We start from the raw sequence: 230,686 nt of genomic DNA on the forward strand, positions 1-230,686 counted from the left end.
AGTGCCTAAACTGTCTAAAGCGAAACAACAACAAATTGTCGAGCAGATTTATGCCAACCAAGAAAGTGAACAAGTGATGATTCGATTGAACGAACTTGGTTTTGGTTCAAAGCTTGCGATGGACATTTACAAGTTTTATAAAAGTGATACATTAACGGTACTCGACCAAAATCCGTATCAACTTGTTTATGACATTAAAGGGGTTGGTTTTAACAAAGCGGACCAACTGGCACAACAGCTCGGTATTCATCCAGAGCACCCCGACCGTTTAAAAGCCGGCTTACTTTATTTAGTTGAAGATACGTGTATTAAACAAGGTCATACGTACCTCCCACAAGAAGCGTTAATCAATGAAACGATTCAACTGCTGTCTCAGGGCAAAGATTCAAGTGTCGACTATGACACCATGACGCAAATTTTAGCTGAATTAGTTGAAGAAAAACGACTAGTGAATCAAGAGGAAATGGTGGCCATCCCAAGTCTTTATTATTCGGAAATTAAAAGCACACAAAATTTATATAAAATATTTGCCAATCGAGAGCATTTAACTACATTTGATGCTTCAGATATTCAATTACATATTGGGGAAATTGAAGAGGTCAATGAAGTACATTATGCCCCTTCTCAAAAAGAGGCTTTAGAATATGCGATTCAACATAAAGTCATGCTTCTCACGGGTGGACCAGGTACAGGGAAAACAACTGTCATTAAAGGAATTGTCCAGTTATATGCAGAAATTCACGGCATCTCATTAGATTACGATGACTATTCAGATGAAGATGATTATCCGGTCGTATTAGCTGCACCAACCGGAAGAGCGTCTAAACGTTTACATGAAGCGACAGGGTTAGAAGCAATGACGATTCACCGCTTAATTGGTTGGAATCAAGATACGAAGCCGCAAGACAAATTAGACAATGAAATTCATGCGAAATTGATTATTATTGATGAAATGTCTATGGTCGACACTTGGCTATTCCATCAATTTATGGATGCAGTCCCTATAGATGCCCAAGTCGTATTAGTCGGTGATGAAGACCAGCTTCCATCAGTTGGCCCTGGACAAGTTTTTAAAGATCTCATTGATGCAAATGTATTACCGCGCATCAATTTAACTGAAGTTTATCGCCAACAGGACGGCTCCAGTATTATTGATTTAGCGCATCGTATGAAACTCGGTGAAAAAGTTGATATTACCCAACGTTTTCACGATCGTTCGTTTATTCCATGTCAAACCGATCAAATTCCACAAGTCGTAGAAAAAGTCGTCAACAATGCCGTGCAAAAAGGGTATACAATGGCAGATATTCAAGTGCTCGCGCCGATGTATCGTGGTAATGCAGGGATTAAAAAGCTCAATCAAATTTTACAAGGCATTTTGAACCCTTTGTCAGACGAATCGCAACGTGAGATTGAATTTGGTGATGTTCTATTTCGTAAAGGCGACAAAGTATTGCAACTGATTAATCGTCCAAACGATAATGTGTTTAATGGTGATATTGGTGTTATTGTCGGTATTTTTTGGGCAAAGGAAAATGCTTTAAATAAAGATGTCGTGGTCGTTGATTATGATGGGAACGAAATTACTTATTTACGCTCTGATTTGACGGAATTGACACATGCATATTGTACTTCGATTCATAAAGCGCAAGGTTCAGAGTTTCCAATTGTCATCATGCCGATTGTTAAGCAGTATTTTAGAATGTTACAAAAACCGATTTTATATACTGGATTAACGCGTGCCAAACAATCGCTCGTTTTTCTTGGTGATGCAGATGCTTTTAATATCGGGTTAGCGACTGCGGGTCAAACGCGATTAACACAATTACAAACGTTCTTTATGCAATATTTTACTCCGGAAGATACTGATGATAAAACAGATACTGATACAGCTTCGGCTGAGTTTATTTTAACTGAAGCGACTATGTTTAAAATCCATCCGATGATTAATATGGGTGAAGTGACACCTTATGACTTTTTAGAAATTGACAAAGTTTAAACCTTTTTTATATAATCAAAGTTAAGTTCAAGTGCATAGCCGAGTAAATGAGTATCCACTATACAGAGACGTACAAGTTGCTGAGAATGTACGAGTGTGATTCATTGAACGCTACTATGTATGAGCACGTATATGATAATGAGTGATGGCAATATAGCCATAACTAGGGTGGTACCGCGAAACATTCGTCCCTTTTTGAGAGACGGGTGTTTTTTTGTATCTATTTGAATCAAGGAGTTGTAAAGATGAAAAAATTAAAAGCAAGTGATATTCGTCAAATGTATATTGACTTTTTTGTTGAGAAAGGCCATATGGTTGAACCTTCAGCGCCATTAGTTCCTATTGATGATGATTCATTACTATGGATTAACTCAGGGGTTGCGACATTAAAAAAATATTTTGATGGTCGTGAAATTCCGAAAAAACCACGTATCGTCAACGCACAAAAATCGATTCGTACGAACGATATTGAAAATGTAGGTTTCACTGCACGTCACCATACGTTCTTTGAAATGTTGGGTAATTTCTCGATTGGCGATTACTTTAAACGTGAAGCGATTGAATTTGCATGGGAATTTTTAACAAGTGAACGCTGGATGGCGATGGAACCTGAAAAACTGTATGTAACGATTCACCCTGAAGATACTGAGGCATACGATTTATGGACAAATGTGGTTGGTTTGACTGAAGACCGCATCATTCGTATTGAAGGGAACTTTTGGGATATTGGTGAAGGACCATCTGGACCCAATACAGAAATTTTCTATGACCGTGGTGAAGCGTATGGACAAGATGATTCCGCTGAAGAAATGTATCCAGGTGGCGAAAACGAACGTTATTTAGAAGTATGGAACCTTGTATTTAGTGAGTTTAATCATAATAAAGATCATACGTATACGCCATTACCAAGTAAAAATATTGATACGGGCATGGGATTAGAACGCATGACTTCTATTTCCCAAGACGTACGTACAAACTATGAAACAGACTTATTCATGCCGATTATCGGTCAAGTTGAAGCTATTTCAGGCAAAAAATATTTAGTCGATAAAGATAACGATGTCGCATTTAAAGTCATTGCTGATCATATTCGTACGATTGCTTTTGCTATTTCTGATGGTGCATTACCTGCGAATGAGGGCCGAGGCTATGTTTTACGTCGTTTACTACGTCGTGCGGTCAGATTTAGCCAAACGTTAGAAATCAACGAACCATTTATGTATCAATTGGTAGAAATTGTGGCAGACATAATGGAACCTTACTATCCAAACGTAAAAGAAAAAGGAGATTTTATTGCACGTGTCATTAAATCTGAAGAAGAACGCTTCCATGAAACGCTAGAGGAAGGTCTAGCGATTTTAAATGATTTAATCAAACAAGCTAAATCTTCAAACGAGACCATTGCGGGAGAAGATGCATTTAAATTATATGACACATATGGTTTCCCAATTGAGTTAACTGAAGAAATTACGCTTAATGAAGGATTAGCGATTGATATGGATTCATTTAACGATCATATGGAAGCACAACGTGATCGCGCACGTAAAGCGAGACAAAGCAGTCAATCGATGCAAGTTCAAAGCGAAGTGTTAAAAGAGATTAACACAGTGAGCAAGTTTTTAGGTTACGAAGCGTTTGAAACGCATGCTAAAATTACAGACATCGTACGTGACGGTGAACGCGTGACGATGGCTGATGCAGGTGAGACGATTCATTTTATTTTGGATCAAACACCATTCTATGCAGTAAGCGGCGGTCAAGTGGCCGACAAAGGAACAGTGAGCAATGCGCAATTTGAAATTCAAGTGACAGAAGTCATTAAAGCGCCAAATGGCCAACATTTACACACAGGTGTCGTTCAATTTGGTGAAGTCCGTGAAGCAGCCGAAGTCACAGCAACGATCGATCGTCAAGCAAGAACGGCAATTATGAAAAACCATAGTGCCACTCACTTATTACACGCGGCATTGAAAAAAGTTTTAGGTGAGCATGTCAATCAAGCTGGTTCATTAGTCGATAGTGACCGTCTCCGTTTTGACTTCTCGCATATCGCACCAATGACAGCCAAAGAAATGAAACAAGTGGAACAAATGGTCAACGAAGAAATTTGGAACAGCATTCCGGTTGAAATTCAAGAAATGAACATTGAGGATGCGAAAGCTAAAGGTGCAATGGCGTTATTTGGTGAAAAATATGGCGACATCGTACGTGTTGTAAATATGCAACCATTTTCAATCGAGCTTTGTGGTGGGACACATGTGCGCAACACATCAGAAATTGGCTTATTTAAAATCACAAGTGAATCAGGTACAGGTGCGGGTGTCCGTCGTATCGAAGCGGTGACTGGACAAAATGCATTCCTTTATTTAGAACACTACTTAGATCAATTCAATGCGCTTAAGCAACAAGTGAAAGCAAAATCGGATGCACAAGTCATTGAAAAAGTTGAACAGCTGCAATATAATGAAAAAACATTAAAGCAAACGATTGAAGACAAAAACAAAGCCTTAAATGAATTGAAAATGGGCAATATTAAAGATCAAGTCGAAACGATTAACGACATGTCTGTACTCATTACTGAAGTTGAGGTTGACAATGCAAAAGCGATGCGTACAACGATGGATGACTTTAAATCAAAATTACAAGATAGTATTATCGTTTTAGCAAGTGATGTCGGTGGTAAAGTTTCATTAATTGCAAGTGTACCAAAAGCTTTGACGGATCGTGTGAAAGCTGGAGACATTATTAAAAATATGGCACCAGTCGTTGGTGGAAAAGGTGGCGGCCGTCCTGATATGGCGCAAGGTGGCGGTACTGAACCTGGCAAGATAACAGAAGCATTACAATTTATTAAAAATTATATTAAATCGTTATAATGAGTGTTGAATTCATGTAAAATGAAAGAGCAATCTCATTATGGTTTAAGGAGTGTTAGACTATGGCTAATTTTGATAAAACAATGAAATTCAACTATGATGAACTTCCAAAAGACAATGTCGAAACAGTTTTAAACAATGTCTACAATACCCTAGAAGAGCGCGGATATAATGCTGTCAATCAGATTGTAGGTTATTTACTTTCAGGTGATCCCGCGTACATTCCTCGTCATAACGAAGCACGCAACCAAATTAGACATATCGATCGAGATGATATTATGGAAGAGTTAGTGTCATACTACTTACAAAACCATAGTAAGGACGAGCATGCTTAAACATAAAATTATCGGGTTAGATGTTGGAAGCCGTACAGTTGGTATTGCGATTAGTGATTTGATGGGTTGGACAGCACAAGGTTTAGATACACTCCAAATTAACGAAGAAGAAAATGAGCTCGGCATCGATGCCTTAATTGACATCATACAAAAGGAAAATGTGGGTACGGTTGTCATTGGATTACCGAAAAACATGAACAATTCTATTGGCTTTCGTGGTGAAGCTTCGTTAAAATATAAAGATGCACTTGCAGAGCGGATGCCAAATCTAGAAATTATTATGTGGGATGAACGTTTAAGTACAATGGCTGCAGAACGTTCATTGTTAGAAGCCGACGTATCGAGAGCAAAAAGAAAAAAAGTGATTGATAAAATGGCTGCGGTATTCATTTTACAAGGCTATTTAGATGGATTGAATTAAGGAGAGAGCGAATATGACAAACGAAAACCATAATCAAGAAATTGAAATTAAAAATGACGAAACTTTATTAACTTTGTTTGATGAAGAAGGTAATGAAGTCTTATATCGTAAAATGTTAGAGTTTTATCACCCAGGTTTTGAAAAAGAGTATGTAATCCTTGCAGAAGAAGGCGCACAAGCAGATGACGATGATTTAATTGAATTGATTCCTATGATTAACGAGCCAGACGAATCAGGAGAAGGCGGACGCTTTTTACCTGTTGAGACAGATGAAGAATGGGATATGATTGAAGAAGTTGTCAATACGAAATTGGATGATGATCATGAGCATTAATTGCTGATGCGAATTAAAGAGTAGGCATTGAAAGATGTGCCTGCTCTTTTTAGTTGTTTTAAACGATTGTTCTCTTTAGGATAAAAATCACAGTTTAATTTGTGATGCATGATAACAAATCTGTAATATAAGTTCGTTTCGTCACCTTTATTACTAAACTATTATAAATAAGGGGTATTGAATTCCATGAAATCTTTCACTAAAATGATGATTGGAGCTTATCAGTCAAGCGATTATGTGATAAAATGTATAGAAGTCATTTTAAAATGCTATGAAAGAACGGATAAACGAACATTATTTCCGTGATGCATATACAGACATCAAAGTTAAATCAGTCCAACTTGGCTGGTTTATTTTTTGATGATTTTTAGAATATAAAAAGGAAGTCAAGAATACATGGAAGATAAAAATCAATCATATCTTTTAAGCTTAAAACAATATGACAATGATATCGACCAATTGCGTAACTACGCCGAGACACATCAAGTGCCTATTGTCGATCAGCTTTCTTTAGATCTCATTCAACAAATCATTCGTCTACATCAGCCGAAAGAAATTTTAGAGGTCGGTAGTGCAATTGGTTACAGTGCGATGCAATTCGCTTCAGTGGATAAATCGATTAACGTGACGACCATTGAACGCAATGAAGAAATGATTCAACAAGCGAAAACAAATATTCGTCAATATGGTTATGCGGATCAAATTCGTTTAATTGAAGCAGATGCGACAGAAGCATTTGAACTCGTGAATGACCGTATTTATGATATGATTTTTATCGATGCTGCTAAGGCACAATCACAACGCTTTTTTGAGCTTTATTGTCCTTTGTTACGCGAAAAAGGTGTTATGATAACAGATAATATTTTATACCATGGTTTCGTTGCGGACATCGATGTAGTAAGAAGTCGCAATGTCAAACAAATGGTAAAAAAGGTACAACGATACAATCAATGGTTAAGTCAACAACAAGGTTTTACAACGAATTTTATTCATATGGATGATGGGCTAGCGATATCAATAAAGGAGAGTAAACATGACTGAGTTATTAGTGACACCGAAGTCTTTAAGTCACATCGAAACCTTAATTGAAAAGGGAGCAGATGCATTTGTTATCGGTGAAGAAAAGTTTGGCTTAAGATTAGCCGGGGAATTCAATCGAGAAGAGATGAAAAAAGCGGTTGAAATCATTCATCATGCTGGTAAAAAAGCATACGCTGCAGTAAATGGTATTTTCCATAACTATCATATTCCAGCGCTTGAAGATTATATCGCGTTTTTGCATGAAATTAGAGTAGATCGTATTATTTTTGGTGATCCTGCAGTAGTGATGATTGTAAAGCAACAAGAAAACCCTATACCTTTAAACTGGAATGCAGAAACACTCGTTACGAACCACTTCCAATGTAATTATTGGGGAAGACGTGGTGCGAAAAGAGCGGTGCTTGCGCGGGAGTTAAGTTTAGAAGAAATTTTGAACATCAAAGAAAATAGTGATGTTGAGATTGAAGTGCAGGTCCATGGTATGACGTGTATGTTCCAATCGAAACGTATGCTATTAGGAAACTACTATACATTCCAAGACCGTCAAATGAAAATTCAACGTAATGAAGCAGCAACGGACAGTCAATTATTACTTTACGATGAAGAGCGTGATAATAAATACCCTGTTTTTGAAGATTATAATGGTACGCATATTATGTCGCCGAACGATATTTGTTTAATTGAGGAGTTAGAACCACTATTTGAAGCGGGAATCGATAGCTTGAAAATTGATGGGGTACTCCAAACAGAAGAATATATCAATGTAGCGACTGAGCAATATCGTGAAGCGATAGATTTATATGAAGAAGATCCAGATACGTATGAAGATGAAAAATTTATGCTTGTAGACCCAATTGAAGCAATACAACCAGAGCATCGACCGTTTGATGAAGGATTCTATTACAAGCAAACAGTATACTAAAGATAGGAGAGAGCATGGATGAAGGTACTTGAAGAAGTTAAACCAGCAACGCAAGCGAAAATGAAAAAGCCTGAGTTACTTGCGCCTGCTGGTAATTTAGAAAAGTTAAAAATCGCCGTTCATTATGGTGCAGATGCTGTATTCATCGGCGGTCAAGAGTATGGGTTGCGTTCAAATGCGGACAACTTTACTATGGACGAAATTCGTGAAGGTGTTGAATTTGCAAATCGTTACGGTGCTAAAATTTATGTAACGACAAATATTATTGCACATGATGAAAATATGGAGGGTCTAGATGACTATTTAGAGCAATTAGAAGCAACAGGTGCAACAGGTATTATCGTAGCAGACCCATTAATTATTGAAACGTGTAAACGTGTTGCACCGAAGTTAGAAATCCATTTATCTACACAGCAATCATTAAGTAACTATAAAGCCGTAGAATATTGGAAAGAAGAAGGCTTAGACCGTGTCGTACTTGCCCGTGAAACAGGTGCGATGGAAATGCAAGAAATTAAAGATAAAGTGGATATCGAAATTGAAGCTTTCATTCACGGTGCTATGTGTATTGCGTATTCAGGCCGTTGTACATTGAGTAACCATATGACAGCACGTGATTCTAACCGTGGGGGTTGTTGCCAAAGTTGTCGTTGGGATTATGATTTATTAACAGTTGATAATGACGGCGAACTAGATGTCTATTATGAAGATGGTAATGCCGTGCCATTTGCAATGAGTCCACGTGATTTAAAATTAATTGAATCAATTCCGAACATGATGGATTTAGGAATTGACTCACTTAAAATCGAAGGCCGAATGAAATCTATTCACTATATTGCAACAGTCGTTTCAGTTTATCGTAAAGTGATTGATGCGTATGCTGCAGACCCAGAAAATTTCAAAATTAAACCGGAATGGCTCTTTGAATTAGATAAATGTGCGAACCGCGATACCGCACCCGCATTTTTCAAAGGGACACCAGGTTATGAAGAACAAATGTTTGGAAATGAATCAAGTAAAAAAGCACCATTTGACTTTATCGGCTTAGTATTAGACTATGATAAAGACAGTCAAATGGCGACAATACAACAAAGAAATCACTTTAAACCAGGTCAAGAAGTAGAGTTTTTCGGACCTGAAATTCAAACCTTTAAACAAGTCGTCGATAAGATTTATGATGAAGAAGGAAATGAACTTGATGCGGCACGACACCCATTACAAATCGTGCAAATCAAAGTTGACCAGCCTATTTATCCAAACAACATGATGAGAAAGGAAGTTTAAAGAATGGCAACAACGATCATTGGTATTGCTGGAGGCTCTGGTTCGGGTAAAACATCTGTGACAAATAAAATAATGAATAATTTAGAAGGGCATAGTGTTGCACTCATTGAACAAGACTATTATTACAAAGACCAATCACATCTGACATTTGAACAACGTCTTAAAACAAATTATGATCATCCATTTGCGTTTGATAATGATTTGTTAATCCAAAATCTTAAATCATTACAGTCAGGTCAAAGTGTAGAAGTACCGACTTATGACTATACAAATCATACACGCAGTGATAAAACGATTGCATTTCAACCTAAAGATGTTATTATCGTAGAAGGTATATTTGCGCTCGAGAATGAAGAATTGCGCAATATGATGGATGTTAAGATATACGTAGACACTGATGCAGATTTAAGAATTTTGCGCCGTCTTGTGAGAGATACTAAAGAGCGTGGTCGTACAATGGAATCTGTAATTGATCAGTATCTTACTGTTGTGAGGCCAATGCATAACCAATTTATTGAACCAACGAAAAAATTTGCGGATATTATTATTCCTGAAGGTGGTTCAAATAAAGTTGCTATTGACATCATGACAACTAAGATTCAAGCACTTGTACGTAAAAAAGATTAAATCATAGTTAAAGGAAGATGCAGACAATGGAAAACCAAAAACAATATCCAATGACGCAAGAAGGATACGAAAAACTTGAAAAAGAATTAGAAGAATTAAAAACAGTCAAACGCCCTGAAGTGGTTGAAAAAATTAAAGTTGCACGTAGTTTTGGTGACTTATCTGAGAACTCAGAGTACGATGCAGCGAAAGATGAACAAGGTTTTATCGAGCAGGATATTCAACGTATTGAAACAATGTTACGTCATGCTTTAATCATTGAAGATACTGGCGATAACCATGTTGTCCAAATTGGTAAAACGGTAACATTCGTTGAGCTTCCAGGTAACGACGAAGAGTCTTATCAAATCGTGGGCTCAGCTGAATCTGATGCATTTAATGGCAAGATTTCAAACGAATCTCCAATGGCACAAGCACTTATTGGTAAACAAGTAGATGACGAAGTACGTGTTCCTCTTCCAAATGGTGGCGAAATGAATGTTAAAATTGTAGATATTCATTAATCAATGCGCCAAATCTGTATGCGTACAAGCATCATCTCATTATATAATTAAATATTTGATGTGAGGCATCGGAAGAAAAGCGGCTGGGAAAACTTCATTGTATCCCAGCTTATTTTTATACTTATAAATTAACTGGGTTGTAAGGATTATAATTCCGAGCGCTATTCTCTTATATTCGTCAATACTTAATTGTCACTGATACTGTATAATGATAATATATATAATTGTAAGGGCTTTCCGAAAAGGGGGATGTACATGTATTTTCGACAAATTAGCGAGCAATCTTTTATAATCTACTTCAAAGCAGAAATTAGTGAATCGGTTTATGAACATGTCAATGCTGTAGTGGAACATATTCAAAAGATGAACCATCCGCACATACATGAAATTGTACCTTCTTATCGTGCAATTTTGGCATATTTCGATGGCATTCAAACAGATTTCGAAACGTTAATTCAAGCACTACAACTTGATACATTGGACATGCAACAAACGAAGGTAAATACGGTTCAAAAGAGAATCGTGAATATTCCAGTTCTCTATGGTGGGAAATGGGGACCGGATATTGAGATTGTCGCGGATCATAACCATTTAACGGTTGATGAAGTGATACAATATCATACAGAAAATCATTATCTTGTTTATATGATTGGATTTATGCCTGGATTTCCATTTTTAGGTGGTTTGAGTCCTCGTCTTCATACGCCGAGAAAAGAAGAACCAAGAATTAAAATCGATGCAGGCTCAGTTGGGATTGCGAATAATCAAACAGGTTTATATCCATCCGATTCACCAGGAGGTTGGCAAATTATAGGGCGTACACCGATAGATGTTTTTAATCCGAATCGGGAGCCTAAAATTTTATATCAACCTGGTGACAGAATTAAATTTTATTCCATTAATGAAGAACAATTTTTACATATTCAAAAGTATGTGCGTAAAAATCAATTAGACTATGATGAATGGGTGATGATAGAAGATGGCCATTAAAATAATTAAACCTGGATTGTTTACGACAGTTCAAGACAAAGGACGTTCAGGTCATCAGTTTGAAGGTTATTCTCCTGCTGGTGTAATGGATCGCCCGAGCTATGAGATTTTAAACACTTTATTAGAAACAGAGGGACAACCCGCATTAGAAATTACGATGATTGGCCCAACGATCAAATTTCTCGATCAAAACTTATTTGCGATGACTGGTGCACCATTTTCAGCCACGTTGAATGGGCAACCTGTCTCACATCAAACTGTTATCAAGGTCGAAAAAAATGATGTTTTAGAAATAGGACATGTCATTCATGGGATGCGTGGTTATATCGGATTTGCGAAACCATTAGATATTCCACTTTTTGAAGGTAGCTATGCGACACATACACGGACAGGAATTGGTGGTTTCAAAGGTCGTGCATTGAAAGTCAATGACATCATTCCTACACAACCATCATTTTTAGATTATCAGCTCATCGGTCGTTCGAGTGATTTTTCAAGTTTTACGAAAGCGCGACAATTGCCGATTGGATTAATGGATGGACCACAGCTAGAATCATTTACACGACGTACGATTAAAGAACTTGAGCAGCTCGAATTCACTATTTCAGAAAATTCAGATCGTATGGGCTACAGACTTAAAGGGCCATCGATACAACCTTTTACAGATGCTGACATCATTTCTGAGCCAGTCGCATTAGGAAGTGTCCAAGTGCCTAAAGATGGTCATCCGATTATTCTACTTAATGACCGGCAGACAGTAGGGGGCTACACTAAAATTGGCACTGTGATTGATTCTGATATTGTCGATATTGTCCAAAAACAACCTGGTGATAAGGTGAAATTCGAATGGATGACATTTAACGAAGCGAATGAAATTTTAGCACGAAAAAATAGAAAGTTAGAAGAGGCAAAAGCACAAATTCGTCAACGGCCTCAACGTTTACTGCACAACATTAGACCTACACAACAAAAAATTAAAAAGGTTCTAAAAGGAGATAGTATACCATGGATTTAAAACAAATTGAGCAAACGTTAAATTTATTAAAACAATACGGCGCGAAGCATTTTAAATATCGGGATGACGAGATGGAGCTAGAATTGGATTTATCGTCCATTCAACAAACAGAAGCGCCTGTAGACCCACCACAAAGCACGCAGCGGTCAAACCAACACGTAGAACAAACTCAGCAAACTGATGAATCTGCAGAAGATAATACTAAAGTGATTCGTTCTCAGATGATTGGGACATTTTATTTACAAGATGAAAAAGAATTAACTAAACCTGCTGTAAAAGTAGGCGATAAAGTCAATAAAGGGGATATTATCGGCTACATTGAAGCGATGAAAGTGATGAATGAAGTAACAGCAGATGAATCAGGTGAAGTTCAAGAAGTGTTGGTTGGTCATGGCGAAAATATTGAATTTAATCAAGTTATTTTAACATTGAAGTAAAGGGGGGGATTACATGTTTCGAGTATTAGTTGCAAACAGAGGTGAAATTGCGGTTCGTATTATACGTGCGTTAAGAGAGCTGAAAATGGAGTCTGTCGCTATTTATGCCGTGGGTGATGAAAATAGTCTACATGTTAAATTAGCAGATCAGGCAGTTTGTATCGGTCAAGCGAACCCTTTAGACAGTTATTTAAATATACGTAAAATATTAGCTGCTGCTGAAATTACAAAAGCAAACGCCATTCACCCCGGTTATGGCTTTTTATCTGAAAGTCCTGTGTTTGCTGAAAAGGTAGAAAATGAAGGGCTCTACTTTATCGGACCAACGAAAAAAACGATGCAACGAATGGGCGATAAGATTACTGCACGTCAAACGGTTGATAAAGCAGGTGTGCCGATTATACCTGGCTCTAAATCGTCAGTCGAATCCGTTGATGAAATTAAAGCACTTGCTGAGGAAATTGGTTATCCACTTGTCATTAAAGCAGCGAGTGGTGGCGGTGGAAAAGGGATTCGTATCGTCAAAGAAGAGTCACAACTTGAACGCGCATTTAAAGAGGCGAAAAGCGAAGGCAACAAATATTTCAATGATGACCGCGTTTATGTTGAAGCATTTATACCTGTTGCGAAACATGTTGAGGTGCAAGTTCTTGGAGATGGGCAATCACGATATATTCATTTAGGGGAACGTGACTGTTCAGTGCAGCGTAAAAACCAAAAACTGATTGAAGAGTCACCATGTAGTGCATTAACTGAAGAAAAACGTGAGAAAATTTGTAATGATGCTGTAAAAGTCGCAAAAGCAGCACAATATCGCAGTGCGGGTACGATTGAATTTCTCGTCACGGAAGATGCATATTATTTTATTGAAATGAATGCACGTATTCAAGTTGAGCATACAGTGACGGAAATGCGTACAGATATCGACTTAGTACGTGAACAACTACGCATTATGCAAGAGGGCACACTTTCACTTACACAAGACGATGTTCATTTTTATGGGCATGTCATTGAAGCGAGAATTAATGCAGAAGATCCACAAAAAGCCTTTCGTCCGACACCTGGCACAGTTCAAAGGTTGCATTTACCCCAAGGATTCAATGTACGTGTTGACTCTTTACTTTATAGTGGATATACTGTTTCTTCATATTATGATTCACTCGTCGCAAAAGTGATTGTTAAAGGTGAAAATCGTGCGCATGCGATTGAAAAATTAAAAGTCACATTGGATGAACTGGTGATTGATGGATTTACAACGACAGCAGATTTCTTATATGCAGTATTATCTTATCCACCATATTATGAAGGCGATGCACGCGATGTGGACATTAAATTCTTAGATCGTCATCGTATTTTTAAGGAGGGGAATGAAGATGAAAGTTGATTTAAACTGTGATTTAGGAGAAAGTTTTGGTAATTATCAAATCGGCAATGACCGAGAAGTTTTACCATTGATTACCTCTGCCAATGTTGCATGTGGTTTTCATGCGGGTGATGAAAATGTGATGGCTGAAACTGTACGACGTGCTAAAGAAAACGGCGTGCGTGTAGGTGCCCACCCCGGATTTCCAGATTTACAAGGATTTGGCCGACGCAATATGGATATGTCATTAACTGAGATTTATAACATGGTCGTATATCAAGTGGGCGCTTTAAAAATGTTTTGTGATATTAATGGTGTTGTGCTTAATCATGTCAAACCGCATGGCGCACTTTATCAAATGGCTGTCAGAGATGAAACCATTGCACGTACGATTGCTTCAGCAGTTTATGATATTGATCCGAATCTGTATTTAGTCGGATTATCAAAATCATTACTCATTGATGCCGGTAAAGCACAAGGTCTTAAAGTCGCGTCTGAAGTATTTGCAGATCGTCGTTACGAAAGTGATGGACAATTAGTGAGCCGTAAAAAAGAAGGCGCAACGATTGAAGAGAGTGAAGAAGCCATTGCGCAAGTGGTACAAATGGTAACGGAAGGCACAGTTAAAGCGATTTCAGGTGAAGTGATTGAAATTGAAGCGGATACAATTTGCGTTCATGGTGACGGGGCACATGCACTTGAATTCGTTAAAGAAATTCGTTCGCGTTTATCAGAGGTGAATGTCGATATTGTAACTTTAGGAGGTTAAGCGATGAAGAAACAGTCCAATCAAATTAAAAAAACAGGTGAATTTGTATTCACTAAAGCGCATCGAAGGTTGTTACTCGGCTCTGTATTTTTAATGGCCACTTCTGCAATTGGGCCTGCATTTTTAACACAAACTGCAGTGTTTACTGAACAATTTTTAGCAAGTTTTGCATTTGCAATTTTATTATCTATCATTATTGATATTGGGGCACAAATTAACATTTGGCGTGTCCTAGTTGTAACGGGTTATCGTGGCCAAGAAATTGCTAATGAAGTTGTTAAAGGTTTAGGTACTTTTATTTCTCTCCTTATCGCATTAGGGGGATTGGCTTTTAATATTGGAAATATTGCCGGAGCTGGACTAGGTTTGAACGCCATCTTTGGTTTAGATGTTCGTGTAGGTGCCGCGATTACTGCGGTTATTGCGATTCTCGTTTTTATTTCTAAAAATGGCCAGAAAATCATGGATGTCATTACGATGATTCTCGGAGTACTCATGATTTTAATTGTTGCTTACGTTATGATTCAATCCAATCCGCCATATGTAGAAGCAGCACAACGCATGGTATTGCCAGAAAATCCTTCAGCACTTGTTCTACCCATTATCACATTAGTAGGTGGAACTGTAGGTGGCTATATTACATTTGCAGGTGCGCACCGTATTCTTGATGCAGGGATTAAAGGGAAAGACTACTTACCATTTGTGAATCATTCAGCTATTTCAGCGATTCTAACAACAGGTGTGATGCGAAGTTTACTATTTTTAGCCGTACTTGGTGTTGTTGTCACAGGTGTCGCTTTAAATCCTGAAAACCCACCAGCTTCTGTCTTTGAACATGCTATTGGGCCAATCGGTAAAAATATTTTTGGTATCGTACTGTTTGCGGCGGCGATGTCATCTGTTATTGGTTCAGCGTATACGAGTACGACATTTATTAAAACAATGCACAACAAATTGAGAACGTATGATAATTATGTCGTCGTGACATTTATCGTTGTATCGACATTGATTTTCTTATTTATCGGTCGACCGGTGAAATTATTAATTGTTGCAGGCGCATTAAACGGTTTGATTCTTCCTATTATTTTAGGAACTGTATTGATTGCTTCGAAAAATAAACGTATTGTTGGAGATTATCAACACCCCACTTGGATGTTATTATTCGGTATTGTTGCAGTTATCGTTACTATCTTTACCGGCTTCTTCTCGTTACAAGGTTTAGCTGCATTGTGGAGCCAATAAAAATTCAATCCGATTAATGATTAAGGGCTAGGACATTCAGTTGTCTTGGCCCTCAATTTGTTATAAGATTGATTATTGAAATCGAGTATGAGTATGAAAGAATAGCTTTGGATATCGTTGTTTAATCATTTGCTTTCGTTAAATGACAGCAACATCTCAATGATAAAACTGAACGCTAATATATAAATATGATAAAATGACAACGGTAAACATAAAATGAAACAGCTAATGGATTGAGGAGGCATATGAATGATCGGAATCATCGGTGCAATGGAAGAAGAAGTAGCAATTTTAAAATCTCAAATGGATGCGGTAGAAGAAATTAAAATCGCACATGCCATTTTTTATAGAGGGACATTGAACGACAAAGATATTATTTTAACTCAAAGCGGTATCGGTAAGGTGAATGTAACCATTTCTACAAGTCTACTGATTGATCGTTTTCAACCCCAATGTATCATTAACACAGGATCTGCAGGAGGATTACAGCCTGGCTTAGCACTTGGCGATGTGGTCATTAGTCGACAAGTCGCATATCACGATGCTGATGCACGGGCGTTCGGCTATGATATGGGACAAATCCCAGGTATGCCAACTTATTTTGAAGCAGATACGTCATTATTTGAAAAAGTAGATAACGTCTTAAAATCTTTAAATCAAAACGGTAGAGAGGGCCTAATCGTTTCAGGTGATAGCTTTATCGGCACAAACGAACAGCGTCAAGCTATTTTGGAATATTTTCCTAATGCATTAGCTGTCGAAATGGAAGCCACTGCCATTGCGCAAACATGTTACCAGTTTAATGTGCCTTTTATCGTGACACGAGCGATTTCTGATTTAGCTGACGGTGAAGCGGGAATGACATTTGAAGCTTTCCTTAAAGTAGCAGCAAAGTCATCAAGTCAAATGGTCAACGAACTTGTGAAAGTGCTCTGACAAAACACACTATGATTGCACATAAATATGCTATAATATAACGAATGAAGTCTTTTAAAGTGGAGGATGAACATGGGTATCATCAAGCAATTATTTTTACCAAATCAATATGTGAATTCGATTTATGAAATTGATTTTGACAAACTGAAACAATTGAATATCAAAGGGATTATCACAGATTTGGATAATACATTGGTCGGCTGGGATGAAGCGCAACCGACATCTAAAGTTGAAAATTGGTTTAAAACTATAGACGAGCAAGGATTTAAAGTGACTGTTGTTTCTAATAATAATGAACAACGCGTGAAATCCTTTTGCCAAAATTTAAAAGTGGATTATATTTTTAAAGCGCAAAAACCTAGAGGGAAAGCATTGCGCCGTGCGACCGAACAAATGGGCATGCAAAAGGATGAAGTGGTAGTGATTGGAGACCAAATGTTAACAGATGTATTTGGTGGTAATCGACACGGCCTTTATACAATTATGGTCGTACCGGTGAAAAATTCAGATGGTTTTATCACAAAATTTAATCGTTTAGTTGAACGACGATTATTAAAGCATTTTAAAAGAAAAGGCTATATTAAATGGGAGGAATCGTAATTGACTGAAACTTTAAAATGTATTGGTTGTGGGGCAACACTACAATCTGACGACCCACAAAAACCGGGTTACGTTCCAAAAGCAAGTTTAGAAAAAGAAGATGTCATTTGTCGTCGTTGTTTTAGATTGAAAAATTATAATGAAGTGCAAGATGTGGGCATGGAAAGTGACGACTTTTTAAAATTATTAAACGGCTTATCAGACAAACCGGGTATTGTTGTAAATTTAGTCGACGTATTTGACTTTGAAGGTTCTTTTATTCATGCGGTCAAGCGTATTGTCGGCAATAAAAAGATTATTTTAGTTGCTAATAAAATTGACTTATTGCCGAAACAAATCAATAAGCGTCGTGTTTCTGAATGGCTAAGACGTTTAGCTAAAGAATACGGTTTATATCCTGAAGATGTATGTTTAATTTCTGCATATAAAGGCATTGGTATTGATGGTTTATTACAAACAATTGAAAAGCATCGTAATGGCCAAGATGTCTATATCGTCGGTACAACGAACGTCGGAAAGTCAACGTTGATTAACAAGTTGATTGAACAAACAGTAGGTGAAAAAAATGTCGTCACAACTTCGCGTATTCCAGGTACGACATTGGATATGATTGATATTCCGATTGATGATAATCACTATATGTATGATACGCCAGGGATTATTCAAGAACATCAAATGACCCATTATGTGTCGACAAAGGCATTAAATACGATTATGCCTAAAAAAGAAATTAAGCAACGTGTATATCAATTAAATGAAGCGCAATCGTTATTTATAGGTGGTTTAGCGCGTGTCGATTATTTAAAAGGTGGTAAACGTCCGCTCGTTTGTTATTTTTCAAATGAATTGAACATCCATCGCACAAAATTAGAAAAAGCAGATGAATTGTGGCGCAAACAAATTGGTACATTATTATCACCACCGTCCCCGAAAGATCGTTTTGACTTTGAACAGTTAAAAACAGTTCGTTTAACGACGGAAAATGAGAAAAAAGACATTATGATTTCAGGTTTAGGCTTTGTCACTGTGGACGCAGGTGCAGAATTACAAGTGATTGTACCTCAAAATGTCGAAGTGACATTGAGACCTTCAATTATGTAAGGAGTGTGAGATTCAATGAAATTTGCAGTAATTGGACATCCGATTGACCATTCATTGTCTCCACTGATGCATCATGCGAATTTTAAAAGTTTAAACTTAGATTACGACTATGAAGCACTTAATATTCCACCAACACATTTTGAGCATATTCGCGATATTATTAGTGAAAAAGAACTTGACGGTTTTAATGTGACGATTCCGCATAAAGAGCGCATTATCAACTATTTAGATGACATGTCGGATGAAGCGCGAGCCATTGGTGCAGTGAATACAGTTAAAGTTGAAAACGGGAAATGGATGGGCTATAACACGGACGGTACCGGATTTGTCAAAGGATTACAGGTGAAATATGGTGACTTAACTGGTGCGCACATTTTAATACTCGGTGCAGGGGGCGCAAGTAAAGGTATTGCTTATGCGTTATCTCAAGTGTCTGATAAAAGAATAGCCGTTGCAAATCGTACGATGTCTCGTTTCAATGATTGGCAACTTCAAATTCAACCGCACTCACTTGAAGATGTCGCATCTATTGCCCATCAATTTGATATTATTATTAACACGACATCTCTTGGGATGCATCAATCTCAAGACAGTGTCATGTCATTTGCACAGTTAAAAGCTGATGTGCTTGTATGTGATATTATTTACATTCCATTTCAGACGACATTTTTAAAAGAAGCCGCTGAAAAAGAATTTTCGACTTATAATGGATTAGATATGTTTATTTATCAAGGTGCTGAAAGTTTTAAAATATGGACAGGTTTAGAGAGTGATATTACGACGATGCGCAACGCAGTATTAAATAAATTAAATCCAACAACGACTTAAGGAGGCCATTATGGCATTAACAGGTAAACAAAAAAGATTTTTAAGAAGTAAAGCACATCATGTTGATCCTACTTTCCAAATCGGTAAGTCTGGGATTAACGAAAATATGGTAGAGCAATTAAAAGAAACACTCGAAAATCGCGAATTGATTAAAATTCATATTTTACAAAACAATATGGATGATAAAAGCGAATTGGCACAAAATATTAGTCAAGCAACGGATAGTGAATTAGTCCAACTTATCGGTTCGATGATTGTCCTCTATAAAGAATCTCGAGAAAATAAACAAATCGAGTTACCATAAATATGGAAAAAATCGTTGTTTATGGTGGACAATTCAATCCGATTCATAGTGGACATGAAATGGTTGCAAGTGAAGTGAATGCAACTATTCAACCGGATCACTTTTATTTTATGCCTAGTTTTATGTCACCACTGAAAAAGCATGATGAATTAATTGAGGTTGAACATCGTATTCAAATGGTTAAGTTGGTCATAGAAAATTTGGGGTTTGGAACGCTTCGTTTAGATGAAATTGAACGTAAAGGCCAAAGCTACACTTACGATACTTTGTTGAATATACGTCAAGAATCACCGGATGCAAAGTTATTTTTTGTCATCGGAACGGACCAATATGAGCAACTTGATCGGTGGTATGAAATTGATGCTCTGAAATCTTTTGTAACATTTGTCGTCGTGAATCGTGGTGCTGTGATTCAATCAGATGACGATGCAATCATGATGGTTAACATACCAGAGATGGCGATCAGCTCAACTGAAATTCGTCAGAGAAGGTCTCAACAACAAACAATTCATATGTGGGTGCCGCTCAATGTCGAGCACTACATATTGAAGGAGGGGTTATATGGATCGAACATTTGCGATTGAACTTGTCGAACAAAAGCTACCGAAAAAGAGATTTGAACATTCTTTACGCGTAGCTGAAACGGCAGTCAAATTGGCAGAGATTTATGAGGGAGATAAAGAAAAAGCCGAACTTGCAGGGATTTTGCATGACTTTTGTAAATATGATGATTTAAGCTTTTTATACCAGCAAGTGACACGATATGATCTCGGCCATGATTTATTAAGTTATGGCTCAGAGATTTTACATGGACCTGTATGTGCAGCAATAATGAAGCATCAATATGGTATCCAAGATGACGAAATTTTATTAGCAATATACAACCACACAACTGGCCGTAAGCACATGACTAAAACCGAAAAATTAGTCTTTATTGCTGACTATATTGAACCTGGTCGAAATACGCCAAAAGTGGAAGAAATTCGTGATTTGGTATACAATGGCGGTGGGTTAGATAAAACAATTTATGAAATTTCAAAAAGAACTGTCTTGTACCTCGTCAAAAAAGATGTTAGCGTGTACCAATCCACTATTGATTGTCTGAACTACTATAATTTTAATGACTCTAAAATAAAGGATGATTAAATGAACGCAAAAGATTTATTAATGTTAACAGTTGAAGCAGCCGATGCAAAAAAAGCGGAAGAAATTATTTCGCTTAATATGAGTGGTGTTTCTGATCTCACTGATTACTTTGTTGTATGTCATGGGAATAACGAAAGACAAGTCCAAGCGATTGCTCGTGCTGTTAAAGAAAGTGCTGAGTCACACCAAATTGAAGTGAAGCGTATGGAAGGTTTTAATGAAGCGCGTTGGATACTTGTAGATTTAACGGATGTTGTTGTACACGTCTTCCATAAGGACGAACGTAGCTATTACAACCTTGAAAAATTGTATCAAGATGTTGAGATGTTAGGTTATAAAGAGGTTATTAACTCATAATGCAATATGAAAACTTAAGTGCATTTTACGATCGACTCACCGATGATCAACCCTATGATCTGTGGCTCGATTTGATACAACAGACACTTCAACAACAAAAGGTTTCTCGTGTGCTCGACATCGGTTGTGGCACAGGAACTTTGACACAGCATTTTACGCAATTTGCTGATGAAGTCATGGGTATGGATTTAAGTGTTGAAATGTTAGTTTTAGCCAAACAAAAATCAAGTCAAGTGCAATGGATTGAAGGTGACATGTCGGATTTTAATCTGAATACCGACTTTGACTTAATTACAATTCTTTGTGACAGTTTGAATTATTTAGCTGATGAAACGGCTGTGGTGGCAACGTTTGAACATGTTTACCAACATTTGAATGTAGATGGCTACTTCATTTTCGACGTCCATACGACGCATAAAATGACACATCAGTTTAACGGACAAGTTTATCTTGATGACCGTGAAGATTTAACATTAGTATGGCAAACTGAACCTGCTGAAGCACCATACAGTGTTTGGCATGATTTAACATTCTTTATATTAAATGAAGCACAAACTTACGTCAGACAAGATGAATCACAATATCAGCGCACTTTTGAAAAGGATCAGTATATCGATATGCTGAAACAAGTCGGTTTTAATCATATCGAAACATTTTATGATTTTAATAAAGCTTTACAAGCCCCAGAAAGTGACCGCTTATTCTTTATTGTAAAAAAATAACAAGTAAAAAACCTCCATCATGCGTGTAATACGTATGATAGGAGGTTTTATTTATGTTTTCTGTAAATCAAATCATCGCGTTAGTCAAACAGTACAAATTGCAAACAGCTGTTGTTATTGCAATCTTCATCGCGATTGGAGGATGGCTTGTCTTTAATTCTGGTGAGGAAGACCCTGCAAAAGATAATTTAGCAATGCAACAAACGCAACCGATTGAGGTGCATCAAGCAAAATCGAAAAGTAAAGATAAAAAAGAGCAAAATTCACAGACGCCTCAAAAAATTATTGTCGATATTAAAGGCGCAGTAAAAAAACCGAATACGTATGAAATGCAATCAGATGATCGAATGAAACAGCTATTAGATAAGGCAGAACCGTTGAATACTGCTGATTTGAGTCGTGTTAATTTAGCGGAAAAGTTAACAGATCAAAAAATGATTTATATTCCGGATCAACGTGAAGTGACAACCTCTAACTCTAGTCATGCATCACAACAAGATGATACGTCAGCTGCGTCTACTTCACAAAACATCTCTGTTAATTTAAATACTGCCGACGAGAAGGAACTGACCCAAATTCCTGGCATAGGGCCTTCAAAAGCGCAAACGATTATTAAACATCGTGAAGAAAATGGACCTTTCCAAAGTGTTGAAGATTTAAAAAATGTCAAAGGAATTGGGGAAAAAACATTTGAAAAACTAAAGAACTATTTAACAGTTTAATCCTAAATAGGGTGTAACTAGTCGAAGCAAGTCGAATCCTTTATAATAAGAATAAAATCAACAATGATACGAGGTGACAAAAAGTATGAAACGTATTCAATGGCATGAATATTTTATGGCACAGTCTCATTTATTAGCATTGAGATCTACTTGTACACGCCTCTCTGTAGGTGCAACAATTACTAAAGATAATCGGATCATCGCGGGAGGTTATAACGGTTCAGTTTCAGGTGAAGTCCATTGTATAGATGAAGGCTGTTTAATGGAAGGTGGACACTGTATTAGAACGATACATGCTGAAATGAACGCTATCTTGCAATGTTCGAAACAAGGTGTCTCTACTGAAAATGCAACAATTTATGTCACGCATTTCCCTTGTTTGAACTGTACAAAATCGATTATTCAAGCTGGGATTAAAACGATTTATTATGCGGAAGATTACCATAATCATGATTACGCAGTGAAGCTATTAGAACAATCTGGTGTGCACTATGAAAAAATCAGTTTTAATCGTCAACACATTGCGGAATATTTATTGGAATAATAATGACTTATTGGTTAATTACATATATTATCGGCAATATTGCTTATCATCATTTGTTAACTGCATGCTTCATATATAGCGTGTTAGCATGCAGTTTATACTTAAAGAAAATGTCATGGTTATTCATCATTTCAACCTTGATTGTTGTGCTCATTGGTTATACCATCGAGACGATACAACATAAAAATGAGCCTTCAATCCTAACAGCAACCCCGACGTCATCCCACAAAACGATTAGCGTCCATTTGACGACGTTACCTATTGTGACAGACCAACTTTTAACTGTTCAAGCAACATTCAATAAACAAGAAATACTGATTAAAGGGCGTATCAAACCACAACAATTTATCCCAGATGCGCATTTTCTCCTCAATCACCAATGTCAATTAACAGGTTCTTTTCAACCACCACTTTATCGCCAACAACGACCGCTCTTTGCCGTTAAAAAAATAACATTTGACCAATGTCATATGACAACCCCGACGTTAAAACAACGCATAACGTATGTAAGAAGTGTTGTAACTGAAAGACTGTTAAATTCACAACTTTTCGGAAGAGGCGAACTGATCGCGATTGCAACGGGAAACGCGAATTATTTAGATAAAGATATGAAGTCATTAGCACAACAGTTGGGTATTTCTCATTTGTTTGCTGTGAGCGGGACCCACGTGAGTATATTCATTTTCATGTTTTATGCAATTGGGAAACGTCTCCCTTTACCTATGTATTATACCGAAGTGGGATTAATACTCTTTTTACCGGTATTCTTAATCTTTGTAGGTACCAGTCCAAGTGCGACACGTGCGGTAGCTATGACGTTGCTCCTACTCATAGTTTCAAGGTACTTTCATATGACGTCACTGCAGTCGCTTTTACTCGTTTATTTTGTTATGAGTCTGATGAATAGCGACTATCACTATCATTTAGGCTTTTTATACTCTTTTTTGATTTCAGGGATATTGATTTTGATGAAAGATATTTTTACAGAGCGTCCTATTTATCAATCGCTCTTTTTAGGTTCTTATATTGCTGTTATTGCAGCCATTCCTTTAAACTATGTGCAACTTAATGAGATTCAATGGCAAGGGTTAATCTCAAACTTATTCTTCATCCCACTTTACAGTATAATCATCATTCCACTGTCGTTTATACTTGCCATCATTGCGATTGTTACACCTGCCTTTTTATCTATGTTCACGCACTTCACACACGTTATTTTTGATATCCAAGCTTTTTTATTAAAAAGACTCACAGTGCTAGAAAGGTTCACACTTCCAATACCAGACTTTGGAGAGTTTGGATTTCTTTGTTGTACGATAGCAACGTTTATACTACTTTATTTGCTTTCTCAACGTCGATATATCATTTCTATCGTTCTGGTTTGTTGTCTGTGCATCTTACTATGGCAAGTTCATCCTCGTTTTACTAACCAAATGACCATGATTGATGTGGGTCAAGGTGATGCTATATTGTTCCAAAGCCAAACGGGTGAAACACTCATGATTGATACGGGTGGCGCATATGAACATCATCAACGCAAACAGTCGAATATTAATATTACAAAGAAAAATATTTATCCATTGTTTAAGAAATTAGGGATTCACCAAATCGACTATCTTGTCATTACACATGCACATCAAGATCATATGGGAGAAATCGAACATTTATCACAATATGTGAACATCAAAAATGTGGTTATTAATCCATCACATTTTGATGATGAGAAGTTTCAAAAGGTTCAACATGTGATTGCAAGTGAACATGCACAATTGTATTCATATGAGGACCTCTCTCGTATTGTCTTAGGTGATTTTCAATTTCAATTTTTCAACACTGACATTCCTGAAAGTGAGGACCCCAATGAGCATTCTATTGTGACATTAGCTACAATTCACGATATTCATGTTTTATTGATGGGCGATGCTACGACAAAAAATGAGGATGTCTTGTTAAAGAAATATTCGTTACCACGAATTCAAATATTAAAAGTAGGTCATCATGGCAGTCGGACAAGTTCCTCTAAGACCTTTCTGAGTCAAATTCATCCAGACATCGCACTCATTTCTGCTGGTAAACAAAATATGTATCATTTGCCACATCCTTTAACGCTACAAAAATTACATGACATTCATGCGAAAATTTATAACACCGCAGATAATCATCATATTCATGTCCGATTTGATGCGTTCAATGAAGCAGGTTATACGTTGCGCACAGAACCGTTGAACTGATAATGAAGTCGGCTTAACATTCATGTTATAATACAGCTAAAGCAATGAGATAGAGAGGAATCACATCATGTCAAATATTCATGTCATTCACGGTGAAGTCCCAGAATTAATAGATCGTGAAACAGAACAACTTACTCAAAAGTATTTGGGCAATGAACCTAAAGATGACTTTAATTATGTTAAATACAACTTGTATGAAACGACTTTAAATACAATCATTGAAGAAGCAATGACACTTCCATTTTTTTCGGATAAAAAGATTATTGTTGTACAAAATAGCTATATATTTACCGGTGAAAAACCACCTAAAGAGGCACAGACAAACGCTGACAGCTTATTAGAGTTTATTGAAAAGTATGATGAGGCTTCTTTAATTATTTTTCAAGTTCAAGCGGTGAAGTTAGACGAAAGAAAAAAAGTTGTTAAAGCATTGAAAAAAGTGGCGAACATCAAGAAAATTGAACAAATGACTGAACAAGAAATGCAAAAATGGATTCATCAATATTTGAATCAGTCCTATAAAGAAATTAAACAAGATGCATTAGAAGCGTTGATTCAGTTGACAGGCATTCATTATCGTATGATTAAGCAAGAATTAGATAAGTTGTTGTTGTTTGTCGGTGATCGCCCAACGATTAATAAAGAAGATGTCCAGACGATAGTGAATAGAAGTTTGGAGCAAAACGTTTTTTTATTGACGGATTATATTCAAAAAGGACAAAAGGCACAAGCTATTTCGCTCGTTAAAGATTTAATCCAATTAAAAGAAGAGCCGATTAAACTGTTGGCGTTAATTACAAGTAACTATCGCTTATATTACCAAAGTAAAATTCTCAATCAAAAAGGATACTCTGGTCAGCAGATTGCCAAAACGGTAGGTGTCCATCCTTATCGCGTAAAACTCGCATTGAATCAAGCACGAAAATATGATTTAGACACGTTGTTGACCATTATGGATGTTTGTACAGAAACAGACTATCAATTGAAATCGTCTTATATGGATAAGGTATTGATTTTAGAATTGTTTATTATGAAATTGTAAAGGATGAATATAACAAAAGGCTTTAGGAAGGCGATATGATAGATAGACACGTGTATCACTTCAGCATATGAGTGTGATATATGCACACGTGTCGTTCTCACTCTATAAAAATGAAAGTTGGGAGAGCGGACAATGAAAAAGAGCTATACCTCAAATGGCACAGCTCTTTTTCATTATTTTGCTGACATTAATTTTGATTTCATTCTATCAGCTTTGTTAGAATGAATTAAATTCTTTTGGGCAGCTTTATCAATACGTTTCACTGCTTTGCTTACTAATTCTTGTTTATTATCAGCATTAGTTTCAATTGCTTTTTTCGCGCTTTTCACTGCAGAACGCATGTCATTTTTTTGTGAAATGTTTTTGCTTTCTGCTGTATGAGTTGTTCTCACACGTTTAATTGCAGATTTGATATTTGGCATGAAAGACACCTCCTATAATCGTCTTCGTATCAAAATAATTTGATTACAACAAGATTCATTCTATCAAAACTCTATTCATTGTGCAATAATTAATTGAACCGTTGAATTATTTTTTTCGACGACATGTACTGACGTGACAATATCATTTCTTTAATGCAAGTGTGACCATGACGAAAATGATTTCTATTTGAAGTATTGAATTAATGCATTTCACTTATCATTTTGCGTCATGATAGAGTTGCAATTAATGCTTAAAAACGTTATTATAGCAAAGATGTAATCGTTAATTTACGGGTAAACTTATGAAAGTGAGTATGATGATATGGATAACCAACAACGTTTAAATAGACGTGAAAATATCAGGAATTTTTCGATCATAGCGCATATCGACCACGGGAAATCAACTTTAGCCGATCGAATTTTAGAAAATACAAAGTCTGTTGAATCTCGAGAAATGCAAGCACAACTGTTAGATTCAATGGATTTAGAGCGTGAACGTGGTATCACCATTAAATTAAATGCTGTACGTTTAAAATATGATGCTAAAGATGGACAAACCTACACGTTCCATTTAATCGATACACCAGGACACGTCGACTTTACATACGAAGTGTCACGTTCGTTAGCTGCTTGTGAAGGCGCGATTCTAGTTGTAGACGCTGCACAAGGTATCGAAGCACAAACTTTAGCGAATGTATATTTAGCACTCGACAATGATTTAGAACTGATTCCCGTCATTAATAAAATCGATTTACCAGCTGCTGAACCAGAACGTGTGAAACAAGAGGTTGAAGATGTTATTGGTTTAGACAAAGATGATGCCGTACTAGCGAGTGCGAAAGCTAACATTGGTATTGAAGAAATTTTAGAAAAGATTGTTGAAATGATTCCACCTCCAGACGGGGACCCAGCTGCACCATTGAAAGCATTGATTTTTGACTCTGAATATGACCCATATCGCGGTGTCATTTCTTCGATTCGTGTTGTTGACGGTGTAGTTAAAGCGGGTGACCGTATTCAAATGATGGCGACTGGTAAAACTTTTGAAGTGACTGAAGTCGGCATTAATACACCGAAAGAATTACCGGTTGAAGAGTTAACTGTTGGTGATGTAGGTTATATCATCGCAAGCATTAAAAATGTAGATGACTCACGTGTTGGGGACACTATTACCCACGCTAATAGACCTGCTGAGACCCCTTTAAAAGGGTATAAGAAAATGAATCCAATGGTGTATTGTGGTCTTTTCCCAATTGACAATAAAGACTACAATGATTTACGTGAAGCATTAGAAAAATTGCAGTTAAACGATGCGTCATTAGAATTCGAACCAGAATCTTCAAAAGCACTTGGATTTGGTTATCGTACAGGCTTCCTCGGTATGTTGCATATGGAAATCATTCAAGAACGTATCGAACGTGAATTTGGAATTGAACTTATCGCAACAGCACCATCCGTTATTTACACAGTTATTTTGAGAAATGGTGATGAGATTCATGTAGATAACCCAGCACAAATGCCTGACAGAGATCAAATCGATAAAGTGTTTGAACCTTATGTACGTGCAACGATGATGGTGCCAAATGATTATGTTGGAGCGGTTATGGAACTGTGTCAACGTAAACGTGGTCAGTTTGTCAATATGGATTACTTGGATGATATTCGTGTAAGTATCGTTTATGAATTACCATTGTCAGAAGTCGTTTTTGATTTCTTTGACCAATTGAAGTCCAACACGAAAGGTTACGCTTCATTTGATTATGAATTTATCGAGAATAAAGAAAGTAACCTTGTGAAAATGGACATTTTACTTAACGGCGATAAGGTAGATGCTTTGAGTTTTATTGTACATCGTGATTTTGCATATGAACGTGGTAAAACACTTGTAGAAAAATTAAAAACGTTAATCCCTAGACAACAATTCGAAGTGCCTGTTCAAGCTGCAGTAGGACATAAAATTGTCGCTAGAACAAACATTAAATCAATGGGTAAAAACGTACTTTCGAAATGTTATGGTGGTGACATTAGCCGTAAACGTAAATTATTAGAAAAGCAAAAAGCCGGTAAAGCCAAAATGAAAGCTGTCGGTAGTGTGGAAATTCCACAAGATGCTTTCTTGGCTGTACTGAAAATGGACGATGAATAAAGTGAAAATTTCATGCTCCCGCGCATCTTGAGGTGTCGAGGGGGCATATTTTATGAGGTGAATACTAATGGTGGCAAAAAGTGCTTATATTCATATTCCTTTTTGTGTAAAAATCTGTACGTATTGTGATTTCAATAAATATTTCATCCAAAATCAGCCTGTCGATCTATATTTGGCGTGCTTGGTCGAGGAGATGAAACAATCCAAAGCATCTCAATTAGAGACGTTATTTGTCGGTGGTGGCACGCCTACCGCATTATCTGAATCCCAATTAGAATATTTATTACAAGCAATTCAAGACCAGTTTGATATTAAAGGGGAATACACCTTTGAAGCGAATCCGGACGAACTGACAGAAGAAAAAGTGGCGCTATTGAAACGATACGGTGTGAATCGACTCTCACTTGGCGTACAAACTTTTGACGATACTTTACTTCAAACATTAGGTCGCAGTCATCATAAAGCTGATATTTATCAAGCGATAGACAATGCACGTCGACAAGGTATTACATCCATTAGTTTAGATTTAATGTATCATTTGCCTGGTCAGAGTATGCAACAATTTCAAGAGAGTTTAGAAGAAGCACTCCGCCTTGATATCGACCATTTATCCAGTTATGGCTTAATTCTAGAACCCCAGACACAGTTTTATAATCAGTATCGTAAAGGGAAACTAAAAATGCCTAACGAAGATGTCGGTGCAGAAATGTATCAATATTTAATGAATCGTATGAAAAATAGCCCATTGCAGCAATACGAAATTTCTAACTTTGCTAAAAAAGGGCATGAATCTATCCACAATCAAGTCTATTGGAAAAATGAAAGCTATTATGGCTTTGGTGCAGGTGCGAGTGGTTATATTGGTGGGGTACGTTATACAAATGTTAATCCGGTCAATCACTACATTAAAAAAATCCAACAACATGAATTTCCGCGTTTAACTGAAACGACTCCGACTGTTAAAGAACAAATTGAAGAAGAAATGTTTCTAGGATTAAGAATGAATACCGGTGTTGATAAAATAAAGTTCCAAAAGAAATATCATCAAACAATTGAAGCTATCTATGCAAAAGAAATCATCTCTTTGGAAGGTCAAAATCTCATTGACCAAACCGATACACACATCGCTTTAACGGATAAAGGAAGAATTGTCGGAAACACGGTGTTTGAGGCATTTATTCAAGTATAAAAAGTTTTTTGAGAAATGATGCTTTAACATTGACTTACTTTGACCAATTTGATAAATTATAATTAGCACTTACAGAGAAAGAGTGCTAATGAGGTGAAAAACATGATTACGCCAAGGCAATTGAAGATTTTAACTGCAATTGTTGAAGATTATGTTGACTTAGGACAACCTATTGGATCTAACACATTAATACAAAGGCACAATGTGGATGTCAGTCCTGCGACGATTCGTAATGACATGAAGACACTAGAAGAAAATTCACTCATCACTAAAACACATTTTTCTTCTGGTCGAATCCCTTCAGAAGCAGGATTTAGACTCTATGCCAATCATTTGTTAGAACAACCCTATAATTTTGAAATGCAAGGTAGTCTTGATATTCATCAGATGTTAGTGAATCATCATTATGATTTATCATCGACACTAGACACCTTTGCAAAAGTGTTTTCAAATCAAGCACATTATACCACTCTTGTTATAGGACCTGATCACTCAAAGGCCTCTATACTGGATGTGCATTTGATGAAGTTAAATCCACACCATTTAATCGTAGTGATGATTGATGAGACGGGACAAGTGAAACATCTGCATGTGACAAGCGATCAACCTTATGCTGATCATTCGATCATTAAAGTATCCAACTATCTATCTGCGAACGTGCGTCAATTTTTTGATGGTAATGATGTGCAATCCATAGAAGTGTATCGCATGCTGGGATTTAATGCAGAAGAGGCAGATTTAATCGTTCGTATTTTACACATGTTGCATCAGTACCGTAACAATCAATCTACGCGTGTTTATTTAGGTGGTAAACATCAACTCATTGAAGGATTAAACGAGTCGACTGTGGCGTCCATACAACCTATATTAAAATATATTGAGTCCGATCGTATTGCTGATGTGATTCATCATATGTCTGACCAATTGATTAATGTACGTATTGGGACCGATATTGAACAAAATTTACACGGCATTGCGATATTAAGCCGATCATATCAAATAGATAAAGATTTAACAGGTCATATTGCTGTTATTGGTCCTACTGCTATGCATTATCATAATGTGATACAATTGTTGAGTCGGATTTCATAACGAGGTGATACGAAATGTTTAAACGTAATGGAGGTTTGAAAATGTCAGAGGAAAAAGACGTGCGTAAGGACGAAGAAATCAAAGAAACTGAGTCACAAGAAACAACAGAAACTTCAGAACTAGAAGTGGAAAATGAACAAGTTGCAGTAAATCAAGACTCTGAGAACGAAAATGATGCAAGCAATGATGAAACGCAAGATCTTAAAGATGAGGAAATTGCTTCTTTAAAAGCTGAAGTTGATGCGAAAGAAGAACAATATTTGCGTTTATATGCAGAATTTGAAAATTATAAAAGACGTATTCAAAACGAAGCGCAAACACAAAAGAGATATCAGGCACAAAAAGTACTTACTGATGTATTGCCAGCACTTGATAATTTTGAACGTGCTCTAAAAATTGAAGGTGATGATGAATCATTTAACGCACTGAAAAAAGGTGTGGAAATGGTTTACGAGAGCCTATTAAAAGCACTAGAAGATAATGGATTAGAAAAAATCAAAACTGAAGGTGAACAGTTTGATCCGAACTTCCATCAAGCAGTCATGCAAGATGAAAATCCGGATTTTGAATCTGGACAAATTACCGAAGAATTACAAGCTGGCTATCAGTTGAAAGATAGAGTGTTACGTGCTTCAATGGTAAAAGTAAATCAATAATTTTGACGAAGAAAACCATTTATGTGAAAATAATTGTGTTTGAAAATTAGGAGGAATTTGACTATGAGTAAAGTAATTGGAATTGACTTAGGTACAACAAACTCTTGTGTATCAGTATTAGAAGGTGACGAACCTAAAGTTATTCAAAACCCTGAAGGCGCTAGAACTACACCATCTGTTGTTGCATTTAAAAATGGTGAAACACAAGTTGGGGAAGTTGCTAAACGTCAGGCAATCACAAACCCTAATACAATCCAATCTATTAAACGTTACATGGGTACAGACCATAAAGAAAATATTGACGGTAAATCTTATACACCTCAAGAAATTTCTGCAATGATTTTACAAAACTTAAAAAGCACTGCAGAAAGCTACTTAGGTGAAAAAGTTGAAAAAGCGGTTATTACAGTTCCTGCTTACTTCAATGATGCAGAACGTCAAGCGACTAAAGATGCGGGTAAAATCGCTGGTCTTGAAGTTGAACGTATCATCAACGAACCAACAGCTGCAGCATTAGCTTACGGTTTAGACAAAACTGACAAAGATGAAAAAGTACTTGTATTCGACCTTGGTGGTGGTACTTTCGACGTATCTATCCTTGAATTAGGTGACGGTGTATTCGAAGTATTAGCAACAGCTGGTGACAATAAACTTGGTGGGGACGATTTTGACCAAGTGATTATTGATTACTTAGTACAACAATTCAAATCTGAAAATGGTGTCGACTTATCACAAGATAAAATGGCATTACAACGTTTAAAAGATGCTGCTGAGAAAGCGAAAAAAGACTTATCAGGTGTATCTTCAACACAAATTTCATTACCATTTATCTCAGCTGGTGAAGCGGGTCCATTGCATTTAGAAATAACTTTAAGCCGTGCGAAATTTGAAGAATTAGCATATGATCTTGTACAAAAAACGATGGGACCTACACGTCAAGCAATGAAAGATGCCGGTCTTTCAAACGCTGACATTGATGAAGTCATCTTAGTTGGTGGTTCAACACGTATTCCTGCAGTACAAGAAGCAATTAAAAAAGAAATTGGTAAAGAACCAAACAAAGGTGTTAACCCTGATGAAGTTGTTGCGATGGGTGCAGCAATCCAAGGTGGGGTTATCACTGGTGATGTTAAAGATGTTGTATTATTAGACGTAACACCACTATCATTAGGTATCGAAATTATGGGTGGTCGTATGAATACGTTAATTGAAAGAAACACAACGATTCCAACATCTAAATCTCAAGTTTACTCTACAGCAGCAGATAACCAACCAGCTGTAGACATTCACGTTTTACAAGGTGAACGTCCAATGGCATCAGATAACAAAACATTAGGTCGTTTTCAATTAACTGATATTCCACCAGCACCACGTGGCGTACCTCAAATCGAAGTAACATTTGATATCGATAAAAACGGTATTGTAAATGTAACTGCAAAAGACTTAGGTACAAATAAAGAACAAAACATTACAATCGAATCATCTTCTGCATTATCTGATGAAGAAATCGATCGTATGGTAAAAGATGCTGAACAAAACGCTGAAGCAGATAAAAAACGTCGTGAAGAAGTAGATTTAAGAAATGATGCGGATCAACTTGTATTCCAAGTCGACAAAACATTGAAAGACTTAGGCGACAATGTGAGTGAAGAAGATAAAAAAGAAGCTGAAGCGAAAAAAGACGAACTAAAAACTGCATTAGAAGGTAGCGACATTGAAGACATTAAAGCGAAAAAAGAAGCTTTAGAACAAGTCGTGCAACAATTATCAATGAAAGTTTATGAGCAAGCACAACAAGCTGCACAACAGGGTGGCGAGAATACTTCTCAAAACGATAGTACTGTTGAAGATGCAGAATTTAAAGAAGTAAACGACGACGACAATCAACAAAAATAGGTCATTCGATCATATAAATTGACTGTAAAAGGTCGCTCAAAGGGGCTAGGACATTCAATCGTCCCAGCCTCTTTTTATTCAAAAAATCAAATCAAAAGGAGAGAGTGCATTGGCAAAACGAGATTATTACGAAGTCCTTGGCGTGTCGAAAAGTGCGAGTAAAGATGAAATCAAAAAAGCCTACCGTAAATTATCGAAAAAATACCATCCAGATATTAATAAAGAAGAAGGTTCAGATGAGAAATTTAAAGAAATCTCTGAGGCCTATGAAGTATTAAGTGACGAAAATAAACGTGCGCAATACGATCAGTTTGGTCATAGTGGCCCTCAAGGTGGCTTTGGACAGGGATTTGGTGGTCAAGACTTCTCTGGATTCGGTGGTGGCGGCTTTGAAGATATCTTTAGCCAGTTCTTTGGTGGTGCACAACGTCAACGTGATCCGAATGCGCCACGTCGCGGAGACGATCTTCAATACACAATGACTGTCACTTTTGATGAAGCTGTATTCGGTACAAAGAAAGAAATTTCAATTCGAAAAGAAGTGACATGTCATACATGTGGTGGCGAAGGTGCTAAACCAGGTACTAAAAAGAAAACATGTTCATACTGTCATGGGGCAGGTCACGTTTCTGTCGAACAAAATACTATTTTAGGACGTGTGAGAACTGAAAAAGTTTGTCCTGAATGTAATGGTACTGGCGAAGAATTTGAAGAACCATGTCCAACATGTCACGGTAAAGGTACAGAATTAAAAAATGTTAAACTTGAAGTGACGGTGCCTGAAGGTGTCGATAATGATCAACAAATTCGTTTAGCAGGACAAGGTGGACCAGGTGAAAATGGCGGACCAGCTGGTGATCTTTTTGTGATTTTCCGTGTGCAGCCATCTGATAAATTCACACGTGAAGGCGATGACATTTTATACAATCACAATATTAGCTTTGCACAAGCCGCGTTAGGTGACGAAGTTAAAATTCCAACATTAAAAGGGCATGTTATGCTAACAGTGCCTGAGGGAACGCAAACAGGTAAACAATTTAGACTTAAAGGTAAAGGGATTAAAAATGTCCACGGTTATGGCTATGGTGATTTATTTGTTAACATCCGTGTTCAAACACCAACTGGCCTTAACGAGCGCCAACGTGAATTGTTAAAAGAATTTGCCGAAATGTCTGGAGAAACAGTGAACGAACAACCTTCAAATTTTAAAGATAAAGCACGTCGTTTTTTTAAAGGAGAATAACCCATGAATTGGATCGAACTTTCAGTAACTGTTAACCAAGCGGCAGAATCTATCGCCACTGAAATTTTACAAGAAGCAGGTTCTAACGGTGTTGCGATTGAAGACTCAAGTGAGATTTCTAAAATTCGAGAAGATCGTTTTGGAGAAATTTTTGAACTTAATCCAGCTGACTATCCAGAGCAACATATGATTGTTAAAGCTTATTTTAATGATTTACAATATGACGAAATATTGAAAAATAACATATTTTCAAAACTTCAAGCTTCACCCTTAATAGACCCAGATGTGTTGATGATAGAACAAAAGTTCGTCCAAGAGTCTGATTGGGAAAACGAATGGAAAAATTACTTTCATCCATTTCAAGCATCTGAACGCTTTTTCATCGTACCTAGTTGGGAATCTGTCGAGCGTGATGATACGCAGCTTTATATTGAATTGGATCCAGGAATGGCCTTTGGTACTGGAGATCATCCAACGACAAGTATGTGTCTCAAAGCGCTTGAGCAGATTGTCAAACCAGAGCACCGTGTCATTGATGTCGGCACGGGTTCAGGTATTTTAAGTGTCGCTTCATATTTATTAGGGGCGCAATCAATTAAAGCGACAGACTTAGATGAAATGGCTGTCCAAGTTGCAAAAGAAAACTTTGAAAAGAATCATTGTTTAGACGCGATTGAAACGGCAACAGGTAATTTACTGACAGAAGAAAAGGGCCAATATGATGTCGTTATTGCTAACATTTTAGCGCACATCATTGAAAAAATGGTTCAAGATGCATATGATCATTTAAATCCTGAAGGCTATTTTATCACTTCTGGTATTATTGAAGAGAAACGTGAGTCTGTTCAAACGTTAATGGAAGAAACAGGGTTCACAATTAAAGAAGTTAAAAACGATGAAGGTTGGATTTGTATCATCGGTCAGAAGGTGAATTAACATGCAAAGATACTTTTTAAATGAAAACGCTGAGCAGCATCAGCGTTTTTTTATCACTAACAATAATGATATACATCATATTAAAAGTGTGATGAGACAAAACGTTGGCGACGCACTCATTATTAACTTTTTAAATGCCGTCACGTATCGCTGCAAAATTATTGATATTGAAGCGCAACGTATTACGATTGAAACTGTGGAACGTATTGAAGTAGAAACGGAGCTCCCTTTGAATATTACAATTTGTAGCGGTTTAATTAAAGGCGATAAATACGAATGGTTACTACAAAAAGCGACTGAACTTGGAGCGACATCGTTCATCATTACCCAAATGGATCGTTCTGTCGTGAAACTGAATCAACAAAAAGCTGCCAAAAAGGTTGAACGTTGGCAAAAAATAGTGAAAGAAGCGGCAGAACAAAGTTATCGTCAAGCCGTGCCTCAAGTGAAATTTGTCTCGAATTTACACGAAATATATGATATGATAGGTCAATATGATTGTGTGCTTATGGCATATGAAGCGGCTGCTAAACAAAATGAACGCGCTCTGTTTAAGCAACAATTACGTCAATTCAAACACGGGTCCCATGTATTATTATTATTCGGCCCAGAAGGTGGTTTTTCTGAAAATGAAATCGCACTTTTTGAAGATGTTGCACAAAGCGTAGGGCTAGGACCTCGTATTTTACGTGCTGAAACAGCGCCACTTTATGCATTAAGTGCCATAAGCTACGAAATAGAATTAATGGGGTGAATCTATGTCTACAGTTGCCTTTCATACATTAGGGTGTAAAGTAAACCATTATGAAACTGAAGCAATTTGGCAGTTATTTAAAGATGCAGAATATAACCGTGTGGATTTTGAACAAAATGCGGACGTATTCGTGATTAATACATGTACAGTAACAAATACAGGTGATAAAAAGAGTCGCCAAATTATTCGACGTGCGATTCGACAAAATCCTGATGCGGTTATATGTGTGACAGGATGTTATGCACAAACGTCATCAGCTGAAATTATGGAAATTCCTGGTGTCGATATTGTTGTCGGTACTCAAGATCGTCATAAATTATTAGATTACATCGATACGTATCAAGATGAACGTCAACCGATTAACGGTGTAAGCAATATTATGAAAAATCGTACATACGAAGAGTTAGATGTCCCATATTTTACAGATCGAACACGTGCATCGCTTAAAATTCAAGAAGGTTGTAATAACTTTTGTACGTTCTGTATTATTCCATGGGCACGTGGTTTAATGCGTTCAAGAGACCCAAAAAAGGTAATTGAACAAGCGACACAACTCGTTAACTCAGGGTATAAAGAAATTGTGCTCACTGGTATTCATACTGGGGGCTACGGTCAAGACTTGAAAGACTACAACCTAGCACAATTGTTAAGAGATTTAGAAACAGTTGATGGCTTAGAACGTATTCGTATTTCTTCAATCGAAGCGAGCCAATTAACGGATGAAGTGATTGAAGTATTGCAACAGTCACAAAAAGTAGTACGTCATTTACACATTCCACTTCAATCGGGCTCAGACAGTGTGCTCAAACGTATGCGCCGTAAATATTCAATGGCTCATTTTTCTGAACGTATTCAAAAATTACACGCTGCGTTACCTGGTTTAGCCGTTACAAGCGATGTTATTGTTGGTTTCCCAGGTGAGACTGAAGCAGAATTTCAAGAAACGTATGATTTTATCGTTAACCATCATTTTTCTGAATTACACGTCTTTCCATATTCACCACGAATTGGTACACCTGCTGCACGTATGGATGATCAAATTGATGAAGAAATTAAAAATGAACGTGTCCATAAATTGATTGAATTGAGCAATCAACTTGCTAAAACTTATGCTTCAAAATTTGAAAATGATGTATTAGAAGTAATTCCGGAAGAAAAAGGTTCTCAAGACGGCTTACTCGTTGGCTATGCAGATAACTATATGAAAGTTGAATTTGTAGGTGACGAATCTCTTATTGGACAAATTTGCAAAGTGAAAGTGACACAAGCCGGTTATCCAATCAATCAAGGGACATTACTACGTGTCGTTGAACATGCGACGAATGCTTCAGAAAATGAAAAGGTGTTAAATTAGCCGATAATTTAACATACTACTCGAGTAAATTGTTTGCTTTTATTTACATTTTTTATTATCACGTAAAAAAGATTCATATTCTGTAAAAAAATGTAAATTTGAAGATTGACCGAGAAAAAGATTTAATTTATACTATTCATTACATGGTTACTTACTGTGTAAATGATGAATAAAAGTTTTTTTGATATTTGGAGGGAGGGAAATACAGATGTCTAAAACAGTAGTCCGCAAAAACGAATCATTAGAAGATGCTTTACGTCGTTTTAAACGCTCAGTTTCAAAAAGCGGTACAATTCAAGAAGTTCGCAAACGCGAATTTTATGAAAAACCAAGCGTAAAACGCAAAAAGAAATCTGAAGCTGCGCGTAAACGTAAGTTCAGATAATCATTCAATGTGTTGAACTCCCTCAACATTCAAATAATGATATATTGCAACACACTCTCACTAATAAGAGAGTGTGTTGTTTTATTTGGCTATTTTCAAATAGGTTTGAAGTGTAAAATACAGAGATTAGGCAAAAAGTGTTGCTTGATCTCCTTTTTGTATGAACTATAAAATTATCTAGCAATATATAGACAGATAAATAATTATTATGCTTATGAAATTGTTTGTTTTTCAAAGCATCATGATTTACAATTTATCCATTTATTGGTATACTTTTTATATCAAGAGTAGGAGGTAATTAGAAAATGAAAAATATTTTTAAAGTTTCAGCACTTTCTATTTCACTAGGATTAGTCGGCTTAGCGGGGTCTCAAGCTTATGCAGCAGAAGGAACACCGGAAACACAATCAAATGATTTTGATGGAGTTAACTATGTTCACAATGAGAACGTTTTTTCACAATACGATATGATTAATGAAGAAGCGTTAAAACAAGCACAACCTAAAACAACAACACAATCAACAAAAGCAACGAGCCGTACACACAACGAGAACATTTTTTCACAATACGATATGATTAATGAAGAAGCGTTAAAACAAGCACAACCTAAAACAACAACACAATCAACAAAAGCAACGAGCCGTACACACAACGAGAACATTTTTTCACAATACGATATGATTAATGAAGAAGCGTTAAAACAAGCACAACCTAAAACAACAACACAATCAACAAAAGCAACGAGCCGTACACACAATGAAAACATTTTTTCACAATACGATATGATCAATGAAGAAGCGTTAAAACAAGCACAACCTAAAACAGCAACACAACCAACAAAAGCAACGAGCCGTACACACAACGAGAACGTTTTTTCAGCATATGACATGATTAACTAATTTGATAGCATATATTATATGTGTTATTTTATTAAGCGTGTAAATTTAGAGTTATCGTGATTATTATGTTTAATTAATTATTAAATATCGCCACATCTTGTCCTTTTATGACATGATGTGGCTTTGCTTCGTTTTACCTAACATATCTGATACTATATTGATTACATACTGCTTACGTCTACTAGTGGATGTGTTTAAACTAGACTTATATTAACAATAAATATTTGAAAATTCATTCTACTACATTTGGATATATCAATACTTTACTGAAAGGTTTTTGTATGAAATTCTATTAGAATACACTTTTTTAATGTATACTACATAGAGGAGAGTTAAATGTGTATAATGCTTTATATATGAGCCTTGACACTGGAGGAATGCCAATTGCTTTTTTTCAATCAACTAGGAGAGATTTTAACTTCTGAAATGCTGTCTCTTATTTTAATTTGTATTGTTTTTCTTGGATGTTTGTATCAACTTTATTCACGGAGAATTAATTTTTCTGGAATTATAGCGCTTTTTGCCTTATTGTTTTTATTTTTAGGTTTTATCATCCAAGGTAGTTTTACATTGATTACATTGATGTTGTTTGTTATTGGTGTGCTCTTACTTTTGGTTGAATTGTTTGTATTTGGTGCAGTGTTAGGTATTATTGGCATTACACTTATTATTATAAGCTTTGTTACGCTTGGTGATAATTTATCAATGATGTTATTTAATGTCGTGTTTGCATCAATTTTGACATTAATCGAGTGGGTGGTTTTAGTGAAATTTTTCAAAAAAAGTATAGCGATATTTGACAAAGTAGTATTAAAAGATTCAACGAGTAAAGAATCTGGCTACACATCTCATAATGATCGCTCTCATCTCGTTGGCGAAATTGCAGTGAGTTATACTGATTTACGTCCTTCAGGTATTATTATTTTGAACAACGAGCGTATTGATGCTGTTTCTGAAGGTTCTTTTATTAGTAAAGACATGAAAGTTGCAATCATCGAGGTTGAGGGTACACGTGTCGTTGTAAGAGAAATTTAAATATAAGGAGCGAATGTCATGTTAACAAGTGGATTAATTACTTTCATTGTTATTGCCGTATTAATAATTGTTGCGTTATTAATTTTATTTTCGTTTGTCCCAGTCGGCTTATGGATTTCTGCATTAGCTGCTGGTGTAAAAGTAGGAATTGGTACATTAGTAGGGATGCGTTTACGTCGTGTGTCACCGCGTAAAGTCATTGGCCCACTCATTAAAGCGCATAAAGCAGGTTTACATTTAACAACAAACCAACTTGAGTCTCACTATTTAGCAGGTGGGAACGTGGATCGTGTTGTTGATGCGAATATCGCGGCGCAACGTGCGGATATTAATTTACCGTTCGAACGTGGTGCAGCTATCGATTTAGCAGGTCGTGACGTATTAGAAGCTGTACAAATGTCAGTCAACCCTAAAGTCATTGAAACACCATTTATTGCGGGTGTTGCGATGAACGGGATTGAAGTAAAGGCAAAAGCGCGTATTACTGTACGTGCAAACATTTCACGCTTAGTCGGTGGTGCGGGTGAAGATACGATTATTGCCCGTGTAGGTGAAGGGATTGTCTCAACAATTGGTTCTAGTGAACACCATACACAAGTTTTAGAAAACCCTGATAACATTTCTAAAACTGTTTTAAGTAAAGGTTTAGATTCAGGAACAGCCTTTGAAATTTTATCTATTGATATTGCTGACGTAGATATTAGTAAAAACATTGGTGCCGACTTACAAACTGAACAAGCCATTGCAGATAAAAACATTGCACAAGCCAAAGCGGAAGAGCGTCGTGCGATGGCCGTTGCACAAGAGCAAGAAATGAAGGCACGTGTACAAGAAATGCATGCAAAAGTAGTCGAAGCAGAGGCACAAGTACCTCTAGCATTAGCAGAAGCATTGCGTTCTGGTAATATCGGTGTAAAAGATTATTATAATCTAAAAAATATTGAAGCAGATACAGGGATGAGAGAAGCCATTAATAAAAGCACTCAAAACAATAACTCAACACCTGAACAGTAATTGAGGTGATTAGATGAGCATTGGAACGATTATATTTATTATCACCATTGCTATTTCTTTATTTAGTGCAGTTAGTGATAAAAGTCATGAGAAACGCCAAAAACAAAACAAACCTCAAAACAACAAAAAGGAAACAGCACCTCAAAAAAGTGGCGGTTTCCTAGAGAATGTCCAACAAAAGCTTGAAGAGTTTGAAAGAGAACTTTCAGATTTTGATGAACCAAACGAACCGTCTCAGCCACAACCAGCACAACAACTGAAACGTAAAAAGACGGTAAGACCTGAACCTACTCAATTCGAAAAACAAGCTGAAGCGACAAAGCCAAAAACGCAAGAAAATCAAAAGCAGGCTATAGAAATGCAACAAATGTTGGATCAACATATGCGTGAACTCGATCAACAACTTGATAAAGAAAGACAAAAGCGAATTGCACACATTGAAAGACGCGCCAAAAATATCATTCAAGATAATTATTTATCGCATCGTACAAAGCAATTTAAATTAAAACAATTGTTGGAAGAAAACAATACAACTGCTATCCAACAAGGCGATTTAACATTTTCTAATAATGAGGTCGTGAATGGGCTCATTTGGTCAGAAGTTTTAAACCGACCAAAGCAGTTATAAAACTCTCTTAAGATGAGGCAAGAAATGATTTCAGTAGAGCAGCTGAGATTGTCGCTTGCCTCATTTGTTTTGCTCTTTAATTATTAAATAAATGTAGAAATATTTCATGAAGCACGGTATCTCTTCAATGAAAAATGTACATAGCTTTTCAACCTTTAAAATGTTAAAATAGATTCCCTATAAAAATGCTGACAAGTTATCTTTCAACATATGAATTGAATGTGAATAACAAGTAACAAACGGCGTAAACGTGCTATAATAAGTATGTAGCAGTCGCAAAAATATAAAACGCATCATACATGACAATTTGATACATTGATAATAAACAATATGAGCAAAGGAGTTACTTTATGCCGGAATTGATTCAGATCGACGACATCAACCAAGCACAAGCTTTATTAGGAAACAATGATGAACATATTCAACTTATTGAAGAAGCATTTGATGTTGTCATTCATGCCAGAGGACAAGAAGTTGCAGTTAAGGGCGAAAAGGTCAGCGCTGTAACAGAAGCTGAATCTGTGCTAATCAACTTATTGAAAGTCATCGAGCAAGGGGCATCTATTACTGTTAAAGATGTGCAAGCTGCAATTAAAATGGCTAAAAACGGACAAATTGAGCATCTCATTGATTTGTACGAAGAGGAGATTACTAAAGACGCATTCGGCAAAACGATTCGAGCTAAAACGATGGGACAACGGATGTATATCCATGCAATGAAAAATAATGATTTAGTGTTCGGAATTGGGCCTGCTGGAACAGGTAAAACATTTTTAGCCGTCGTTTTTGCTGCAAAAGCGTTACGTGCAGGACAAGTGAAACGTCTTGTCTTAACACGTCCAGCCGTAGAAGCGGGGGAATCACTTGGCTTTCTACCAGGTGACTTAAAAGAGAAGGTGGATCCATATTTACGTCCGCTATATGATGGTTTAAATACCGTTTTAGGGACGGAACAAACGGCACGGCTCATTGAACGTGGCGTCATCGAAATTGCACCACTTGCCTACATGCGTGGTAGAACGTTAGAAGATGCGTTTGTCATTTTAGACGAAGCGCAAAATACGACACATGCACAGATGAAAATGTTTTTAACGCGACTTGGATTCGGTTCTAAAATGGTTGTCACTGGAGATAAAACACAGATCGATTTACCTCGTGGTGTTAAAAGTGGTCTGATTGAAGCTGAACAACGCTTAAAAAATATTAAAGGGCTCGCGATTCAACATTTAGACCAAGCTGATGTGGTCCGTCATCCGCTAGTAGGTCAAATCATCAGTAGATATGAGGAGGACTAATTGATGTTTACAATTGATTTTAGTGACCATACCGATCAAGTGAAAGATGACTGGTACACACAGATTCGAGATGTGTTAGAATTCGCTAAAAATGAAGAGGGCATTGATGAAGACGCCGAACTTTCTGTCACTTTTGTAGATAAAGCTGAGATTCAAGAGATTAATCGTGATTACCGTCAAAAGGATAAAGTCACAGATGTCATTTCGTTTGCTTTTGAAGAAGAGGAAGACATTTTTGAAGGTATGGATGTCCCCCGCGTTTTAGGAGACATCATTATTTGTACGGATGTCGCAGCGGAACAGGCAGAACAATACGGACATTCTTTTGAACGTGAACTCGGCTTTTTAGCACTTCATGGGTTTTTACATTTGTTAGGCTATGATCATATGACAGAAGAAGACGAAAAGGTCATGTTTGGGCGCCAAAAAGACATTTTAAATCAATTTGGATTGACGAGAGACTAATGTTCAACCGTTTTAAATATGCCTTTCAAGGGTGCCGAACGATTTTAATTAAAGATCGAAACTTTTTATATCATCTTATCATAGCATTCTTAATACTCATTTTAGGATGGGCACTGCCATTAAGTACAATAGAATGGCTCTTCATCATTTTAGCGATATTTCTTGTCATTATTACGGAAGCTATCAATACTGCAATAGAATATGTTGTCGATTTGGCGACGCAAGATTTTCACATTTTCGCAAAACATGCTAAAGACGTGGCAGCATTTAGTGTCTTACTTGCATCACTCTTTGCATTTATTGTAGGTTGCATCATTTTTATACCGAAATTCGTTTCATTTTTTTAAGAGGAGAAGATAAACATGGGCTATACAGATAAACATTACACAGAGGTTAGAAAAGCACAACAAAAAGCTTATGCGCCATACAGTCAATTTAAAGTTGGCGCATACTTAGTCACTAAAGATGGACAAACTTTCCATGGCGCCAACGTTGAAAATGCCGCGTATCCCTCATGTATTTGTGCAGAACGTTCCGCATTAGTGGCGGCAATCTCGCAAGGATACAAACCAGGAGATTTTGAATCAATCACTATCACAGTAGACAGTCCAGAACTTGCATCACCATGTGGACCTTGTCGACAAGTAATTCATGAGCTTTGTGATGACGATATGCCAGTGTATATGACGAACCAAACGGGTGAAATGCGTGAAGCAACAGTAGCCGAACTATTACCATATGGATTTTCAGGAAAGGATTTAAATTTATGAGTGAATATAAGTCAGGATTTGTGACCATTATTGGACGCCCGAATGTAGGGAAATCAACGTTTGTCAATCGTGTTATTGGTCACAAAATCGCGATTATGTCGGATAAAGCGCAAACAACGCGTAATAAAATTCAAGGTGTGATGACACAACAAGACGCACAAATCGTCTTTCTAGATACACCTGGTATTCATAAACCAAAACATAAATTAGGTGACTATATGATGAAAGTTGCTAAAAACACACTTTCTGAAATTGATGCGGTCATGTTTATGGTCAATGTTAATGAAGAAATTGGTCGCGGAGATGAATACATTATGGAAATGTTAAAAACGGTTAAAACACCTGTCTTTTTAGTGCTGAACAAAATCGATTTAGTACATCCAGATGCTTTAATGCCAAGAATCGAACAATATCAACGTTATATGGATTTTGCAGAAATTATCCCTATCTCTGCTTTAGAAGGACATAACGTCGACCATTTCATCAATGTACTTAAATCCTATTTACCAGAAGGCCCGCAATACTATCCTGATGGCCAAATTTCAGATCATCCTGAACAATTTGTAGTGAGTGAGCTCATTCGTGAAAAGATTTTACAAACGACTAGTGAGGAAATTCCACATGCTATTGGTGTCAACGTTGAACGTATGACTCAGGAATCCGAAGATCGGGTGCATATTGAAGCGGTCATATATGTGGAACGTGACTCACAAAAAGGCATCGTTATTGGTAAAGGCGGTAAAAAACTGAAAGAAGTAGGTAAGCGCGCGCGTTTGGATATTGAACATTTGCTAGGTTCTAAAGTTTATTTAGATTTATGGGTGAAAGTTCAAAAAGATTGGCGTAACAAATCAAGCTTTATTAAGCAAATGGGCTATGTAGAAGATGAATAATCGTTAATTAGAGGTGGTGATGAAGTGCTCGTTAAACAAAAAGGCATCATTATAAAAGCAGTCGATTATGGTGAGTCTGACAAAATCATTACTATCTTAAATGAACATGGGGCAAAAGTGCCGCTCATGGTCCGCCGTGCTAAAAAGATTAAATCCGGTCTCCAAGCTACAACTCAAATTTTTGTACAAGGTTTGTTTATTTATAATCAGTGGAAAGGGATGGGGAGGCTCACTTCCGTTGACGTCCTCAATCTTAATTATGAACTTCGCCAAGACATTTATGCGCACAGTTATGCCAGTTTATGTTTGGAAACGATTGATCGTGCGATGGAAACCGATGAAATCAATCCAACAATGTATCGATTGTTGGATTTCGCTTTTGATCGTTTTCAACAAGGTGTATCACCACAACTGATTACAAATATTGTGATGTTAAAATGTATGCCTCGTTTTGGCTTTGATGTAGATTTATCGAAATGCGTCATGACAGGTGAGACCAATCCTGCAAAGTTGACGCATTTTAGTTTTAAATTTGATGGTATTATTGCAACAGAAGTCACACATCGCGATCCACATGCATTACCTCTATCAAATAAAACCATTTATTTAACGTATGTTTTAAAAGATTTACCGTTAGACAAAATCAATGCATTGCGTATTCAAGATGCAATTGTTGAAGAAATGTCTAAGTTCATCTTATTGTTATATAAAGAATATGCAGGGATGTATTTTAAAAGTCAACGGTTGATTAATCAATTGAATCGACTAAAGGTCACGGATAGCACTGATGATTGATATGTTGAGGGGAGAGATAAAAAATTTTGTCCTCATCATCTTCAGTTTTCAATTGATTTTTAACTATAGATATAAACATAGTAGATAGAGGGTAGGAAAACTTAATGGTCTACCCAAATTAAAGATTAAACCGTTATTTCTCAAATTTGTCATTCATATCAAAAACCTCGCCCGATAGTTCGCATCATTGGACGAGGTTTTTTATTCGATATTAATTAGAATTTAACTTTTTCAGCTAAGAATGCATTAAGTTCGCTAATTGGCATACGGACTTGTTCCATTGTGTCACGGTCACGTACAGTCACTTGTTGATCTTCTAATGAATCAAAGTCAAATGTAATACAGTATGGCGTTCCGATTTCGTCTTGACGACGGTAACGTTTACCAATAGATTGAGATTCGTCAAAGTCTACTACAAAGTCTTCACTCAATTGTTCGTAAACTTTAATCGCATCTGCAGACAATTTTTTACTTAGCGGTAATACAGCAGCTTTATACGGCGCGATAGCAGGGTGGAAGTGAAGAACAGTACGTGCATCTTTGCTTCCTTCAACCCCTTCTTCATCATAGGCATCACATAAAAATGCTAATGTCACACGGTCTGCACCTAATGAAGGCTCGATACAATAAGGAATATATTTTTCATTTGTTTCAGGATCGTGATAGCTGAAGTCTTCACCAGAATGTTCGCTATGTTTTTTTAAGTCAAAATCTGTACGACTCGCGATACCCCATAGTTCGCCCCAACCAAATGGGAAGCGGTATTCGATATCAGTTGTCGCGTTTGAGTAATGTGATAATTCATCTTCATCGTGGTCACGTAAACGCGTATTTTCTTTAGCCAACCCTAAACTTTCAAGCCAATTTGCCGCAAAATCTTTCCAATAGTTTTGCCATTCAATTTCAGTTCCTGGTTTACAGAAGAATTCAAGTTCCATTTGTTCGAATTCACGTGTACGGAAAATGAAGTTACCTGGTGTGATCTCATTACGGAATGATTTACCGATTTGACCAATACCAAATGGCAATTTTTTACGCATTGAACGTTGAACATTTTTATAGTTAACGAAAATACCTTGTGCAGTTTCTGGACGTAAGAAAATTTCGTTTGTAGAATCTTCAGTTACACCTTGGAATGTTTTGAACATTAAGTTGAATTGACGGATGTCTGTCCAGTTTGCAGTACCACTAACAGGACACGTAATGCCTTCTTCATCAATAATACGTTTCATTTCATCAAAACTTAAACCGTCCGCTATAAAGTTTTCGTCACCTTTCACGTTAGCCATATAATCTTCAATTAACTTGTCCGCGCGATAACGAATTTTACTGTCTTTATTATCAATCATTGGATCGTTAAAGTTACCTAAGTGACCTGAAGCTTCCCAAGTTTTAGGGTTCATTAAAATAGCAGCATCTAAACCAACGTTATAAGGGGACTGTGTAATAAACTTTTTCCACCATGCTTTTTTAACGTTGTTTTTAAGCTCAACACCTAGAGGACCGTAATCCCAAGTGTTTGCTAAGCCACCATAAATTTCACTACCTGGGAAAACAAACCCTCTATGCTTAGCCAGTTGTACAATCGTATCCATGTTTTTCTTTTCCATATTTTACACTCCTTAAAAATTAAAAAAATCCCAAGCCAAAGAATTAACTTTGCCTTGGGACGAATTATTAGAATAATCCGCGGTTCCACCCAAATTAGTGTAGCCACTCACTTTTATTTAAATTGAATCGTTACGCCAAATCAAAGTGTTAAGCTTTCACCGTCCTTAACTCGCTTTATTTTTAATTTTAAATTATACGAAAAGGAAAGGCAAGGAAAAACATAATTGTCTGATAATCCATAACAAGTTATAATGGAAATTGTATTCAATAAAAAGATGCATTGATTTACGCCACATGATTATTCCTTGCGATGTGACATATTTATTGTTTTTTCGATGATGAACATAGATGCGCATCAGAAAGGAGTCAATTCGAGTAACAAATGATGATACGAAATGTAAAAAATATAGTGCTAATATGTAAAAAGGGGGCACTTCTGCTATTTAATTAGCATAACCGCTTATTTGTCGGTTTTAAATAGACAGAGACTCAGATAGAACTCAATTCAAGACAGGAACACATTGTTGAAATTGTAAAGTCTGATGGACCTATTACTGGAGAAAAAATTGCGGAACAACTGAATTTAACACGTGCAACATTACGCCCAGACCTTGCTATTTTAACAATGGCAGGATTTTTAGAGGCAAGACCACGCGTCGGTTATTTTTATTCAGGAAAATCGAGCTCGCAACTTTTGACCGAAAAATTTAAAAAATATGTTGTTAAAGATTACCAATCCCAGCCCGTCATTTTAAAAAGTAATGTTACCGTTTATGAAGCGATTTGTTCAATTTTTATTGAAGATGTAGGAACATTATTTATCGTTAATGAAGATAATGAACTTGTCGGCGTATGTTCAAGAAAAGATTTGCTTAGAGCGTCGATGGCAGGACAAGATATTCATTCGATGCCTGTTAATATCATTATGACACGTATGCCGAATATTGTATTACTTAAAGAAAATGACCTCGTACTTTATGCTGCGAGACAGATGATTCATAAAGAAATCGACTCAATACCTATTGTAAGAGAAAAAGATAACGGCAAATTTGAAGTCACTGGCCGTATCTCCAAAACAACGATTACGAAATTATTTGTATCGTTGTTCGATTAGTAGGAGGATAATCTATGACGAATGTAAAAATCATTATTGCTTCAGACTCAGTGGGAGAAACAGCTGAGTTAGTCGCAAAAGCGTGTATGTCTCAATTTAATTATAGCGATTGTTCAAATCATATTCTTCGCTATCCTTATATTGAAACGAAAGAAAATATAGATGAAGTCATAGCGGTTGCTAGAGAAGTAGAATCTATTATTATCTATACACTCGTGAAACCAGATATTAGAGCGCATATTCAAGAAAATATCGACAAATATGGCCTCAAATCCGTTGACGTCATGGGACCAATGCTCAATGTAATGGAAGATACATTTCACAAAAAACCATTGAATGAGCCGGGTGTCGTGCATAAATTAGATGAGGATTACTTTAAAAAAATTGAAGCAATGGAATTTGCAGTGAAATACGACGATTGTAAAGATCCAAAAGGGTTGCCTAAAGCGGACATTGTGCTTATCGGTATCTCTCGTACATCAAAGACGCCTATCTCACAATATTTAGCGCATAAACGTTATAAAGTGATGAATGTCCCGATTGTCCCTGAAGTGACACCGCCGGAATCATTATTTGAAGTGGACCCGAAAAAATGTGTAGCGCTCAAAATTAGTTCCGATAAATTAAATGCTATTCGAAAAGAGAGATTAAAACAACTTGGCTTATCAGATTCAGCACGTTATGCAACTGACCAACGTATCGCTGAAGAGTTAGCGTATTTCAATCAAATCGTCGAACGTATTGGTTGCCCAGTACTCGATGTTTCAAATAAAGCAATTGAAGAGACGGCGAATAACATTATTCAAATTATTGAGCATAATCATTCCTTTACGAGCGAATAAGTTGTATAATGTTACAACTATGTGTAAATTGTACCTATAACATAGAGATGAATGGTGATACAAGGTGATGACATGAGAATACCACAAAATACGATTGAAGAAATTAAGCAGCAGTCTGATATACTCGACATTGTAAGTGAATATGTAAAGCTTGAAAAAAGAGGGCGCAATTATATCGGTTTGTGTCCTTTTCATGATGAGAAGACCCCATCGTTCACTGTTTCTGAAGATAAGCAAATTTGTCATTGCTTTGGGTGTAAAAAGGGAGGCAATGTCTTTCAGTTTATTCAAGAAATTGAAAATATATCCTTTACAGAAGCTGTCCAACATCTCGGCGAACGTGTCAATATAAAGGTTGATATTGAGGAAACAAATGATGATATGCATATCGCTTCTGATGATTTAAAGATGATTCAAATGCATGAAGAGATATTGTCATATTATCATTATTTGTTGAAAAAAACTGTTGAAGGTGAACAAGCTTTAAATTATTTATATGAACGTGGCTTTACAGATGATATGATTGATGCGCGTAAAATTGGCTTTGCACCTGATTCATCCCATTTTGCTACGGATTTCATGGAAAAGAAAGGTTATGATTTACAGCTAGGCTATGAGGCTGGCATTTTGTCCCGTAATGACACAGATTTTAATTACTACGATCGCTTCCGGAATCGTATTATTTTCCCACTTGCTAATGCACAAGGACGTATCGTAGGCTATTCTGGTCGAACGTACACAGAGCAAGAACCGAAGTACTTGAATAGTCCAGAATCACCTATTTTCCAAAAGCGCAAACTGTTATACAACTTGTCTGAAGCACGCAAAAGTATTCGTCAAAAAGATGAAGTCATTCTTCTTGAAGGTTTTATGGATGTGATTAAAGCAGATGATGCAGGTTTGAAAAATGTGGTAGCAAGTATGGGCACACAGCTTTCTAATGAACATATCACATTTTTAAAGAAGCTCTGTAGTCACGTCACGTTAATGTTTGATGGGGACTTTGCGGGTATCGAAGCGACAATGAAAACAGGACAACAACTTTTACAACAACAGTTTAACGTTTATGTCGTACAATTACCGTCAAAAATGGATCCAGATGAATATATTATGAAATACGGTGCGGAGAAGTTTAATAGTTTTGTGAATACCGAGAAAAAGGCATTTGTTAGTTTCAAACTTCAACAACATCAGCATGAGATTCAAAACAATGATTTAGCATATGAAAAGTACTATCACATGTTTGTTGAAGATGCTGCGTTGATTTCATCTCATATTTTAAGAAATAAAGTCGTACAAAATGCTTCAGAATTGTTTAAAGTGAGCGCTGATAGTCTAAATAAGGAAGTAGAAAGTGTTCACCCACAACAACATTTTGAACAAGCCGGACCTATTCCGATACAAACGACGCAGTGGATGCAACATAATAAATATGAAAAAGCTGAACGTGCAATTTTAAAGCATTTCATTATGGATAAAGAAGTATTTTTAAGTTTTTATCAAGATATTGATGAAACAGACTTTACAAATGAATATTTTAAACGTATATTTATTACCTTACGAGAATTTTATTCAAAATTTGATTCGTTTACGATGAGCGAATTTGTCACATATATAGATCACGACATATTAAAAGAAGTGTTGATATATTTATGGGATTATCCACTTAACCGGGAACCGTATGAAAACGAAATCGCTGACTATATTCAAGTGATGACTGAACATCGCTATTCTGAATCGATTGAATCACTCCACGAAAAATTGCGAGAAGCGACACGTGTAGGAGATATTGCATCTCAAAAATACTTTTTAGAGATGATTGTTAACAAAAATAGAGCTAGATTGAAGAGTCAAGAATAATTTTGGGAGGCCTTTTTATGTCAGATAACCAGGTAAAAGTAATCAAAAAAGAAACCATCGATCCGACACTCACATTAGAAGATGTAAAAAAACAACTTATAGAAAAAGGTAAAAAAGAAGGTCATCTAAGTCATGAAGAGGTAGCAGATAAATTACAAAATTTTGATATGGATTCTGATCAAATGGACGAATTTTTCGACATGATTAACGACAATGACATTCAACTTATTAATGAAAAAGACAGTTCTGATACAGATGATAAATTGAACCCCAATGATCTAAGTGCACCTCCAGGCGTTAAAATTAATGACCCTGTACGTATGTATTTAAAAGAGATCGGTCGTGTCGATTTGTTAAGTGCACAAGAAGAAATTGAGCTTGCCAAACGCATTGAACAAGGTGATGAAGTAGCGAAAGCACGGTTAGCTGAAGCGAACTTACGTCTTGTTGTCAGCATTGCTAAACGTTATGTCGGTCGTGGCATGCTATTTTTAGATTTAATTCAAGAAGGTAATATGGGCCTCATCAAAGCAGTTGAAAAATTTGATTTTAGTAAAGGTTTCAAGTTTTCTACTTATGCGACATGGTGGATTCGACAGGCGATTACACGTGCGATTGCTGACCAAGCACGTACGATTCGTATTCCAGTACACATGGTTGAAACGATTAACAAACTGATTCGTGTTCAACGTCAATTATTGCAAGATTTAGGTCGTGATCCCGCACCTGAAGAAATTGGTGAAGAAATGGATTTACCACCAGAAAAAGTTCGAGAAATTCTTAAAATTGCTCAAGAACCAGTGTCACTTGAAACACCAATTGGCGAAGAAGACGATAGCCATCTTGGAGATTTTATTGAAGATCAAGAAGCACAAAGCCCGTCTGATCATGCGGCTTATGAATTGTTGAAAGAACAGTTAGAAGATGTTCTCGATACATTAACTGACCGTGAAGAAAACGTATTACGCTTACGTTTTGGTTTAGATGATGGTCGTACACGTACACTTGAAGAAGTAGGTAAAGTGTTCGGTGTTACGCGTGAACGAATTCGTCAAATCGAAGCTAAAGCATTACGCAAATTAAGACATCCAAGTCGAAGCAAACGCTTAAAAGACTTTATGGACTAATACAATTGAAAGAGATGAAGCATAAAAATTTTTGATGCTGTTGATGCAATATTTTTGTTAAACTTGTCCACCCTATGAATTGTGGGTTTTGATTTCCTTCATGGCTTCGCGTTCCTAGTGGTCGGTCATACAATGAATTAACACTCGATTCAACTGTTACATTTGATGAGGCGTTAGTGGATTTTGGGAGTAGTACAGAAATCTCATGTGTAACAAAGATTTCGTCGCACTGACCCGCATGGCTGACTAGACTTCTTAAAAGCGAGCACCTTGAGAGGGCAGACAGCATACACGCAATCTCTAAAGCGTCTTAGTCTTTTGATCAAACTTACATCAAATGCAACAGCTTAAGGCAAGTTTATAGAATGAGGACAAACAATAATATCCAATTCATCCACATTTTTTTGACTTTTTTATTATTATTAATGGATTTGAGTCCATAAAATAGATAGAGACTGGGAAAACTCAATATCCCGGTCCCTTTTTATTATGATTATCAATATGAAGGAGAAACATCATGATTCCTATTAATAAACGACTGGATAAAGTAAGCGAGTTCGTGCGAGGGGAAGTGCTTGCAGATATTGGTTCTGACCATGCATTTCTACCCATTTATTGCATTCAAAAGGGCACGATTCAACGGGCGATTGCTGGAGAAGTCATCAAAGGCCCTTACCAATCTGCATTAACGAATGTAACGACACATGGCTATCAAGAACAGATTGATGTCCGTTTAGGCAACGGCTTAACAATATTAGAACCGACAGACCGCGCCGATACTGTAACGATTTGTGGTATGGGAGGTCCACTCATCACGCGTATTTTAACTGAAGGGATTTCATATATACCGAATCAACCGAGACTCATCCTCCAATCCAATATTCAAAGCGAACCGATTCGCCGCTTTTTACAACAACATGGCTATCGCATTACAACAGAAACTTTGGTGAAAGAACGTGCACATATTTATGAAATTATCGTTGCAGACCCAGGAAAAATGCAATTATCTGACAGAGACTTTAAATTTGGTCCATATCTTCATCCAGAACCGAATGCATTGTTTGTAGAAAAATGGGAGCGTGAACTCGAAGCACTAGCAGATATTAAGAAGCAATTAGATCCTGATAAGCATCATCATCGTTATCATGAAATTGAAGCTCAAGAAAACGACATTAAAGAGGTGTTATCACAATGAAATTACATGAATTGTTAACAACATTAAATCAAGAAGTACCGTTTGATACTGCTGAATCTTGGGATAATGTCGGTTTACTCATCGGTGATAAACAAAGTGTAGTTAACGGCATTTTGACAGCATTAGATTGTACGTTAGATGTTGTAGAGGAAGCAATAGACCAAAATATTAACACCATTATCGCACACCATCCTCTTATTTTTAAAGGTGTGAAACACATTACAGAAGATGGTGGATACGGTTCGATTTTATATCGTCTCATTCAAAACAATATTAATTTGATAGCATTACATACGAATTTGGATGTCCATCCAAAAGGCGTCAATGCGATGCTAGCTAAAAAGTTGGGCTTAAAAAATAATGAACTATTAGATAGACAAACAACGATGTATTATAAAGTTCAAGTGTTCATTCCAAAAGAAAACGCACAGGCTTTTAAAGATACTTTAGCTGACCATGGTATGGCGACTGAGGGCAATTATGAATATTGTTTTTTCAATTCTGAAGGAGAGGGTCAATTTAAGCCAGTGGGAGAAGCGAATCCACATATTGGACAAATTGGTGATATTGAAACAGTTAATGAATTAAAAATTGAGTTTATGATTCCTGGCAGTCAAATGACATGCGTTCAAAAAATTATTGAAGCTAATCACCCATATGAAACACCTGTATACGATTTTATACCGATGAAAAAAATGAGTCAGTATGGCCTCGGCATGATAGGCGATTTACCAGAACCGCAGTCAGTTGAAAGTTTTGTTCAATCAGTGAAAAAAGTGCTCAAGATGCCAAGTGTGCGCTATATTGGTAATCGAGATACGACAATTCAACGTGTTGCAATCGTGGGCGGTGCAGGGATTGGTTTTGAAAACCTTGCACATCAACGCGGTGCAGATTTGTTTATCACAGGAGATATTAAGCATCATGAAGCGTTAGATGCTAAAATGGCTGGAATCAATCTTTTAGACATCAACCATTATAGTGAATATGTAATGAAAGAAGGCTTAGTATCACTATTGCAAGATTGGTTAGCAGATGTATCAACACAAATACCAGTGATAGCATCATCCGTGCACACTGACCCTTATGATTATATGTAGATAAGGACGTTCATTTCGGCATGATTGACTAAAAGCAATGATATGTTCAAACGCTTACCAGAAAACTTACATTCAAAAAGTTTAAACAGTAAAAAGCCTGAGATGCAACATCCCAGGCTTTTTATAATGCTCCTTTACTCAATTAAACGTGATTTATTCCATAATTTTAACCGGCTTAGCTTTTTTTATCTTAGGTAAGATTTTTTCAACCGGCACGTTAGAGGCAGTGACATGTGTTTCAGAGTTCATTGGATCATAATCTTTTAAGAAATTAATTACTTCTTTAACAATTGGGGTAGGCGTAGAAGCCCCCGCCGTCACCGCTACAGTTTCTACGTCTTTTAACCAACGCAAATCAAGCTGTGATAAGTCTGCAATACGGTAAGAATTTGTATGTGCAATATCTTTTGACACTTGCGCGAGACGATTTGAATTATTACTTTTTGGATCGCCTACAACGATGAGTAAATCTGCAGCACCTGCTTGATCTGCAACTGCTTCTTGACGTACTTGTGTCGCTTGGCAAATCTCTTTATGCTGCTCGACATGAGGGAATCGCTCTTGTAAATCATCCATTAAATGTGAGACATCCCATTGCGACATGGTTGTTTGATTTGTCACGATTAAAGGGTAGTCGTTCAGTGTATCAGGCAACGCTTCCACGTCTTCTTTCGTTTCCACGAGATAAACGATATCAGGTGCGACACCAACAGCTCCCTCTGGCTCAGGATGTCCTTTTTTACCAATATAGACGACATGATAGCCCTGCGCTTTTTTATCACGAATGAGTTGATGGGTATTTTCAACATCTGGACATGTCGCGTCAATACATGTCAATCCTTTATCTTTAGCACGTCTTTTAACTTCAGGTGATACACCATGTGCAGTGAAGATAACTGTTCCTTCATTAATCTGATCTAATATTTCTAAACGATTCGGTCCGTCTAATGTAATAATTCCGTCTGATTCAAAGGCATCTGTCACGTGCTTGTTGTGCACAATCATTCCTAATATATATATCGGACGTGGTAAGTTTGGATCAAGTGATGCATTACGTGCAATCACCATCGCATCGACCACGCCATAACAATAACCACGTGGGGTAATTTTAATGATTTCCATTCTGTAAGCGAACCTCCTTTAATAACTCATTATACCAATTACACAGCAGTTTTAAAATTAATACACAACTAGCGATTTGTAAAGTCAAGGACATTAAAAACCAAAAACATTTACTTGTATGTTTTCATTAACCATAAATTCATTTATAATATAGAGACGAATCTTTAAGGAGGCCAAACCATGGCAAAGCATCCATTTGACCAATTTCGTTTTGATTCAACTTTAATTGAAGCAATAACGGCATTAAATTTTAAACAACCGACAGAAATACAACAACGTGTTATCCCTAAAATTATGAAGCAAGTCAATCTTATTGGTCAATCACAAACAGGGACAGGTAAATCACATGCATTTCTTTTACCATTATTCCAACAAATCGACCCAGAAATTCACGAGCCACAATCTATCATTGTAGCACCAACACGTGAACTTGCCACACAATTATATCAAGCAGCTACACAATTAAGTGAATATAAAACAGGGATTAAAGTGAGTCTGTTTATCGGTGGAACGGATTTTGAAAAAGACAAGCAAAAAACGACAGTACAACCCCAATTAATTATTGGGACACCGACACGTATTAACGATTTGGCTAAAATTGGTGCACTCCACGTTCATCTTGCACATTATTTAGTCATTGACGAGGCGGATTTAATGATTGACTTAGGTTTAATTGAGGAAGTCGATCAAATCGCTGCAAAACTTGATGATGACGCAAAAATGGCTGTGTTTAGTGCTACCATTCCCAAGTCACTACATCCATTTTTAAACAAATATTTAGAACACCCTGAATTTGTCGAAGTGAAAAGCGAGACGAAAAACAAAAAGAGTATCGAATTTTATCTCATCCCAACTAAAGGGTCTCAAAAAATCGAAAAAGCAGTTGCATTGTTTGAAATGTTGAATCCATACTTAGCGATTATCTTCTGTAACAGTAGAGATAGTGCCAATCAACTTGCCAATGAACTTCAACATCAAGGCATTCAAGTGGGTATGATTCATGGTGGCTTAACGCCTCGTGAACGTAAACAACAAATGAAACGCATTCGTAACCTTGAATTTCAATATGTGATTGCGAGTGATCTTGCTTCTCGTGGTATTGATATTGAAGGAGTCAGTCATGTCATAAACTTTGACGTTCCTAAAGATATTGATTTCTTTACGCACCGTGTTGGTCGTACAGGCAGAGGGAATTATAAAGGTGTGGCGATAACACTTTATACACCTGAAGAAGATGGTTTAATCGCGGCTATCGAAAACAAAGGCTATCTCTTTGAAAATGTCGATATTAAAGATGGCGAATTTAAGCCAATCAAAGCGCACAATACACGACAATTGCGTCAAAAACAGGATGACCATATTACTCAAAAAGTAAAGCATAAAGTAAAGCGCAATACGAAAAAGAAAGTAAAACCAGGCTATAAGAAGAAGTACAAACAAGAACTCGAACAACTGAAACGCCAAGAAAAACGTCAATTTAGTCGTATGAAAAAGCGTCAATCTCGAAAAAAATAGTTCATTAAAAAGGATAGGATAAATATGTTAATCGGATCACATGTGTCTATGAGTGGTAAAAAAATGTTAGAAGCATCAGCAGAAGAAGCACATCGATATGGCGCTTCAACGTTTATGATTTATACAGGTGCACCTCAAAACACACGTCGTAAAGCGATAGAAGAGCTGAATATCGAAGCAGGTCATAAAGCGATGGAACGTTACAATCTTTCAAATATTGTCGTGCATGCGCCTTATATTATTAATATCGCGAATACGCAAAAGCCAGAAGTGTTTGAATTAGGTGTTAACTTTTTACAAAATGAAATTGAACGTACTGAAGCGCTTGGTGCAAAAGATATTGTGTTACATCCAGGTGCACATGTCGGCGCTGGAGCTGATGTGGGCATTAAGCGTATTATCGAAGGGTTAAATGAAGTTTTAACGAATCAAAACGATGTCAGAATCGCATTAGAAACGATGGCAGGTAAAGGCTCAGAAATCGGTAGAACTTTTGAAGAAATCGCACAAATCATTGATGGTGTAACCCATAATGAACGCTTATCTGTTTGTCTCGATACGTGTCATATTCACGACGCGGGCTATGATGTCATCAATGATTTTGATGGTGTTTTAAATGAATTCGACCGTATTATTGGTGTCGACCGTATTAAAGTTGTCCACGTTAACGATAGTAAAAATCCGATATCAGCACATAAAGACCGTCATGAAAATATCGGTTTTGGACATATCGGATTTGATGCATTAAATTACGTGGTACATCATGAACAATTTGAAAATATCCCTAAAATTCTAGAAACACCATATGTGGGTGAAGACAAGAAAAATAAAAAGCCACCGTATCGTTATGAAATTGAAGCATTCAAAAATGAAACGTTTGATCCAAATATGAAAAACAAAATTTTATCACAAGCATAATCAAATTTTTAAAACAGCTGTACCTCAAAAGGGGTATGGTTGTTTTTATTTTCACAACATCAGCTACACTTGTTTTCTCACTTTAAACCCATTCAAATTGTGGTATAATGATAAAGTCTTATCGTAAACGTTACTATTTACATTTCCGTATAGGCGCGTTATAGTTAGAAATTGAGGTGAAAAAATGTCACAACCTGTATTCGAACTCAAAAATATAGATTTCTTTTACGAACATAAAAAAGTGCTAGAAAATATTAATATTCGTATTCATCATGGCCAGTTTTTAGCTATTGTCGGTCCGAATGGGGCAGGTAAATCAACGCTCCTTAAATTAATATTAGGCATTTTACCCATTCAAAAAGGTGAGATTTATATTGATGGTGAATCTTACAATAAGAAATTAACGACTGATAAAATTAGTTATGTGTCTCAAAAAGCATCGTCCGTTACTGCAGGTTTTCCAGCAACCGTGAAAGAGGTTGTATTGAGTGGTCTTACACGTAGGAAAAAGCTGTTTAAATGGTTTAGTAAAGAAGACGATCACAAAGTGGACCAAGTATTAGAAAGGCTGAATATCTCAACATTAAAACATAAAAATATCGCACAGCTTTCTGGTGGTCAACAACAACGCGTATTAATCGCACGTGCATTAGTGTCTGATCCTGCTGTACTCGTTTTAGATGAACCGACGAATGGGATCGATGCCAAACATGTAGGTGAGTTTTATGAAACATTAAATCATCTCAAACAAGAAGGTGTGACGATTATTCTCGTGACACATGATATCGGTGTCGTTGCCGATACAGCTACTGATGTGGCTTGTTTAAATAAGCATCTTCACTTCCATGGCGCAGTCAGTGAATTTAAATCATTAGATGAAGTAGAAATATCAAAAATCTATGGTCACCCCATTAAATTTGTAGACCATAAACATGATAGGGATTGTTGTGTATGATTGATGCAATATTAAATTTTGAATTTATCAGATACTCATTTATTAGTGGGATACTCATTGGCTTGATTGCACCACTCATCGGGACATTTATCGTGGTGAGGCGTCTCTCATTGATTGCCGATGCATTGAGTCACGTCACGTTAGGCGGTATTTCATTCGGGATGTTTTTAATTACACTTTCTCCGCTATTTGCATTCGTTAATCCAATTTGGACAGGGATTCTATTTGCGATAATTGGTGCACTGCTCATTGAATATTTGAGAACTTCATATAAAAATTATCAAGAAATTGCGATACCGATTATTATGAGTACAGGTATTGGTTTAAGTGCTATTTTTATTTCGTTGGCTAAAGGGTTTAACCAAGAACTTGTCGGTTTATTGTTCGGTTCAATCAGTGCGGTATCCATTAGTGATTTAATTACTATTGTAACCATCTCTGTTTTAGTGTTAGCGTTCATTATGTTGTTTTATAAAGAGTTGTTCATCCTGTCTTTCGATACAGAATATAGCCAAGTGATTGGCATTCCGAAATGGATACAATTTTTGTTTATTGTTATTGTCGCACTTGTTATTTCTGCATCGATGCGTGTCATTGGTGTTCTGTTAGTGAGTGCACTCATTACTTTACCTGTTGCTATTGCAATGCGTTGGACAAAAGGGTTTAAACAATTTATATTAATAAGTATCATTATCGGAGAGTTTTCAGTTATTGTAGGGCTAGTTACAGCGTTTTATTTAAATATCTCACCTGGTGGAATCATCGTAGTTATTTTAGTCATCATGTTAGGTTTAACACTTTTCTATCAGTCCTTTGTTACTGGGAAGCTAAAAGGAGTGAAGCGTAATGAAAATGGAAGAAGCCATTCGTATATTGAAAAATAATGGGCATAAATATACAGATAAACGTCGAGATATGATTGAAATGTTTATCAAAGAAGATAAATATATTAATGCAAAAACAGTGCAACAACAAATGAACAACCATTATCCAGGAATTTCATTTGATACGATCTATCGTAATCTCCATCTATTTAAAATTTTGGGGATCATTGAGGGAACTGAGTTGGATGGAGAAATGAAATTCCGTGCGGCATGTACGTCACATCACCATCATCATTTTATTTGTACTGTTTGTGGTGATACGAAAGTCATTGATTTTTGTCCAATGACAGAAATTAAAGCATCATTGCCTAATGTAGAGATTGAAATGCACAAATTAGAAGTATACGGTATGTGCGAAAAATGTAAATAATAAAAAGCACTCAATGTAGCATGAAGAAACATTGAGTGCTTTTTTAATTTTAGTACAAGGACATACACAACTGTTCTTCAAAAATTTAATACATCCACGACGCGCCTGCTACAATTGTAACAGTAAAATCAAATCGTGTATTTGTAAGAGGGGGCAGCCTTTAGGAAACGTGAGGCCAGTTCAGTCAATTGCAAATCAATCAAATATAAAAGCTCCCCACAAAAGTAGGAAGCTAAATTGTCTTTCATATATTTTATGTGGGAATTGGAATTTTTAATTTTGAGCCGCTTCTTGTTTCTTGTTTTCTTCCCATTCAGCAGCCAATTTATCAATCTCCATCTTCAATTCATCAACCATTGTTTCTTCAGGAACTTTACGCACAGTTTTACCTTTCATGAAAAGTAATCCTTCACCGCGAGCACCGGCAATACCGATGTCTGCTTCACGTGCTTCACCTGGACCATTAACAGCACAGCCCAATACCGCAACTTTTAATGGAATTTGTAGTTTTTCGATGTATTCTTCAACTTCATTCGCAATTGAAATTAAGTCAATTTCAATACGTCCACATGTTGGGCATGCAATCAATGTCGCTGCGTTACTTGCAAGACCGAATGATTTTAATAATGATTTAGCCACTTTGACTTCTTCAACAGGGTCTGCTGATAAAGAAATTCGCATTGTGTTACCGATACCTAAAGATAAAATCGCACCTAAACCTGCTGAAGATTTTACTGTACCATTAAACAACGTACCACTTTCTGTAATGCCGAGATGTAATGGATAGTCAAAAGCTTTTGCTGCTTTTGTATAGGCTTCAATAGCTAAGTTAACGTCACTCGCTTTCATTGAGACGATAATGTCATGGAAGTCAAGTTCTTCTAAAATTTTAATATGATGTAAAGCACTCTCTACCATACCATCTGCAGTAGGGTATCCGTATTTTTTTAGGATATGCTTTTCTAGTGAGCCTGCATTCACACCAATACGAATCGGAATACCTTTTGCTTTACATGCCTCTACTACAGCTTCTACTTTTTCACGTCTACCGATATTACCTGGATTGATACGAATTTTATCCGCACCGTTTTCAATCGCAATTAAGGCGAGTTTATAATTAAAGTGAATATCAACGACGAGTGGAATATTAATTTGTGCTTTTATATCTTTAATTGCATGTGCGTCTTCCTCATTAGGACAAGCAACACGTACAATTTGACAACCTGCTTCTTCTAATCGCTTAATTTCAGCTACTGTTGCCTCAACATCGTGAGTTTTTGTTGTTGTCATACTTTGGATAACAACTTCATCTGCACCACCAATAGTTAGATCACCAACTTTAACTGGTCGCGTATTTTTACGATGTGTTATTTCAGCCATGTTAGGAACTCCTTTATAAATAATTTTAACTTGAAAATGTACTTCTCAGAGACCATTAATCAACGTTATTACATATTATACAATATGCGTGTGTGTTTATTCAAAATAATATGTTTAAAACGACGCAAAAATTTCACGATATCGTCATTATTTTCATCGATATGATAACACATCAGTCTTTTGGAGTATTTTCAATGTGTATGTTTAAAAATCCAAGAAATGAGCTATAATATATAATGTAAGTCTTAATATGATGACGCACCAACTTCCTTTAAGCAAATTGATTGATTAAAGGTACAAAGTTGATACAATAAATATGGAATCAAATTTAGGAGGATGATTAATTATGGCTTTTGAACTACCAAAATTACCTTATTCATATGATGCATTAGAACCACACATTGATAAAGAAACTATGGAAATCCATCATAGCAAGCATCATAACACTTATGTAACAAAATTAAATGCTGCTGTTGAAGGTACTGAATTTGAAAATAAATCATTAGAAGATTTAATCGCAAACTTAGACAGCGTACCTGAAAACTTACGTACAGCAGTTCGTAATAATGGTGGCGGTCACTTAAATCACTCTATTTACTGGCAAATCTTAGCACCTAACTCAGAAGAAAAAGGTGAAGTTGTAGATAAAATTAAAGAACAATGGGGTTCTTTAGACGAATTCAAAAGCGAATTTGCAGACAAAGCAGCTGGCCGTTTCGGTTCAGGTTGGGCTTGGCTTGTTGTTAACAACGGTAAATTAGAAATCGTTACAACTGCAAACCAAGATAGTCCGTTAACTGATGGTTTAACACCAATCTTAGCGTTAGACGTATGGGAACATGCGTACTACCTTAAATTCCAAAACAAACGTCCAGACTACATTAGCACATTCTGGAACGTTGTAAACTGGGAAAAAGTTGACGAATTATACAAAGCTGCAAAATAATATTTAGCTTTTACAATTCAAATGTAAAATTAGTGTTTGAGGCTAGGCAATGTGATATTGCTTAGTCTCTTTTTGGTTTAAACGCTCACTGATCTAAATATCCCTCGTCATGTCTGTTGTGTTGAATATATAACTAGTAGAGAAAAATAGCCACATCATTCACACGATTGAACGCCATTGGATTTAAAAACATACGGTGAATTTTTTGTTTGATCCATCACAAAATATTAGCAAAAACGATGTATTTCATATATCATTTTAAAGAGAACGATGTGAATAGAGGTCGGTTGTATTGTTAAAACGATTAAAAGAAAAAACAAATGACGAGAAGATGCGTCATCATATGAACCAACGGATAAACTTTATATTTGCGATCATCATTTTTGCGTTTGTCGCGATTGTATTAAGATTAGGTTATTTACAAATCGCTCAAGGCTCACAGTATAATCAAATGATTCGTGAAAGTGAGAATGTGACTGTGAATGAATCTGTGCCAAGGGGACGTATTCTTGATAGAAATGGCAATGTGATAGTAGACAATGCATCAAAAAAATCCATTACATATACACGCGGTAAAAATACCAATCAACAAGAAATACTGAACACAGCGAAGAAGCTTTCAAAATTAATTAAAATGGATACTTCTAAAATTACCGAACGTGATAAAAAGGACTTTTGGATTCTAAAACATCCTGATAAAGCGAAAGATCTAATGAAAAAAGAGCAACAACTGTATGAAAATGGCGATATTTCTCAAGAAGACTATGACCAGCAGTTGCTTACAAAAATTTCCGAACAACAACTCGACAGTCTTTCTAAAAAGGACTTGCAAGTATTAGCAATTTATCGAGAAATGATGCAAGGGTCTACATTAAGTCCGAGAACAATTAAAAAAGATAAGGTCACTGATGAAGAGTATGCATCAGTCTCTCAAAAGTTAGCGGATTTACCAGGCATTAATACAGAAATGGACTGGGATAGAAAGTATCCGTACGGCAATACACTTCGAGGCATTTTAGGAAGTGTTTCGACACCTGAAGAAGGTTTACCGAAAGAACTGACAGACGATTATCTTTCAAAAGGCTATTCACGTAATGATCGTGTAGGTAAAAGTTACCTTGAATTACAATATGAAAATGTGCTGCGCGGTAAAAAGAAAGAGATGCGCTATACAACAGATAAATCTGGCGCAATTATTGATTCGGAAGTTGTAAATGAAGGTTCACGTGGGGACGATTTAGTGCTCACGATAGATATTAAGCTTCAACAAAAAGCTGAATCATATTTAGAATCACAAATTAAGAAATTGCGGTCTGAAGGCGCTCAAGATATGGATTCCGCAATGATGGTCGTTCAAGATCCTAATAATGGTGATATTTTAGCGATGGTCGGTAAAAAAATTGCAAAAGACGGCACCTTAACCGACTATGACATCGGGACATTTACTTCTCAATATGCAGTGGGTTCTTCAGTCAAAGGAGCGACATTACTTGCAGGTTACCAAAATGATGTCATTCACGTTGGCGATAAAATGGTGGACGAACCTTTGACATTTAAAGGTGGATTAACCAAACGTTCATATTTCAATAAAAACGGCCAAAAACTGATTGATGATAAAGAAGCGCTCATGCATTCTTCTAACGTATACATGTTTAAAACGGCCTTGAAATTAGCAGGACTCGAATATCAACCGCATATGTCATTACCAACAGATGTGACGGCACCGGGTCAAAAATTGCGCAAAGGATTAAACCAAGTTGGCCTCGGTGTCAAAACAGGGATCGACTTACCTAATGAAGTGAGTGGTCAAATTGAACGTTTAAAAGACAATCCTGGTAATTATCTAGATTTAGCAATTGGCCAATATGACACTTATTCACCGCTACAACTATCCCAATATGTATCGACAATCGCTAATAACGGTTACCGTATTCAACCACATATCGGTAAAGAAATTCATAAAGCGACAAGTGATGACGAATTGGGACCAGTTAAACATAAAATTAATGGCCACGTCCTTAACCGTGTTAATAACACACCGGATGAAATTAAAGAAGTCCAAAAAGGTTTCGACATGGCATTTAATAAGCCACAAGGTACCGGTTATGCGAGCTTTAATAAAACAAAAGTGCGTGCAGCTGGTAAAACTGGAACAGCCGAAGTATTCCAAGATGGGGAACCACGTGTTAATTCAACATATATCGGCTACGCACCAGTAGATGATCCTCAACTAGCGTTCTCTATCGTCTATACGAACCAACCTGTGCCAGAACCTTGGCTCAACGGTGGGGATTTAGGACGCGATGTTATTAATTATTATTTTGATAAATAAGTCACACATTCATAACTGAAAAGTGTTAGACAGGGCTAGAACCTCCAAAGCATTCTAGCCCTGTTTTTTACTGGCTTTGAAAATACTTCAACTTCTACATGACACTCCGTCCAAAACAATCATCTTCCACGAAACTGAATTCAATACATTAAAATATATCGAACAATAAATTAACGCAAACTTTACACTTCATTCATTCCTAATTAATAAAACATTTGTATCCTTAAATCGTAAGCAAATCGAAAGTTAATTCTAGGAGGATGTTTCAATGAAAAGATGGCAAACACTGGGCGGTACACTGATTGGTGTCTCATTAGTTTTAGGTGCATGTGGTGGTGCATCTCAACAAAGTAGTGATCAAGGTGATACGAAAAGTTCTAACGTTGAAGGAACAGTTAAAGGGAACGGTTCGTCAACAGTAGCCCCAATCATTGAAAAATTGAATGAGGACTTTTCTTCAAGTCACGATAAAGCAACGGTAGAAAATGTGACTTCAGGAACAGGCGACGGTTTCAAACAATTCATTGCAGGTAAAACTGACTTCTCAAATGCATCACGTCCCATTAAAGATGAAGAAAAAGAACAATTGAAGGATAAAGGGATTGATTATACAGAATTTAAAGTAGCTCGAGATGGTTTAACGATTGCAGTCAACAAAGATAACGACTTTCTTAAAGAGATATCACTAGAAGATCTGAAAAAGATTTATTCTGGAGAAGCTAAAAAATGGTCAGATGTTGATAGTGATTATCCTGACAAACCGATTAAAGCATTCTCTCCAGACCAATCCCATGGTACATATGACTTCTTTACTGAAGAAGTGATGGATGACGTGGATATTCAAGCTGAGAAAAATCAAAATACGGATGTCATTGTAAAATCTGTTCAAGATAACAAAGAAGGTATCGGTTTCTTCGCATATAACTTCTATAAAGAAAATGAGAATAGCTTAAAAGCGGTTAAAGTAAAAGGCGATGACGGTAAAGCGATTGGGCCAAATCAAAAATCAATTCAAGATGGTTCATATCCATTAAGCAGACCATTATTCATTTATGCGAACAATAAAAAATTAAAAAGCAATGACGTTTTTGCTGAATTTATGAAGTTTACATTAGAGAATAAAGGTAAAGCAGCTGAAGCAAAAGGTGTCGATTATGTAGCATTACCTGAAAAAGATTATGATGCGCAACTTAAAAAATTAGAAAAGATTACGAGTGAAAGTAAATAAAATCTCACGTGCTAACTATACTGATTAAACAATTGAATTGTAAACAGTCTTGTTCAGGGTTGAGTATTGTCACTATAAGATAATGCTTCAACCCTTTTTAGAAAAGGAGTCAGTAAGATGAAATCACAAAATAATATTAGAGCACTCATTCAAAAAAAGAGTCATGCAGGCGCATCTCTCAGTGCTAAAATCATGCCGATAATTTTAGCTATCATTGCTGCGATATCCATTTTGACAACACTTGGGATTGTGATCACGTTGCTCACGGAAACAATCACTTTTTTCACACGCGTGCCGTTATCCCATTTTTTACTTGAAACAGATTGGAATCCTTTTAGTGCCACGCCTCGATACGGCATTTGGGCATTAATCATAGGTACTTTAAAAATTACTCTCATCGCAACAATTTTTGCAGTACCTGTTGGTTTAGGTGCCGCAATTTATTTGAGCGAATACGCATCTAAAAAAACGCGTAAAATCATTAAACCGATTTTGGAAGTTTTGGCGGGTATTCCAACAATTGTTTACGGCTTTTTTGCACTTACGTTAGTGACGCCTGTACTCAGAACGATTTTTCCAAGTATCGGCAGTTTTAACGCCATTAGTCCAGGTTTGGTTGTAGGCGTCATGATCATCCCAATGATTGCAAGTATGAGTGAAGATGCCATGTCTTCAGTCCCTCAAAAAATTCGTGAAGGTGCACTTGGCCTCGGTTCCACGAAGCTAGAAATGGTATTCAAAGTGGTCATCCCTGCAGCAACATCTGGCATTATGGCTTCTATTGTATTAGCTATTTCACGAGCTATTGGTGAAACGATGATTGTGTCACTCGCAGCAGGTTCAAGTCCATCATTTGATTTGTCATTCTCACATTCAATTCAAACGATGACAGCCTACATTGTTCAAGTTTCACAAGGGGATGCAACAAATGGCTCTGACCTTTATTACAGTATTTATGCAGTTGGGTTCACATTATTTATGTTCACATTAGTGATGAACTTTATTTCACAATGGATGACGAAACGTTTCAGAGAGGAGTATTAATGATGAATTTAGTAGATCAAAAACATGTCGAAGCACAACTCTCTGGCCGTTTGACTAAAAATAAAGTATTTAAAACCATTTTCTTTATGTGTACATTATTAGGACTCATCGTTTTAGCCATTCTTATTATTGATATTTTAAGAAAAGGGCTACCAGTCATGAGCACTGACTTTTTTACAAACTTTTCTTCATCATCAGCAAGTTCAGCTGGGGTGAAAGGGGCTTTAATCGGAACGTTATGGCTCATGATGACCTTAATTCCGATTGCACTCGTTTTAGGAGTAGGTAGTGCCATTTATTTAGAAGAATATGCAAAAGACAATGCATTTACTAAATTTATTCGTGTTAATATTTCAAACTTAGCTTCGGTTCCTTCAATCGTTTATGGTTTATTGGGCGCAACGATTTTTGTGGCGTTACTACAATTAGGGAATTCGGTTATAGCCGCTGCATTAACGCTCGCATTACTTATTTTACCTGTCATTATCGTCGCTAGCCAAGAAGCCATTCGCTCTGTACCGCAATCAGTAAAAGAAGCATCTTATGGGTTAGGTGCGAATAAGTGGCAAACGATACAACAAGTCGTGTTACCCGCAGCGATTCCCGGCATTATTACTGGTGTTATTTTAGCCATTTCACGGGCTATTGGAGAAACAGCACCATTAGTTGCGATTGGCATTCCAACGATTCTATTACGCACGCCAAACAGTATTTTAGATTCATTCCAAACCTTACCTTTACAAATATATGATTGGGCACGTAAACCAGGTATTGATTTCCAAGCGTTATCATCAGCTGCTATTATTGTATTACTCGCCATTCTACTTATTTTAAATACAATTGCAGTCATTATTCGGAACAAATATTCTAACAAGTATTAATGAAATGAGGGTTAGTCATGACCGAAATTCAAACATTAGAAAGAGAAACTAAAATGGTTCATCAAAAGCAACAAATTCATACACAACTTCAATCAGAACAAAATCATCCTATCGTATATTCTACTCAAAACTTAGATTTATGGTATGGAGAACAACATTCTTTAAAAAATATTAACTTAGACATTTACGAAAAGAATGTCACTGCGATTATTGGGCCGTCCGGTTCTGGTAAATCAACTTATGTGAAAGCACTGAATCGCATGGTAGAACTTGTACCTTTTGTAAAAACGTCAGGCAAAATCTTTTATCGAGAACAAAATATTTTCGATAAACGTTATCCGGTTGAAAAGTTACGGACACAAGTTGGGATGGTTTTTCAACAGCCGAATCCATTTCCAAAATCCATTTATGACAACATTACTTACGGGCCGCGCATTCACGGCATTAAAGATAAAAAAATATTAGATGAAATTGTTGAAAAATCACTTAAAGGAGCGGCGATTTGGGATGAATTAAAAGACCGTCTGAACCAAAATGCATATAGCCTTTCTGGTGGACAACAGCAGCGTGTATGTATTGCGCGGTGTTTAGCAATTGAGCCGGATGTCATTTTAATGGATGAACCGACATCAGCCCTTGACCCTATTTCGACGTTAAAAGTGGAAGAATTGATTCAAGATTTAAAGAAAGATTATTCCATCATTATTGTCACACACAATATGCAACAAGCGGCACGTGTATCTGACAAAACGGCCTTTTTCTTAAATGGTTACGTGAATGAATACGATGATACGGATAAGATTTTTTCAAACCCTTCTGATAAGCAAACAGAAGATTATATTTCAGGACGTTTTGGTTAATATGACAGTCATTAGAAAACGTTATGAAGACCAACTCAATGATTTATTAAAAGATTTACGTGCTTTAGGCTTGCACACGTACAGTATGCTTCAAAAATCCATAAAAGTCTTATCTGATGAAGAGATTACACATGCACGACAAATTGTGAAAAGCGATAGAAAAATCAATCAAATGGAATATGATATTAACGAAAAAGTTGTAATGTTGATTACTCGCCAACAACCGATTGCGAAAGATTTAAGAATGATGATTGCAACACTTAAAATCGCATCTGAATTTGAACGTATAGGAGATAATGCTGCAAATATCGCTAAAATTAGAACGCGTGCACAAATTACTGACCACTATATTATGACACGGCTTGAAACAATGGGTACCTTGGCGTTGTTGATGCTGCAAGATTTATATGACGCGACTAAAAACGATGATTTAGATCTTGTGAAAGAAATTATAGAACGAGATATTGACATTGATGATTTATATAAGCAAATTATTAATACGAGTTACTTAATCGATAATGATCCGTTTGTTGCGGGGCAGGCGCATCTTGTTGCACGATATTTAGAACGCATTGGTGATCACGTTGTCAATATTGCCGAACATTTATATTATTTTATTACCGGAGATCGTTATGAATCTTATATGAATTAACGCTTCCCAATTTTCATTTAAAATGGTATGATAATAAGGTCGTATTTTAATGATAGATGAGGAGGGTTAATATGCGCGTAAACGTTACTTTAGCATGTACAGACTGTGGAGATCGTAACTACATCACTACTAAAAACAAACGTACTAATCCTGAACGTATTGAAATGAAAAAATTCTGTGCACGTGAAAACAAACAAACATTACACCGCGAAACAAAATAATTGTTTCAATCTTGGGCTAGGACATTACGTTCTAGCCATTTTTTATACTCTTATTTCAAAACACTGTGCGTAAATTCGAGACGATCTTTCCATGACACAACGCCCAATGCACGATATAATAGGTTGAGATGTGAGGGAGTGAAAATGAAATGACTAAGAAGGCATTGCGACAAGCGACATTACGAAAAATGAAAATGCTTCAAACTGAACAAAAGAAAGCAGCAGATCGTTGGTTATTCGAACAACTCATTCAGCATCCTAAATATCAACAGGCCAAGCAACTCGGCCTAGTATTGTCAATGTCACATGAAGTTGCGACTGATGCCATTATTCGGCATGCAATCAACGAAGGCAAATCCGTTTATGTGCCTACAACAGATTATGAAAAAAAAGTAATGGTGTTTCAACAGTTCACAACATTTGATCAGTTAGCAACAGACGACAAGGGGATTCGCTATATTCAAGATGATAGTCCGGTGCAAAACGACTTAGATTTAGTCATAGTGCCTGGCGTTGTATTCAATCAAGACGGTTATCGTATTGGTTATGGTGGCGGTTATTTTGATCGCTATCTATCACAATATGAGCCTACCAATTTAAGTCTCATTTATGATATACAACTCAATGAAATAGTGGACATTGAACCTCATGACTATCCTGTGTCAGAACTTATTATTGCAAAGACATAAAAAGACTGGAGGTAGCATATGTTTGAAGAAAAACATTTATGGCAAACGAGTTTTCTTTGGATGCGTTATTTAAACTATGACTGTGTTCATTACGAAAAAGATAAAAATGAAGTTTGGCTTGCGCATAAAAAAAGGCAACATGTTGTTATTTTTAAGCAAGGGACATTCACTACGCAAGAACTTGATTTCGATAAAGATCGTATTGTAGAACATCAAAAACAGATTGCCGAGTTTTTAGGATATGATATTAAACGCTATGATGTTTATGTGTTAACAGATAAATCTTTTAACACAGTGAACTTTAACGTACATGAACCACTTCAAGTGCAATTCCATAGTATTCATAATGTCAAAGCACTTCGCAATACCACAACGCATCCCATCATCAAACGAAAATTAGGTCAAAAAGATTCAAAATCATTAAAAGAGTACCAAAAGCGTGTCCTTAACCAAAACATCGTTGAAAAAGCAATGTATCGTTTTACACCGATTACATATGCAGTTGTTGCAATCAATGTGTTAATTTGGTTGATTGTTACGTGGTTTACACCACATCATACCGATTATGAAATTATAAATTTAGGTGCATTGGCTCACTTTAATGTGGTCCATGGGGAATGGTACCGACTCATTACATCAATGTTTTTACATATTGAATTTCAACATTTATTATTAAACATGTTGTCACTCTTTATCTTCGGCAAACTTGTGGAAGCATTTATCGGTCCTCTGAAAATGTTAGGGACGTATATATTATCAGGTATTATCGGCAACCTGATTTCACTTGCTTTAATCACAACGAGTTTATCATTAGGTGCAAGTGGTGCGATTTTCGGTTTAATGGGTGCTTTAATTGCGCTCATGATTATTAGTCGTCGCTTTGATCAAAAAGTGATTTTGCAAATGGTAATCGCTGTTGTGGTCATGGCGAGCTTAACACTTCTGATTCAAAACGTGAATGTCGTTGCGCATTTAGGGGGGCTACTTGGCGGTGTACTCGTCGTTTATTCAGGTTATTTTTTCAACCAAAACCGTCTTTATTTTTATATTTTACTCGGTATTTCAATCGTGATACTAACACTGATTTGTATTAAAATCTTTATGACATCTGATACAAATATTTATAATCAAATTATTCAACGTGAAATGCATGATGGGCAATATACCGAAGCGAAAGATATGATTAAACAAACGTATCAAAATGGCTATGCAGATGATGTGACTTATTACTTATCAGGTATTATTATTGCTACACAGGATTCTAAAGCTGAAGCAATGGCTGAATGGGAGCGGGGTCTGAAATATTTCCCCAACTCTCCAACGTTAAATTTTCATATGGCCATTGCGAATCGCTCATTAGGAGATGATAAACAAGCCAAATCTTATATCCAGAAAGCCATTAAAGCAAGCCCAAACAATCAAGAATATCAGAATTTGAAAAAAGAACTGGATGATTAATATGCAAACGCAATTGAATACGTTTTATGATGTACTCCAACTATTAAAAAAATTTGGCTTTATTATTTATTTCGATAACAAAGGTGATATGCTAGAAATGATTGAACAAGAAATTCAAACATTATATCGCCATGAATTAATCACTAGAGACGAATTTGTCCAATCTAAATTATTAATTAATCAAAGAAGGATGAATAAAGAATGAACAAACAATTAATTTTAGCTGCAGATATTGGTGGCACGACATGTAAATTAGGTATTTTTGATAAATCTTTAACACAATTATCTAAATGGTCTATAGAGACGGATATCTCAGATCCAACAGGTGAAGTATTACTTAAACAAATTTATGATGCGTTTGTGCATGAAATGGAACGCAACCACTATGATATGAATGAAGTAGTGGGTATGGGTATTGGTGTACCAGGCCCTGTTAAATTTGAATCTGGTGTTGTAAATGGTGCTGTTAACTTGAATTGGCCACAACCCGTTAACGTCTCAGAAATAATGCAACAATTTGTGTCATTCCCGGTGTATGTTGATAATGATGCAAATGTGGCCGCTCTTGGTGAAAAACATAATGGTGCCGGTAAAGATGCGGATGATGTCGTTGCAATTACGCTAGGGACTGGTTTAGGTGGCGGTATTATCGCTAATGGTGAAATTGTTCACGGTCATAACGGCTCAGGTGCTGAACTTGGACATTTCCGTGTCGACCACGATCAACGTTTCAAATGTAATTGTGGTAAATCAGGCTGTATTGAAACAGTAGCTTCTGCGACAGGTGTCATGAATTTAGTTTATTTCTACTATCCGAAGCTCACTTTCAAGTCTTCAATTTTACCGCTCATTAAAGAACACAAGGTCACAGCTAAAGCAGTATTCGATGCAGCTAAAGCAGGTGACCAATTCTGCATTTTCATTACAGAACGTGTCGCACAATACGTCGCATATCTTGCAAGCATTATCAGTGTCACAACTAACCCTAAATACATTATTTTAGGTGGCGGTATGTCCGATGCAGGCGATATTTTAATTGAGAATATCAAAACAGAATATTACCATCTTGCATTCACGCCTTCACAACAAGGCACTGAAATTGTACGTGCTGAGTTAGGTAATGACGCAGGTATTGTGGGGGCTGCAGGACTCATTAAGACATATATCATTGAAAAGGAGCGTATTTAAATGGCGATTGTTGATGTAGTAGTCATCCCTGTTGGCACAGAAGGACCAAGTGTCAGCCAATATATTGCAGAAATTCAAACGAAACTAGAGGAATTTAAGCAAGAAGGTAAAATCGACTATCAACTCACACCAATGAATACATTAATTGAAGGAGAGCTAGCCGATTTATTTGAAGTCATTCAAGCTATTCATGAGTTACCGTTCAATAAAGGGCTCGATCGTGTATGTACAAACATTCGTATAGACGACCGTCGTGATAAACAACGTAAAATGAACGATAAACTAGATTCTGTCAAAAAACATTTGAAATAATGAGGGTGTCACATGAATATTTCTAATCTTACTTTAGGATTTGTTAGCACAAACACTTACTTTGTGGAAAATGATACAGAGATGATTTTGATTGATCCAGCTGGTGAAATTGATAAAATTGATAATAAAATTAAACAGTCTGGGAAACAACTGATTGCTATTTTGTTAACACATGCTCATTTTGATCATATCGCTGCATTAGATGATGTGCTGACACGATATGATGTACCTGTTTATATGCATGCGGAAGAATTTTCGTTTTTAACGGATCCACAAAAAAATGGTTCTGCAAAATTTAAAGATTATGGCCTTCCTATTATTACGAGTCAAGCAGAACCACACGCACTTGATGAAGGAACACAGCAAATTGGTCAATTTAACATTCAAACTTTGCATACACCAGGACATTCACCAGGTAGTTTGACTTATGTGTTTGATGAATTTGCAGTAGTGGGCGACACGTTATTTAATAATGGGATTGGACGTACAGATTTATATCAAGGCAACTATGAAACATTAGTCGACTCTATTAAAGATAAATTATTTAGTTTAGACGAGCAATTACCGTTATATCCAGGTCATGGGCCTTCTACAACAGTTGAAGATGAATATATGAATCCGTTTTTAGACGGTCAAAGTTAAATCAAAGAGCAGGAGAAAATGTCTATGAAAACTTTTCTTCTGCTCTTTTTAGATGTGTAATGCAGTCATACTAAACGAGCACAAAAATTTAATGATTTTTTAATAGAGTAACAAGTAATTTCCTCGCCTCTTACGTGTATATATGCAAGAGGTGATTTTTATGCAACTACTATTAGATCATGTAATACAATTTGCACTTCAAAATGAGGCATCAGACATTCATTTTATCCCATCACAATCACAAGTCGAAGTGAAACTCAGAGTGAAAGATCAACTTGTATTATATGACACATTAAATCTAGAAACGTATCAAAAATTGTTAACTTTGTTGAAATACCAAGCTGGATTAGATATTTCGACACGCCACAAAGCGCAAAGTGGGCGCTATATTTATGAACATAAAGCGTTATATTATTTAAGAGTGTCCACGTTACCTTTAAACTTAGGTACTGAAAGTTGTGTTATTCGTATTACACCCCAATATTTTCAAAATGCGAAAGCTCATAGTGTATTAGACATCAAATCTAATATGGAGAAAAAGCAAGGTTTAATTCTGTTTAGCGGGCCTACAGGTGCAGGAAAGAGCACGTTAATGTATCAAATGGTCGTCTATGCTAAACAAAAGTTAAACCTGAATATTATCACAATAGAAGACCCGGTCGAGCAGCTTGTGAACGGCATTACGCAAATTTCCGTTAACGAAAAAGCTGATATTACGTATGGATCGTCGTTAAAAGCAATTCTTCGTTGTGATCCAGATGTCATCTTAATTGGTGAGATTCGTGACAGTCATATTGCAAGGGACGTTATACAAGCGAGTTTAAGTGGGCATTTAGTATTGTCGACGATACACGCCAATGATTGTCAAGGGGTGCTCCTTAGACTGATTGAAATGGGACTCTCTCACCAAGATTTATCTCAATCTATCAATCTCATCATCAATCAAAGACTCATTACAACAAAAAACGACCAGCGACAACTCGTCTATGAAACGATGGATCAACAGGAGATTCATTACTTTTTGAATAATAACTTCCAACTACCTACTGCTTTCACAAGCCTTTCTCATAAGCTTCAACTTCTGAATAAAGAGGGGGTTATAGATGAAAAGATTTTACGAAAGTATACGATTTAAACGCACGTTAAGAAAACTTCATGTGCAACACTTACTCATTATGGAGCGCCTCTATCAATTATTATTACATGGTTTTACTTTTGCTGAAGCGATGTTATTTATATATGAACAACTCAATATACGACATCCTACATTTGAAAATCAACTCATCGAAAAATTAAAGGGAGGTGCAAATTGCTATGACATTTTTCGGATGTTTGGTTATCCTGAAACCATTTTGATGCAGCTTTATTTTGCTGAACGGTATGGATCACTACCCGAAACGTTAAAATTGTGTCATCAGTTTTATACCAAAAACCGCAAACTTAAAAAACAGCTGATTAAAACTATCCAATATCCGATCGTACTCATTTTAATCTTTCTCGCGCTGATTGTGACTTTGAATCACACGGTCATGCAACAATTTGACCAAATGTATGAAACGATGCAATTGAATCAATCCTCATTGCAATATATTGTTAAGATGTTCATTCAAAACTTCCCAGCCATCTTCTTAATCATATTACTCGTGATTGTTTCAACTTATTATATTGTCAAATTACGTTTGAACCATCTCCCAATTAAACGCCAAGTTCATTTTCTAACCCACCTGCCTATTTTCAAAAGATATTATAAACTTTTTACAACTTACCACATGACGAACCAATTTGTATTATTTTTTAGAAATGGTATTACATTAAATGATATTGTTAAGATTTATTTGAACCAAAAGGCAAACCTGTTTTTACAATATATCGGACACACATTGAAAGAACATCTTCAGCAAGGCGAATCTTTTTCTCACATATTACTTCAATTAGACTGTTTTGAACCTCAATTTATAAGCTATATCAAACAAGGTGAAAAACGAGATAAATTGGATATTGAGTTAGAAGTCTATAGCACATTCTTGTTGGAGCGTATAGAAGCAATGATTCACCAGCACATCAAATGGATCCAACCTATCATGTTCGCATTTATTGGTATTTTAGTGCTATCTGTCTATTTAATTATGATGTTACCTGTTTTTGAAATGATGCAAGCTATTAAAGAATAGGAGCGATTGACAATGATTCAACAACTTAAATTAAAATTCAACAAAAAGAAAGGTTTTACATTAATTGAAATGCTACTTGTTCTGTTAATTATTAGTGTACTATTGATTCTCATTATCCCGAATATTGCTAAGCAGTCAGATCATATCCAAAAAACGGGTTGTGCTGCACAATTAAAAATGGTCGATAGTCAAATAGAAGCCTATGCTTTAAAGTTTAACCACAAACCGAATACGATTGATGATTTAGTTCGTGAAGGCTACATTAAAGAAAGTCAAAAAACATGCAAATCAGGTGAAGAGATCACAATCAGAGATGGCGAAGCAGTTGCGTCATGATGGCTTTACACTCATTGAGATGCTGTTAGTACTCGCCATTATCTCTGTCTTTATTTCCATAACTATGGCGCATCCCCAATTCAACTTGTTCCATAATTCGACAGAATATGAGATCAAAAAACTGACAAGTGAAATCGACTATTATCAAGCGTATGCCATTAAGAGTCACGCGCCTGTCATGCTACTTTTTCGTCCTAACCGTAACGATATTAAAATTGAGACAATTCACCCACACCGAGTGACTACGATTCCACTTGCACCGCTTCAATTAAAGATGACTTCAAATATTCATGCGCTCATTTTTGATAAAGACGGAAAAGCGAATCAATTTGGCACATTACGTTTTGAACATCAACAGCGTGCCTTTTCTCTTATTTTCCATATTGAACAAGGGAGGTACCGTATATCTTATCAATAGTAAACAAGTTCAAAATAACATCAGGCTTTGTTTTTATAGAAAGTCTTTTTGCGATGTTTCTCCTCAGTATCATGATTTTACAGCTTCTTCCTATGACGCACCAAATGGTCAAAACATATCGTGAAGCGGTGGAAGATTTAACGTTAAAACGTACATTGTTTGAAGTCATTCAACATCAAATTCCAGAAAAGAAGTTGACGGTGTCTCATTATGAAATTATTCCGACAGCACATCAATTGTGTATACAAAATCATCAAACCAAACAAAAATATTGCTATCGAAAAGCAGGGCTTCACGCTCATTGAAAGTCTCGTTGCTCTAGTAATTCAAATGACTATTGTATTACTCATACCCTTACTTATTTTCAGTTTAGGTCAATTAAAAACGACAGTATTTGAAGATCGAACATATGATATCGAACTGATGATTAAGGATATCTCACATACACTTCATGCTAAAGATGTAAAAGCAAAGATGATTAAAAAGAAAGAACTAGAAATAAGAGATTCGAATACAGAGATTAATTACAAATTGCGCAATCAAAAAATTATAAAAACTGTTGGTCATCGAGGAAATATTACGATGTGTAACCATGTTGTAGACGTTCACTTTGAAAAATTAACTCATGATTTAATGCTAATGAAAATAACCTACCAGGAAGGGACTACAACACATGAAAAAGAGATTCTATTGTAAACACGGCTTTACCTTGCCATTATTGTTTATCATTTTATCTGCATATTTTGCTTTTATCTCTTTTTATTTACTGATTTATAGTCTAAAATTACAAACTATAGATGCGCTGTCAGATGACTATGAATATCAAATAGCGCGAATTATCGACAAAGGTGAGTAATATATGAAATTAAAAATGGATACACCTCTTCTATTCATCGGATTTATGGGTGCAGGTAAAACAACCATTGCAGAAACACTAGCAGAGAGTTATCAATGTTCATTCATTGATTTGGATGCTTATATCGAAACTGAAACGCAAAAATCAATTCCACAAATTTTTGAAGAAGAAGGCGAACAAGGTTTTAGACGGCATGAATTTGAATGTTTAGAAAAAGCAATACAATCCTATGATATTATTGCGACAGGCGGCGGCATTCTCACTTATGACGCGACGTATCAATTTCTTAAAGAAGCAGAAGTGAAAGCCATATGGGTTGATGCACCGATTGAAGCACTTTATGAAAGGGTTAAAGACGATACAAATCGACCTAATGCTAATAAAAAAAGTTTCGAATCTTTAAAACACTTGTATTCGACGCGTATTTCAAGATATAATGAAATCGCATTCATTAAGATTTCATCAGCAGCACCGTTATCAGAAACGCTTAATGAAATTAAAATTAAATTGTCTGCGAATGATCAATATTAGAGAGTATGGGTACGACTCATCACCGAAGGAGCAAGTAATGATAGATTACGAATCTCTCAGGTAAAAGGATAATATTGTGACGCATTCCTGAAGGCATCTCAACAGGGGAGTATGAAGGTACTCCTCTGTTTTTTATTACACATTAGGAGGGGACTACATGTCAGAAGAACTCAAGAAAACGTCACTTTACCAACATTACGTTGATTCAGGGGCTAAAATTGTTGAATTTGGTGGTTGGGCGATGCCAGTTCAATTCTCAAGTATTAAAGAAGAACACAACGCGGTACGTACTAACGTTGGCTTATTCGATGTGAGCCACATGGGGGAAATTCGCATTGAAGGTCCAGAAGCCGCACACCTTGTTCAATATGTACTTTCTAACGATACAAACCAACTGACATTATCTAAAGCTCAATATACGGCTTTATGTAATGAAGAAGGTGGTGTCATTGATGATTTAGTCATTTATCAACTTGGAGAAACGCAATATTTATTAGTCGTTAATGCTGCTAACGTTGATAAAGATTACGACTGGATTGTACAACATAGTAGTCGCTTTGACGCTACAGTGACAAATGTATCCGATCAATATGGTCAGCTGGCATTACAAGGTCCAAATGCAAGACGAATCATTCAAGACAATGTTTCTGAAGATGTCAGTGAAATGGGTATGTTCGAATTTAAGCAAAATGTCAAAATCTTCGGTAAAAATGTGATTCTCTCACAATCTGGATATACAGGTGAAGATGGCTTTGAAATTTATTGTGACAGTGAGGATGTCACTACAATATGGGACGCACTTTTATCAAAAGATGTGACGCCATGTGGTTTAGGCGCGCGTGATACGTTACGTTTAGAAGCAGGATTACCACTTCACGGACAAGACTTATCTGAATCTATCACACCTTATGAGGGGGGGATCGCTTTTGCAGCTAAACCATTAATAGAGGAAGATTTTATTGGTAAATCTGTACTTCAATCACAAAAAGAGAATGGTGCACCAAGACGTACAGTAGGCCTTCGTATGATTGATAAAGGCATTCCTAGAACTGGATACACGATTTATGATTTAGACGGCAACGAAATTGGTGAAGTGACTTCAGGTACACAATCACCATCTACAGGTCATGCTATCGGTATGGGCATCATTGCACGTGATGCTTTTGAAATGGGGAAAGAAGTCGTTGTACAAGTGAGAAAACGTCAAGTGAAAGCGAAAATTGTTAAAAAGAATCAAATTGAAAGATAGGGAGTGAATAAAGTGAGTCATCGTTATATTCCATTAACTGAAAAAGACGAGCAAGAAATGTTAGAGACGATTGGTGTTAAATCTATTCAAGAACTATACAGTGATGTTCCTGAAGATGTGTTATTAAGCAGAGATTTAAACATTGCAGATGCAGAGCCTGAAACACAATTATTGAAGCGATTAACACGTATTGCAAATAAAAATATTACAAAAGAAACACATACATCATTTTTAGGTGCAGGCGTTTATGACCATTATGCACCAGCTGTTGTAGATGCGATGATTTCTAGATCTGAATTCTACACTGCCTATACACCATATCAACCTGAAATTTCACAAGGGGAATTACAAGCAATTTTTGAATTCCAAACTATGATTTGTGAGTTAACTGCGATGGACGTTGCGAACTCATCTATGTATGACGGTATGACAAGTTTTGCCGAAGCGTGTTTATTAGCGTGGGGTAACACGAAGAAAAATAAGATTGTTGTATCTAAGGGTCTACATTATCAAGCTTTACAAGTGTTAAATACTTATTCAAAAATTCGCGAACAATATGAAGTCGTTACAGTAGATTTAGATGGCACTGTGACAGACTTGAAAAAGTTAGAAGCAGCTATTGATGATGAGACGGCAGCTGTTGCAGTACAGTATCCAAACTTCTATGGCTCAATTGAAGATTTAGAAGCGATTCAAACATTGATTGCCGATAAAAAAGCGCTCTTTATCGTATATGCGAATCCTTTATCTTTAGGTTTATTAACGCCTCCAGGAGAATTCGGCGCAGATATCGTTGTAGGTGATACACAAGTATTCGGAATCCCTACACAATTCGGTGGTCCGCACTGTGGATATTTTGCAACAACGAAAAAATTAATGCGTAAAATTCCTGGCCGTCTTGTAGGTCAAACGACAGATGATGAAGGCAATCGCGGTTTTGTATTAACGTTACAAGCACGTGAACAACATATCCGTCGTGAAACTGCGACATCTAATATTTGTTCAAACCAAGCACTGAATGCATTAGCTTCTTCAATTGCAATGTCAGCGTTAGGTAAACAAGGGCTTCAAGAAATTGCCGTTCAAAACATGGAAAATGCCAACTATGCCAAAGAGGAATTTAAAAATAACGGTTTCACTGTTTTAGACGGCATATCTTATAACGAATTTGTCGTTCGCTTTGATCGTTCAATTGCTGAAGTGAACCGTGCCCTCCTAGATGAAGGTATTATTGGTGGTTTCGACTTAAGTGTAGTTGATGATACGTTTGAAAACCACATGCTCGTTGCTGTAACGGAATTGAGAACAAAAGAAGAAATCGATACATTTGTGCAGAAAGCTGGTGAAATCAATGGTAAGTAAATCTAGTCCATTAATTTTTGAACGTTCTAGAAAAGGTCGCTTTGCATATTCTTTACCGCAAAGAGAAATTGATAACGATGTTACGAATCAACTTCTCGATTCAAAATTCATTCGTAAAAATAAAGCTGAATTTCCTGAAGTATCAGAACTTGATTTAATTCGTCATTACACTGAGCTTTCGAATAAAAACTTTGGCGTTGACTCAGGATTCTATCCATTAGGTTCGTGTACAATGAAATATAATCCTAAAATCAATGAAAAAGTTGCACGTATTCCAGGATTTACTGAAGCACACCCATTACAAGATGAGGATCAAATTCAAGGTGCGTTAGAAATCATTTACAGCTTGCAAGAAGAATTAAAAGAAATTACAGGAATGGATGAAATTTCACTCCAACCTGCAGCGGGCGCACATGGTGAATGGACAGCACTGATGATTTTCAAGGCATATCACCTACAAAATGGCGATGCAGAAAGAGATGAAGTCATTGTACCTGACTCAGCGCATGGTACGAATCCAGCTTCTGCAGCGTTTGCTGGTTTCAAATCTGTCACAGTTAAGTCGAATGAAAAAGGTGAAGTAGATATCGACCACCTAAAAGAAGTCGTGAGTGATAAAACAGCTGCAATTATGTTAACAAACCCGAATACATTGGGTATTTTTGAAACGAATATTATGGAAATCCGCGATATTGTGCATGAAGCAGGGGGCTTACTATACTACGATGGCGCTAACCTCAATGCAATTATGGATAAAGTACGTCCAGGAGACATGGGATTTGATGCTGTTCACCTTAATTTACACAAAACATTTACAGGGCCTCATGGCGGTGGTGGTCCAGGTTCAGGTCCAATCGGCGTGAAAAAAGAGTTGCGTGATTACTTACCGAAACCACTCGTTGTGAAAAATGGCGACCGTTTTGAGTATGATAATGACATCCCATATTCCATTGGACGTGTGAAACCATTCTACGGCAACTTCGGTATTTATTTACGTGCTTATACGTATATTCGTACAATGGGTTATCAAGGATTGAAAGAAGTGTCTGAAGCGGCTGTGTTAAATGCGAACTACATGAAAGCGCGTTTAAAAGATACGTTCGTTATTCCATTTGATCAATATTGTAAACATGAATTTGTATTAAGTGGTACGAAGCAAAAGAAACTGGGTGTACGTACTTTAGATATGGCGAAACGTTTATTAGACTTTGGCGTTCATCCACCTACAGTTTATTTCCCACTCATTGTTGATGAAGGTATGATGATCGAACCGACAGAAACAGAATCTAAAGAAACGCTAGACTATTTTTGTGATGCCTTAATCCAAATTGCGAAAGAAGCTGAGGAAGATCCAGATAAAGTTTTAGAAGCACCACATACAACAATTATCGATCGTTTGGATGAAACTACAGCAGCACGTAAGCCAATTTTAAAATTTGAGAACTTAAAAGAAGAAAAGTAACTAGATTTTACGACCTGTTTATTGTTTCTAATCGTAAACAGAGGGATGGGACATAAAAATTTTTGATGCCCACCCCTGTTTTTATTTGAACGTGATATTTATTGTGTGATTCAGCGTAAAATGCTAAAAAATAGGAATTGCGAACATTTGTTCTAAACCTTAAAAAACGCAGCATCATGGCTATTCTTTCTTTTTAAGCGTAGTATTGTCTACTTTTATCTTTTCGATCTATCCATGCTTTTTCAAAAATTTATAAATGTGATAGAAAGTCAACATACTACGATTCTGATTTAATCAAACACATAAAAAAGAGCTAGATTATCCACATTTTTACTGGATCCACTAGCTCTTTTTACTATTTTTTAGATTTAATCTTGCCCGTCCATTTTTTGTAGCCGCCTTTTAACATGTACAAGTTCGTATATCCTTTTTTCTTAAGTGTACGTGCAGCTCGATAACTTGCGATACCATTTGCATCAACAAGATAGATGGGTTGATCTTTTCTTAATCCTTGGTATCGTTGACGAAACATTGTCATAGGGATATTTCGTGCACCAATAATATGACCATAATCATAGTCTGCCTTTTCTCTAAGATCGATCACTTGTGCTTTTCTAATACCTTCTTGAAATTCTTCTTGGTTTAATTCTGTTACTGATCGCTTATTAATGATAAAGTTCGTTACCATCCAAATGATGACCAATGCTAACACAATTAAAACGATTAATGTCATGTTACTCATCTTGCATCCTCCCTAAAATACCGATATTATTATTATAAGACTGATAGACTAATTTATCAAAATTTTTATGTGTGACATATGTTGGCAATTTTAAATTTTTTGAAACATAACATATGCCCGATGAGATTTCATAGGGAGGCTTTATAGCAAATGACAGAAACTTGGCATTTTATGAATACAGGAAGTCATCATCCATACTACAATATGGCATTGGATGAGGCTTTGTTAAATTTTGTATCAAGAGGAGAAATTGATCCGGTCGTTCGATTCTACACTTGGAATCCACCAACGTTATCAATTGGTTATTTCCAACGACTCTCCAAAGAAATTGACATCGAAAAGGTCAAAGAAAAGGGCTACGGTTTAGTGAGACGCCAAACAGGAGGCCGTGGTGTTTTACATGATAAAGAATTAACTTATAGTGTGATTGTACCAGAAGCTCATCCTGATATGCCTCAAACCGTTACTGAAGCCTATCGTGTGATTTCAGGTGGTTTACTAGAAGGCTTTAAATCATTAGGCTTTGATGCACATTTCGCGGTACCACGTTCAAAAGAAGAGCGAGAGAAGCTCAAACAACCGAGAAGTTCTGTTTGTTTTGATGCACCAAGTTGGTATGAACTCGTTGTTGAAGGTAAAAAAATCGCTGGCAGTGCTCAAACGAGACAAAAGGGCGTGATTTTACAGCACGGTTCGATTCTTCAAGATGTGGATATTGATGACTTGTTCGACATGTTTATTTTCAAAAACGAGAGATTGAAAGCAAAAATGAAAGAAGCCTTTGTCGAAAAAGCAGTGGCCATTAATGATTTATCAAATGAAACAATCACTTTAGCACAAATGGAAGTGGCGTTTAAAGAAGGTTTCAAAAAAGCACTCGATATTGAATTTAAACCGCTAGAATTAACAGTAGCGCAACAAGATGAAGTAAAAGCATTAGAAGAAAAATATCGTTCAGAGGCATTTTTATATCGCAAATAATCATCAGGTTTAATCACTGTAAATTAAAAGGCTGGAAAACGCTCAATGATATGCGCCCAGCCTTATAATATTGTTAACTTCAATTTTTCTCAATAAGTGATTCTTAAACACGCACTTATCGACGTCCTTTGAATTTATTTTTCCAAACACGCTTTTTGTAATCCCGTTGATCTGGCGTTAAAAAGAAAAAGAAATAGACTAAATAGATGATGCCGACAATAATAGCTACTGTAATGATTGATCTAAAAATACTAAAAAGTACTACATCTAAATTGAAAATTAATCCGATTAGTGCGACAAAAATTATTACACCGAATATCATTTTTTGGAAAGTTGTCATGTTAATTACTCCTCTTTATATTATCCTGCATTTGTAGTTTTCACATTGATGTTTGATAAGCTCTGACGTCCTTTTTGAATTTCATTTTTATCTTTCGCTTTATAACCTTTTCGAATCATTGTTAAAGCACTGTTGATTTCTTTTTGTAGTTTTTTAATTTCTTTGTCCTGTGCTTTGACTGATTTATCCTTTTTAACAATCTTTTCATCTTCCGTGGCATCTTGGTAACTTTCCATCGCACTTTCATGATCCTCAATAATTTGATCTAATTGATCCAACACTTTATCCTCTTTTTTGTTTGCTAACACTTTCGAATCAATTTGTTGGTAGGCATTAATCGCATCCGTTACAGAGGCATAATATTGTGATGAAATTTCAAGATAATCTGCTTTTTTCTGATTAGACTTCGCTTGTTTTGTATTCTCTGAGTCTTTTTTCAAAGCGTCCACTTGTTTTTGTTTTTTCGCATTTTCATTTTTAAGTTGCTGATTTTCTAATTTAATTTCATGATTTTTGTCACTTAAATCCGTACTTCTCTTTTCTAGAGGTAACAGGTTTTGACTTCCACAGGCTGACAATAAAAATGCAACACTGATACTCGCACAAATTCTCTTTTTCATATTAAACTCCTAAACACTCAATTGTTTTTCACTACATATGACTACATTTTAAGGTATCATGTAATTAAGTACAAATATAAGGAGGAATTTTTGTATGAAAAATAGACTTCAAAAGATAAGAACTTTATTACAAGACAAACATCTCGATGGTTTAACTGTGTTATCTGACTTTAATCGCCGCTATTTATCAGGGTTTACAGGTACAAGTGGCGCACTCATCATTACACAGGACAAAGCACTACTCATTACTGATTTCCGATATACTGATCAAGCACAACAGCAAGCCACTGAGTTTGAGGTCATTTTACAAAAAGGTGATTTGTTCTCCGCATTAACAGAACAATTTAAAACATTAAATTTACAAAATATTGGTTTTGAAGGTCATCTCGTCGCTTATGATTCATTTTTAAAATTAAACCAAGGCCGTCACGATCTCATTTCTATCGGTCAAGCTATTGAAACGATTCGTCAAACGAAAGATGAAGATGAAATTAAAGCGATTCAAAAAGCAGCACAAATTGTGGATGAGGCATATGAATATATTCTCACTGTTGTTAAACCGGGTATGACTGAAAAAGAAGTTAAGGCGCATTTGGAAAGTAAAATGTTGCATTTAGGCGCAGACGACACGTCATTTGATACTATCGTTGCTTCAGGTATTCGAGGTGCGATGCCACACGGTGTAGCTTCCGATAAAGTCATTCAGTCAGGAGAAATGGTCACGTTAGACTTTGGTGCTTACTACAACGGTTATTGTTCGGATATCACACGTACTTTCGCTGTCGGCCAACCTTCTGAAGAAATGGTTAAAATTTACAATATCGTGTTGAAAAGTCAAGAAGCCGCCATTGCAGCGATTCGTCCAGGAATGACAGGTAAAGAAATGGATAGTATTGCGCGAGATATTATTACAGAAGCGGGTTACGGAAAACACTTTGGTCATTCGTTAGGTCACGGTATCGGTTTAGACATTCATGAACTTCCTGGTCTGTCTCAAAAATCAGATGTCGTCTTAGAAAAAAATCATTGTGTGACGATTGAACCTGGTATTTACGTAGAAGGATTAGGTGGTGTTCGTATAGAAGATGATATTTTAATTACAGAAAATGGCGGCGAACGCTTTACTAATTGCATAAAAGACCTTATTATTTTAAAAGAAGAGTGATTCTGAGGAGGAAACTGAATGATTTCTGTAAATGATTTTAAAACAGGCTTAACGATTTCTGTTGATAACGGAATCTGGAAAGTAATAGAATTCCAACATGTTAAACCTGGTAAAGGATCTGCGTTTGTAAGATCAAAATTACGTAATTTAAGAACAGGTGCAATCCAAGAAAAAACTTTCCGTGCAGGCGAAAAAGTTGAGCCCGCGATGATTGAAAACCGCCGTATGCAATATTTGTATGCTGATGGCGACAATCACGTATTCATGGACAACGAAACTTTCGAACAAACAGAACTAAGCACAGATTACTTAGAATACGAATTGAAGTTTTTAAAAGCAAACATGGATGTACATATCCAAACGTACCAAGGCGAAACAATCGGTGTGGAGTTACCAAAAACTGTTGAACTTGAAGTAACTGAAACTGAACCTGGGATTAAAGGGGATACAGCGACAGGGGCAACAAAATCAGCAACGGTTGAAACAGGTTACACATTGAATGTGCCGTTATTCGTTAATGAAGGCGATGTGTTAGTCATTAACACAACAGATGGTAGCTACGTATCACGTGGTTAATTTAATTCATATCAGGTGAACGAGATTTTCCTGATAATGTGACCAATAGAATATTATTATTGGACTAATGAGGCTGATGATTGTCTTGTTAGTCCATATTTTTTTTAAGCTATACATAGCCATAATCAGCGTTGTTTATTCTATCTATTAACATAGCATCGTTGAATATTTCAAAGACGATACGATCAACAAAAGCGAATCGATTGAATCATTTAGTAAGAATGAAAAAGTCACTACTACGCTTTAGATATTATGTATTTTCTTGAATTGCCTTATACACTCAAGTAAAATAGTAGGGTAGAAATAATCAATCATAAGGGAGTAACCAAAATGAATTTTAAAGAGATTAAAGAATTAATTAATATTCTAGACAATTCTAACCTCACTGAAATCAGTATTGAAGATAAAGGTACAACGATCAACTTAAAAAAAGAAAAAGAAATTGTAACTCAACAAATCTCAGCACCTCAGCAAATGGTTGCACCAACTGTAACAGCTGAACCTGTCCAAGTAAACGCTGCATCAGTAGATACACCAACAACAGAGGCTGATACATCACTCAAAACGATTACAGCACCTATGGTCGGTACATTCTATAAATCACCGTCTCCTGAAGAGAGCGCTTATGTTCAAATCGGTGATCAAGTGACACCTGATACAACTGTTTGTATATTAGAAGCCATGAAGTTATTTAATGAAATTCAAGCTGAAGTGGCTGGTGAAATCGTTGAAATTTTAGTTGAAGATGGACAAATGGTTGAGTATGGCCAAGCTTTATTCAAGGTGAAATAATATGAGAAAAATATTAATTGCAAACCGTGGCGAGATTGCAGTGCGCATTATTCGCGCATGTCACGAATTGGGTATCCAAACTGTAGCGATTTATTCTGAAGGCGACAAAGATGCATTACATACTCAATTAGCCGACGAAGCCTACTGTGTGGGGCCCAAGCAATCAAAGGATTCGTACTTGAACATACCGAACATTTTATCTATCGCCACTTCTACGGGATGTGACGGTATTCACCCTGGCTATGGCTTCTTGGCTGAAAATGGTGATTTTGCGGAATTGTGTGAAGCTGTCCAACTGAAGTTTATTGGACCGAGCTATGAATCGATTCAGAAAATGGGGATTAAAGATATTGCAAAAGAAGAAATGAAACGTGCAAATGTCCCTGTTGTTCCTGGTAGTGAGGGACTTGTGCACACGATTGAAGATGCCATCCAAACTGCTAACTCAATTGGTTACCCTGTTATTATAAAAGCAACTGCTGGTGGTGGTGGTAAAGGGATTCGTATCGCACGAAATGAAGAAGAATTAATCAATGGTTATAAAATGACACAACAAGAAGCAGAAACAGCTTTCGGTAATGGTGGCTTATATTTAGAGAAATTTATTGAAAACTTCCGTCATATTGAAATTCAAATTCTTGGTGATGAGCATGGAAACGTGATTCACCTTGGCGAACGTGATTGTACGATTCAACGCCGCATGCAAAAGCTTGTTGAAGAATCACCCTCTCCAATTCTTACTGAAGAGAAAAGAAAAGAGATGGGTGATGCAGCTGTAAGAGCAGCTAAAGCGGTCAATTATTTTAACGCAGGAACTATTGAATTTATATATGATTTAGATGAAGATCAATTTTACTTTATGGAAATGAATACGCGAATTCAAGTCGAGCATCCAGTGACTGAAATGGTGACAGGTGTGGATCTCATAAAACAACAAATCAAAGTGGCTATGGGAGAAAAATTACCTTATACACAGGATGATATTCAAATTCAAGGTCATGCCATTGAATTTCGTATCAACGCTGAAAATCCTTATAAAAACTTTATGCCTTCACCTGGTAAAGTCGAACAGTATTTAACACCAGGCGGATTTGGTGTACGGATTGATTCAGCTTGTTACACGAACTATGTCATTCCACCATACTATGATTCAATGGTTGCGAAATTGATTGTACATCAACCGACGAGAGAGGAAGCCATTATGTCTGGTTTACGTGCGCTCAGTGAATTTGTCGTACTCGGAATCGATACAACCATTCCTTTCCATATTCGTTTACTAAATCATCCAGTCTTCAATCAAGGTTTCTTTAGCACCAAATTTTTAGAGATTTACGATATTATGAATGAAGATCATTAAATTGAATGGGGGCAACTTATATGGCAAAGCCAATTGAACATTTCAACCCAAATCTTGGAAGTGTTGAAATCGAACCTGAAGTCATTTCTGTTATTGCAAGTATTGCAGTGTCAGAAGTGAAGGGTGTTGAAGGGGTATTTCCGGATTTAAAAAATTCAACTTTGGAACGCTTTGGTCGCAAAAACTTAAGTAAGGGCGTTAAAATCACAACAAAAGACAATGAAATCACTATTGATGTCTATTGTTCTTTAAATTATGGCGTTAAAGTTTCCGAAACAGCGTTAAAAGTTCAAGAATCCATTCATAGTGCATTGCGAACGATGACTGCACTCACACCTCAACAAATCAATGTGCACATTACACATATAGAAATGGCCAAAAATAATCGTGATTAACTGATGAACGGAGAATTAAAATGAGTAGAAAACAAGCAAGAAGTCAAGCCTTTCAAACATTATTCCAACTAGAGATGAAAAATACAGAGTTGACGATTGATGAAGCGATTAGTTTTATAAAAGAAGACTATCCAGATTTAGATTTCGACTTCATTAAATGGCTTGTTTCTGGTGTGAAAGATCATCAACATGTTTTAGACGAAACAATTAGTCCGCATTTGAACGGATGGACGATTGCGCGTTTGTTGAAAACTGATCGTATCATTTTGCGTATGGCGACATTTGAAATGAACCACAGTGATACACCAGAAAAAGTTATTATTAATGAAGCAGTAGAACTGGCAAAACAATTTAGCGATGATGATCATTATAAATTTATCAATGGTGTATTAAGTCACATTAAAAGAAATTGAGTGATGGCATGGAAAAATATTTAACAATCTCTGCATTAACTAAATATATTAAATATAAATTTGATCAAGACCCACATCTTCAAAGTGTCTACATCAAGGGTGAATTGTCGAATTTTAAGCGTCACAGTAGTGGTCATTTATATTTTGCCGTTAAAGATGAAAACAGTGTTATCGCTGCAATGATGTTTAAAACACAGGCAAATCAACTTGATTTCGACCCAAAAGAAGGAGATCAAGTTCTCATTGAAGCACGAGTATCAGTTTATGAACGACGTGGTAACTATCAGATTTACGTTAATCATATGCAACTGGACGGGGTAGGGAATCTTTACCAAAAATTTGAGCAATTAAAAAATAAGCTTATGAAAGAAGGGTATTTTGACCCTGCTCATAAAAAACCTATACCTAAGTATCCTCAAAAAATTGCGATACTTACAGCCAGTACCGGCGCAGCTATTCGAGATATTCAAAACACTTTGAACAATCGTTACCCACTTGCTCAACAAATCAAAATCAGTACACTCGTACAAGGGGCACAAGCAAAAGCGGACATCATCGAAAAATTACAATCTGCGGATCAACTCGGTGCAGATGTGATTATACTTGGACGGGGTGGCGGCTCAATTGAAGATTTGTGGAACTTCAATGAGGAAGATGTTGTTAAAGCTATTTTTTCATGTCAAACACCTGTTATATCTGCTGTTGGACATGAAACAGATACAACACTTAGTGACTTTGTTGCTGATTTACGTGCCGCGACACCGACACAAGCTGCGATGTTAGCGACGCCGGACAAACAAGAGCTCAAACAAGTGTTGTATCAAACGCGTGCGTATTTAAATCGTTATATGAAGCAACATTTAAAACACACATCACAACAACTACAGCAGCTGCAATCGTATTACAAACTTAAGCAACCTGGTTTGTTATATGAACAGCAAATACAAAAACGTGACGAGCTCGATCGCGCCCTTCATCAATCTATGCAATTGCGACTACAACATGAACAACAACGGTTAGCGATGTTGCAACAACGCATTCGCATTAAATATTTTTATGATAACGTACAACGTCAAAAGCAAGCATCTATAGATTTATCATCTCAGTTACATAAACAAATTCAACGTATTTTAACTTCTAAAAAGCAAATCTTTCAACATCAACTGTTATCGCTTGATAATTTGAGTCCTACAAAGACGATGTTACGAGGCTACTCTATAGTTAAAAAAGATGATGAAGTTATTACGAGTAGTCATGACATACATGAAGGTGAACGCATTGAAGTCACTATGAAAGATGGCGCTTTAGATGCAAGAATTGAAAAGGTGAGGTGGCAAAATGACGACCGAAAATAAATCTTTTGAAGAAATGATGAAAGAATTAGAGAATATTGTAAATCAGCTAGATCATGATACGATATCGCTAGAAAAATCTTTAGAATTGTATCAACAAGGCATTGCGCTTTCTAAATCATGTGAAAAAACATTGAGTGATGCTGAGAAGAAAGTAGCAGAATTAATGGATAAAGAGGCAGATGAAAGTAATGAATCAAAATCTGAATGAGTTATTAGAACAATTTAATGGCCACTTGAATCATGCAATTGAAGATTCTCAACTAGGTACTTCTCTTGAACAGAGTATGCGTTATTCTCTAGAAGCTGGTGGGAAAAGAATACGCCCCTTACTCATGCTAGCTACAATTAAAATGTTGGATCATCAAAAGCTTGAGAGTGGTATGCATGTTGCTTTAGCGCTCGAAATGATTCATACATATTCATTGATTCATGATGATTTACCCGCAATGGATGATGATGATTTGCGACGTGGTAAACCGACGAATCATACGGTCTATGGTGAGTGGCTAGCGATATTGGCTGGAGACGCCTTGTTGACAAAAGCGTTCGAAAAGATTGCGTTGACACCTCATATCGACGCTCAAATTAAAGTTGCACTTATTGAAAAAATAAGTCAAGCAAGTGGACATCAAGGTATGGTAGGTGGTCAAACATTAGACATGCAAAGTGAAAATCAACAAATTTCACTCGAAAAACTCGAAAGCATTCACATTCATAAGACGGGTGCACTGATTCAGTTTGCGATTGAAGCTGCAACAATCATTACATCAATTCGTCAAACAACTGCACAACAATTGATTCAGTTCTCTCAACATTTAGGTGTCATTTTCCAAATTAAAGATGACCTCTTAGATGTGTATGGTAATGAAGCGAAATTAGGCAAACCAGTTGGAAGTGATGTCACTAATCATAAAAGTACGTATGTCACACTTTTAGGTGAGAAGGGTGCTGAACAAGAACTTCAAGCACATATTCAAAAAGCCGAAGCCATTTTAACATCATTATCAACGGAATTTGATACAACAGATTTAAACTATTTGTTAACACTTTTTTACCAACGTCAAAATTAGGTTCTGTCTATCTATGATGTGATTGAAGTGTTATAATCAGTACGAAAGAAAAAATTAAGGGTGATTTCAATGGACGTAAGAAATATACAGAATCCTTCATTCTTAAAAAGTCTTTCTGTTAAAGAGCTTGAAGCATTGAGTCACGATGTGAGACAGTTCTTAATTCAAACGTGTGCTGTCACGGGGGGCCATATTGGTGCAAATTTAGGTGTTGTTGAACTCACAATCGCACTGCATAAGCATTTTAATAGTCCAGAAGATAAAATTATCTGGGATGTCGGTCATCAAAGTTACATTCATAAAATTTTGACAGGCCGCGGTCATCAGTTTGAAACATTAAGACAATATCGAGGATTATGTGGATTTCCAAAATTAAAAGAGTCTGATCATGATGTGTGGGAAGCTGGGCATAGTTCTACCTCATTATCAGCAGCGATGGGTATGGCAAAAGCGAGAGATATTTTAGGCAAAAAGAATCATATCGTTCCAGTTATTGGTGATGGTGCACTGACTGGTGGTATGGCACTTGAAGCTTTAAACAACATCGGCCATGACCGTACAAACATGACAATTATTTTAAACGATAACGAAATGAGTATCGCACCTAATGTTGGCGCGATGCATAACATGCTCGGTCGTATTCGAATGAACCAAGGTTATAACCGACTCAAATTTGATGCTGAATCGATTTTAAGTCGGTTGCCTGGGGGCAGTCGATTACGTGAATCTGCTGATCGTATCAAAGACAGCTTAAAATATTTAGTTGTAGATGGCGCGTTTTTCGAAGAGCTCGGAATTCGTTATATTGGTCCAGTTGATGGCCATAGTTTTGAAGAACTGGAGAATGCCTTGGCTGCAGCAGATTCTATTAACAAACCAGTGTTGATTCATGTTGTAACGAAAAAAGGGAAAGGTTACCATCCAGCTGAAAATGATAAAATTGGCACTTGGCACGGCTTAGGACCATACAAATTAGAAACTGGCGAACAGATTAAAGGCCAAACACAAGGACCTTCATGGAGTCAGTTAATGAGTGATGAAATTCTGTCATATGCGAAAAAGGATCGTCGTGTCGTTGCTATTACACCTGCAATGCCTGTAGGTTCTAAACTTACAAAATTCCAGTCCGAGTTGCCGGAACAATTTTTTGACGTCGGTATTGCTGAACAACATGCTGTCACGATGGCGGCTGGTTTAGCGATAGAAGGTATGAAACCGTATGTTGCGATCTATTCAACATTTTTACAACGCGCGTATGACCAAGTGTTACATGATGTCGATCGTCAAAACTTAAACGTCATTTTTGGAGTGGATCGCTCTGGCCTTGTCGGTGCAGACGGTGAAACGCATCAAGGTGTGTTTGATGTTGGTTTCTTGACACAATTTCCAAATATGATTGTAACGATGCCTAAAGATGAAAATGAAGCGAAAAATCTCGTTTATACAGCGATGCATCATGCACAAGGGCCAATTGCAATTCGTTATCCACGTGGCAATGGTTTAGGCGTTGAAATCACTGATAAACGTGAGCACTTGCCTATTGGAACATGGGAAGACTTAACTGAAGGTCAAGACGTGGCTCTTATCAGCTATGGACCCACACTCGCGACTTTAGTTGAAGTTGCTAAAACTTTAGCAGAGCAAGGGATTCGAGCACGCGTCATTAATGCACGTTATATCAAACCGATGGACACGACTGTCTTAGGTGACTTAGGTGCCAAAAACACGCCTGTGGTTACAGTTGAGGAAGCGATGCTAAATGGTGGCTTAGGCAGTCAAATCGCAAATTACTTCACCGATCATGGATACACCAATCGTATCAAAAGACTCGGTATTGATGATGCGTACATTGAGCACGGAGATGTGGAGCAAATTTTAGAAGATTTAGGATTAACGCATGACCCGCTCGTTCATACAATTCAACAATTTTTAGACTAATATCCAAACACGAGTAATGTATTACAGTTGCTCGTGTTTTTTAATGACGAAAATGATCACATTTGTTTCATTTCAATTCTATCTTTATTCAATTTTCCTACTCAAAAGGAGAATCATATACATTTTTCGTATATATTGAATCGTTACGCACGCTGTTTTTGAATTTTAAAAGTCAATCGTTATATCAATTGTTTCTTACGATGACGTACATCACTTAAGTAGGTAAATCATAACCGAGTGTGGTAAAATCATTGTATAAATATTCGTTACGAGGTGTCTATTATGCCTAAAAAATCTGTAAGACATATAAAAATTAGAGAAATTATTTCAAACGAACAAATCGAGACACAAGACGAGTTGGTGAAACGTTTAAATGATTACGATATGAACGTCACGCAAGCAACAGTGTCACGAGATATTAAAGAGCTTCAATTAATTAAAGTCCCTGCACCAAGTGGTCAATATATTTATAGTTTGCCTAATGATCGTCGTTATCATCCACTTGAAAAACTAGGACGTTATTTGATGGATTCATTTGTAAAAATCGACAGTGCTAATAATTTACTCGTGCTAAAAACGTTGCCAGGTAATGCACAATCAATTGGTGCGATACTGGATCAAATTGATTGGGAAGAAGTGCTAGGTACGATTTGTGGTGATGATACGTGCTTAATTATTTGTCGCGATAACCCTTCAGCTGATGAAATTAAAGAAAGAATTTTCAATATGTTATAAGGATGGATGTCAGATGTTACAAAGCCTCTCCATTAAACAATTTGCTATTATCGATACATTAGATATTCAGTTTTCAGATGGCCTCACTGTGCTTAGTGGTGAAACTGGTGCGGGTAAATCAATCATTATTGATGCCATTGGACAACTGATTGGTATGCGTGCTTCCTCTGAATTTGTACGACATGGTGAAAAGAAAGCAATTATTGAAGGCATTTTTGATATTGATGATGCGAAAGATGCGATACGTCAACTTGAAACGTTAGGAATTGATATTAATGAAGACTTTTTAATTGTTAAACGAGAAATTTTTAGTTCTGGTAAAAGTATCTGTAGAATTAACAACCAAACTGTGACGTTACAAGATTTAAGACAAGTCATGCAATCTTTACTTGACATCCATGGTCAACATGAAACACAATCTTTATTAAAACAAAAGTATCACGTTGAACTACTTGATCGTTATGCTGACGGTGAATATATTAAAGAACTTCAGCAATATGCCCAATCTTATGAACAACATCAAGAAAAGATAAAAGAGCTTGAAGCACTAGAGTCTGCAGATCAAGCTTTATTACAACGCCTAGATTTAATGAAGTTCCAATATGATGAATTAAAAGAAGCGCAATTAAAAGAAGGCGAAATCGAACAATTAGAAATCGATATTAAACGTATTCAGAACTCCGAAAACTTAAGTTTAGCATTGAACGCTGCTTATGTGACTTTAACGGATGAACATGCGATTACAGATCGCCTTTATACTTTAAGCTCAGAATTACAAAATGTGAATCAAATTTTACCTGAAACGTTTGAAAAGCTAAAAGAAGAAGTTGATCAATTTTATTACACGTTAGAAGATGCTAAACATCAAATCTATGAAGAAATCAACCAAACTGAATTTGATGAACAATATTTAAATGAACTCGCATCACGAATGAACTTGTTGAACAATTTAAAACGCAAATACGGCAAAGATATTTCAGATTTGATGATTTATCAAGAAAAAATCGCTGATGAAATTAATAAAATCGAAAATTATGAAGAAAGTACCTCGAAACTACGTGAAGAAATCCAACAATTATCGCAACAAGTTCAGGAAGATGGGGAAAAGTTAACAAAAGCGCGTAGAATAGTAGCAAGACAGTTGCGCGATCGTATTGTCAATGAAATCCAATACTTACAAATGAAGGATGCGAATTTAGAAATTTCGTTTAAACCTTATGAAACACCGCAAAAAGATGGTTTAGAACGCATTGAATTTTTAATTAGCCCAAATAAAGGTGAGCCATTAAAAAGTTTGAACAAAATTGCAAGTGGCGGTGAACTGTCACGAATTATGCTCGCACTGAAAAGTATTTTTGTACGCGCACACGGGCAAACTGCGATATTATTTGATGAAGTGGATTCCGGTGTTTCTGGACAAGCGGCACAAAAGATGGCTGAAAAAATGAAAGACATTGCTTCAGTTATTCAAGTCATCTGTATTTCTCACCTACCACAAGTTGCGTCAATGAGTGATCATCATTTGTACATTTCAAAACATGAGAAAGATGACCGCACCACTACAACTGTACGCGAACTTACAGGTGATGCACGGATAGATGAAATTGCACGCATGATTTCTGGTGCAACTGTTACCGAATTGACAAGACAAAATGCGAAAGAAATGATTGAACAAAACCAAAAGCACAAAGGATGATGAAAGTTGAATTTTACAGACTTGCTTAAAGAACCTCAAGCTCTAACAGGGACAATTGCGATTGTTAATGCAACGGATGAACCACTTATTAGAGTCATCATTGAAGTTTTAAAGCAAACCGAAGTTGACTTCAAACTTTATAATAATCAAGATGTAGCTGAAATTATTCGTTCATTTGAGTTGTCGGCCGACTTTTTAAAGCGTATCCATATTCAAACTTTTGATACAGAAGAGGCTGCAATTGAAGGTTGCTTAAATGATTTGCATCATGGCAAAGCACAAATTTTGATGAAAGGGCAAATTTCAACTGCTAAAATCTTATCTGCGGTATTAAAACGTAACGCACAAGGTACAAAACCTTTTTTAAACCATGTGGCGTTATGTGAAATCCCGTCGTATCACAAACTGCTTATGATTTCAGACGTTGCGCTCAATATTGCGCCAACAGAAGAAGAGATGAAAGCCATTATTCAAAATTTGGTTGATTTTTCAAAAAGGCTACAATATCAACAACTTCACATTGCATTATTGTCATCCGTTGAAAAGGTCAGCCCTAAAATACCATCTACCGTTCAAGCTGAGCGTTTAAGTGAATATTATCAATCACATCCTATTGAACCGCATGTGCATGTTGAAGGTCCATTTGCGTTAGATAATGCGATTGATAAAAAGAGTGCGATTCAAAAAGGTATCCATTCAAAAGTTGCAGGGAATGCAGATGTTCTTATAGTTCCAGGATTAGATGCAGGCAATGTATTATATAAATCACTCACATATTTTGGTCGTGCAAAAGTTGCGAGTCTTATTCTCGGCGCACATTTTCCAATCGTTCTTACATCAAGAGCGGACAGTATTGAAAATAAAATCAACTCTATTTTAGTCGCATTAAAAGTCGGTTAACCTTGTAAACAAAATATGGGACCGGGATATTGAGTTTTCCCAGTCTCTATCTATATTATGGACGCAAATCCATTAATGATGATAAAAAAGTCAAAAAATGTGGATGAATTGGATATTATTGTTTGTCCTCATTCTATCAACTTGCCTTAAGTTGTTGCATTTGATGTAAGTTTGACCAAAAGGCTAAGACGCTTAAGAGATTGCGTGTATACTGCTAGCGTTCACTTCTTTACTTTAATAGTGGTTACTGTTTATCACAGTAGCTGTCTGCCTTCTCAAGGCGCATGTTTTTCAGATGTCGAGTCAGCCATCCGGGTCAGTGCGACGAAATCTTTATGACACATGAGATTTCTGTACTGCTCCCATAATCCACTAACACCTCAACAAATGTAACAGTTTAATCAAGCGTTAGTGAGTTGAAGGGCAAACCCATAGGAACACCAAGACATGAAGGCAATCAAAAACACAATTCGTAAAGAGAGCAAGTTAAACTATAATATTGCGACTATAGCATCTGAAGTTTTGTTCTCCATCTCCATACATTTTTGATTTGTTTTTGAAAGAAGGGATTGTATGACAACAACACTCGTATTAAATTTAGGGAGTACCTCTAGTAAATATGCAATATATGAAAATGATGAATGTAAAGTAAATGAAAATATCAGCCACACTGAAACTATTTTAAAGCAACCCTTAATTGATCAAGAGTCATTGAGACAACAATTGATTGAAGATGAAATCGAATCACAGGGGTATCAGTTGAATCAAATTGATGCCATTGCCTGTCGTGGCGGTCTTCTCAAACCACTTGAAGGCGGTACATATTCAGTAAACGAAGCAATGTATGACGACTTAAAAAGCTTTAAGTATGGCGCCCATGCTTCTAATTTAAGCGCCATGATTGGTTATCAACTTGGCCAAAAATACAATATCCCAGTTTTTACGACTGATCCGGTTGTCGTAGATGAATTGATCGACGAAGTACGTCATACTGGAGTGCCGTCCATTCAACGTCGAAGTATCTTTCATGCATTAAATCAAAAAGCGATGGCTCGTCGTTATGCCGCACTAGTCAATCGTGCTTATGAAAATATGAATGTGATTGTGATACATATGGGAGGGGGCATCAGCATTGGTGCGCATGAAAAAGGGCGTGTCATTGACGTGAATGAAGCATTATATGGGGAAGGTCCAATGGCAATGGATCGTTCTGGCAGCATACCAAATGATTTACTTGTCCAATACATGGAGAAGCATCAGTTATCCGCTGATGAAATCAAGGTGCAGTTAAGTCGTGAGTCTGGACTTAAAGCATATTTTCAGACATCTGATTTAAGGGAAATTATGGCCAAGTATGAGCAAGATGAAAATGTGAAGTTAATTATCGACACAATGGTGATTCAAATTGCCAAAGTGATTGGAGAACGTGCTGTCGTTTTAAAAGGACACGTCGATCAAATTATTTTTACAGGCGGTATGAGCTATAGTGTTCAATTAATGGATCAGCTTGCGAAGTATATAGAGTGGATTGCTCCAATTTCAGTTTTCCCAGGAGAGCATGAACTTATCACGCTTGCAGAACGTGCACAATTAGCATTGAATCAGCAAATTAAAATTGAGATATATCAATAGGAGAAAACATATGACAAAAGAAAAATACGATATCGTTATCCTTGGCGGGGGTATTGCGGGATATTCTGCTGCAATCCGCGCGAGTCAACTTGGAAAATCTGTTGCTATAGTTGAAAAATCAAAAATGGGTGGAACATGTTTGCATCAAGGCTGTATTCCAACAAAATCTTTTCTCAAATCAGCAGAGGTCTTTCAATACGTACAACATGCCGATGACTTTGGTGTGACTGCTGAACCACCGACGTTTAATTTCTCAAAAGTGATGGAACGTAAAAATCGCATCGTCGACACAATGTATCAAGGGCTACAAGGGTTAATGAAACGTCACAAAATTGATGTATTTCATGGCGTTGGTCGCCTAATGGGTGCTTCAATTTTTACACCTCAAAGTGGCACAGTTTCTGTAGAGTATGAAGACGGAACATCTGAACTATTACCGAATGACTATGTATTAATTGCAACAGGATCCAAACCTATGGCACTGCCGTTTTTACCGTTTGATCAACAACAAATATATAGTAGTAATGATATGATGACGCTTGAAGCTTTACCACAATCCATCACGATTATTGGCGGCGGTGTTATCGGATTAGAATTTGCATCTTTCTTTAGTAGTGTAGGTGTCACGGTACATATTATCGAAGCTGGTCCACGTATTTTACCAACAGAAAATGCACAAATCAGTCAATTAATTCAAAAACAATTGGAAGAGCAAGGTGTCAATTTCCATATCAATACGGTGCTCAAAGGAGACGACATCCAACAAAGCGACGAGGAAGTGACCTTCAATCTTGAAAAACCATTCTCCACTGAAAAAGTACTCGTTGCTATTGGTCGACAAGTGAATACAGCGGATTTAGGTTTAGACAATACGAAAGTTGTATTGAATGACAAGCAAATGATCGAAACGAACGAATATATGCAAACGGCTGATACACATATTTATGCTGCTGGAGATGTAATCGGCCATTTACAACTTGCACATGTCGGAGCTAGAGAAGGTGTGATTGCCGTTGAACATATGTTTAATGAAAATCCACTACCCGTTGATTATGATTTGATGCCAAGATGTGTTTATACATCACCCGAAATTGCGTCAATCGGTGTTAATCAAGAAACAGCAAAACAACGCGGTCTTAAATTTGAAGTCATGAAAGCACCGTTTAAAGCGAATGGTAAAGCAACGATTACTACTTCATCAACTTCTGAAGGCTTTGCTGAACTATTGTTTGATCAAGCATCTGGTAGTTTGATCGGTGCATCTTTAATTGGTCCTCATGTTACAGAGCTCATCAACGAATTAAGTGTTTTACAATTTATGAATGGTTCTGCACTTGAATTAGGACTTTCAACACACGCACATCCGTCCATTTCAGAATTACTCATGGAATTAGGATTAAAATCTAATCATCAATCTATTCACATATAGATAAGAAGGAGGAAAATAGATATGAAAGATTATCAAAGTGTTGGCCTTGAAATTGAAGATTTAAAAAACATGTACCGTGCTATGGATTTAGGCCGTAAGTTAGATGAAAGAATGTGGCTCTTAAATCGTGCTGGGAAAATTCCATTCGTCATCAGTTGTCAAGGTCAAGAAGCCACACAAATCGGAACGGCTTATGCTTTACAAAAAGGAGACATTACATCGCCTTATTATCGTGATTTAGCATTAGTTACTTATTTAGGTATGACACCTTTAGAAACGATGTTATCCGCTTTTGGTAAACGTGATGACATCAGTTCTGGAGGTAAACAAATGCCATCTCACTTCAGTAAAAAAGAAGTCGGCATTATGTCACAAGGGTCTTCAGTGGCTACACAAATCCTCCATGCAGTCGGTGCAGCATTAACATTTAAGATGGATGGCAAATCTCAAATCGCATTAACGACACTAGGTGAGGGGAGTTCAAACCAAGGTGATTTTCATGAAGGGTTGAATTTTGTAGGCGTCCATAACTTACCATTTATTTGCTTAATTGAAAATAATAAATATGCGATTTCTGTATCTAAAGAATTCCAATATGGTGCAAAATATTTATCAGATCGTGCGAAAGGATATGGCATGTTCGGTGAGACGATTGACGGTAATGACCCAATTGCTGTCTATGGTGCTATTAAAAAAGCTCGAGAACGTGCAGTAAATGGTGAAGGTGCCTCATTAATCGAAGCCATGTGTACAAGATTAACAGCACACTCTTCAGATGATGATGACCGTTACCGCACAGTTGAAGAAAAAAATGCGGATAAAGAAAATGATTGTAACCTTAAATTCAAACAATATTTAATCGATCAGTCATTAGTTGATGAAACGTGGTTTGAGTCGATTGAAAAAGAAAATCAACAGTGGGTTCATCAAGCGACTAAAGAAGCTGAGGCCGCACCATACCCAGATCCATCTGAAACATACTTACATGTCTACGAAGAAGGAGGACGTCAACATGGCTAAAATTTCATATCTTGAAGCTATTAGACAAGCACTTGATGTCGCGCTAGAAAAAGATGCGCAAACGATGATTCTTGGTGAAGATGTAGGTAAAAAAGGTGGCGTTTTTGGGGTGACAGCTGGATTACAAGAAAAATATGGCGTTTATCGTGTATTAGATACACCACTTGCTGAATCCAACATTGTCGGTTCTGCTATTGGTGCAGCGATGATGGGGAAACGTCCTATTGCTGAAATACAATTTGCGGAATATATTTTACCGGCGACTAACCAAATTATGAGTGAAGCTGCTAAAATGCGCTATCGTTCTAACAATGATTGGCAGGCACCATTAACGATTCGCGCACCATTCGGCGGTGGTATTCATGGCGCACTTTATCATTCACAAAGTATCGAAAGTGTATTTACGTCTACTCCAGGCTTAACTGTTGTCATTCCATCCACACCTTATGATGCAAAAGGCTTACTTTTAGCGTCAATTGCATCAAATGACCCTGTGCTTTTCTTTGAGCATAAAAAGGCATATCGCTTACTAAAAGAAGAAGTGCCAGAAGGATATTACACTGTGCCGCTTGGTAAAGCTGATGTCAAACGACAAGGTAGCGATATCACAGTATTTTCATATGGTCTAGCAGTGAACTATTGTCTTCAAGCAGCAGATTTATTAAAAGGTGAAGCTATCGACGTCGAAGTGGTTGATTTGCGTACTGTCTATCCGCTCGATCAACAAACGATTATTGAATGCGCGAAAAAGACAGGTAAATGTTTGTTAGTCACAGAAGACAATAAAGAAGGTAGCGTCATGTCAGAAGTTGCCGCGATTATTGCTGAAAATTGTTTATTTGATTTAGATGCACCCGTAATGCGATTGGCGGGTCCAGATGTGCCAGCGATGCCATTTTCACCACCGTTAGAAGATGAATTTATGATTAACCCGGATAAAATTAAAAATAAAATGCGTGAATTAGCACAATTTTAAGGAGGTGCACTCATGGAAATCAAAATGCCTAAACTCGGGGAAAGTGTGCATGAAGGTACAATTGAACAGTGGCTCGTTCAAGAAGGCGACCATGTTGAAGAATATGACCCATTGTGTGAAGTAATTACGGATAAAGTGACAGCTGAAGTACCCTCATCATACGCAGGAACGATTAAAAAAATTATTGCTGCTGCTGGTGACACAGTTGAAGTCGGTTCTATCATTTGCGAAATGGAAGTGCAAGGTGATACTGACGAAACAACTGAAAATGTAGCTCCAGAAGCTGATGCGACAACTACAGAACAAACAAATGTGCAGCCAGCACCACCTTCAACAGAAAATCAATCTAAAAATAATGGCCGTTTTTCACCTGTTGTATTTAGATTGGCTTCCGAAAACAACATTGATTTATCAACAGTAACAGGTACAGGATTTGAAGGGCGTGTCACTAAAAAAGATATCGAACGTGCGATTGAACAAGGCACTACTACACCAAAAGAAAATGCTGCACCTCAAGAGACAGTAGAGCGCATTGCACCAACGTCACCTGTAGCCAAGCAAAATCACCATACATTAACAACAAGCGATCGTGATAGCGTGATTCCTGTCAATGGCGTGCGCCGTCAAATAGCGAACAAAATGGTTCAAAGTGTTCATGAAATTCCACATGCTTGGATGGCTGTAGAAGTGGATGCTACAGAATTAACAAAAACTCGCGCGCATTACAAAAATCAATTTAAAGCGCAAGAAGGATATAATTTAACATTCTTTGCATTTTTCATTAAAGCTGTAGCAGAAGCGCTTAAAAAATATCCATTACTTAACAGTACATGGCAAGAAGATGAGATTGTTGTACATTCTGACATCAATATTTCAATCGCTGTTGCGCATGAAAATAAATTGTTTGTTCCAGTCATTCGTCATGCCGATGAAAAATCTATTAAAGGCATTGCTCGAGAAATTCACGAACTCGCACAAAAAGCACGACAAAATCAACTTTCGTATGAAGATATGCAAGGCGGTACTTTCACTGTAAATAATACGGGAACTTTTGGTTCGGTACATTCTATGGGCATCATTAATCATCCACAAGCAGCCATTTTACAAGTTGAATCTATTGTTAAAAGACCAGTTGTCATTGATGACATGATTGCGATTCGTTCTATGGTGAACCTATGTTTATCACTCGATCACCGTATTTTAGATGGTTTACAAGCCGGACAATTTTTAAATGAAGTGAAACAACGTATTGAAGCGTTTACCGTTGAACATACACACGTTTATTAATTTGTGTGAAAAAAGTTGGATAGTAATCTATGAATAAGGGAGTGGCTGGGATGTTTTCCTAGCCTTTTCTAATGGTTTGGCGTGCTTCGTTAAAATTAAACTCGTCACGCAAACTACGGTCCAAATCCTAGTTTTTCTGGCCAGATGTTGCCGAATGATTGCAGTTGTGCATGACCTTTAGTAAAATGTAATTAATTGAAATACTTATGATGGAGGAATGTTCACATGGATATGAACTTCGATTTATATATGAATAATATCGTCAAACAAGCCCGTTCTGAAATGGACCATGCGGGTTACGAACAATTAGCAACTGAAGAAGATGTTGATCGAGTATTTAAACAAGACGGCACAACTTTAGTCATGATCAACTCAGTATGTGGTTGTGCAGGGGGTATTGCACGTCCAGCTGCGACACACGCTTTACACTATGATGTATTACCCGATCGTCTTGTGACAGTATTTGCAGGTCAAGATAAGGAAGCAACGCAACGTGCACGTGATTATTTTGAAGGTTATGCACCATCAAGCCCTTCATTTGCGCTCATGAAAGACGGCAAAATTACTGAAATGATCGAACGTCACCAAATCGAAGGCCATGATACAATGGACGTAATTACGCAACTTCAAGCTTTATTTGACCGTTATTGTAACGCTAAGTAAGGTGCTCATCATGTTGCGTTTAAATCCATATCGCATCGGATTGAGAACGATAAAGACCGCTGTCGGCATGGCACTAGGTGTAATCATCGCACAACTACTAGGGTTGGATAATTACGCTTCTAGTGCCATTTTGGTTGTATTATGTATTAAAGATACGAAAATACACTCTGTTCACGCGATTATTTCTCGTTTTATATCCTGTTTAATTGCAATCGGCTTTGGTTGGGCTATTTTTCCGCTATTAGGGCAACACGCCTGGGTACTTGGTTTAATTGTTCTCTTTTTCATTCCTGTTACTGTGATGATTAATATGCAAGAAGGTGTCGTAACAAGCATTGTCATCTTACTCCATTTTTTCAATGCTGATGTCATCGATTTTTCATTAGTCGTCAATGAAGTATTGCTGATTATCGTTGGGTTAGCTATTGCGTTTACGATGAATACAATCATGCCAAATTTGGACCACCAATTATCTAAATATAAAAAGGAAATTGAGTTTCAATTCAAAAGCATTTTCCATACGTTTAGTTCAGCCTGTGCGATGCATAATAACCGACCTGATGTGACGTTTAATTCATTGGCACATACAATTCAAGAGGCGAAATCAATTGCATTCAAAGATGTTAAAAATCATTTTGTTCGGAATGAAAATAGCTACTATCATTATTTTGACATGCGTGAAGATCAGTTAGAAATACTTAAGCGCATTAAAAATCACATCAGGCACATTAATGCAAATGATGTCATGAGTGCACATGTGGCACAGTTATTTCATGAAATGGCAGAAAATGTCAATGAAAATAACTATACTGCATTACGTTTACACACATTATATCAAATTCGTCTTGAAATCGATCAACTGCCTTTACCTCAGACACATGAAGAGTTGTTGACACGTTCAAGTATGATTCAAATTTTGTATGATACTGAGGAATATTTAACGATTAAAGCAAAATTTGGTTCACTGAAAATGCATCATGAAATTTAATTGTATACAAAAACAGGCGAGGACAGTTTAAATCCTTGCCTGTTTTTTGATTTCTGTTACATGCTCAATAATGGTGCGATACCTGTTAAAATCAACGCAAGTACGATGGCAACAAGCATCACAATGATGAGCACTTTTCTTATTTTCTTGTTTAACACGATGATAAGCCTCCAAATAACCTATAATAATCTCATGTACAATGACTGAATTATATCATTCATTCAAATAAAAGCCAAAAGTTCTTATAAAAATGATGATGGATATGTCTTTTTTGCAATCTATCCAAAGTTCGATAAAATGAGTATAGAACATAAGGGAAGGTGACGGTATGCTAAATAAAGATAGATTAATTGAAACATTTTTAGAATTAGTGCAAATCGATTCAGAAACAGGACATGAAGACATTATTCAACCCATACTGAAAGACAAGTTTGAATCGCTCGGCCTATCTGTTGTAGAAGATAACGCGAAAGCAACGACAGGTTTTGGAGCTAATAATCTGATTTGTACATTACCTGCAAATCGAGAAAATAAAGATAAAATTTATTTCACGAGTCATATGGATACTGTGGAACCGGGTCGCAATGTGAAACCAATCATTAAAGAAGATGGTTTCATTTATTCAGATGGTACAACCGTACTCGGTGCTGACGATAAAGCAGGATTAGCTGTCATTTTTGAAGTGCTCCATATCATTCATGAACAACAGTTACCCCATGGTCAAATTCAATTCGTTATTACAGTGGGTGAAGAGTCTGGATTAGTTGGCGCAAAAGCTTTACGTAAAGAAGATTTAGATGCAGATTACGGCTATGCGATTGACTCAGCAGTACCGGTAGGCAGTATCACGATTGGTGCACCGTATCAGATGAAAGTTAATGCGACGATCCATGGTAAAAAAGCGCATGCCAGTACACCAAATGAAGGGATTAGCGCGATTAATATTGCTGCTCAAGCGATTAGTCAAATGAAACTGGGCCAAATCGATCATGAAACGACTGCTAATATCGGTAAATTCCAAGGTGGGGGGCCGACAAATGTTATAACAGATTTAGTGAATATTTGGGCAGAAGCACGCTCACATGCTAAAGATAAACTCGATGCACAAGTTCAACATATGAAAGAAACATTTGAACATGCGGCAGCACAACATCACTGTCATGCTGAAGTTGAAACTGAGTTATCTTATCCAGGCTTTCATGTTGAATCGGATGAACGTGTCTACCAAGTGGCTGAACAAGCTGCAAAGGCATTAGGTTTTGAGATGCAAGCAGATGTCGGTGGTGGCGGTTCTGATGGTAATATTATTAATCATCTTGGCATCCCAACAGTCATTTTAGGCGTGGGCTATGAAAAAATTCATACAACAGATGAACGTATTTCCAAACAATCGTTATATGATTTAACAAATTTTGTATTAAAAATCATTGAAATGAATGCGTAAGCTAATCAAAGGCTTCATCCGCTAATATGTGATACAATAAGGCCATAATTTATAATAAGAGAGGTTAAGTATAATGACACAACAAATCGGTGTAGTTGGTTTAGCCGTAATGGGTAAAAACCTAGCTTGGAATATTGAATCAAGAGGATACAGTGTATCTGTGTACAACCGTTCTGCAGATAAGACAGATTTAATGGTTGAAGAATCTAAAGGGAAAAACATTGTACCGACTTATTCAGTAGAAGAGTTTGTAAATTCTTTAGAAAAACCACGTAAAATTTTGTTAATGGTAAAAGCAGGAGAAGCGACAGATAAAACCATTGACAGCTTATTACCTTTATTAGACGATGATGATATTTTAATCGACGGTGGTAACACAAACTATCTCGATACGATTCGCCGTAATAAAGCTTTGGCTGAAAGTGGCATTAACTTCATTGGTATGGGGGTTTCTGGCGGTGAAGTTGGTGCGTTAACAGGTCCTTCATTAATGCCAGGTGGTCAAGAAGCTGCTTATCATAAAGTGTCAGACATCTTAGAATCTATCTCAGCTAAGGCGAAAGACGGTAAACCATGTGTCACATACATTGGGCCTAATGGTGCGGGTCACTATGTCAAAATGGTACACAACGGTATCGAATATGCAGATATGCAATTAATCGCAGAAAGTTATATTATGATGAAAGATTTATTAGGCATGTCACATGAGGAAATCTCTGAAACATTCAAATCATGGAATGCTGGAGAATTAGAAAGTTACCTTATCGAAATTACAGGTGACATTTTCACAAGACTTGATGAGGATGGCGAACCACTTGTAGAAAAAATCATGGACAAAGCGGGTCAAAAAGGTACAGGTAAATGGACATCTATTAACGCATTAGAATTAGGTGCACCATTAACAATCATCACGGAATCTGTGTTTGCACGTTTCATTTCTTCATTAAAAGATCAACGTGTGAATGCTTCAAAAGTGTTAAACGGACCTTCTGCTGCATTTGATGGCAACAAAGAAGAATTCCTTGAAAAAATTCGCCGCGCACTGTACATGAGTAAAATTTGTTCATACGCGCAAGGTTTCGATCAAATGAAAACAGCAAGTGAAATCAATGAATGGAACCTTCAATTAGGTGATTTAGCGATGATTTGGAGAGAAGGTTGTATCATTCGTGCGCAATTCTTACAAAAAATTAAAGATGCATACGACAACGACAACAACTTACAAAACCTTTTATTAGACGGTTACTTCAAGGATATCGTGACTGAATATCAATCTGCACTTCGCGATGTTGTTGCTACGGGTATTCAAAACGGTGTGGCACTTCCTGGTTTCTCAGCAAGTATCAACTACTACGACAGCTACCGTACAGAAAACTTACCAGCAAACTTAATTCAAGCGCAACGTGACTATTTCGGTGCACACACTTACCAACGTAAAGATCAAGAAGGTACTTTCCATACACAATGGACTAAATAAGATCTTCTCAAATATGAAAGGGGCTAGGCGCATTCTTGGCCTCTTTTCATTTCATCTTTATGACTGCAACTCGTGCTCATGATAGTTTTTAATAAAATACAACATGACAAAAATCATACATATCCCACTGATTAGAAAAACCAAACCGTAACTATACGGTATGACAAATCCAAAGAAAATGAGCCCGAGTGGATTGAGTCCCGTGGCCAAACTTTGCAATAAAGCGAATACGCGAGATTTATAATCTTCATCTATCGTATTGTGTATCATAATTTGAAATGGAACATTGTCAACAGGAATGGCAATGCCAATCAATACGATACCAATGATCATCACAATATACGCCCCAAACGATATCGCTATAAAAAGGTTTGATGATGCGATAACGAAAAGTGACGCAATTAAAATGAGCTTAGATAGCACAGACAATTTTTTTAAATTATTTTTCATGTTAAAGAAATTCAATGTAATGTATGTTAATAAAAGTGCCACTCCTAAAATACTTTCCATCGTTCCTAAATGTGCAGATGAATAGCCAAGTTGTGTCACGATAATAATTGGAAGTCCGACAGTTAAAGATTGTCCTAAAAAGTTAATGACGCTTGATGTTAAAAAGAGTGTCGACAAGTTCCGATTTTTAAAGACATATTTAAAACTTTCTGCCATCCCCTCTGTAAATTTTATGCTTTTACTCACCGCATTCGCTGGTTTAAAACGCAACATAAAAATCAGAATCAAGCCAACAAATTCAGTGAAGCTATTCAATAGCGCTAAAGTATTAATGTGGACAAGAGTTACTAAAAATCCTGCCACAATAGGGACCGTTATCATCGTTGCAGATTGAATGTTTTGTCTAGTCGTGACAACTCTCTCAAAATAGTCTCGTGTGATGTACTACAAGTTTGATGAGACAATGGTTTTGACAATCATATCTATAATTGCTAAAACAATCATGACGCAAAAAATACTCGCAATTTCTTCATGATATGCCATTGAAAAAATGAATAGCGTAATGACACTTAAAACTTGCCCTAAAATCAGCATTTTTTGATTCGAATGTCGATCAATCATATTTCCGAATATCGGCATAGTCAATACTTGAATAATAGCTAGAATCGATAAATAAGTACCAAATAGACTGCCTGAACCGGTTAGTTGTAATACATAAAAGCCGCATGCAAAAGTGAAGATGTCTGAAAACATAGTTGAAATGGTACTAAACAAAATAAGAATAACTGACTTCTGCATCATATTTTCCTCCTCATTCCTTATTTGTATCATATGCGATACGGGAATAAATTTAAAGAGTGAATATTCAGAAATATATGTGAGTTGTTTATTTTCCCATCTAACTACACACAAAATAAGCACAATCGTTTCTCATCCGTCACTGAAACAACGCATCTCAACGATTGTGCTTGCTATAGCTTTAATTTTCATCAATATTCACAGGAACACATAATTGCACTTTTGTAAATGGATCCTCGAACGAAATATCGAGTGGATAAATCTCAATATATAAGGCATCGCGTTCAAATGGTAAAGTCAATTGTAAACTTGTTTCAATGTAGTGCCAAGCCTCACTTGTAACAAAATCAATTTCACCTTGTAAATTAAACACGGCGTATTGACGTCCTGCTAAAAAGCGATCTTCTAAATGACCAGGAAAACGTTCACTTGGGACACCGACAAAGATTTCAAGTCCTTGTTCAAGCGGGCAACTGACCACAAACAATTCATGCGGTCCGATATCATTATAGCGGATGATATCTTTTAGCGTGCCGTCCATTTTTAAATCTTCAAGAAAATCCGGAATGATGAAATGATGTTCTAATTCCGCTGATGGTACAAAACGAGAACAACCGACTAACGAAAAATCGCCTAATGTTTCTAAACGATAAGGGTAGGGCTTTTGCGAAGTTGTCGATAATTTTAAATAAAGTCGTTCCTGCATTTGAAGTTGATCTTTTTTTAGCTTTGCCTGTAACGGTGACACCCCATGATAATCACTAAAGTCGTGTGCAAATGTATTCGCATCCGCATACTGATAACGTTTTGCAAGATCAATCAAACGATTCGCACCGTGGATTAAATCATTAGCTGCAAGTGTCAGTCTGCGTGCGCGACAATATTCTTGAGGCGTTTTTCCAATAATCATCGTAAAAGATTGTTCTAAATGATAAGGAGAAATTTCAACGTATTCACTTAAAGTTTGTAAGTCGAATGGTTCTAATAAATGGTCTTCAATATAAACCATTGCGCGTTGTAAATGTTTAATGACGTCCAAAATTTTCACTCCTTATAACTCTTAAAGTCTCTTTCTCTCATGATGTATCTAATAATTTATTATATAACAAAAAACAGCTAAGTGACACTAAAATGTGAGTCACTTAGCTGATGTGTATCAATGAAGATGTATGCTTATCTTTATTGAATATCGTTCCACCATTTAAAGCCGTCACGACTTAATAATAAATCACTGTCTAATGGACCATTTGTTCCTGATTCATAGTTAGGGAATTCTGGTTCGAAATGATCCCAAGCTTGTTGAATTGAATCCACAAATTTCCATGTTGATTTCAATTCTTCCCAATGTGTAAAGTTCGTTGCGTCACCTTTTAACACATCGTAAAGTAAGTTTTCATAAGCATCCACTGTGTTCATTTTATCTTGTGCACTCATTGCATAAGATAATTGTACTGGTTCAGTTTCGATACCTTGAACATATTTTTTACCATTGAGGTGAATTGACACACCTTCATTAGGTTGAATGTTAATCACAAGTAAGTTGGAATCTAAATGTTTATCCTTTTGATAATATAAATTCATCGGTACTTCTTTAAATTCTACAACGACTTGAATCGATTTACGTTTCATACGTTTACCTGTACGAATGTAGAATGGCACGCCCGCCCATCTGAAGTTGTCGATTTCTACTTTACCTGACACGAAAGTAGGGGTAGTCGAATCAGCAGCAACTTTATCTTCTTCACGGTAAGCTTTTACTTCTTGACCATTAATAAAACCTTGATCATATTGACCACGAACAAATTGGTTTCTCACTTCATCTGGTTGAAGCACGTGTAATGATTTTAACACTTTTACTTTTTCAGCGCGGATATCATCACTATTTAAACTAATAGGTGGCTCCATCGCCAATAACGCAACCATTTGTAACATATGGTTTTGTACCATATCTTTTAAAGCCCCGCTCGTTTCGTAATAACCGCCACGGTCTTCAACACCAAGCACTTCTGAAGATGTCACTTGAATATTTGAAATGTATTTATTGTTCCATAATGGTTCGAACATTGCGTTACTGAAACGTAATACTTCAATATTTTGCACCATATCTTTACCTAAATAATGGTCGATACGGAAAATTTCTTCTTCTTTAAATGAACGACGGATTTGTTCATTAAGCTCTTCAGCTGATTTCAAATCACTGCCGAATGGTTTTTCGATAACAAGACGTTTAAAGCCCTTTGTATTCGTTAAACCTGAAGATTTTAAGAAATCCGTTACGACACCAAAAAATCGAGGTGCCATTGCTAAATAGAAGACACGGTTGCCGTCTAATGAAAATTCACGGTCTAATGATTCGCTTAATTCTAATAATTTTTGGTAGCTTTCCTCATCACTGACATCGTGTGGTTGATAAAATACATGTTGCATAAACTTGTCTAGATGTTTTGTATCTTGTACGTGTTCTTGAATTGACGATTTCACTTGAGCTCTAAAATCATCATTAGTTAATTCACGTCTTCCGATACCAATAATTGCCACTCTTTCATCTAAATTGTCTTGTTGATATAAGTGAAAGAGTGATGGAAAAAGTTTACGGTGACTTAAATCACCAGTGGCACCAAAAATTGTTATGAGTGCTGGAACATGATTAATTGTCTTATTCAAGATTCAAAACCCCAATTCTTAATTTTAGTTCATACATTAATGATGTGTTTATTATAGAACATATCGCGTTTTCGGTCATATATTCTGCTTTACACTTAAAATTTGCCGTTTGTTCATCGTTTTATGATAATATAACGCTAAAGGAGGTACGATGCATGGAAATTACATTTTTCGGTACAAGTGCTGGATTACCTACAAAAGAACGCCATACACAGTCAATTGCGCTCAAACTCGAACCGTATGCGACTGATGTTTGGTTATTTGACGTGGGTGAAGCAACACAACACCAAATATTACACCATTCAATTAAACTCGGAAAAGTCAGTCATATTTTTATTACACATATGCATGGCGACCATGTATTCGGTTTACCCGGTGTGTTGACGAGCCGTTCATTTCAAGGTGGCGAATCCAAACCATTGACTGTCATAGGACCTAAAGGCATTAAAGACTATGTTGAATACAATTTATCACTCACATATTCACATCTTAATTATCCATTACATATCATTGAAATAGAAGATCAAATGAATTTATCTATTAATGGATTCGAAGTTAACGCACGTCCACTGAATCATGGTATCCCGTGTTTTGGCTATCGTATTCAAGCGCCTGATACGCCGGGTAAGTTAGATGTGCAAAAATTACAAGCACTTGGTATGCCTCCAGGACCACAGTATCAAAAAGTGAAATCACAAGATACTTTTGAATTTGAAGGTCAAATCTATAATGCCAATGACTTTAAAGGACCTGATAAAAAAGGGCAAGTGGTGACGATTTTTGGCGATACACGACCGAGTCAATATGCGCTTGAGCTGGCTAAAGATGCCGATGTATTAGTACATGAGTCTACTTATATTGATGGCGATAAAACATTAGCGAATGCGTATCATCATAGCCATATTGAAGATGTCCTCGCGTTAATTGAAAAAGCTAGCGTAAAACACGGACTTCTCACACACATAAGTAGTCGTTACATGAAAGAAGATATTAATGAAATCGAAACGAAATTGAAAGTCCATTCGCCATTATCCTTCCAATTTGTAGAAGATTTCGATAGCTATCAGTTTTAATGTCATTATATTGCTATACAAAAAGAAAGGGTGGGAGCATATCAATATCATGTTTTCCCAGCCTTTTCCTAGTTTTAAGTTATGAAGTTACTTTGCACGCACACAGTTAAGTTGATTTATCCACTTAATCATCATCTTGTGCTGAGAGTTCGATACTTCTATTCACGGCAGCATTTAAACAATCCTCAAATATACCCTCGATGTCATATTCAGATAAAGCGTTTAAACCTGCTTGTGTGGTACCGCCTTTTGAAGTAATGTTTTTTCTTAATTGCTCCATACTTAAATCTGAACGTTCAATCATTTTACTCGTTCCGATAATTAATTCGCGAATCGATTCTTCCACTTGCGATTTTTCTAACCCTAATTTTGTTCCTGCAATCACATATTGTTCGAAGACATGGTATAAAAATGCAGGGCCACTTCCTGTTATCGCTGTCACTTGGTGTAAGTGATTTTCCTGTACTTCTAATGCTGTACCGAATGCATTAATAATTTCTAAAATTTCGTCCTTCGCTTTACCCCCAAAGTTTGAAGAAAAGCTCACTCCTGTCACAGAATGGCCGACGTGCGCATTTGTATTCGGCATAATGCGTGCAATCGGATTCGTCGTGTCAAGCTTTTCTTTAATGTAAGAAATAGGAAGCCCTGCCATAATAGAAATAAATCGATTGTTTGGCTCTACATGTAGCTTAATTCTGTCAGCCAATTGATCAAAGTCATGTGGTTTCGAGCCTAAAAAGATATAGTCAGCATCTTTTAACAAGGCGGCATCGTCATAACTATATTGAACACCTAAATCTTCTTCATATTCTTTCAACATGTCTTCGTTTGAACGATTTGTTAAATAAATGTTGTCTGCTGGAACAACTTTTGAATTTAGAATACCTGTAAAAATCGCATGCGCCATATTGCCTGCACCATAAAATACAATTTTCATACGAACTATCACTTCCTAAAAGTATTTTCTTGTCTTATAGTAACATATAACCACATTTTATTGAGTCAAATAGGGGAGAGATACAATGCAACAAGGCCATTTTTTAATTACTGGTGGTACGAGCGGTTTAGGGTATGCACTCGCACAAGCCCTCATATCTGCCCATTTTTCTATTACACTACTTGTACGTGATGTAAACAAAGCAAGGTCGTTATTTCCAAATGCAGAAGTTCAAATAATTCAGTGTGACTTGACGACAGAAAGTGATGTAAATCAAATAGCTCGACATTTTAATAACCAAACGCAATTTGATGGCGTGATACACTCAGCTGGACTCGGTTATTTTAAAGGGTTACTTGAACATACACCTGTTGAAATTTTACAAACGTATCAAGTGAACGTGGTGCATTTCTCAATGTTAATCAATCAATGCGCACCTTTTTTAACAAAGCATGCTTCTATTGTTGGAATCAGTAGTCAAGCCGCTTTAGCAACACAACCTTATGCAGCGCATTACGGCGGAAGTAAAGCAGCCTTTAATCATGTACTTAACGCTTTACGTATCGAACAACCCCAATGGCACGTGCTCAACGTCAATGTTGGACCCATTGAGACACCTTTTCATGCAAAAGCAGATCCATCTGGTCGTTATGCACGTAAAATGAAAAAAATAATGTTGAACCCTGAACAACTCGCCGAAAAGATTGTTCACGCGATTCAACATCGCCAACAAGAACTGAATATGCCTCAGTCCGTTCATTTTTTACTTAAACTTTACCAACTCGCACCACGTTTTTTTGAGAAAATAGGACGACCCTTTTTCTTAGGGAAGAAGCACTAACTGTTAGGCATTTCCCAATGTTGTGCATAGTGTAAGTGTTTCACTATATCAGAGGCTTGTTCTAAATGTGCTGGGTTGACTTCTTGATGATAGTGCGTCACATTTTGTTGTAATTGCTCAACTGAACTTGCACCGACAATGATAGAACCTAAAACATCAAATGACTTTAAATAATTGAATGCTAATCCTGTCAATTCTGGGTTCATTTGCTGTAATGCCGTTACAGTTTCTTTCAGGGCATGATGATCGTAGTCAAAAATGCCCTCAGCAAATTTTGTTGTTAACACTTTTTCAGCACTTGGCGTTAATAAACCTTTGAATACAGGACCGCGTGCGAGCAATTTCACACCTTTGTCTTGGACCTCATCCAATAAATCGATGGGTCTATTATCGATTAAATTGAATTGAGTCATTAACGTTTCGATTTGACTATATTGTAAATAATAACGAATCACATTAGGACGAATTGAAGAAAGACCATACGCACGAATGACGCCTTCTTGTTTCAGTTCATCAAACGCACTAATTGTTTCATCAAGTGGATCGTCAATCGTACCCCCGTGTAACATATATAAATCGAGTGTATCTAATCCAAGCCGTTGTAATGAGTTTTTCACATTTCCTTTAATGTAACGTTTGGAAGGATCCCAAAATGTTTCACCGTTTTCCTTTAAATGATTCCCCACCTTTGTGCCTATCACAATATCATCACGGTTTTGATACTTTTTAAGTGTGCGACCAACGATTTTTTCATTGACCCCTTGATCATAAATATCTGCTGTATCAAAATATGTAATCCCTGCTGTCACTGCTGCATCAATAATTTCTTCAGCTTTATTTTCTTCTGTACCTAAACTCATACATCCAAGGCCGAGCTCAGATAATTCGATACCACTTTTCAAAACATTTTTTTGCATGATGCCACTCCTTCCGATAAAATCATTGTATATTCATGATAGCAAACCGTATGAATATTTGAAAAGGAGAGGACTCACCATGCATTTTGAAGAAAAAACTATTTCTAAAGAATCCATTTATAAAGGGAAAATTATTGAAGTAGAAAAACATAAAGTGTCTTTACCAAACAATGAGACCGCTTATCGTGAAGTGGTAAAACATAACGGGGCAGTCGCAATTTGTGCTTTAACACCGGATCAACAAGTTATTTTAGTGAAGCAATATCGTAAAGCTCTAGAACAAGAGTTGTTAGAAATACCTGCAGGCAAACTTGAACCTGGAGAAGACCGCGAATCTGCAGCGATGCGAGAGCTTGAAGAAGAAACAGGATATAAAGCAAAGAAACTCACTTTAATTGGTGAAGTTTATGGCACACCTGGTTTTTCAAATGAGAAAATTTCTGTTTATTTTGCAGATAATTTAGTTGAAGGTAAAGTCAACCTAGATGAAGATGAATTTGTTGAGAAAGTGCTTTATTCATTAGATGATGTTAAAAAAGCTGTTGAAGCCCGTACGATTGAAGATGCGAAAACATTCATTGCATTTCAACATCTATTATTACATTATAATCATTCTAAATAAGAATCGAAAAAAGGTTGCTTTTTTTCTCAATTACTGGTAATTTATAACAAGAAAACATGTCTAATTGTAATAATTATAATTTTCAGTAGAGGAGTGAGGCTTCCGTGGAGGAAAGACTGAATCGCGTGAAGCAACAGTTGCAACAGTCTTCTTACAAATTAACACCGCAACGTGAAGCAACCGTGCGTGTATTGATCGAAAATGAAGCTGACCATTTAAGTGCCGAAGATGTTTATCTAAAAGTGAAAGAAAAAGCACCAGAAATAGGGCTCGCAACTGTTTACCGTACATTAGAACTATTAGCAGATTTGAAAGTTGTCGACAAAGTGAGTTTTGGCGATGGTGTTTCTCGATTTGATTTACGTAAAGAAGGCTCAAAACATTTCCACCATCATTTAGTTTGTATGGAATGTGGCCGCGTAGATGAAATTGAAGAAGATTTATTACCGCAAGTTGAAGAACGTGTAGAAAATGAATATAACTTTAAAATTTTAGACCATCGTCTGACATTTCATGGTATTTGCGAAACTTGTCAAAAAGAAGGCAAGGGGGCTAAATGATAATCAAGTACAGTTCTTGAACAGAATTGGGGGCAATCTATGGAAGAAATTCGAGATGAGTATTTAAGATTTATTCAAATTGAAAAAGGGCTATCCAACAATACGATTGCTGCTTATCGCCGTGATTTGAATCATTATTTGAACTATTTGGCTGAGCATAAAGTCGCGAATTTGAACTTTGTGGACCGCCAAATGATTCAAGAGTGGTTTGGTTTTTTACATGATGAAGGGCGCTCAGCAAAAACCATTGCACGCTTTACATCTACAATTCGGAGTTTCCATCAGTTTGCTTTAAGAGAAAACTATACCTCACATGATCCAACTGTACTTATCGAAACGCCTAAATATGATCGTAAACTTCCAGATGTTTTATCTATCGCAGAAGTTGAGCAATTATTAATGGCGCCTGACGAATCGAAAGTTAACGGCTATCGAGACAAAACAATGCTCGAGCTACTGTATGCAACAGGTATACGTGTTTCTGAATTGATCAATATTGAAGTTGAGGATATCAATTTAATGATGGGCTTTGTCAAAGTTTTCGGTAAAGGGAGTAAAGAACGCATTGTCCCATTAGGCGAAACGGTCATTGATTGTTTAACACACTACATTCAAAATATTAGACCTCAGTTATTAAAGCATACGGTCACACATGTTTTATTTTTAAATTTACATGGCAAACCACTCTCCAGACAAGGCGTTTGGAAAATGATTAAGCAAACTGGTGTCAAAGCAGGGATTATGAAGCGTTTAACCCCACATACATTACGGCATTCATTTGCAACACATTTATTAGAAAATGGTGCTGATTTACGTGCTGTACAAGATATGTTAGGACATTCTGATATATCAACAACACAGTTGTATACACATATTACGAAAAATCAAATCCGTAAAATTTACCAAGACTATCATCCAAGAGCGTAAAATGGATGGGTAAGAAGCTAACCGTTCACACTTCATACCCATCCATTTTTTGTATTTAATGATAAAAATCGTTCACAATCATACAAACGAAATTTTTAGTACATCCCAATAATGATTTAAAATCATCACAGTGTTTGAAATACGTTACCCAGAAAGATAACAGGAACCACCCGAGACTCCCGAGGATCAGTTGGCCATTAAAGACGCCTAACATGTTACATAGAAGCGTCATTTAACAATCTTGTAGAATCTTGATTTAGCCTCAACAAATGAGGGGCTTGAGATTATTTCCTTCTTTCCTCTAAAGCCGCTTCTCTTGCTATAATGACGTCACTTCTATCTCTCAATTGATGATGATGTAAGATCATTGGTGTCTCTACCACTGTATCAGTCACCTGAAAATCCGGAAACTGCATCTTAACTTTCACAATCATCGTTGCTGTGAGGGGGAGCTGAATCGGTGAAAACGGAATTTCTTGTGCAGTATCCTGTATCAATTGTGTTAATATATTTAAATAGGCTTTTCGTACAAGTCCTAAAGTGGCCATCGTCTCTTCAGAATAATTGACTATAATTTGATAAGCTTTGTTAAATGTTTTATGCGCACCTTTAAAGTTACCACGACGATAATGATAACTTCCTGTTGCAAGCAAAATTAAACTAACGACCGCATCTTGTTTTGAAAAGGCGTGTTTCATTTTCCATGCTTCTTCTAAAATATCATGACAGAGAAAATAATGCTGTTCATGATGAAACTGATAGTAAAAATGGACTAAATCATTTTCCAACATGGCTCACTCCAAAAATTTATTGTTATACATCAAACATGTTATAATATTTTTTGTTATTATGCACATTACATGCGTTATGAAATGAGGTACAGATATGTACGAAGTGAAACTAGATGCTTTTAACGGGCCTTTAGACTTATTATTGCATCTCATCAATGAATTTGAAATTGATATTTATGACATCCCTATGCGCGAATTAACTGAACAATATATGCAGTACGTTCACGCTATGAAAAAATTAGAGATCAATATTGCAAGTGAGTATTTATTGATGGCTTCAGAATTACTGATGATTAAAAGTAAAATGTTGTTGCCTGATACGTCATCTGATTTAGTTGAAGATGAAGACCCACGTGAGGCGCTCGTTGAAAAGTTAATCGAATATCAAAATTACAAAGCTTATTCAGAAATGTTAGAAGAGAAACGCCAAGCACGTGAACATTATTACACGAAACCACCGACTGACCTTTCACATTATGAATATTCTGAGCGCCTTCCCGAAGATACGACGATTGATTTAACGAAACTGATCGTCGCTTATCAAAAAATGAAAACACGAGTCTCTTTGAAAAAACCGACTACTGTGGATATTCGAAAAGAAACGTATACCATCCAACAATCAACGACATACATTTATGATAAATTAAAGAAAGTTCCTCAAATTACATTTTTTGATTTATTTACATTTAATGAATCTATCGAACACGTCGTCACACATTTTCTGGCTTTACTCGAAATGTCAAAAACAGGCATGATACAATTGCAACAAGTGAAAGCTTTCCACAACTTTGAAATTAGAAAAGGAGTAAATTATGACGCTTAAAGTTACTGAAGCGCTAACTGCGATACTGTATACAGTTGGTGAGGATGGCATTGATGAGGCACAACTGATGGCATCACTCGACGTGGATTACGAAACGTTAAACCGTGCGATCGATACACTTGAGTTACCTGGGCTCATGGTACAAAAGTTCGGTCAAACTTATGTTTTAACGACCCAAAAAGAAGCAGAACCGTATATCGAATCACTCATCATTAATAAAGCATCTGCCAAATTGTCACAAGCTGCCATGGAAGTGTTAGCCATTATAGCCTATAATCAGCCAATGACACGTAATGATATCGAATTGATACGCGGAATTCAATCTGACGGTCCCGTTAAAACATTGATTGCTAAAGGATTGGTTGAACCTAAAACTAATCCCGAAGCACGTGGACAACAGCTCTTTACAACAGATTTATTTTTAAATGTCTTTGGTTTGGAAAGTCTTGAGGCACTCCCAACAACAGATGAAGAAGAAGAGGAAATTGAATCGTTTTTCAGCCAACTGGTGAATCAGAAAGGAGATTCTTAAATGAGTCAACAATTAGAAAGATTACAAAAACGTATTGCGAACAGTGGTTATACCTCTCGACGTAAAGCAGAAACATTAATTGAAGAAGGCAAAGTACAGGTCAATGGTAAAACTGTCACTGAATTAGGGACAAAAGTACGTCCATCTGATGAAGTGACCGTAGAAGGGATACCACTTGAGCAAGAAGACAAACTTTATATCCTGTTCTATAAACCTGCGCAAGTCATTACGAGCGTTTCAGATGATCGTGGTCGAAAAGTCGTTACTGATTATTTTGATGACTTAGAAACACGTATTTATCCAGTGGGTCGTTTAGACTATGACACATCTGGACTGCTGTTATTAACAAATGATGGTGAGTTTACAAACTTAATGACACATCCACGCTATAAAATTCCCAAAACGTATGTTGCAAAAATAGAAGGGTATATTTTACGTGAACAAGTGAAACAACTTGAAAAAGGAATTCAACTTGAAGATGGACTCACACAACCTGCAAAAGTAAAAGTGAAAAAGCAAAATAAAGAAAAAAATACGTCACTTGTTGAAATTACCATTACTGAAGGGCGAAACCGTCAAGTACGTCGTATGTTTGAACATTTTGGTTTTAGTGTACAAAAGTTATCACGCGTTTCATTTGGTCCGCTCACTTTGAAAGGGCTCGGCGCTGGAGAAGGGCGTGTATTGTCACCACATGAAGTGAAATCACTCCGTCACCTTGCAGAGAACGGTCAACAACAACGTTAACTATTATTCAAGTCAGCACGCACGTCATTGTTTTATTATTACCCGAAGAAATCATTATGGTATAATATGCTTTGAGTTAGAAATGTCACCATGTGTGGGAGGTATGTCATGATGACTAATGAAATCTTAGTCGTAGATGATGAACATCGAATTAGAAAATTATTAAAATTATATTTAGAAAGAGAAGGTTATGTCATCGCAGAAGCTAGTGATGGACGCGAAGCTTTAGACATGGCGACAAAATATGATTATTCATGTATTTTGTTAGATTTAATGTTGCCTGAAATGGACGGTCTTGAAGTTGCGGTTAAATTACGTGAACTTAAAGATACGCCTATTATTATGCTCACTGCAAAAGGCGAGGAAAATAATCGCGTTGAAGGTTTTGAATCAGGTGCTGATGACTACATCGTTAAGCCATTTTCACCACGCGAAGTTGTGTTGCGCGTTAAAGCGTTATTACGTCGTACAGAATCTTCAAAAGCTGAACAAAATGAGCCGCATGCCCGTGATATGATTGAATTTAAACATTTAACGATTGATAATGATGCACATAAGGTATTGGCTGATGGGACGCCGGTTAATCTTACGCCAAAAGAATATGAATTACTCATTTTCTTAGCTAAAACACCTAATAAAGTATTTGATAGAGAACAATTATTAAAAGAAGTTTGGCATTACGAATTTTACGGTGATTTACGTACTGTAGATACACATGTCAAACGTTTGCGTGAAAAATTAAATCGTGTTTCTGCAGATGCAGCAAAAATGATACAAACCGTTTGGGGTGTAGGGTATAAATTCGAAGTTAGCAAGTCGGATGAAACGACTTAATAACGTTGTCGTAAAACTGTGGTTAACTATTATTTTAATAGTAACGACAGTTTTAATTTTATTAAGTGCTGCATTAATCACGTTTTTCCAATATTATTTCACGCAAGAAACTGAACGTGCGCTCTATCAAAGTGCTGAAAACGTAAACCAAGTATTACTTAAAAATGATAATCGAAAACTCGCCATTGAACATAGTGAAGCTTTGTTAGAGGATAACAAAGGCCTCATTATATTACCCGACCGTGCGCATATCAATGAAAAAGATACTGTTAAAAAGAAAATGCTTAAAGAAATTAGTGAGCATCCAAATTTTGACCGTGTACTAAAAAATAATCATTCTGAGTTACAACACGTCACTTTTAAAATTGATGGTAAAACGCATACTTATGTATTACTCGGTTATCCTTCTAAAGATAACAACGGCCAATCTTCAGCGATATTTATTTATCAAGATTTAAAGAGTATTGATGATACAAATAACATCATTACGGTTATGATTTTAATTACAGCTGTCGTTTTCCTAGCCATTACAACGGTTTTCGCATTTTTCTTATCAACACGTATTACGAATCCACTGCGTCAACTTAAAACCCAGGCGAAAGAAGTCGCTCGAGGAAACTATGACAAGCGTGTACCAATTCAAACGAGAGATGAAATTGGCGAGCTCGCGATGACTTTTAACAAAATGAGTCGCAGTATTCAAACGCATATCGATGCGTTAACGACATCTAAAAATATTCGTGACACCCTTATTAATTCAATGGTTGAAGGGGTATTAGGTATCAATCATAAAAAACAAATTATTATTTCAAACGCTTTAGCTGAACGGATGCTTTCAGAATTTAACGAATCCGACCGCGAAATGTTTAATCTACAAATTGAAGATACATTTGAGAGTCAAAAAACGGAATATCGAGAATATGAAATGAATCAACGTTTTTATGTGATTATTATGAGTCATATTAAAAAAATTCAAACTAACGGTGAAGGCGGCCTTGTTGCTATCGTACGTGATATGACAAACGAACATGAGCTTGAACAAGTGAAAAAAGACTTTATTGCAAGTGTCTCTCACGAATTGCGCACACCGATTTCATTATTACAAGGTTATACCGAGTCGATCGTGGATGGTGTCGTCACTGAACCGGAAGAAATCAATGAATTTTTGACGGTTGTATTAGACGAGTCTAAACGATTAAGTCGCTTAGTCAATGAATTGTTGAATGTCGCGAAAATGGATGCTGAGGGGTTGAATGTTACGCAAGAAGTGCAACCGATGCAAGATTTAGTTAGAAAAATGGCGATGAAATATCGTCAACAAGCACAAGAACTAAATTTGACCTTAGATTTTCAAATGGACGGCGAGATGGCTTCACTTTGGTACTATGACTTTGATCGCATGGAACAAGTGTTGACGAACCTTGTCGATAATGCGTCACGTTATACACAACCCGGCGATACAATTTCAATTAAAGCAACGGCGGATCATGACCATCAAATTTTAACTATTGAAGACACGGGCGTTGGTATCGCACCTCAACATTTAGAGAAACTTTTCGAGCGTTTTTATAAAGTGGACTCTGCACGTAAAAGGGGCTCACAAGGAACAGGGCTTGGATTGTTTATTACACGCATGATTGTAAATGCGCATGGTGGTCACATCCGAGTAGAAAGTGAACTCGACAAAGGAACAAAATTTATCATTTCATTACCTAAAAAATCACATGTAGAAGAAATCGATTAAGCAAGGATGAATTTCTACAGGAACGACGATATCTCATTTTAAAATCGAGGTATCGCCGTTCTTTATTTATATCTTCAGGATGTTTAAGTTGTTGCAAATAGATTGTATTCAAAAGTTATCTCATGTAAACTATTAACGAAAATAATAAAAAATTAATTCATCTTCGGGGTAGGGTGTAATTCCCAACCGGCAGTAAAATAAGCCTGCGACCTGCAAATGATGTTCAGCATCTTTGTGGCTGATCTAGTGAGATTCTAGAGCCGACAGTTAAAGTCTGGATGGGAGAAGATGGAGGTTTATTTGTGTTGCTCTTTATTCCTCCTATTCGTGAAAGATGAATTTAATGGGAGGTCTTTTTTATGAAACAAAAGCAAACGAAACGAATGATAACGGTAGGGATGTTAAGTGCAATTGCAATTGTACTGACATTTATAAAGTTTCCGTTGCCATTTTTACCGCCATATTTAACGATTGATTTTAGTGATGCACCAGCATTATTGGCGACATTTACATTCGGGCCGGTTGCGGGTTTGCTCGTTGAATTAATTAAAAACTTACTGAATTTCTTTTTTAACTTAAGTGATCCTGTTGGGCCAATTGCTAACTTTTTAGCAGGTGCGAGTTTATTACTTGTAAGTTATGGAATCTACCGTAATAATCAATCAACAAAACATCTCATTTTAGGATTAATTACTGGTACTATTGTCATGACCATTGTGTTAGCTGTCATGAATTATTTCGTGTTACTCCCACTCTATGGCATGATAATGAACCTTACTGATATCGCGAATAATCTTAAGTTGATTATCGCAGCAGGCATTATTCCATTTAACATCATCAAAGGCGCATTGATATCTATTATTTTTATATTGCTCTATCAACGCATTGGACATATTTTGAAATAAATATCTTAACAGGCTGGGACATTGTGGTTTCCAGCCTTTTTTATAGTCAATGAGTGAAGCAATAGTTAAACAATAAAGCTGTTGATGTAAAGAATGTTCGGATATGATTTCTATCAATACAAAGCGGATTTTTATTCAAAACATAAAAAATAGATTGAGTAGCATGGTAATCAAACCATTTTTCTACTCAACCCTCATCTTAGTTTACTTAGACCTTAAGTTGTTTTATATTAATATTAAAGACAAGTGTCCTCAATATGAACTATTCAAATTTGAGTGCGTCACCATCAAATGACTCCTCTTCAACTTTAATAGAGTCAGTAGGGCAACCTTCAAAAGCATCTTCAAGATCTTCATACAATTCTTCTGGTACTGGCGTTGTACCTTGGTTGTCATCTAAAATTACATATGCAATACCTTCATCGTCGTAGTCATAAATATCTGGAGCAGCTGCACCACATGCACCACAAGCTATACAAGTATCCATATCAACAATTGTATATTTAGCCATTTTTTCGCCTCCCTTTTCAAAGTACCATACTCACATTATAATTTTATTGTAGTTCTGTGTACCCGATTTTTCAATATATACGTTTTTAACGAGGTCTAAACATGAAACAATTAATTCTATATCTCTATCATCATGCATCAGCCTACAAAACTAAAAAAAGCATCTTTAATATTATCATAGGTAAAAAATCTCATCAAACTTTTTTTGATGCTGTTTCTTTAAATATATTATCACTCTATGGCTGTGCACCCAAATTAAAGTATGAACAGTTGGAACAAATGATTAGTCATGAGTCATACCATCATACGACTATTCAAACAAGCAATCGTATGACGTATTCAACTTTAGACGCTACTTTTAAAGCATTTCAGCTATTAGTTCAAACGGTTTCTCATATTCAACACAATCAACGTACATTTTTGCCTATTACATCACAAGTCGACATTCACGAAGTTGTACGCCTTATTTATTATGAAATTGAGCAACAGCAATTACAAGATGCATTTGAAGAAGAGGTCACAACATTATTTAAAATGCTATCCGAGAAACATGACACATTATATACGCATTACTTATTGACTGGATATGACGAACCGATGTACACGTTTGCCCAAATAAGCATGATTGAGTCCATTGATATCCATGATTTGTATACTGCATATTACGAAGAGTTATTATCCATTTATCTTTTCATTCAAAATGCTGATACGTTTCCAATACTTTCACAATGTATCATGCCTATAGAATTATCCGATCGAGTAATGCAAACGTTACAATTGCTACAAAAAGGATATTCAATAGCAAAAGTCGCACAAATTGAGCAAGTACGGGAAACGACGATAAAAGATCATATTCTTGATTTGTTTATGAAACAGCTTTTAACAAACTATGATGATTTTTTCACGCATCCGTATAATGAATTTCTTAAATTTTATCAAGCGCACCCCTATCAACGATTAAAACTGTACAAAGAACAATTTGACACATTATCCTATTTTGAACTTAAACTCGCGATTATTGGCAGCGCAAAAGGAGAATTACATGCTTAAAGATGCTTTAAAACAATATTTTGGTTTTACAACATTCCGCCCCGGTCAAGAAAGTATTATTTCAAGCGTTCTAGAAGGGCAACATACACTCGGGATTTTACCGACCGGAAGTGGTAAGTCGCTTTGTTATCAACTACCAACTTATATGAAGCAACAACCGACCTTGGTCATTTCGCCACTCATTTCGTTAATGGACGATCAAGTGATGCAGATGAAAATGCAAGGAGAACACCATGTCGTCGCGATTCATTCAGGGATGGAACAAGCGGCCAAAAAGCGAGCGTTCCAACAGTTAACACAAGCCCGATTTATTTTTGTGAGTCCTGAATTTATTTTACAGCCGCACCATTTTCATCTTTTCAAAAATATCCGATTCGGCATGATTGTGCTTGATGAAGTACACTGTTTATCTGAATGGGGATTTGATTTTAGACCACACTATGCCTTGATCGGTAAAGTGATACGCTATTTTAACGAAGCCACCATACTTGCACTGACAGCCACTGCAACGCGACACTTGAAAGATGATATTCAGCGTGTCATTCAAAAATCAATTCATGTCATTGAACACTCGATGGACCGACCGAATGTGGCTTTATCTGTAAAATTCATGTCATCATATGAAGAAAAAGTGAATTGGTTAATTGATACAATTGCGACGTCTGGTCCAACAATTGTCTATGTGTCGTCCAAAAAGGTCAGCTTAGATTTAGCAACTTCGATTTATGAAGCAGGGTATTTAACGGGAATATACCATGGAGATCTATCTTATCAAGAGCGTCATACCGTTCAACAACAGTTTTTAAACAACGACATACGAATTATCGTTGCAACAAGTGCTTTTGGCATGGGCGTCAATAAACCAGATATTCGTACCATTATTCATTTTCACGTTTCAACGACACCTTCAAGTTATCTACAAGAAATAGGACGTGCGGGTAGAGATGGGCTTCCAAGTCAAGCCATTGCACTGTTTCAACCAGACGACCAGTATTTAATGGAGACGTTGGCATTAGTGAATATCATGCATGCTTCAGATGTGGACCAATATGAAGTCGGTCAAATGATTGATAGTGAAAAACGTGCCATTTTAGATGTATTAACTGAAGCTTTTTCATTTCAACAACTTAGACAAATATTCACTCAAAATGAAGACATGAAAAGACAAGGTTATCGTCATATGTATCATTATATTTTAACCAAACAATGCCGACGTCAACATTTACTGAATTACTTTGGTATGACGAAAGAAACGACAGATGCATGTTGTGATCAATGCGAGGCACTTAGTCCAGTTTATGAAAAAAATAAGAAAAAAGTTAAAAGAAAGTTAACTTACATTGAAAAGTTGGAAAATTTGTTTCATTAATTTTCACAATGCTTTCACTTTTAATTTAAACCCGTTATAATTTAGGGTAAATGGTATTAGGCGATTTAACGACAACATAGAATTAAATAGATGTGATGAATTGATATTGATCGTATCAAAGTTTATACTTTCAAATCGTTATTGTACATTTGATATGGAAAGGATGAATGTTAAGTGTCAAAAGATAATTTCAAAGATGAGTTTGAACGCAGTCGTCAAGAAATTAAGTCCCATCATCATGACGAGGACGAGACAACTGAAGCAATAAATGAAAAAGATGATCAACCTCAAGCAAGTCAGGAACAGCAATTCCCGCCACGAAATGCTTCTAGACGCCGCAGAAAAAGAGATTTCGGTATATCAAAAGCTAAACCTACACAAAAAGATACGCAGACTAACCCACAAGAAGCAGCAGCTGACAAAAAAACAGGTCCGATTGGTGGCGTTAAAAAGAGTGATGACAATCACCTTAATCACACGCAACATGACGCTGAAGGCAAACGTGCTCAAACAGCTGATTCAATGCAAAATGAACCAGCGAAAGAGGATACGAAAGGTCAAAGAGCTGCAACATCAGGCCATACAGCTGTTGGAACTGGTGCAAATGTTCAAATGACAAATAATAAAAAGCAACAACCTAAAGTGACAAATGAAGCACAAAGCAATCAACAAGGAGAGCAACAAGAACCCCACAAGAGTAAAAAAGCTTTGGCCACTGGGGCAGGTTTAGGCGCGACAGGTGTGGCAAGAGCGGGCATGGAGAAAAATGATCAAAGTCCAAAACAAGACGAAAACCCAACTTTAGAAGACAGCAAACCTCAAGGGAACAAAGGAAAAAAAGCTGCGGCAGGTGCGTCGACTGGCGCAGCAACAGGTTTAGGCGCTTCAAAAGCTCATGCGCAACAAACACCAGAACGTCAACCAGAAACTGAATCTTCAGAGACGACTGTTTCAAATGGATCTGGCGGTGGATTTTTCAAAAAGCTTTTACCGTTACTAGCGGCGATTATTCTTTTAGGTACAGTTGCGATTTTCGGTGGCATGTATCTCTTTAATCAAGATCATCAAAATGATAATCAGCAAGAAGTCGCACAAAAAGAGGATACGAAGAAAAATTCAGATGACAATCAACAAAGTCAATCTAAAGACGAAGACGATAAACAAGCTGATTCCGATAAAGCGACAGCTTCAAAAGATAGCGACGACAACAGTAAGGATGACAATGATCAATCAGAGTCAGACGCCAATAATAGTGACAATTCAAATGCTTCAGATCCAAATGAGACATCCAATCCGAATAATAGTCAAAACGACGTAAATAATAGCAATATCAATAACCAACAAAACACTTATCAACAAGGTCAATCTGCTGGCGGACAGACTCATGTCGTGAATGGTAACCAAAACTTATATCGTATCGCTATTCAATATTACGGTAATGGTTCACCTGAAAATGTTGAAAAAATTAAACGTGCGAACGGTTTACAAAATAACAACATTTCGAACGGACAACAGCTCATCATTCCATAAATTTGATAAATGCAGCCTTATCCTGATTCAATGGATAAGGTTGTTTTTTATTGCCATTCTATTTGCAATAGTGACTGTCACAAACTTTTCCATTTAGAATCACTATAAAAGTTGATATAATATACAAGGATTATCACAGTTCTTATCATATACGATGCTAGTATGAGAATTAGGAGGCAATATGAAACATTAAAGTAGCATAATTGACGTTTGTGAACGCACATTTTTAATGTTTCAGTATAAAAATGAAAACTGTAGAGAGTATTATTATAGGCGGTGGCCCATGTGGACTGAGTGCCGCCATTGAACAAAAGAAAAAAGGTATTGACACACTAGTTATCGAAAAAGGGAATATTGTGGATGCGATTTACCATTATCCGACACATCAAACTTTCTTTTCTTCTAGCGATAAATTAAGTATTGGTGACGTGCCTTTTATTGTAGAAGAATTAAAACCACGTCGAAATCAAGCATTAGTGTACTATCGTGAAGTTGTTAAACATCATCAACTTAAGGTCAATGCATTTGAGGAAGTGTTAACAGTGAAAAAAATGCATGATCACTTCACTTTAACAACGACTAAAGATGTATATCAATGTCGCTATTTAACTGTTGCGACTGGTTATTACGGCCAACATAACACGTTAGAAGTAGAAGGTGCAGAGCTATCCAAAGTAATGCATTATTTTAAAGAACCGCATCCGTATTTTGACCAAGACGTTGTCATCATCGGTGGTAAAAACTCTGCAGTCGATGCAGCAATTGAGTTAGAAAAAGCAGGTGCACGTGTCACTGTTATTTATCGAGGTGAGACGTATTCACCAGCGATTAAGCCATGGATATTACCGAATTTTGAATCACTCGTTCGTCGAGGTAATGTTCAAATGCATTTCAATAGTCAAGTGACAAAGATTACAGAAGATCAAGTGATGTTTGAAAAAGAAGGAGAAACCATCACAATCGATAATGATTACGTGTTTGCGATGATTGGTTATCACCCAGATTATGACTTTTTGCAATCTATTGGTATCGACATTCATACTAATGAATATGGAACAGCACCGGTATACAATTCCGAAACGTATGAAACGAACATTGAAAACTGCTATATCGCTGGGGTTATCGCGGCTGGCAATGATGCGAATACTATTTTTATCGAAAACGGTAAATATCATGGTGAAGCCATTGCCCGTCATATATTGACTAAAAAGCAATCGCCATTAGAATCATAAATTGTATGAGTGTTTACTCAAAATATTATCAAAAAGCCTTTCGTCGTTGATATTACTGATGAAGGGCATTTAATTTTATATGACATGACGCATTTTTATTGTGTAATTTTTTCAATATATCATACCATGGTTGTGAATGTGGAGAGTAGCTTACGCATTTCATACATTTCATATCTAAAAAAGAATGAACACATGATACTGTGTAAATGCACAAAAAATAGCCGTATCTCAATTCCACAATTAAGAGCGGCTATTTTCATAATGATATCTCTTTTTTATATAGACCTCGTGTCGTTTTATACATTAAAGTAATCTTGAATTTGATCATGTTGAAAATCGTTGCTTAATGCGACGAGTAACTTTAATCTCGCTTTTTGGCCGTTCAAACCGTTTGAAAAAATCACACCTTTTTCAAATAATTGATGACCGCCACCTTCATATGCATAAACCGCACTCACTATCCCATTAAATGATCTTGATACTAGAACAATAGGAATATTTTTATCCAAACATGCATTGACACCTGGCATGGCAGTAGGAGGAAGATTACCTTGTCCGAGCGCTTCAATCACGAGACCATCTACATGACGTTCTGCATAAAAATCCAACATTTCGCATCCCATACCCATATGTGCTTTAATTAACGGAATTTGTAGTGAAGCATTAATATTTGTTAAAAATTGACGCTCATACGGTCTATGGTGAAAATAGACACCTGCTTTAGTAATCACACCAAGCGGACCGTGGTTGGGACTTTGAAACGTATTCGTGTTTGAAGTATGAGTTTTCGTGACATTACGCGCTGTGTGTATCTCATCATTGAAAACCACCATGACACCTTTACCTGCGGATTCTTCTTCAATCGCTACTCGTATAGCTGAAATAAAATTGTATAAACCATCTGACCCAATCTCATTGGAAGAACGCATAGCTCCTGTAATAACGACTGGTTTAGACGTCGAAATCGTTAAGTCTAGTAAAAAAGCAGTCTCTTCTAACGTATCGGTGCCATGTGTAATCACATAACCATCATAGTGTGTTAAATGGTCTGGGTCCTCAATGATTTCTTTTAAAATTTTGACATTATCAATTGTCATATGTGGAGAAGGGACGTTAAAAGGCACCTGTTCATCTATGTTAGCGTACTGTGCAATGACATCTTGATGATGCGTAATCGGATTGTCGTCATTCGTCATCACTTTATTCGATTCATCTTCTGACATACTAATTGTGCCACCCGTATGGATGACTAATAAATTTTTCATTTAGCTTCCTCCTCGTAAAATAGTCCATTATTATGATAAAATATTGTTAAACAAACGACAAGGAAGGTAACGTATGAAAGCGATTAATATTGCATTAGATGGACCGGCAGCCGCTGGTAAGAGTACGATAGCAAAAAGAGTAGCTGCTCAATTAGGCATGATATATGTAGATACAGGCGCAATGTATCGTGCAATCACATACTATTATTTAAATAACAAAGAACGATTCACCGACTTTACATCACTCATTTCCGAAATTGATTTACGCCTCGGTTATGATGCTGAAAAGGGTCAACGTGTCTTTTTGAATGATAATGATGTGACTGATTTTCTACGTGAAAACGATGTAACGCAAAATGTGTCCTATGTTTCGTCTATAAAAGAGGTACGTCAATTTTTAGTTCAAGTGCAACAAAAACTTGCAGCGGACAAGGGCATCGTTATGGACGGCCGAGACATTGGGACAACCGTACTTCCTGATGCAGAAGTAAAAGTTTATATGATTGCATCTGTAGAAGAGCGAGCTGAACGTCGTTATAAAGACAACCAAGAAAGAGGTATCGAATCATCTATTGAGCAATTGAAAAAAGATATTGCTGAACGAGATGCATACGATATGAACAGAGAAATTTCACCGTTAAAAAAAGCTGAAGACGCAATTGAAATCGACACAACTGGCTTGAGTATTGAACAAGTCACAGATAAGATCCTGTCTTTAGTAAATGCGGTTTAATTTATTTTATTCTAACTTATCTAAATTTCTTGACAATTCAAGACTTTTATAAGAAGTTATTATTATGTAGTAGTATAAGGAGGCAATCATGATGACTGAAGAATTCAATGAATCAATGATTAATGACATTAAAGAGGGCGATAAGATTACAGGAGAAGTACAACAAATTGAAGATAAGCACGTTGTTGTTCACGTCAATGGCGGTAAATACAACGGTATTATTCCAATTAGTCAACTTTCCACATATCATGTTGAAAATGCAAACGAAGTGGTCAAAGTCGGCGACGAAATTGGCGCTTATGTGACTAAAATTGAAGTTGATGAAGAAAACGAAACAGGCAGTTACATCCTTTCTAAACGTAAATTAGAAGAAGAGCAGTCTTATGCTTATTTACAAGAGAAATTAGAGAACAACGAAACGATTGAAGCGAAAGTAACTGAAGTCGTTAAAGGTGGTTTAGTTGTGGATGTAGGTCAAAGAGGTTTTATTCCTGCATCATTAATTTCAACTGATTACATTGAAGATTTCTCTGATTATGAAGGACGTGTGCTTGAACTCAAAGTTGAAGAGCTTGAACCTGAAAAAAATCGCGTCATCTTAAGTCGTAAAGCCGTAGAAGCAGAAGAAAACGAAAAGAAAAAAGCAGAATTATTACAATCGATTAAAGCTGGCGACGTAATTGAAGGTAAAGTTGCGCGTTTAACTAACTTTGGCGCATTTATTGACCTTGGTGGCGTTGATGGTTTAGTCCATGTTTCTGAGTTATCTCACGAACATGTAAAATCACCAGAAGAAGTTGTTTCTATTGGCGATACTGTTAAAGTTAAAGTTCGTTCAGTTGAACAAGATTCTGAACGTGTGTCATTATCAATTAAAGATACATTACCAAGTCCATTTGAAACAATTCAAGAGAAATATAGTGAAGGCGACATTGTTGAAGGTAAAGTAATGCGCTTAGCTTCATTTGGTGCATTTGTTGAAATCGGCAGTGGCTTACAAGGCCTTGTGCATATTTCAGAAATTAGCCATAAACATATCGGTACACCTGGCGAAGTTCTTGAACCAGGTCAAACTGTTCAAGTTAAAATTTTAGGTATTAATCCTGAAGAAGAACGTATTTCACTATCAATTAAAGCAGCAAATCCTGACGAAGAAACGGAAGAAGCTTCTGAGGAAACAACACAGCACTATACACAACCTGCTGATGAAAACGAAAACAACCCAACTTTAGGTGACGTTTTCGGTGATAAGTTGAAAGACTTAAATTTATAATCTATTTCGAACTAAGGTTATTTCACGTAACCTTAGTTCTTTTATTACGAAATTTCGCTCATCAAACTTGATTACCGCCTTATCGGTACCACTTCTCGAACTTTTTTCATACTTATCCCGATACCAAATCCACTTATATTACCGCATTGCATTTTTAACGCAAAAGTCAAAACCCATCTTTCTAACCCTATTCAAATAAATAAAAATGTATTCCTACACTTTGTAAGGGGATACTTTTCACCAATGCTTTTGTTCGCTACACTTCACGTGATATAATAACGTTGTTATGTATCGTACATTGCGAAATATACTTGCACAGACTGATATATTTAATATTTAAGTTATTCATAGAGAGGAAGAACAAGCATGACGAAACCTGTAGTTGCTATCGTGGGGCGTCCTAACGTAGGAAAATCTACAATTTTTAACCGCATCGTCGGAGAACGTGTATCTATTGTTGAAGATACACCTGGTGTGACGCGTGACCGTATTTATTCAAGCGGTGAATGGCTCACACATGAATTTAATGTGATTGATACAGGTGGTATCGAGATCGGAGACGCACCATTCCAAACTCAAATTCGCGCACAAGCTGAAATCGCAATTGACGAAGCTGATGTTATCATATTCATGGTTAATGTACGTGAAGGGGTCACGCAAAATGATGAACTTGTGGCTCAAATACTTTATAAATCTAAAAAACCTGTTGTATTAGCTGTTAATAAAGTCGATAATCCAGACATGCGTAATGATATTTATGATTTCTATTCACTCGGTTTTGGAGAACCTTTCCCACTTTCGGGCTCACACGGTCTAGGTTTAGGGGACTTATTAGAAGAGGTCGCAAAACACTTTAAAAAAGATACTTCAGATCCATATGACGATGATACAATTCGTTTGTCATTAATCGGTCGACCTAATGTAGGGAAATCAAGTTTGATCAATGCCATTCTAGGCGAAGAACGCGTTATCGTATCTAATATTGCTGGTACAACTAGAGATGCCATCGATACCGTATATAGCTATGAAGGCCAAGATTATGTACTTATTGATACAGCGGGTATGCGTAAAAAGGGGAAAGTTTATGAATCAACTGAAAAGTACTCCGTATTACGTGCATTGAAAGCCATTGAACGCTCCAATGTCGTTCTTGTTGTATTAGATGCAGAACAAGGCATTATTGAACAAGATAAACGTGTTGCTGGATATGCCCATGAAGAAGGAAAAGCGATTGTGATCGTTGTTAACAAATGGGATACTTTAGAAAAAGATAGCAATACGATGAAAAAGTTTATGGATGAGGTACGTAAAAACTTCCAATTTTTAGATTATGCACAAATCGCTTTCGTATCAGCAAAAGAAAAAATGCGTTTACGTACACTTTTCCCATTAATTAACGAAGCGAGCGAAAATCATAAAAAACGTGTTCAAAGTTCAACATTGAATGAAGTGATCACGGATGCCATTGCAATGAATCCTACGCCGACGGATAAAGGCCGTCGACTGAATATTTTTTATGCGACACAAGTTGCGATTGAACCGCCGACGTTTGTTGTCTTTGTGAATGACGTCGAACTGATGCATTTCTCATATAAACGTTATCTTGAAAATCAAATTAGACAAGCATTTGGATTTGAAGGCACACCGGTACACATCATTGCACGCAAACGAAATTAGATGGAGGGGATAAACATGACGAACATTACAGTGTTTGGTACAGGAAGTTTTGGTACTGCATTGGCTAATGTGCTTGCAGACAATGGCCACAACACATTAATGTGGGGTAAAACATCAACAACAATAGACGAAATCAACCATGAACATACAAATCATAATTATTTAAAAGGGGTTACGCTTAATTCGACAATTCAAGCGACAACAGATATTCAGACCGCTATTGACCATTCAGATATTTATTTAATCGCACTGCCAACAAAAGCGATTAGAGAGGTCATGTCGCAAGTCAATCAATTGCTTATTTCAAAAAAATCTTTTATTCATGTTACTAAAGGGATTGAGAATGCAACATTTAAGCGTGTTTCAGAAATGTTGGAAGACTCCATTTCACCAGAATATAACGCAGGCATTGGCGTACTTTCTGGTCCAAGTCATGCCGAAGAAGTGGTTATCAAACAACCGACCACCGTATCAGCAGCTTCAAGTAATCCAGAATTACGCAAATTGATACAAGATTTATTCATGACGGATTATTTACGTGTGTATACAAATGATGATCTTGTCGGCGTAGAACTCGGTGGTGCACTTAAAAATATTATTGCTATCGCGAGCGGTGTCCTTGCCGGTATGGGCTTTGGTGATAATGCAAAAGCTGCTTTAATGACACGTGGTTTAGCAGAAATTACACGTTTAGGCGTTAAACTTGGTGCCGATCCGCTCACATTCCAAGGTTTAGGTGGCATTGGTGATTTAATTGTAACGTGTACTTCTACACATTCGAGAAACTACTCTCTCGGTTACCAACTTGGTAAAGGGAAAAGTTTAGATGAAATCATGAATCATATGAATATGGTCGCTGAAGGGGTGTACACAACTGAATCGGTGTACAATCTTTCTAAAAAAGAAAATGTTGAAATGCCAATTACTGAAGCATTGTATCATGTTTTATTCGAAAATCAACCTGTTGAACAGGCAGTCAAAACGTTAATGGGACGTACAAAAAAATCGGAATAAAGATAGAAATTGACCATTTTCATGACAAAATTATAAAAAAATCGACAAAAAGCGATTAAATCAACGTTTTTCTTGTATAAATCGTTGCAGTCTTGCATTCGCTTGTGTTAAAGTCATACCATAATGGTAATTGAATTATCATTACATAACCTTTGAGGAGGTGAATTGACATGAACAAAACTGACTTAATTAACGCTGTTGCAGAACAAGCTGATTTAACTAAAAAAGAAGCTGGTTTAGCTGTTGATGCTGTTTTTGAAGCAATTCAAACATCATTAGCTAAAGGTGAAAAAGTACAATTAATTGGTTTCGGTAACTTTGAGGTACGTGAGCGTGCCGCACGTAAAGGTCGCAACCCTCAAACAGGTAAAGAAATTGACATCCCTGCAAGCAAAGTTCCAGCTTTCAAAGCAGGTAAAGCATTAAAAGATGCTGTGAAATAATTCAATTATTAGGAAAGGGGCTGGGACACAATGGTGTTTTCCAGCCTTTCCTATGACTAATGCCACTCATAACTTCGTCATTTTAAGACTGTTCAAACGATTTGAATTCAAACATAGACTTCTTTTGTTTTTTATCATTCAAAAGTTTATCCACTTCATCTCGATTTATAAACTTCTTTAAGAAAGTAATCCTTCATTTTTTTTATATCATTTCATTTGTGATGTCCTATCAAGGCGATACATCTATCTCCATTGATTTGTATATACATTTTTGTTCCATACTTTTTAAACAAAATATATTCACTTCAGACGAAGAAAACCTCGTCACTTTGTTTGATACGAATTTTTTCAGCAACATTAAATCAAGCGACATCAAACTTCATTCATGGCTTTTATGACAAAAAAAGCAAATCAGATTTAATTTTTAGGTTGATAGTGTTAAGATAGAGAGTGATTAAAATTAGAGGTGTGTCAAATGGAGAATACTTTTGAATGTTTACAACAACAACTTGATAAACGATTGAACCAACTCAATCGCCCCCAAAATATACATATCAATCGAACTTTAAGTCAATTGTTAGATCAACTTGATGTGCCTTTAAATGCAAAACTTGCGTGTCTCTCTATTGATACATCAATGAAACATCTTGATCGTATCAGTTACTATCATTATGAACGTGATGCCATACTCATAGGTGATTTGCTGAGTGCACACTATTATCAGTTACTTGCTGATTTGAAAGATGTTGAACTACAACTTCAAATGAGCCAAGCAATTGTAAAAATAAATGAATTAAAATCTTATATTCAACATCAAAAGGATATACGCACTGATGTAAATTTAAAAGATATGATGATTACGATTGAAACATTGTTAATTCAAGTATTGATGAAACATTACCGTATCCAACAGTCCTTTGATGATATACGCCATCAACTGATTCAACAACTCGACGTGCAACAACTGAGTTATTTAATTGATTGGCAGACGGATGAGATCAATGACATAATCATCGCATTACAAAACTATACAAAAAGTAAATGAGGTTTCAAAATGACTAAAAACAAGGCAAATAAAGCACAAGTCCATGAAGTGTTTCAAAATATTTCTGGCAAATATGACCGTTTAAACAATATTATTAGCTTCGAACAACATAAAGTGTGGCGTAAAAAAGTAATGAAAGAAATGAATGTCCAAGCAGGGACAATTGCTTTGGACGTCTGTTGTGGGACTGCTGATTGGACCATTGCTTTAAGCCAAGCAGTAGGGCCGGAAGGTGAAGTCACTGGATTAGATTTCAGTGAAAATATGCTTAAAGTGGGCGAAGAAAAAACGGCGCATATGGACAACATTAGACTTGTTCAAGGTGATGCGATGGCATTGCCGTTTGATGACAATACATTTGACTATGTAACGATCGGATTTGGATTACGTAATATTCCAGATTATTCAAAAGCATTGTCAGAGATGTATCGCGTCCTGAAACCAGGTGGTATGGTTGTGTGTTTAGAAACAAGCCAACCGACAATGCCTGTCTTCAAGCAAGGATATCGTTTGTATTTTAAATTTGTGATGCCTATCTTTGGCAAAATTTTTGCGAAATCAAAACAAGAATATGAATGGCTTCAACAGTCTGCATTCGATTTTCCAGATCGCGAAACTTTAAAGAAAATGTTTGAAGGTGTCAACTTTGAAAATGTCAAAGTCCGTAGCTTTACAGGTGGCGTAGCTGCAATGCACTTAGCTTATAAACCCAAAACGAACTAATTAAAAGGTGATTATGCATGTCGAAATTAAACTTGAATCAGGAAATTAAAAAAATTGAAAATACTTTGAAACAGTTGATTCAATCTGAGGATTCAACACTCCAAAGTGCTGCAGATCACCTTTTATCATCAGGAGGTAAGCGCGTTCGTCCGTTATTCGTGATATTGAGCAGTTACGTCGGTGAAAATCCTGCTAATGATGCGGCATATCGTGTTGCTACAGCGTTAGAGCTGATTCATATGGCAACGCTTGTCCATGATGATGTGATTGATTTCAGTGATAAAAGACGTGGTAAGTTAACAATCGAGAAGAAGTGGGATCAACCGACTGCGATTTTAACCGGTAATTTTTTACTTGCTCGTGCGTTAGAACATTTATCTTATATTCAGGACAGTCGTATTCATCAAACACTGTCACATGCGATTATAGAAGTGTGTCGCGGAGAACTTTTCCAATTTCAAGACCAATTTAGAGCAGAACAATCGATTACGAACTATTTGCGTCGTATCAATCGTAAAACGGCGCTATTAATGCAGCTCGCTACTGAAGTGGGTGCGATGAGTTCACACACAGACGATCCAACGATTCGAAAAATGCGTGATATTGGTCATCATATCGGCATGAGTTTCCAAATTGTTGATGATGTTTTAGATTTTACGAGTACTGAAAAGAAACTCGGTAAACCTGTCGGAAGTGACTTGCGTAATGGTCACATGACACTTCCTGTATTATTAGCGATGAAGCAGAACCCACAATTAAAAGAAAAAGTCGCAACATTAACGCCAGGTTCACCAACTGAAGACTTTGACTGGTGCATTGAACAAATACGCCAATCAGAAGCGATTTCTCAATCTTTAAATGTAAGCCAAAAATATCTCGACAAAGCTTCGACGTTATTGGAAACATTGCCTAAAAATGAAATTAAACCACATTTCAGAAAATTAATAAAAAGATTGCAAAGCAGAATGAATTAAACATCTTTCCTGTTGAAAGCGCTTCATACAAATGATAGGATAATCTTGTAATACATAAAAACACAGGGGGCATTACGCATCATGGAAAAAAGTTTTGTAATGATTAAACCGGACGCGGTACAACGTAAATTAATTGGTGAAATTGTTCAACGCATCGAACAAAAGGGATTAAAACTTGTAGGAGCTAAATTAATGACAGTTCCGCAATCTTTAGCTGAGACACATTACGGTGAACATAAAGGAAAACCATTTTACGATTCACTTATTTCTTTTATTACATCAGCACCCGTTTTTGCGATGGTTGTTGAAGGTGAAAACGCTGTGGCCGTTGCACGTCATATTATCGGCAGTACGAATCCTTCTGAAGCGACACCTGGTTCCATTCGTGGCGATTTAGGTTTAACAGTTGGGCGTAATGTCATTCACGGTTCAGACTCAGTGGAATCTGCTGAACGTGAAATTGGACTTTGGTTTAAAGACGAAGAAATCAGTTCTTACCATACACCAGATGAAACATGGTTATATGAAGCGTAATATTTAAACTTATTTAATGGGGCCTGGACATTTAGTTGTCTGGGCCCTCAATTTGTTTCTACACATCATTTCGTCATCATCATTTTGTAAGTCTGGATTGTATACTTACATTGATTCAAACAATGGTCGACAACACCAAGTTTATAAATAGAAATTATCGAACTTACTTTAACAATTAAAAGCGGTGAATAGAAAAAGTGTTTTCTATTAATTTATTTTCTATTTTGTGCTATGATATGAAACATATGAACTAAACGGTAGGGGGAGTGCTCATCATGTTGAGATTTTTAACGTCTGGAGAATCACACGGTCCACAATTAACTGTCATTATTGAAGGGCTACCAGCAAATATGACTATTGATATTGATCAAATTAACGAAGAAATGTTTAAGCGTCAAGGTGGTTATGGAAGAGGCCGTCGTATGCAAATTGAAAAGGATACGGTAGAAATCGTTTCAGGTGTGCGCCATGGTTATACATTAGGCAGCCCTGTCACGATCGTCATTAAGAATGATGATTTCACACATTGGCGTAATATTATGGGCGCGGCACCTATTTCAGAAGAAGAGAAAGAAAATATGAAACGCGTCATTACGAAACCAAGACCGGGTCATGCAGATTTGGTTGGTGGCATGAAATATAACCACCGTGATTTGCGTAATGTACTTGAACGCTCTTCTGCACGTGAGACAGCCGCACGTGTTGCTGTTGGTGCGCTTTGTAAGCAATTGTTGAAACAGTTAGGCATCGACGTTTATAGCCGTGTCATTGAAATCGGCGGCATAAAAGACGAGGGCATTTATAACATTGATACCATTATTGAAAATATTGATAAAAATGATGTCCGTGTCATTGACGACAGTATTGCACAAGCGATTCGCGATAAAATTGATAGTGCCAAAAAAGAGGGAGATTCTATCGGCGGTGTCGTCCAAGTCATTGTTAACCATATGCCAGTCGGAATCGGTAGTTATGTCCACTATGATAGAAAGCTAGATGGCAGAATTGCACAAAGTGTTGTTGGCATTAACGCATTTAAAGGTGTAAGTTTCGGTGAAGGTTTTAAAGCGGCAGAAAAATTAGGCAGTGAAATTCAAGATCCGATTTTATATTCAGAGGAACAAGGCTATTACCGCGCATCTAATCATCTCGGCGGTTTAGAAGGTGGTATGTCAAACGGTATGCCAATTATCGTGAATGGTGTGATGAAGCCTATTCCAACGTTGTATAAACCACTTGCTTCAGTAGATATTGACTCTAAAGAACCATTTAAAGCAACAATTGAACGTTCTGACAGCTGTGCGGTACCTGCTGCAAGTATTGTTTGTGAACATGCTGTTTCATATGAAATTGCGAGAAGTGTTTTAGAGGAGTTCGGTTCCCAGGACTTTTCACGTCTCGCACAACAAGTCGCTGAAAGACGCGCGCTGAACCAAACATTTTAATGACAGGTGATAAATCATGCAATTAACAACGACATATCCGGACCACAATTATCCGATTATTATTGAACATGCCGCATTCAACCAATTAGATGCGTTAGTTTCTGACTACCAACATGTGTTTGTGTTTGTCGATCAAAACGTCTATACAGCTTGGGAACAAAAAATTTCTAGGTTCGTTCACCATCATTCATATACCACGTTTCAAATCCCTTCAGGAGAACAAGTGAAGTATATGGCGCAGTATGAACGTTATATTGAAGCGCTACTTGCACATCAACCTACACGTAATACGTGCTTAATCGCAATTGGTGGCGGTGCAACTGGTGATTTCGTTGGCTTTTTAGCAGCAACATTATTACGTGGCGTTGATTTTATTCAAGTACCTACAACGATTCTTGCTCATGATTCGAGTATTGGCGGTAAAGTGGGTATCAATACGACACATGGTAAAAATCTTGTCGGTGCCTTTCATCGTCCAAAAGCGGTCATTTATGATTTAGAGTTCCTCACTTCATTACCTTATTCGGAAATTTTAAGCGGCTATGGTGAAGTGTATAAACATGCATTGTTGAATAATGCGCAATCAGTACAGATACTTGAAAATGCTTATCCTGATAGCATGCATTTAAAAACACTACAAGCGATTGAACAGTATTTAATTAACGGGATTCAAACGAAGCTGCAAATTGTTTTGAATGATGAAAAAGAATGGGGTCAACGTCAATTTTTAAACTTAGGTCATACATTTGGTCATGCGATCGAGTATCAATATCAACTTGCACATGGTCACGCTGTTATGATAGGGATTGTCTATCAATTTATCGTTTCAAATCTATTATTGGGCACGCATTTTGATGTTCCACATTACTTGAAATATTTAAATCATTTAGGTTATCCGCTAGATATCATTCGCCAATTTGAATTCGAACCCTTATTAAAACTTATGCGCAATGACAAGAAAAATGACGCAAAGGGTGTGCGGATGGTTCTGTTACAAGCAATTGGCGACCCAATCGTTAAACATGTTGAGATACCTATATTAGAAAAAGCACTTGAGACATTCAAACAACAATATCTTGAGGTGATATAGATGAAAAAAATTATGATTAACGGGCCGCTGATAGGTGAAGCATCAGTACCTGGGGACAAATCTATGACGCACCGGGCGATTATGCTTGCTTCTTTAGCACAAGGACACTCTGTTATACATCAACCTTTACTCGGTGAAGATTGTTTACGTACAGCAAAAATATTTGAAAAGTTAGGCGTTAAAATGGACATTACAGATGAAGCCATTACAATTGATTCTCCTGGTTACGCTCATTTTCAAACGCCACACCAAACGTTATATACAGGTAATTCAGGAACAACAACACGATTGATGGCCGGATTACTTGGTGGATTAAGCATTCAAAGTGTGCTATCTGGAGACGCGTCTATCGGCAAAAGACCTATGGACCGCGTGCTCCAACCACTTCGACAAATGAATGTCAACATTTCAGGTGTAGAGGATAACTACACGCCGCTAATCATTGGCTCAAGTGAAGTCAAAGGGATACATTATGAAATGCCAGTTGCAAGCGCACAAGTTAAAAGTGCCATTTTGTTTGCAAGCTTATTTGCTCAAAATACTACGACTATTCGCGAAATAGATTTGTCACGTAACCATACTGAGACGATGTTTGCCCATTATGGTATCCCTGTGCAAACACAAGATTTAACAGTGACCCTACCAGGGGAAGGGATTCATCATATTCAACCGCGTGATTTCGATGTGCCTGGAGATATTTCATCGGCAGTCTTTCTCATCGTGGCGGCATTAATTACACCAGGTAGCGACATTACGCTTCATAATGTCGGAATAAACCCAACACGTGATGGAATTATCGAAATTGTTGAGCGCATGGGCGGCAAAATTTCACTTTCAAATCAAACAAATGGTCCAGAGCCAACTGCGACGATCCGTGTTCAATATACGGATGACTTAAAAGGTATAGAAATTGGTGGCAGTCTCATTCCAAGATGCATTGATGAGTTACCGACGATTGCGTTACTCTGTACACAAGCGCATGGTTCAAGTATCATAAAAGATGCTGAAGAATTAAAAGTGAAAGAAACCAACCGTATTGATACAACAGCAAACGAACTCGGTAAGCTAGGTCTAAAACTTGAACCGACTGACGACGGACTCATCATTAAGCCGTCAACAATCAGTCAAATTCAACCTGTTGACAGTCATAACGACCATCGTATCGGTATGATGTTAGCAGTTGCTTCACTTATGACACCAGAACCGATTGAGATTGCACAATTCGAGAGTGTCAATGTGTCATTCCCAGGGTTTTTGCCACTACTTAAACAATTAGAAAATGAGGGATAGTATGCAAGATATCTACAAATTAATTGACGATATCAACTTACAAAAATTAGATCAACTTGATTCTCGCGTTCAGGAAGCGTTGCAATCAGATAATGATGATGCATTGTTTGTACTGGGTGAGACATTATATCAATTCGGACTGACACCACAAGGCCTTGAAGTTTTTCGTACGCTTTACATGAAATATCCAGATGAAGATGAAATTTTAATCTATTTTATTGATGGGCTTATTTCAGAAAATCAAACAGATGAAGCATTAGAGTTCTTAAATGAAGTACCACTGACACCTGAACGTTTAATGTTAGAAGCTGATTTATATCAACAAATTAATATGATAGATATTGCGATTGAAAAAATTGAACAAGCAATCGAGTTACAACCTGCTGATCCGATTGTCCATTTTGCATTAGCAGAATTACTTTACTATGATGGTCAATATTTGCGCGCATCAAGAGAGTATGACACTGTACTAGAGAGTGGAGAGTATGAAATCAATGGCGTCAACTTATTCTCACGTATAGCAGACAGCAGTCTTCAAAGCGGAAACTATACCGATGCCCTACGTTGGTTTGATGAAATTAATGACAATGAACTGACATCAGATGATTATCTTAAAAAAGCGATTGCGTATGAAAAGAATGACATGACGCATGAAGCGATTAAGTTGGTGAAAACATTACTTCAAAAAGATCCGGACTTCATTCAAGGCTATTACTATTTACAACAACTTTATGAAAACGAGAAAACTTTTGGAGATGCGATTGAAATCGGTCAAGAAGGTTTACGTCTCAACCAGTTTTATAAAGAATTGATGTACAGTACGGGTGCATTGCAAATTGAACATGGCGATCAAAATGAAGGTGTGACATTATTAAAACAAGCACTTGAAGTGGATCCGGGCTATCAAGAACCTTTACTGATGTTAGCTGACTTTTTACGTAACAAAGAGGATTATGAAGCATTAATTGAATTAGTTCAGTATGTCGATGAAGAAGATATGGATCCTCAATTCATGTGGCAACTCGCATATGCATTAGGACAAGAAGAACGTGATAAAGAAGCACAACATTTTTACGGTTTAGCGTTTGCATCGATGCGTGACAACATTGATTTCTTAAAAGATTACTACTATTATCTCATTGAAATCGGTCAAATCGAACCAGCTAAATCCATTCTTCAATTACTGTTGCAAAAAGATAGTGGTAACCCTGAGTGGGATGCAGAACAAGGACGATTACTTTAGGGTGATTATTTATGCTAGATACGCGTTTAAATTTTGAAAAACGTGACTTTATCGAGTATTTACTCTTTCACTATCAGTTTAAATCTCGTATCAGTGTTTGGTTACTGAATTTCATTAAAACGAACCATGCACTGATTGAAAAAATTCATTTTGTCGACCAAATTGTAGCAGATCATCCTACTTTAGAAATGGCTGTGTCGGATGCGCCTGTCATAGCGATTCAATATCATGAAGGTGAGACATTGTTGATGAACACCGATGAAATATTTCACCAAGTGATTTATCATTCACAGCAACTGGACGTTAAAATTCATTTTAACCAGGAAGCTGATCGTGATTTACGTCTCGATCATTTATTATTGCAACAACTGCTCGCAACGCAAAATGGAGATGCTTATCATATGGATATGTATCATATCGAGTTCTCTAATAGTACAGAGCAGCAAATCATTCACTTATTAAAATCGCATATTGACTTAAGTTTAAATTTGAAAGATATTCAATTATTTAAGCACTATACAAAAATATTAAATCTCATTAAATTGAGGCACATTACTGACAAAACTTAAACAATGACTGACGAAAGGGATCTCAATCATGTGGACAGCTCTACAAAATATGTTGTTCTATCAACGTCCAATACTCATATTGATTATCATGAGTAATATTTTGGGGACGCTTTATGGTTATATTTGGTATACACCACAACTTTATAGATCAGCGTGGTATTTTTGGCCATTTATTCCTGATAGTCCCACTGCGACGTTATTTTTAGTCGTCAGCTTAATCTTACTATTATGTAAAAAACAAAGTGCCATCATTGATACGCTTGCTTTTGTCACATTATTGAAATATGGCGTTTGGGCAGTCATGATGAATTTTCTGTTATTTATAGAGGACGATACTATTTATGTGATGGGTGTCCTGTTAATTATTTCTCACGGTATTATGGCGATTCAAGCTGTATTATTTTTACCACAATTCAAATTTACGTTAACGAGTATAGCCATTACGATCTTTTGGGTTTTCCATAATGATGTGATCGATTACGTTTTTCATCAATATCCAGTATACGGCGGACTTGGACATTATGAAGCACAAATTGGTTACCTCGCATTTTGGTTATCAGTGGTGCCAATTTTGTTTGTAATTTATCGACTCAGCAGGGGTAAAAAGATTGACCAAGTTTGATGAAGCCAGTACAATAATATTATAAAGGAGTGAGCATAATGTCTATCATGTCTTTAATTATTTATTTTATTATACTTATGATCCTCCCAATGTATGCACAACACCAAGTTAAATCTAACTATGAAAAATATGCTCAAGTTAGATCAACAAGTGGCAAGACGGGACGAGAAGTAGCATTAGAAATTTTACACGCAAATGGCATTTATGATGTCGAAGTCAAAGAAGGTCAAGGATTTTTAACAGACCATTACGATCCGAAAAACAAAGTCGTCGTATTGTCACCTTCAAACTATAACAAACCAAGTGTTGCCGGAACTGCAATTGCCGCTCACGAAGTAGGGCATGCAATTCAGCACTACGAAGGTTATTTCTTTTTACGTTTCCGTAGTGCATTAGTACCTGTAGCGAACATCGGTAGTTCGATGTCATATATTTTCATTATGGCTGGGATTATCATGACATCATTACACATGGCGATTGGTTCAACAGCGTTATGGATTGGTATTTTCTTAATGGCATTTGCTGTATTGTTCTCCATTGTGACGTTGCCAGTCGAATTTGACGCAAGTAAACGAGCAATGAATCAAATACAAAAAATGCATATCGTGAATGAAAAAGAATATAAACATGCCGGTCGCGTATTAAGAGCAGCAGCGATGACTTATGTTGCAGCGACAGCCGTTGCAGTTGCTGAACTCGTTCGTTTAATTTTAATCGCACGTTCGGCAGATCAATAGTAAGCAAAAAAGAGTTGGGGGACAGACGCCCAGCTCTTTTTTTAGTTTTGGTGAATTATATTGATAAAGTACTACTATAAAAAATAGTGTTTCATCTATCAAAAAGGTGCATAGATTGCTCAACGCCACACATTTCATGTAAGATAAAGAAGAATGAAAACAGAAAGGATGTCATATCATGAATCGATCACTCTCTGATATGCAAAAAGAAGTCGATACATACATTTCACAGTTTAAAACAGGTTATTTTTCTCCGCTTGCAAATCTTGCCCGCTTAACAGAAGAAGTTGGTGAATTGGCACGTGAAATCAACCACTATCATGGAGAGAAAAAGAAGAAAGCGAGTGAGGCTGAAAATACAATCGAAGCTGAACTAGGTGACAACCTTTTTGTTCTCCTTTGTCTCGCAAACTCGCTTAATATCGATATGACAAAAAGCTTTAACCAAACAATGAAAAAATTCAACAAACGCGATAAAAATCGTTTTGAAAGAAAGACATAAAGGAGTACGAGCTATATGAAGATTGGCATTACTTGTTATCCCTCAGTAGGTGGTTCAGGGATCATTGCAACAGAACTCGGTATTTTAATGGCCGAACGTGGGCATGAAGTGCATTTTATTACTTCAAACATGCCATTTCGCTTAAATAAACCGGTACCTAACATTACTTTCCATCAAGTTGACGTAAATCAATATGCTGTATTCCAATATCCACCTTATGATATTTCGTTAAGTACAAAAATCGCAAATGTTATAAATGAGTATGACTTAGATGTGCTTCATATGCATTACGCAATTCCACATGCGATTTGTGGGATTTTAGCGAGACAAATGTCCGGTAAAGATATTAAAATTATGACGACTTTGCACGGCACAGATATTACAGTTCTCGGCTATGATCACTCGTTAAGAAATGCAATTAAATTCGGCATCGAACAAAGTGACATTGTAACGAGTGTGAGCGAATCATTAAAAGACGAAACGAATGAGATTATTGCACCTCAAAAAGAGATTGTACCGATTTATAATTTCGTAAGGGAATCCGAATTTCCGACGGGTTACAATACAGATTTAAAAGAGAGTTATGGCATTACTCAAGATGAAAAAGTATTGATTCATGTGTCAAATTTCCGTAAAGTTAAACGAATTGATACGATTATTGATACATTTGCTCTCATTCGCGAACACATTCAATCCAAATTGTTGCTGATTGGCGACGGTCCTGAATTACATGATATGCGAATAAAAGTCCGTGAAATGGGTCTTTCTGATGATGTACTCTTTTTAGGTAAACAAGATTGTATGAGTAATTTTTACCAAATGTCAGACATTGTGTTATTAATGAGCGAAAAGGAAAGCTTTGGCCTTACCCTGTTAGAAGCGATGAAAACAGGCGTCGTTCCTATTGGTACACGTGCAGGTGGCATTCAAGAAGTCATTCAACATCGTGAAACAGGCTTTTTAGTGGATATCGGGGACAGTCAAACTGCAGCTGACTACGCGCTAAAATTACTGACAGATAGTGCATTATACCAATCGTTACGTGAAAATATGTTACACGATATTGCAAAACGGTTCGATTCACAAATTATCGCCGATCAGTATGAACATTATTATAAAAAAATGATAGGGGAATTGTAATTCATGAATCAATCTCAATTTGAATTAGCCAAACCTATTTTAGAACGTTTAATTCAACATGGATATGAAGCTTATTTTGTCGGTGGCTCAGTGCGAGATTTTATTATGAATCGTCCTATCCACGATGTAGATATTACGACAAATGCGACACCTGATGAAATCGAGTCACTCTTTGAACATACAATTCCCATTGGTAAAGAACATGGTACCATCAATGTCGTATGGTCACACGAAAATTATGAAGTGACGACTTTCCGTGCTGAAGCTGAATATGTGGATCATCGTCGCCCGACAGAAGTATATTTTGTCAGGGATTTATACCAAGATGTGGAACGTCGAGATTTCACGATGAACGCCATAGCGATGAATATCAACTATGAACGTATTGACCATTTTGAAGGCGAACGTGATATTGAACAGCGCATCATTCGTACGGTAGGTGATGCAAAAACACGCTTTGACGAAGATGCATTAAGAATATTGCGCGGTTTACGTTTTAAGTCACAGCTCGGATTTACGATTGAAGAGGCAACGTTTGAAGCGATGGCACACCAAATGTCGGATTTGGAATATTTATCCATTGAACGCATTATGAACGAACTAACATTATTAATTAAAGGGACCTTTGTTGCGAAAACCTTCCCCATACTTGAAGCTTTGCAATTGTGGCGTTACATCCCGTATTTCAAAGATGTCGATGTCGCAGCGATAAAAATAAATGCACCGATTGATATGGAGGCATTTTTAGCCATTCTCAGCTATCGCACAAACTATCAAGCGTTTAAGTCTTTAAAACTGAGTAATGCACAAGTTCGCACAATTCAAACGTTAATATCGGCCATTCAAGTTGCACAAACAATAGATACTAAAGTCCAGCTCCAACAATTTACGTACGATTTTGGTCTTGAGGTTGCGCTAAAAATTAATGAACTGCGACCGATATTAGAAGATAACCAAATTGATTTACCATCACCGATTATCTTTAGCAGTGCAAGTCTCCAAGCCGTATGGGAAGATTTACCAATTCAATCACGAGAAGATTTAGCCATAGATGGTAAATGGTTAATGCAAGCGTTCCAATTAAAAGGTGGACCGTGGATCAAAGACGTTTTACGACAAGTCGAATGTGCTGTGATTCAACGTCAAGTCAACAATCAAACAGAAGCTATCATTGAATGGGTGAGAACACATGTCAAAATATCTTGATCAAATATTAGAACTATTAACAGATGCAAGACCCGACTATATTTCTGGGCAGACGATTGCAGAACAACTCAATGTTTCACGGATGACGGTCAAAAAAACAGTGGACCAACTTAAAGCAGAGGGGTTTTCAATTGATTCGATTCACAATAAAGGGCATCAGCTAAAAGCTTTGCCGCAAGCATGGCATAAAGGGGTATTGACCTCAATTTTTAAACATCAATCATTTATCAATCAATTTCAAACATATCCATCTGTAGACTCTACACAACAAGTCGCTAAAAAGGCAATTTTAAACGATGATCGTACTATGCTCATTTTAAGCGATGAACAAACAGCAGGAAAAGGGCGTTTCAAACGTGTTTGGCAATCATCAAAAGGCAAAGGTTTATGGATGTCACTCGTTTTAAGACCAGACATTCCTTTTTCAATGCTGACGACGTTTAATTTATTTATGTCATTAGCAATCAGTGAAGCGATTCAGTCATATAGTCCAGCAAAAGTTGAAATTAAATGGCCAAATGACATTTACATAGAAGGTCAAAAAGTATGCGGGTTTCTGACGGAAATGGTAGCAAATGCAGATGGGATTGAGGCTGTCATTTGTGGTATTGGCATTAATTTAAATCACGACGTTGAAGATTTTGACGAAGCATTACAACAAACTGCAACGAGTGTTAAATTGCATTACGGAAAAAATATTAACCGCTATGACTTTTTAGAACAATTGATGCAACGTATTGAAGTACGTTATCAACAATTTTTGACTGAGCCTTTTACAACCATTAAAGATGAATATATTCAGCGCTCAAATATTTGGAATAAACAATTACGTTTTACAGAAGGCAAACAACAATTTTATGGTAACGTAATGGAAATTGATGACCAAGGCTTTTTACTTGTCGTTGATCGAGATGGTGATTTCCACCGTTTAATGAGTGCAGATATTGAATTTTAATCTATAAAGAGAGAAAGGAGGGGGCATATGGCGCATCAACCCTGTTATGCTGTTGTCGATCTTGAAACGACAGGCAACCAAGCAGATTATGATGAGATTATTCAAATAGGTATTACTTTTGTTCGTAACAACCAAATTATTGACCACTATCACTCAATGATCAAAACCGATTTAACAATTCCGACTTTTATACAAGCATTGACTTCCATTGAAGAAGAAATGTTAAATCAAGCACCTTATTTTAAAGAAGTCGCACATAAAATTTATTCAAAAATTAAAGATTGTATTTTCGTCGCACATAATGTAAATTTCGATCTTAATTTTTTAAAACGTTCATTCAAAAAATGTCATATTCATTACCAACCGAAAAAAGTCATTGATACATTGGAACTCTTTAAAATTGCGTTTCCAACAGAGAAAAGCTATCAACTGACAGAGTTAGCCGAATCATTAGGTATTCCGCTTACACAAGCACACCGCGCAGATGAAGACGCGTATACAACAGCGCGTATCATGATTTTGGCGTTTGAGAAGTTCGAGGTTTTACCGATTAACACGAAGAAACAGCTCTATTATTTAAGCAAACAATTAAAATATCAATTGGACGACTATTTTTTCGAACAAGTCCGTTTACATGATGCGACAAAAGAAATGACTGGATTAAATCAGTTTGAACAAATTTATTATCTTGCCCCACCTGATTTTGAAGTCAGTCACATTCAGTTTGACGGTAATTTGACCGCTTTATATCAAACAATTGTCGACGTCTGTCATTACCAATATCGTGAAGAACAGCTTTATATGGCGCAAATTGTGTTTGACCAGTTAATGCATAACGAAAAAGCACTTATTGAAGCCGATACTGGTAGTGGAAAATCATTAGCTTATTTAGTCGCATCTTTAATGTATTATATTGAGACAGGCGAACACGTCATGATTTCAACGAATACAAAAATGTTACAAAATCAATTGTTATTACAAGATATTCCGAAAATTAACGAAGCACTTAATGTATCGATCAATGCGACGTTAATCAAAAGTAAACAAGACTATATCTCGCTAGGTCTCATCAGCCAAGTATTAAAAGATGAAACGACCAATTATGATGTTAATTTATTAAAAATGCAATTGCTCATCTGGATATTAGAAACACGGACAGGTGATATTCAAGAACTGAACTTACGCGGTGGCCAAAAAATGTATTTTGAACAAAAAATCGAAACGTATGTTCCTATACGTAAAGATTTTCATTATTACAACCATATTCGAACGAATGCATCCAAAATTCAAATCGGCATTACAAATCATGCGCATTTGTTATATTCATCACCTGAACATACACTCTATCAAATGTTCAAACATTGCATTATTGATGAAGCACATCGATTGCCCGACTATGCGATTGATTGTGCCATTCATGCGTTCGGTTATGCCGATATTAAGTACCAATTAGGGCTAATCGGTAAAACAGAAAATGAAAAACTGCTAAAACAAATCGATCAACTCGAGCAACAACGTATTTTACAAAAGTTAGATATTCCACCGATTGATGTTTTTAGCATTAAGCAAGACATTAATGAAATTCACGATATGAACGAACACTTTTTTGACCATATTTTCAATCAAGTGCATGAAGGTCAGTTATATGATGATGAAACATCGAAATTACATTATGCCTATGATATGAAACGCGATCAATTGATTCCGTTGTTACATCAATACATTTCCAAAATTAATGTCACACTTGAGCATTTCAATAATATGAAACATAAAGTGGTCAAAACGCTGCGTAAACATTTGCTTTATATTGTGGATCAATTACGAGAAATCGAAACGGGGTTGAAAGCAGGGCATTTGTTTTATATTACGTTAAAAAATGTCCAACAAAAGTCGACGATTAAAATTCATCTTAAAGACGCATCGATCAAACATCTGTTAACGGAGAAAATTTTAAAACAGTTCGAATCGATTTCGTTCGTTTCAGGCACACTGACGTTTAATGGCTCCTTTAAAAATTATCAAAAGTGGTTTGAAGAAGATGTGCATTTCCAAACGTACAAGATTACGTCAGAACATCAACATAACGCCAATGCACACATCTTTGTGCCGAATGATATTAAACGTTACAATTATCAAAATCAAGAAGAATATATCCAAACGATTGTGGAATATATTGCCCGTTACGTCACGACTGTGGACAGTAAGTGTCTCGTTCTCTTCACGAGCTATAAAATGTTATACAATGTGATGGATTATTTAAATCAAATGGCTGAATTTGACGATTATGTGATATTGTCACAGCAACAAAGTCAAAATTATAAAATCGTGCAACAGTTCAATCATTTTGATAAAGCAATATTACTAGGGACGAGTACATTTTTTGAAGGATTTGATTATCAGGCGCACGGTATTAAATGTGTCATGATTGCGAAATTACCATTTATGAATCATCATGCCGTCAAACCGATGTTACTTGCCAATGAGTTTGACAATGTTTTTAAAGATTATGTCTTACCTGAAGCTGTGTTGCGATTCAGACAAGGTTTAGGTCGCCTTTTGAGAAATGAAAATGATCAAGGGATTGTCGTTTCTTTTGATAATCGTTTAATCCACAGTCAATATCGTCACTTTTTCCAAAATACGTTTACACATTTTCAACAACATGAAGGCAACATCAAACAGTTTGGACAATTGCTCCATCAAATGCAATCTCAACTCGATCAATCATGATGTGGTAGAAGTTCGGCAATAGTTTTGTTAAAATAATAACAGTATTAAAACAAATAGGAGAATGGTTATGAAAACAACGATTAAAGAAGCAAAGAATAAAATTGGCCAAGAAGTCACGATTGGTGCTTGGCTAGCGAATAAACGTTCAAGTGGTAAAATCGCATTCTTACAATTGCGTGACGGTACAGGGTTTATGCAAGGTGTGGTCGTTAAAGCAGATGTTGACGAGGACATCTTTCAACGTGCGAAATCATTAACACAAGAAACATCATTGTATGTGACTGGTGAAATTACTGAAGACAACCGCTCAGACTTAGGTTATGAGATGCAAGTCAAAAATATTGAAGTGATTCACGAAGCACACGACTATCCGATTACACCTAAAAATCATGGTACTGAATTTTTAATGGATCACCGCCATTTATGGTTACGTTCTAAAAAACAACACGCTGTGATGAAAATTCGTAACGAAATCATCCGTGCAACATATGAGTTCTTTAATGAAAATGGCTTCACGAAAATTGATCCACCGATTTTAACAGCAAGTGCACCTGAAGGCACAAGTGAATTGTTCCATACAAAATACTTTGATGAAGATGCCTTTTTATCACAAAGTGGACAACTTTACATGGAAGCTGCGGCAATGGCTTACGGAAAAGTATTTTCATTCGGTCCGACATTCCGTGCCGAAAAATCTAAAACACGTCGCCATTTAATTGAATTCTGGATGATTGAACCTGAAATGGCCTTTACAACACATGAAGAGAGTTTAGAAGTACAAGAGGCGTATGTTTCATATGTCGTACAATCCGTGCTTAAAAATTGTCAAATCGAACTTAAATTATTAGAACGCGACACATCAAAATTAGAAAAAGTTCAAGCGCCATTTCCACGTATTTCTTATGATGATGCGATTAAGTTTTTACATGAAGCAGGGTTTGATGATATTAAATGGGGCGATGACTTCGGTGCACCACACGAAACAGCGATTGCCAACCATTACGACTTGCCTGTATTCATTGTGAATTATCCAACAAAAATTAAACCATTCTACATGCAACCAAATCCAGAAAATGAAGACACAGTGCTTTGTGCGGATTTAATTGCACCTGAAGGCTATGGCGAAATTATCGGTGGCTCTGAGCGTATTAACGACCTCGAGTTGTTAGAACAACGTATCGATGAACATCAGCTTGATACAGAAAGCTATCAATATTACATAGATTTACGTAAATATGGTAGTGTACCGCACAGTGGTTTCGGTTTAGGCTTAGAACGTACTGTCGCATGGATTGCCGGTGTGGAACATGTGCGTGAAACATCACCATTCCCACGCTTGTTAAATCGTTTGTATCCATAAGAGATGCCAATGTAATGATGTTGATGGGCATACCATCGCCACATCTTTTACGGGGGTGAGAAGATGAAATTCTTTGACAATAGGGATTTCACACTCACTCTCTTTTTATTCTAACTATAGCGGTGCGTCAAGAATACATTGTTGTCACATGACGGCGATATAGGAGGGTAACTAATGAACCAACGAGAATTGCAAATACGGCCTGTTGTGATTCGCTTTGAATTACTTGAGCATTATCAAGAATTGGGCCTTAACGAAAATGATTTAGTGATTTTAATAAAAATTTTATATGCTTATGAATCTTCTAATGAGCAGCCTTCTATTGATGTGTTAAAAAAGGGGACAACGATGCAATCATCAGAAGTGACCGCGATTATACAAAAATTGATTCAACTCGGTTTATTGGCGATGCGCGTTGAAAAAAATAATGAAGGTAAATTCACTGAATATATTAATCTTGATGGCTTTTACGAACAATTGGCTTCTATTTTTAAACAAATCGAAACATCTAAAGAAACGACGTCTGAAGAAGAAGCATTTAAAATGGTGTTTAAAAAAATCGAAACTGCATTTGGGCGGGCATTATCACCACTAGAAATTGAACATCTTAACCAATGGATTGACGTCGATCATTATGCCATTGAATTAATTGATGCGGCAATTGATGAAGCGTTGGCACACCAAAAAACGTCACTCAAATATATTGATCGTATTTTACTCAATTGGCAAAAAAATAATGTCTCAACAGTTAAAGACGCACAACCGATACGGGCAAAATTTAAAAAGCAACCTCAACAACCTACTCAAAAAACAGAACACATTCCGAAATTTAATTGGCTGAAAGGAGAGAATCCTTTTGATAAGTAAAAAGAAAGCACTTGAAATGATTGATGTCATTGATCAAATGTTTCCAGATGCACAATGCGAACTTGTACATGAAAACCCATTCGAATTAACGATAGCTGTTTTACTCTCAGCACAATGTACCGACAATACGGTGAACCGTGTGACTAAGGACTTATTTCAGAAGTATCACACGCCAGAAGACTATTTAGCTGTGGATTTAGAAGAGTTACAACAAGATATTCGTTCAATTGGGCTCTACCGTAATAAAGCAAAAAATATTCAAAAACTATCGCAATCTTTACTCGATCAATATGATGGAATCGTGCCACATACCCATGAACAACTAGAAGGGTTAGCTGGTGTAGGGCGAAAAACGGCGAATGTCGTCATGAGTGTAGCATTTGGGGAACCTGCACTCGCTGTTGATACACATGTCGAACGTGTGTCGAAACGTTTAGGCATTTGTCGCTGGAAAGATAGTGTGACAGAAGTAGAACGTCGACTCACATCGATCATACCACGAGAACGTTGGACGAAAAGTCATCATCAATTGATCTTTTTCGGTCGTTATCACTGTTTAGCGAAAAAACCAAAGTGTGGTGTCTGTCCATTGTTTGAGGATTGTCGTGAAGGACAAAAACGTTATCGTGCATCATTGAAAAAAGCGGCAGGTGCATCATCATGAATCATCAAGAAATCATTGCAAATATGTCAAAATTAGAAGGAGCATTAGACGAATACGCGAAACAGCGTAAAATTGGTCATGATGCATCGGTTACGTTGTTGGATGAATATTATAATTTGTTAATTCGTTACTTTAACGTGATTAATGAAGTGGAAAATTATCGGCTAGTGACTCAGGAAAGTTTACGTATTGTGCCGTTCAATATTGATGAACGTTTTGCATATATCGAAACACGTAAGCATCATTATATGGGATATCAACAAATGAAGACGCTGAAATCTGAATTAGTGAAGATGTATGCAGCATATCGTGCACGCCATCGCTTATTGTAATGTGATGGCAACCATGGATGCATCTATTTCATACATGATATTCCTTTGAAATTTATCAAAGGAATGGGGCATTGAGTTTTCCCAGTCCCATTCCTACGATTTTTAAACATATGATTCATTAATGACTATAAAACAGTTTGAAAACGAACGAGGAGCGGGATACAAAAATGGATGTGATTGAGTTTCTTGGTTTTATAATCTTGCCATCAGTCCCCTGTATTTGAAATAAGATTGCTCAGAAGGCTGAGACTCCTGTGGGAATGTGTGCATATTGCTTACAATTCCTTTTTTACTTTAATAGTGGTTACTGTTTATCGCAGTAGCTGTCTGACTCCTCAATGCGCACGCTTTTGATCACGAGTGCAGTACAGAAATCTATTAACGCTGCAACAAATGTAATAGTTTAATCAAGTGTTAATTAGCTGTAGGAGGACTCCCATCGAAAAGCGAAGCCATGCAGGCAATCAAGAACCACAAATCATAGAATCATAGGCAGAGGGCAAATTTAATCAAAATATTGCATCAATCTCATCAAAAGCTTTTATGTTCTTCACCTTTACTTTTTGTTTTATATAAGTGAAAAGACGAATACAAAAAGGAGCGGGGCGCTCATGCTGTCCCTGCTCCTTTTTGTATGGCATTTTAACGACCAAATAAGTTACCGAAAATACCATTACCGTTATTATTGCTATTATTGTTGTTACTTTGTTGTGAATTGTTATTGCCATTGCTCAAATTCTGACCGTTGTTACCATTTCTGCTGTTGTTAGAACTTGAACCACTGTTTGTCCCATTACTTGATTCTGTAAAGTTGCTTGTTGTATTGCCATCAGGTGATTTTGCAACATATAAGCTCTTTCCACTACCTGCAACAGAGTCAGGACGTGTAAAGTCTGAACCATCACGTGGACTAATATCGCTCATTACATCTCTAAAGAGTAATTGTGGATATTTTTGTTCACTACTGCCAACGAATGAGTTTTGACCGTATTGTTTCACTTCACTAAAGCCCATCCATACAGACATTGTATATTTCGGTGTGAACCCCGAAATCCATACGTCTTTAGCTGCTGAATCAGGTAAATTATACTGTTGATATGTTTCTGCACCATACGTACCTGTACCTGTTTTAGCTGCCATGTTCACACCATCGACTTTGTTACCATAAGCAGAACCGTATGCTTCAAATGTACCTTTTAAAATCTCAGTAATCATGTATGCTGTGTAGTCATTCATTGCTTTATGGCTCGTAAAATCAAATTCAATTGTATTACCATTTGCTTCTACAACTTTTTTGATTGAATGTGCTTTGTTGTACGTACCACCATTTGCAAATGATGCATAGGCTGAAGCAAGTTGCGTAGGTGAGAATTCAGAAGATGAACCACCTAATACTTCTGAAGGACCAATATCTGTATTTTCATACTCTAAACCAACTTTTTTCGCAAAATCAGTCGGTGCATTGTTACCAGCTTGGGATTTGACTTGTTGCCATGTTTTCAATGCTGGAATGTTAAAACTTTGACGTAATGCATCATAAATGGATACCGTACCGTGACTTTGTTGGTCATAGTTTCTAAATGTGGCACCATCAATATTGTAAGCTGATTCGTCTTGAATAGAGTGGTTGGTTGCCCATTGCATATTGTCAATTGCTGGACCATACGCTAAGAATGGCTTCAATGTCGAACCAGTTGGATGTGCGTCAGTCGCTTGGTTACGCTCAACGACATCTTTATAGTTACGACCACCTGAAATGGCAACTAAAGCACCAGTTTGGCTGTCTACGATTGTTGAACCCACCATCTGATCTTCATTTTTATAATAACCACCATTATCAATACGGTTTTGTAAGCTGTTTTGAGCATCTTTATCCATGTAAGTGTAAATTTTAATACCACTGTTAAGAATGTCAGATAAATTCTGTCCTTTAAATTCAGGATTGTTCATAAGCTCTTGCTTCACAAAGTTCACATAAGAATTGTATTGTTCTGAATCATCGTCTGGTTTAATTTGTCTATCTTCAGCTGAACGTTGCACGAGATTTTCAGTAATTGGCGTATCTTGCGCTTCTTTTTTCTCTTTTTCAGAAATGCGGTGATGATATGCCATCAAGTACAATACTGTGTCTTTACGTTTTTCAGCTTCTTCTGGATGGTCATAAATGTTATAAGTATTAGGAACTTGCGGCAGACCTGCGAGATACGCCGATTCAGCTAAGTTCAGATCTTTTAAATCTTTATCAAAGTAGTATCTTGCTGCAGCCTTAACCCCATACACACCATCAGAGTAGTAAATTTTGTTGAGATACATTTGGAAAATTTCATCTTTAGAATATTCCTGTTCTAAACGATAAGATAGGTAGGCTTCTTGCGCTTTACGTTCAATCGACTTTTGGTCTGTTAAAAACGTACGTTTAACCACTTGTTGTGTTAACGTCGAAGCACCTTGTGAACCAAAGCCGCCCGTAATATTTTTCAATACGGCACCGAACAAACGTTTGTAATCGAGTGCACCGTGATCATAAAAACGGTTGTCTTCAGTTGCAAGCACTGCATTTTTCATCGTATCGGGAACATCTTTTAAATCCACATGCTCTCGTCTTGCACCATTATCAAGCGTCTTCACTAATTCATCATCTTTATCATAAATTTTTGCTGGACTTGGATCCTGGAGTTTAGACTCGTTAAATGCAGGTGCTTTCCAGGCATAATATGCGAAAAGCAATACAGATAAGAGTGCTAAGATGACAAATGCTAATACTAAAAAGCTCAACACTTTAATGATCGTACGCTTGATGTTCTTATTCTTTTTTTGACCGGACTTCTTTTTCGTTTGCTTGGAAGTCCCTTTCTTTTCCGTCATAAGCGGTCCTCACTTTCATCTAATATCAACTTATCAACTGCATTGAGGTAATCTAATCTGGGTTGATACTGATAAGGAATATAGTAACCATTTTCTTGAATTTCTTCAACCTTAATTGATTTTTTTCCATTTTTTAAGTAGCGCTCCCAAAACGGAAAAAATCGCTTAAACGGCAAGAGATAAACTTCATTGATTCCTTTAAAGCGGAGTAGCAAAAAGACAATCCCTCCATGGGCCACTGCTTGCTTCATATGTTCAACTTGATGCGCATGGATATTTTGTAACGGAAAAGATGTTTTGTTTTTCGTTTCCTTTGCCTCAAAATCAATGTAATAGCCCTTATAAACACCATTATAATCAGTAGTTGAAGGCGTTCGAAAATAAGCCTCTTTAATTACAGCTTGACTGCGTTTTGGATAATCCACATGGACAATTTGCACAGGTGTTGGTTTCTTATGAATCACAGCGCGTTCTGTCTTCAAATAATATTGGTTGGAGCTTTCAATATCATTTTCCAATGTCATACCGCGCCCACCGTATTTAATTTTACTCGATTTGTTTGTCCTCGTACTTCCGTCTTGAGTCTGACTCTGCTTAAATGGCTTACCGTTTGGATAATTCATTTGTCTCACCTACAATCCATGTTTTTTTGCCCTATAAACATGATAGGATAGGCGTTTTATAAATCGAAAGGATTCATAAACTGACATTATTGTAACATACATAGTCGTTTAACGTGACCTAAAATCAATTCCTGTTAAAATATTTCAACACATTATGATAAAATTAATTTAGTTTAATGAAAGGTGTTTAGATTTATGCAAATTGTCATACAACAGTTGATTCACGATTTAGCAACTATTTCACAACGTTTTAAAGTAGCTCGAGCAGGAAGACAATATGATTTTTATAAAGAAGTTCAACCGTTCGTCCAACAAGTTGATGCTCACTTGCAATCATTACAGCACTATCAAGACACCATTTCAAAACAAAAATATTTCAATGCACAAAAATTGCAACGTATGTCATCTTTAATGTCAGAGATCGCAGTCGCATGCCATCAATCCACAACGAGCAAAAAATTATTTTTAGATCAATTTAAAGCCGTACAACACGATCTGAACTACTTATCACAAATGGAGCGTGACGGACATGTTTAAGGCAATGTATTTCACAGGTTACAAGTCTTACGAACTGCAAATATTCAATGAACATGCACCTGAAGTGACCTATTTAAAAAAATTTATAACGCAAAAATTAATTCAGTATATAGATCAAGGTTTAGAATGGGTGTTAATCCAAGGGCAATTGGGTATTGAATTATGGAGTGCCGAGTGTGTCATTGCGTTGAAAGAAGATTATCCCGAGCTAAAATTAGGCGTCATTACACCATTTTTAGAACACACATCTAAATGGAATGAGCAAAATCAGCTCAAATATCAACAGATAATCGAAAAGAGTGATTATGTCAACAGTGTGCATCAGCATACATACGAAGGACCGTTTCGGTTTGAACAAGCGGATCAATTTATGTTGGACCATACGGATATCACTGTACTAATTTATGATGAAGAACAACCCGCAAGCCCACAATTTTTCAAAAAGAAGTTAGTTGATTTTGTTGAAAAAACAAACTATACTTGTGATATTGTGACGTTTGACGAAATGACGAACTTTATCAATGATTTACAATGATCCGAAGAAATTTAAATCAAATGAGGTGGAACAAATGTCAGATGTTTCGTTAAAATTATCAGCAAAAGATATTTACGAAAAAGACTTTGAAAAGACAATGGTTCGTGGCTATCGTCCCCAAGAAGTGGATGCTTTTTTAGACGATATTATTGCGGATTATCAAAAAATGTCAGACTTAAATAATGAAGTCATCAAATTATCAGAAGAAAATCACAAACTAAAAAAAGAGATTGAAGATTTACGTATTCGTGTTGCCTCTAGTCGACCTCAAGATAATAAGAGTTTCGCAAATCAAAGTTCAAACCAAAATAATAACGTAGATATTTTAAAACGAATTTCTAACCTTGAAAAAGCAGTCTTTGGAAAATAGGGATTGTTTTTTAATTGAAAAATGCTATAATTTTTTGAGGATATTTCGTGTAATCGCTATATGTTACGACATATAGAGGAAAGTCCATGCTCACACAGTCTGAGATGACTGTAGTGTTCGTGCTTGATGAAACAATAAGTCAAGGCAATATTCGATATTGACGGCAACGACCTAACCTAAGTCTTTTGATACGGTTACATTAGTTTGAAAGTGCCACAGTGACGTAGCTTTATTAGAAATAATGAAGGTGGAACGCGGTAAACCCCTCGAGTGAGCAATCCAAATTTGGTAGGAGCACTTGTCTAACGGAATTCAACGTATAGACGAGGAAAAGTACAGCATACTTTTCAGACAGATGATTACAACTGAAGTACCAGTGTAACTAGTGCACGTAATGAGTACATCAGTACAGAACATGGCTTATAGAAATATCTCAGACTAGTCACCTTAGGGCTGGAACAAGACGTTCCAGCCCTTCAGTTTGTCTTGACAACTCATGAAATAAGAATCAGTATCAATAGAGAGGACTTATCTTTACTATAGACACATAGAAATCTTTTGCGTAGCGGACTGTTAAACTGAATAAAGAATGAGAACCCAAGCGCGCAAACAATAAAACCGAATATCGATAACATAATAAATTAAATAAACATAAAAACAATGATGAAAATTTAGTACATAAACCAATATTCAAAAGGAGGAATTTTCGTGTATCAACTATTAGCAGTTTGTCCAATGGGGCTTGAATCAATCGTCGCGAAAGAAGTCCAGGATTTAGGCTACGACACACGCGTAGAAAATGGACGTATTTATTTTGAAGGAGACGCATCTGCCATCGTTAAAGCCAATTTATGGTTACGTACTGCAGACCGTGTCAAACTTATCGTTGGACAATTTGAAGCTGTAACCTTTGATTCATTATTCGAACAAACGAAAAATCTACCATGGGAACAATTCATCCCAACAGATGGTCAATTTCCAGTACAAGGACGTAGTTTAAAATCAAAGTTATTTAGTGTTCCTGATGTGCAGGCGATTACTAAAAAAGCAATTGTCGAACGATTGAAAAATGCACATCAAGTGTCAGGTTGGTTGGATGAATCAGGCGCAAAATACCCTGTAGAAGTCGCTATTTTAAAAGATAAAGTCTTGTTAACAATTGATACATCTGGCTCCGGTTTGAATAAGCGCGGTTACCGTCTGGCGCAAGGTGAGGCGCCGATTAAGGAGACCCTCGCTGCAAGTTTAGTTAAGTTAGCCAATTGGACAGGTGATACACCGCTTATAGATCCATTTTGTGGTTCTGGAACAATTGCGATTGAAGCTTGTTTAATTGCGCAAAATATCGCACCTGGGTTTAATCGTTCATTTATTTCAGAACAATGGGATATCATTCCAAAAGGGCTGTATGATCAAAAACGTGCAGAAGCTGATGAACTCGCCGATTATGATAAAGAAATCGAAATTTACGCTTCTGATATCGATCCTGAAATGGTTGAAATTGCACAACGCAATGCAGATGAGGTCGGTGTCGGTGATATTATCCGCTTCGAAGTCAAAGATGTGAACACCCTTACCATTAATCACGACGGTCCAATTGGTCTAATCGGTAACCCGCCGTATGGTGAACGTATCGGTGACCGTGCAGAAGTTGAAGAAATGTACCGTAATCTCGGCATTCTCATGCAAAACCATCCGAATTTGTCACTTTACATTATGACAAGTAACAAAGAATTTGAATACCTCGTAAACCGTAAAGCTACAAAGCGTCGTAAGTTGTTTAACGGCTATATTGAAACAACTTATTATCAATATTGGGCAAATAAAAAATCTTAAGCCATTTTAATTTTTACGAAAAGAGGGAGTACTTTGTATCAAGATAAAGAATTTAAAAAAGGCATTCTTTTCGCTTTATTGGCTTATGTCATTTGGGGCACTTTGCCATTATATTGGGCACTCATTCACGACGTCGATCCGATTGAAACACTCATGTATCGTATCGTTTTATCACTCATTTTTATGCTGCTCCTTTTACCCATCATCGGGCAATGGCAGCGATTTGCTCAAGATATGGCGCAACTAAAAGCGAAACCGTTCAAACTATTGATTATCATTTTAGCAGGCTATATCGTGACGGTGAACTGGGGCACGTTTATTTATGCGATTGATGCTGGTTTTGTATTACAAACAAGTTTAGGGTATTATATCAATCCGCTCGTCAGCATTTTATTATCCATGATATTTTTTAAAGAACGTTTCAACCGTCTCGAATGGGTGGCGATTCTCTTTGCTGTACTTGGCGTCGTTTATATGACTTTTAAAGTAGGCGAATTTCCATATATTTCGTTAATTTTAGCTTTTTCATTTGGCATTTATGGTTTACTGAAAAAACTCGTTCCTATGCCAGCATTGAGTAGCATTACTATTGAGTCACTGGCGACGGCACCCATGGCGATCATTTATTTAATTATCGTTTGGCAAACAGCTGATTTAAGTATCGGATGGAATATGTCGACGTTTTGGTTGCTCTTTTCAGGCGCTGTGACGGCATTACCGTTACTCTCATTTTCAGAAGGGGCGATTCGTATTCCGTTATCATTAATGGGCTTTATTCAATACGTAGGGCCGACGCTCATCTTTATACTTGGTATTTTTGTATTTAAAGAACCATTTAATGTCGACCAATTTATTACATTTTGCTTTATTTGGGTCGGTATCGTGATTTATGTCATTTCTCAAATCCTCAAAATTAAAAAGCGTCCACAACCATTCCAATATCAAAATTAACCAAAATATAAGCTAACATCGTACATTGACTGTGCGATGTTATTTTTTGCTTTCAATCTCATATTAAAATGCCATTATTTTTAATCACGGCAATGGCATTTATCGCCATAAACTCATATAATACTTAAATAAAGACGTTTAAAACAAGGGGAATCCAATATCTATGCAGAATCAAGAACAACTGGATATTTTATATAAACTAAAAAAAGAAGTGGAAAAATCTGATCATTCCGCTTTTATACATACGATTAACCAAATGATTAAAAAGGTGTATCTAAACCACTACACTATGACCTTTGTCGGCCATTTTTCAGCAGGTAAATCGACAATCATTAATCGTCTTATCGGCCAAGACATTTTACCAAGTTCACCCGTTCCGACAACGAGTAATACTGCATTAGTAACAATTGCAGAGGCGCCTGGTATTACAGCGAACATCGAAGGTCAAAAGTATACACAATTGAATTCTTATGATGATGTCAAACAAATGAACCGCGAAAATTTTCACGTTGAGTCCATTGACATTCGTATTCAAAGTGATGCGTTTCATAAAGGTTTTACATTTCAAGATACACCAGGTGTCGATTCCAATGTACAATCACACAATATGCAAACGGAGCAATTTCTGTATACGAGTAATATCGTTTTCTATACGGTTGATTATAACCATGTACAATCCGCGCTGAACTTTCAATTTATGAAACGTCTGAATCGTGCAGGCATTCCAGTCGTTTTCGTTATTAACCAAATTGATAAACATGACGAAAACGAACTCACATTTCAAACATTTCAAAATCGTGTGGAACAATCCGTGAGTGAGTGGGATATTGATTTACTCGAAACATTTTATATTACAAAGTTTGAACATCCACAAAATCAATTCGATGCGTTACGCGCCTTTATTATGGAACAAGATCAGCACCGTGAAGCTGTGAAAGACTATGTTGCACGTATGAAACAATTTATTCATCAACATCAATTGAACTATTTACAACATGAAATGGATGAAATTTTAGAACGACTCAACATCGAAGCGACACAATTCGATCAAGCGTATCAATCACATCAACAAAATGAAATGATTAGCGAGGAAGCACAATTGTTGAATGATGCGGTAGCGTTGAAACATTATTTAAAAGATAAACGCCGCTCCATAATTGATAATGCGTATATTATGACACACGACATGCGTGAAACGATTCGTTATTGTTTGGAAAGTATGACGAAGGATTTTAAAGCCGCTGGACTGTTTAATAAAAAGAAAAAAACAGAAGAAGAACGTCAAACACGCCTTAATGAATTAATGATAGCTCTTCAAAGTAAAGTTGATCACCAAATCATTAAACCGATGCAAGAAGATTTGTCATTTCTCACACGTTTTATTAATGATACCGGTTTGAATCAGCGTATTTTAAACCAAAAATTGACATTACCGACATCCATTATAACCGATTTGTATCAAACACAAATTCAAATAACGAATCAATATGTGTTAACTTTCTCAAATGATGTCATGAAAGCTATCAAGCACTATATTTTAAAAGAACTCGAACCACTTGATGATACCATTATTGACAATGTCCACGCAGAAGAGCACCTCGTCGATGAATCAAATGATAGTTCGGCGTATACACGTTATATTGAATTGCGTAACTTGTCTCAGTCGTTAAAGACAGAAAATTATCGTCATTATTATATTCATATGGAAGATTCGCTGGACCGTTTGATCGATCGCACAGAAATTCAATATCAAGTGAAATCAAATGAAGATAATAAAAAAGATGTGCAACAACAAGAGGATGTTGTCACAGCTGAGAAAAACCCGATTAACGACGCACAAATGACCCAAGCATTAGATATTGTCAAAAATATCCCATTGTTTAAATCAAGTGTAAAAAACATTGAGGAAACACAGGAAAGAATGCAACATCAAACCGTTAAAATAGGTGTTTTTGGTACATTCAGCGCTGGTAAAAGTAGTTTGATTAATGCATTATTAGGGGACAATTATTTGACGAGTTCACCTAACCCGACAACAGCGGCAACTACTGAGATTGGCTATGGCGATACGTATCACGTTACGTTTAAAACACCAGACATGTTGCTCCAACAAATTAATGATGTGTTTGAACTTGAAGGGCAACAATTTGACAGTATCGAAGCCTTTTTAGAAGCGAACATAGAAAAATTAAAAGGGCGCATAGACAAAAGCCGTCTTGCATTTATTCATGCGATTGAAAAGAATTATGCCCTGTATCAATCGTATATCGCTGAAGGTTTAAAACATGAAATTCAAGCTACTGACGTACAAAAATGGAGTGCTGAAGATGAATATGCGACTTTCGTCCAAACGGTGCATTTAAGATTGCCACTAGATTGGTTGAAAGACAAAGTGATTGTGGACTCATTAGGGTTACATTCGAATAACCAACGACATACGAATGAAACAGAGAAAATACTGACAACCTCTGATTTAATTTTATATGTGAGTTATTTTAATCACGCTTTTACTGACAATGATAAAGCGTTTATCGAACATATGAAAAATATAAATCAGTTAAAAGAACAACAGGCTTTCAAAATGGTCATCAATGCAACCGATTTAGCTGAAAATGAAGTTGATAAACGTGCTGTGCGTGACTATGTAGCAGATGCGTTAATGCAAGTACAAATGCAACCTGAAATTTTTTCTGTATCAAGTCGTGCTGCTTTAACTAAAGGGGACGCCGGTGTGCAACAATTGAAAGCGAGCATTTCACGGTTTTCAGAGGTTGAATCCAAACATATTTTAGAAGCCAAAATGTATGACCAGTTACGTTCTATCGGGCAGTCTTACACACAAATGATTGAAGACCATACTGCAAACGCTGAAAAAATGCAACATGTTAAACAACAATTACAAAAGATGCGTCAAACAACGATTTTTAATTCGGAAAGTTTAACTGCAATTCGTCAAAAACTGATTAACGAAATAGAAGATCAAATGTATCACTTGAATAAGCGTTTAAAAATTCAATTATTAGATAATGTAAAGGCCATTTATAATACACAAATGACGAATACAACAAGTTTCAATGAGGAAAAACGACAATCGACAAAAGCGTATTTGAATCAAATCCATCAAAAGTTATATTTAGAACAAACATTGATGATTGAGCGTATTAAATTTTTCTTTAACCTAGCATTTCAACAAGAAATGGCAACGAAAATTAGATCATTCCAACAATATCACATACTTTTACCAGATATTGAAACGATTGAAGTTGCGCCTGTAGACCAATCATTTTTAACGATTTCTTTTGATGACATGGTCAACGCACTTCCGAAACAATTGACAAAGAAAAACATTATGCAGCCACAAGTGCAAAAACAAATACAAGCTGACATTAAAGATGAAACAGTGACGTTACTCCAACCACGATTAGCTGATTTACGACAAGCGCTTGAAAGTATGCTCGATACTCTCACAACACAGGCACAGCAAGCACTAGAACAGATTGAGTCACAAGCACAACGTGAAATCGATACTGTGTTAGCTGTCGAAGTGGATGATGCACTGATTGCTCAACTACAAGTAGAAACACCAAAATTACTGACAATACTGAATTCAAAGGACTGAAAACATGACACACAAACTTTTATTAATTGATGGCATGGCGTTATTATTTCGTCATTTTTATGCAACGAGTGTACACAAAAATTTTATGCGCAATACGAACGGCACACCGACAAACGGCACGCAAGGTTTTGTGAGACATGTTTACAGTGCGATTCGCGATGTTGAACCGACGCACGTTGCAATATGTTGGGATATGGGGAAAGCGACCTTCCGTAATGACATGTTTGATGGTTATAAACAAAATCGTCCTGCTCCGCCCGAAGAGCTTATCCCACAATTCGACCATGTCCAACATATTTCTGAGTCGCTAGGCTTTTTAAATATTGGCGTTGAAAACTACGAAGCTGATGATGTCATTGGGACGTTAACACATGCATATGCACAATCACCTGACCACGAAGTTTATATCATTACCGGGGATCGCGATTTATTACAATGTGTGAGAGACAACGTTTATGTATGGCTCATCAAAAAAGGATTTACTGAATATAGTAAGTATGACAGAGCGCGATTCGAATTAGAATATCAATTACAACCGCCACAACTCATTGAAGTCAAAGCGTTTATGGGAGACACAGCAGATGGTTATCCAGGTGTAAAAGGCATCGGTGAGAAAACAGCGATTAAACTGGTTCAGCAATATGGCTCTGTTGAGGAAGTGATTGCGAATGTGTCACAGCTTACGCCTGGACAACAGAAAAAGATAGCACAAAATATGGAAAATCTACGTTTGTCAAAACAACTGGCAACGATTGAATTGAATGTCCCATTATCCATCGACACGTTATTCGAGCAAATGGCACATCATGTCGAGTTAAATCACGTACTCGCAGTATTAGATGAGCATGAGTTGTTTGTTTCAAAACGATTTGTTCAAAATTTGTAATCTTAAAATTAAACAAAGCAAGGAAAAAAGATTAGACGATACTCGCTAACATTGATTTCCTTATTAAAAAATGTCGAAGCGTGTGACATGTGTGAACATGTGCATAACACTTCGACATTTTTTATAACATTATGAACGACCTAACGCTTGATACAATGCATCTTGAGCTAACTGATTCGCAGCTTTATTTTGTGCGCGTGGAACCCATTTTACAAATGCCAATTCAAAATCATGTGTCATTTGTAAATAGCGCTCCAAATAAGGTTTAAAACGTCCATTTTTCACAAACTCACGATTCACTGCATCTTCAATTAGCTGTGAATCCGTAAAAACTAATGCATTCGCAACTGCCAATGTTTGTGCTTGCTCTAATGCAAACAGTAACGCTTCCCATTCAGCACTATGATTGTCTAACGCATCGAGCAATTTTGTAAATGTATAGCGTTCATTTTCTGTAACGATAACGACGCCACATGCACTTAATCCCGGATTGCCTTTCGTTGCTGCATCAAAATATATTTTAGCCAACTTCACGACACCACACTTAAATGTATTTTCGTATTTAAGCTTACCATATCATGTATCATAGCGTATCGTCTTTAATTTTGTTGCGACGATAAAGTGACTTTGCCCAATAACCGAATGGGACGTTCAGAACAGTTGTTAATAATTTTAATAAATACGTCGTGATGAAAATTTCTAGTACGACACCGTTGGGTAAACTACCATAAAAAGCAATCATTACGAAAAGCGCTGTATCCACAATCGAACTCAACGTTGTACTCCCATAGGCACGAATGAAAAAGGTACGATCTGAACGAAATACTTTTTTAATCATATTAAAGACAAGTACATCGATATGTTGACCAATAATGTAAGCGGTTATGGATGCGAAAGCGATACGTGGAACGACATCGAAAATTGCTTTCATAGCATCTTGCGCCATGTCAACTTCACTCGGTTGAAACGCGAGCGAAACTTGCATCACGATAATCATAATAAAAGTAGACGAAAAGCCAAGCCAAACCGCTTTTTTCGCGACTTTACGACCATAAATATCATTTAAAATATCTGTTGCAAGATAAATGGATGCGAACATCACATTTCCTAACGTTGCAGAAATCGTAAATATATCCACTGTTTTAAGCACTTGGATGTTGGCAATAATCGTGCCTATCGCAACCCAAGCATACAAACCTGATTTACCAAAAAGTCGAAACATCACTACCATGAGTACGAATGTGACGATAAACGACCCTAAACCTAACCATTCATTATACAATTTAATGACCTCCTAAATTTTGTTACAGCGGGTGTTTAGAAACCGCTCTTCACGATAACTTTTCCATTATAATCAACAGCTTTATATTTTTCAATAGCCTTCCGTTTTTATTTATAGGCATGTCATGTTTCTTGATGTCGCTGAAGATTAAACGCTTCAATGTCCATACAAATCATGTTACGATAGTGCATATTGTACACACTATATTTAAAAGAGGTGACTTACGTGCTAACAGACTCTGAGAAGAAGGCCATTGCTTCAATCGATCATTTATCTCAACAATATTGTGAACATTGCTTGGTTAAAGCGCACCTTCGAAAGACAAAAGGGAAAACACAAGCACATCACTTCTGTATCAATGCGTGTTCAATCGGCAAACAAATTCAACAATTAGGCAATGCGCTACAATGAGGGCTGTAGTACATTGACGAGGAGGTTTAACATGGAAATTATTAAGGTCGAACCTACGCCTAGTCCGAATACGATGAAAATTATTTTATCCGAAAAAAGGCAAGATAATCATTCAAAAACTTATACGGAAGTCACAGATAGTCAGCCACACTTTATCAACGCCATATTACAAGTTAAAGGTGTGAAATCTGTCTTTCATGTATTAGATTTTATTGCCGTTGATAAAGCACCTAAGGCAGACTGGGAGACTGTGTTACCTCTCGTTACGGCGACACTCCACCAAGACCAACAACAAAGCGACACGACGCAACCTGAACCGGATACTCATTTTGGTGAGGTTAAAGCGGAAGTACTTAAGTTTAAAAACATTCCTTATCAAGTGAAACTGACAACACCTAAAGAGGAAAATCGTCAACAATTGAGCGACATATTCGTCAATGCGATGCTCGAAGCACAACAACCGCATGATAATGTTGTCTTTTTACGTAAATGGGAAACGTTAGGTGTCCGTTATGGCGATTTAGATGACGTCATGCAAAGTGTTGTAGAAGAAATCAATGCGCTTTATCCTGAACATGTTTTGAATCTACTCGTGCAAGAGGCGAAAAATACTGATGTTACAGTACCACAGAAACAATATGAACACGTGACATTAGAAACATATCAACAAGAAATTGATTGGAAAGCACGATTACGTATGTTGAAGTCTTTCCCAACACCTACAAGTGATGACTATCCATTACTTGATTATGCCTTAAATGAGGATAAAGTGCCATTACGCCGTGAAGCAGTCGTATTGCTTAGCATGATTGAAGATCGAGAAACTTTGCCATACTTATATAAAGGGCTGCACGACAAAAGTCCTGCAGTGAGACGAACAGCTGGTGATAGTTTAAGTGATTTAGGCTTTAAAGAGGCTTTACCTGAAATGGAAAAAGCCTTGGATGATCCACAAAAAATTGTGCGATGGCGTGCAGCGATGTTTCTTTTTGATGAAGGTGGACCAGAACAGCTGGCAACACTCAAAGCGCATCAAAACGATCCAGCTTATGAAGTGAAGTTGCAAATTGAAATGGCCATTACACGTATCGAAAACGGGGAAGCAGCACTTGGATCAGTGTGGAAACAGATCGCAAATCGTAATCAATAAATCAATACAAGGGAGCACTATAAAATGAACGCATATGATGCTTATATGAAAGAACTCGCTGCTCAAATGAGAGGCGAATTGACACAAAATGGTTTTGAAAGTTTAGAAAGTGAAGATTCCGTTTCACAATATATGAACAATGTCAAAGATGAAGATACAACATTTGTTGTGATTAATTCAACTTGTGGCTGTGCAGCTGGTTTAGCACGTCCTGCAGCTGTGGCTGTAGCAGAACAAAATGAATATAAACCAACGAATAAAGTCACTGTTTTTGCAGGTCAAGATAAAGAGGCGACTGCAAAAATGCGTGAATACATTCAACAAGTGCCTTCAAGTCCTTCATTTGCATTATTCAAAGGGTCGGAGCTCGTTCACTTTATTCCACGTGAACATATCGAAGGCCGTGATATTAATGACATCGCGATGGACATTAAGGACGCATTCGACACACATTGTCGCGCATAATGAACAAGGAGCTGGGGCATTAAGTTTCCTCAGCTCCTTTACTATATTTTGTTATTTATGCCAAGGGGTTAGGATGAGACATAAAAAAATTAAACCTCAATCTTTTCATAGATTGATGATTCATTAATAACTATAAAGCGGTCGGAAAATGAGACTGAATGAGATAGAAAAAATTGATGCTATTGTTTTTTTATTTTCATAAACTTGACCTCATTTTCACTGTGTTTGATATAAGATTGCCGAGAAGGCCGAAACTCACGAGTGAATGCGTGGTGGATACTTCTAACTGTCACTTCTTTACTATAATAGCGGATGTTGTTTATCGCAGTAGTTGTCTGACTTCTCAATGCTATCGCTTTTGAGAAGTCTCAACAGCCATACGGGGGCAGTACAACAAAATCTTTATTTCACATGAGATTTCTGTACTGCTCCTAAAATCCAATTCGGCTTCCATCAAATGAACACTTCAATCAAGCTGAACTAAGTTGAAGGGTTAGCCCTTAGGTAAGTGAATCCATGAAAGCAATCAAAAATTACAAATCACAGTGAGGACAAGTTTAACTAAAATATTGCATCAATAGCATCAAAATTGTTGATGTCCCAATCTTTTTTTACACTTCTAAATCAATAGATAGTGTTTTCGACAAAAGGTGTCTATTCACATCATTTTAACATTTACAAGGTAGAGATACTGAATATATTCGGATTCTGTAGCTATACACTTATACCTGCGCATACGTTGATATCGCTTTGAAAATGGCGTAAAATCGTCTATTATAGATACTAAGAGAAAGAGGTGAATGTCATGAATCCGTTTGATGCAGCTTATCACGATTTATGTAAAGAAATATTAGAAATTGGCAATCAACGTGATGACCGAACAGCTACGGGAACAATTTCAAAATTTGGACATCAGTTGCGTTTTGACCTTTCAAAAGGCTTCCCATTGTTAACAACAAAAAAAGTTTCTTTTAAACTTGTTGCAACTGAATTGATTTGGTTTATTCGTGGTGATACGAATTTAAGATATTTATTACAATATAATAACAATATTTGGAACGAATGGGCTTTTGAAAAATATGTACAAAGCGAAGATTACACAGGGCCAGATATGACTGACTTTGGTCATAGAGCACAAAGTGACGCGGCATTTGCTGAAACTTATCGCGAAGAAATGACAAAGTTTAAACAACAGATTTTAACTGATGATGATTTTATGAAAAAGCACGGGGATTTAGGCAATGTTTATGGTAAGCAATGGCGTAACTGGGTTAGTGCAGACGGTCAACAATACGATCAATTGAAGGCACTAATTGAACAAATTAAAGCGAATCCTAACTCACGTCGTCATATCATTAGTGCTTGGAATCCAACTGAAATTGAGACAATGGCGTTACCTCCTTGTCATACACTCTTTCAATTTTATGTACAAGATAATAAGCTAAGCTGTCAACTCTATCAACGGAGCGCCGACATTTTTTTAGGTGTCCCGTTTAATATAGCGAGCTATAGCTTATTAACACATTTAATTGCGAAAGAATGTGGCCTTGAAGTAGGCGAATTTGTCCACACATTTGGTGATGCACATATTTACAGCAACCATTTAGACGCTGTAAAAACGCAATTAGCACGTTCAAGTTTTGCGCCGCCAGAATTAAAAATCAATACAGATCGTTCTATTTTCGACATTGAATATGAAGATTTAGAGATTGTAAATTATGAATCTCATCCAGCGATTAAAGCACCTATCGCGGTATAAACAAAAAGGAGTAATCATATGACACTATCTATTTTAGTCGCACATGACCAACAACGTGGCATTGGCTTTGAAGGACAGTTACCATGGTACTTACCCAATGACTTAAAGCATGTTAAAAAACTGACAACTGGACATACACTTGTAATGGGACGCGCGACATACGAATCCATTGGTAAACCGTTACCTTATCGTAGAAATGTCGTTATTACGAGTAATCCTGATTTCAAACCAGACGGCGTGGAGGTCATTCATAGCATTGAAGAAATTGATGCGATTGGCGATGACCACATCTTTATTTTTGGCGGTCAAACGTTATTCGAAACTTTTATTGACCGTGTTGACGATATGTATATCACTGTTATCGACGACAAATTCCAAGCAGATACATTTTTCCCACCATACACATTTGAAGATTGGGAAGTGACATCTGCTGTAGAAGGCACCGTGGATGAAAAGAATAAATATCCGCACACTTTTTTACATCTCACTCGAAAGTAATTATTGGAGGTTAGCATTATGCAACAACGTATTATTGTTACAGATTCTACATCTGACTTAGATCACGCTTTTCTGAAGCAACACAATGTCCATATTGTTCCGTTGAGTGTTACAATTAACGGAGAATCTTATGAGGATCAAAAGGACATTTCATCTGAGTCTTTTTCACAATATTTAGGAGACAGTAGTTATGATTTTAAAACGAGCCAACCTCCAATTGGAAGATTTGTAGAAACCTATGAAAAACTAGGTCAAAACGGTGCTGAAATTATTAGTATTCATCTTTCATCGGGGTTAAGTGGCACGTATCAAACCGCTGTTCAAGCGAGTGAAATGGTTGACGCTAAAGTGACAGTCATTGATTCTAAATCAATTTCTTTCGGCTTAGGCTATCAACTTCAAAATGCGATTCGCTGGGTTGAGGAAGGCATTCCAACAGAGGAAATTATCTCAAAACTTCAAAACTTGCAAAAAAACATTAAGCTTTACGTGATTATCGGTCAATTAGATCAACTCATCAAAGGTGGACGTATTAGCAAAACAAAAGGTTTAATCGGTAATCTTATGAAAATCAAGCCAATTGGTTCAGTGATTGATGGCAAGCTAGAAATGATTCATAATGCGCGTACACAAAACGCTAGTATTAAATACGTACTCAAAGATTTAAAACCGTTTATCGGTGATGCATCCATTAAATCGATTGGTATTTCACATGCAAAAGCAAAAGATTTCATGGATAAATTTAAAGAAAAATTAGATGAAACTTTTACAGTTCAAAACTTTGATTTCGGACATACAACACCTGTCATTTCAACACATACCGGTGCGGGTGCGATTGGTTTAGTTGTCCTTAAAGATTCATCTGATTCATAATGATGGAGGTGTCAAGCATGGCTTTAGCAACTTTAGCAGGAGGATGTTTTTGGTGTCTCGTTAAACCTTTTGATACATTTGACGGTGTTGAACGTGTCACATCAGGTTATAGCGGTGGGACAGTAGAAAATCCAACCTATGAACAGGTTTGTACAAATACAACAGGCCATGTAGAGGCTGTACAAATTGAATACGATGACAATGTGATCAGTTATGATGATATTTTAGATATATATTTCAAAACGTTTGATCCGACAGATAAAAACGGTCAATTTTTTGATAGAGGCGACAGTTATCGACCTGTCATTTTTTATCACAATGAAGCGCAACAACAAGCCGCTTTGAATAAAATTGATGCGTTAAATCAATCCCGAATTTTTAGTGATCCTGTTGTGACGCCTGTTGAAGCATATCGCAATTTTTATCCAGCAGAAGAAGCACATCAAGATTATTATAAAAAACATCCGCTTCACTACGCACAATATCAACGTGGATCAGGACGTAAAGCGTTTATTGAAAAACATTGGGGGGATCAAGCATGATTAAAAAAGATAAAAAAGATTTAACAGACTTGGAGTACCTCGTCACACAACAAGATGGCACAGAACCACCATTTCAAAATGAATATTGGAACCACTTTGAAAAGGGAGTCTATGTGGATAAACTTTCTGGCAAACCGTTATTCACATCAAATGATAAATTTGAATCTGACTGTGGCTGGCCTAGTTTTTCAAAAGCCATCGACGACCAAGAAATTATTGAACTGGTAGACAAATCGTTTGGCATGTTAAGAACGGAAGTCCGCTCTGAAGGTAGCAACAGTCATTTAGGACATGTGTTCAACGACGGTCCAAAAGACCGTGGTGGCTTGCGCTATTGCATCAATTCTGCTGCAATCCAATTCATACCGTATGAAAAGCTCGAATCGTTGGGCTATGGTGATTTAGTCAAACTTTTCGACAAATAAAGGAGCGAGTTTTATGTTTAAGAAATTATTCGGAAAAAGTGAAGAAGCAAATAAGGAAATTCAAGTCTATGCACCGATGACTGGAGAATATGTCAAAATTGAAGACATTCCAGACCCTGTTTTTGCTCAAAAAATGATGGGTGACGGTTTTGGCATACGTCCAACTGAAGGAAAAGTCGTGTCTCCAATTACTGGTGTAGTCGACAACGTTTTCCCAACCAAACATGCGATTGGTTTAAAAGCAGACAATGGTTTAGAAGTCCTTGTTCATATCGGTTTAGACACTGTTCAATTAAATGGTGAAGGTTTTGAAACATTAGTCAATAGCGGAGATACGGTAAAAGTAGGCGACCCACTCGTTACATTTGACGTTGATTATATTGACCAACACGCAAAATCTATCGTATCACCTGTGATCATTACAAATACAGATCAAACAGTAGCCATTGATATTCAACAAGTAGCGCAATTGAACAAAGGCGAGACATCAGTGATTGAAGTGACAATGAAATAATGAAAGATGTCTCATTTTATCAATTTGCATTAACTGTTCGTGGTCGTAAGGATGATGCTGGACAACTCGCAGAACAAATTTTCCAAGATTTATCCTTTCCAAAATACGATAAAAATTTCGATGCGTTATCTGAATACATTGAGACAGAAGGCAATTTCACATTACCGATGTCTGTTTTTGATGACTTGTATGAAGAATATCAAGAATGGCTTCAATTTTAAGTGATTGCTGAAGTTTTGACACGCATAAATTTTGAGGGTGATGGCAGAAGATGTCTCACCCTTTTTCTTTATGTCACACCATTAAATCTGCACGCGTCTATGCGGATCATTATAATGCAAACATGGATTTAACGAGAAGGGCGGAAAACAGATTGAAAGATTCACCAAATCAAAGAAAGACACCTAGATATGTCTCATTAAAAACATTTATGTTAAGTATTATCCTCACAGTATTATTGACAGGAATCATTATTTTTGGCTTCAATTACTTTTTCCAACAATACAGTAAAGATGAGAAAATTAGTGAGAATGCTCAGAAGTTAAGTGAAGTTTATGAAATATTGGCGTCAGATTTTTATCAAAAGCAAGATAAAGAACAGTTGCTAGACGAAGCCATTCATGGGATGACCAAAAGTTTGAAAGACCCTTATACCGAATATTTATCAAAAGAAAAAACAGCTTCTTTTCATGAAGATGTTTCTGGTGATTTCGTCGGTATTGGTGCGGAATTGCAACAAAAAGGAAAGCAAATCATCATTACGAGTCCAATGCAAGATTCACCTGCTGAAAAAGCTGGTTTGAAACCACGTGATGAACTGATTGCAATCGATGGCAAGTCAATCAAAGGAAAAACGCTTGATGCAATTATTCCTAAAATCCGTGGTAAAAAAGGAACTGAAGTGAAATTGACAGTTAAACGTAACGGGGAAGAAAAGGAACTCACTGTGACAAGAGATACTATCCATGTTAAAAGTGTAAAATATGAAAAACATGGCAATGTAGGTGTGTTTAAAATTAATAAATTCCAAGAAGGGACAGCGGGAGAGTTAAAATCTGCCATACAGCAAGCGCAAAAATCAGGTATTAAAAATATCGTCCTTGATTTACGTAACAACCCAGGTGGACTCCTTGATGAAGCTGTAAAAATGGCAAATATTTTCCTTGATCAAGACGAAACGGTCGTTCAATTAGAAAAAGGCGATCAAAAAGAATCTATCAAAACACCAAATGCGCCGTTAGAAGGTGTGAAAGATTTAAAAGTATCGATTTTACTCAATGAAGGTTCAGCAAGTGCTTCCGAAGTCTTTGCTGGTGCATTACATGATCATAAAGTAGCCAAAATTTATGGTGAAAAATCGTTCGGTAAAGGGATTGTACAGACGACACGTGAGTTTGAAGACGGTTCGTTATTAAAATTTACTGAAATGAAGTGGCTCACACCTAATGGCCATTACATTCATGGTAAAGGGATTCAACCTGATATCCCTGTTAAAGGTGCGGATTATGAGAATATTTCTGTGATTCCTACCAAAACAACATATCACCAAGGACAAGAAGACAAACATGTTAAATCAATAAAAATCGGTCTTAAAGCACTTGGTTACGATGTGGGTACTATTGATGAACATTATAACGCCCAATTGACTACCGCAGTAAAACAATTTCAACAAAAAAATGATTTAACGGCAAATGGGATGTTTAACAAAGAAACAAATGGTGTATTTACAGAAAGACTTGTCGAGAAAGCATCGTCTGAAGATCCGATGTTAGAACAAACATTGAAAAAAGTAGAGGAGTGATGGGCTTGTTAAGAAAAGCAACATTGCAAGATCTCGATACGATTGAACAATTGACTGAAGAAGCAAAAGCACTCATGATTAAAGATGACAACCCACAATGGGACCATCGCTATCCTTTAAAGACACATTTTAATACGGATATTGAATCAGGTAGCCTCTTTGTCTATGATGAAGATGACGTGATTCAAGGTTTTATCGTGATTGATCAACAAGCACCAGATTGGTACGATACACTCGAATGGCCAGTTGACAAATCACAAGCATACGTGATTCATCGCCTTGTAGCCTCGCCACAATATCGTGGAACAGCTCAAGCGTTGATGACTTTTGCGATTGCATTAGCGAAAGAGCACAACATTGATATTTTATTAACGGATACTTTTTCACAAAATCAACGTGCACAACGTTTATTTGATAAATATGGATTCATTAAAATCGGTGAAATGACCAGCACAGAATTTCCTTTTGATAAAGGCAAGCCATTTTACGCATACTATAAAAAATTAACAGAATAGAGGGTTATTATGGTAAAAATTGCATTTACAGGCGGCGGTACAGTTGGGCATGTGTCCGTGAATTTAAGTTTGATACCGACTGCACTCGAAAAGGGGCATGAAGCTTTTTATATTGGTTCAAAACAAGGCATCGAGCGAGAAATGATTACATCTCAACTCCCTGAAACAACTTATTATCCGATTTCTAGTGGGAAATTACGTCGTTACTTATCTGTTGAAAATTTGAAAGATGTCTTTAAAGTCGTTAAAGGCATTGGAGATGCACGTAAAGTGCTAAAGCGCGAACGACCTGATATCGTATTTTCAAAAGGCGGCTTCGTATCTGTTCCTGTCATACTCGCAGCGAAGTCACTGAACATTCCAACCATTGTACATGAATCAGATTTAACACCAGGGCTTGCTAACAAGATTGCAATTAAGTTTGCGAAACGACTCTATACCACTTTTGAAGATACGCTAAAATACGTGCCACACGAAAAATCAGATTTCGTAGGGGCAACGATTCGTGAAGATTTAAAACACGGTCATCAACAAAATGGCTATGCATTGACAGGCTTCACACCTAATAAAAAGATATTACTCGTGATGGGTGGCAGTATGGGAAGTTTGAAAATTAATGAAGCCATTCGTCGTCATTTAGATGAATTACTGCAAACGTATCAAATTATTCATCTGACTGGGAAAGGTCTTGTCGCTTCAAATATTAATCAAGATGGCTACGTGCAATATGAGTTCGTTAAAGAAGAATTAACCGACTTATTAGCGATTACAGATACCGTCGTGTCAAGAGCGGGTGCAAATGCGATATATGAGTTTTTAACATTACGTCTTCCTATGTTACTTATCCCACTTGGTCTCGATCAATCACGTGGTGACCAAATCGATAACGCGAAATACTTTGAAAAACAAGGATACGCGACGATGTTAGATGAATCGGAATTATCGAGTGACACGTTATTACTTGCATTAACCGAACTTGAAAAAAATCGACATCAGTACATTCAAAATATGGAAAGTTTTACAGAAAGCTATACGCGTCATGATTTACTCGACAAAATCATTCAAGACGCACTTCAATTGGAGGTTGGCGCATGACATATTGGAAAAAGATTTCTTTGTTAATAGTCTTCACATTAATATTTTCAATGATTGCGATGTTTCATGAATCACGTCTCGGTAAATGGATTGATAATGAAGTATATAATTTGATTTATGCGTCAGAAAGCTTTATTTCAACAGCAATCTTTTTCGGTGCCACGCAAATTGGTGAGGTATGGGCTATGATTGCATTATCACTCGTCATGGTTGCATTGTTGATGCTCTATCGCTATAAAATTGAGGCGCTCTTTTTCGCATTAACGATGCTGTTATCAGGGGTATCGAACCCTATTTTGAAAAATATTTTTGACAGAGAACGTCCAACTTTATTACGCTTAATTGATATTTCAGGGTTCAGCTTTCCAAGTGGTCATGCGATGGGATCAACTGCCTTTTTCGGTAGTGTGATTTACGTCGCACACCGTATCTTAAAAGGAAAAGCAAAAAGCGTGGCGATGACATTAAGTGTGTTAATGATCGTTCTCATTTCGAGCTCACGCGTCTATCTTGGCGTACATTACCCAACAGATATCATGGCTGGTATTGTCGGAGGGCTCTTCTGTATCGTGCTGACACAACTCATCCTACGCCACCCATTAGCCCAAACTAAAATCTAATCAATAAAAAACTGTCTTTCATGAGGAGAGGCAGTTCTTTTTATATGCGATGGTTATCATAGCATACAATTTCTTTCACTAAGTTTTATCTTTTCAAGCAATAGCATGAGATTACTGTGAAAAATATGACTGTCTTCAAGCATTATCTTTTTTAAAACACAGATACCCATGTGTACAAAAGAGAGGACGTGACATCAAGCTTTTTCTCTTCTTTCTCACTCAAAAACATGCACAATAAAAGCCGCCGCATTTACTGCGACGGCTTTTATTTAACGTTTAATATCAACGAATTTTATACGGGCATATAAAAGGGGATATTATTGAAAATGACTCAATCATAAGAACGAATTGTAGTGGGGGGTCGTTGGGATTGATAATCATTTTCAATTACATTATAACGCATTGAGAATCATTGTCAATTAAAAACGCAAATTTTTTTAAAAAACTTTCGCGTTCCTCATTTTTAGCATATGATTAGGGGGAGAGGTGGCTAATATGAAAAAAGTACTTATTATTGAAGACGAGCAAAATTTAGCACGTTTCATTGAACTTGAATTTAAGCATGAAAATTATGAAGTAGAAGTGAAATATGACGGTGTATCTGGTTTGAACCGCGCATTACAGCATGACTTTGATTTAATACTCTTAGATTTGATGTTACCAGAAATGGACGGCTTAGAAGTCTGTAAAAGATTAAGAACACAAAAAGATACACCGATTATTATGATTACTGCGAAAGGTGAAATATACGATAAAGTCACTGGATTAGATATCGGTGCAGATGATTACATCGTTAAACCATTTGAAATTGAAGAACTATTAGCTAGAAGTCGCGCACTCATTCGTCGTTATTCAGACGAAAACGTGTCCGATACAAATGTTGTGGAAATTGATGGTATTAAAATTGATAAGAGTGCTTTTCATGTCACTTATCAAAGCGAAAAACTGGAATTAACGAAAACGGAATTTGATTTATTATTACTCCTCGCTGAAAATAAAAATCGCGTCCTTCACCGTGAACAAATTTTAGATCACGTCTGGGGATATGAATCTGAAGTCGAAACGAATGTGGTTGATGTGTATATCCGTTATTTACGAAATAAGTTAAAGCGCATTGATAAACAAAAATTAATTGAAACTGTGCGTGGTGTCGGCTATGTGATTCGTCAATGAAACAATCAACGCTCAAGACAAAGTGGACTTTTGTAACGACACTCATTACATTTCTTATTATTTTCATCTTTTGTTTGCTCATCATTTATGCCATCAGCAGCTTATTAAAGCAAAATGAATTTGATAAAGCAGAAAGAAGCGCTGATGATCTATACAATTTACTTGAAACGAAACCGATGAAGAATATTACTGCATTAGAATTCAGCTCCGTACTTGATAACTATCAAAAAGTAATTTTATACAATAAGAGCGGCAAAAAAATATTTGAAAATGTCAGTACAACGAATGTGAAATTCACACCACCGTTTCAAGCTTATGATACACGTAATATTAAAATTTTGCGCACAGATAAAGGCTCATTCATCATCGTATCGACACCGATTAATACGCCTTATTTTAAAGGACACGCAACCATTGTCCATTCATTAAAAGAGTACGATGATTTATTAAACTTCATAACGTATCTCGCCCTAACATTTGGACTCATTGCATTATTTGTAACCGCATCACTCAGTTATTTCTTTTCATCTCAAATTACTCAACCGATTAATATTATTACTGAAAAGATGACACAAATTCGGCGTAATGGGTTCCAAGAAAAACTTGAAGTCCCAACCAATTATGAAGAAACAGATGCGCTCATCGATACTTTTAACAGTATGATGATGAAACTGGAGAGTTCATTTAACCAACAACGTCAATTTGTAGAAGATGCTTCACACGAATTACGTACACCACTTCAAATTATCCAAGGACACTTAAATTTAGTTCAGCGCTGGGGTAAAAAGGATCCTGACATTTTAGAAGAGTCTCTGAATATCTCCATCGAGGAAATGAATCGGATTACGAAACTCGTTGAAGAATTACTGCTACTCACTAAAGATGATACAAGGTCAACTGAAAATCAAACTGAAAAAGTCGATGTGAATAATGAAATTAGAAGTCGTCTTCATGCACTACAACAAATTCATCCAGATTATCAACTCGACTTTCATACGAGTCAAGACTTTATATACCTAGAGATTAACTCATTTCACTTAGAACAAATTTTGCTTATTTTTCTTGATAACGCGATTAAATATGACACACAAAATAAGCATATTTCTATTGAAACGAAACTCATCAGCAATCAAGTCGTGATTAAAATTACAGACCGTGGCTTAGGTATCCCTCAAGCAGATCAAGAACACATCTTTGACCGCTTCTATCGTGTAGACAAATCACGCTCCCGTCAGCAAGGCGGAAACGGTTTAGGACTCTCTATTGCCCATAAAATGGTGACATTATATCATGGTCGAATTTCAGTCGAGAGCGAAGTCGGGTATTTTACAACATTTACTATCAGTTTTGATTCGTGCGGATGAGTACAATTATCTGGCTTTTTGCCTTTAAATGTTCACATTTTAATGCTATTATTGACCTGTAAGCGTTTTTATTTTTTTCTGTGGAGGGTGGATTATGAAGAACGATAAACAGGTGACAGAGGCACCTGTAAACTTCGGCACAAATTTAGGACTCATTTTAGAATTATATGATCAATTTTTAGAAGATCCTAGTTCAGTGACTGAAGATTTACAAGTTCTCTTTAGTACAATTAAAGATGGTGAAGCGACAACATCATCAACAACCGAATCAAGCTCAGGAGATAGTACGATCAAGCGTGTGATGCGTTTAATCGATAATATTAGACAATACGGTCATTTAGAAGCTGATATTTATCCAGTGAATGCACCAGAACGTACAAATATTCCTAAATTAAAGCCAGAAGACTTTAACTTAGATCAAGCAACTTTAGAAAACATTTCAGCTGAAATCGTCTCTGATCATTTTAAAGACATTTACGATAATGCCTATGAAGCTATTGAACGTATGGAAGAACGTTATAAGGGGCCAATTGCTTTCGAATATACACATATTAATAATAATAAAGAACGTATATGGCTAAAACGTCGTATTGAAACACCATATAAAGCAAGCCTTAATAAAGAAGAAAAAATCAATCTTTTCAAACTTCTGGCACACGTTGAAGGCTTTGAGAAATACCTTCACAAGAACTTTGTAGGTGCAAAAAGATTTTCAATCCAAGGCGTCAATACCCTCGTACCTATGATCACTCAAACAATTAAACGTGCTGCTGAAGAAGAAATTTCAAACATTCAAATCGGTATGGCACACCGTGGACGTTTAAATGTTTTAACGCACGTGCTACAAAAGCCATATGAGATGATGCTTTCAGAATTTATGCATACAGATCCAATGAAATTTTTACCAGAAGATGGTAGCTTATCTATCACTTCAGGTTGGACAGGTGACGTTAAATATCACTTAGGTGGCGTTAAAACGATCAATAACCATGGTATTGAACAAAAAATCACGTTAGCAAATAACCCAAGTCATCTTGAAGTCGTTGCGCCAGTAGTGACAGGCCGTACGAGAGCGGCACAAGACCAAACGGACTATGCGGGTAAAGTGCAAACTGATTTTTCAAATGCAATGCCGATTATCGTTCATGGTGATGCTGCATACCCTGGTCAAGGTGTGAACTTTGAAACAATGAACCTTGGTAATTTAGATGGGTTCTCAACAGGTGGTACATTGCACATTATTACGAATAACCGTATCGGATTCACAACAGATCCAGAAGACGGACGTTCAACAACGTATGCGACAGATGTGGCTAAAGGGTATGATGTACCGATTATGCATGTGAATGCTGACAATGTTGAAGCAACTATTGAAGCGATTGATATTGCAATGGAATTTAGAAAAGCATTCAATAAAGATGTCGTGATTGACTTAGTTGGTTACCGTCGTTTCGGTCATAATGAAATGGACGAGCCTACATTAACGAACCCATTACCATATAAACAAATTCAAAAACATGATACGTCTGAAGTGATTTATGGTAAACAACTTATAGACGAAGGCATTATGAGCCAAGATGAAATGGACGAAGTGATGGAAAACGTTCAAAAAGAAATGCGATCAGCGCATGACAAAATCGATAAAAACGATAAAAATGACAATACGGATATGAGCATTCCTGATAGTATCGCACAACCTTTAAAAAGTAATGAGTCTGAACTGTCATATGATCGCTTAAAAGAAATTAACGATGCAATGTTTAACTATCCAGAAGGTTTCAATGTTTTCAAAAAATTAAATCGTATTCTTGAACAACGTAAGCAACCATTTGAAAGTGAAGAAGGTTTAGTGGATTGGGCACATGCCGAACAGCTAGCATTTGCGACAGTCATGCAAGAAGGGACGCCAATTCGTATGACAGGTCAAGATTCTGAACGTGGTACATTTAGCCATCGTCATGCAGTGTTACATGACCAAGAAAATGGCGACACATTTACGCCATTACAACATGTACCCGATCAAAAAGCGACGTTCGACATTCATAACTCTCCATTATCAGAAGCTGCAGTTGTAGGCTTTGAATATGGTTATAATGTTCAAAATCCGTCATCATTTAACATTTGGGAAGCACAGTTTGGTGACTTTGCGAATATGGCGCAAATGTATTTTGACAACTTCATTTTCTCTGGTAATGCAAAATGGGGCGAATCATCAGGTTTAACGTTCTTATTGCCACATTCATTTGAAGGACAAGGACCTGAACATTCATCAGCACGTTTAGAGCGTTTCTTACAATTGGCAGCTGAAAACAACATGACTATTTGTAACTTATCAAGCTCAGCCAACTACTTCCACTTATTGCGTGCCCAAGCGGCAAGCCTAGGAACTGACGCAATGAGACCATTAGTTGTCATGTCTCCAAAAGGTTTATTACGTAATAAAACAGTCGCACAACCGATCAGTGCATTTACATCTGGTGGTTTTGAACCAATACTCCCAGAAGCACACGACGCTAAAAAGATTAAAAAAGTCATTCTCGCATCAGGCAAAATGTTTATCGACTTGAAAGAAAAACTAGCCAATTCACCAAACGAAGCGATTTTACTTATAGCTGTTGAACGACTCTATCCTTTCCCAGAAGAAGAAATTCGATCAGTTCTTGAAACACTTTCAAACCTTAAAACAGTCGCATGGGTTCAAGAAGAGCCGCAAAACCAAGGGGCATGGCATTATGCTTATCCAATGTTGAGAGACATCATTGGTGATCAATACGAATTGACTTATCACGGTAGAAAACATAGAGCTGCACCTGCCGAGGGTGATGGTGAAATTCATAAACTTGTTCAAAATAATATCATTGAAAATAGCTTAAATATTTAGGGGGCATAGGAAAAATGGCAGAGGTAAAAGTTCCAGAATTAGCAGAATCGATTACAGAAGGTACCATTGCAGAATGGTTAAAACAAGTAGGTGACACTGTTGAAAAAGGTGAAGCCATCCTTGAATTAGAAACAGACAAAGTGAATGTCGAAGTCGTTTCTGAAGAAGAAGGTACAATTCAAGAGTTACTTGCTGAAGAAGGCGACACAGTAGAAGTCGGCCAAGCCATTGCAATAGTGGGTGAAGGTGGCGCTGCTACATCTTCAAGTGATGATTCAAAAACTGACTCAAAAGACGCGCCAAATAAATCAGAACAAAAAGCGTCAGACAAACAAGAGCAGAAAGAAGAAAAATCATCTTCTGACAAAGAAAGCCAAAGCAGTCCTTCAAACGAACGCATTAATGCAACACCTTCAGCACGTCGCGCGGCACGTGAAAAAGGCATTAGCTTAAGCGAAGTGAGTGGCAAAGCAAATGATGTCGTTCGTAAAGAAGATGTTGAACGCGGCTCACAACAAAAATCAACAGGTGCTGCTCAATCTAAAGAAAAAGAAGCTGCTACACCACAAGCACCTAAAACACCATCAAAACCAGTAATTCGTGAAAAAATGAGTCGTAGAAAACAAACTGCAGCTAAAAAATTATTAGAAGTAAGCAATAACACTGCAATGTTAACGACATTCAATGAAGTAGACATGACGAACGTGATGGCGCTCCGAAAACGTAAAAAAGATAAATTTATGGAAGATCACGACGGCACGAAACTTGGCTTCATGTCATTCTTCACAAAAGCAGCGGTTGCCGCATTGAAGCGTTACCCTGAAGTGAACGCTGAAATCGATGGCGACTACATGGTTACAAAACAATACTACGATATCGGTATTGCCGTGTCTACACCAGGCGGTTTACTCGTACCAAACGTTAGAGATTGCGATAAGAAGAACTTTGCTGAAATTGAGCAAGAAATTGCCAACTTAGCGTCAAAAGCACGTGATAACAAATTGACACTGGATGACATGATGAACGGCTCATTCACAATTACAAATGGTGGTATTTTCGGTTCAATGATGTCAACACCGATTATCAATGGTAGTCAAGCTGCAATTTTAGGTATGCACTCTATTATTACGAGACCGGTTGCGATTGATCAAGATACGATTGAAAACCGCCCAATGATGTACATCGCATTAAGTTATGACCATAGAATTATCGACGGAAAAGAAGCTGTAAGTTTCTTGAAGATGATTAAAGAGTTAATTGAAAACCCTGAAGATTTATTATTAGAGTCTTAATCGTTTCGGGTTTAGAGAGAAATCTGTAATAGGTTTCTCTCTTTTTTATAATCTCTAGTCAATTGATTAAATTGGGCTATGCTTTTTGAGTGAACTAAAAATGTAGAAATCATCTAAATTTTATAACACCTCATGACATTTGGGGGCATTTATATTAATATATAACAAAATATTAACCCATCGAAAGGGGTGTTACGGATGAATCATGCGCTCATATATATTTTAATTGTGATTGGTATTGCGAACATCATCGCGCAATTCGGTTTCATTATCGCAAGTCTGTTTGGTTTTATGCATTATTATCCGATTTTTCAGTTGCTTGGTACCTCTTTATTAGTGCTATTTGCGATAGATCATTTGAAGTTCAATCACTCTAAATCGATATATTTGATTTTGGGTTTAGCATTGATCACTTCGGGAGTGCTAATAAAATTATAAAGGCATCAACTCTGATTCGATAGTTCATTTAAGTTATAATGAATGTGAAGAGGAGTGAGATGAAATGGCGCAATTTCGCAGTGTGACATTGGGCACTAAAAGTATAGACAAAACGATTGATTTATTCCATAATATGTTAGGTATGGCCTACGATAGAAAGGGCAATCGTGTTCAATTTGGAGATGCACAACTTAGCCCTGGTACGCGCCTTCAATTTGTTGAAATAGCAGAATCGATTAAACCGAAGCATCAACATTTTGAAAGTGTGGCATTGCGTACACCGAGTAACCATGGTATTGACGAATATATGGCCATTTTACAAGAACACCAATATGCTTTTGAAGGACCTGCACAGTTGAATGGTCATCAAAGGCTACAATTTTCTGATGCCAATGACCAACATTTCAACATTTTTTCAGACGAAGCGAATGTCGGTGTTGGATTGGGAATGCCTAGTGAAGAGAGTTCTGTGAGTCCGCTACATCAAGTACAAGGACTCGGTCCAGTGATGTTGCGTACACAAGAACCTGCTGTGACGATGACGTTATTAAGTAATTTGTTTGGCTTTAAACCTATTGCTGAATACACGTCACCTCAAACAAATCAATCTGTCGTAGTTATGGAAGGTGAGGGCGGTGGGTTAGGTGCTGAAGTTCATATTTATCAATCAGACACTATACAAATTCCACCTTATGGCATCGTTGACCAACTCGAATTCACAGCACAACACGAAGCCGAATTTAATGATGCGTTGAATCAACTGACACATCACGATATCCCTTTTCAACAACTTAAAAATGACCAACATGAGACGCGTTCGATTCGCGTCAATGATATGAGTGGTTTGGCATTGATTTTAACATTAGCGCATGCAACGAAAGGAAGTTAAACTATGTTACATGAAACTTGGAAAACGCGTACACCACTAAAAAAGGTGAAAGTCGTTCATACAGATGCAAAGAAATTTACTGTCAGCGATATGTTAACTGTTGGTGAAACATATGATGTCGTTAACGAAACTGAAGAATACTATCAAATTATTGATAACTCAGGTCACGTTGGCGGTTATTACAAAACTTATTTTGAAGAAGTATAAGTATTTCTTGCGTTATAGCGATTTAGAATTTAAAAAAGCGGGGGTATCTCGGTACTCACGTCTTTTTTCATGCACTTAAATAGAAAGGAAAATGACAATGGTTAAGGAATTTACTGGTTATATCAACTCCGATGAGACTGTTCTAGGAGATGCAATCAAGTTATTCGAATTGAATAAAAATATTTTACTAAAAGGGCCAACTGGGTCAGGGAAAACGAGATTAGCTGAAACGTTAAGCGAAATGACTGAATTACCGATGCATCAAATTAACTGTTCTGTTGATTTAGATGCAGAAAGTTTACTTGGCTTTAAAACGATTAAAACATCAGATGAAGGCCATCAAGAGATTGTTTTTATCGATGGTCCAGTTATTCGTGCGATGCGTGAAGGTCATATTTTATACATCGACGAAATCAATATGGCGAAACCGGAAACGTTACCAATTTTAAATGGTGTGTTGGACTATCGTCGTCAATTGACCAACCCATTTACGGGTGAAGTTATCAAAGCGGCGCCTGGTTTTAAAGTCATAGCAGCCATTAATGAAGGCTATGTCGGGACACTACCGATGAATGAGGCGTTAAAAAACCGTTTCGTCGTGATTAATGTAAATTATATTGATGGCCAAACTTTACATGATGTCATCAAAGCACAAAGTTTATTGCAAGACGATTCACTAATTGATCAAATTATTAAATTTAATGCTGATTTACGTACGATGACACAACAAGGTCAATTGTCTGAAGAAGCAGCAAGTATTCGTGCATTAATCGATATGAGCGATTTAGCGACTGTGATGCCGATTGAACGCGCGATTCAACGTAGTATCATTGATAAATTAGAAGATGAACGCGAACAACAAGCGATAATGAATGCGGTAGAACTTAACTTTTAGAAGGTGATATTATGAGCGATCGCTTTATCATGTTTAACGACGAACAACTCGATGCCATGAAAATGATGATGTTACAAGATTTAGCACGCCTATTGTTGAAAAATCCGAATACACAAGTCAAAGTCCATAAATTTCCATATTATGATGCCATCAATGATGAGGTTATTTGTAGTTCTTTTTGGGCCCATCGACCTGAATATGTTGAACATACCGGACTGAAGACAGACGTTTTACTGGCGACTTATAGCTATTTTCATATGGATCCACAAATTGTCAATAAAGTCGTGTCGAATGAGGAGGGATTCAATCATCCGAAACTCTATCGTCAACTTTTTAAGATGATGGAAGAGATGCGAATTTTAAATTTAATTGAACGCGAACGGCCACGAACCCAAAAATTGATCCAACTTCGTAAGCAAACACGTCAGCAATACAGTGCATCACAAATGAACGTGTATCAAACGAAAACATTATTTACAGATTTGTTCTTTTTAAATTTAGAATATTCATTTTTACGAGATGATTTTTATACCATCCCGCATATTCATCCTGATTTTCAGCCGACACTCGAATTCATTTATCAATATTTGCCGGATGCGTTTCAATTACAGTCAAGCGAAGAAACAATGTATTTAACGCAACGGATTATGTATCAAGTGGATGACTGGTTAGACGAAGATATGTTAAACGAGTATTATCATATCCCGCGTCACGTCTATGAAGCATTATGCCAGTTTACACTTGAAGATTTGAAACGTGTCGATACCGCAAATACGGATCAGCATAACGGAGAGAAAGAGGACAATGTCGAAACTGAAAAAATAGAATCTAAAAATATCGATAGTAAATCTGCCGGTGGTGCTTATCTCGAAATGGAACTTCATGAAGGTGAAAACAGTGATGTGCTAGGTGATGATAGTGCACGTGAAGGTGACAGCACTGACGACATGACAGACATGATGAGTAAAAAGGGGAAAGGTTCAAATGATACGTTAGATGATCAAGAAGGTGGCGAACAAGGGCCTTCAAACGCATTACTGAGCCTTAAAGGGATTAACCAATATGTAGATATTAAGTGGCATGTACCAGATATTTTGCCAGAATATATTGAAAGTTATCGTCAAGTTCAAACATCGGTCCAATTTGAAATCAAAGACCTTATTCAAATTATTAAAAAGACAATCGATCGTGAATATCAAGACGTGCGTGCGAATTTAACGAAAGGGCGTTTGCAGCGTAATTTGGTCAATTGGTTTATAGATGATCAGTATAAATTATTTTATAAAAAAGCTGACCAAAGCCGAACTTTTGACGCTACTTTTACGTTATTAATCGACGCATCAGCGAGTATGCACGACAAAATGGATGAAACCATTAAAGGCGTTGTATTGTTTCATGAAACATTGAAAGCACTCAATGTAAAGCATGAAATACTTGCTTTTAATGAAGATGCTTTTGATGCAGATGCACAATATCAACCGAATATCATTGACGAGATTATTAATTACCATCAGTCAACTTTCAATACCGAAGCACCGAGAATTATGTCACTCACACCTCAAGACGATAATCGTGATGGGGTGGCAATTCGGGTGGCAAGTGATCGTTTATTGTCTCGTTCAGAACAACAGCGTTTTCTTATTGTCTTTTCGGACGGTGAACCTTCTGCGTTTAACTATAGTCAAGACGGCATTTTGGATACGTATGAGGCTGTTGAAAACTCACGTAAACTCGGCATCGAAGTGTTCAATGTCTTTTTAAGTCAAGAACCCATTACTGAATCGATCGAACAAACGATCCATAACATTTATGGACAATATGCCATCTTTGTTGAAGGTGTCGAACATTTGCCAAGCTTACTTTCACCATTACTGAAAAAGTTATTATTGAAGTCATTTTAGTCTTTTTTTTGCCTATTATGTAACAACAATTTTCAAATTTTCAGAAATTTTATAGACGGCTACGGGTTCTTGTGATAGAATGAATCATATTTATTTAGGAATTTTAAGGAGCAGCATTATGAATAAAAACACTTTATTTATTGGGTTTATGTTATTTGCCATCTTCTTTGGCGCAGGGAACTTGATTTTCCCACCAAATTTAGGACTAGAAAGTGGACAATTCTTTTGGCCGTCAATTTTAGCTTTTGTCATTACGGGTATTGGTTTACCATTAATGGGCGTGATGGTAGGTGCTTTAGATAAACAAGGTTACATTGGTTCGATCAACAAAATACATCCCGTTTTCTCAGTTGTATTTTTAGTTTCGATTTATTTAACGATCGGACCGTTATTTGCCATTCCACGTACAGCATCAACGTCTTTCGAGATGACAGTGACACCGATCATTCATTCGAGTAGTCCCGTTTGGTTATTTGTTTTCTCAGTGATCTATTTCTTAATCGTGTTGTACTTATGTTTGAACCCTGGCAAAATCGTTGACCGTATCGGTGCCATTTTAACACCACTGCTTTTAATCACGATTATTGCGATGATTATTAAAGGTTTTGTAGATTTTGGAGGTAGCACACAAAACACTGCAAACCCTGAAGTATACACTTCTGCGTTAGGTGGCTTTTCTAAAGGTTTCACTGAAGGCTATTTAACGATGGATGCGATTGCGGCAATTGCGTTTTCAATGATTGTTGTAAATGCAATTAAAGCGACAGGCATTAAACACGCAAATGATATTTTCAAACAAACTGCAATGGCAGGTATCATTGCTGCCATCGCTTTAGCAGTCATTTACATTTCTTTGGGCTTCATTGGTAACCACATAATCATCCCTGAAGAAACAATGAAAAAATTAGTTGAAAATGACCAAAACATTGGTGCTTACTTGCTCATTACGATGGCAGATACAGGCTTTGGTTCATTTGGTAAATATTTACTCGGTATTATCGTAGCACTAGCTTGTTTAACGACAGCGTGTGGTTTGATCGTGTCAGTAAGTGAATATTTCAACAGCATCTTACCGAAAATTTCATATAAAGTTTATGTCTTTATCTTTACAATCATTAGCTTTATTTTATCGAACTTAGGTTTAAACGCAGTGATTAAACTTTCAATTCCAGTATTATTGATCGTTTATCCAATCGCTATTACAACAGTAATGTTAATTTTAATCGCACGCCTTGTACCGACACGTCCGATTACGCAACAAATGACTGTTGCAGTTGTAACGATTGAATCCATTCTTAGTGTCATCAATGCAAATGGTTGGGCGAAAATTGGTTTTATCAATCAATTGCCATTACACGAACATTCATTAGAGTGGTTCCCAATCGCTGTCATTACAATGATTATTGGTTACATCATTGGCGCATTTATGAAAAACTCTGATATCATCGTGTACGAAAAAGAATAAGCTTAACATCATGAACAAGACAAGTCACATTTCTGTGGCTTGTCTTGTTTACTTCCTCTTTAAACTATGCTTTTTAATATGTAATCACCACATTTTTGTCCCACTAACTTAAGACCTATTCAATTAAGCCCAATGGTTTGTAAATGACGTTTATTGTGTTTCTCAGTCTCTTTCTTATTTTTAGTCTAATAGGGAAGTTGTGTTTAGGAAAGCCCGATGAGCCGGAGTTTAAAACGATATCTTGGCTCGCGATGTTATTCAGTACAGGGGATGGGTCTCTTTTTTTACGGCATCACCGAACCGATGACACTCGATTTAACGCCACTGAATGCGAAACTTGAAGCAAATGCTGCGATATGGTACCTATATTATCTGTCATTACCATGTTACTCGTAGGTACATTTTTCATTATTTCTGACGATTCCGCCACTTTCGTACTCGGCATGCAAACATCACATGATTCTTTGACACCTACAGGACGCGTAAAAGTCATTGGGGGCTTATTGCTCTCACTGATCGCATTCGCTTTATTATTATTAAATGGTGGAGAAGGCTTAGGCGCATTACAATGAGCGGCGATTATTTCAGCGTTACCCTTTAACGTCGTCATTATACTGATGCTCGTTTCATTTTATAAAGACGCTCATTTAGAACAACGTCATCTCAGCTTAACACTGACACCAGATAAAGAGAGAATGCGTGAATATATCGTTGAATCGAGAAAAGCTAAAAATGATAAACTTGATCGCAAAGAAACATAAAAACAGGCTCGGTAACACAATATCCGAGCCTGTTTTTATGTTTCTCTACTGTCTGTCGCGCTGGTCTTTCGCTGTAGTTAAACGCGCTTTTAAATCTGATTCTAATGCAAGTAAATCTTTCTCAGCCTGTTGGCGCTTTTCACGACCTTCTTGTTGAATTTGTAATGTTTCTTCAATCGTTTGAATAATATTATCTTGTGTCGTCTTCAATGTTTCAATATCGACTATACCACGCTCGTTTTCTTCTGCAGTAACACGCGCATTTTGACGTAACATTTCAGAATTACGTAATAAAATTTCATTCGTCGTATCCGTAACTTGCTTTTGTGCTGTCGCTGCCTTTTGTTGACGTTGCAATGTTAATGCAATCGCCATTTGATTTTTCCACAATGGAATACTTGTTAAAATCGAACTTTGAATTTTTTCAGCTAATGCTTGGTTTACATTTTGAATCATTCGGATTTGCGGTGCAGATTGTAATGAAATTTGGCGTGATAATTTCAAATCATAAATTCGTTTTTCAAGACGATCGACAAACTGCTCCATATCCGCAACATCTTGGACCACCATTTGGTCATCAGCAGCTTTCACTCGCTGACGCATCTCTGGTAACACATGTTGTTCAATTTCCGTTTTCTTTTGTTCTGCAGCTGCAATATAAAGATTCAACACATCAAAATAGTCTTTATTTTGTTGATACAAGCCATCCAATAGTTGAATATCTTTCACTAACAATGCTTTATTCTTATCTAGTTCTATTGAAATACGATCGACTTGTGCGCTCACAGATTGCATTCGCGAAAAAAGTTGTTGCATCGAATTTTTGGAGCGTTTGAATAATTTTTTGAGGAAATTATCATTTTGTTGAGAAAGTTCATCCGGATTCACTTCTTTCAACTTTTTCATCAACTGTTCCAAAGTCTCACCAATCGGTCCCACATCTTTCGACTGAATTTCATCTAACATTTGATGCGAAAAATGAGAAAGATGTGTTTGTGCATTTGAGCCGAATTTCAATAAGCTATCATGATTTAATGGTTCGATTTGATCTGCTAAACTTTGAACTTTTTGACGGTCTTGATCGTTAAAATGTTCGTTTAATTCTTTTGTTTCTAGTTCCGTCACTGTTGCTGTTTTTGGATAATCATAATCATTAAAATAAGCATCTAATGGATGTGTACTTGTTGCATTCGTGAGATCATTTGACTTCATGAATCATTCTCCATTTCTTTAACATGTCTTCTTTGGTACATTTCATTGAGTCGCATTTCAGTATCTAACTGCTCATAATCTTGCGCATTAACTTGCTTTAAATCTGCAATGAGTGTACGCTTCACTTCTTCTAAAGTAATCCGTGTTTGTTGCAGCATTTGCCGCTCGTTGTCTGCTTTAAGTGGCATTTTAGCAAGCCGCGTATAACTTTCAATTAAGTTCAACGCATTATCAATATGTGAATAATAAAAGCTTTCAATATTAAAAAACTGAAAAGGTCGTTGCTTAATGGCTGAATTAATTGTACGCGATAATCGGTAAATATCATTCACTAACTTAAAATCTTGTATTGATCTAACTTTAATAAACGACTTTAAAATACGTTTATTTTTATTTTGAACTAAGTTAATTTGATGCATAATATAGTGATAGTCTTTACGTGTCAAATTCATTTCTTTCAAATAGGCACGTGACGTCAAACGCTGAGTAGGTACATAACCGACTACAAAACCTGCGATGCCGATGACAAAATCTATTAAAAATGTAAAATCTAAAATGGCACTTGTAAAAAAGGCGATAACTGCAACAGGTACTCCAACTACGGCACCCCAAACCCTCGATAATAAATACCTCATATTCATCTTCCTTTATGAAATCGCTCTAAAGTTTTGATATGGTTCGTTAATTTCAAGTTCATCTATTGTATAAGTTTCAACACGTGAAGCCGGGGAGGCGCCATTAATGACTCCTTGTGTAAAAGATTCAAGTGACGCGTCATCGCCTTGTGCGTGCACCTCTACATAATCTTCAACATTTTTCACTGTACCTTTGATTTGATACTTCAAAGCTAATCGTTCAGTGAAATAACGAAATCCAACCCCTTGAACACGTCCGTATACTCGGATTAAATAATGTTTCATACATTTCACCCCTCTACTCAATTATAAGTATTTTCAGTGCAAAAGACTAATATTTAAGTTTCATATCTCTTATTTTTAGGTCTTTTAGCTTGCTTTTTAAATTTAAAGATACTATCTTTTTTAGTAAGACTTTTTTTACATATAGGGGGACGTTGGTTATGTGGGAAGTTGCTAAGATTCGTGCAGACTATGAAGGTTGGTGGTTATTCGATGATTGGCCAGAACACATCATTGATTCGCAAAAATTTGAGACATTTGAAGCATTTGAACAAGCGTATCAACACATGATTCAACAAGCAAAAACGGATTATGACAATTTTATTGTTGGCAAACATAACATTTATGCATTTTATAATAATTGTGATTTGAATTTTTGTGAGGATTGTGATGAAGATTTACAGATTTTTTATAGCTTCATTACTTTAAAAAACGAAAAAATATATTTGAATTTGCCAATTATAGACTAATCAATAAATTTTAAATTCTATATTGCAAATATTGTCACATTACCTTATAATAGGGGTAAGCAATGGCATTATTCCATATTGCAAAGAATATTTTTCAGTTTTTATTTATCGAATTTATAAAGAATGAATCAGTATTTTTTGTAATATGCGAATAGCGCATATTGAATTTTAGTCTTGGAGGTTTCACAGATTATGAAACAAGGTACAGTAAAATGGTTTAACGCTGAAAAAGGTTTTGGTTTTATCGAAGTAGAAGGAGAAAACGACGTATTCGTACACTTCTCTGCAATCAACCAAGAAGGTTACAAATCATTAGATGAAGGTCAATCAGTTGAATTTGAAGTAGTTGAAGGCGACCGCGGTCCTCAAGCTGCAAACGTTGTAAAACTATAATAAATAGATGCAATATTGACTTAGAAAAAAGCAGTGAAGCTCGCTTCGCTGTTTTTTTGTTTTTTTAAATGTTTTTATCTTATCCTGTTATGAAAATACCTCTTAATATGTGCCTCATTATTTCATCTCGATTATCAATTTCTCATTCAAAATTGGGTCACTTAATCAATGATATTTCATAGTTTAGAACTCACAACTAAACGACATGGATTTCATTTTGCAGTAACATGTTAAACATTTTCAAAAACTCTAGAATAGCATGGCTCGTGTAGGTGGAAACTGTTTAAGAATTTTTATATTAAGGATAGAGTTACTATAAAGTAGGATGATACAATTAGATTTTTTAACTACATTAGACGGTTATATGTCACCTGAAGATGTAGCTAAACCGTTTCTTGAAATCATTAATAAGAACAAAAGAATGAGCAAGCAGAAATAGAAAGCAAGATAAACAAAAATAAACAACTGATAATACTGTAGATCATTTTTTCAGCAGATTTACCACTCAATTTTAAGCGACTATCCAAAAGGGGGGAGTTTGTGAAAAAAGTTGATTATGAAAAACTTTATAAAATGAGGTCAGAAATACATAAACTTTTAAAAGATAGAAAGTTACTAGATGTTGAAGACTCGATTGAAACATTTAACCCAGCAGAAGGGTTTTCAGAATTAACAGATGAAGCGTTTGAATATTTAACGTTTGGAGTTAAACTCGAATAAGCACCTAACCGATAAAAAGGCGAGGTGCTCTTTTTTTATAATTACTTTATCGCAAATCAGTATGTCAAAAGCGTTTATCTAACGAATCAATCATTTATGGCTTTCATATCATAAATAGTACTTACTTCACATCATTAATAATCAATTGGCGTAACGATTGACGTTTCACGACTTCTCTTGCTTTACCATCTTTCACAAAGAAGACGCTTGGTTTCTGCATTTGGTTATAATTCGAAGCCATACTGTAATGATACGCACCTGTCGCTAATATTGCTAAATAATCACCTCGTTTTACACTAGACGGTAACTTTGCTTCATGGATAATAATATCACCTGATTCACATAGTTTTCCTGCTATGGTTACTGTTTCATCAGGTGTTTCATTACGATTAATTAATAACGCCTGATATTTCGCGTCGTATAAAGCTGTACGGATGTGATCGCTCATACCGCCATCGATAGATACATACTTGTTGACACCAGGAATATCTTTAATCGTACCAACTTCATATAGCGTTACACCCGCTTCTGCAACGATAGAACGGCCCGGCTCGATACTCAATGTTGGTATAGGGTATTTCAATTGCTGACATTCTGCTTTAATCGCTTGTACAATCTCTGTAATACCTGCTTCAATGTCGAATGATTGGTCACCCTCAACGTATTGTGCACTAAAGCCACCACCTAAGTTGAGTAAATCGATCGTAATCGCATGTTCGTCCAACCAATTCAACACCATTTTAGCCGTTTCGATCATACCTGTTGTTTCTTCAATTTGTGAACCGATATGGAAATGAATACCTTTCAACACGATATTATTAGTATTACGGATTTTTTCAACTGCTTCCAAAGCAAGACCATGTTTTAATGAAAGACCGAATTTACTTTTCTCTTGTCCTGTTTGGATAAATTCATGTGTATGCGCTTCAACACCTGGATTCACACGTAACAGTACATCTACAGGTTTTGTGGCATACTGTTCAATGAGGTCAATTTCATCTAACGCATCAACGACGAAATAACCGATACCACTTTCAAGGGCATAACGAATTTCATGTTTTGTCTTATTGTTGCCATGAAAATGGATGCGTTGGGGGTCAAATCCTGCCTCCAATGCTGTGTAAAGTTCTCCCTCTGATACGACGTCCAATTCGAAATCTTCTTCAGCCGCAAGTTTTACCATTTGAAGACAAGTAAATGCTTTTGATGCATAAGATAACACATAGCCGATATCGTTTTGTTGAAAAGCACTGTGATAGCGTCTCATTTGTTGACGAATTTGCGCTTCATCATACACAATTGTCGGCGTACCGAAACTTTGTGCTAACGTTTTTAAACTTGTTCCTCCCAATGTCAATTCACCATTTTGATTATAACTAACTGTCATTTAAACATACTCCTTTATTAACGAATTCAAATTTAATGCACTGAGTTGTTCAGAGTTTGCGCCGACACCTTTGAACGTGTAATCATCAATACGCAAATCTGAATTATTATATAAAATGACGCTATCTTTTGCTGATACTGTGTCATCTACTTCAACAAACATATGACTCATCATGAGCGCACGAATCGGATAACGTTTGCCATTGATTGAAACGTCATGTTGTGCTCTTGTCCTTAAAATGCCATCCCCATATCCGACATCTACAACCGCTAAACGTGTATGCGGTTGTTCAACAGTATAAGCAAAACTGTATCCACAGTGATCGCCTTGTTGGACATTTCGCACTTGAATCACATTTGCTTTTACTGTCAATGCTTGTGTAATGCAACCAGGTGACAAGCTAGCGTACGGGCGTGAACCATATAACGCAATACCGATACGTGCATGCGTATGATGATCAAATACACGTTGACCTTCTCTATAATAACTGGCGCTGTTTTGAGCATGAATGAGGTCGAAATGATACCCTCGTTGTTTCACGAGTGTCTCCACAATAGTCAACCATGCCTCACGTTCTTTTTCATACATGTCGACATCAAACTCATCTGCATAACCGAAATGTGTCCACAAACCAGTAATTTCCATCTTAGGTGCCGGATTTTGCTCGTGATCAGCTAAAACGGCCAGTAATTCATCTTTTGTTTTAAAGCCAGAACGATGGAGTAGATTTTCATATTCTAGATGCACTTTCACACCCGCTAAAGCTGCTTTATTTTCACGATAAAACGTTAAGGAAGGCAACGTCATATGGATATCATTCGCTCTCAAGCGTTCAAATTCATCAGTCGCATTCATTAAAAATATCGTTGCTTCTGGCGCAAGTTCTCGGATACGTACCGCTTCAACTAACGACGTCGTACTGAACGTGTCAATACCTGCTTGTTGAAACATTTGTACGGCAAAATCCAAACCGTAATTGTACGCATTATTTTTCACAACCGCCATAACAGATTGATTTTGCGTTACTTGTTTCACATTTTGAAGAAATTGGGCTGAATCGACTTGCCATAATGCTGTCATGCTTCCACCTCATTATAGTTCATTAACAAGCGTTCGTAATAATCTGCAATACGAATCAACATGCGTTCATCAAAGTTCAAATGTGGTGTGTGTAAACCTGTCACGAACTGCTTTTCTTCGTTACGTATCCCGACAAAAACGAAATACGCCGGTGCGATTCGACCATAAAAGCTGAAGTCTTCACCAAATAAGTAGGGCAGTTCATTTTCGATGACATTGAGTTGATTGTATTCAAGGCTTTCGATGACATATTTTTTTAATGCAGGATCATTTATTGTCGGTGGATAACCTTCCGCAAAGCGTACTTCAGACTTTACGCCGAATAACAATTCTGCACTGTCACTAATTTTTTGCATTTGCCCTTGTATGATACTTAAATCATCCATATCATACGTGCGAATCGTCCCTTCTAAGTAACCATTGCTTGGAACTGTATTAATCGCTTCTCCTGCATGAAAATGACCGATATGGACGATATTTCGTTGCAGCCCATTCAAATGATACTGTTGAATTTGAGACAATTGCATCATGATGTGTTGTAACGCTTCTCCCGCAGATTGACCTTGTTCTTTGTTGGCAACATGACTCGATTCACCTTCAATAAAAAAGCGGAATTCTGTCGCACTTGCCGTAATTTCATTATCACGAATGACTACAGAGCCTTCTTCGACAAAAGGCATGACATGAACACCATAGATTGCTTTAATGTCATATGATGCAAATGCGTTCGCTTTAATCAATAAATTCGCACCACCACCTGATTCTTCAGCAGGTTGAAAAATAAATAATACATTATGTGGCAATTCATCGTTGTCATATAACGCTTTACAACGTTGTGCAAATAGCATCAGCGCAGTCGTATGACCATCATGGCCACAAGCATGCATACGATCATCTACTGTACTACGATAGTCCACATCATTTTGTTCATGTATCGGTAGGGCATCGATATCTGCTCTAAAAGCAATCGTTTCATCACTTTGACCCTTTAAAAAACCTATAATGCCCGTTTCAAGAGGGCGTTCATAAGGAATATCTAATGACTCTAAAAAACGTTGTAAATATTGTGTTGTTTCATGTTCTTGAAGACTCAGCTCGGGATGTTGATGAAGGTATCGACGATGCTGCGTGACAAATTCAAGTTCATTCATATGCTTTCACTCCCATCATTATGTATAAAAAGAGAAGAGGGTGGGTCATAAAAATTTTTGACGCGATTGATGCAATATTTTTGTTAAACTTTACCTCTCCAGCGAATTTTGTTTTTGATTGCCTTCATGGCTTTGCTCTCCGAGAGTTTAGCCCCTTCAACAAAATAAGGATTGATTAAAATGTTCATTGGATGGAAGCCGAATTGGATTTTGGAAGGAGTACAAAAATCTCATGTGGAACAAAAATTTCGTCGTACTATCCGCGCAAAGCTGACTAGACTTCTCTAAAGCGATAGCATTAATAAGTCAGACACAGCCACTCTTAAAATTAAGAGACATCATTTTGTTTTCAACCTTACCCCTCAGAAGCATCAGCCTTCTGGGCAATCTTATATCAAACGAAGAGGAAAATATAGGCAATTTTACGTAATAAAAAAACAATAGCATCATTTTTCATGTCCAATTCATCCTCATTTTTCGACCGTTTTATCATTTCAAATGAATGATGACTTTATTAGAGGTAGAGGCTGGGATAACTTAATGTCCCAGCCCTCATAAATTTAGCATTATGTTCATCCTCGGTAGAAGATACTCAAACAGAATACATAAGTTATTAAATACAATCAGTTTGAGGTTTCATCGCCAACGTTGGACGCCGACGATAAGAGATATGATAGGACGCCCATATATATTACTGATCTAACTGACGTAACGCTGCGACAATTTCACGTTTTGAATCTTCTACTTCATGCGCTTGTTTGATCACTTTCGCCGGTGTCCCCGCAACAACAGCACCTGCTGGCACATCTTGCGTCACAATGGCACCCGCAGCAACAATCGCACCCTCACCGACACGTACGCCTTCAAGAATAACGGCATTCGCTCCAATTAATACGTTATCCTCAATGACAACAGGAGAGGCACTTGGAGGTTCAATTACACCTGCTAATACTGCACCAGCACCGACGTGGACATTTTTACCTGTAGTTGCACGACCACCTAATGTCGCATTCATATCAATCATTGTGCCTTCACCAACAATGGCACCAATATTAATCGTTGCACCCATCATGACGACTGCACCGTCTCCAATCACGGCATGTTCACGAATAAATGCGCCTGGTTCGATTCGTGCATTCGTATTGATTAAGTCTTTTAATGGAATGGCCGAATTACGGCGGTCCATTTCGATTTCTAAGTCTTCAATTAGCATTTGATTTTCTTCATAAAATGCGTGCCAATCTGATGCTTCACAAAAAATGACTTTTGAATTTTCTGAACCAAATACTTTAAATTGGTCCGGAAATTGCACGTCACTGAATTCACCGTTGATATAAACTTTAATCGGTGTAGCTTTTTTTGCATCACTAATATATTGGATGATTTCTTCAGCTGTAAAATTTTTAACCATAACGTTTTATACGCTCCTTTTATAAGTTATCAAAAGTATAATACCCTGGTTGACGGTGAATTAACTTTTCTGCTGCACCTAACGCACCATTCGCAAAAATATCTTTTGACTGGGCACGGTGAGACAGTGTAATCGTTTCATCTGTTCCAGCAAATAAGACATCGTGTTCACCGACAATCGTACCTCCACGCACCGTATGAATACCAATTTCATTTTTCGTACGTTTCGCATCGTATTGACTTCTGTCATAAACAGGTGTGACATCTTGTCGTAACGATTCAATCACATCATAAAGTTTAACGAGCGTGCCACTTGGCGCATCCACTTTTTGATTATGATGTGCTTCTGTTAATTCAATGTCAAAGTCTTGCAGTAAAGGGACTGCCGCTTCTAATATTTTGGTGAGTACATGGACACCATAACTCATATTAGCACTGAAAAATACTGGCATTTTATCACTTAACGCTTGAAGTTTATCAGTAATTTGTGTCTTTTCACCCGTTGTTGCAATGACAAGGGGGAGTGTGAAATCTTCCTCTAGTAAAGGCAGTAACAATTGTGGATGTGAAAAGTCAATCGCAACATCTGCCTCTGTCACTTCACTGATTTTTTGGTAAATCGGATAGGGCACATGCGCCGTTGAACGACCTGCAATGACGCCTACAATATTATGACCGTTCGCTTCAGCTAATCGCGCGACACGTTGGTTCATTGCGCCATATCCAATTAATAAAATTTTCATGTCTGAACACCTGCTTTAAATTGATGGTAAACTGCTTTTAACTGTTGTTGCTCTTCATTATTCAGTGGTACTAAAGGCAATCGCACCTCATATTGCCCAAAGCCTTCTAACGCTGCCAAATATTTGATTGGAATAGGATTAATATCGACACTCATCGCATCAAGAAGGGTGGCAATCGGTTCAAAGCGCGCTACTCGATCCTTCACATTTGTATAAATTTGTTGGAATTCATTCGGGATGACATTCGCAACGACCGAAATGACACCATGACCACCTTGTTCATAATATGACACAATATTATCATCGTTGCCACTATACAATGCGAACTTGTCTGTATCTAAGCGTTGTTGAAGTTCTGCTAAATAATTAAAATCATTAGTCGCGTCTTTTAACGCAACGATATATGGATTCTCACTTAAACGAACGACTGTATCCACTTCGATTGTTGAGTTTGTTCTTGATGGCACATTATAAAGGACTACAGGCAGTTCTGTCGCATTCGCAATGGCTTCAAAATGGGCAACTAAACCACGCTGACTCGTTTTTAAGTAATACGGTGTGATGAGCATAATCGCATCTGCACCTAATGCCTTTGCACGTAATGACGCTTCAATTGATTTTTGCGTGTTATTCGTCCCAGTTCCTACAATAATAGGGACACGTTGTGCATTTTCTTCTATTACTGTTGTTAAAATACGATCCTTTTCTTCATCTGTCAAAGTTGGATTTTCAGCCGTCGTGCCATTAACCACGATGGATTGAATATGATTGTCGATTAAAAAATGAACTTGTCTTTTGATCGCTTCATAATCCACTTCACCGTTCGAAAAAGGGGTGATTAAAGCGACGCCTGTGCCTTCAAAAATATGTGACATAATTTATGCTCCTTTCAATTGAAGTACCTGTTCTAACACTTGGACTGCATTAAGCGCAGCACCTTTTAATAAATTGTCTGAAGTGACCCAAATGTGGAATGTATTGTCTAACGAATCGTCTTTACGAATGCGTCCGACAAACACTTCATCACGACCTGTTGAATGAATCGCCATTGGATATTCATTTTTGGCTGGGTTATCTACGAGGACAACACGCGCATCTTGTTCAAAAAGCGCTTGTATAGCTTCCACTGTTGCCGGTTGGTCTAACGTCACATTCATATGAACGCTATGACTATCTTGTACCGGTACACGTACACAAGTTGCTGTGACATTTAAAGTCGGCTCATTTAAAATCTTTCTTGTTTCGTCAATCATTTTTTGTTCTTCTTTTGTATAACCATCATCCAAAAAGACATCAATATGAGGTAGTACGTTGTTATAAATCGGATGTGGATAAGCTTGAGGCGCCACACCTTTTGGACCGTCTTCTAAGTCTTTTTTACCTTTCATACCTGACCCCGATACAGCTTGATAAGTCGTGTATGCCACACGTTTTAACCCATATTTTTCTTGCAATGGTTTCAGTGGTACGACCGATTGAATCGTTGAACAGTTTGGGTTAGCAATAATACCTCTTTTAAAAGTAGGGGCGTTAACTTCAGGTACGACAAGGTCAACGTCTTCCGTCATGCGCCATTGACTTGAATTATCAATAATGATGGCACCGTGTGATTCAAACAGTGGGGCAAAATGAGCACTCGTACCGCCACCTGCACTCATTAAGACGTAATCAAAATCACCATCCGTCGCTTCATCTGTCAATTCTTGCACGATATACGTCTGACCTTGAAACGTGACTTCTTGACCTGCTGAACGTGCTGAAGAAAAAAGCACGAGTTCATCAAAAGCAATACCTTTACGATCAAGTGTTTCTAAAATCTTTGTTCCTACTAATCCTGTTGCACCTACAACTGCTAATTTTGTCATTCCACTTCACTCCATTTTTTCAATTCACAAATATTGTAATGTTCTTAAAATTTAGATAATAATTGAACTATTGGTAGTACAGATTGGCACTTGATGTTGATTACTAGAGCACTTGTTGAAGAGGGCAAATATCACTGATATCCAGACCGCTTCAAAAATGATAAATAAAAAACAAGCTCGGCGTGCGAACTTGTCAACTCTATATACAAGTGATGCACTCCATTATTGTAACAATAATGACAGATTCTTAGCTCTTAACCAGAGAATCCAACAAACAAGTACCTGCAATACTGTTCGTTTCGGCATCTCACCCTTTCGATATACAATGTTTGCAGACATGACTTCAATATATCTACTTATGATCGATGCGCCTCATCAATAACTATTCAATTATTATGGATACCATTATACATAGAAAGTCATCATGTGTAAACAGAAAATGCTGAAAATTTTAAAATACATCAAAAATTTCAGCATTCTTTTAGGTTCAATTGTTGACCTTTTTATAAGTAACGTGATGTAGAATTAAGTTTGAAAAGACTATTATCTTAAGTCAGTATATGCAATGGGGGAGACCTACATATGCATCCGATTTACTCAAAAAAACGAGATGACATCATATCATCCCGTTAAATAATGATTATGCTTTAGATTTCAAAATACCTTTTTCCTCTAAGTAGGCCTCGTAAGAAATTTCTTTCGATAAACCACCAGGCACATCTAAATCAATGACACGATTCGCAATAGTGTTAATAAACTCAAAGTCATGCGATGTGAAAATCATAGACCCTTTAAATGATTTCAAACCTTCATTGACAGATGTAATACTTTCCAAATCTAAATGGTTTGTTGGCTCATCTAATAACAATACGTTCGCACTAGAAAGCATCATTTTACTTAACATACAACGTACTTTCTCACCACCGGAAAGAACGCTTGCTTTTTTCTTCACTTCTTCACCACTGAATAACATACGTCCTAAGAAACCACGTAAAAATGTCTCAGTTTGTTCATTTTCTGGCGCATATTGTCTTAACCAATCGACTAAGTTCATATCAACGCCTTCAAAATACGCTGAGTTATCTTTAGGGAAGTAGCTTTGTGATGTTGTCACACCCCATTTATAGCTGCCTTCATCCGGTTCCATCTCGCCCGCTAAAATTTTAAGTAGTGTTGTTTTTGCGATTTCACTTTCGCCCATTAAAACCGCTTTGTCATTTGGGTTCATCGTGAATGACAATGAATCTAACACTTTTTCACCGTCAATTGTTTTAGAAAGATTTTCAACAAATAATAAATCATTACCAATCTCGCGTTCTGGCGTAAATTTTACGAAAGGATAACGACGTGAAGACGGTTGAATATCATCCAATTCAATTTTCTCAAGTTGTTTTTTACGGCTCGTAGCTTGTTTAGACTTAGAGGCATTGGCAGAGAAACGTGCAATAAAGTCTTGTAACTCTTTAATTTTCTCTTCTTTTTTCTTATTTTGTTCTTGTGCCATTTTTTGTGCTAATTGACTAGATTGATACCAGAAGTCATAGTTTCCGACATAAACTTTGATTTTACCGAAGTCTAAGTCAGCAATGTGTGTACAAACATTATTTAAAAAGTGTCGGTCATGGGAAACAACGATCACTGTATTATCAAAGTTAATTAAGAAGTCTTCTAACCAACTAATCGCTTGAATATCCAAACCGTTTGTCGGCTCATCCAGTAAGAGTACATCAGGCTCACCGAACAAACTTTGAGCGAGTAACACTTTCACTTTTTGGTTATTTTCAAGCTCTGACATTGTTTTATCGTGCAAGTCTGTACCAATGCCTAAACCAGATAATAATGTTGCAGCGTCAGATTCCGCGTTCCAACCATTCATTTCAGCAAATTCACCTTCAAGTTCTGCTGCGCGAATACCATCTTCGTCACTGAAATCAGGTTTCATATAAATAGCGTCTTTTTCTTGCATCACTTCAAACAATCGTTCATGACCTTTAATAACAACGTCTAGCACGCGCTCATCTTCATACGCAAAGTGATCCTGTTTAAGGACTGCTAAACGTTCATCTTTACCGAGTGACACGTGACCTGTTTGTGAATCAATTTCACCTGATAAAATTTTTAAGAAAGTAGATTTTCCGGCACCATTCGCACCAATTAAACCGTAACAATTTCCTGGTGTAAACTTAATGTTCACATCTTCAAATAATTTACGATCACCAAAACGTAAACTTACATCCGTAACTTGTAACATGCATTTTCTCCTTTAATTCAATTATTCTAATGGATGCATTATATCATGAGAATGCCTTATAAATCTAATTTCTGTTGTATTTTCTACCATCATTTCAGCTAAAAACATAGACGTTGTTCAAGAGATTTCATTATTTCACTGCTTAACACATATCAACATGCTATAATAGAATTAACTTATCAATTAAAGAGGAGTACGTTATGTCTTTTAAAGAAAATGAAATTATTGGGACGATAGAATTTTTAGAAGTGAAGTCGCTTGAAGGTTCTACATATCACTTAGAAGGTCCAAACCGAGAAAAAATTAAATTAAATGCATCTGAAGTAAACGAAGATGACGATTTAGAAATAGGGGAGTCGTATAGCTTTTTCGTCTATCCTAACCGTTCTGGCGATTTGTTTGCCACTCAAAACATGCCAGATATTACTGTTGGACGGTATGATTTTGTACGCGTGTTAAACACAGATCGTGATGGGGCACGTGTAGATGTTGGATTGCCTCGCGAAGTATTAATCCCATGGGAAGATTTACCTAAATTGAAGGCATTATGGCCAGAAAAAGGCGACGAACTATTATGTACATTACGTATTGACCGCGATAGACAAATGTTTGCACGTTTAGCTTCAGAAACAACAGTGCACCAAATGTTTACACCTGTCGCAGCAGATAAAATAGAAGAACTACGTAATCAAATGATACAAGCACGTCCATATCGTTTATTACGCGTTGGTACATTTTTATTATCAGAAGACGGCTATAAAATTTTTGTACATGAGTCAGAACGTCAAGAAGAACCGCGTTTAGGGCAGGCATGTGACGTCCGTATTATCGGTGTAAATGATAAAGGGGAGTTAAATGGTTCATTTTTACCACTTGCACATGAACGGTTAGATGACGATGGCGAAAAAATATTTAATTTACTTGTGGAATATGAAGGTGAGTTGCCATTCTGGGATAAATCTAGCCCTGAAGCAATTAAAGAAGTATTTAATATGAGCAAAGGTGCATTCAAACGTGCAATTGGTCATTTATACAAACAACGCCTCATCAATATTGAAACAGGTAAAATCACTTTGACACGTAAAGGTTGGACACGTGTAGAAGAGAAATAGTTAATCATTCATGAGAGACTTGCCCAAGTGGTGAGTCTTTTTTTGATCTTAAACACCCACACAAAAGCCAAATCCCCATATATTTCAACATTCTTACACTAAAATTCACTTAGTTCATCCCTATCAACTTAATTTTTGAAATCCTTAAATATTTATTAACTCAATGTAATTATATTGTCGTTTAAAACTAAACAATATATAATAGCGATTAATGTGTTTATAAACGTTGTATAAAACATGAGATTAAGAGAAGAAGAGGGAAAAAAGTGATTACAAATAAAAATATATATAGTATTCGAAAGCATAAACTTGGCGTGGCATCATTCTTATTGGGGACATTATTTGTTGTAGGGCATGCAAATAATGCTGAAGCTTCAGAAGTGAGCACAACAACACAAGAACAAAATGCCGAAAAAGAGCAGGCAAAAACTGAGCGCGAACTAACAACTGAGGCAGCACAACAAGCAGTCAGCGAATCAGCATCTATAGCTGAAAACATGCAGGAAACAACATCAGTGGCAAGTGAAAATGCGAAAGCGGTTACAGCTTCTGATAGCACACAAGAAGTCACAAAAACTGAAGCAAAAGATACAGCAACAATGAAAGATTCAGAAATTGCACAACCTGTATCAGAAGTGAATAAACCTGTTACTCAAACAGCACCCGTTCAAACACCAACAACAGCAACAGAACATAAGTCACCACGACAAGTACAAGAAGTTACTTCACCAGTGGACACAAAAGTAATTAATGTAGAAAACGGAACAGATGTGACAAGTAAAGTAAAAGTTGAAACATCGTCAATTACAGGCCATCAGAATAACGATAAAACATACCGTCAATCGAACACTGTAAATCCACATAAAGCTGAACGTGTGACATTAAATTATGAATGGTCATTTGAAAATGGAATTAAAGCTGGTGATTATTTTGACTTTCAATTAAGCGACAATGTCGATACAAACGGGATATCAACTGTTAAAAAAGTTCCAAATATCGTAGACACTCAAAATAACGATACAGTTATTGCTTATGGTGAGGTTAAAGATAAAAATCGTATCCGTTACCGCTTTACAGATTATGTAAGTGATAAAGAAAATGTAGTGGGTAAATTATCATTAAATCTATTCATTAATCCAGCAAAAGTTCAAAACAGAGGAAATATCAATGTTTCATCTACTTTAGGTAGCATTAAAACTGAAGAAACTTTCAATATTGAATATATTGATGGTGTAAAAAACAATGAAGGAGTCACATTAAATGGCCGACTTGATGATTTATCAAAAGCAGATCAATCATTTACACACTATACAACTTTCAAGCCAAGCCAGAATGAATTAACAAATGTGTCCTTAAAAGGTACAGTTACAACAGGAGCAATAGAAAACGGAATAGCCGGTGAAGTTAAAATTTATGAATTTATTGGTAGTGGTGAACTTCCAGAAAGTGTCTATGCTAATGTTAATGATACTAGCCATTTTAATGACATCACAAGCAATTTGTCAAACTCAATCAAAAGTACTAGTACTGGATATGAAATCACTTTTGATATGAAAAACAAAAAACCTTACGTTATTGTTTATAAAGGACATTATAATAAAGATGCTTCAGATTTTGACTTTACGACAAATGCAATAGGGCACCAAAACTTAAACCGTTCTCCATACAATCATTACTGGAGCTACAATCATTATTTCAATCTAACATGGAAAAATGGTGTTGCTTTCTACTCTAATAACGCAAGTGGGGAAGGGAACGACAAACCTGTACCGCCGACTTATGGATTTAGTGAATTAGTGGACACAACTCAAAATACGGCACCTGCTACGATGACTTTCCAAACAACTGGTGTTTTAGAAGAGATTGAAGATAGTGTTGTATTAAATACACTTTCACAATCTGGTGAGGATCGTGGTGAAAATACTTCTCCAATTATCGAGACAACAGAAGATTCACAGCCTGTTGAGTTTGAAGAAGAGACAAATCATGGCATTCAAGACGTGACACTTCATGCAGATGCTGTTGATTTTGAGGAAGAAACAAACCATGGTGAACAAGACACGGTACACCACTCTGATGTCGTTGAATACGACGAAGATACGACAACTGGCATGTTAACAGGTGCCATTTCTGACCATACAACAGAAGAAGACACGATGGAGTACACAACTGATGGCTTATTGATTGAGTTTGATGATGAAATGAATCCTAATGTGAGCGGTCAGTACGATGACATCACAACGGATACGATAGAGGAATCATCTCATATTGACACATTCACTGAACTTGAATCTGAATTTGGTCAACATGACGGTATAGTGACATTTGAAGAAGATACTATCGTTGAGAAGCCGAAAACAGAAAAGGGTAACCGAGTACCACTTGTAATTGATTTATCAACACCAAAACATAACCATCAGTTCAATATTCAACCTACCGATCCAAATATTGATACCTCTGCTACGTATCGAATTGGCAATTTTGTATGGCGCGATGAAGATCACAATGGCGTACAAAATGATGGTGAACATGGTCTTGAAGGTGTTCTTGTCACACTTAAAACAGCTGATGGTGTCGTTTTAAATACAACGACAAGTGATGCCAATGGACACTACCAGTTCACTAATGTTCAAAAAGGAAAATATATTGTTGAATTCACTACACCTGAAGGTTATGAAGCAACAAGCAAACATACTACAGCGAATACTGAAAAAGACTCTGATGGGTTAATCGCAAATATCGATGTTACTCAAGATGATATGTCAATCGATGCTGGTTTCTTCCCGTTAGAAAACTGGAATGCTCAACCCAAAGATGAAACATATACTATTGGCGATTTTGTTTGGCGCGATGAAGATCACAATGGCGTACAAAACGATGGCGAACATGGTCTCGAAGGCGTTCTTGTCACACTTAAAACAGCTGATGGTGTCGTTTTAAATACAACGACAAGTGATGCCAATGGACACTACCAGTTCACTAATGTTCAAAAAGGAAAATATATTGTTGAATTCACTACACCTGAAGGTTATGAAGCAACAAGCAAACATACTACAGCGAATACTGAAAAAGACTCTGATGGGTTAATCGCAAATATTGATGTTACTCAAGATGATATGTCAATCGATGCTGGTTTCTTCCCGTTAGAAAACTGGAATCCTCAACCCAAAGATGAAACATATACTATTGGCGATTTTGTTTGGCGCGATGAAGATCACAATGGCGTACAAAACGATGGCGAACATGGTCTCGAAGGCGTTCTTGTCACACTTAAAACAGCTGATGGCGTCGTTTTAAATACAACGACGAGTGATGCCAATGGACACTACCAGTTCACTAATGTTCAAAAAGGAAAATATATTGTTGAATTCACTACACCTGAAGGCTATGAAGCAACAAGCAAACATACTACAGCGAATACTGAAAAAGACTCTGATGGGTTAATCGCAAATATCGATGTTACTCAAGATGATATGTCAATCGATGCTGGTTTCTTCCCGTTAGAAAACTGGAATCCTCAGCCAGAGCCGAAAAACCCTGATGATAAAGAGAAACCGGGACCTGAGCAACCTGATGTACCTCAACCAGAGCCGAAAAACCCTGATGATAGAGAGAAACCGGCACCTGAGCAACCTGATGTACCTCAGCCAGAACCGAAAAACCCTGATGATAGAGAGAAACCGGCACCTGAGCAACCTGATGTACCTCAACCAGAGCCGAAAAATCCTGATGATAAAGAGAAACCGGCACCTGAGCAACCTGATGCACCTCAACCAAAGCCGATGCTCCCAGGTGAAAAGGTGAAACCAAAACCAACTCATCCCGGTGAAGCTATGCAAACAACACCTCAGGACAAATCAACATCTCAAACAGATGAAGCACTTCCTAAAACAGGTGAATCATCATCACAATCATCTGCTTTAATCTTCGGTGGTTTACTCAGTCTATTAGGACTTGGTTTATTACGTCGATCATCTAAACAAAACCGTTCTTCAATGAAATAAGCATCACATTAAAAAACCCCTGATTGTGCGATGATGTGCAATCAGGGGTTTCATTCTATATTAAATTTCAGTCGTTAATGACTCTAATTCGTCCACTAATTCGCCAATATAAGCAATCGTATCTTTAAGTGGTTGATCTGTTGTGACATCGATACCTGCAAGTTGTGCCAATTCAACAGGGGACATACTTCCACCTGCGCTTAATGTGTTCAACCAATCTTGAACAGCAGTCTCACCTTCATTTTTAATACGTTGTGCCATAATCGTACCAATTGTTAAACCAGCAGAATATGTGTATGAGTATAAGCCCATATAGTAATGCGGTTGACGCATCCAAGTCAATTCCGCACCATCTGTAATTGTCACGGTATCTCCCCAGAATTGTTCGATGACTTGTCGTTTAATTGCATTCAAGGTAGGGGCGCTAAGTGATTCACCCTGATCGACACGTTGATATACTTCACGTTGATATGCGGCTTCAAGTAAATGTGTCACCATATTATGATAGTACGTACGAGAAATAATCGAAGCAATTGCCCAACGTTTGAAACGTGCATCATTACTGTTTTTAAATAAGTAATTCAACATTAACATTTCGTTCATTGTCGATGGCGCTTCAACAAAATACATAGACGCCTCAGATTGTAAATAATTTTGATGCTTTTGTGCAAATGTAAAGTGTCCGGCATGTCCCAGTTCATGTGCTAGGACGAAAGCTTCAGTCATTTTACCTGTCCACGAAATAAAGATGTAGCTATGAGATGCATAAGGGCTTGCACAATAAGCACCTGTTTCTTTCCCTTTGTTTTGCGGGAAGTCAATCCAACGTGCATCATACGCTTGGTGTAACATGTCGACGTATTCTGAACCTAATACGTCTAATGCACCAAAGATGTATTTTTTCGACTCTTCAATTGTAATTTCTGGTTCAAAAGTAGGGTCGATAGAGATTTTTAAGTCTTCAAATTTGAGTTCATCTAAACCGTTTGCTTGTTGAACAAGTTTCGCATATTTGCGCATAATTGGTGCTAAATCAGACATAATTAAATCAATTTGGCGGTGATACATATCCAAAGTAACATCTTGTTCTTCCAATAAATATTCAATCACAGAATCATAACCACGCAAGTCAGCCTCAAGTTTTTCACGTTGCACTTGCGCATTATACACTGCAGCAGTCGTATGTTCATACTTTTTAAGGGTATCGCTAAAATGACGGAAACTTGCACGACGAAGCGCTGTATCGTCATGATCTTCGTAATAACCTTCAAATGTCGTATAATCCATGTCATACGTTAGACCATTGACTTCAAATGTTCCGAAATCAATATCTAACATTTTCGTCACGCCATAAATATCATATGGCACATCTAATGCTGTTGACATACTCGCAAGTGCTTCTTCAGCTTTAGGGTGCAATTGATGCGGTTTTTTCTTTTGTAGTTGTGTTAAATAATAACTGTAATCTAACTCTGAAATCGCTTGTTGCATCACAGCATCATCAAGATTTAATAGTTCTGACTCTACAAAAGTCAATTGGCTTAAAACTTTGCCATATTGTGTAGAAAATAGGGCGTTTAAACGTTGTCTTTCAGCATCAGACGTATCGACGCTATGTAAAAGTTCCGCGTAATTACCCGCACGTTCTAATTCAACGAGCAATTGCGCATATGTATTTAAACCTTTTTCAAGATTTTCAACGGTATTGAGTTGGTTTTCGTATTGCACTTTAAATGCTTGAGCTTCTTGCGGCAATGATTTCAGCGCTTGTTCATAACTTTCTGGATTAAGATATAAATCAGTCAAATCCCAAGTTTCTACTCTAGCAACTTCTGAACGATGTGGTAGTTTTTGTGACATAATAAAACCTCCTTAGAAAATATATTAATTCCATTATAACGTTTTTTAACATCTTTTTGCATGTGAAATCATTACACCAGCCATTAAAAATCTAGTATAATGAAGGCTAAATACAAAAAGGAGGTTCATACATGGCCATTTTAGACATGCCAAACTATATTTGGATTACACTTCTCATTATGGTTGTTTTAACATTGTTTTGTACACTTGTCCTTAACAAATGGTTCTTTACAGCAATCATCATGTTCATTGTGCTTGGTGCTTTAGCATTCATTTTGCCAAACTTTAAACCGATTCGTTATGAACCTTTATTAGGATATGCTGCGTTTGTCGCAATATTGAGCTTAATTTTAAGCTTTATTTTATGGTTTATTACACGTGACTGGCGCAAAAAACGACAAATGAAAAAGTATGAGAAAGAACGCGCACACTTTGAACAACAACATCGTTCTTAATGATACGAACCCAGTGATATACACAAGTCATTGGGTTTTTGTGATGCGGACGTGATGAGATGCTATTGATTAACTGACTGAAGATAATAGGGTTAAAATGCTAACCAATATACAACTTCCTATAATATATATTATGTAAACTAAGAATTGGATTCAAATTTAACATTTTAATATATGTACATAACCAACTCATCAGTCATAAACGTGCCTTAATGATATTCGCAGCTTAAACATCAAAATTTATAACAAACAGTTTACATCATCTGGATAAGCGTTTCGATGTTAATGGCTGAATCATTCATATTAAAGCATTGTTGTAACAACAATATGTATAAATGTCATTGAAATGTGTATATGACCATTCAAACATACGTATTTGTACCTCAAATGTTAGCCTTCATCAGTCCTTAAATGACCGATTTTAAAACTAAATAATATTCTATAAGTTTACATAACATAAATATAGTTAATATGTATTTTCACTACTTTCTGCCAAAATATACATTAAAATTTCCAATTGCGCATTTTTCATCCAAAATAAAAAGCCAGTCGCTTTGCATTACACAAAGTACGGGCTTTTTATCGTTTGTTTACCGTTTAATTTTTGAGCGCAATCGATTTAACACATCAAATACGAAATATTTTACTTTATGAATTGGTTTATAGAAGTCTCCAACGAGCTCTTCAATTTGTACACCGAATCCACGTTTAAAGCGATACACACCATAGTCTTCACTATTCTCAGTGAAATCGCCTGATACGCCATAAAAGTTATAACGCTCATAACCATGGTCAAAGCAATAATTAATCATAAACCAATGCATCGCGTAAGGTCCCATAAAGTGATTGTATTTCTCACTAGAACCGCCAGAGAAGTAATTAATTTCATACGCATTCGCAAAATAAACACCTGCTGCTAAGTTTAAAACAGAGCCGTCCGTTTTACGCAATTCGCTAGCTTTTAACATCTCTTGTTGATCATGGTCGATTTGTTTATCTAATTCCGCAATTTTCTTAATTTGCTTATCCGACTTGTTTTCATTCGCCATCATTTGGTCACGGCGTGTTTCTTTGTCATTTAAACTTTCTTGCAACGACGTAATATACTCATCTAGATCAATATATGCTAATGGTACGAGCGCTTTATGACCATATGTGTTGATAAAGTTTTTAAAGTATTCGTCCGTTTTAGACACAAAACCTGCACGTTCTTCAGTTTCGCGATATAACTCTAAAAATTGATCAAATTCATCCACTTCAAGAAATCTTACTTTCACGCCAAAATTCGTCGCTTTATTAATATTACGTTTGCGCTGGCTATCGAATTGCTTCTTCAACGTTTGTGGTGTATGACCTTTTAAATCCAATACACCCATCCATCTCACTTGACTTGACGTATCATAGGATGTTGTAAAACCGTGATGACGGTAACCGTGTGACTTAAATAGCTGTACTAGCTTATCGTTAGGCATTTTGTCGCCCATGGGATGAATGTCTTTATCATACACTTGATAAATCCAATACGGGTCCATTTTGACATATAAACATTTATTTCTATTTAAATATTGGTCTAATTCCTTTAAATAAAAATCGGCTAATCCCAAATCGCTATAATCCATGACCGGACCACGATTTGAATAATATACATAACTTCCTGCTGTTGGAATTTTGGAAAATAAGCTCGCTGCTAAAACTTGGTTGTTGTCATCTTTCACGCCTAACAGTACCACTTGAAAATCGTCTGCTTCTCGTGTTGCAATATTTTCTTTTACCTGAAAATAATGACTTTCTAATGCAGGATTTTGAACAAATTGGTCGTATTCTTCAACTGTCAATTCTGTAAATTTCATACCAATAAATCCCCTTCTCTTCACTCATCTTATCTTGTAATCTTCTCTTTAAGCTGTTTTAACGTCGTATAAATCTTATAGACCGGTTTTCGAACGGGTTTAATAAAATCACCTACGTACTCAATGACATCTGCGTTATAACCTTTTTTAAATTTGACCACGCCAGCATCTTCCGCATCTTCAGTAAAGTGTCCACTAATGCCATAAAAGTTGTAACGTGGAATATGGTGTTCAATTGCGTAGTTAATCATTTCCCATTGAATGGCATAGCTTCCTGCAAAATGACGGAATTCATTTGCTGTGCCACCCGCATAATACACGACTTCAAACGGATTAATAATAAAGAAACCTGCTGATATCGGTAACGTGTCACCATGTTTCGCTTGTAATTGCTCCGCTTCTTGAATTTTAGCTTGATTCGCTTCTAACTGTTGCATTAAATTGTTCTTTTTATTCAATGATTTTTGGTTATCTGGGCGTTTCTCAAGTTCTTTTTCAGTTTTAGCAATTTGTTTATGGAAATCTTGCTCTTCAGATTTTAGCTCTGGTATATACGTTGTAAAATCGATGTAAGCTAAAGGTACGAGTACACGATCTTTATAGTGTTTGAGGCGGTGATAGTAAAAATCATCTTCACGGTCCACAAAGTCTTTTGTTTCCGACGTCTCTTCCATGAACGAACGGAAAATATGTAACTCATTTTCATCCAAAAAGCGCACTTTCACACCATTTTTTTGCACTTTTTTCGTATTACGCTTTCTCAAACTATCCATATTGTTCAGTATATCTTTCGTCGTTTTACCTTCAACATCTAATACAGAATGGAATCGAATTTGTCTCACTGTATCAAATCCCGTTGTAAAACCTTCGTGTTCAAAGCCGAGTTGTGTCATTTTGTCAAAGAACCAATCATTTTGGAATCGTTCAATCACTTCGCCATCATGATTGCGTTTTAACCTTGGCAAGTATGGGTCGACTCTGACATATAACGCATTGTATTTTTTAACATATTTTGCGAGTTCATTAAAAAAGAAATGAACGAGTTCTTGATTTTCATAATCCATCACAGGACCACGGTTCGTATAAAAGTATTTGAACACTTTCATGACGGGTACTGCAGTTAATAAACAAGCGGCTAATACTTGGTTATGATTATCTTTAATACCAACGAGATGTGTTTCGACACCTTCTGCCACCTTCAGCTCGTAGTTCCCTACCATTTGTGTAAAATGGCTGTATGGCATACTATCTGTGAACGCACCGAATTCTGCCGTCGTTAAATTTGTAAACTTCATTTTTAATACTCCTATTTCTCTTTATATCTTTTAGCGATATTACATTTCTGATATACCCTTATTACATTATCTTAAAAAGACATACAATCTTTTTCATTTCCCTCATAAACACCCTTATAGTCTTTCTACATTTTAACGTATTGTGTAACAATTCGCCAACAAGACGTGGTACGACTACAGTAATTTCGAAAAACAATAGGCCTCTAATAATGCTTGTGCTGCTTTAATCGAATCCAAATGCGTCCGTTCCATTGCATGAGAAGACTCAATACCTGCACCGAAAAGGGCGTGCTTTACATCTGCACCTGCTTTTAACGCCGCTGAAGCATCTGAGGCATAGAATGGGTAGAGATCCACTTTATACGGGATATTGTGTTTCTGACATAACGATACGAGATGATGACGTAGTTGTTTATGATACGGTCCTGAGGCATCTTGTGCACAAATCGACACCGTATATTCATCGGACGCTTGACCATCCCCTAATGCACCCATATCAAATGCTATAAACTCAACAACTTTTGGGTCAATATTTGAATTTGCGCCATAACCAATTTCTTCATTATTCGAAATATAAAACTGAATCGTATGCGGTAAACGGTCCTCACGATGACGATACTGTTTTAAAAATTCGATAATAATCGCAACACTGACTTTATCATCTAAATGACGCGACTTAATAAAACCTGAAGCTGTCACTTCTGTACGTGGATCAAAGCTTACAAAATCACCTACATCAATACCTAGCTCACGCGTTTCATCGGCTGACGTCACTTTCTCATCAATGCGGACTTCAATATGCTCTTGATTACGTGGAATTTCATGGTTATTCGCATAAACGTGTGGCGACGTTTCATGCAATAGTATTGTCCCTCGGTACGTCTGACCTGTTGTTGTTTCAATCGTACAGTATTCACCTTCAATTGCGTTGTAACGGAAACCACCAATTAACGCTAATCGAAGACGTCCATTATCTAAAATTTCTTTGACCATTGCGCCTAATGTATCTACATGCGCCGTAATACATTTTTTCTCTGTATCATCGTCGCCTTTTACTTCAATCAATAAGCCGCCCTTCCTCGTTAACTGTGTGTTATAACCATAAGCCTCCACGGTTTGCTGTACATACGCTATCGCACGATCCGCGTTACCTGATGGACTATTAATCGCAGTTAGAGCTGTTAAAGTTTCAATCACAGATTCATTCATTGATATGTCCTCCCTTGCCTCTTTGTTTCTATTGTACCGATGATTCTATAAAATCTCACGTATTCATATAAGTACTATTGCAATTAAACGCGTTAAAATGTTAAACTATGGCATATTTAATAAAAATAGAGGCGGTGTTAGCGTGACTCACGTGTTTTTTGTTGGTTTAGGCTTAATAGGAGGCAGTTTAGCAAGTAATATTCAATATTTTCATCCAGACATCACGATTTCAGCTTATGATGCACATTACGAACAATTAGAACGTGCCGTATCCATTGGCATTATCGATCAAGCATCTGCAGATTACGAATCGACTTTACAAGAAGCAGATATCGTTATCTTTGCAACACCTGTACAAACGACAGTGCAATATTTAAGCCAGCTTCCTCAAATGAAAACGAAATCTGGTTTAATTGTTACAGATACAGGGAGTACAAAATCTACTATTCAAGCATTTGAAAAGGAATTACTCTCGGCTGACATCCATCTTATCGGTGGGCATCCCATGGCAGGCAGTCATAAATCCGGTGTTCTGAATGCAAAAAAACATCTCTTTGAAAATGCCTACTATATCCTTGTTCATCAGTTAACAGAAAACCAAGAGGCCGCGCAACGTATTGAACATTTGCTTGCACCGACTCGCGCGCGTTTTATTCATTTAACTGCTGATGAACATGACCAAATTACAGGGGTTGTCAGCCATGTCCCTCATCTCATTGCTTCGAGTCTTGTACATTTAAATGCTTTTTACGCAGCGGACGTGCCATTAATTCAAGACTTAGCTGCAGGAGGCTTTAGAGATATTACACGTGTTGCAAGTAGTAACCCTGAGATGTGGCGCGACATATCCATTGAAAATAAAGCGCATATCGTTTCATCATTGAAGCAACTACAACAACAGCTTACTGAAACCGTGGATATGCTTGAACAAGGGCACGAGGAGGCGTTATATCAATTTTTCGACCAAGCTAAAACGTACCGTGATGGCCTACCTATTCGAGGTAAAGGTGCAATGCAAAGCACGTATGATCTTTACGTAGATATTCCTGATAAACCGGGGATGATTTCGAAAGTGACTGAAATATTAAGTCAGCATCAAATTTCTATACGGAACCTTCGAATTTTAGAAGTGCGTGAGGATATTTACGGTGCTTTACGTATTAGCTTTAAAAAGGCTGAAGACCGCGACGCAGCGATGACCGCGCTTTCTGATTTTGATACGTATTTAAGTTAACGTCCCACGGTGGTATTTATATGCACATTAGGCCTGAACTATTATCTCCAAGCCTAATGTGATACCATAACGGGGCTTTTTACATCTGATGCCCTGCCATTAATCCTAAACGACCGTATTTGGTACCCGCTTCAGTCAAGGAAATCGCTTTTGATACGACGCCTTTTCCATATTTGGTTTGTAACGCATCAATCGTTTTCGCCAACTTCTCTTGACGCAGTCGTTGAAATTCATCCGTAAACAAATCTAGATTGCGTTCGTTTTCATTCATCAATTGTGTAAGTGATACACTGAGCGTCCGATACAACGCTCCTTGATCACAATGCATGTCCGCTAAACGCTTCACTTCTTTATAAATGTCTTGATCTAAATTTGTTCCTGTATGTAACGTATACTGCTTCGTCACATGGCCGCCCTCTTTGTAACCCATAGAAAAATGAATCGTTCGTGCAATTTGCTGACGCGCTCTCAAACGTTGTGCCACATCTTCAATCAATTCTTGCATGACGACATGTGCTTCACGATACGTATAATCACGTAGCAAAATTTGACTTTTACATATCGAAGGATTAATGATTTGATACGCCTCATTCATCCGACTTTGATCTATCCCGTGTGCATGTAGATGCCAATCCACCCCTAAAATACCGAAGTCCCGCTTCAAATATTCATATGGATAGTGTGCCAGTTGTCCAATTTTAAATATCCCTCTTTGATTTAATTTCTTCTCTGTCTTTTTACCAATACCCCAAAACGAACTGAGCGGCGTAATTTCCCACACTTTGTCAGGTACATCTTGATAACGCCATTCCGCAATATCATCCGGATGTTTTTTCGCCTCATGATCCAGTGCTAATTTACTGAGCAACATATTCGAGCCAATCCCTATCGCGCAATGCACTTTCGTTTCATCATAAATTTCTTTAATCAGACGCTCACAAAACGTATGTAACGTCGTATTGAAGTGATAATAACTCTTTGTCACATCCATAAAGAACTCATCAATGCTGTACTGATGTAAATCTTCAGGCGGCACATAGCGGAGTGCAATTTCAGAAATTTTAAGCGACACTTCCAAATAACGCCGCATACTCGGATTAATAATATAAATGTCATTATGATGTGGAATTTCAAACAAACGCGAACCTGTCTGAATCCCCATCGCTTTCAGAGAAGGTGTCGCAGCAAGTACAACAGACCCTTGCCTTTTCGTATCTGCAACGACTGCGAGTTTTGTCGTCAATGGATCGAGCCCTTTCTCAATACAAGACACACTCGCAAAAAAACTTTTTTGATCAATACATAGAATGTCCCTATCTTCTAATAAATGATAATCATACATCACATTTCACCCTTACTTATCAACCTGATGTTTTTAGTATACACGAACACTTGTTCTATAATCAAGTTAAAACGAATGTACGTTCTGTTAATCATAAAAAAAGGTAGCTACGGTAATATAGGACCGCATCTACCTTAAAGTCATGCCATTAACGATGATATGGAATGACCGCTTCAGTTTCCTCATCAACGCCATAATCAATATAAACATGTGTATTGAGGTAAACATGACTTTTATCAGATTTGAAATTCAATGTATCAGGGTGAAAATGAAATGGAATCTCTTTTTCTTCACCGACATCAATGATAAACGCTTCGTCTATCTCAAAGCGATTCAATTCATGCGAAATCGTTGTAAAATCACTCGTTTCATCATCATTCTCATATTTTTCAATCATCGTTAATACGATATGATTCACTTTTTGATCACTTTGCCCTGCTTTTAAATGGATTGTTCCGGCAATCGCATCAGATACATCAAACGTTTGCTGTTCTAATCGAATAAACACTTTCATACCATTGATGCCTAGAGATGTTAATACGTTGTCAAAACCCATAAAATCCCTCCATATTTCATTTCTTTACTCTTATCATACCGGGTAATGATTCTATCGTGCAACTATGAGGGAAAATGGTATAATATAGGTAAAGTATTAGGAGGTAGGAACATGCCAATAGTAACAGTTCAATTATTAGAGGGGCGCAGTGACGAACAATTAAAAAATTTAGTTAAAGAAGTGACAGATGCTGTGGAAAGTACAACCAATGCTGACCGTAGTGCAATTTCTGTAGTCATTCAAGAAATGAAAAAAGAACATTACGGTGTCGCTGGCGTACGTAAATCTGACCAATAAAATCAAAGCACATACAAAACGAGCCTGAGCGAAACACTCAGACTCGTTTTATACTTTAGTCTTCCAAAAAGGCTTTAATTCTCTTTTTATTTTCAGCTTTATCAATACCTAAAGCTGATCCCCCATCATTCGTCGTAATATTTTCATAGCTGCCTTTTACGGGTACACTGAGGGTTTTAATATCTTTATCTCCTCGAACGATAAAACTGAATCCTGTTTGATAAATCGTTGAATCCGGCATATCGGTACTCACATAACCACGCATAATACCTGCGAGCTTCGGTGCTTTGAAAATAGATGAAGGTTGAACCAATTGCTGCTTTAATGCCGTCATGACTTGCTGTTGTCTTCGCACACGCCCAAAGTCACCTTCTGGGTCATTACGAAAACGCGCATAACCAAGCAACTCTTTACCATTTAAGCGATGATTCCCTTTTTTCAAAGATACACCAATTTTTTCGGACATATCTTTTTCTACGTTAATCGGTATACCTTTTGGCGCAAGCTCATCAATCATAGCTTCAAAACCTTTAAAATCTAAAGTGGCGTAATATTCCGGATCAATCCCTAAGTTCGACTTTAACGTTTGGCGCAATAGCTCAGGCCCACCTAACGAATAAGCCGCATTAATTTTATAACTGTTGTATCCAGGAATATCGGCATAAATATCACGCATCACAGAGACGATTTTCATATCTTTCTTAATATAGTCATATTGTGCGACCATAATCGAGTCAGTACGTGATACCCCACCATCTTCACGGTCAGCACCTAAAATGAGTACGGTTGCTTTACCATCATTTTTTGATGCGCCATTGAATTTGTGTATCTTTGGAGCTTGATGCTTGTCCTTAGCAACTTCAAGTCCGTTTTTGTAACTTGAAACAGCATACACGACAGAAACAAGAATGATAAGGATCAACGCCAATATCACAAATGGCAGTTTTCGTATCTTTCTCTTTTTTCGACGTTTCAATGTTTTCTCAGAAGAGTTTGAGGTGCTACGATTCAAATTGTTTTCTTTCATCTTATCAACCTTATATCTTCAAAATTGTGTACTTATGTATTATAATTAATACACACTAACGTTATATAAATTTATTTTAAAAATCAAGTAAAAACAATAAAAATGGTACCAAGGTCTCATATAGGGAAGGATGTTTAGATGAATATCAACACAGCATATTTCGCAGGCGGTTGTTTTTGGTGTATGACGCAGCCGTTCGATCAAAACGAAGGCATTGAAAAGGTAAAGTCTGGATATATGGGCGGGCACGTAGATCATCCGACATATGAACAAGTGAAATCAGGCGATACAGGACACTATGAAACTGTAAAAATCGAATATGATGTCGCGCTTTTTTCTTACCAAAAGCTGTTAGAAATTTTCTTCTCAGTAATCGATCCGACAGATGACGGTGGCCAATTCCAAGACCGTGGTTCACAATATCGTACTGCAATTTTTTATACTAATGAAGATCAACGTCAAGTGGCTGAAGCGTATATTGCTTCATTAGAGGGCACATTCAATCACGACAAAGCGATTGCAACAAAAGTGTTACCTGCTTCAGAATTTTATGAAGCAGAAGCCTACCACCAAGATTTTTATAAAAAGCAACCTGAGCGTTTTGCACAACAAGAAGCAGAACGTGAAGCTTATGCTAAAGAACACGGCATTCAATAACATATGCAAAAAGGCTAGGAAAACTTAATGTCCTAGCCTTTTTCTGTTATACACCATGAAAAAGCACCTTCATGATACCACCATAAAATTGTACACACCTGTTTAAATACACCCGCTATCATTCAAGGGCTTGGGCATAGAAAACTTTAAACCTCAATCCATACATAAATTTAGGAAGGGCAAGTTTAACAAAAATAACGCAACGATAGCATCAAAAACTTTTATGTCCAAGTCCCTAATTTAAATCTATATTTTCTTTTTACGAATCACCCGTGTGACTTTCAACAAACTCTCCCACGCGTTTTGACCCCGGTGATAAATGAGAAAACGTGATTCCCAGTCCGGATTAAATTTACTTTTATATTGACGCAAGCCTTGAAAACTATACAAACCATTAAAATGTTCGTAAAAACGGCCAGCAAACTTTTCTCTTAAGTGACCATATGGCACTTGACCAACATTTGACAAAGTTGCCATGCCCATATTAAAGCGTTCGTAACCTTCTGCTTGTGCCCACAAAATCATATGCAAATAAAGCGCATCCATAAACGGCAATCCCAAAGACTTATCCCAACGAATTAAGTCGACCGACACCGTTGTTGAACCTTCTACAGGCATCAATGTACAAAACGCATCGATACGACCTTCTTCATTTTTCAACACAGCAACGGGTGCCGCATTGACATAAGAAGGTGTAAAACGACCGACTGAGAAATAAAATTCTTGCTGTTTCCCTAACCAATTACGACTAATGTCATGGAGACGTTCGTATGTCGCTTCATCTAACGGTGTATCGAGAATCTCAAACTGATAACCTAACGACTCTAATTTATTTAATGTCGCACGGAAACCACGTCGCTTCTTCCCTGCAACGGTAAAGTCAGATACTGGAATGAGCGCTTCTTCACCCAATTTAAAAAACTGATTGCCGAAATCATGATATAACGTCAAATAATTATTAGAAACTTGATAAAAAATGACATCGCCACCTAAATACGTTGCATATTCATAAAACTCGGTTAACAGTGAATAGAAGTCCGAACTGTTACCCACTGGATCACCAAGTACAATAAATGAACTGCGATCGTGACGGTACATGATAAATGCCGTTTTCTGTTCGTTCACAAACACAAGCTTGTCTTCACTATACAACAAATGACTCAGTAGATGGCCACCATATTGCTTTAAAATGGCACTGGCAATTTGTCGATCATGCAACTCTCTTGGACGACGATAATTCCATTCAAAGATATAAATGAGCACAACTACCAAAATCGTCATACCGATAATCGACAACCAAAACGTCGAACGCAGCAAGAAGAAATCAACTTTAGGCGGTAACACATCAAGTGCGAATAAAAAATCACGCACGATGATTTGATTGAAGTATAGCAAAATGACACTAATGACGACCATCGCTAATATACCTTTCATGCGTACAGGTCGTTTCAATACACGTGATTTACGATAAGCAAAAATCAATGCCGCTAAAATTAAGACAATGATCACAACTAACAATGATAATCCGTACACGTATAAATTAGATAGTAACAAGATAATCATCGCTACAATCGCAAATAAAATCGCGCGTTTACTTCGTGCAACAATTCCGCGTAAATTGAGTAATAAAATCAAACTCGCACTAACGTTGAATATGTACAACAATGTAAACAATAAATGAGGTTTTTTGTTAGCTGCATCAAAAATAATAGAGAAATTGTTAAGTAATAAAATCAAACTCATCATAAAGACTAATGTACTCAATGCTAATGATGGTACTAAGCCAACTAAGTCTTTTTGAAACGATTTTAAAAACCCAGACAATTCTTTAGCCGGTAAAAAGTATTTGGATTCAAGCATATATTTACGTGCTGCTGTACCAAATTCAAATACAGTTAAGACAAGCGCAATGAGTAACGGGAAGAAATAATACGCAAAACGATAAAGTAATAACCCTAAAACGACCTTTTCTTCCGCTACTCCGAGTTGTTGTAGTCCAAGTAAGACGATGAGGTCAAACGCCCCAAAGCCTCCAGGAATAAACGACAACAGACCTGAAATCGCCGCAACAATGAAAATACTTAACACGATTGGAAATGAAACATTCACGCCTACAAGCATAAAAGAGCAGTAAAGCACGATACTCGCAAGCAACCATTCCATGCTCGATACAAAAGTGAATACGGAACCTAACCAACGCGCAGACCGATCAACCGGTGATACCCATGAAATAATAATAAAAACGGGTAATAAAAACGCTACAATATAGAGAAAAACAGTAAACCATACCGATGTCCGATCTAAAAAACTAACATCTAAGACATGCGTCACAATGAGTATGGATAAAAAACTTAAACCTGTTAACATGGACGTCAACATGTATGAAACGAATTTGACTAACTTTTTACGTTCAGTCGTATACGAACCATAAAACCACAATCGTACGCTCGCACCAATAAAACCGCCAAAACCGATAATATTGTTGAACGCATTAATAATATAGCCGACACGTAATGATTTAAATTTTGATAAAGATAACTTAAAGCGTATCGTCAAAATCACATCATAAAGTGATAACAAAATCACCGAACTCCCGCCGAGTAAAAAAAGACTGAACGTTTCCATTCGGCTAATTCCATTAAATAAAAGAAAGACACGTTTAAAATCAATATGTGCTAATTCTCGTCCTAATATGATAGAAATCGTTACAATCAAAAAGAGTATAAACGCAATTTTGAAATATTTTAACCAAAGCTGTTTTGTCATGAATAGGGGTCCTTTCTTTAGTGTAATGACTGTGTATGCTTATAAAAAGAGATTGAGCTTCACAAAACCGCCCAATCTCGTCATGTTACACTCATTTAATCTTTACTATATTCCTCTTTAGGCATCTCATAAGGGCCTGCATCATCCGCATAATATTTATTGTAGCGACGTTTGAACAGTAGGAAGATATGCGAAACAAGTACTTTTAAAATTGCATAACTTGGAATCCCAAGAATGACGCCGACAACGCCGAGTAAGTTCCCAGCACTTAAAAGCACAAAGATAATCGTTAAAGGATGAATCTTCAGGGTTTTACCCATAATATTAGGTGAAATAAAGTGCCCTTCAATAAACTGTACTGCCGTCCATACCACAATCAACTTAATCAACATAAACGGTGATGTAATAATTGAAATGATAATCGCTGGCGAAATAGCAATCGTAGGCCCTAAATAAGGTACTACACTCGTAACAGCTGCGATACTGGCTAAAATTAAAGCATAGTCTAAACCGATAATCGAATAACCAATAAACAGTAAAATACCGATACAAAATGACACGATAATTTGTCCTTGAATGTATGAGCCGACTTGTTCACTCATTTTATCCAACAAATCGTGTACATCTTTACGAAATTTTGGCGGTACAATTTTATTTGAAAACTCTTTAAAACGATGACCATCTTTTAACATGAAGAATAACACAAACGGTACCGTAATGATAACGACTGTAATATTCACGACAGCTTCAGCGAAAACACGAATTTTAGAACTCAAGCCATCTGCAAAAGTAGGGATCTTCTCCTGCAAACCAGTCACAGCCTTTTCAATTTGTGAATAGTAATCCGATAAAAACGGAATGTGCATCATGTTGTTAGCGAATGATGTCAATTTGTTTAAATAATTCGGGAAATTGTCCATCAAGCGATCAAATTGAAAAGATACAATCGGAATTAGCAAGTTCACTGCGATAGTAATCATACCAATGATTCCTAAAAACAAAATCGTAATGCCCCAAATACGGTTAATATTGTATCGTTCCATCAAATTAATGACAGGATTGAATAAGTAATACAGAATGAGCGCGATAATAATCGGTGCTGCAATCGTATTAAAAATGATAATAAAGGGTTGAAAAATATATGAAACGCGATCGAATATAAAAATCACAATTCCAACTAAAATAAAAACGAGTAACGCAAAAATGAGATCTTTGCCTCCGAAAAACTTCATGAAACGGCTTTCTCGGATATCAATGTTTTTTGAAACTCCATTTTGCTTATGTTGATTTTCAGACATATCATTCACCAAGCCTTTTCGAAATTACTTATAGTTTATCGTTTTTCACGTCAGATTGAAACTTAAAACCTATTATATCAAAGTATTTTTCTAGGTACGCCGTTTTAATGACATCATCTATTCATTTCAGTCGTATGTATCTTTCAAATAATCGGACAAGATCTCGAAGTTTCATCACGTACACACCAAATGAATGCACAGTAAGTACGAAGCGAAGAGAATAAACGCAAAAAAGACTAGGACAACATCCTAGCCTCTTTGTTAGTTACAACTTAGATTTCAAATAACTTGTCACCATGTTTGACATCTTTCGCCTCTGTAAATTTTAACGCTGTCACTTCGGATTGCGTCACAATAATCGGCGTGATATCACTTTTCGCAGATGCGCGGATAAGCTCTAAGTCCACTGTCATTAAATGATCGCCCGCTTTTATCGTTTGACCTTCTTCAACATGAACTGTAAACCCTTCACCGTTTAATTTTACAGTATCTAAACCAACATGAATCAATAATTCTAAACCATTGTCAGACACTAGGCCGAATGCATGTTTAGTTGGGAAAATCATTTGAATCTTACCATCAAATGGTGCATACACTTCACCACTCGTTGGACGAATTGCAATCCCTTCACCCATCATTTTTTCACTAAAGACTTGATCGGGTACTTCAGATAATGGTACAACCTCACCATCCATTGGCGCGACAACTTGTCCTGTTTTCGTAACAGCCGTCGTGTCTGCAGCTTCATCAATCACAACTGCTTCGTCCTTATCTTCATCTAAATCTACAGGGTGTTGTACAGCTTGACCTGACATAATTTGTTGCATTTCGTGTTTGATTTGGTCTGATTTCGGTCCGAAAATCGCTTGCATATTGTTGCCGACTTCTAAAACACCTGAAGCACCTAAATCTTTCAAACGTGCTACGTCGACTTTTGATTTATCGTTCACTTCAACACGTAATCTTGTAATACATGCATCTAAATGCTTGATGTTATCTTTGTCACCCATCGCTT

Annotated in this window: 232 protein-coding genes, 1 other RNA gene and 3 riboswitches (2 of these 236 running past the window's edge); of the genes, 191 read left to right on the forward strand and 42 right to left on the reverse strand. The window is 36.8% G+C overall.

Features of this window, described 5'->3' with window-relative positions:
• The 29 genes from recD2 to holA all read left to right on the forward strand — a co-directional run.
• Positions 1 to 1,999: the 3' portion of an SF1B family DNA helicase RecD2 gene (gene recD2 / locus P3U61_RS05715; protein ID WP_100006541.1), read on the forward strand. 401 nt of this gene lie to the left of the window's left edge; 1,999 of the gene's 2,400 nt are visible here — the last part of the coding sequence; the start codon falls outside the window, past its left edge; the stop codon is at positions 1,997 to 1,999.
• 245 nt (positions 2,000 to 2,244) lie between these two features.
• A complete protein-coding gene (gene alaS / locus P3U61_RS05720) occupies positions 2,245 to 4,875 on the forward strand; it encodes an alanine--tRNA ligase (RefSeq protein WP_065520479.1) in 2,631 nt (876 codons plus the stop codon).
• Between the two features lie 62 nt (positions 4,876 to 4,937).
• Complete coding sequence (locus P3U61_RS05725) at positions 4,938 to 5,210, forward strand: IreB family regulatory phosphoprotein (RefSeq protein ID WP_014613743.1); 273 nt, start codon at positions 4,938 to 4,940, stop codon at positions 5,208 to 5,210.
• Positions 5,203 to 5,631: a Holliday junction resolvase RuvX gene (ruvX, locus tag P3U61_RS05730; RefSeq protein WP_014613744.1), complete on the forward strand. Its 429-nt coding sequence runs from the start codon at positions 5,203 to 5,205 to the stop codon at positions 5,629 to 5,631. The genes P3U61_RS05725 and ruvX overlap by 8 nt, the downstream gene beginning before the upstream one ends.
• Before the next feature lie 13 nt (positions 5,632 to 5,644).
• Entirely contained in the window at positions 5,645 to 5,965 is a 321-nt protein-coding gene (locus P3U61_RS05735) for a DUF1292 domain-containing protein (RefSeq protein ID WP_014613745.1), read from the forward strand.
• Positions 5,966 to 6,361: 396 nt separating this feature from the next.
• Positions 6,362 to 7,006 (forward strand): O-methyltransferase, encoded by a 645-nt coding sequence (locus P3U61_RS05740; RefSeq protein ID WP_014613747.1) that lies wholly within the window; start codon positions 6,362 to 6,364, stop codon positions 7,004 to 7,006.
• Positions 6,999 to 7,928 carry a peptidase U32 family protein gene (locus P3U61_RS05745; RefSeq protein ID WP_014613748.1) on the forward strand — a complete coding sequence of 310 codons (930 nt, stop codon included), beginning with the start codon at positions 6,999 to 7,001 and terminating at the stop codon, positions 7,926 to 7,928. The genes P3U61_RS05740 and P3U61_RS05745 overlap by 8 nt, the downstream gene beginning before the upstream one ends.
• Before the next feature lie 18 nt (positions 7,929 to 7,946).
• Entirely contained in the window at positions 7,947 to 9,212 is a 1,266-nt protein-coding gene (locus tag P3U61_RS05750; protein WP_014613749.1) for a peptidase U32 family protein, read from the forward strand.
• Between the two features lie 3 nt (positions 9,213 to 9,215).
• On the forward strand, positions 9,216 to 9,839 hold the full coding sequence (gene udk, locus P3U61_RS05755) for a uridine kinase (RefSeq protein ID WP_014613750.1): 624 nt from the start codon (positions 9,216 to 9,218) through the stop codon (positions 9,837 to 9,839).
• 26 nt (positions 9,840 to 9,865) lie between these two features.
• A complete protein-coding gene (gene greA / locus P3U61_RS05760; protein WP_014613751.1) occupies positions 9,866 to 10,342 on the forward strand; it encodes a transcription elongation factor GreA in 477 nt (158 codons plus the stop codon).
• A gap of 255 nt (positions 10,343 to 10,597) precedes the next feature.
• Positions 10,598 to 11,332 carry a 5-oxoprolinase subunit PxpB gene (pxpB, locus tag P3U61_RS05765; protein ID WP_100006540.1) on the forward strand — a complete coding sequence of 245 codons (735 nt, stop codon included), beginning with the start codon at positions 10,598 to 10,600 and terminating at the stop codon, positions 11,330 to 11,332.
• On the forward strand, positions 11,322 to 12,347 hold the full coding sequence (locus P3U61_RS05770) for a 5-oxoprolinase subunit C family protein (protein WP_037542841.1): 1,026 nt from the start codon (positions 11,322 to 11,324) through the stop codon (positions 12,345 to 12,347). Before pxpB ends, P3U61_RS05770 begins: the two co-directional genes overlap by 11 nt.
• Entirely contained in the window at positions 12,338 to 12,784 is a 447-nt protein-coding gene (locus tag P3U61_RS05775) for an acetyl-CoA carboxylase biotin carboxyl carrier protein (protein WP_037542842.1), read from the forward strand. Before P3U61_RS05770 ends, P3U61_RS05775 begins: the two co-directional genes overlap by 10 nt.
• 13 nt (positions 12,785 to 12,797) lie before the next feature.
• Positions 12,798 to 14,168 (forward strand): acetyl-CoA carboxylase biotin carboxylase subunit, encoded by a 1,371-nt coding sequence (locus tag P3U61_RS05780; protein ID WP_014613755.1) that lies wholly within the window; start codon positions 12,798 to 12,800, stop codon positions 14,166 to 14,168.
• Positions 14,158 to 14,916 carry a 5-oxoprolinase subunit PxpA gene (gene pxpA / locus P3U61_RS05785; RefSeq protein WP_014613756.1) on the forward strand — a complete coding sequence of 253 codons (759 nt, stop codon included), beginning with the start codon at positions 14,158 to 14,160 and terminating at the stop codon, positions 14,914 to 14,916. The genes P3U61_RS05780 and pxpA overlap by 11 nt, the downstream gene beginning before the upstream one ends.
• Positions 14,917 to 14,919: 3 nt before the next feature.
• Entirely contained in the window at positions 14,920 to 16,158 is a 1,239-nt protein-coding gene (locus P3U61_RS05790; protein WP_014613757.1) for an NRAMP family divalent metal transporter, read from the forward strand.
• A gap of 249 nt (positions 16,159 to 16,407) precedes the next feature.
• Entirely contained in the window at positions 16,408 to 17,094 is a 687-nt protein-coding gene (locus P3U61_RS05795) for a 5'-methylthioadenosine/adenosylhomocysteine nucleosidase (RefSeq protein WP_014613758.1), read from the forward strand.
• 72 nt (positions 17,095 to 17,166) lie between these two features.
• Positions 17,167 to 17,694, forward strand: coding sequence for a YqeG family HAD IIIA-type phosphatase (locus P3U61_RS05800; RefSeq protein WP_323695723.1), 528 nt, complete (start codon positions 17,167 to 17,169; stop codon positions 17,692 to 17,694).
• Positions 17,695 to 18,795, forward strand: coding sequence for a ribosome biogenesis GTPase YqeH (gene yqeH, locus P3U61_RS05805; protein ID WP_014613760.1), 1,101 nt, complete (start codon positions 17,695 to 17,697; stop codon positions 18,793 to 18,795). It begins immediately after the preceding gene.
• Between the two features lie 15 nt (positions 18,796 to 18,810).
• Positions 18,811 to 19,623, forward strand: a complete 813-nt coding sequence (gene aroE / locus P3U61_RS05810) for a shikimate dehydrogenase (RefSeq protein ID WP_101457976.1) — start codon at positions 18,811 to 18,813, stop codon at positions 19,621 to 19,623.
• 10 nt (positions 19,624 to 19,633) lie between these two features.
• The gene (gene yhbY / locus P3U61_RS05815; protein ID WP_014613762.1) at positions 19,634 to 19,927 is read left to right on the forward strand and encodes a ribosome assembly RNA-binding protein YhbY; all 294 of its coding nucleotides are present in this window, start codon (positions 19,634 to 19,636) and stop codon (positions 19,925 to 19,927) included.
• A 2-nt stretch (positions 19,928 to 19,929) separates the two neighbouring features.
• A complete protein-coding gene (nadD, locus tag P3U61_RS05820; protein ID WP_014613763.1) occupies positions 19,930 to 20,511 on the forward strand; it encodes a nicotinate (nicotinamide) nucleotide adenylyltransferase in 582 nt (193 codons plus the stop codon).
• Positions 20,489 to 21,073 carry a bis(5'-nucleosyl)-tetraphosphatase (symmetrical) YqeK gene (gene yqeK, locus P3U61_RS05825; RefSeq protein ID WP_014613764.1) on the forward strand — a complete coding sequence of 195 codons (585 nt, stop codon included), beginning with the start codon at positions 20,489 to 20,491 and terminating at the stop codon, positions 21,071 to 21,073. The genes nadD and yqeK overlap by 23 nt, the downstream gene beginning before the upstream one ends.
• Positions 21,074 to 21,430, forward strand: coding sequence for a ribosome silencing factor (rsfS, locus tag P3U61_RS05830; protein WP_014613765.1), 357 nt, complete (start codon positions 21,074 to 21,076; stop codon positions 21,428 to 21,430).
• Entirely contained in the window at positions 21,430 to 22,152 is a 723-nt protein-coding gene (locus tag P3U61_RS05835; protein WP_015729258.1) for a class I SAM-dependent DNA methyltransferase, read from the forward strand. Before rsfS ends, P3U61_RS05835 begins: the two co-directional genes overlap by 1 nt.
• A 53-nt stretch (positions 22,153 to 22,205) precedes the next feature.
• Positions 22,206 to 22,874: a helix-hairpin-helix domain-containing protein gene (locus P3U61_RS05840; RefSeq protein ID WP_014613767.1), complete on the forward strand. Its 669-nt coding sequence runs from the start codon at positions 22,206 to 22,208 to the stop codon at positions 22,872 to 22,874.
• Between the two features lie 85 nt (positions 22,875 to 22,959).
• Positions 22,960 to 23,418, forward strand: coding sequence for a ComE operon protein 2 (locus P3U61_RS05845; protein ID WP_101457970.1), 459 nt, complete (start codon positions 22,960 to 22,962; stop codon positions 23,416 to 23,418).
• 2 nt (positions 23,419 to 23,420) lie between these two features.
• On the forward strand, positions 23,421 to 25,649 hold the full coding sequence (locus P3U61_RS05850; RefSeq protein ID WP_152129559.1) for a DNA internalization-related competence protein ComEC/Rec2: 2,229 nt from the start codon (positions 23,421 to 23,423) through the stop codon (positions 25,647 to 25,649).
• 67 nt (positions 25,650 to 25,716) lie between these two features.
• Positions 25,717 to 26,691, forward strand: a complete 975-nt coding sequence (gene holA, locus P3U61_RS05855) for a DNA polymerase III subunit delta (RefSeq protein ID WP_015729255.1) — start codon at positions 25,717 to 25,719, stop codon at positions 26,689 to 26,691.
• Positions 26,692 to 26,864: 173 nt separating this feature from the next.
• Here the strand turns inward: holA and rpsT are convergent, their stop codons facing one another.
• The gene (gene rpsT, locus P3U61_RS05860; protein WP_014613771.1) at positions 26,865 to 27,113 is read right to left on the reverse strand and encodes a 30S ribosomal protein S20; all 249 of its coding nucleotides are present in this window, start codon (positions 27,111 to 27,113) and stop codon (positions 26,865 to 26,867) included.
• A 322-nt stretch (positions 27,114 to 27,435) separates the two neighbouring features.
• On the opposite strand from rpsT, the gene lepA reads away from it, so the two are divergent.
• The 20 genes from lepA (at position 27,436) to recO (ending at position 46,558) form a co-directional block, all read left to right on the forward strand.
• Positions 27,436 to 29,259 (forward strand): translation elongation factor 4, encoded by a 1,824-nt coding sequence (gene lepA / locus P3U61_RS05865; protein WP_014613772.1) that lies wholly within the window; start codon positions 27,436 to 27,438, stop codon positions 29,257 to 29,259.
• Between the two features lie 67 nt (positions 29,260 to 29,326).
• Positions 29,327 to 30,448, forward strand: a complete 1,122-nt coding sequence (gene hemW / locus P3U61_RS05870) for a radical SAM family heme chaperone HemW (RefSeq protein ID WP_096533274.1) — start codon at positions 29,327 to 29,329, stop codon at positions 30,446 to 30,448.
• A gap of 102 nt (positions 30,449 to 30,550) precedes the next feature.
• A complete protein-coding gene (hrcA, locus tag P3U61_RS05875) occupies positions 30,551 to 31,540 on the forward strand; it encodes a heat-inducible transcriptional repressor HrcA (RefSeq protein WP_037542851.1) in 990 nt (329 codons plus the stop codon).
• 14 nt (positions 31,541 to 31,554) lie between these two features.
• Positions 31,555 to 32,196 carry a nucleotide exchange factor GrpE gene (grpE, locus tag P3U61_RS05880; protein WP_015729253.1) on the forward strand — a complete coding sequence of 214 codons (642 nt, stop codon included), beginning with the start codon at positions 31,555 to 31,557 and terminating at the stop codon, positions 32,194 to 32,196.
• A gap of 63 nt (positions 32,197 to 32,259) precedes the next feature.
• The gene (gene dnaK / locus P3U61_RS05885; RefSeq protein WP_014613776.1) at positions 32,260 to 34,092 is read left to right on the forward strand and encodes a molecular chaperone DnaK; all 1,833 of its coding nucleotides are present in this window, start codon (positions 32,260 to 32,262) and stop codon (positions 34,090 to 34,092) included.
• 109 nt (positions 34,093 to 34,201) lie between these two features.
• Positions 34,202 to 35,335 (forward strand): molecular chaperone DnaJ, encoded by a 1,134-nt coding sequence (gene dnaJ, locus P3U61_RS05890; protein WP_015729251.1) that lies wholly within the window; start codon positions 34,202 to 34,204, stop codon positions 35,333 to 35,335.
• Positions 35,336 to 35,338: 3 nt separating this feature from the next.
• The gene (gene prmA / locus P3U61_RS05895; RefSeq protein ID WP_310464139.1) at positions 35,339 to 36,271 is read left to right on the forward strand and encodes a 50S ribosomal protein L11 methyltransferase; all 933 of its coding nucleotides are present in this window, start codon (positions 35,339 to 35,341) and stop codon (positions 36,269 to 36,271) included.
• A gap of 1 nt (position 36,272) precedes the next feature.
• A complete protein-coding gene (locus tag P3U61_RS05900) occupies positions 36,273 to 37,025 on the forward strand; it encodes a 16S rRNA (uracil(1498)-N(3))-methyltransferase (protein WP_014613779.1) in 753 nt (250 codons plus the stop codon).
• 4 nt (positions 37,026 to 37,029) lie between these two features.
• Complete coding sequence (mtaB, locus tag P3U61_RS05905; RefSeq protein WP_015729250.1) at positions 37,030 to 38,379, forward strand: tRNA (N(6)-L-threonylcarbamoyladenosine(37)-C(2))-methylthiotransferase MtaB; 1,350 nt, start codon at positions 37,030 to 37,032, stop codon at positions 38,377 to 38,379.
• Between the two features lie 208 nt (positions 38,380 to 38,587).
• Positions 38,588 to 38,764, forward strand: a complete 177-nt coding sequence (rpsU, locus tag P3U61_RS05910; protein ID WP_002471046.1) for a 30S ribosomal protein S21 — start codon at positions 38,588 to 38,590, stop codon at positions 38,762 to 38,764.
• Between the two features lie 305 nt (positions 38,765 to 39,069).
• Positions 39,070 to 39,663, forward strand: coding sequence for a hypothetical protein (locus P3U61_RS05915; protein ID WP_104052057.1), 594 nt, complete (start codon positions 39,070 to 39,072; stop codon positions 39,661 to 39,663).
• 384 nt (positions 39,664 to 40,047) lie between these two features.
• On the forward strand, positions 40,048 to 40,698 hold the full coding sequence (locus P3U61_RS05920) for an NfeD family protein (RefSeq protein WP_015729248.1): 651 nt from the start codon (positions 40,048 to 40,050) through the stop codon (positions 40,696 to 40,698).
• An 18-nt stretch (positions 40,699 to 40,716) separates the two neighbouring features.
• Entirely contained in the window at positions 40,717 to 41,712 is a 996-nt protein-coding gene (floA, locus tag P3U61_RS05925) for a flotillin-like protein FloA (RefSeq protein ID WP_014613783.1), read from the forward strand.
• A 13-nt stretch (positions 41,713 to 41,725) separates the two neighbouring features.
• A complete protein-coding gene (locus tag P3U61_RS05930; protein ID WP_014613784.1) occupies positions 41,726 to 42,340 on the forward strand; it encodes a hypothetical protein in 615 nt (204 codons plus the stop codon).
• 350 nt (positions 42,341 to 42,690) lie between these two features.
• Positions 42,691 to 43,635, forward strand: a complete 945-nt coding sequence (locus P3U61_RS05935) for a PhoH family protein (RefSeq protein WP_014613785.1) — start codon at positions 42,691 to 42,693, stop codon at positions 43,633 to 43,635.
• Between the two features lie 3 nt (positions 43,636 to 43,638).
• The gene (gene ybeY, locus P3U61_RS05940; RefSeq protein ID WP_014613786.1) at positions 43,639 to 44,100 is read left to right on the forward strand and encodes an rRNA maturation RNase YbeY; all 462 of its coding nucleotides are present in this window, start codon (positions 43,639 to 43,641) and stop codon (positions 44,098 to 44,100) included.
• Positions 44,100 to 44,447 (forward strand): diacylglycerol kinase family protein, encoded by a 348-nt coding sequence (locus P3U61_RS05945; protein ID WP_014613787.1) that lies wholly within the window; start codon positions 44,100 to 44,102, stop codon positions 44,445 to 44,447. The genes ybeY and P3U61_RS05945 overlap by 1 nt, the downstream gene beginning before the upstream one ends.
• Positions 44,448 to 44,462: 15 nt before the next feature.
• Positions 44,463 to 44,870, forward strand: a complete 408-nt coding sequence (gene cdd / locus P3U61_RS05950) for a cytidine deaminase (RefSeq protein ID WP_014613788.1) — start codon at positions 44,463 to 44,465, stop codon at positions 44,868 to 44,870.
• Entirely contained in the window at positions 44,867 to 45,763 is an 897-nt protein-coding gene (era, locus tag P3U61_RS05955; RefSeq protein ID WP_014613789.1) for a GTPase Era, read from the forward strand. Before cdd ends, era begins: the two co-directional genes overlap by 4 nt.
• A gap of 24 nt (positions 45,764 to 45,787) precedes the next feature.
• Entirely contained in the window at positions 45,788 to 46,558 is a 771-nt protein-coding gene (gene recO, locus P3U61_RS05960) for a DNA repair protein RecO (RefSeq protein WP_101431351.1), read from the forward strand.
• Positions 46,559 to 46,773: 215 nt separating this feature from the next.
• Here the strand turns inward: recO and P3U61_RS05965 are convergent, their stop codons facing one another.
• Positions 46,774 to 48,168: a glycine--tRNA ligase gene (locus P3U61_RS05965; protein ID WP_015729245.1), complete on the reverse strand. Its 1,395-nt coding sequence runs from the start codon at positions 48,166 to 48,168 to the stop codon at positions 46,774 to 46,776.
• A 494-nt stretch (positions 48,169 to 48,662) separates the two neighbouring features.
• Here P3U61_RS05965 and P3U61_RS05970 point away from each other — a divergent pair, with 494 nt between their 5' ends.
• From P3U61_RS05970 to P3U61_RS05995, 6 genes are all read left to right on the forward strand, one after another.
• On the forward strand, positions 48,663 to 49,283 hold the full coding sequence (locus P3U61_RS05970; RefSeq protein ID WP_075773659.1) for a transcriptional regulator CcpN: 621 nt from the start codon (positions 48,663 to 48,665) through the stop codon (positions 49,281 to 49,283).
• 14 nt (positions 49,284 to 49,297) lie between these two features.
• Complete coding sequence (locus tag P3U61_RS05975; RefSeq protein WP_014613793.1) at positions 49,298 to 50,125, forward strand: pyruvate, water dikinase regulatory protein; 828 nt, start codon at positions 49,298 to 49,300, stop codon at positions 50,123 to 50,125.
• Between the two features lie 72 nt (positions 50,126 to 50,197).
• The gene (gene dnaG, locus P3U61_RS05980) at positions 50,198 to 51,985 is read left to right on the forward strand and encodes a DNA primase (protein ID WP_014613794.1); all 1,788 of its coding nucleotides are present in this window, start codon (positions 50,198 to 50,200) and stop codon (positions 51,983 to 51,985) included.
• Between the two features lie 17 nt (positions 51,986 to 52,002).
• Positions 52,003 to 53,112 carry an RNA polymerase sigma factor RpoD gene (rpoD, locus tag P3U61_RS05985; protein WP_014613795.1) on the forward strand — a complete coding sequence of 370 codons (1,110 nt, stop codon included), beginning with the start codon at positions 52,003 to 52,005 and terminating at the stop codon, positions 53,110 to 53,112.
• A 517-nt stretch (positions 53,113 to 53,629) separates the two neighbouring features.
• A complete protein-coding gene (locus P3U61_RS05990) occupies positions 53,630 to 54,307 on the forward strand; it encodes a tRNA (adenine(22)-N(1))-methyltransferase (RefSeq protein ID WP_063284402.1) in 678 nt (225 codons plus the stop codon).
• Positions 54,304 to 55,407: a Nif3-like dinuclear metal center hexameric protein gene (locus P3U61_RS05995; protein WP_037542857.1), complete on the forward strand. Its 1,104-nt coding sequence runs from the start codon at positions 54,304 to 54,306 to the stop codon at positions 55,405 to 55,407. The genes P3U61_RS05990 and P3U61_RS05995 overlap by 4 nt, the downstream gene beginning before the upstream one ends.
• 153 nt (positions 55,408 to 55,560) lie before the next feature.
• Here P3U61_RS05995 and P3U61_RS06000 read toward each other — a convergent pair whose 3' ends face one another.
• On the reverse strand, positions 55,561 to 56,529 hold the full coding sequence (locus tag P3U61_RS06000) for a 4-hydroxy-3-methylbut-2-enyl diphosphate reductase (protein WP_014613798.1): 969 nt from the start codon (positions 56,527 to 56,529) through the stop codon (positions 55,561 to 55,563).
• A 180-nt stretch (positions 56,530 to 56,709) separates the two neighbouring features.
• On the opposite strand from P3U61_RS06000, the gene P3U61_RS06005 reads away from it, so the two are divergent.
• The 5 genes from P3U61_RS06005 to P3U61_RS06025 all read left to right on the forward strand — a co-directional run bounded on the left by P3U61_RS06005 (position 56,710) and on the right by P3U61_RS06025 (position 61,171).
• Positions 56,710 to 58,044 carry a DEAD/DEAH box helicase gene (locus P3U61_RS06005; protein ID WP_014613799.1) on the forward strand — a complete coding sequence of 445 codons (1,335 nt, stop codon included), beginning with the start codon at positions 56,710 to 56,712 and terminating at the stop codon, positions 58,042 to 58,044.
• Between the two features lie 24 nt (positions 58,045 to 58,068).
• Positions 58,069 to 58,962, forward strand: coding sequence for a deoxyribonuclease IV (locus tag P3U61_RS06010; protein ID WP_015729240.1), 894 nt, complete (start codon positions 58,069 to 58,071; stop codon positions 58,960 to 58,962).
• Positions 58,963 to 59,146: 184 nt separating this feature from the next.
• Positions 59,147 to 59,917, forward strand: coding sequence for a metal ABC transporter ATP-binding protein (locus tag P3U61_RS06015; protein ID WP_014613801.1), 771 nt, complete (start codon positions 59,147 to 59,149; stop codon positions 59,915 to 59,917).
• Complete coding sequence (locus P3U61_RS06020) at positions 59,914 to 60,801, forward strand: metal ABC transporter permease (protein ID WP_014613802.1); 888 nt, start codon at positions 59,914 to 59,916, stop codon at positions 60,799 to 60,801. Before P3U61_RS06015 ends, P3U61_RS06020 begins: the two co-directional genes overlap by 4 nt.
• Positions 60,764 to 61,171, forward strand: coding sequence for a Fur family transcriptional regulator (locus P3U61_RS06025; RefSeq protein ID WP_014613803.1), 408 nt, complete (start codon positions 60,764 to 60,766; stop codon positions 61,169 to 61,171). The genes P3U61_RS06020 and P3U61_RS06025 overlap by 38 nt, the downstream gene beginning before the upstream one ends.
• 273 nt (positions 61,172 to 61,444) lie before the next feature.
• Here the strand turns inward: P3U61_RS06025 and ispG are convergent, their stop codons facing one another.
• The gene (ispG, locus tag P3U61_RS06030; RefSeq protein ID WP_014613804.1) at positions 61,445 to 62,551 is read right to left on the reverse strand and encodes a flavodoxin-dependent (E)-4-hydroxy-3-methylbut-2-enyl-diphosphate synthase; all 1,107 of its coding nucleotides are present in this window, start codon (positions 62,549 to 62,551) and stop codon (positions 61,445 to 61,447) included.
• Positions 62,552 to 62,897: 346 nt separating this feature from the next.
• On the opposite strand from ispG, the gene P3U61_RS06035 reads away from it, so the two are divergent.
• The 24 genes from P3U61_RS06035 to gcvPB all read left to right on the forward strand — a co-directional run bounded on the left by P3U61_RS06035 (position 62,898) and on the right by gcvPB (position 83,389).
• Positions 62,898 to 63,497, forward strand: coding sequence for a superoxide dismutase (locus P3U61_RS06035; RefSeq protein ID WP_014613806.1), 600 nt, complete (start codon positions 62,898 to 62,900; stop codon positions 63,495 to 63,497).
• A gap of 292 nt (positions 63,498 to 63,789) precedes the next feature.
• Entirely contained in the window at positions 63,790 to 65,829 is a 2,040-nt protein-coding gene (locus tag P3U61_RS06040) for a peptidoglycan D,D-transpeptidase FtsI family protein (RefSeq protein WP_063278771.1), read from the forward strand.
• A 268-nt stretch (positions 65,830 to 66,097) separates the two neighbouring features.
• A complete protein-coding gene (locus tag P3U61_RS06045) occupies positions 66,098 to 67,057 on the forward strand; it encodes a PstS family phosphate ABC transporter substrate-binding protein (protein WP_015729236.1) in 960 nt (319 codons plus the stop codon).
• 117 nt (positions 67,058 to 67,174) lie between these two features.
• Entirely contained in the window at positions 67,175 to 68,101 is a 927-nt protein-coding gene (gene pstC / locus P3U61_RS06050; protein ID WP_014613809.1) for a phosphate ABC transporter permease subunit PstC, read from the forward strand.
• Entirely contained in the window at positions 68,101 to 68,982 is an 882-nt protein-coding gene (gene pstA, locus P3U61_RS06055; protein ID WP_014613810.1) for a phosphate ABC transporter permease PstA, read from the forward strand. Before pstC ends, pstA begins: the two co-directional genes overlap by 1 nt.
• Before the next feature lie 17 nt (positions 68,983 to 68,999).
• Complete coding sequence (pstB, locus tag P3U61_RS06060; protein WP_014613811.1) at positions 69,000 to 69,842, forward strand: phosphate ABC transporter ATP-binding protein PstB; 843 nt, start codon at positions 69,000 to 69,002, stop codon at positions 69,840 to 69,842.
• A 1-nt stretch (position 69,843) separates the two neighbouring features.
• A complete protein-coding gene (gene phoU, locus P3U61_RS06065) occupies positions 69,844 to 70,494 on the forward strand; it encodes a phosphate signaling complex protein PhoU (protein WP_014613812.1) in 651 nt (216 codons plus the stop codon).
• A 71-nt stretch (positions 70,495 to 70,565) separates the two neighbouring features.
• The gene (rpmG, locus tag P3U61_RS06070; RefSeq protein ID WP_014613813.1) at positions 70,566 to 70,715 is read left to right on the forward strand and encodes a 50S ribosomal protein L33; all 150 of its coding nucleotides are present in this window, start codon (positions 70,566 to 70,568) and stop codon (positions 70,713 to 70,715) included.
• Between the two features lie 149 nt (positions 70,716 to 70,864).
• Positions 70,865 to 71,404: a 5-formyltetrahydrofolate cyclo-ligase gene (locus tag P3U61_RS06075; RefSeq protein ID WP_323695724.1), complete on the forward strand. Its 540-nt coding sequence runs from the start codon at positions 70,865 to 70,867 to the stop codon at positions 71,402 to 71,404.
• An 18-nt stretch (positions 71,405 to 71,422) separates the two neighbouring features.
• Complete coding sequence (locus tag P3U61_RS06080) at positions 71,423 to 72,862, forward strand: rhomboid family intramembrane serine protease (RefSeq protein ID WP_014613815.1); 1,440 nt, start codon at positions 71,423 to 71,425, stop codon at positions 72,860 to 72,862.
• Position 72,863: 1 nt separating this feature from the next.
• Positions 72,864 to 73,067 (forward strand): YqgQ family protein, encoded by a 204-nt coding sequence (locus tag P3U61_RS06085; protein ID WP_014613816.1) that lies wholly within the window; start codon positions 72,864 to 72,866, stop codon positions 73,065 to 73,067.
• Entirely contained in the window at positions 73,064 to 74,050 is a 987-nt protein-coding gene (locus tag P3U61_RS06090; protein ID WP_014613817.1) for an ROK family glucokinase, read from the forward strand. The genes P3U61_RS06085 and P3U61_RS06090 overlap by 4 nt, the downstream gene beginning before the upstream one ends.
• Positions 74,051 to 74,362 carry an MTH1187 family thiamine-binding protein gene (locus tag P3U61_RS06095; protein ID WP_014613818.1) on the forward strand — a complete coding sequence of 104 codons (312 nt, stop codon included), beginning with the start codon at positions 74,051 to 74,053 and terminating at the stop codon, positions 74,360 to 74,362.
• 12 nt (positions 74,363 to 74,374) lie between these two features.
• Positions 74,375 to 75,004: an MBL fold metallo-hydrolase gene (locus P3U61_RS06100; RefSeq protein ID WP_037542865.1), complete on the forward strand. Its 630-nt coding sequence runs from the start codon at positions 74,375 to 74,377 to the stop codon at positions 75,002 to 75,004.
• A 160-nt stretch (positions 75,005 to 75,164) separates the two neighbouring features.
• Positions 75,165 to 76,139, forward strand: coding sequence for a competence type IV pilus ATPase ComGA (gene comGA / locus P3U61_RS06105; protein ID WP_014613820.1), 975 nt, complete (start codon positions 75,165 to 75,167; stop codon positions 76,137 to 76,139).
• Positions 76,108 to 77,175 carry a competence type IV pilus assembly protein ComGB gene (gene comGB / locus P3U61_RS06110; RefSeq protein ID WP_063284398.1) on the forward strand — a complete coding sequence of 356 codons (1,068 nt, stop codon included), beginning with the start codon at positions 76,108 to 76,110 and terminating at the stop codon, positions 77,173 to 77,175. Before comGA ends, comGB begins: the two co-directional genes overlap by 32 nt.
• 12 nt (positions 77,176 to 77,187) lie before the next feature.
• Positions 77,188 to 77,511, forward strand: a complete 324-nt coding sequence (gene comGC, locus P3U61_RS06115; RefSeq protein ID WP_015729165.1) for a competence type IV pilus major pilin ComGC — start codon at positions 77,188 to 77,190, stop codon at positions 77,509 to 77,511.
• Positions 77,489 to 77,929, forward strand: coding sequence for a competence type IV pilus minor pilin ComGD (gene comGD, locus P3U61_RS06120; RefSeq protein ID WP_063284397.1), 441 nt, complete (start codon positions 77,489 to 77,491; stop codon positions 77,927 to 77,929). The genes comGC and comGD overlap by 23 nt, the downstream gene beginning before the upstream one ends.
• A gap of 104 nt (positions 77,930 to 78,033) precedes the next feature.
• Entirely contained in the window at positions 78,034 to 78,234 is a 201-nt protein-coding gene (locus tag P3U61_RS06125; protein WP_020219623.1) for a hypothetical protein, read from the forward strand.
• Positions 78,140 to 78,625 carry a competence type IV pilus minor pilin ComGF gene (locus tag P3U61_RS06130; protein ID WP_080552896.1) on the forward strand — a complete coding sequence of 162 codons (486 nt, stop codon included), beginning with the start codon at positions 78,140 to 78,142 and terminating at the stop codon, positions 78,623 to 78,625. The genes P3U61_RS06125 and P3U61_RS06130 overlap by 95 nt, the downstream gene beginning before the upstream one ends.
• A 163-nt stretch (positions 78,626 to 78,788) precedes the next feature.
• Positions 78,789 to 79,316, forward strand: a complete 528-nt coding sequence (locus P3U61_RS06135) for a shikimate kinase (RefSeq protein ID WP_014613826.1) — start codon at positions 78,789 to 78,791, stop codon at positions 79,314 to 79,316.
• Positions 79,303 to 79,398: riboswitch (glycine riboswitch) on the forward strand. (Overlaps the previous gene by 14 nt.)
• Before the next feature lie 75 nt (positions 79,399 to 79,473).
• Positions 79,474 to 80,565: a glycine cleavage system aminomethyltransferase GcvT gene (gene gcvT, locus P3U61_RS06140; protein ID WP_063284396.1), complete on the forward strand. Its 1,092-nt coding sequence runs from the start codon at positions 79,474 to 79,476 to the stop codon at positions 80,563 to 80,565.
• A 12-nt stretch (positions 80,566 to 80,577) separates the two neighbouring features.
• Entirely contained in the window at positions 80,578 to 81,927 is a 1,350-nt protein-coding gene (gene gcvPA / locus P3U61_RS06145) for an aminomethyl-transferring glycine dehydrogenase subunit GcvPA (RefSeq protein WP_099997513.1), read from the forward strand.
• Positions 81,917 to 83,389: an aminomethyl-transferring glycine dehydrogenase subunit GcvPB gene (gene gcvPB, locus P3U61_RS06150; protein WP_015729160.1), complete on the forward strand. Its 1,473-nt coding sequence runs from the start codon at positions 81,917 to 81,919 to the stop codon at positions 83,387 to 83,389. The genes gcvPA and gcvPB overlap by 11 nt, the downstream gene beginning before the upstream one ends.
• A gap of 355 nt (positions 83,390 to 83,744) precedes the next feature.
• Here gcvPB and P3U61_RS06155 read toward each other — a convergent pair whose 3' ends face one another.
• Positions 83,745 to 84,122 (reverse strand): rhodanese-like domain-containing protein, encoded by a 378-nt coding sequence (locus tag P3U61_RS06155; protein WP_370498505.1) that lies wholly within the window; start codon positions 84,120 to 84,122, stop codon positions 83,745 to 83,747.
• Between the two features lie 159 nt (positions 84,123 to 84,281).
• On the opposite strand from P3U61_RS06155, the gene P3U61_RS06160 reads away from it, so the two are divergent.
• The gene (locus P3U61_RS06160) at positions 84,282 to 85,112 is read left to right on the forward strand and encodes a lipoate--protein ligase family protein (RefSeq protein WP_014613831.1); all 831 of its coding nucleotides are present in this window, start codon (positions 84,282 to 84,284) and stop codon (positions 85,110 to 85,112) included.
• A gap of 115 nt (positions 85,113 to 85,227) precedes the next feature.
• Here the strand turns inward: P3U61_RS06160 and P3U61_RS06165 are convergent, their stop codons facing one another.
• Both P3U61_RS06165 and P3U61_RS06170 read right to left on the reverse strand, forming a co-directional pair.
• The gene (locus P3U61_RS06165; RefSeq protein ID WP_014613832.1) at positions 85,228 to 85,452 is read right to left on the reverse strand and encodes an SA1362 family protein; all 225 of its coding nucleotides are present in this window, start codon (positions 85,450 to 85,452) and stop codon (positions 85,228 to 85,230) included.
• A gap of 20 nt (positions 85,453 to 85,472) precedes the next feature.
• Positions 85,473 to 86,072: a coiled-coil domain-containing 22 family protein gene (locus tag P3U61_RS06170; protein WP_099997515.1), complete on the reverse strand. Its 600-nt coding sequence runs from the start codon at positions 86,070 to 86,072 to the stop codon at positions 85,473 to 85,475.
• 94 nt (positions 86,073 to 86,166) lie between these two features.
• Here P3U61_RS06170 and P3U61_RS06175 point away from each other — a divergent pair, with 94 nt between their 5' ends.
• From P3U61_RS06175 to P3U61_RS06270, 20 genes are all read left to right on the forward strand, one after another.
• Positions 86,167 to 87,237, forward strand: coding sequence for a M24 family metallopeptidase (locus tag P3U61_RS06175; RefSeq protein ID WP_099997516.1), 1,071 nt, complete (start codon positions 86,167 to 86,169; stop codon positions 87,235 to 87,237).
• An 18-nt stretch (positions 87,238 to 87,255) separates the two neighbouring features.
• Positions 87,256 to 87,813 (forward strand): elongation factor P, encoded by a 558-nt coding sequence (gene efp, locus P3U61_RS06180; RefSeq protein ID WP_014613835.1) that lies wholly within the window; start codon positions 87,256 to 87,258, stop codon positions 87,811 to 87,813.
• 330 nt (positions 87,814 to 88,143) lie between these two features.
• Positions 88,144 to 88,605, forward strand: a complete 462-nt coding sequence (accB, locus tag P3U61_RS06185; protein WP_037542948.1) for an acetyl-CoA carboxylase biotin carboxyl carrier protein — start codon at positions 88,144 to 88,146, stop codon at positions 88,603 to 88,605.
• 1 nt (position 88,606) lies between these two features.
• On the forward strand, positions 88,607 to 89,962 hold the full coding sequence (gene accC, locus P3U61_RS06190; RefSeq protein WP_063284394.1) for an acetyl-CoA carboxylase biotin carboxylase subunit: 1,356 nt from the start codon (positions 88,607 to 88,609) through the stop codon (positions 89,960 to 89,962).
• Positions 89,963 to 89,982: 20 nt separating this feature from the next.
• A complete protein-coding gene (locus P3U61_RS06195) occupies positions 89,983 to 90,357 on the forward strand; it encodes an Asp23/Gls24 family envelope stress response protein (protein WP_014613838.1) in 375 nt (124 codons plus the stop codon).
• Positions 90,358 to 90,377: 20 nt separating this feature from the next.
• Positions 90,378 to 90,770: a transcription antitermination factor NusB gene (gene nusB, locus P3U61_RS06200; protein WP_014613839.1), complete on the forward strand. Its 393-nt coding sequence runs from the start codon at positions 90,378 to 90,380 to the stop codon at positions 90,768 to 90,770.
• A gap of 8 nt (positions 90,771 to 90,778) precedes the next feature.
• Positions 90,779 to 92,125, forward strand: coding sequence for an exodeoxyribonuclease VII large subunit (xseA, locus tag P3U61_RS06205; protein WP_014613840.1), 1,347 nt, complete (start codon positions 90,779 to 90,781; stop codon positions 92,123 to 92,125).
• Positions 92,109 to 92,333, forward strand: a complete 225-nt coding sequence (locus P3U61_RS06210) for an exodeoxyribonuclease VII small subunit (protein ID WP_014613841.1) — start codon at positions 92,109 to 92,111, stop codon at positions 92,331 to 92,333. The genes xseA and P3U61_RS06210 overlap by 17 nt, the downstream gene beginning before the upstream one ends.
• The gene (locus P3U61_RS06215) at positions 92,314 to 93,195 is read left to right on the forward strand and encodes a polyprenyl synthetase family protein (protein ID WP_041613228.1); all 882 of its coding nucleotides are present in this window, start codon (positions 92,314 to 92,316) and stop codon (positions 93,193 to 93,195) included. The genes P3U61_RS06210 and P3U61_RS06215 overlap by 20 nt, the downstream gene beginning before the upstream one ends.
• A 69-nt stretch (positions 93,196 to 93,264) precedes the next feature.
• On the forward strand, positions 93,265 to 95,133 hold the full coding sequence (dxs, locus tag P3U61_RS06220; protein ID WP_063284393.1) for a 1-deoxy-D-xylulose-5-phosphate synthase: 1,869 nt from the start codon (positions 93,265 to 93,267) through the stop codon (positions 95,131 to 95,133).
• A 282-nt stretch (positions 95,134 to 95,415) separates the two neighbouring features.
• The gene (ahrC, locus tag P3U61_RS06225) at positions 95,416 to 95,868 is read left to right on the forward strand and encodes a transcriptional regulator AhrC/ArgR (protein WP_014613844.1); all 453 of its coding nucleotides are present in this window, start codon (positions 95,416 to 95,418) and stop codon (positions 95,866 to 95,868) included.
• A 13-nt stretch (positions 95,869 to 95,881) separates the two neighbouring features.
• The gene (gene recN / locus P3U61_RS06230) at positions 95,882 to 97,564 is read left to right on the forward strand and encodes a DNA repair protein RecN (protein WP_063284392.1); all 1,683 of its coding nucleotides are present in this window, start codon (positions 95,882 to 95,884) and stop codon (positions 97,562 to 97,564) included.
• 6 nt (positions 97,565 to 97,570) lie between these two features.
• The gene (locus tag P3U61_RS06235) at positions 97,571 to 98,464 is read left to right on the forward strand and encodes a phosphate acyltransferase (protein ID WP_114281767.1); all 894 of its coding nucleotides are present in this window, start codon (positions 97,571 to 97,573) and stop codon (positions 98,462 to 98,464) included.
• A gap of 573 nt (positions 98,465 to 99,037) precedes the next feature.
• Positions 99,038 to 100,096, forward strand: a complete 1,059-nt coding sequence (gene buk / locus P3U61_RS06240; protein ID WP_063284391.1) for a butyrate kinase — start codon at positions 99,038 to 99,040, stop codon at positions 100,094 to 100,096.
• A gap of 10 nt (positions 100,097 to 100,106) precedes the next feature.
• Positions 100,107 to 101,525 (forward strand): dihydrolipoyl dehydrogenase, encoded by a 1,419-nt coding sequence (lpdA, locus tag P3U61_RS06245; RefSeq protein ID WP_063278763.1) that lies wholly within the window; start codon positions 100,107 to 100,109, stop codon positions 101,523 to 101,525.
• A gap of 21 nt (positions 101,526 to 101,546) precedes the next feature.
• On the forward strand, positions 101,547 to 102,545 hold the full coding sequence (locus P3U61_RS06250) for a thiamine pyrophosphate-dependent dehydrogenase E1 component subunit alpha (RefSeq protein ID WP_323695680.1): 999 nt from the start codon (positions 101,547 to 101,549) through the stop codon (positions 102,543 to 102,545).
• Positions 102,538 to 103,521 carry an alpha-ketoacid dehydrogenase subunit beta gene (locus P3U61_RS06255; protein WP_014613850.1) on the forward strand — a complete coding sequence of 328 codons (984 nt, stop codon included), beginning with the start codon at positions 102,538 to 102,540 and terminating at the stop codon, positions 103,519 to 103,521. Before P3U61_RS06250 ends, P3U61_RS06255 begins: the two co-directional genes overlap by 8 nt.
• A 12-nt stretch (positions 103,522 to 103,533) precedes the next feature.
• Positions 103,534 to 104,808, forward strand: coding sequence for a dihydrolipoamide acetyltransferase family protein (locus P3U61_RS06260; RefSeq protein ID WP_065354214.1), 1,275 nt, complete (start codon positions 103,534 to 103,536; stop codon positions 104,806 to 104,808).
• A gap of 225 nt (positions 104,809 to 105,033) precedes the next feature.
• Positions 105,034 to 105,471, forward strand: coding sequence for a bacilliredoxin BrxB (gene brxB / locus P3U61_RS06265; RefSeq protein ID WP_014613852.1), 438 nt, complete (start codon positions 105,034 to 105,036; stop codon positions 105,469 to 105,471).
• 10 nt (positions 105,472 to 105,481) lie between these two features.
• Positions 105,482 to 106,459, forward strand: a complete 978-nt coding sequence (locus P3U61_RS06270) for an aromatic acid exporter family protein (protein ID WP_014613853.1) — start codon at positions 105,482 to 105,484, stop codon at positions 106,457 to 106,459.
• Between the two features lie 56 nt (positions 106,460 to 106,515).
• On the opposite strand, the gene prli42 is transcribed toward P3U61_RS06270, so the two are convergent.
• Entirely contained in the window at positions 106,516 to 106,617 is a 102-nt protein-coding gene (gene prli42, locus P3U61_RS06275; protein ID WP_019165260.1) for a stressosome-associated protein Prli42, read from the reverse strand.
• Between the two features lie 170 nt (positions 106,618 to 106,787).
• Here prli42 and P3U61_RS06280 point away from each other — a divergent pair, with 170 nt between their 5' ends.
• Together P3U61_RS06280 and gndA are read left to right on the forward strand one after the other, a co-directional pair.
• Positions 106,788 to 107,903: a tripeptidase T gene (locus P3U61_RS06280; RefSeq protein ID WP_070407425.1), complete on the forward strand. Its 1,116-nt coding sequence runs from the start codon at positions 106,788 to 106,790 to the stop codon at positions 107,901 to 107,903.
• A gap of 73 nt (positions 107,904 to 107,976) precedes the next feature.
• Complete coding sequence (gene gndA, locus P3U61_RS06285) at positions 107,977 to 109,380, forward strand: NADP-dependent phosphogluconate dehydrogenase (protein ID WP_014613855.1); 1,404 nt, start codon at positions 107,977 to 107,979, stop codon at positions 109,378 to 109,380.
• Between the two features lie 57 nt (positions 109,381 to 109,437).
• Here the strand turns inward: gndA and P3U61_RS06290 are convergent, their stop codons facing one another.
• The 4 genes from P3U61_RS06290 to zwf form a co-directional block, all read right to left on the reverse strand.
• Positions 109,438 to 110,046 (reverse strand): MFS transporter, encoded by a 609-nt coding sequence (locus tag P3U61_RS06290; RefSeq protein ID WP_323695681.1) that lies wholly within the window; start codon positions 110,044 to 110,046, stop codon positions 109,438 to 109,440.
• Positions 110,047 to 110,274: 228 nt separating this feature from the next.
• Entirely contained in the window at positions 110,275 to 110,628 is a 354-nt protein-coding gene (locus tag P3U61_RS06295) for an MFS transporter (RefSeq protein ID WP_233510570.1), read from the reverse strand.
• Between the two features lie 181 nt (positions 110,629 to 110,809).
• Positions 110,810 to 111,667: an AraC family transcriptional regulator gene (locus P3U61_RS06300; RefSeq protein WP_014613858.1), complete on the reverse strand. Its 858-nt coding sequence runs from the start codon at positions 111,665 to 111,667 to the stop codon at positions 110,810 to 110,812.
• A gap of 140 nt (positions 111,668 to 111,807) precedes the next feature.
• A complete protein-coding gene (gene zwf, locus P3U61_RS06305; RefSeq protein ID WP_014613859.1) occupies positions 111,808 to 113,292 on the reverse strand; it encodes a glucose-6-phosphate dehydrogenase in 1,485 nt (494 codons plus the stop codon).
• Between the two features lie 155 nt (positions 113,293 to 113,447).
• On the opposite strand from zwf, the gene rnz reads away from it, so the two are divergent.
• Positions 113,448 to 114,365 (forward strand): ribonuclease Z, encoded by a 918-nt coding sequence (rnz, locus tag P3U61_RS06310; RefSeq protein ID WP_014613860.1) that lies wholly within the window; start codon positions 113,448 to 113,450, stop codon positions 114,363 to 114,365.
• A 124-nt stretch (positions 114,366 to 114,489) separates the two neighbouring features.
• Here rnz and proC read toward each other — a convergent pair whose 3' ends face one another.
• Entirely contained in the window at positions 114,490 to 115,305 is an 816-nt protein-coding gene (gene proC, locus P3U61_RS06315) for a pyrroline-5-carboxylate reductase (RefSeq protein WP_014613861.1), read from the reverse strand.
• A gap of 85 nt (positions 115,306 to 115,390) precedes the next feature.
• Here proC and P3U61_RS06320 point away from each other — a divergent pair, with 85 nt between their 5' ends.
• On the forward strand, positions 115,391 to 116,146 hold the full coding sequence (locus P3U61_RS06320) for an SDR family NAD(P)-dependent oxidoreductase (RefSeq protein ID WP_014613862.1): 756 nt from the start codon (positions 115,391 to 115,393) through the stop codon (positions 116,144 to 116,146).
• Here P3U61_RS06320 and P3U61_RS06325 read toward each other — a convergent pair.
• Positions 116,143 to 117,063 (reverse strand): aldo/keto reductase, encoded by a 921-nt coding sequence (locus P3U61_RS06325; RefSeq protein ID WP_015729146.1) that lies wholly within the window; start codon positions 117,061 to 117,063, stop codon positions 116,143 to 116,145. The genes P3U61_RS06320 and P3U61_RS06325 overlap by 4 nt on opposite strands.
• Before the next feature lie 79 nt (positions 117,064 to 117,142).
• On the opposite strand from P3U61_RS06325, the gene P3U61_RS06330 reads away from it, so the two are divergent.
• The 3 genes from P3U61_RS06330 (at position 117,143) to xerD (ending at position 119,172) form a co-directional block, all read left to right on the forward strand.
• Positions 117,143 to 117,685, forward strand: a complete 543-nt coding sequence (locus P3U61_RS06330; RefSeq protein WP_014613864.1) for an NUDIX hydrolase — start codon at positions 117,143 to 117,145, stop codon at positions 117,683 to 117,685.
• Positions 117,686 to 117,789: 104 nt separating this feature from the next.
• A complete protein-coding gene (fur, locus tag P3U61_RS06335; protein ID WP_014613865.1) occupies positions 117,790 to 118,245 on the forward strand; it encodes a ferric iron uptake transcriptional regulator in 456 nt (151 codons plus the stop codon).
• 39 nt (positions 118,246 to 118,284) lie between these two features.
• Positions 118,285 to 119,172, forward strand: a complete 888-nt coding sequence (gene xerD, locus P3U61_RS06340; protein WP_014613866.1) for a site-specific tyrosine recombinase XerD — start codon at positions 118,285 to 118,287, stop codon at positions 119,170 to 119,172.
• Between the two features lie 284 nt (positions 119,173 to 119,456).
• Here xerD and P3U61_RS06345 read toward each other — a convergent pair whose 3' ends face one another.
• Positions 119,457 to 119,963: a DUF309 domain-containing protein gene (locus P3U61_RS06345; RefSeq protein WP_099997518.1), complete on the reverse strand. Its 507-nt coding sequence runs from the start codon at positions 119,961 to 119,963 to the stop codon at positions 119,457 to 119,459.
• A 94-nt stretch (positions 119,964 to 120,057) separates the two neighbouring features.
• Here P3U61_RS06345 and P3U61_RS06350 point away from each other — a divergent pair, with 94 nt between their 5' ends.
• The 6 genes from P3U61_RS06350 (at position 120,058) to P3U61_RS06375 (ending at position 125,548) form a co-directional block, all read left to right on the forward strand.
• A complete protein-coding gene (locus P3U61_RS06350) occupies positions 120,058 to 120,786 on the forward strand; it encodes a segregation and condensation protein A (RefSeq protein ID WP_065520493.1) in 729 nt (242 codons plus the stop codon).
• Positions 120,776 to 121,318 carry an SMC-Scp complex subunit ScpB gene (gene scpB / locus P3U61_RS06355; RefSeq protein WP_063284382.1) on the forward strand — a complete coding sequence of 181 codons (543 nt, stop codon included), beginning with the start codon at positions 120,776 to 120,778 and terminating at the stop codon, positions 121,316 to 121,318. Before P3U61_RS06350 ends, scpB begins: the two co-directional genes overlap by 11 nt.
• The gene (locus P3U61_RS06360; protein WP_063282605.1) at positions 121,319 to 122,065 is read left to right on the forward strand and encodes a pseudouridine synthase; all 747 of its coding nucleotides are present in this window, start codon (positions 121,319 to 121,321) and stop codon (positions 122,063 to 122,065) included.
• Between the two features lie 111 nt (positions 122,066 to 122,176).
• Positions 122,177 to 122,899, forward strand: a complete 723-nt coding sequence (locus P3U61_RS06365) for a response regulator transcription factor (RefSeq protein WP_026066968.1) — start codon at positions 122,177 to 122,179, stop codon at positions 122,897 to 122,899.
• Positions 122,886 to 124,643, forward strand: a complete 1,758-nt coding sequence (locus tag P3U61_RS06370; RefSeq protein WP_096547891.1) for an ATP-binding protein — start codon at positions 122,886 to 122,888, stop codon at positions 124,641 to 124,643. Before P3U61_RS06365 ends, P3U61_RS06370 begins: the two co-directional genes overlap by 14 nt.
• A 155-nt stretch (positions 124,644 to 124,798) precedes the next feature.
• Positions 124,799 to 124,937, forward strand: a riboswitch (FMN riboswitch).
• 65 nt (positions 124,938 to 125,002) lie between these two features.
• Entirely contained in the window at positions 125,003 to 125,548 is a 546-nt protein-coding gene (locus tag P3U61_RS06375) for an ECF transporter S component (RefSeq protein WP_323695682.1), read from the forward strand.
• A gap of 262 nt (positions 125,549 to 125,810) precedes the next feature.
• Here P3U61_RS06375 and P3U61_RS06380 read toward each other — a convergent pair whose 3' ends face one another.
• Positions 125,811 to 126,059 carry a ferredoxin gene (locus tag P3U61_RS06380; RefSeq protein WP_014613875.1) on the reverse strand — a complete coding sequence of 83 codons (249 nt, stop codon included), beginning with the start codon at positions 126,057 to 126,059 and terminating at the stop codon, positions 125,811 to 125,813.
• 101 nt (positions 126,060 to 126,160) lie between these two features.
• Between P3U61_RS06380 and P3U61_RS06385 the strand changes: the two genes are divergently transcribed.
• From P3U61_RS06385 to ypdA, 4 genes are all read left to right on the forward strand, one after another.
• Positions 126,161 to 127,108: a helix-turn-helix domain-containing protein gene (locus tag P3U61_RS06385; RefSeq protein WP_037542991.1), complete on the forward strand. Its 948-nt coding sequence runs from the start codon at positions 126,161 to 126,163 to the stop codon at positions 127,106 to 127,108.
• Entirely contained in the window at positions 127,101 to 128,477 is a 1,377-nt protein-coding gene (locus P3U61_RS06390; protein ID WP_015729143.1) for a RecQ family ATP-dependent DNA helicase, read from the forward strand. The genes P3U61_RS06385 and P3U61_RS06390 overlap by 8 nt, the downstream gene beginning before the upstream one ends.
• A 174-nt stretch (positions 128,478 to 128,651) precedes the next feature.
• Complete coding sequence (ebpS, locus tag P3U61_RS06395) at positions 128,652 to 130,007, forward strand: elastin-binding protein EbpS (protein ID WP_096533257.1); 1,356 nt, start codon at positions 128,652 to 128,654, stop codon at positions 130,005 to 130,007.
• 245 nt (positions 130,008 to 130,252) lie between these two features.
• A complete protein-coding gene (gene ypdA, locus P3U61_RS06400; protein WP_014613879.1) occupies positions 130,253 to 131,239 on the forward strand; it encodes a bacillithiol disulfide reductase YpdA in 987 nt (328 codons plus the stop codon).
• 296 nt (positions 131,240 to 131,535) lie between these two features.
• Here ypdA and P3U61_RS06405 read toward each other — a convergent pair whose 3' ends face one another.
• Positions 131,536 to 132,504 (reverse strand): asparaginase, encoded by a 969-nt coding sequence (locus P3U61_RS06405; RefSeq protein WP_015729141.1) that lies wholly within the window; start codon positions 132,502 to 132,504, stop codon positions 131,536 to 131,538.
• 73 nt (positions 132,505 to 132,577) lie between these two features.
• Here P3U61_RS06405 and cmk point away from each other — a divergent pair, with 73 nt between their 5' ends.
• The 25 genes from cmk to P3U61_RS06530 all read left to right on the forward strand — a co-directional run bounded on the left by cmk (position 132,578) and on the right by P3U61_RS06530 (position 157,672).
• Positions 132,578 to 133,237 (forward strand): (d)CMP kinase, encoded by a 660-nt coding sequence (cmk, locus tag P3U61_RS06410; RefSeq protein ID WP_014613881.1) that lies wholly within the window; start codon positions 132,578 to 132,580, stop codon positions 133,235 to 133,237.
• Between the two features lie 88 nt (positions 133,238 to 133,325).
• Positions 133,326 to 134,510 (forward strand): 30S ribosomal protein S1, encoded by a 1,185-nt coding sequence (gene rpsA, locus P3U61_RS06415; protein WP_014613882.1) that lies wholly within the window; start codon positions 133,326 to 133,328, stop codon positions 134,508 to 134,510.
• A 366-nt stretch (positions 134,511 to 134,876) separates the two neighbouring features.
• A complete protein-coding gene (der, locus tag P3U61_RS06420; RefSeq protein WP_014613883.1) occupies positions 134,877 to 136,187 on the forward strand; it encodes a ribosome biogenesis GTPase Der in 1,311 nt (436 codons plus the stop codon).
• 15 nt (positions 136,188 to 136,202) lie between these two features.
• Positions 136,203 to 137,201, forward strand: a complete 999-nt coding sequence (locus P3U61_RS06425) for an NAD(P)H-dependent glycerol-3-phosphate dehydrogenase (protein ID WP_014613884.1) — start codon at positions 136,203 to 136,205, stop codon at positions 137,199 to 137,201.
• A gap of 170 nt (positions 137,202 to 137,371) precedes the next feature.
• Positions 137,372 to 137,644, forward strand: a complete 273-nt coding sequence (locus P3U61_RS06430; protein ID WP_014613885.1) for an HU family DNA-binding protein — start codon at positions 137,372 to 137,374, stop codon at positions 137,642 to 137,644.
• Between the two features lie 475 nt (positions 137,645 to 138,119).
• The gene (locus P3U61_RS06435) at positions 138,120 to 138,689 is read left to right on the forward strand and encodes a heptaprenyl diphosphate synthase component 1 (RefSeq protein WP_014613886.1); all 570 of its coding nucleotides are present in this window, start codon (positions 138,120 to 138,122) and stop codon (positions 138,687 to 138,689) included.
• Between the two features lie 9 nt (positions 138,690 to 138,698).
• Positions 138,699 to 139,412, forward strand: a complete 714-nt coding sequence (locus P3U61_RS06440; RefSeq protein WP_020219613.1) for a demethylmenaquinone methyltransferase — start codon at positions 138,699 to 138,701, stop codon at positions 139,410 to 139,412.
• 17 nt (positions 139,413 to 139,429) lie between these two features.
• Positions 139,430 to 140,386: a polyprenyl synthetase family protein gene (locus P3U61_RS06445; RefSeq protein ID WP_014613888.1), complete on the forward strand. Its 957-nt coding sequence runs from the start codon at positions 139,430 to 139,432 to the stop codon at positions 140,384 to 140,386.
• Between the two features lie 81 nt (positions 140,387 to 140,467).
• Positions 140,468 to 140,920 (forward strand): nucleoside-diphosphate kinase, encoded by a 453-nt coding sequence (gene ndk, locus P3U61_RS06450; RefSeq protein ID WP_014613889.1) that lies wholly within the window; start codon positions 140,468 to 140,470, stop codon positions 140,918 to 140,920.
• A gap of 278 nt (positions 140,921 to 141,198) precedes the next feature.
• The gene (gene aroC / locus P3U61_RS06455) at positions 141,199 to 142,365 is read left to right on the forward strand and encodes a chorismate synthase (protein WP_037544222.1); all 1,167 of its coding nucleotides are present in this window, start codon (positions 141,199 to 141,201) and stop codon (positions 142,363 to 142,365) included.
• Between the two features lie 16 nt (positions 142,366 to 142,381).
• A complete protein-coding gene (gene aroB / locus P3U61_RS06460) occupies positions 142,382 to 143,455 on the forward strand; it encodes a 3-dehydroquinate synthase (RefSeq protein ID WP_096533256.1) in 1,074 nt (357 codons plus the stop codon).
• Positions 143,456 to 144,745 (forward strand): 3-phosphoshikimate 1-carboxyvinyltransferase, encoded by a 1,290-nt coding sequence (gene aroA / locus P3U61_RS06465; protein WP_096533255.1) that lies wholly within the window; start codon positions 143,456 to 143,458, stop codon positions 144,743 to 144,745. It begins immediately after the preceding gene.
• A 1-nt stretch (position 144,746) separates the two neighbouring features.
• Positions 144,747 to 145,988, forward strand: coding sequence for a tetratricopeptide repeat protein (locus P3U61_RS06470; RefSeq protein ID WP_014613893.1), 1,242 nt, complete (start codon positions 144,747 to 144,749; stop codon positions 145,986 to 145,988).
• An 11-nt stretch (positions 145,989 to 145,999) separates the two neighbouring features.
• Entirely contained in the window at positions 146,000 to 146,557 is a 558-nt protein-coding gene (locus P3U61_RS06475; RefSeq protein WP_063278746.1) for a YpiB family protein, read from the forward strand.
• A 28-nt stretch (positions 146,558 to 146,585) separates the two neighbouring features.
• Complete coding sequence (locus tag P3U61_RS06480; protein WP_037543015.1) at positions 146,586 to 147,179, forward strand: DUF1405 domain-containing protein; 594 nt, start codon at positions 146,586 to 146,588, stop codon at positions 147,177 to 147,179.
• Positions 147,180 to 147,217: 38 nt separating this feature from the next.
• The gene (locus P3U61_RS06485) at positions 147,218 to 147,916 is read left to right on the forward strand and encodes a zinc metallopeptidase (RefSeq protein WP_014613896.1); all 699 of its coding nucleotides are present in this window, start codon (positions 147,218 to 147,220) and stop codon (positions 147,914 to 147,916) included.
• 178 nt (positions 147,917 to 148,094) lie between these two features.
• The gene (locus P3U61_RS06490) at positions 148,095 to 148,418 is read left to right on the forward strand and encodes a nucleotide pyrophosphohydrolase (RefSeq protein ID WP_014613897.1); all 324 of its coding nucleotides are present in this window, start codon (positions 148,095 to 148,097) and stop codon (positions 148,416 to 148,418) included.
• 15 nt (positions 148,419 to 148,433) lie between these two features.
• The gene (gene bshA, locus P3U61_RS06495; RefSeq protein WP_014613898.1) at positions 148,434 to 149,558 is read left to right on the forward strand and encodes an N-acetyl-alpha-D-glucosaminyl L-malate synthase BshA; all 1,125 of its coding nucleotides are present in this window, start codon (positions 148,434 to 148,436) and stop codon (positions 149,556 to 149,558) included.
• 3 nt (positions 149,559 to 149,561) lie between these two features.
• The gene (locus P3U61_RS06500; RefSeq protein ID WP_014613899.1) at positions 149,562 to 150,764 is read left to right on the forward strand and encodes a CCA tRNA nucleotidyltransferase; all 1,203 of its coding nucleotides are present in this window, start codon (positions 149,562 to 149,564) and stop codon (positions 150,762 to 150,764) included.
• Complete coding sequence (locus tag P3U61_RS06505) at positions 150,748 to 151,719, forward strand: biotin--[acetyl-CoA-carboxylase] ligase (RefSeq protein WP_015729133.1); 972 nt, start codon at positions 150,748 to 150,750, stop codon at positions 151,717 to 151,719. The genes P3U61_RS06500 and P3U61_RS06505 overlap by 17 nt, the downstream gene beginning before the upstream one ends.
• A 27-nt stretch (positions 151,720 to 151,746) precedes the next feature.
• The gene (locus P3U61_RS06510; RefSeq protein ID WP_065354224.1) at positions 151,747 to 154,449 is read left to right on the forward strand and encodes a helicase C-terminal domain-containing protein; all 2,703 of its coding nucleotides are present in this window, start codon (positions 151,747 to 151,749) and stop codon (positions 154,447 to 154,449) included.
• Between the two features lie 67 nt (positions 154,450 to 154,516).
• Positions 154,517 to 155,809, forward strand: a complete 1,293-nt coding sequence (gene asnS / locus P3U61_RS06515; protein ID WP_065354225.1) for an asparagine--tRNA ligase — start codon at positions 154,517 to 154,519, stop codon at positions 155,807 to 155,809.
• A gap of 174 nt (positions 155,810 to 155,983) precedes the next feature.
• Positions 155,984 to 156,676 (forward strand): DnaD domain-containing protein, encoded by a 693-nt coding sequence (locus P3U61_RS06520; RefSeq protein ID WP_014613903.1) that lies wholly within the window; start codon positions 155,984 to 155,986, stop codon positions 156,674 to 156,676.
• Positions 156,666 to 157,340, forward strand: coding sequence for an endonuclease III (gene nth / locus P3U61_RS06525; RefSeq protein ID WP_014613904.1), 675 nt, complete (start codon positions 156,666 to 156,668; stop codon positions 157,338 to 157,340). Before P3U61_RS06520 ends, nth begins: the two co-directional genes overlap by 11 nt.
• Positions 157,337 to 157,672, forward strand: a complete 336-nt coding sequence (locus P3U61_RS06530) for a YpoC family protein (protein WP_014613905.1) — start codon at positions 157,337 to 157,339, stop codon at positions 157,670 to 157,672. The genes nth and P3U61_RS06530 overlap by 4 nt, the downstream gene beginning before the upstream one ends.
• Before the next feature lie 642 nt (positions 157,673 to 158,314).
• Here P3U61_RS06530 and P3U61_RS06535 read toward each other — a convergent pair.
• Both P3U61_RS06535 and recU read right to left on the reverse strand, forming a co-directional pair.
• Positions 158,315 to 160,537 carry a transglycosylase domain-containing protein gene (locus tag P3U61_RS06535; RefSeq protein ID WP_014613906.1) on the reverse strand — a complete coding sequence of 741 codons (2,223 nt, stop codon included), beginning with the start codon at positions 160,535 to 160,537 and terminating at the stop codon, positions 158,315 to 158,317.
• Positions 160,534 to 161,160 (reverse strand): Holliday junction resolvase RecU, encoded by a 627-nt coding sequence (gene recU / locus P3U61_RS06540; RefSeq protein WP_014613907.1) that lies wholly within the window; start codon positions 161,158 to 161,160, stop codon positions 160,534 to 160,536. Before recU ends, P3U61_RS06535 begins: the two co-directional genes overlap by 4 nt.
• A 195-nt stretch (positions 161,161 to 161,355) precedes the next feature.
• Between recU and P3U61_RS06545 the strand changes: the two genes are divergently transcribed.
• From P3U61_RS06545 to P3U61_RS06580, 8 genes are all read left to right on the forward strand, one after another.
• Positions 161,356 to 161,697, forward strand: coding sequence for a DUF1798 family protein (locus tag P3U61_RS06545; protein WP_014613908.1), 342 nt, complete (start codon positions 161,356 to 161,358; stop codon positions 161,695 to 161,697).
• Positions 161,690 to 162,232, forward strand: a complete 543-nt coding sequence (locus tag P3U61_RS06550) for an SLOG family protein (RefSeq protein WP_323695683.1) — start codon at positions 161,690 to 161,692, stop codon at positions 162,230 to 162,232. The genes P3U61_RS06545 and P3U61_RS06550 overlap by 8 nt, the downstream gene beginning before the upstream one ends.
• A gap of 34 nt (positions 162,233 to 162,266) precedes the next feature.
• Positions 162,267 to 162,602: a cell division regulator GpsB gene (gene gpsB / locus P3U61_RS06555; protein WP_014613910.1), complete on the forward strand. Its 336-nt coding sequence runs from the start codon at positions 162,267 to 162,269 to the stop codon at positions 162,600 to 162,602.
• Positions 162,603 to 162,643: 41 nt separating this feature from the next.
• Positions 162,644 to 163,030, forward strand: an RNA gene (gene rnpB, locus P3U61_RS06560) — RNase P RNA component class B.
• A gap of 280 nt (positions 163,031 to 163,310) precedes the next feature.
• Positions 163,311 to 164,438, forward strand: coding sequence for a THUMP domain-containing class I SAM-dependent RNA methyltransferase (locus P3U61_RS06565; RefSeq protein ID WP_063278739.1), 1,128 nt, complete (start codon positions 163,311 to 163,313; stop codon positions 164,436 to 164,438).
• Between the two features lie 33 nt (positions 164,439 to 164,471).
• Positions 164,472 to 165,389: an EamA family transporter RarD gene (gene rarD / locus P3U61_RS06570; protein ID WP_096533732.1), complete on the forward strand. Its 918-nt coding sequence runs from the start codon at positions 164,472 to 164,474 to the stop codon at positions 165,387 to 165,389.
• Between the two features lie 163 nt (positions 165,390 to 165,552).
• Complete coding sequence (locus P3U61_RS06575) at positions 165,553 to 169,008, forward strand: dynamin family protein (protein ID WP_187525771.1); 3,456 nt, start codon at positions 165,553 to 165,555, stop codon at positions 169,006 to 169,008.
• A 4-nt stretch (positions 169,009 to 169,012) separates the two neighbouring features.
• Positions 169,013 to 169,894, forward strand: a complete 882-nt coding sequence (locus P3U61_RS06580) for a 5'-3' exonuclease (RefSeq protein ID WP_014613914.1) — start codon at positions 169,013 to 169,015, stop codon at positions 169,892 to 169,894.
• A 129-nt stretch (positions 169,895 to 170,023) separates the two neighbouring features.
• On the opposite strand, the gene P3U61_RS06585 is transcribed toward P3U61_RS06580, so the two are convergent.
• The gene (locus P3U61_RS06585; protein ID WP_096533253.1) at positions 170,024 to 170,422 is read right to left on the reverse strand and encodes a ribonuclease HI family protein; all 399 of its coding nucleotides are present in this window, start codon (positions 170,420 to 170,422) and stop codon (positions 170,024 to 170,026) included.
• Positions 170,423 to 170,477: 55 nt separating this feature from the next.
• A complete protein-coding gene (locus P3U61_RS06590; protein WP_014613916.1) occupies positions 170,478 to 171,176 on the reverse strand; it encodes a queuosine precursor transporter in 699 nt (232 codons plus the stop codon).
• Positions 171,177 to 171,401: 225 nt separating this feature from the next.
• On the opposite strand from P3U61_RS06590, the gene P3U61_RS06595 reads away from it, so the two are divergent.
• From P3U61_RS06595 to P3U61_RS12270, 27 genes are all read left to right on the forward strand, one after another.
• Positions 171,402 to 171,587 carry a zinc-finger domain-containing protein gene (locus P3U61_RS06595; RefSeq protein ID WP_014613917.1) on the forward strand — a complete coding sequence of 62 codons (186 nt, stop codon included), beginning with the start codon at positions 171,402 to 171,404 and terminating at the stop codon, positions 171,585 to 171,587.
• 31 nt (positions 171,588 to 171,618) lie between these two features.
• On the forward strand, positions 171,619 to 172,737 hold the full coding sequence (locus tag P3U61_RS06600) for a conserved virulence factor C family protein (RefSeq protein WP_014613918.1): 1,119 nt from the start codon (positions 171,619 to 171,621) through the stop codon (positions 172,735 to 172,737).
• Positions 172,738 to 172,761: 24 nt separating this feature from the next.
• The gene (gene brxA / locus P3U61_RS06605; RefSeq protein WP_014613919.1) at positions 172,762 to 173,202 is read left to right on the forward strand and encodes a bacilliredoxin BrxA; all 441 of its coding nucleotides are present in this window, start codon (positions 172,762 to 172,764) and stop codon (positions 173,200 to 173,202) included.
• A gap of 805 nt (positions 173,203 to 174,007) precedes the next feature.
• Positions 174,008 to 174,961 (forward strand): thymidylate synthase, encoded by a 954-nt coding sequence (locus P3U61_RS06610; RefSeq protein ID WP_015729125.1) that lies wholly within the window; start codon positions 174,008 to 174,010, stop codon positions 174,959 to 174,961.
• Positions 174,962 to 174,979: 18 nt separating this feature from the next.
• On the forward strand, positions 174,980 to 175,459 hold the full coding sequence (locus P3U61_RS06615) for a dihydrofolate reductase (RefSeq protein ID WP_015729124.1): 480 nt from the start codon (positions 174,980 to 174,982) through the stop codon (positions 175,457 to 175,459).
• A gap of 18 nt (positions 175,460 to 175,477) precedes the next feature.
• Positions 175,478 to 176,332 (forward strand): DegV family protein, encoded by an 855-nt coding sequence (locus tag P3U61_RS06620; RefSeq protein WP_096533251.1) that lies wholly within the window; start codon positions 175,478 to 175,480, stop codon positions 176,330 to 176,332.
• A 17-nt stretch (positions 176,333 to 176,349) separates the two neighbouring features.
• Positions 176,350 to 176,874 (forward strand): peptide-methionine (S)-S-oxide reductase MsrA, encoded by a 525-nt coding sequence (msrA, locus tag P3U61_RS06625; protein ID WP_015729123.1) that lies wholly within the window; start codon positions 176,350 to 176,352, stop codon positions 176,872 to 176,874.
• Complete coding sequence (msrB, locus tag P3U61_RS06630) at positions 176,871 to 177,299, forward strand: peptide-methionine (R)-S-oxide reductase MsrB (RefSeq protein ID WP_014613924.1); 429 nt, start codon at positions 176,871 to 176,873, stop codon at positions 177,297 to 177,299. The genes msrA (P3U61_RS06625) and msrB overlap by 4 nt, the downstream gene beginning before the upstream one ends.
• Positions 177,300 to 177,312: 13 nt before the next feature.
• A complete protein-coding gene (locus tag P3U61_RS06635) occupies positions 177,313 to 177,813 on the forward strand; it encodes a PTS sugar transporter subunit IIA (protein WP_014613925.1) in 501 nt (166 codons plus the stop codon).
• On the forward strand, positions 177,813 to 178,034 hold the full coding sequence (locus P3U61_RS06640) for a YozE family protein (RefSeq protein ID WP_014613926.1): 222 nt from the start codon (positions 177,813 to 177,815) through the stop codon (positions 178,032 to 178,034). The genes P3U61_RS06635 and P3U61_RS06640 overlap by 1 nt, the downstream gene beginning before the upstream one ends.
• 122 nt (positions 178,035 to 178,156) lie before the next feature.
• The gene (locus P3U61_RS06645) at positions 178,157 to 179,614 is read left to right on the forward strand and encodes a S41 family peptidase (protein ID WP_063284467.1); all 1,458 of its coding nucleotides are present in this window, start codon (positions 178,157 to 178,159) and stop codon (positions 179,612 to 179,614) included.
• A complete protein-coding gene (locus tag P3U61_RS06650; RefSeq protein ID WP_020219604.1) occupies positions 179,614 to 180,129 on the forward strand; it encodes a GNAT family N-acetyltransferase in 516 nt (171 codons plus the stop codon). Before P3U61_RS06645 ends, P3U61_RS06650 begins: the two co-directional genes overlap by 1 nt.
• Before the next feature lie 9 nt (positions 180,130 to 180,138).
• Entirely contained in the window at positions 180,139 to 181,224 is a 1,086-nt protein-coding gene (locus P3U61_RS06655; protein WP_014613929.1) for an undecaprenyldiphospho-muramoylpentapeptide beta-N-acetylglucosaminyltransferase, read from the forward strand.
• Complete coding sequence (locus P3U61_RS06660; protein WP_015729119.1) at positions 181,221 to 181,844, forward strand: phosphatase PAP2 family protein; 624 nt, start codon at positions 181,221 to 181,223, stop codon at positions 181,842 to 181,844. The genes P3U61_RS06655 and P3U61_RS06660 overlap by 4 nt, the downstream gene beginning before the upstream one ends.
• Positions 181,845 to 182,339: 495 nt before the next feature.
• On the forward strand, positions 182,340 to 183,017 hold the full coding sequence (locus tag P3U61_RS06665; protein ID WP_014613931.1) for a response regulator transcription factor: 678 nt from the start codon (positions 182,340 to 182,342) through the stop codon (positions 183,015 to 183,017).
• On the forward strand, positions 183,014 to 184,381 hold the full coding sequence (locus P3U61_RS06670; protein ID WP_063284367.1) for a HAMP domain-containing sensor histidine kinase: 1,368 nt from the start codon (positions 183,014 to 183,016) through the stop codon (positions 184,379 to 184,381). The genes P3U61_RS06665 and P3U61_RS06670 overlap by 4 nt, the downstream gene beginning before the upstream one ends.
• A gap of 94 nt (positions 184,382 to 184,475) precedes the next feature.
• Positions 184,476 to 187,262, forward strand: coding sequence for a 2-oxoglutarate dehydrogenase E1 component (locus P3U61_RS06675; RefSeq protein WP_015729117.1), 2,787 nt, complete (start codon positions 184,476 to 184,478; stop codon positions 187,260 to 187,262).
• Between the two features lie 14 nt (positions 187,263 to 187,276).
• Positions 187,277 to 188,554: a dihydrolipoyllysine-residue succinyltransferase gene (gene sucB / locus P3U61_RS06680; protein ID WP_037543052.1), complete on the forward strand. Its 1,278-nt coding sequence runs from the start codon at positions 187,277 to 187,279 to the stop codon at positions 188,552 to 188,554.
• 198 nt (positions 188,555 to 188,752) lie between these two features.
• Entirely contained in the window at positions 188,753 to 188,992 is a 240-nt protein-coding gene (locus tag P3U61_RS06685) for a hypothetical protein (protein WP_014613935.1), read from the forward strand.
• 64 nt (positions 188,993 to 189,056) lie between these two features.
• On the forward strand, positions 189,057 to 189,881 hold the full coding sequence (locus tag P3U61_RS06690; protein ID WP_063278733.1) for a VOC family protein: 825 nt from the start codon (positions 189,057 to 189,059) through the stop codon (positions 189,879 to 189,881).
• Between the two features lie 3 nt (positions 189,882 to 189,884).
• Entirely contained in the window at positions 189,885 to 190,088 is a 204-nt protein-coding gene (locus P3U61_RS06695) for a DUF6501 family protein (RefSeq protein WP_014613937.1), read from the forward strand.
• A 97-nt stretch (positions 190,089 to 190,185) separates the two neighbouring features.
• Positions 190,186 to 190,983 carry an ATP-binding protein gene (locus tag P3U61_RS06700; RefSeq protein ID WP_014613938.1) on the forward strand — a complete coding sequence of 266 codons (798 nt, stop codon included), beginning with the start codon at positions 190,186 to 190,188 and terminating at the stop codon, positions 190,981 to 190,983.
• An 11-nt stretch (positions 190,984 to 190,994) separates the two neighbouring features.
• Positions 190,995 to 192,884: a vWA domain-containing protein gene (locus tag P3U61_RS06705; protein WP_099997520.1), complete on the forward strand. Its 1,890-nt coding sequence runs from the start codon at positions 190,995 to 190,997 to the stop codon at positions 192,882 to 192,884.
• A 118-nt stretch (positions 192,885 to 193,002) separates the two neighbouring features.
• Positions 193,003 to 194,349 carry a branched-chain amino acid-like transporter carrier protein BrnQ3 gene (gene brnQ3 / locus P3U61_RS06710; RefSeq protein ID WP_015729113.1) on the forward strand — a complete coding sequence of 449 codons (1,347 nt, stop codon included), beginning with the start codon at positions 193,003 to 193,005 and terminating at the stop codon, positions 194,347 to 194,349.
• A gap of 143 nt (positions 194,350 to 194,492) precedes the next feature.
• The gene (locus P3U61_RS06715; RefSeq protein WP_110144899.1) at positions 194,493 to 194,690 is read left to right on the forward strand and encodes a BCCT family transporter; all 198 of its coding nucleotides are present in this window, start codon (positions 194,493 to 194,495) and stop codon (positions 194,688 to 194,690) included.
• A 15-nt stretch (positions 194,691 to 194,705) separates the two neighbouring features.
• Positions 194,706 to 194,921 carry a BCCT family transporter gene (locus tag P3U61_RS12265; RefSeq protein ID WP_063284363.1) on the forward strand — a complete coding sequence of 72 codons (216 nt, stop codon included), beginning with the start codon at positions 194,706 to 194,708 and terminating at the stop codon, positions 194,919 to 194,921.
• A gap of 45 nt (positions 194,922 to 194,966) precedes the next feature.
• The gene (locus tag P3U61_RS12270; RefSeq protein ID WP_015729111.1) at positions 194,967 to 195,110 is read left to right on the forward strand and encodes a hypothetical protein; all 144 of its coding nucleotides are present in this window, start codon (positions 194,967 to 194,969) and stop codon (positions 195,108 to 195,110) included.
• A 45-nt stretch (positions 195,111 to 195,155) separates the two neighbouring features.
• Here P3U61_RS12270 and P3U61_RS06725 read toward each other — a convergent pair whose 3' ends face one another.
• Genes P3U61_RS06725 through P3U61_RS06735 form a run of 3 tightly spaced genes read right to left on the reverse strand, consistent with a single transcriptional unit; the run spans position 195,156 to position 197,242 of the window.
• Positions 195,156 to 196,322 carry a toxic anion resistance protein gene (locus P3U61_RS06725; protein ID WP_015729110.1) on the reverse strand — a complete coding sequence of 389 codons (1,167 nt, stop codon included), beginning with the start codon at positions 196,320 to 196,322 and terminating at the stop codon, positions 195,156 to 195,158.
• Positions 196,319 to 196,957: a 5-bromo-4-chloroindolyl phosphate hydrolysis family protein gene (locus tag P3U61_RS06730; RefSeq protein ID WP_014613942.1), complete on the reverse strand. Its 639-nt coding sequence runs from the start codon at positions 196,955 to 196,957 to the stop codon at positions 196,319 to 196,321. The genes P3U61_RS06725 and P3U61_RS06730 overlap by 4 nt, the downstream gene beginning before the upstream one ends.
• A gap of 12 nt (positions 196,958 to 196,969) precedes the next feature.
• Positions 196,970 to 197,242, reverse strand: a complete 273-nt coding sequence (locus P3U61_RS06735) for an acylphosphatase (protein ID WP_014613943.1) — start codon at positions 197,240 to 197,242, stop codon at positions 196,970 to 196,972.
• A gap of 158 nt (positions 197,243 to 197,400) precedes the next feature.
• Here P3U61_RS06735 and msaA point away from each other — a divergent pair, with 158 nt between their 5' ends.
• The 3 genes from msaA (at position 197,401) to P3U61_RS06750 (ending at position 198,822) form a co-directional block, all read left to right on the forward strand.
• Entirely contained in the window at positions 197,401 to 197,709 is a 309-nt protein-coding gene (msaA, locus tag P3U61_RS06740) for a regulatory protein MsaA (protein ID WP_014613944.1), read from the forward strand.
• A 192-nt stretch (positions 197,710 to 197,901) separates the two neighbouring features.
• Complete coding sequence (gene cspA, locus P3U61_RS06745) at positions 197,902 to 198,102, forward strand: cold shock protein CspA (RefSeq protein WP_014613945.1); 201 nt, start codon at positions 197,902 to 197,904, stop codon at positions 198,100 to 198,102.
• 540 nt (positions 198,103 to 198,642) lie between these two features.
• Positions 198,643 to 198,822: a hypothetical protein gene (locus tag P3U61_RS06750; RefSeq protein ID WP_063284362.1), complete on the forward strand. Its 180-nt coding sequence runs from the start codon at positions 198,643 to 198,645 to the stop codon at positions 198,820 to 198,822.
• A gap of 121 nt (positions 198,823 to 198,943) precedes the next feature.
• Here P3U61_RS06750 and lysA read toward each other — a convergent pair whose 3' ends face one another.
• The 8 genes from lysA to P3U61_RS06790 all read right to left on the reverse strand — a co-directional run bounded on the left by lysA (position 198,944) and on the right by P3U61_RS06790 (position 208,709).
• The gene (lysA, locus tag P3U61_RS06755; RefSeq protein WP_015729108.1) at positions 198,944 to 200,209 is read right to left on the reverse strand and encodes a diaminopimelate decarboxylase; all 1,266 of its coding nucleotides are present in this window, start codon (positions 200,207 to 200,209) and stop codon (positions 198,944 to 198,946) included.
• Positions 200,210 to 201,289, reverse strand: a complete 1,080-nt coding sequence (gene alr / locus P3U61_RS06760; RefSeq protein ID WP_037543065.1) for an alanine racemase — start codon at positions 201,287 to 201,289, stop codon at positions 200,210 to 200,212. It lies immediately after the preceding gene.
• Positions 201,286 to 202,440, reverse strand: coding sequence for a M20 metallopeptidase family protein (locus P3U61_RS06765; RefSeq protein ID WP_014613950.1), 1,155 nt, complete (start codon positions 202,438 to 202,440; stop codon positions 201,286 to 201,288). The genes alr and P3U61_RS06765 overlap by 4 nt, the downstream gene beginning before the upstream one ends.
• A 691-nt stretch (positions 202,441 to 203,131) precedes the next feature.
• Positions 203,132 to 203,851: a 2,3,4,5-tetrahydropyridine-2,6-dicarboxylate N-acetyltransferase gene (gene dapD / locus P3U61_RS06770; protein ID WP_014613951.1), complete on the reverse strand. Its 720-nt coding sequence runs from the start codon at positions 203,849 to 203,851 to the stop codon at positions 203,132 to 203,134.
• A gap of 19 nt (positions 203,852 to 203,870) precedes the next feature.
• Entirely contained in the window at positions 203,871 to 204,593 is a 723-nt protein-coding gene (gene dapB, locus P3U61_RS06775) for a 4-hydroxy-tetrahydrodipicolinate reductase (protein WP_014613952.1), read from the reverse strand.
• The gene (dapA, locus tag P3U61_RS06780; RefSeq protein ID WP_014613953.1) at positions 204,590 to 205,468 is read right to left on the reverse strand and encodes a 4-hydroxy-tetrahydrodipicolinate synthase; all 879 of its coding nucleotides are present in this window, start codon (positions 205,466 to 205,468) and stop codon (positions 204,590 to 204,592) included. Before dapA ends, dapB begins: the two co-directional genes overlap by 4 nt.
• 3 nt (positions 205,469 to 205,471) lie before the next feature.
• Entirely contained in the window at positions 205,472 to 206,458 is a 987-nt protein-coding gene (locus P3U61_RS06785) for an aspartate-semialdehyde dehydrogenase (protein ID WP_014613954.1), read from the reverse strand.
• A 204-nt stretch (positions 206,459 to 206,662) separates the two neighbouring features.
• A riboswitch (Lysine riboswitch) is annotated at positions 206,663 to 206,842 on the reverse strand.
• Positions 206,843 to 207,098: 256 nt separating this feature from the next.
• Positions 207,099 to 208,709: an ABC-F family ATP-binding cassette domain-containing protein gene (locus P3U61_RS06790; RefSeq protein ID WP_014613955.1), complete on the reverse strand. Its 1,611-nt coding sequence runs from the start codon at positions 208,707 to 208,709 to the stop codon at positions 207,099 to 207,101.
• A 200-nt stretch (positions 208,710 to 208,909) separates the two neighbouring features.
• Here P3U61_RS06790 and P3U61_RS06795 point away from each other — a divergent pair, with 200 nt between their 5' ends.
• Both P3U61_RS06795 and P3U61_RS06800 read left to right on the forward strand, forming a co-directional pair.
• Entirely contained in the window at positions 208,910 to 209,821 is a 912-nt protein-coding gene (locus tag P3U61_RS06795) for a CvfB family protein (RefSeq protein ID WP_014613956.1), read from the forward strand.
• A 266-nt stretch (positions 209,822 to 210,087) separates the two neighbouring features.
• Positions 210,088 to 213,825 (forward strand): SdrD B-like domain-containing protein, encoded by a 3,738-nt coding sequence (locus P3U61_RS06800; protein WP_201308566.1) that lies wholly within the window; start codon positions 210,088 to 210,090, stop codon positions 213,823 to 213,825.
• A gap of 60 nt (positions 213,826 to 213,885) precedes the next feature.
• Here the strand turns inward: P3U61_RS06800 and pepF are convergent, their stop codons facing one another.
• The gene (gene pepF / locus P3U61_RS06805) at positions 213,886 to 215,685 is read right to left on the reverse strand and encodes an oligoendopeptidase F (protein ID WP_099997522.1); all 1,800 of its coding nucleotides are present in this window, start codon (positions 215,683 to 215,685) and stop codon (positions 213,886 to 213,888) included.
• A 131-nt stretch (positions 215,686 to 215,816) separates the two neighbouring features.
• On the opposite strand from pepF, the gene P3U61_RS06810 reads away from it, so the two are divergent.
• Positions 215,817 to 216,140, forward strand: coding sequence for a hypothetical protein (locus tag P3U61_RS06810; RefSeq protein WP_099997523.1), 324 nt, complete (start codon positions 215,817 to 215,819; stop codon positions 216,138 to 216,140).
• A 590-nt stretch (positions 216,141 to 216,730) separates the two neighbouring features.
• On the opposite strand, the gene P3U61_RS06815 is transcribed toward P3U61_RS06810, so the two are convergent.
• The 3 genes from P3U61_RS06815 to P3U61_RS06825 all read right to left on the reverse strand — a co-directional run bounded on the left by P3U61_RS06815 (position 216,731) and on the right by P3U61_RS06825 (position 220,494).
• Positions 216,731 to 217,990: an aminoacyltransferase gene (locus P3U61_RS06815; RefSeq protein WP_014613960.1), complete on the reverse strand. Its 1,260-nt coding sequence runs from the start codon at positions 217,988 to 217,990 to the stop codon at positions 216,731 to 216,733.
• 29 nt (positions 217,991 to 218,019) lie between these two features.
• Entirely contained in the window at positions 218,020 to 219,285 is a 1,266-nt protein-coding gene (locus tag P3U61_RS06820; RefSeq protein ID WP_099991918.1) for an aminoacyltransferase, read from the reverse strand.
• A 174-nt stretch (positions 219,286 to 219,459) separates the two neighbouring features.
• Positions 219,460 to 220,494 carry a M42 family metallopeptidase gene (locus P3U61_RS06825; RefSeq protein WP_099987082.1) on the reverse strand — a complete coding sequence of 345 codons (1,035 nt, stop codon included), beginning with the start codon at positions 220,492 to 220,494 and terminating at the stop codon, positions 219,460 to 219,462.
• A gap of 142 nt (positions 220,495 to 220,636) precedes the next feature.
• Here P3U61_RS06825 and P3U61_RS06830 point away from each other — a divergent pair, with 142 nt between their 5' ends.
• Positions 220,637 to 221,728: a prephenate dehydrogenase gene (locus tag P3U61_RS06830; protein WP_014613963.1), complete on the forward strand. Its 1,092-nt coding sequence runs from the start codon at positions 220,637 to 220,639 to the stop codon at positions 221,726 to 221,728.
• A 79-nt stretch (positions 221,729 to 221,807) separates the two neighbouring features.
• Here P3U61_RS06830 and P3U61_RS06835 read toward each other — a convergent pair whose 3' ends face one another.
• Both P3U61_RS06835 and P3U61_RS06840 read right to left on the reverse strand, forming a co-directional pair.
• Complete coding sequence (locus P3U61_RS06835; protein WP_014613964.1) at positions 221,808 to 223,070, reverse strand: Y-family DNA polymerase; 1,263 nt, start codon at positions 223,068 to 223,070, stop codon at positions 221,808 to 221,810.
• A gap of 148 nt (positions 223,071 to 223,218) precedes the next feature.
• A complete protein-coding gene (locus P3U61_RS06840) occupies positions 223,219 to 223,626 on the reverse strand; it encodes a sporulation protein (protein ID WP_014613965.1) in 408 nt (135 codons plus the stop codon).
• Positions 223,627 to 223,737: 111 nt separating this feature from the next.
• Here P3U61_RS06840 and P3U61_RS06845 point away from each other — a divergent pair, with 111 nt between their 5' ends.
• Positions 223,738 to 223,923: a 2-hydroxymuconate tautomerase gene (locus P3U61_RS06845; RefSeq protein ID WP_015729095.1), complete on the forward strand. Its 186-nt coding sequence runs from the start codon at positions 223,738 to 223,740 to the stop codon at positions 223,921 to 223,923.
• 55 nt (positions 223,924 to 223,978) lie between these two features.
• Here P3U61_RS06845 and P3U61_RS06850 read toward each other — a convergent pair whose 3' ends face one another.
• The gene (locus P3U61_RS06850; RefSeq protein WP_014613967.1) at positions 223,979 to 224,950 is read right to left on the reverse strand and encodes an LCP family protein; all 972 of its coding nucleotides are present in this window, start codon (positions 224,948 to 224,950) and stop codon (positions 223,979 to 223,981) included.
• Between the two features lie 138 nt (positions 224,951 to 225,088).
• Here P3U61_RS06850 and msrA (P3U61_RS06855) point away from each other — a divergent pair, with 138 nt between their 5' ends.
• Positions 225,089 to 225,607 carry a peptide-methionine (S)-S-oxide reductase MsrA gene (gene msrA, locus P3U61_RS06855; RefSeq protein WP_014613968.1) on the forward strand — a complete coding sequence of 173 codons (519 nt, stop codon included), beginning with the start codon at positions 225,089 to 225,091 and terminating at the stop codon, positions 225,605 to 225,607.
• A gap of 246 nt (positions 225,608 to 225,853) precedes the next feature.
• Here the strand turns inward: msrA (P3U61_RS06855) and mprF are convergent, their stop codons facing one another.
• From mprF to ptsG, 3 genes are all read right to left on the reverse strand, one after another.
• Positions 225,854 to 228,373 carry a bifunctional lysylphosphatidylglycerol flippase/synthetase MprF gene (gene mprF, locus P3U61_RS06860; protein ID WP_099991920.1) on the reverse strand — a complete coding sequence of 840 codons (2,520 nt, stop codon included), beginning with the start codon at positions 228,371 to 228,373 and terminating at the stop codon, positions 225,854 to 225,856.
• Between the two features lie 95 nt (positions 228,374 to 228,468).
• Positions 228,469 to 229,671, reverse strand: coding sequence for an AI-2E family transporter (locus P3U61_RS06865; RefSeq protein ID WP_015729093.1), 1,203 nt, complete (start codon positions 229,669 to 229,671; stop codon positions 228,469 to 228,471).
• Positions 229,672 to 229,943: 272 nt separating this feature from the next.
• Positions 229,944 to 230,686, reverse strand: the 3' portion of a protein-coding gene (ptsG, locus tag P3U61_RS06870; protein ID WP_014613971.1) for a glucose-specific PTS transporter subunit IIBC. The gene runs 1,297 nt beyond the window's last position; only the last 743 of its 2,040 coding nucleotides appear in the window; its start codon lies beyond the right edge, outside the window — the gene reads right to left on this strand; its stop codon occupies positions 229,944 to 229,946.

Origin of the sequence: Staphylococcus pseudintermedius (genome assembly GCF_034042775.1) — a bacterium.
GTDB classification, from domain to species: Bacteria; Bacillota; Bacilli; order Staphylococcales; family Staphylococcaceae; genus Staphylococcus; species Staphylococcus pseudintermedius.

Bases quoted from the DNA above. Each gene is read 5' to 3' on its own strand.
- alaS (WP_065520479.1), top strand. From the start codon at position 2,245: ATGAAAAAATTAAAAGCAAGTGATATTCGTCAAATGTATATTGACTTT.
- P3U61_RS05725 (WP_014613743.1), top strand. From the start codon at position 4,938: ATGGCTAATTTTGATAAAACAATGAAATTCAACTATGATGAACTTCCA.
- ruvX (WP_014613744.1), top strand. From the start codon at position 5,203: ATGCTTAAACATAAAATTATCGGGTTAGATGTTGGAAGCCGTACAGTT.
- P3U61_RS05735 (WP_014613745.1), top strand. From the start codon at position 5,645: ATGACAAACGAAAACCATAATCAAGAAATTGAAATTAAAAATGACGAA.
- P3U61_RS05740 (WP_014613747.1), top strand. From the start codon at position 6,362: ATGGAAGATAAAAATCAATCATATCTTTTAAGCTTAAAACAATATGAC.
- P3U61_RS05745 (WP_014613748.1), top strand. From the start codon at position 6,999: ATGACTGAGTTATTAGTGACACCGAAGTCTTTAAGTCACATCGAAACC.
- P3U61_RS05750 (WP_014613749.1), top strand. From the start codon at position 7,947: ATGAAGGTACTTGAAGAAGTTAAACCAGCAACGCAAGCGAAAATGAAA.
- udk (WP_014613750.1), top strand. From the start codon at position 9,216: ATGGCAACAACGATCATTGGTATTGCTGGAGGCTCTGGTTCGGGTAAA.
- greA (WP_014613751.1), top strand. From the start codon at position 9,866: ATGGAAAACCAAAAACAATATCCAATGACGCAAGAAGGATACGAAAAA.
- pxpB (WP_100006540.1), top strand. From the start codon at position 10,598: ATGTATTTTCGACAAATTAGCGAGCAATCTTTTATAATCTACTTCAAA.
- P3U61_RS05770 (WP_037542841.1), top strand. From the start codon at position 11,322: ATGGCCATTAAAATAATTAAACCTGGATTGTTTACGACAGTTCAAGAC.
- P3U61_RS05775 (WP_037542842.1), top strand. From the start codon at position 12,338: ATGGATTTAAAACAAATTGAGCAAACGTTAAATTTATTAAAACAATAC.
- P3U61_RS05780 (WP_014613755.1), top strand. From the start codon at position 12,798: ATGTTTCGAGTATTAGTTGCAAACAGAGGTGAAATTGCGGTTCGTATT.
- pxpA (WP_014613756.1), top strand. From the start codon at position 14,158: ATGAAAGTTGATTTAAACTGTGATTTAGGAGAAAGTTTTGGTAATTAT.
- P3U61_RS05790 (WP_014613757.1), top strand. From the start codon at position 14,920: ATGAAGAAACAGTCCAATCAAATTAAAAAAACAGGTGAATTTGTATTC.
- P3U61_RS05795 (WP_014613758.1), top strand. From the start codon at position 16,408: ATGATCGGAATCATCGGTGCAATGGAAGAAGAAGTAGCAATTTTAAAA.
- P3U61_RS05800 (WP_323695723.1), top strand. From the start codon at position 17,167: ATGGGTATCATCAAGCAATTATTTTTACCAAATCAATATGTGAATTCG.
- aroE (WP_101457976.1), top strand. From the start codon at position 18,811: ATGAAATTTGCAGTAATTGGACATCCGATTGACCATTCATTGTCTCCA.
- yhbY (WP_014613762.1), top strand. From the start codon at position 19,634: ATGGCATTAACAGGTAAACAAAAAAGATTTTTAAGAAGTAAAGCACAT.
- nadD (WP_014613763.1), top strand. From the start codon at position 19,930: ATGGAAAAAATCGTTGTTTATGGTGGACAATTCAATCCGATTCATAGT.
- yqeK (WP_014613764.1), top strand. From the start codon at position 20,489: ATGGATCGAACATTTGCGATTGAACTTGTCGAACAAAAGCTACCGAAA.
- rsfS (WP_014613765.1), top strand. From the start codon at position 21,074: ATGAACGCAAAAGATTTATTAATGTTAACAGTTGAAGCAGCCGATGCA.
- P3U61_RS05835 (WP_015729258.1), top strand. From the start codon at position 21,430: ATGCAATATGAAAACTTAAGTGCATTTTACGATCGACTCACCGATGAT.
- P3U61_RS05840 (WP_014613767.1), top strand. From the start codon at position 22,206: ATGTTTTCTGTAAATCAAATCATCGCGTTAGTCAAACAGTACAAATTG.
- P3U61_RS05845 (WP_101457970.1), top strand. From the start codon at position 22,960: ATGAAACGTATTCAATGGCATGAATATTTTATGGCACAGTCTCATTTA.
- P3U61_RS05850 (WP_152129559.1), top strand. From the start codon at position 23,421: ATGACTTATTGGTTAATTACATATATTATCGGCAATATTGCTTATCAT.
- holA (WP_015729255.1), top strand. From the start codon at position 25,717: ATGTCAAATATTCATGTCATTCACGGTGAAGTCCCAGAATTAATAGAT.
- rpsT (WP_014613771.1), bottom strand. From the start codon at position 27,113: ATGCCAAATATCAAATCTGCAATTAAACGTGTGAGAACAACTCATACA.
- lepA (WP_014613772.1), top strand. From the start codon at position 27,436: ATGGATAACCAACAACGTTTAAATAGACGTGAAAATATCAGGAATTTT.
- hemW (WP_096533274.1), top strand. From the start codon at position 29,327: ATGGTGGCAAAAAGTGCTTATATTCATATTCCTTTTTGTGTAAAAATC.
- hrcA (WP_037542851.1), top strand. From the start codon at position 30,551: ATGATTACGCCAAGGCAATTGAAGATTTTAACTGCAATTGTTGAAGAT.
- grpE (WP_015729253.1), top strand. From the start codon at position 31,555: ATGTTTAAACGTAATGGAGGTTTGAAAATGTCAGAGGAAAAAGACGTG.
- dnaK (WP_014613776.1), top strand. From the start codon at position 32,260: ATGAGTAAAGTAATTGGAATTGACTTAGGTACAACAAACTCTTGTGTA.
- prmA (WP_310464139.1), top strand. From the start codon at position 35,339: ATGAATTGGATCGAACTTTCAGTAACTGTTAACCAAGCGGCAGAATCT.
- P3U61_RS05900 (WP_014613779.1), top strand. From the start codon at position 36,273: ATGCAAAGATACTTTTTAAATGAAAACGCTGAGCAGCATCAGCGTTTT.
- mtaB (WP_015729250.1), top strand. From the start codon at position 37,030: ATGTCTACAGTTGCCTTTCATACATTAGGGTGTAAAGTAAACCATTAT.
- rpsU (WP_002471046.1), top strand. From the start codon at position 38,588: ATGTCTAAAACAGTAGTCCGCAAAAACGAATCATTAGAAGATGCTTTA.
- P3U61_RS05915 (WP_104052057.1), top strand. From the start codon at position 39,070: ATGAAAAATATTTTTAAAGTTTCAGCACTTTCTATTTCACTAGGATTA.
- floA (WP_014613783.1), top strand. From the start codon at position 40,717: ATGTTAACAAGTGGATTAATTACTTTCATTGTTATTGCCGTATTAATA.
- P3U61_RS05930 (WP_014613784.1), top strand. From the start codon at position 41,726: ATGAGCATTGGAACGATTATATTTATTATCACCATTGCTATTTCTTTA.
- P3U61_RS05935 (WP_014613785.1), top strand. From the start codon at position 42,691: ATGCCGGAATTGATTCAGATCGACGACATCAACCAAGCACAAGCTTTA.
- ybeY (WP_014613786.1), top strand. From the start codon at position 43,639: ATGTTTACAATTGATTTTAGTGACCATACCGATCAAGTGAAAGATGAC.
- P3U61_RS05945 (WP_014613787.1), top strand. From the start codon at position 44,100: ATGTTCAACCGTTTTAAATATGCCTTTCAAGGGTGCCGAACGATTTTA.
- cdd (WP_014613788.1), top strand. From the start codon at position 44,463: ATGGGCTATACAGATAAACATTACACAGAGGTTAGAAAAGCACAACAA.
- era (WP_014613789.1), top strand. From the start codon at position 44,867: ATGAGTGAATATAAGTCAGGATTTGTGACCATTATTGGACGCCCGAAT.
- P3U61_RS05965 (WP_015729245.1), bottom strand. From the start codon at position 48,168: ATGGAAAAGAAAAACATGGATACGATTGTACAACTGGCTAAGCATAGA.
- P3U61_RS05975 (WP_014613793.1), top strand. From the start codon at position 49,298: ATGACGAATGTAAAAATCATTATTGCTTCAGACTCAGTGGGAGAAACA.
- dnaG (WP_014613794.1), top strand. From the start codon at position 50,198: ATGAGAATACCACAAAATACGATTGAAGAAATTAAGCAGCAGTCTGAT.
- rpoD (WP_014613795.1), top strand. From the start codon at position 52,003: ATGTCAGATAACCAGGTAAAAGTAATCAAAAAAGAAACCATCGATCCG.
- P3U61_RS05990 (WP_063284402.1), top strand. From the start codon at position 53,630: ATGATTCCTATTAATAAACGACTGGATAAAGTAAGCGAGTTCGTGCGA.
- P3U61_RS05995 (WP_037542857.1), top strand. From the start codon at position 54,304: ATGAAATTACATGAATTGTTAACAACATTAAATCAAGAAGTACCGTTT.
- P3U61_RS06000 (WP_014613798.1), bottom strand. From the start codon at position 56,529: ATGGAAATCATTAAAATTACCCCACGTGGTTATTGTTATGGCGTGGTC.
- P3U61_RS06005 (WP_014613799.1), top strand. From the start codon at position 56,710: ATGGCAAAGCATCCATTTGACCAATTTCGTTTTGATTCAACTTTAATT.
- P3U61_RS06010 (WP_015729240.1), top strand. From the start codon at position 58,069: ATGTTAATCGGATCACATGTGTCTATGAGTGGTAAAAAAATGTTAGAA.
- P3U61_RS06015 (WP_014613801.1), top strand. From the start codon at position 59,147: ATGTCACAACCTGTATTCGAACTCAAAAATATAGATTTCTTTTACGAA.
- P3U61_RS06020 (WP_014613802.1), top strand. From the start codon at position 59,914: ATGATTGATGCAATATTAAATTTTGAATTTATCAGATACTCATTTATT.
- P3U61_RS06025 (WP_014613803.1), top strand. From the start codon at position 60,764: ATGAAAATGGAAGAAGCCATTCGTATATTGAAAAATAATGGGCATAAA.
- ispG (WP_014613804.1), bottom strand. From the start codon at position 62,551: ATGGCTGAAATAACACATCGTAAAAATACGCGACCAGTTAAAGTTGGT.
- P3U61_RS06035 (WP_014613806.1), top strand. From the start codon at position 62,898: ATGGCTTTTGAACTACCAAAATTACCTTATTCATATGATGCATTAGAA.
- P3U61_RS06045 (WP_015729236.1), top strand. From the start codon at position 66,098: ATGAAAAGATGGCAAACACTGGGCGGTACACTGATTGGTGTCTCATTA.
- pstC (WP_014613809.1), top strand. From the start codon at position 67,175: ATGAAATCACAAAATAATATTAGAGCACTCATTCAAAAAAAGAGTCAT.
- pstA (WP_014613810.1), top strand. From the start codon at position 68,101: ATGATGAATTTAGTAGATCAAAAACATGTCGAAGCACAACTCTCTGGC.
- pstB (WP_014613811.1), top strand. From the start codon at position 69,000: ATGACCGAAATTCAAACATTAGAAAGAGAAACTAAAATGGTTCATCAA.
- phoU (WP_014613812.1), top strand. From the start codon at position 69,844: ATGACAGTCATTAGAAAACGTTATGAAGACCAACTCAATGATTTATTA.
- rpmG (WP_014613813.1), top strand. From the start codon at position 70,566: ATGCGCGTAAACGTTACTTTAGCATGTACAGACTGTGGAGATCGTAAC.
- P3U61_RS06075 (WP_323695724.1), top strand. From the start codon at position 70,865: ATGACTAAGAAGGCATTGCGACAAGCGACATTACGAAAAATGAAAATG.
- P3U61_RS06080 (WP_014613815.1), top strand. From the start codon at position 71,423: ATGTTTGAAGAAAAACATTTATGGCAAACGAGTTTTCTTTGGATGCGT.
- P3U61_RS06085 (WP_014613816.1), top strand. From the start codon at position 72,864: ATGCAAACGCAATTGAATACGTTTTATGATGTACTCCAACTATTAAAA.
- P3U61_RS06090 (WP_014613817.1), top strand. From the start codon at position 73,064: ATGAACAAACAATTAATTTTAGCTGCAGATATTGGTGGCACGACATGT.
- P3U61_RS06095 (WP_014613818.1), top strand. From the start codon at position 74,051: ATGGCGATTGTTGATGTAGTAGTCATCCCTGTTGGCACAGAAGGACCA.
- P3U61_RS06100 (WP_037542865.1), top strand. From the start codon at position 74,375: ATGAATATTTCTAATCTTACTTTAGGATTTGTTAGCACAAACACTTAC.
- comGA (WP_014613820.1), top strand. From the start codon at position 75,165: ATGCAACTACTATTAGATCATGTAATACAATTTGCACTTCAAAATGAG.
- comGB (WP_063284398.1), top strand. From the start codon at position 76,108: ATGAAAAGATTTTACGAAAGTATACGATTTAAACGCACGTTAAGAAAA.
- comGC (WP_015729165.1), top strand. From the start codon at position 77,188: ATGATTCAACAACTTAAATTAAAATTCAACAAAAAGAAAGGTTTTACA.
- comGD (WP_063284397.1), top strand. From the start codon at position 77,489: ATGGCGAAGCAGTTGCGTCATGATGGCTTTACACTCATTGAGATGCTG.
- P3U61_RS06125 (WP_020219623.1), top strand. From the start codon at position 78,034: ATGGTCAAAACATATCGTGAAGCGGTGGAAGATTTAACGTTAAAACGT.
- P3U61_RS06130 (WP_080552896.1), top strand. From the start codon at position 78,140: ATGAAATTATTCCGACAGCACATCAATTGTGTATACAAAATCATCAAA.
- P3U61_RS06135 (WP_014613826.1), top strand. From the start codon at position 78,789: ATGAAATTAAAAATGGATACACCTCTTCTATTCATCGGATTTATGGGT.
- gcvT (WP_063284396.1), top strand. From the start codon at position 79,474: ATGTCAGAAGAACTCAAGAAAACGTCACTTTACCAACATTACGTTGAT.
- gcvPB (WP_015729160.1), top strand. From the start codon at position 81,917: ATGGTAAGTAAATCTAGTCCATTAATTTTTGAACGTTCTAGAAAAGGT.
- P3U61_RS06155 (WP_370498505.1), bottom strand. From the start codon at position 84,122: ATGACATTAATCGTTTTAATTGTGTTAGCATTGGTCATCATTTGGATG.
- P3U61_RS06160 (WP_014613831.1), top strand. From the start codon at position 84,282: ATGACAGAAACTTGGCATTTTATGAATACAGGAAGTCATCATCCATAC.
- P3U61_RS06165 (WP_014613832.1), bottom strand. From the start codon at position 85,452: ATGACAACTTTCCAAAAAATGATATTCGGTGTAATAATTTTTGTCGCA.
- P3U61_RS06170 (WP_099997515.1), bottom strand. From the start codon at position 86,072: ATGAAAAAGAGAATTTGTGCGAGTATCAGTGTTGCATTTTTATTGTCA.
- P3U61_RS06175 (WP_099997516.1), top strand. From the start codon at position 86,167: ATGAAAAATAGACTTCAAAAGATAAGAACTTTATTACAAGACAAACAT.
- efp (WP_014613835.1), top strand. From the start codon at position 87,256: ATGATTTCTGTAAATGATTTTAAAACAGGCTTAACGATTTCTGTTGAT.
- accB (WP_037542948.1), top strand. From the start codon at position 88,144: ATGAATTTTAAAGAGATTAAAGAATTAATTAATATTCTAGACAATTCT.
- accC (WP_063284394.1), top strand. From the start codon at position 88,607: ATGAGAAAAATATTAATTGCAAACCGTGGCGAGATTGCAGTGCGCATT.
- P3U61_RS06195 (WP_014613838.1), top strand. From the start codon at position 89,983: ATGGCAAAGCCAATTGAACATTTCAACCCAAATCTTGGAAGTGTTGAA.
- nusB (WP_014613839.1), top strand. From the start codon at position 90,378: ATGAGTAGAAAACAAGCAAGAAGTCAAGCCTTTCAAACATTATTCCAA.
- xseA (WP_014613840.1), top strand. From the start codon at position 90,779: ATGGAAAAATATTTAACAATCTCTGCATTAACTAAATATATTAAATAT.
- P3U61_RS06210 (WP_014613841.1), top strand. From the start codon at position 92,109: ATGACGACCGAAAATAAATCTTTTGAAGAAATGATGAAAGAATTAGAG.
- P3U61_RS06215 (WP_041613228.1), top strand. From the start codon at position 92,314: ATGAATCAAAATCTGAATGAGTTATTAGAACAATTTAATGGCCACTTG.
- dxs (WP_063284393.1), top strand. From the start codon at position 93,265: ATGGACGTAAGAAATATACAGAATCCTTCATTCTTAAAAAGTCTTTCT.
- ahrC (WP_014613844.1), top strand. From the start codon at position 95,416: ATGCCTAAAAAATCTGTAAGACATATAAAAATTAGAGAAATTATTTCA.
- recN (WP_063284392.1), top strand. From the start codon at position 95,882: ATGTTACAAAGCCTCTCCATTAAACAATTTGCTATTATCGATACATTA.
- buk (WP_063284391.1), top strand. From the start codon at position 99,038: ATGACAACAACACTCGTATTAAATTTAGGGAGTACCTCTAGTAAATAT.
- lpdA (WP_063278763.1), top strand. From the start codon at position 100,107: ATGACAAAAGAAAAATACGATATCGTTATCCTTGGCGGGGGTATTGCG.
- P3U61_RS06250 (WP_323695680.1), top strand. From the start codon at position 101,547: ATGAAAGATTATCAAAGTGTTGGCCTTGAAATTGAAGATTTAAAAAAC.
- P3U61_RS06255 (WP_014613850.1), top strand. From the start codon at position 102,538: ATGGCTAAAATTTCATATCTTGAAGCTATTAGACAAGCACTTGATGTC.
- P3U61_RS06260 (WP_065354214.1), top strand. From the start codon at position 103,534: ATGGAAATCAAAATGCCTAAACTCGGGGAAAGTGTGCATGAAGGTACA.
- brxB (WP_014613852.1), top strand. From the start codon at position 105,034: ATGGATATGAACTTCGATTTATATATGAATAATATCGTCAAACAAGCC.
- P3U61_RS06270 (WP_014613853.1), top strand. From the start codon at position 105,482: ATGTTGCGTTTAAATCCATATCGCATCGGATTGAGAACGATAAAGACC.
- P3U61_RS06280 (WP_070407425.1), top strand. From the start codon at position 106,788: ATGCTAAATAAAGATAGATTAATTGAAACATTTTTAGAATTAGTGCAA.
- gndA (WP_014613855.1), top strand. From the start codon at position 107,977: ATGACACAACAAATCGGTGTAGTTGGTTTAGCCGTAATGGGTAAAAAC.
- P3U61_RS06290 (WP_323695681.1), bottom strand. From the start codon at position 110,046: ATGGCAGAAAGTTTTAAATATGTCTTTAAAAATCGGAACTTGTCGACA.
- P3U61_RS06295 (WP_233510570.1), bottom strand. From the start codon at position 110,628: ATGCAGAAGTCAGTTATTCTTATTTTGTTTAGTACCATTTCAACTATG.
- rnz (WP_014613860.1), top strand. From the start codon at position 113,448: ATGGAAATTACATTTTTCGGTACAAGTGCTGGATTACCTACAAAAGAA.
- proC (WP_014613861.1), bottom strand. From the start codon at position 115,305: ATGAAAATTGTATTTTATGGTGCAGGCAATATGGCGCATGCGATTTTT.
- P3U61_RS06320 (WP_014613862.1), top strand. From the start codon at position 115,391: ATGCAACAAGGCCATTTTTTAATTACTGGTGGTACGAGCGGTTTAGGG.
- P3U61_RS06325 (WP_015729146.1), bottom strand. From the start codon at position 117,063: ATGCAAAAAAATGTTTTGAAAAGTGGTATCGAATTATCTGAGCTCGGC.
- P3U61_RS06330 (WP_014613864.1), top strand. From the start codon at position 117,143: ATGCATTTTGAAGAAAAAACTATTTCTAAAGAATCCATTTATAAAGGG.
- xerD (WP_014613866.1), top strand. From the start codon at position 118,285: ATGGAAGAAATTCGAGATGAGTATTTAAGATTTATTCAAATTGAAAAA.
- P3U61_RS06345 (WP_099997518.1), bottom strand. From the start codon at position 119,963: ATGTTGGAAAATGATTTAGTCCATTTTTACTATCAGTTTCATCATGAA.
- P3U61_RS06350 (WP_065520493.1), top strand. From the start codon at position 120,058: ATGTACGAAGTGAAACTAGATGCTTTTAACGGGCCTTTAGACTTATTA.
- scpB (WP_063284382.1), top strand. From the start codon at position 120,776: ATGACGCTTAAAGTTACTGAAGCGCTAACTGCGATACTGTATACAGTT.
- P3U61_RS06360 (WP_063282605.1), top strand. From the start codon at position 121,319: ATGAGTCAACAATTAGAAAGATTACAAAAACGTATTGCGAACAGTGGT.
- P3U61_RS06365 (WP_026066968.1), top strand. From the start codon at position 122,177: ATGACTAATGAAATCTTAGTCGTAGATGATGAACATCGAATTAGAAAA.
- P3U61_RS06370 (WP_096547891.1), top strand. From the start codon at position 122,886: ATGAAACGACTTAATAACGTTGTCGTAAAACTGTGGTTAACTATTATT.
- P3U61_RS06375 (WP_323695682.1), top strand. From the start codon at position 125,003: ATGAAACAAAAGCAAACGAAACGAATGATAACGGTAGGGATGTTAAGT.
- P3U61_RS06380 (WP_014613875.1), bottom strand. From the start codon at position 126,059: ATGGCTAAATATACAATTGTTGATATGGATACTTGTATAGCTTGTGGT.
- P3U61_RS06385 (WP_037542991.1), top strand. From the start codon at position 126,161: ATGAAACAATTAATTCTATATCTCTATCATCATGCATCAGCCTACAAA.
- P3U61_RS06390 (WP_015729143.1), top strand. From the start codon at position 127,101: ATGCTTAAAGATGCTTTAAAACAATATTTTGGTTTTACAACATTCCGC.
- ypdA (WP_014613879.1), top strand. From the start codon at position 130,253: ATGAAAACTGTAGAGAGTATTATTATAGGCGGTGGCCCATGTGGACTG.
- P3U61_RS06405 (WP_015729141.1), bottom strand. From the start codon at position 132,504: ATGAAAAATTTATTAGTCATCCATACGGGTGGCACAATTAGTATGTCA.
- cmk (WP_014613881.1), top strand. From the start codon at position 132,578: ATGAAAGCGATTAATATTGCATTAGATGGACCGGCAGCCGCTGGTAAG.
- rpsA (WP_014613882.1), top strand. From the start codon at position 133,326: ATGATGACTGAAGAATTCAATGAATCAATGATTAATGACATTAAAGAG.
- der (WP_014613883.1), top strand. From the start codon at position 134,877: ATGACGAAACCTGTAGTTGCTATCGTGGGGCGTCCTAACGTAGGAAAA.
- P3U61_RS06425 (WP_014613884.1), top strand. From the start codon at position 136,203: ATGACGAACATTACAGTGTTTGGTACAGGAAGTTTTGGTACTGCATTG.
- P3U61_RS06430 (WP_014613885.1), top strand. From the start codon at position 137,372: ATGAACAAAACTGACTTAATTAACGCTGTTGCAGAACAAGCTGATTTA.
- P3U61_RS06435 (WP_014613886.1), top strand. From the start codon at position 138,120: ATGGAGAATACTTTTGAATGTTTACAACAACAACTTGATAAACGATTG.
- P3U61_RS06440 (WP_020219613.1), top strand. From the start codon at position 138,699: ATGACTAAAAACAAGGCAAATAAAGCACAAGTCCATGAAGTGTTTCAA.
- P3U61_RS06445 (WP_014613888.1), top strand. From the start codon at position 139,430: ATGTCGAAATTAAACTTGAATCAGGAAATTAAAAAAATTGAAAATACT.
- ndk (WP_014613889.1), top strand. From the start codon at position 140,468: ATGGAAAAAAGTTTTGTAATGATTAAACCGGACGCGGTACAACGTAAA.
- aroB (WP_096533256.1), top strand. From the start codon at position 142,382: ATGCAATTAACAACGACATATCCGGACCACAATTATCCGATTATTATT.
- aroA (WP_096533255.1), top strand. From the start codon at position 143,456: ATGAAAAAAATTATGATTAACGGGCCGCTGATAGGTGAAGCATCAGTA.
- P3U61_RS06470 (WP_014613893.1), top strand. From the start codon at position 144,747: ATGCAAGATATCTACAAATTAATTGACGATATCAACTTACAAAAATTA.
- P3U61_RS06475 (WP_063278746.1), top strand. From the start codon at position 146,000: ATGCTAGATACGCGTTTAAATTTTGAAAAACGTGACTTTATCGAGTAT.
- P3U61_RS06480 (WP_037543015.1), top strand. From the start codon at position 146,586: ATGTGGACAGCTCTACAAAATATGTTGTTCTATCAACGTCCAATACTC.
- P3U61_RS06485 (WP_014613896.1), top strand. From the start codon at position 147,218: ATGTCTATCATGTCTTTAATTATTTATTTTATTATACTTATGATCCTC.
- P3U61_RS06490 (WP_014613897.1), top strand. From the start codon at position 148,095: ATGAATCGATCACTCTCTGATATGCAAAAAGAAGTCGATACATACATT.
- bshA (WP_014613898.1), top strand. From the start codon at position 148,434: ATGAAGATTGGCATTACTTGTTATCCCTCAGTAGGTGGTTCAGGGATC.
- P3U61_RS06500 (WP_014613899.1), top strand. From the start codon at position 149,562: ATGAATCAATCTCAATTTGAATTAGCCAAACCTATTTTAGAACGTTTA.
- P3U61_RS06505 (WP_015729133.1), top strand. From the start codon at position 150,748: ATGTCAAAATATCTTGATCAAATATTAGAACTATTAACAGATGCAAGA.
- P3U61_RS06510 (WP_065354224.1), top strand. From the start codon at position 151,747: ATGGCGCATCAACCCTGTTATGCTGTTGTCGATCTTGAAACGACAGGC.
- asnS (WP_065354225.1), top strand. From the start codon at position 154,517: ATGAAAACAACGATTAAAGAAGCAAAGAATAAAATTGGCCAAGAAGTC.
- P3U61_RS06520 (WP_014613903.1), top strand. From the start codon at position 155,984: ATGAACCAACGAGAATTGCAAATACGGCCTGTTGTGATTCGCTTTGAA.
- P3U61_RS06530 (WP_014613905.1), top strand. From the start codon at position 157,337: ATGAATCATCAAGAAATCATTGCAAATATGTCAAAATTAGAAGGAGCA.
- P3U61_RS06535 (WP_014613906.1), bottom strand. From the start codon at position 160,537: ATGACGGAAAAGAAAGGGACTTCCAAGCAAACGAAAAAGAAGTCCGGT.
- recU (WP_014613907.1), bottom strand. From the start codon at position 161,160: ATGAATTATCCAAACGGTAAGCCATTTAAGCAGAGTCAGACTCAAGAC.
- P3U61_RS06545 (WP_014613908.1), top strand. From the start codon at position 161,356: ATGCAAATTGTCATACAACAGTTGATTCACGATTTAGCAACTATTTCA.
- P3U61_RS06550 (WP_323695683.1), top strand. From the start codon at position 161,690: ATGTTTAAGGCAATGTATTTCACAGGTTACAAGTCTTACGAACTGCAA.
- gpsB (WP_014613910.1), top strand. From the start codon at position 162,267: ATGTCAGATGTTTCGTTAAAATTATCAGCAAAAGATATTTACGAAAAA.
- P3U61_RS06575 (WP_187525771.1), top strand. From the start codon at position 165,553: ATGCAGAATCAAGAACAACTGGATATTTTATATAAACTAAAAAAAGAA.
- P3U61_RS06580 (WP_014613914.1), top strand. From the start codon at position 169,013: ATGACACACAAACTTTTATTAATTGATGGCATGGCGTTATTATTTCGT.
- P3U61_RS06600 (WP_014613918.1), top strand. From the start codon at position 171,619: ATGGAAATTATTAAGGTCGAACCTACGCCTAGTCCGAATACGATGAAA.
- brxA (WP_014613919.1), top strand. From the start codon at position 172,762: ATGAACGCATATGATGCTTATATGAAAGAACTCGCTGCTCAAATGAGA.
- P3U61_RS06610 (WP_015729125.1), top strand. From the start codon at position 174,008: ATGAATCCGTTTGATGCAGCTTATCACGATTTATGTAAAGAAATATTA.
- P3U61_RS06615 (WP_015729124.1), top strand. From the start codon at position 174,980: ATGACACTATCTATTTTAGTCGCACATGACCAACAACGTGGCATTGGC.
- P3U61_RS06620 (WP_096533251.1), top strand. From the start codon at position 175,478: ATGCAACAACGTATTATTGTTACAGATTCTACATCTGACTTAGATCAC.
- msrA (WP_015729123.1), top strand. From the start codon at position 176,350: ATGGCTTTAGCAACTTTAGCAGGAGGATGTTTTTGGTGTCTCGTTAAA.
- msrB (WP_014613924.1), top strand. From the start codon at position 176,871: ATGATTAAAAAAGATAAAAAAGATTTAACAGACTTGGAGTACCTCGTC.
- P3U61_RS06635 (WP_014613925.1), top strand. From the start codon at position 177,313: ATGTTTAAGAAATTATTCGGAAAAAGTGAAGAAGCAAATAAGGAAATT.
- P3U61_RS06640 (WP_014613926.1), top strand. From the start codon at position 177,813: ATGAAAGATGTCTCATTTTATCAATTTGCATTAACTGTTCGTGGTCGT.
- P3U61_RS06645 (WP_063284467.1), top strand. From the start codon at position 178,157: ATGGATTTAACGAGAAGGGCGGAAAACAGATTGAAAGATTCACCAAAT.
- P3U61_RS06650 (WP_020219604.1), top strand. From the start codon at position 179,614: ATGGGCTTGTTAAGAAAAGCAACATTGCAAGATCTCGATACGATTGAA.
- P3U61_RS06655 (WP_014613929.1), top strand. From the start codon at position 180,139: ATGGTAAAAATTGCATTTACAGGCGGCGGTACAGTTGGGCATGTGTCC.
- P3U61_RS06660 (WP_015729119.1), top strand. From the start codon at position 181,221: ATGACATATTGGAAAAAGATTTCTTTGTTAATAGTCTTCACATTAATA.
- P3U61_RS06665 (WP_014613931.1), top strand. From the start codon at position 182,340: ATGAAAAAAGTACTTATTATTGAAGACGAGCAAAATTTAGCACGTTTC.
- P3U61_RS06670 (WP_063284367.1), top strand. From the start codon at position 183,014: ATGAAACAATCAACGCTCAAGACAAAGTGGACTTTTGTAACGACACTC.
- P3U61_RS06675 (WP_015729117.1), top strand. From the start codon at position 184,476: ATGAAGAACGATAAACAGGTGACAGAGGCACCTGTAAACTTCGGCACA.
- sucB (WP_037543052.1), top strand. From the start codon at position 187,277: ATGGCAGAGGTAAAAGTTCCAGAATTAGCAGAATCGATTACAGAAGGT.
- P3U61_RS06685 (WP_014613935.1), top strand. From the start codon at position 188,753: ATGAATCATGCGCTCATATATATTTTAATTGTGATTGGTATTGCGAAC.
- P3U61_RS06690 (WP_063278733.1), top strand. From the start codon at position 189,057: ATGGCGCAATTTCGCAGTGTGACATTGGGCACTAAAAGTATAGACAAA.
- P3U61_RS06695 (WP_014613937.1), top strand. From the start codon at position 189,885: ATGTTACATGAAACTTGGAAAACGCGTACACCACTAAAAAAGGTGAAA.
- P3U61_RS06700 (WP_014613938.1), top strand. From the start codon at position 190,186: ATGGTTAAGGAATTTACTGGTTATATCAACTCCGATGAGACTGTTCTA.
- P3U61_RS06705 (WP_099997520.1), top strand. From the start codon at position 190,995: ATGAGCGATCGCTTTATCATGTTTAACGACGAACAACTCGATGCCATG.
- brnQ3 (WP_015729113.1), top strand. From the start codon at position 193,003: ATGAATAAAAACACTTTATTTATTGGGTTTATGTTATTTGCCATCTTC.
- P3U61_RS06715 (WP_110144899.1), top strand. From the start codon at position 194,493: ATGACGTTTATTGTGTTTCTCAGTCTCTTTCTTATTTTTAGTCTAATA.
- P3U61_RS12265 (WP_063284363.1), top strand. From the start codon at position 194,706: ATGGTACCTATATTATCTGTCATTACCATGTTACTCGTAGGTACATTT.
- P3U61_RS12270 (WP_015729111.1), top strand. From the start codon at position 194,967: ATGCTCGTTTCATTTTATAAAGACGCTCATTTAGAACAACGTCATCTC.
- P3U61_RS06725 (WP_015729110.1), bottom strand. From the start codon at position 196,322: ATGAAGTCAAATGATCTCACGAATGCAACAAGTACACATCCATTAGAT.
- P3U61_RS06730 (WP_014613942.1), bottom strand. From the start codon at position 196,957: ATGAGGTATTTATTATCGAGGGTTTGGGGTGCCGTAGTTGGAGTACCT.
- P3U61_RS06735 (WP_014613943.1), bottom strand. From the start codon at position 197,242: ATGAAACATTATTTAATCCGAGTATACGGACGTGTTCAAGGGGTTGGA.
- msaA (WP_014613944.1), top strand. From the start codon at position 197,401: ATGTGGGAAGTTGCTAAGATTCGTGCAGACTATGAAGGTTGGTGGTTA.
- cspA (WP_014613945.1), top strand. From the start codon at position 197,902: ATGAAACAAGGTACAGTAAAATGGTTTAACGCTGAAAAAGGTTTTGGT.
- lysA (WP_015729108.1), bottom strand. From the start codon at position 200,209: ATGACAGTTAGTTATAATCAAAATGGTGAATTGACATTGGGAGGAACA.
- alr (WP_037543065.1), bottom strand. From the start codon at position 201,289: ATGACAGCATTATGGCAAGTCGATTCAGCCCAATTTCTTCAAAATGTG.
- P3U61_RS06765 (WP_014613950.1), bottom strand. From the start codon at position 202,440: ATGAATGAACTTGAATTTGTCACGCAGCATCGTCGATACCTTCATCAA.
- dapD (WP_014613951.1), bottom strand. From the start codon at position 203,851: ATGGTTAAAAATTTTACAGCTGAAGAAATCATCCAATATATTAGTGAT.
- dapB (WP_014613952.1), bottom strand. From the start codon at position 204,593: ATGAAAATTTTATTAATTGGATATGGCGCAATGAACCAACGTGTCGCG.
- dapA (WP_014613953.1), bottom strand. From the start codon at position 205,468: ATGTCACATATTTTTGAAGGCACAGGCGTCGCTTTAATCACCCCTTTT.
- P3U61_RS06785 (WP_014613954.1), bottom strand. From the start codon at position 206,458: ATGACAAAATTAGCAGTTGTAGGTGCAACAGGATTAGTAGGAACAAAG.
- P3U61_RS06790 (WP_014613955.1), bottom strand. From the start codon at position 208,709: ATGTTACAAGTTACGGATGTAAGTTTACGTTTTGGTGATCGTAAATTA.
- P3U61_RS06795 (WP_014613956.1), top strand. From the start codon at position 208,910: ATGTCTTTTAAAGAAAATGAAATTATTGGGACGATAGAATTTTTAGAA.
- pepF (WP_099997522.1), bottom strand. From the start codon at position 215,685: ATGTCACAAAAACTACCACATCGTTCAGAAGTTGCTAGAGTAGAAACT.
- P3U61_RS06810 (WP_099997523.1), top strand. From the start codon at position 215,817: ATGGCCATTTTAGACATGCCAAACTATATTTGGATTACACTTCTCATT.
- P3U61_RS06815 (WP_014613960.1), bottom strand. From the start codon at position 217,990: ATGAAATTTACAGAATTGACAGTTGAAGAATACGACCAATTTGTTCAA.
- P3U61_RS06820 (WP_099991918.1), bottom strand. From the start codon at position 219,285: ATGAAGTTTACAAATTTAACGACGGCAGAATTCGGTGCGTTCACAGAT.
- P3U61_RS06825 (WP_099987082.1), bottom strand. From the start codon at position 220,494: ATGAATGAATCTGTGATTGAAACTTTAACAGCTCTAACTGCGATTAAT.
- P3U61_RS06835 (WP_014613964.1), bottom strand. From the start codon at position 223,070: ATGTATGATTATCATTTATTAGAAGATAGGGACATTCTATGTATTGAT.
- P3U61_RS06840 (WP_014613965.1), bottom strand. From the start codon at position 223,626: ATGGGTTTTGACAACGTATTAACATCTCTAGGCATCAATGGTATGAAA.
- P3U61_RS06845 (WP_015729095.1), top strand. From the start codon at position 223,738: ATGCCAATAGTAACAGTTCAATTATTAGAGGGGCGCAGTGACGAACAA.
- P3U61_RS06850 (WP_014613967.1), bottom strand. From the start codon at position 224,950: ATGAAAGAAAACAATTTGAATCGTAGCACCTCAAACTCTTCTGAGAAA.
- msrA (WP_014613968.1), top strand. From the start codon at position 225,089: ATGAATATCAACACAGCATATTTCGCAGGCGGTTGTTTTTGGTGTATG.
- mprF (WP_099991920.1), bottom strand. From the start codon at position 228,373: ATGACAAAACAGCTTTGGTTAAAATATTTCAAAATTGCGTTTATACTC.
- P3U61_RS06865 (WP_015729093.1), bottom strand. From the start codon at position 229,671: ATGTCTGAAAATCAACATAAGCAAAATGGAGTTTCAAAAAACATTGAT.